Genomic DNA, 230,686 nt, shown 5'->3' on the forward strand with positions numbered 1-230,686 from the left:
TCGAAATGAACTGTGTTTAAAAGCAAATAATATTTGAATAATTTTCCTGATATGTTGAGTTAGTTTTAGCTATTGCAAAAGCTTGCTTTAGCAACTTATTTACGACTGCGATCAAAGCAACTTTTTTGGCTTTTCCTTTTGCCAGCAAGCGTTCATAAAGCTCCCGGCAGGCTTTATTGCAGCGTTTTGCGCTCCATGAGCATACATACAATGAGGCCCTGATCGCAGACATGCCCATTTTACATATTCTTGGCCTGCCTTTTACACTGCTGCCCGATTCGAACAGGCGCGGGCATGTCCCAATGTAAGAGCTTAATTTACTGCAATCGCCGAAACGCTCGAAACCACCGCTTACCAGGATGAGCATTATCGCTGTTTTTTTGCCAATGCCAGGTATGCTTTTCAGTCCTGATAGCATTTGCCCATAATGTTCAAGAACGATCTTTTCCATGTTAGCTGAAAGCCGTGATATAAGTTGTTTAAGGTGGCATAGCTCTTTTTGTATCGTCTGCCTCAGTGCTTTTTGCATCATTCCTGTAGCTGTAAAGCTTTCAAGCTGGTTGCTTAACACAGTATGCTGCTTGCTCAATCCTGATAAAATGGCTTCTGTTTGCTGTAATTCTACCACATGCTGCTGTGGTGGGGCCCATTGCTCCGGCTTAGCCATGGCACCATACTCTGCGATCAGGAGTGCGTCTTTCTTATCTGTTTTAGCCCGGGACATACGCATTTGGCTGTAGCGGCGAATCACCAAAGGATTTACCACACTTACCTTAATGCCCTTCGTATGCAGGAAGCAAGCAAGCCTTAAATAATATGGGCCGGATGCTTCCATCACGATATGGCTATCTGTATCCAATAGCTTTAAGAAGCCGTCGAAGCCTGTAGTTTCGTTGCTGAACTGATAATGGCGTCGGCCGGCTGATACGTCAAAGGACGCTTTTGAAATGTCTACACCAATGTAATTTGCATGAGTTTCCATAACTTTGTTTTGAGATAAATACTGTAGAAGAACCTGCTTTACTGCTTATCAATCCTACATACAGGCTCTTGTGGCCTAATGAACTGTTCAAGCTTGTAAGCAAAGGGGTAAAGTGATCTGCATTTCGAACGGCTTCCTACAGCCAATGACAACTCGTGATCTTTCTCTTTACCCTTTTTCTTCTACTTTAAATTTACTCTAAACACTTAACTTTTTCCTATAAGCAAACATAGGATGACATAACTTAAGAAAGGATCTGTGAAATCAAAAAAATCGGTGAAATCGGTGTTATAAAATCCGTGGAATCGGTGAAATAAAACAGAGCAAGATTCGGGTTCTCCTGCCCCTATCGCCAGGGTAAATTTGTGTTATAAATAATTTATGATCATGGAAACACAAAACAGCATCAATTTCGATCGTATTGCCGAGGCGATAGACTATATCAAACTCAACTTTAAAACCCAGCCCGGGCTGGATGAGGTTGCCGAAAAGGTGAATCTTAGCCCCTACCACTTCCAACGGATGTTTACCGATTGGGCGGGCATCAGCCCGAAGAAGTTCCTGCAATACCTTAGCTTAGATTATGCCAAAGGCATCCTGAAAGAACAGCAAGCTACCTTGTTCGATGCAGCATTCGAAACCGGTTTATCGGGCACCAGCCGCCTGCACGATCTGTTCATCAACATTGAAGGCATGACACCCGCCGAATACAAAAACGGTGGTAAAGCTTTATCTATCAACTTCAGCTATGCCGAAACACCCTTTGGAAATATCATAGTAGCATCAACCCCGAAAGGCATTTGCTACATGGCCTTTGCCGATGATAAGGATGAAGCTTTTAATAGCTTATATGAGCAATTCCCCAATGCCAGTTATTACCAAGTGGTAGATATGGCGCAGCAAAACGCTTTGTATATCTTCACGAGGGATTGGTCGCAACTACCATCTGTAAAACTGCACCTGAAGGGCACCAGCTTTCAGCTAAAAGTTTGGGAAGCCCTTTTGAAGATACCGATGGGCGGACTGAACACCTACCAAACCGTAGCGCAGGCGGTAGAGCAACCCACTGCAAGCCGCGCGGTAGGTAGCGCCATTGGTGCAAACCCTGTAGCATTTTTAATACCATGCCACAGAGTGATACGCTCCACCGGGGAAACGGGGCAATACCATTGGGGTTCGGGGCGTAAATCGGCCATTATAGGTTGGGAAGCAGCAAAAGTTAATAACGTAAGCATCGTATAAATTATGGACTTAGCAGAAAGAATTGAACAGGCCGACTGGGCAGCGGCAACAGAAAGCCTGAACAGCAAAGGTTATGCAATGTTATCCGGCATATTGTCAGCAGATGAATGCGACGCACTGATTGGCCAATATTCCGAAGATGCGCTTTACCGCAAAACCATCCAGATGGAGAACCATGGCTACGGGCTGGGGCAGTATAGGTACTACAACTACCCATTACCGGGCGTTGTGCAGCAGTTGCGCGAGGGCATTTATCCGCATATTGCACCGGTCGCCAATAACTGGATGAAAGTTTTAGGGATGGAAACATCATTCCCCGGCAATTTGCAGGAATTAACGGAACAATGCCACGCCCACGGTCAAAACCGCCCAACCCCGCTCATACTCAAATACAACAAAGGCGGCTACAACGCCATGCACCAGGACCTGTATGGCGAAATATTCTTCCCGATGCAATTGGTGGTATGCCTGAACCAACCCGGTAAAGATTTTGAAGGCGGCGAATTTGTACTGGTAGAACAGCGCCCGAGGATGCAATCGAAAGCGATGGTGTTAAACCCCGGCAAAGGCGACATGCTCATCTTTACCACCAACTTCAGGCCGGTGTTGGGTAGCCGGGGATATTACCGTGTAAATATGCGCCACGGTGTAAGCGAGCTACGCAGCGGGCAAAGACATACGCTGGGCGTGATATTTCATGATGCGTCGTAATGGGGTTGGGACAAGCGTTGCCGCATACCCTAACGGCGCGTTGACTCACCCCGGCGATAGCGTAGGCGGGGTGAGTTGAATAATGAAGCGATAGGTCCTACCTATCCCATTTGTGACAAATCATCAAACAATCTACACGCCATTATCGCGTTTGCATTTTATATTCGTAACAAAATTACGCCTGATGTTTAAGAAAGCCCTGCTCCTGTTATTCGCTGTTTTTGCTATCGCGAAGGCAAAGGCCCAAACTGCCGAAGAAGTTTACGACCATTACCTCGATTTTAACCTGGTACGCCTCGAAGGCCCGGCAAGCAAAGTATTGGAGGCGGGTGAAGCTTTATTGCCCGATACTGCTAAACTGACGCCCAAAGCAAGGATAAGCTTTTATAACTCAATGGGTAAAGCTTACGAAGATGATAACCAAACCGTTCGTGCGTTGGAATTTTACAAACGCGTTGCCGCCGCCGTACCTAACTATTATGTGGTTCAGCGTGCATTGGGTTACATTTATGCCAAACAGGCAGAGGAGTTCGTAGGGAAATTAAATGCCACAGCATCAAACCCTGTCCAAAATCAAAAAATTATGGCGCAGTACACCGCCGCTGCCAAAAAAGCCCTGCCGTGTTTAGAAAAAGCCCAGGCTTGCGACCCTGACGATGATACCCTCACCCGAATTAACACACTGCTGAAAAATATAAAAGATACACAAGGGCTGGCAACCTTGAAAAGCCGATTGGCGGAGTTATCGAAAAACTGTATCGATCTATTAGAGGATAAATAGACGCTATTTCTCAAAAAATGACATGCCCCCTCATTTAAATCATTCATCAAGCGTTCCGACGGAACGCGGAAGGTATTTTTGCTAATTTGCTACCAACCATACATCCCGATGGGATGACGGTGCAGAATAATCGGGCCGGCATCGTTCCGTCAGGAACGACTGGTTGGTAGAAATTCGTGCGCCACGTTTGTCACGTTCCGTTAGGAACGTTTGGTGTAAAGCGTTTCATTGTTTAACGGCAATCATCCTAAAACTCCAACACCTGCCCCTGCCTTGGGTATATCAAATTCATTTGAAGGTTGCGGTTGGCGTAGTTTAGCTGGGTTTTTATTTTAGTGATGGTGCGGTAGGGCGGTTTCATGTGTGTGATAACCACGTTCAAACCCTTAAGCGTTGTGCCCGCTAATTGCGCCAGTACGCCCATCTCGTTCATCAACAAACGCGGGGTTAGGTGCCCAAACAGGGTTTTATCGGGCTGGTCGCTTGGGAAACTTACTTCTATCATGATGGCTTTTAGCTTACCCTCGGCTACTAATGGGGCTACAGCTTCCCAAAGTTTGTGCAGGTTTTGGCTTTTCTCTATTTCGTCGGCACCGGTATCGCCCAGGTAAAGCAGGTAATTATCTTTACTGCGTACCAAAAAGGCCGTGCTGGTAAGGTTAGAATGCGCCAAAGGGTAAGCAGTTACCTGCATTTCGGTATTGGCCATATCAACTTCAGTGCCCGGCTGTAACGGGGCGTAATGATACTTTTTTAAAGCGGGTTTCTCGCCATCATCAGCAAAGTTGGCCCAGCTTTCCCAGCTGAAGTAATGTTTCTTAAGCGTTTCTAAGGTACTCGGCAGGCCGTAAATATTTTTGGCGCTATCCTCGGGCGAGTTGATAATGAGGCCCGCAAGGTGGTCCAGGTGCCCATGGGATATGCAATACCCCTTGATGTTTTGCTGTAATATTTTCTCGCTGCGCCCCTCAAAGGCTTTTTCTTTAATGGCCTTTTCAATACCCGCATGCAGCGTACCTGCATCAAGGCATACGTAATTGTCAGAACCGGTTGGCGCTACCATATAGGCCGAAAGGTTACTCTCATCTATCCCGCCCAAAACACCCAGCGGAACAACACGGAACGAGTTTGAAGAGCGGGTTACCGTAGCTTCTGCCACAGCTTTGGTTTTATGTTTTGCCTTTTTCTTCTTGCGTTGCCCGAACACCAAGGCAGGCAGCATGAACAAGCAGGCAATAATAATCAGTTTGCGTTGCACCAACATAGGGGAATTGTTTTTTCTGTTTACTCACCCCGGGTACGCTTCGCTGCCCGCCCCTCTCTACCTGCGGTAAAGAAGGTGGACTGCGCATAACCCTCTTTCCGCTTGCGGAGAGAGGGTGGCCGGCGAAGCAATGGCCGGGTGAGTTAACGCGTCAATTGTTTTTTCTGTATCAAAAATAAGCATCCGGCGCAATTACCGAACTATTTTATAAACGCAATTTGAAGGAAAACCTTTTACTTTGCGCACCATGAAAGCAAGCCAAATAGCCGCCAAGGCGGTAGTCCGTATATTTTTTATCCTTTTACTGTTAGCCCTTGTAGCTTTTTTACAGGGCGATACCCAAAAGCTGCACCAGCTTTACATCAGGCCAAAGCATATGTATACGCTGGCCTTCCCCATCATACTCATTATTGGGTTTATTATTTTGCTGGTATTAGCCACCATAAAAAAATACAGTCAACCTGATATTAACTGGCTATTGGTGGTAAATACTGTAGTGCTATTGGTGTACTCTATTACGCTTTACTTTACTATTTATAAGCTGATACATTAAGCCGCTATTCGGTCTTCATTTTCTTTTGTGCCGATTCTTTGTACTCGTAATCCCCACCGAGCAAGTATCCCCATGGTTTAAGGCCGTCTATCCTGTCGAAGATTATTTTGAAGATGGCAATGATGGGAATTGAAAGGAACATGCCCGATAAGCCCCAAAGCATTTCGCCCAGGATAATACCGATAAATGTTACCAGCGCGTTCAGCCTAACTTTGGAGCCGACTATGGCCGGCAGCAATACGTTAGCATCAACCGCATGTATACCTATCACGCTGATGGCTACGGTAACAGTATCGCTAAGGGTGCCGGTAGCAAAGGTGATCAGAACGCTAAGCAGCAGCGCCGTGAAAATACCCAGGTAAGGTATGATGTTGAACAACCCAACAATTAGGCCCAGCAAAGCCGCATATTTGATACCTATTATCCAAAAGGCAGTAACAGCCACGGCAGCTACTATTACCATCTCCAGCAATAAGCCAAAAATGTATTGGCGCAGTATCTTCTGCACATTCTCTACCACATCAAATACCACGTGCGAGTGCCCGTCATCAAACACCGATGTAATGAATTTGAACAGCAAGCGCCTGTAAAACAAAATAAAGAATGTGAATATCAGGATGAAGATATAGAACAACATGAGCGATGATATGGCGCCGAAGGTGGTTTCGAGCACTACGCCTCCCGATGCCATTATTTTACGTGCAGTATTATCTACATAGGTCATCTGCTTGGTAGCATCTATATGGAAGGCATGCTGAACCCACTCCTGAAGCCCTTCTATAGATTGGTCTACCTGTTTCTTTAGCATGGGCCAATCGCTGGCCAAATTGGTTATTTGCGCGCCCACCAAATACAATATGCCACTTATAAAACCCACAAGTAGAAGTATAGAAACAAAGGACGAAGCGCTGCGGGGCAGGCGTAGTTTCTGCTCTAAAAAATCAGCTAATGGCAGCAGCAGCACGGCGAACAAAAAGCCGAACATCAGCGGATCAAGCAGGTTTTTGGCTACTATAACCAAGTAACCTAAAATGCAGAAACCGATAAGCACCAGCGCAAGGCGCTCGTAAAACGGGGCGATAGTTTTTTTAAGGGGCATGTTTATAGGGGTAAAGTTATTTTCATGGACTGAACTTAGTTATAAATAAACAAAAACGGCTCATGCGTTCCTATTTTTCATCAAATCCATAAACTCAAAAACCGCAATTAGGTTGTTATTATTTTAATTTAGTTGCTGCCAATGTGTAACAGTGCTAATATTTGTACAGTCTCGGCGCAATAAGTACATTTCCTGTAAATTTTAAACCCATGCAAAACGGACCGAACCCGGATATGCGCTACCCTATGGAGCCTTATCAAAACCTGGTATTTCTCAAAAATTTTGTTACCCGCCCCAATATAGAGGTAGGCGCATACACCTATTACGACGACTTTAAAGATCCCGCCAATTTTGAGAAGAATGTGCTTTACCACTTTGATTTTATTGGCGACAAACTCATCATTGGTAAGTTTTGCGCCATTGCTTCGGGAGTAAAGTTTATTATGAACGGTGCTAACCACGAGAGCCGGCCTATCTCAACTTTCCCCTTTGCTATATTCCGTAATGGATGGGAAAAGATAATGGAAGGGCAAAACCCGAAGGAGAAATTCCCCTACAAAGGCGATACGGTTATTGGCAACGACGTTTGGATAGGTTACGAAGCCACTATTATGCCCGGCGTAACCATTGGTGATGGCGCGGTTATAGCATCAAAAGCAGTGGTTACAAAAGATGTTGCGCCTTACACAATCGTTGGCGGCAACCCGGCAAAACTCATCCGCAAACGTTTTGAAGCTGATGATGCCGCCCGCCTGCAAAAAATTGCCTGGTGGAACTGGAGCGCCGAAAAAATAACCGAACATCTGCTCCTCATCAACTCGGGCGATATTGATGCGTTGGAAAAAGTTGCCGGATAAAACTGGCAGGTACTTTGCGAAGCTTAGGGTAAATCAAAAACATCAATACCATGGCAAAGTATTCAGAAAAAGCGAGCAAAAAAGTGGGCGAAGTCCTGCACGAGATGAAAGAGGGTAAACTCAAAAGCGGCAGCGGTAAAAAAGTAACCAGCAAAAAACAGGCGATAGCGATAGGGTTATCAGAAGCAAGGAAAGAGGGCGCAAAGGTGCCGAAGAAAAAGGATTAAGCCATGCCCAACAACATCGGTAGTGTATTGCGGTTAGCAGCCTTCCAAATATCAATAATTATCATTGTTACAATATCGCAAGTCATAACTACCTAAATTATAGCTAATTTAGGCAATTGCTTAGCTTTATGTAACAATGCGCTATCGCCTACCCCCTTCTTATAAAACACTTTTATGCATAACATTAGGCTTACTTTGCTTTGTTACAAACGCGTTTGCCCAAAAGCAAAACAACATATGGTACTTTGGCGTAAACGCAGGGCTCGATTTTAACAAGACGCCCGTTGAGGCCCTTACTAACGGTAAACTTAGTGCAAGCGAGGGCTGTGCTGCCATTGCCGATGAAACAGGTAACCTGCTGTTTTATACCGACGGGCTTACCGTATGGAACCGCAACCATAATGTAATGGCCAACGGAACCGGCCTTGCAGGCGACGGAGGCAAATCTTCGACCCAAATACTTATTATTCCAAGGCCCGAAAGCGACCAATATTTCTATGTTTTTACTATGGCCGCATTTGGTGGCGAGCTTTATTACTCAACTGTAGATATGTATGGCGATGGCGGAATGGGCAGCGTTACCGATAAAAATATTTTTTTACTTGATGCCTCTACCGAAAAAATAACCGCCGTAAGGCACGCCAATGGTAAAGATATTTGGGTTATAGGGCACCAGGCAAATAATAATAATTACACCGAATGGCTGGTAAAGGCTAATGGCTTAGCCGCCGCTCCTGCGCAAACTATCTCCATTGGAAGGAACCACCAGGGCAGCGTAACCAGCAGCATAGGTACATTAAAACCATCGCCTGATGGTAAACATCTTGTAGCTGCCTGTAATGACGCAACCGGCGGTTTTGTTGAACAATTTGATTTTGATAACGCTACCGGCGGCATAACTAACCAACAAACACTAACAAATTTTACAGCCAACAGCACACCCTACGGTGTCGAGTTTTCGCCCGACGGAAAACTGCTTTATTTGAGCGAGTATATAATTAACCAGCCTGCTAATTTATACCAGTTGCAGTTTCCCTTTACATCAGGCTCTGTTGGCAATAAAGCGGAAATTTTAACTTCTCAGCGCGGGTTAGGAGCCCTGCAAATTGCACCCAACGGCAAAATATATGTAAGCCAAACCGATAACGCGGCCCTGCATAGCATCAATACGCCTGATGTAGTGGGGGCAGGTTCTGGCTTTCAACTTAATGCATTGCCGCTGGCCGGGAGCAGGGCAAAGCTTGGGCTGCCGCAAGCAAATTTAAGCAACTTCTCCGGCCTGTCGTTCAACAGCACCGGTCGCTGCTCAACCTTACCGGTTCAGTTCAATCTGATATCTGATAACACCAATTTTGAAAACATTACATGGGATTTTGGCGACCCAACGTCGGGCAACAACAATACTTCGGCGCAAAGCAACCCGTCGCACACCTTCGCCCGCGATGGCGTATATACTGTAACTGTTACGACGGTAACAAACGGCATCTCCAAGTCAAAGTCAAAAGATATCACTATTTTAAGGTCGCCTGATGGGGTGCTACGTAATGTAGTGGCAGAGCCAGCTGTGCTGTGCAACGATGATGTGGTAACTATTACTGCGGCCGGCGCCACTGGTACAGAGGTTTATAAATGGTACGACAATAACGGGCAGCTTATAGAACAAAACAGCGGTACTTTTAAAACACCCATATTAGCCGCCAATACAACTTACTATGTTGCCATAAGCAACGGTGTTTGCGAAGGAGAAAGACAGCAAGTAGATATTATACGTGATAATGCCATTGCCACGATATCCAGCACCAAAACCGTTATTAACCCTGGCGAAACCGTAATGCTAACCGCAAATGATGCGGTAAAATACGAATGGTCGCCGGCCACTTACCTCGATGCTACCGATAAAAAAAGCGTTACAAGTACCCCTGCCGATAACATTACTTATAAACTTACCACTACCAATGCCAATGGCTGCATAGCAGAGGTTACAATAAATATCATTGTAAATTCTGAAATAACGGTGCCCAACACCTTTACACCTAATGCCGATGGCATTAACGATTTTTGGGTAATTAAAAACCTGGATCTGCTGGAAAACCAAACACAGGTATTTAACAACAACGGCAACATTGTATTTTCGGCAAGGAATTATAAAAATAACTGGAATGGTACCCATAACGGCAAAGCGCTGCCTGCGGGCGTTTATTTCTATGTAATAAAATTAAACAATAATGTAGTGAAAGCGGGCAGCATCACTATCATCAGGTAATAAATTGTTAGCTCACTATCTCCCTTCGGTAGCAAAAGTAGATATAACCCAATCATCCAGTTCGCCTTTGTCTTCCAAGCCAATCAGGTATTCTATATCTTCATCGCTTTTATGGGTGGGCTCGGCCCTGTACTTTTCTATTACAGCACGTATGGCCGCTATATTGGCTTTATTGGTATCGAAACCTTCCCTATGCTCGAGGGCGTATTTAGAAAATTGCGCCATAAAAACAAAGCCCAGTTGAGGGTTGCGGTCTGATAGATCCATCACGGCCTCTATCAGCCTGATGGTTACCACAGGCGTACCTTTTGCCCATTTCAGCAAAAACTGGTTGGCTTCTTCCATTTTTACCGGCTGCTGTTTCCAGGGCGTTTGCTGCAGCCAATTGGCCGTTTTTATAATCTCGGGCTCGTAGCGGGCGTAATCGTCTTTTGTTTTAAGCACATAATTTTTAGGCACATCGAAGCTTTGGGCTGATGTGTTTAAAGCATTTGCCAACAAAAAAATCGATATGGCCGGTACGGCAATTTTTTTCATCAGGTGCTTACGCCTTGCTATCTAATAAATTAAGCTGAAAATTGAGCAAATCTTTCTTCATTTCAAAATGAAGATCGGAAATTGCCTCAACATACGCGCCGGTACCTTTATCAAATGCGGCAATAGCATCATTATCATACTTAGAATGGCTAAAATATGCCCAAGTGGTATTTAAATAATTATTTATTGCTTCGGTATCCGCATCGCTTAAGTGGGCTTTTATAGTACCGGCTTCCATGGCAGCGGTCATAGAGGGTTTTATGTCCTTCTCTTTTTCATAAACGGCATCAACGGTTTCGTGTATTTGGGCAAGGGGCATAGTTTCGTACACCTTGTTAAAGATCACCATTATATCGTTAAACCGGGCATACTCCTTAACGGCCTCTTGCTGAAAAACAAAAAGTGCCCGGTACTTTGCTGCCAGCAGTGCTTTTTTTTCTGCCCCATGCGCTTTTTTATAAAAGTAAGCAAACACCTCTTCATCAAGTTTTTCAACGGCTTGCTGCGTGACCGCTTGTTCTTTCTCTATCAATGTTTTCACGTAAGGCGCATCGTCGCGGCCGTATTTAGTACCTTTATAGTCGAATTTTTTGATGTCTTTTCTTACCTCAGTAATAATGTCCATGGTTTGGGCGTCGCTTTCGGCACGCTCCACTATCTTAGGCAGGGCACAATTTTCGGGTGTAAACAGCTCGTCGAAAGTTAATGCTGTGCGGCCGGGCGCTTTGTCTATAGCAGCGTCCACATCAAACTCGTTAATATTACGATCGTAATAATTACGGTAACGCCTATCCAGCGAGCGCGTATCAATAGAGGCATGGTAATCTTCCATAAACGCCGCTAAACTCATTGATGAAGCGCCCTTGGCTTTTTCAACGCCATCATACAAAAAGTTAGTCAGCTTTAACTGCAGCTCTTCCGCATTATTAAATAAGCACCACGCCGATTCATTATGAGTGGCCGTAATAAGGTTTATCTTTTCAAGATGGCCTTCGCGGTCTTCAGTTGATGGGTGCGAACTCCATTGGTTTTCAATAACTATATCGCTGCCGTCAACCACCTCCATGCCCTTTTCTATAACAGGCAACCCGGCATCATCTACAGGTATAAGCCGCTTATCGGCAAACACCCTGATCATCTCTTGATGCTCGGGGTAAAAATTCGCTGAACGCTTATTTTCTGCCAGTTTTGCATTCCAGTATTCCAGCAGGCCATCATAACAAACCTGCCCTATCTCCAGGCGTTTCAGCGAGGTTACCAAATGGTTAGAGCCCGTTACGTAAGCGGAAACGGCATCGGCATGAAACTCCATCTGGCGAGAGAGGCTCATGTGGCTTTTATTCAGCACCACATACACCTGCCGCAGTATCCATTGCATACCTTCAATGATCTTTACATTAAGCATGGCCATAAGCCGCAGTATGGCGTGCAGGCTTGCCCATGCGCTGAGAGCCTTTTGATAACCCTCGTTATCATAAAGCATATTGTAGATCACCTTGTTGAGGTTGTACACGTAGCTGCCGAATTTCATGCTGCGCTGCGAGAAATGCCCAAACTCGTGCGCCATAACCGCTTTAAACTCCGATACGTTTACGCTGTTCACCAGCCCCAACCCAATTTTCAGGTTCTTTTTTACAGGGAAGAACATGCTCCAAAAACTCGAATCGTAAAACACCGAGGCGTTAACATCCGGCGAAATATAAATGCGTTTAGGTTTGGGTGCTTCGGCCTCTTCGGTAATTTTATTAATAAAGGCAAAAAGTTGCGGTTGCTCTGCCTCCGTAATTTCTATCATGCCCGAGTAATCGGTATGGCTTTTTTTGAACAGGAATTTTACAACAAAAAACACCAGCATCAACCCCGACAAAATAAGGCCGGCACCAGCCACCATCCCCATAAAACCTACGCCCGCGGCGATAATGGTAATGCCTATATAGCCGAAAGCAATTGCGATGCCTATGGCCACCGCGAACAGGAAAAGGTAAGATACCACGAACAGCCCTATAGCAGCAATGGCATTATACACCTTGTGCTTAAAGGCGGGCGATGGTTTAATGATGTTTTTGTTTGCCCCTTCGGGCATTGGCGGATAGGATAAGGTTAGGTTATTCATTTATTTTAGGGTGAACGAGTCCATTATTTTCATCAGCACCACAGCCTCGTCAATAGTGCAGGGGTTGGGGCCTTCGTCTTTAAAAAAGGCCACTATCTTCTCTATCATGGGCTGCTGTATGTGCATGGGGTGAGTAAACTCAATTGTTTCTTCGCCAGCTTCATTTTTCAGGGTAACAAACTTACCAAAGAAGGGGAAGGTGATCTTACCCTTTGTACCCACAATTTCGCAGCTATCAATAGTTTCACTCTCGGCCACGTTGAAACTCCAGGTACCGTTTACCACAATATTGTTCTTGAATACGATGGAGCCGCAAACATGGTCATCAGCCGGACTAATATTCGCCTGGTTAAGGCTGTAGCCGCTATACGCTGCCGGTTCACCGAAAAAGAAGAGCATCAAGTCTAACTGGTGCGGGGCCAGATCGTGGAAGTAGCCGCCGCCCGACACTTCGGGGTCTAACCGCCAGTTGGTGCCGGGATATGTTGGTACTTTGGGTACGCGGTTTTGCCACATGCGTATTTGGGCGGTGCGCACCTCGCCAATAGCGCCGCTTTCTAACAAACTTTTCACATGCAAAAACATGGGCAATCCGCGGCGGTAATGAGCCACTACCAATTTGGCACCGCTTTCCCTCACGGCCTCGGCCATGGCTTCAGCTTCAGCAGCGTTGCGGGTAACCGGTTTCTCTACATAAACATTTAAACCTTTGGCAATGGCGCGTTTAGCATAATCGAGGTGCGACGATGGCGGGGTGGCTATCGACACGGAATTTACTTCCTCGTCGCTCAGCAGCAACTCGGCATCGCTGTACCATTTGGGTACATTGTGGCGGCGGGCGTAGTCGGCCGCTTTTTCTGCATTGCGGCGCATTACGGCCACCAGGCTGCTATCGTTTATCTTATTGTACGCCTGCCCGCTTTTTAGTTCGGTAACATCGCCGCAGCCTATTATGCCCCATTTAATTTTTTGTGATTCCACAGATTATGATTTTAATTGCACCGATTCCACAGTTTTTTTTGATTTCACCGATTTAGAAAACTCTGTCATCTCGAGGGAAGCGAAGCGACGAGAGATCTTGTACGGCTGTGAATGAACGCTTTGCATTACCGTCACGCATGAGCGCCTTGCAAATCCAACAAGTTTTCTCTTCGCCCCACCTCGCACTTTCCGTCCCTCCTACTCATCGAAATGACAAAACGGGCATGAGTTTGCCTACCCTATCAACTTCAAAAGTTCCTCATCACTTATGATAGGGATATTCAGTTTCGTTGCTTTCTCCAGTTTGGCGGGGCCCATATTGTCGCCGGCTACCAGGTAGTTTAGTTTGGCAGATATACTGCTCAATATTTTGCCGCCGTTTTGCTCAATGATGTCCTTCAACTCATCGCGCGAGAACTTCTCGAAGGTGCCCGAGATGATAAAATTTTGGCCTGCTAATTTATCGCTCGCCAGGTTCACTTCGCGCTCTACCGCTACAAACTGCAGGCCCGCTGCTTTTAGTTTTTCAATTTCTTCGCGATGGCTTTCGTCGGCAAAGTAATCTACAATGCTTTGGGCTATGCGGCCACCAATTTCTTCGGCTGCGGTTAGCTCTTCTACCGAAGCCGCCATTAGCTTATCGATAGTTTTAAAATGCGCCACCAGCTTTTTGGCAACAGTTTCGCCCACATAGCGAATACCCAAACCGAACAGCACTTTCTCAAACGGCTGCTCTTTCGACTTATCGATACCATCCAGCATGTTATTGATGGATTGCTCACCGAAACGGTCCATTTGCTTTAGTTCGGCAGTATGTGCGCGCAGCAAATACAGATCGCTAATGTGGCGAATGAAATTGCGGTTGTATAGCGTATTAATGGTTTCGTCGCCCAGCCCGTCTATATTCATGGCTTTGCGGCCGATGTAGTGCTGCATTTTTCCCACTATTTGCGGCGGGCAGCCCTCATCATTAGGGCAATAGAACGCCGCCTCGCCTTCCTGCCTCAACAGTTCGGTATGGCAGGCAGGGCAATGCGTAATGTATTTTATCGGCTCGGCATCGGGCTTGCGCTTATCCAAGTTTACGCTGATTATTTTCGGGATGATCTCGCCGCCCTTTTCTACAAACACGGTATCGTGTTCGTGCAGTTGCAGGCGCACCATTATCTCATCGGCATTGTGCAGGGTAGCTCGTTTTACGGTTGTACCTGCCAACAGTACCGGCTTCAAGTTAGCCACCGGTACAACCGCACCGGTGCGGCCCACCTGGTAGGTAACGGCAAGCAGTTCGGTCTCTACTCTTTCGGCCTTAAATTTATAGGATATGGCCCAGCGCGGCGATTTAGCCGTGAAGCCCAATTCCTGTTGTTGCGAGTAGTTATTTACCTTGATAACAATACCATCAATATCGTAACTGAGGTTATGGCGCTCGGTATCCCAATGGTTAATAAACTCCAGCACGCCATTAATATCGCTCACCAAACGGCTATGGTTATCTACATGGAAGCCCCAGCTTTTTACGGCCTCAAGGCTTTCCCAATGGGTTTTAAATAAGGTTTTCTCGGTATACAATCCATACAGAAAGCAATCCAGCGGACGGCGGGCCACCTCGGCAGAATCCTGCAGTTTCATGGTGCCCGATGCAAAGTTGCGTGGATTAGCGTAGGGCACCTCGCCGGCATCAACACGCTCTTTATTCAATCGTTCAAAAGCCTTCAGGTGCATAAACACCTCGCCACGAATCTCGAACAGCGGCGGGTAATCGCCTTTGGCCAATTTCTTAGGGATAGTATGAATGGTACGCACATTGGTGGTCACCTCATCGCCCTGGGTACCATCGCCACGGGTAACGGCACGGGCCAGTTTGCCATCCTCGTAGGTAAGGCTCATGGATAGCCCGTCGAACTTCAGTTCGCATACGTACTCAAAATTATCGCCAATGGCCTTGCGGATACGCTGGTCGAAGTCTATCAGTTCCTGCTCGTTGTAAGTATTGCCCAACGAGAGCATGGGCCAGCGGTGCTTAACGGTTACAAACTCTTTGGTGATATCGCCTCCCACCTTTTGCGTAGGCGAATCGGCATCCAAAAATTCCGGAAACTCTTTTTCCAGTTTACTCAATTCTTCAAGTTTCTGGTCGAATTCGTAATCGGATATAGTAGGCATGGCCAGCACATAGTAGTTGTAGGTGTGCTGTTTAAGTTCGGTGGTAAGCTCCTCTATTTTCTGTTTAGCTTGGTTAGGCTGCATGTAGCGAAGATAGATGTTTTAGTTTGAATGAATATCGAATAATAAACACCGAACGCCGAATTTTGAAGTTTTTTCCTTCATTATTCGGCGTTCGAAATTCGATGTTCGATATTAAAAAATTAATACTTCACCGTCACCACCACCGGGTAATGGTCTGATGGCAGGCGACCGTGGTAGGTATTGGTAAGGATACCGTAACGGGTTACTTTAAAGCGCTTGGTCACGAAAATATGATCGATGCGTTTGTCGCCGGCAGTGTTTACATCGTAGCCATTGTAGGTGTTCGACGGTGCCAGTTTTATAGGCGAAAGCTCGTAACTATCGCGCAGCAACCCCGAAGTATTCATCAACGTATAGCTTTCGTTAGTTTGGTCGACATTAAAATCGCCGGTTACGATGGTAGGCGTATTGCCGGCCATGGCTTTTATCTTCGCCATAATCAGTTTGGCGCTCTCGCGGCGGGCTATGACGCCAATATGGTCCATATGCAGGTTGAAGAAGTTGAACACCAGCCCGGTTTTCAACTCTTTAAATTGTGCCCAGCTGCATATACGAGGCAGAGCAGCGTCCCAGCCTTTGTTAGGTTTATCGGTTACCTCGGCCATCCAAAAATTGCCCGATTTAAGCACCTTAAATTTATCGGCACGGTAAAATATGGCCGAATGCTCGCCGCCGTGTTTGCCGTCGTCGCGACCGGCACCAAGCCACTTATAGCCTGGCAGGCTATCATTCAGTTGGGTTAACTGGTGGTATAAACCTTCCTGTGTACCAAAAACGTCTAACTCATTAAAGCGCACTATCTTGGCTATGTTAGGGTAACGCGCTTTCCAGCCATTGCCGGCTATCGAGTCGTCTTTACTATCGTAACGGATGTTATAGGTGCCTACATTGAGTTGCTGCGCTTGGGTGAAAGTTGCCGTTGCAGTTATTAATAGCAGGATGAGGAGGAGTTTGGTTTTCATAATGGGATGGATATTGGGCAAAGGTAAAAACTTTAGTCCGAAAGACGGGAAGACCGAAAGTCCGAAGAAGAAAAGTAAAACCTCGAAGAAAAATCATCCGTCTTTCGGACTTTCCGACTACAGACTATGGACTTCCCTACACCTCCCCTTCTCTCTTCCTCAAAAACCACTCGGCACTTAGCAACACCACCAGCAGTGCGAATATCCATTTCAGGGATATCATATCGCTGTAGTGCTTGTCTTCGTAGGATACTGTTTTGATGTTCTCATTCTTGCGGATGAGTTCGGCCAGTTTACCGATCTGTGCGGGCAGCAACATTTGCCCACCCGAGCGTTCTGCCATGGTTTTGAGCAGGCGGTGGTTGGCAGTACTTTGGCGCGCCTCCAGGTTAAGCTGTTTCACCGTAAGCTGCCCGTTGGCGGTGTATTGCTGCTTGCCATTTTTGGCCGTGGCCGAATAGCTGTATTCGCCCACCGGCAGCGTGCCTGCATTTAGCTGGTAGCTTTGCCCGCTGCGGGTAAACAAAAAACTATAGCTTTTGCCATTGCTGTTTTTAAGAGCAATGCGTACATCTGGGGTATTCACCAGTTCCAAGGCATCGTTATACAACTCGGCGTTCAGTAAAACATTCTCACCCTCGTCAAATACGTTTTTGGCGGGGTAAACCCTAAAGCGTTCGCGGTTAGCGTTGGCCGTTAGGTATTGCACGCATTGGCCAAACAGCTCTTCCATAGCGCTGTGGTTGCCATACTCGCGGTACTCTGCCAGTTGCCAGCGCCAAATGCCCTCGGCCGTAAGTACGCCTATGCGGCGGCCGCCCTCGTCGCCAAAAGCCAGCAGTGGGTAAGTAGTGGGCACATTGCCTATTTTCTGCCTCAGTAACACCGATGCGTTGGGTTGCGCTGAGTAAGTGCCATAGGCGGCCAATAAAGGCGGCAGTTTGGCAATTTTCTGTTGGGTAGAATCGCTTAGCGTAAAAGCCGTGAACGATGGCTGCGGCTGCGCGAATACCTCTTGCGTATCATCGCGGTTGGCGCTGGCCTGTACCACTTTCTGCGCGCGGTTAAATGCGGTTACATCCGCCTGTGTGCCGCCAATGAACCATAACGGTATTTTAGCTGCCAGCACCGGCTGCACCTTGGTATAGCTCCCGGCCGATAGCTGGTACAAAATAGCCATACTGTAATCGCCGGTTATTAAAGTGCCGATATCCGCAACAAGGCTTGTCTTTACTTCAAAATTCTTGTTGCTCTCTACCGATTGCTTTATGGCGCTTATATCGGGGTGCGGCCCATCATACAGCAGCAATATCTTCTGCCTTGCGTCCAGCACCTCCACATAAAAGGTTTCAGTATTATTTTGTACCGATAGCTCGTTCTTCAAGGGCGCAAGGCTTACAGTGAATTTGCGTACGCCTTTTTTATCGGCATTCAATTTTAACGGTATTACTTTTTTAAACGCCGGTGAGGTGATACGGATGCTTTCGCTATGCACCTGCCGACCGTCTTCGGTAACGGTAAGTTGCATGTTATCGCCATTGCTTTGGTAGGCTTCGGCAAGTATCTCTACCTCAAAATCGTTACCCAGGTAAGCTGTTTTATTATAGCTTACGTTGCCAATAAGCAAGTCGCGGCGCGGAGTGGTATCGCCAAGGGCTATGGTGTAAATGCTGGTTTTAATATTGCGGGCCTCGTATTGCGGGTCGGCACCCAGGTTGTAAAGGCCGTCGGTAGCCAATATTAAAGCACCAATGTTTTGGTTTACAAAGCGGGTGTTCAGTTGCTGCAGGGCCGATGATATATCGGTTTGCTTGCCATTGAAGGTGTTTGACAAACCATTGTGCAGGGCTTTATCGAAGTTGTACTCGTGCACCTCGTAGCCATCGCCAAGTTGTTGTTTAAGGGCATCGCCCCAATTATTGGGCAGCGAAGCACCGGGAAATAATTTTACCGATTCGGAATTATCCTGCGCTATCAGTATCAGCGGTTTCTGCGGCTGGTAACTTACCGATTTGATGAGCGGCGAAACCAGCAGCAAACCCAACAGCGTAACCACCACAGCACGCAGGGCGAACAGTCCGTAGCGCGCCGCCTTACCCAATTGCACCGGCTGGCGGTACATTAGCCAGGCATAAGCCAGCCCAAGCACAAAGCAGGCAGGCACCCACCACCCCGAAACAGAACCCCAGGTGACAGACATATTAGCTAACGGTGAGTGGTGAATAGTGAGTAGTTCGCATTAAAACCATACCCGCAAAATGCGAAAATATTGTGGAATGGGTTCAATTAATTTTAATGCGGATAGGCCCTTTAATGTTATCCACATCCACCGGCTGCCCTTTCTGCGTGATAATTACCTTGCCTGTTTTGTGCAAGTCAACAGCCGCATCCCTTACCTCTTGCATATGTTTACGCCAATTGGCAGGGAATAATTCGCGCGCTATCTCTGATGGGCAGGTGCTTTTATCGGGCCCGCGTTGGGTGGCTTTGGCGAGGATGGTTTGAGGGATGTTGGGCATGAACCGATGAACAATTAAGCAAGGGAGTTGTTCATTAGTTGCCTCCTTACACTCCCTAATTTAGTATGTTTGATAAAACAGCAAACTTATGACGAATAGTATTATAGCCATAAAAGGCGAACATCTTAACCGTGCAGCCGAGATATTTGAGGCGTTCGGGTATGTAGGCCAGCCCAATGATCTGAACTTCGGAAAATTAGAAGAACTGTACGCGTACTGCTCATCTAACATGGACAACTTTTCGGACCAGGAGATCAGCTTACGCGGAATTTGGCAGGATAACGGGTGGACCATCATCTTCGACCCTGAAACTATCGACTTTGCCAATGAGGAAGCCTTAAGCAAAATTTCCGGCTTACTTGGTTCGGAAGTATTTACTTTCGTCATTCAGACTACTTCCGGTTCGTTCGGCTTTTCAAAATATGCCCCGACTAACCTGCGCTCTTTTTTCTCGAGCGGACGCATAGTTGACCCTAACTACGGGACACCGTTGCCAGAAGAAGAAGGGTTAAATATCAACGAGCAGGTTTTTATTGACGATATTACCAGCCTTGCCGGCAAACTGGGAATAGACATTGAGGGCCAAAAAGCAAAAAACATTACCTTAAAACAATTAGGCTATAGCGATCAATTGAAGAAAGAACTGGAAGCTTTCGAATCGCCAACGGAACAGCGATCGCCAACGGCGGAAGCCAAGCCCTGGTGGAAGTTTTGGTAGGCGTTGAGGCTTAATTATTTTCGTCGGGTTCCTCCACGTATTTAATTCCACGCGCCACGAAAAAGCACCGCCTCATCAGGCATCCACGCCTGGATGGACGCGTGCAATTGTTGGGTACCAAACAAAAAAGCCAAAAGCTATTACTAACTTTTGGCTTAAATATTTCTTCTTTAGACTTTCAGCTTCAGGCTTACAGCTTATTAGAGCATCCCGCCGTCAACAGGTATTACCTGCCCGGTGATGTACGCTGCCATATCCGATGCCAGGAAAACGCAGGCGTTAGCTACGTCTTCTACTTCGCCGGCACGTTTCAATGGTATACCCGCTGCCCAGCCTTCTACCACTTTAGGGTCTAAAACGTCGGTCATTTCAGTGCGGATAAAGCCCGGGGCCACCACATTGGTACGGATACCGCGTGAACCTAATTCTTTGGCTACCGATTTAGAAAAACCTATTATACCTGCTTTTGAAGCCGCGTAATTGGCCTGGCCGGCGTTACCCTGCACACCCACTACCGAACTCATGTTGATGAACACACCCTGGCGTGCTTTCATCATAATTTTAGAAGCCGCTTTGGTTACGTTGAATATAGATTTCAGGTTCACGTCCAACACTTCGTCCCATGCTTCTTCGGTCATGCGCATCAGCAGGCCGTCTTTGGTAATACCCGCGTTGTTTACTACGATATCCAGTTTGCCAAAATCAGCAACAATATCATTAACCAATTTATCGGCCTCGTCAAATTTCGAAGCATCGCTGCGGTAACCTTTTACCTGTGTGCCAAAGCTTTGCAGTTCGGCCTCCAGCGCCTGCCCTTTTTCTACCGACGATAGGTAGGTGAAAGCCACATTAGCGCCGTGCTCGGCAAATTTCTCCGCTATTTTACGGCCTATACCTTTAGACGCACCTGTGATCAGCGCGGTTTTTCCTTCTAATAATTTCATAATTTAAGTATGAGTTTATGGTTGGCGAAGGTAGCGAATAAGTTAGAAAGTCTAAAGTGTTGAGTTGGAAGTCTCAAGTGATGCGTCAAAAGCCCCAAGTCTAAAACAATTGAGCGGGCTCAATACACACGTAACTTCTTTACTTCAGACTAAAAACTTCAGACCTCCGACTCAATCAGCGTCTCTCACCCAGGGCACTTCGCCGGTGAAATGAATGGTACTGTCGGCTTCGTCGACTTTAAAATCCCAGCGGATGGTGTCTTTGGCATTGTGATGCACGTCCGAGCAGGTAATGGAAATGTATGCCGAAACTGCATTTGCAAAAGCCTGTTTTGGTATCAGCGTTAAAGCCACTGTCCGTAATATCAAAATGTTTTACCTCGGGCGAGCCGCCGTCTTTGTTGTGATAGGCTACCAGGCCTTCGCACATCAGCCAATAGTTATGCGTGCCTGGTTCGCCGAAAAGTTGTTTTAAAAACTCGGCAATGTTTATTTGCCCTTTAGCCAACTGAACGAACAAACCCTGAGCTATGGGCAGCGAGAACTTTTCTCCCATCATTAGTAGCCGATATATTTTTTAGGGATGGGGTTGGTTTTGCTTTCGCCATCATAAAACCAGCCTATTATCCAAAATCGGGTTCCATCGTTGTAAAGTTCGATGCTGTTAATGCCGCGTTCTATCACGGGGCCATCAGCAGTATTACGGCTTTCGTAAGTACTCCATACATGGTAAATACCGCCGAATTGCTCCACCTTGCGGCCTATCTCCTGTTCTACAAAACCATCTTTGGCAAGAAACTCGTCGCTGCTTTTGTGGAAGTCTTTCAGGGTTAAATATTCTAGCGCTTTGCCGCCGTCTTTCTTGGGGCGGATGTAGCCGCAGCGCGCATCGGGTATGTGCAGGCAGCTATCGCGTTGGTAGCTGGGTTTCTCGCCTTTTTTAACGGTGACTACATCGTAAAAGGCTTTAATGATGCCATCGAGCGTGCCTACATTATCGCCGTATTGGGTTTTCACCTGTGCCGATGCCGGGCTGATGGAGGCTATGCTGGTTAGTAGCGCAAGGAAAAATATCTTCTTCATTTGGATGCGGTTTTGATATGGCTAAGATAGTATATTCGTTAAATTGAATATGCGAAACCTTGCCTTACTACTTTGTTTTTTAATGCTTGTCGCCTGCGACACTAAAAACCGTCGCAAGGAACAATTATTGCAAGCCAAATTAGCTAAATTGCGCCTGGCGGCCGACTTTAAACCTCTCGACGAAGCAGAAGCATACGACTTTATAAACCGCTACTATTTACCCCGGCTGGATACATTGCCTTACAAAGGCAAAATTTACATTCATCCGCTGCAGGGAAAAGACTTTGACGCAATCTTTAAGACAGAAAGCCTGAAACTCACACAAGACACCCAAGGTATAAAAAAGCACCCGGACGAGGTAATTTTACCCGCTCCACCCGGTTTTTATGATACTACCCGTACATGGGACGCAAAAAGGTTTCGAAATATCCGGGTGATACCCGATTCTTTGATCGTGAGTACGAGCATAAGGGGGGATGATCTTACAGAGCGCCTTAAATTATGGCGAAAAAGATTTGAATGGGGATATGTCTCGATCTCTTATCCGCAGTATAATCCACATACCAAAATACTTGTTCTCAGAGAGTGGATAGAAAACGGAGACTGGTGCGGCACCGGCCGCGAGCAGGAATTTTGGTTCAAGAAAACACCTGGTGGCTGGCGCATACTGTCGAGGAATTAAAACTACTAATAAACCAATGCCAGGGGCCCATCTTTAGCCACTAACACCGATGAACCCGGCATGGCACCGGGCAACAGTTCGGCTATAAATTTGCCGTGCAGCAAAACTGCCACCTCAATATCGCCTTCTTTGCTTTCGTCCCATTCGCAGGTAATGTCCGCTTCTGTGCTCATTGGTGTTACGGCTGTATCGGATTTGAGGTATTCCGCAGGATTCAGGGCTGGCCCATCGTCGGTATTCAGAAAAGAAACAGTTGGTGCAGGCAGGCGGTTGTACAGCCACACATCAGATACAACATCATCATAAAACGTAAGGTAGGCATAAGCCACCCTGCCGTCGTCCTCTATTTTCAGGGCGTAGGCCTTATCGAAGGGGCAGGGTATGTTAATACTAAATTGCGGCATGGCTTACAGATTTTCCTGGTATTCTTTCTGTAGTTCTAAAAGGCAATTGGCGCAGAGGCAGCCATCGTATAATTCGCTTACATATTGCACCTCGTTTATACTCAATTGCACGGTACTGCACTGGCATTTGGTGTAGGCATTAGCCTTACACTCGAACGGGTTTTGGCAACGTTCGCAATGCAGTACTTCGTGTTTCGCTGAGGTGATCATGTTGTGAGTCCGCAAGTCCGAAAAGTCGGGAAGTCCGGAAGAAATATTTTTGTTCGAAGGTCGGAAAGATAAACGGGGATTTTATCACCGTAAGGTAAAAGGAAGATGGTGCGCCTGTGTGATGGTTATTAGGTGGCACCTACGGAGCCGGGTTTCCGATTCCCCCAATTTACAAACACGGTACTCCTAACGGAGTGGGGAATGTAGCAAAATAAACGCTGTGGGCGTCATAAGAGGAGGGTATCATATTTAAATCAGCCCGCCAAACGCTAAATTAGCGCCGGCTAACACCCCAGCGGGGTATCGTGTTTATAGCAACCCAATCCATTAGTTCTTAAGGCTCCGTTAGGTGCCGCCTACTTTGCGCAACTCGGCACAACATTATTTTCATTCCACAATTGCCTTAAGCCTTCAGAATAACTATTTTGCAGCCACTACCAATACCTGCTTATGAGAAAAGTCTTCGCTGCATTGCTGCCCGCTGTTGTTTTAATTTCGGGGAGCTTTACCACCATTAAGCCCAAACCCGTAAAGGCAAAAGCCCAACGCCCCAACATCGTGGTGATACTGGCGGATGACCTCGGTTTTTCGGACATTGGCTGCTATGGCGGCGAAATACATACACCTAATATCGATTACCTGGCCAAAAATGGCTTGCGTTACCGTCAATTCTACAATACCTCGCGCTGCTGCCCTTCACGTGCATCGCTGCTTACGGGTCTGTACAATCACCGCGCCGGCATTGGCGAAATGACGGATGCCGAAGACGCCCCCGGCTACAAGGGCCACCTCGCCGAAAATACCGTTACCCTTGCCGAAGTACTTAAAAGTGCCGGTTACCAAACGGGTATGGTGGGCAAATGGCACGTATCTAACACCACGGTGCAAAGCACACCGCAGACCCAGCAGGCATGGCTGAACCACCAGGCCACCTATGGCGATTATTCGCCGCTGGCTCAATACCCTACCAACCGCGGCTTCGATAAATACTACGGCAACATTTGGGGCGTGGTAGATTTTTTTGACCCGTTCAGCCTGGTTAATGGCACTAAACCCGTTACCGAAGTACCCAAAGGCTATTACCATACCGATGCGATAAACGATACCGCTTCTGCCTATATCAAAGGTTTCGCCAAGGCAAAACAGCCCTTCTTTTTATATGTGGCACACACCGCGCCCCACTGGCCGCTGATGGCCTTGCCGCAAGACATTGAGAAATATAAAGACACCTATAAAGTTGGCTGGGATAAAATTCGCGAAGCACGCTATAAACGCATGGTGGCTATGGGGCTCATCGACCCTAAAACCACCAAATTATCACCCCGCTGGAAACCCGAACTCACCTGGGATGCCAACCCCGATAAAGAATGGGACGCCCGCGCCATGGCCGTTCACGCTGCCATGATAGACCGTATGGATCAGGGCATAGGCCGCATTATGGCCACGCTGAAAGCCACCGGGCAACTGGATAATACCATCATCGTCTTCCTGTCGGATAATGGCGCCAGTCCCGAAAATTGTACCGCCTACGGCCCCGGTTTCGACCGCCCCGACCAAACCCGCGACGGACGCAAGATCGTTTACGATATGAATAAAAAGGTGTTACCGGGCGATGAACTATCTTATGCTTCTATAGGGCCGCGCTGGGCCAACGTGGCTAATACGCCTTATCAATTTGCCAAGGCCGATTCGTACGAGGGCGGGGTGCATACACCTATGATAGCCTTTTGGCCAAAAGGCATTACTGCCAACAAAGGCGGCTACAGCAACCAGCTTGGCCACGTGATGGACTTTATGAGCACATTTGTTCAACTGGCGGGTGCCAAATATCCGACTACTTACAACGGGCGCGGTATCAGCGCTACAGATGGCATAAGCCTTGCGCCATCGTTCAGCGGCGGTAATAAGGGGCACAACGCTTTGTTCAATGAACATTTCGGCGCGCGCTACGCCCGTGTTGATAATTGGAAGGCCGTAGCGAAAGGCAACGAGAAAGAATGGCACCTATACGACCTGGCTACCGACCGCACCGAACTGAACGACCTTGCCGCAAACAACCCCGGTAAAGTAAAAGAGCTGGACAGCCTGTGGAACAATTGGGCAAAGGCCAACAACGTGTTCCCGAAACCTAAAAAAGGCAAATAACCTATCACCAATATGAAAAGACTTTTAGCCGCATTGCTGTTATTAAATTGTTTTGCCGCGCAAGCTCAACTAAAGCCAACAGGCATTTTATCGGACATTAAAAATGCGACAGCAAAAAAGACAAAAGGGAGCTGGGTAGTCAGCGCGCAAAACAACAACGCTGCTGTCGAACTGAACTTCGGAACGCAAACTTACGTGGGTGTAAGCCGCATGGAAGATAAATGGTACGTGCTACCGGCCAATGCCCCAATGGGAAAAATTACCGCTAATACCAATTTATGGGTATTGCCACAAAATGCCTTATCAAAAGATAACTCCTACCTCATCAAATTATTCTCCGGCGATTCGTTAACGGTGGCTGCCGAAAATGGCGGGCTAAAAGTAACCGTATATGCTAAAAAGTTTGAGCTGCACTCGGCCGAAACCCGCCCTCATAGCGATTGCTTTAACAACCGTTACACCATCGGCATAAATGATGGCGAAGCCCTTGCCAACGCATTGGCAGGCTTTTATTGGGGCACCATGCTGCAATCGGTAATAGAGAAAACCAAAGCGAAGAGCTATCCCTACTCCAGCGGCTATGTTATCAGCACACTAAACCCCAAAGCCTACGCCGGTTCCTACCCCGATGTTGACCATGAGTTCCAGATAAAAGGGAGGCTGGCTTTTGGTTCCGATGTGGATATCGATGTGGTGAAACGCATGATAGAACTACAATTCAAACTGATGCAGGATGACCCCGAAGGTTTATTTCGTAACCCCTGCTCGGTACAGCCCAGCGGCGAGCGCGAGTATCATATCCGCCGGAACAGCCAAAACAATAAGTCGAACGCCAACATGTTTTTACTGACCGGTAATATGGAGGTGCTCGAAGAATCATTCAATTATTTTAAAGCTACCAAAGACTCTACCTGGCTCGGTAAAAACATCATCAATCTGGAAAATGCCGCATCACTCACCATTGCCAATACCGACCAGTACGGACGCGTGTGGTCTGATGTATATTACGAAGACCAGGTAATGAAGGATGGGCGCGAAACCATGTCGGGCGCCTTGGCGGCATATACTTTCCAATTATTGGCCCAAATGGAAAGCATCCTGAATCGGGGCGATAAGTCGGCTTACTACACTGAGTTTTCCAAAAAAATTGCCCGGCAACTGGTGCAACCCCTTCCACAAGGTTTTTGGGACGAAAAAGAACAGCGCTTTGTAGATTGGGTAGACCGCAGCGGCGTTAAGCATAACCACGTGCACTTATTGGCTAATATATTGCCCGCCATGTTTGGCTATACCACCGAAGCGCAAGTGGGTGCCGTTAACCGTTTGATAGATGATAAACTGTCCGAGTTTCAACGCTTCCCGAGCTTTATATCATCGGACGTGGCGGCTTACGATAAGTATGAAATTGGCGATGGCGGCCCTTACGACCTTTGCGCCGCCGGCCGCTACTGGTGGTGGGATGCCTCGTACTGGAAATGGCGCAACAACAACGGCCTGCTGGCCAAACAACTCAAAACCGTAGCGTTGGAAGCCGTTAAAGATTCGTTTTACATGGGCGAACGTTATGATATGGACCATGTATATTACGTTGACAAAAAGGATTGGCACGGTGCCGACATGTACTATGAGTCCCCCTGCGTTTATACATCTGTTTTGATAGATAACTACCTGGGCATTCAGCACTCCCTAAATGCCGATCTGGCCATTAAACCAAACGTAAATGGCTACGGAACTATCGAGTTTACAAATCCACTATACAACATACGCTACACCATCAGCGAGAAAGGTTTTAAACTAAAGAACCTTTCAAACAAGCCGCGGAAGTTCGCGGTAGACCTTTCGGCTGTTTTTAAAGGAAAGCAATTAAAGGTTGCCGAGGGATCAAAACAAGATACTAGAGGCGCGATACTGCTATCTGCAAACGAAGAAGTAGCATGGGCCATAGAGAAATAATTGGGCATCAACCTAACAAAAAAAGCGCCTGTTCATCAATCATGAACAGGCGCTTTTTTTGACGAACTATTTCTGTAGAAAGGCCGGCAAGGCTATGTTATAGCCTGCTCCTGCATTTCAGCGTCTTTCTTCCCAAGCGGCTTGCGGTGCCAATAAGTTGCCAGCAAGCTGCCGGTAACGTTCATTAAGGGGCCAAATACAGCAGGTGCCAAACCCACTGTGGCCATTTTGCCCATCTCTTTGGCCAGGCCCGATGCCAGTCCGCCGTTTTGCATGCCCACCTCTATAGCCATGGTGCGGCAATCGCGTTCGTCCATTTTAAAGAGGCGGCCCGCCCAGTACCCAAGCGTGTAGCCCAGCAGGTTATGCACCAGTACTACCAACACCAGCATTGCGCCTATATTCAACAAACTTGCCCTTCCTGCGGCAGTGATCACAACAATTATCAGGGCAATGCCGGCCATAGATACAATAGGCATGGCCACCTCCAGCCATTTGGCTTTTTTCAGTAAATATTTATTGAACAGTATACCTGCTCCTATGGGGATAATTACCATCTTGAAGATATCCCACATCATGTTCAGCACATCAATTTTGATGAACGCACCGCCCAGCAGCTTCATCAGCAAAGGCGTAAAAAAAGGCGCCAGCATAGTAGATACCGCAGTAATGGTGATAGATAAAGCCAAATTAGCCTTGGCCAAATAGGATATTACATTAGATGCCATGCCATTTGGCGAACAGCCGATAAGGATGATACCCGCAGCAATTTCGGGCGGGAAACCGCTTAGTTTGGCCAGCGTAAAACCCAGGCCCGGCATGATCAGGAAATGGCTGAACACGCCGATAAATACGCCCTTGGGCATCTTTAGTACACCCGCAAAATCTTCCACCCCCATTGATGTCCCCATACCGAACATAATGATCTGGATGAGCGGCGTGATCAGTATAGACAGCTTTACGCCATTTACACTGATAAAGTATTGCGGATAATAAAGTGCAGTAGTTACTGCGGCAAAAATGATGAGCGTATACGAGAAACCCTTAAGCGCCTCGAACCCGCGGAAAGCGATAGAAGTTAGTATAAACGCGGCTATAAACAATGGACCGGCATGTGCAATACCGCCGCCAATGCTAAGCCCAACGGCAGCGAATAAACTGATGAAGGCCAGCGCAGCCAGCACGAGGTAAATGTTTATCTTTTTCATTTTGGTGTGAGATAGGTTTAAATGAATGATAGTTTTTTACCAGGTACGTTTTTGCATGAACTCCTCCAACTGCTGGCGGGTCATTTTCATTTCTTCGGGATGCTTGGCAAGCCATTTCATGAAGGCATCTTTTATGGCGGGTGTCCACTGGCTGTCTATTTCGCCGGTGGTGTAGGTGCCGGCTTTCAGCATCTCCTGCCCGAATTTGTCGCGCAAGCCTATGAACTCCGCAGTAGAAATTACTTTCTCGGCCAAATGCGCGGGGATGAACAGTACCCCTTCTTTCTCGGATATTACCAGATCGCCGGGTAGCACAATAGCATTGCCTATACGGATAGGGGTATTCAAACCCATCAGCACCATTTCTTCAAGGTACGAAGGGTCGAAATCGCGCACGAAGGCGTTGAAGCCCTCTATTTTGGCTAAGCCCGCCAGGTCGCGTGCGGCACCATCAAATATTACCCCGGCGCCCGATTTATTAAAAATGGAGTTACCCAAATTGTCGCCGATAAGTGTGCCAGCTCTTATTTTGCCGAAACCATCGGCCACATAAACATCGCCTTTGGTTAATTCATCTATCGGCCAGGCGTTAGTATTGCCTTTACGCCCCTGCGCTTTACCACGTTCTTTAATGTTCTTTTCTACATCAGGCCGCGATGGCATAAACATAGCGGTAACCGCTCGGCCAATTACCGGCTTATCGTTCACCGTTTTCCAGCCGCCTTCGAACTGATTGTTGTAGCCCTCGTTGCGCAGCACGGTCCAGGCTTCCTCAATGCCTATCGATTTTGCCCGTTCCAGCAAAGCATCGGGGAGCTTTGGCCGCCCATCTTTAAAGCGTTCCCCTTTCCATTCGGATGTATAAAACATCATCTCCTCCTTTGTTATAGTTTGCGCGCCTGCCCTGCCCGCAAACAACATAGCAGGTATCAGCAAGCCTAATGCAACAGCTTTTAGCTTCATATTTTGGTTTAATTTGGTTTTATAATTGGTGGTGCGGTGGTTCGTTTTCAAATACCCCTCTTGAGAGGGGCGCGAAAGACAGCGCGGCTGCAGGGGTGTGTTAGCGACTTTGCAAATGTAATATCGCATTGTGGCTAACACACCCTTCCTCCCCTCTCAAGAAGGGAACCGCACGGGCTTTTGCGCTTCTTCTTTTGGCTTTAGACTTTCACCATTCTGCTTTCCCCCGCACTATTTTCTTCAAATTTATTCGGTACTCTTTGGGGCGGTAGCAGGGGCTATGCCGATGCCGTTCAAATCGTATACTATTTTACCGGCGCGCATGGTTAGTTCGCATTCCAGTTTTTTGTTGGCTTCCATTTTAAAGCCCGTGTAGTCGAAAAAGCCGAATTTGCCTTCTCTTACATTTAGTATCGCTACATCTGCTTCTGCGCCAACACTTAGGTTGCCTAACTCTTCGCGTTTTATCTCTTTGGCAGGGTTTGATGTTGATGCTTGTATAACACTCTTCAGGTCCATCCCCATGGCCAAAAACTTCGACATAGTGGTGAGCATATCCTTCATCGCATTGTTCATGCTGCCGGTATGGATATCGGTGCTTATAGAATTTGGTAAAAACCCATCCTTAATTGCGGGTATGGCCTGCGAGTAAGCAAAGCTGATGCCGCCGTAACCCACATCAAAAATTATCCCCCGTTTGCGGGCTTCCCATACAAAGGGCTTCATTTTTTGGGTTTTCAGGTCAACAATGTATTCGCGGCCGTTTAACTGGCCAAAGCAATGCGTAAATATATCGCCGGGGCGCATGTGTTGCATAAACAATTCTTCCAGTGGCAGAGGCGGTTGTGCGCCGCCGAAGTCAACCATTACGGGTATACCGCCTGCTTGCTTGCCGGCCTCTACAGCGCGATCGATAGGTGCCCAATCGTGCCCGTCGTAGTGGGCCAATTTAAAGCCTACTACATATTTGCGGTATTTACGGGCCACCATGGCGCTCATTTTGGGGTCCATATCGTTCAGGTTTTGCTCGTACCCTCCGCGCATGCCTTCGCCTACAATATTAATAAAAGCCAACACACGCGTCTGCGATTCATCAATGGTTTGCTGCTTAAAAGTCGGGAATGTGCGCCAGCCCGAACTACCTGCATCAACTACCGTAGTTACGCCGTTACGGAAGGTAAAACCATCAGGAGGCAGTGCCAAATTACCGTTCTCGTACTGATGATCTGGCTGGGTGCCAAAAAAATTATGAGTATGTATATCTATCAGCCCGGGCGTAACGTATAGCCCCTTGGCATCTATAACCTGTTTAGCGCGGCTGCCATCAATACTTTTGGCTACCGCAGCAATTTTGCCATCGGTTATGGCCACATCCATCACCCCGTCTATATTATTCTTCGGGTCGATAACGTGGCCGCCTTTTATCACCACGGCATAGGTTTGCGCCTCTGCCCTGCCGAATAAAACCGCCATGGCCAGCATTAAAACATATATATTCTTCATCAACATCGTTCAAAAATTTTAAAATAGCATCCCCCGTTAAGCCTTTGTACAGGTAAAGGCCTTGCCACCGGATGCAAGAAAATAAATGATTTATCCCGCTCGGGTTTTAATGCTTAGGCTGTTACAGCTTTTTGTAATATCTCCTTCACACGGTTCGCTACCACATCTATCTGATCTGTACGTAAAAGTACTACGCCTATCTGCAGCGAGTCGCCTCTATGGTTGGCAACAATGCTTGGTGTGCCTGCCTTTAAGGCCGCTACCACATCTTTTGGCGTGGTGCGTATTTTAGCAGCATCCCAATTGACGAACAAGCTCGGGAAAGCATTTGCCGGCCCCGGATCTACCCAAGTTTTGGTTTTCACGGTTGGCAAGGTTTCCAGTTTGGTGCCAATGGTTTTAGTGCGCTGCAGCCAGTCTTCCCATTCCTTTTTATGATCGCGCTCGAGATACGATTTCAGCGCACAATACATACCGAACATCTCCTCTTTATTCACCTTCATGGGGCGGCCAATCGGCGCTTCGTTAGGGCTATGGTTTGCTCTTGCAGCGGTTATGAGGTCTTTACGGCCGAACAGTAATCCGGCGCTTTGCGGGCCGCGCATCATTTTACCACCCGAGAAGGTCACCAGGTCGAAGCCCATCTTTTGGAATTTGAACAGGTTCTCTACCGGCGGTACATCGGCGGCTGCATCTAAAAACGTAGGGATATTTTTCGCTTTGGCAACTTTCAAAAAGTTCTCGTGAGTAATGCTGCTTTTCTCGGCAGCGTTAAAGAACAGCGCCATTACCGTATTACTGTTGATGGCTTTTGCCATTTCGTCGGCACCGGTAACCTCAATAATTTTTGCACCGGTAGTGCTCACCGCCTGGTCGAACAGGTAGCGGTGCGTTTTCTGCATGATCACCTCGGGCCGCGGGCCGGGGTGGTTAGGCAGCATTTTTATTTTGGCTTCGTCGAGGCCGGTGATACAGGCAGCAGTACCCAATACCATGGCGCAGGCCGCGCCCGATGTTACCATGGCGGCTTCTACATGCAGCATTTCGGCGATCTTGCCACCTACTTTATCCTGCAGCTCGTACATATTAGCAAAATCCTTCGAGGTAGAATTAATAGCCTCCAGCACCTCGGGCAGCATTAGCGAACCTGACAGGAAAGTCATGGTAACCGAAGCATTGATCACCGGGGTTACGCCCAGTTCCTTAAACAGGTCGCGTTTGGGCGCATCGGCAGGCGTTGCTTCTTTGGTATGTATGGTTGAAGCCTTTGCAGCTATTGCCCCGGTAAACGGGAGAATAGAAAGGCTTTTGATAACGTTTCTGCGTTTCATTGTTTGTTGTAAATAGTAAGTTTAAAAACTTAGATGTAGGCGATGCAGTCCATCTCTACCAGCGAATCGCCGGGGACGCCGCCTTTTGCTACCGCTACGGTGGTGCGTACAGGTGGCTTTTTGCCGAAACGGCCTTTGTACACCTCGTTCATACCTTTGTAATCGGCAATATCATTCAGGTATACGTTCACCTTCAAAACCTTCTCCATCGACGAGCCTGCTTTTATCAGCTCGGCTTCCAGTTCTTTCAGTACGATCTCGGTATGCGCCTTTATCTCGAAGGGTGCTACGTGTGCACCTTTGCCGGCAACAAATACCATATTACCCAACTTGGTAGAGCCCGAAAACAAAGGCACATCATCCTGAGTGGTTACGTTATTCACTTCCTTTTCGTCGGCCAGTTGCGTATTTGCCTTTGCCATGCCGAATACAGAGATGCCTGCTATTGATGCCAGCATTTTTTTTACGATAGATCTTCTTTCCATTGCCTGGTTTTTTATGTTTTATAATGGTGTGTAGGTTTTAAATAACCCGCCGGGCCTGGTGCCCGGCGGAGTTATTATCCCAATTTAACTTAAAAGTTTCTCATCATGGTTTGTCCCACCACATACGGGTAAGGAACTCATCGGCACCCTGGCGGGCAATAGCGGCGTTGTAATTTTCGCCGTTAAGGTTTTGCTCGGTAGCAGGGTATAAAAACCTACGGAATATTTTACCGCCTGTTGCGTTACCCACGTAATTGTTAGGCACCAAAGCAGGGTAGCCTGTACGCCTATAGTTGGCAAATACCTCGGTAGCATTTGGGAATACGCCAACCCAAAACTGGGTATGTATTTGCTCCATTTGCTGTGCCGTGGTACCGGCAGTGTTCAGGGTATGGTATTTAATGTAGGTTGAAATTTGGTTTGCAGTAATGTTACCCGCACCCGAACCGAATAAGCTCCACTGCCTCATAGAAGCACTGATGCCTGCTTCGTACGATACACTTGCACTTGCACCGCTATACCAGCCACGCAGGGCAGCCTCGGCCAGCAAAAAGTTAGTTTCGGCGTTGGTGATGAGCAGGTAAGGGCTATTCAGTTGCAAAATGGTTGCAGGGTTTGGTTCTGAGTAAGTTGGGAAATCGGCTGGTTTTGTACCCAATTTTGCCGACATACCTTTTTGCACGGCAAACGATGTATCGGCCTTGCCACCTATCCATACTACCGACAGCACGCCCAAACGCGGGTCGTTATTAGCTTTCAGGTAGTCGATAAATACATCCTGGTACTTACCGCCCTCTACGTTACTGTTGCCATCTGCTTTAATATAATCAGAATTAAGCCAATTGAACGCGAGTGGGTTCTTATTGATATCCTGCCCCGCAGAAACATAGCCATTCACTTTGGCAACATCTGCATCGTTTAAAATAACGCCACCGGCAATAGCTTTTTTAGCCCAGGTTTCGGCAGCTGCAATATCAACCTTTGTCATGCGCATGGCAAGGCGCAGCATCAGCGAGTAGGCAAACTTCTTCCACTTAGGAACATCGCCCCCGTAGATCAGGTCGGCATTTCCAAAAGTTACTGTTTTAGTTGTGGTAAGTGCCGCGGCCGCTTCATCAAGTTCCTTCAGCATGTCGGCGTAAATGTTCTTCTGCTCGTCGTATTTAGGTTTATAGATAGCATCTGTATAACCTTTGCCTGCTTCCGAATAAGGTATGTCGCCATAAATATCGGTTACCCTACTGAAGCAATATGCACGCCATATACGCGCGGCAGATAACAGGTTCACCTGGTCGGCATTGCCCTGCACCTGTGCCATAACCTGCTGTATTTCATTTATTTCTTTTGGGTAAGCATTGTTAAACACACCCCACGATTGCCCGCTTTGTGCCAGTATGTATTTAGCACCAAAGCCGGCCACATCATTATAGCTTGTGGTATATTGCATAGTGCCGTGCAATAACTGCAGCACATCGCCTGCGCCATCTAACTGCGACTTTGAGAATACGAAAGCCGGTGTTGGGTTTGGCGAAGAGTTGGGGTTTGTATTAAGTGCTTCAAAGTTCTTGTCGCATGCCTGCAGCCCCATACAAGCAGCCAGGCAAACTGTAAAATATTTTAGGAAGTTTCTTTTCATGTCAATTGTTTCTTTAGTTAATACTGCCATTAAGTGGCTTATTAAAACTTAACCATTAAATTCAAACCAAAACTCCTGGTCCTGGGCAAGCCGAATGATTCGAAACCCTGGCTCCTATCGTTAGTAAAGCTCGATTCGGGGTCGAAGTTGTCGGTCTTTTTGTATAGGGTAAGCAGGTTACGGCCAACCAATGCTACGCTTGCGCTTTGTAAGCCAATAGCCTTCAGGCCACTTACCGGGATGTTATAGCTCAGGATAACCTGGCGCAGTTTAACAAAGCTGCCATCGTGCAGGAAAAGCTCCGAATACGATTTGTAGTTATCGTAGTAAGTACGCAAGTCGGCCACGGGCACAGTGCGCGAGTATGGGGTACCAGCCTGGGTTACACCACTAATGGCCAAACCACCATCGCGGCCGGGCAGGGTAGTTTTCATCAAACCAAGGCGCGTGCCGTATATCTCCATCAGCGAAAGCACTTTATTGCCAAACTTACCATCAACTAATACATTAAGGCTGAATCTCTTATACTTAAAATCGTTAGATAAGCCCATGGTTAACGGAGCAACACCTTTACCCAGCGTTTGCAAGCCTGTTGCAACAGGTAGCCCTGTTGTTGCGTTGAATACTACGTTGCCGTTGGCATCCTTCATCATGCGGGTACCTACTATAGAGCCAAAGGACTCGCCTACGATGTTATTGATGTACCCCCATCCATTTACAGATGACGCCATCTGTATCTGATTTAGGCCGGCGGCAAGCCTTACCACCTCATTTTTATTGTAAGCTACGTTATAGCTTGCGCTCCAGGTAAAGTTCGGCGTTTTTACCGGTGTACCATTTACCAAAGCTTCAATACCCTTATTACTTAATTCGCCAACGTTTAGCAGTACATTGTTGTAACCTGTAGTAGCGGTGATAGCTGTTGATACGATATCGTTTGTTGTTTTACGATTATAAAGGGTAACATCGAAACCGAGGCGGCTATTGAGGAAGCGGGCTTCCACACCAACTTCGGTAGTAGTAGACGTATAAGGCCTCAAATTTTTGTTGGTAATTATTGTGCTCGATACGTTTTGCAACGGTTGCCCCGTACTTGTAACCATACTAAAACCCTGGTTTATTTGATATGGGTCTGGTGCGCCGCCGCCTACCTGAGCCCACGAAGCGCGGAGTTTTGCATAGTTGATAGCTTGCGGCAACTTAAACGCTTCCGACAGCACAAAACTACCACCAACAGACGGGTAGAATATGTGGTTATTTTGCGGGCTGAGGGTAGAGAACCAATCCTCGCGGCCGGTTACAGTTAAATAAGCAAAGCTTTTATAACTAAAATCTGCCGAACCCATTATAGAATTAATAGCGGTACGATTGTTACGCGGAGTATTTAGTATTGTTGATAAGTTGGTAGTGCTATAAAAATACGGGATGATAAAAGTGTTACCGGTAGTGTTCAGCTCATTATAAACTGAGCGCTGCTGGTTACCACCCACAAAGGCCGAAATACCAAAATCCTTTATTTTGCCATTATAATTCAGGGTAAGCAAGCCGTTAGTTTCAGATGCATCCACTTTTAACTCGTTATACTGGCCGTTTGGCACATACAGGGTACCGGTAGGTATGATATAAGTGTAGTTGTAGTAGTAAAAATCGCGGCTAACAACACCTTTCAGAGATAGGTTCTTGATAAACTCGTAAGTGATACCGGCCTGCCCTATGAACCTGTTCTTAGTGTCTTTCTGTTGAAACCTGTTCACTACAAAATAGCTATTAGATGCTATGGGGGCATCATTCCAGCCTATCTCTTTGTTATCAGCATCGTACCCGGGCTTAAGCCAGGTAATATCAGCAGTATTGGCTATCATATAAGGTGTCCAGTTAGGGTTACCCAACGCATCACCAGCGCTTGGCCTGTTTTTGGCACGCTCTATATTGTATTGCGCCAATGCCTCAAAGCTTAATTTCTTGCTCAGTTTTCCGCTAACATTCAGGTTGCCTGTTTTGCGGTCGTAATCGCTGTTTGGCAAAATACTTTTGCTGTTCAGGTCGGCTACCGAAAAACGATAAGTTACTGCTTCGGTACCGCCTGTAAAGGCTACGGTATTGGTAAAAGTGGTACCTGTTTGGTAAAACTTTTTAATGTTATCGCGTTGTGCGCTATAAGGGTGTTCTAAGCCGTCGGCAGCTATGTAAGTAGAACCATCTATTTTAGCACCGAACGAACGGCGGCCGGTAGTAACGGCGGCAGATTGCGTCATGGGTTTTATACCGCCATCGCCCTGGCCATACTCATATTGCCACTCGGGGAATACGGCCGGCGTTTCTGCTGTAAAAGTGGAGTTATACTCAACACCAATCCCCTTCTGTGCACGCCCTTTTTTAGTAGTGATCAAAATAACACCGTTAGCAGCGCGTGCACCGTAAAGTGCTGCTGCAGTACCACCCTTTAATACGCTGATAGACTCGATATCATCCGGGTTAATGCCAGCAATACCATCGCCACGGTCAACGTTACCGCCGCCGCCATTGGTTGATGCGCTCCCTCCCGGTACTGAGTTATCAATAGGCATACCGTTTACAACGTATAATGGTTGGTTATTACCGGCTAATGAACCGTTACCACGTATCAACACGCGGCTGGATCCGCCCGGGCCCGTAGAAATACCGGTGGCGTTAACACCGGCAACTTTACCTGTTAATGCGTTAGCCACGTTGTTTTCGCGTGCCTGTATAAAATCATCGCCTTTTACTTCGGTTACCGAATAACCTAAAGCCTTTTTCTGGCGCGATATACCAAGCGCGGTTACTACAACCTCGTTAAGGTTATTGCGGTCTTCTACCAAAGCAACGTCAATAGTTTGCCTGCCGCCTACGGCTACCTCCTGCGTTACGAAACCCAGGTACGAAAAAACGATAACCGTATTTTCATCAGGCACAGTTAGTGAGTAGCGGCCATCTACACCCGTAACGGTACCGCCATTGGTGCCTTTAATTTTAACAGTTACACCCGGCAAGGCAATACCGGCATTATCAACCACCTTACCTTTTACGGTTACAGGGGCAATTGCGGGCAAGGCGCCAACAACCATTTCTTTCTTATCAATCAGGATAACGTTGCCCGATACAGAATAATCCATATCAAAAGGGCTAAGTATTTTCTTTAATACCGAGCTAAGCTGCTCGTTCTTAACATCTATGCTAACTTCCTGATTGGTAACAATTGAGTTACTGAAAACAAAACTGATCTTGGTTTCTTTATTGATCTGTTTCATTACATCTTTCACCGGCATATTCTTTACTTTAAGCGAAATGCGGGTGTTTAGGTCTTGCGCCAGGCTGGTTTTTGCCTGCACGTTTGCAAGGCACATCGTGAAAACTGTGCTTATAATTATTATCCGTGTGAGTGCTTTGCGTAGCAATTGAAAGGACAATGATTTATTTGTCATATATTTGATCAAAATTTGTAGTGATGAAATACCCTTAAGCGGGAAACTATGAATTTTTGGGGCGCTTCGCCCTCTTGGGGTTGGATGTGCTGGAACACATTCAACCTTTTTTATTTAGGTCTTTTTTCTACTCTATAGGCGTTTAGTTTAGTTTTTAATCAATCAGTTTAGTTTTAGTATTGTATGGTATAAGTGTTTTGCTTTACTGTGTAGCTTGAATGCGTTAATTGCGTAATGGCTTTTAAAATATCACCCAAACTTTGCGATTGGAAAATACCTGTAATGTGCTGATGCGCAAGTTTGCTACCTTTCACGTTTACCTGCACATTGTATTTGTTGCCCAACCTTATAGCTACGTCCTGCAAGTCAGTATCCTCGAAAATCAGTTTGTTTTCTATCCAGGCAATGGCATCCTCGGGGTTGGCCATTTTGCCCATTGTGAAGTTTTCGCTACCCGCTTTCGAGGCTGCCCATTGGCCGCGGGTTAGTACAGCAAGTGCATTGCTAACTTCATCCTTAACAGCAACTTTACCGGTAAGTACCTTAACCTGCATAGGTTGCGTGGCCGAATAAGCGCTAACGGTAAAGGTGGTACCCAATACATTAGTTTTTAATTTTCCCGAGCGCACAACAAAGGGCATAGCAGTATCGTGCACCACATCAAAATAAGCCTCGCCGGTTAAATACACTTCGCGGCTATTGCCGTCAAACTTTTCGGGGAAGCGCAGGGTCGTGTTAGCATTCAGGGTAACCTTTGAGCCATCCGGCAAAAGCACCACTTGTGTTTTTGCCGGAGCAGCATAGGCCGTAATATAATTTACCGATGGGGTGTTAACCGATTTGGTATAATAAAAGGCACCTGCCATTACGGTGATGAATACGGCAAGAACCGCAGCGGCGCGCACAACTGCCCGGCGTTTTTTAAGCGCCCACAGCCTTAACGAAATATTGCTGCGCATACCATCCCAGTCGGGCTGACCGGCGGGTTGCTGCATGGCGGCATTATCCCAATGCTGCTGCAAAGGCCCGTCGAATTCGCTTGCATCCGAAGAGGTGCGAACGAGTTCCATAAACTCGTCGAACTCCTCCTGAGTGCATTCATTTTTTATATACCTGTTTAGAAGATATTCCTTCCGCTGCGTACCGTTCATTTTGGTGGTTTAATATTCTAAAGACACAACAAAACAACTATCGCACTAATCAAATTGAAAAAAAAGTAGAAAAAAAAGTTTAACAAACCAGAAAACTCGTGCAAAAACCAATCAATTCAACCCAATTCAATTTAATATTCAGGCAAAACGATAAAAAACAGAAAGAATACAATCAATCTTAGTGTAATTTACACACCATTATTGAAAAATCACTTAAAAATTTTGCCATTCTGAATAATTTCGACCGAAATTATTGCAATTAAGGTAGGGTTAACCCCATTTTTGGTGAGAAAATTACTAATAAAAGCCAAAGCCGCTAATAAATGATTTTTTACGGTATGGCGCGAAAGGTTAAGCTGATCGGCTATCTCATCGTAATTAAGCCCTTCTTCCCTGCTTAATTTATATACCAGCTGGCGCTGCGGCGAAAGGTGTTCAACAGCGGTCGATATCAATTGCTTGCACTCTGAGGCTGCTATTACAGATTCAGTATTATTATGGCCGGAAACGGCTACGCGGGCGAGTTCATCTACCAGGCGGCTTTCGCTGGCAGCTTTGCGTAAGTAGTTTAGCGAGTAATTGCGCGCCATGGTGTATATGTAGCCACCAATGTTACTCACACCATCCAAAGCTTCTTTATTGAGCCAAATTTTTATGAAAATTTCCTGTGTTAACTCTTCGGCAGCGTATTCAGATTTAGCAATAGCATAAACCTGGTTATAAACCTGCTGTTTATAACGCTCAAAAACCTCCTCAAAGGTTAGTCCTTGATGCCTGTTTACGCTAAAACCCTTCACTGTTAATAGTATGCAATTGGAGAACCTAATGTAATCAAAAATTTACATTTCAAAAGTAAAGTGTACAAAATGTTAAGGTTAGTTAAATTTTTGAAGAATTGCACACGTAACGTACAACCGCAGGCTATGCTTTTTTATACAACCGGCAACTTCCAGTTATACTTTACAGCCAATATCCGCACAGCACATATCACAATTACCGATAGCGTTTCGGCATATTGTTGCTGTAAAAGGCTGAGGCCAATTATGTAGCAAATACCGCCGGCAATACAGGCAGTGGCGTATATCTCTTTATGGAAGAGTACGGGTTTAAGGTTCAGCAAAATATCGCGCAGCACACCGCCAAAGCAGCCTGTTATAGTACCCAGTGCTATGCACACGCCCTGGTTAAGCCCGGCGGCCAAACCTTTTTGTATACCTATAACCGTGAACAGCCCAAGCCCCAAGGCATCAAAAAGGAAGAGCGTTACCTTTAGATTTTTCACATACCTTTTAAATAGTATAGTAATAATGGTAGCAGCTAAAATTACCGAGGGCGTGGTAACATCGCGCATCCAGGTAACAGGGGTGTTGCCTATCAATACATCGCGCAGGGTACCGCCGCCAATGGCGGTTATAAAGGCGATCACTAAAACACCGAACAAGTCCAGCCGTTTTTGCATGGCCGAGAACGCGCCCGAGATAGCGAAAGCAATGGTGCCCAAAATTTCGATGATAGCGCTGTAGGATAAATGCATGGCTCAGGTGCAAAGATACCTATATAATTAAGGAAGCGCGATGATCGTTTTCGACCGAAATGCTTCATCCCATTCAATAGGTTTACCGGCTTTGGTATTACTTGTACCTCGGCAGGTATTGTAATGGTTCATAAACTCCGGCCCTTTTTTGTTGCTGTTATTATTATCAAAGAAAAAACCAAATCCCAGGTTCTTAAAATCGAAAGAGTGCCATTTAGAGCCGCTTTCGGCATCGGTATAATAAGTGGTAATTTTATTAACCGCCAGCTTTCTTTCATCATAACGAAGCACCTGGTAAGCAGGGTTATTGCCATTGCGCGAATCGAGCCCGGGCGCTATAGATAGATACGATGATAGTTTGCCGCCTTGGGTAAATAACCTTACATCCGCCGTGTGGGTATGCCCCGCCATCTGGAATTTGATGCGCGGTGCGTATTGTTTTACAATGCTTAGGTAAGCTTGCTGTATACTATCCTGCCACGAGGGCACATCATCATACCTGTCAGTCCCCGGTGGCACGTGGTAAAACAACCATGCCGACTGCCCCGGCCTTAATGCGCTTAATTGCTGTTTCAACCAATCCAGTTCGGCACGGGCCTCCGTGGCAAATTGTGCGTTCTTCCGCATAAACAACAGGCTATTAAGGGCTATCACCACCAGGCTATCCTTTTGGTAAGCATAATATCCCCCGGTGAGGAAGGTTTTGGCAATATCGCCGCTACCATCTATCCGCTTAAGTAAGCCGTCGTAAAATATGCGGTAGGTAGCCGCGCCCGGTATATCGTGGGTAATGCAATCATTATTCCCCAATGCAGGTAATACCAGCGCGTTGGTATCTATCCGGCTCACCCTATCTGTTATATATTTATATGTTTCCTTCATCTCCAGGGTATCGTGCCCAACATCGCCCACGTGGCGCAGCAGGTCGCCCGGCATTAACACTAACGAATACTTCTTCTCCCCTGCACTTCGTAGTGCCGAAGCAAACAGGGCGGTATCGGTGTCGGCATGGTAAAATTTATCCCAGTGCTTGCCGAGCGCCACGTGCAAATCCGAAAGTATTAAAACCTGCCTGTTTTGGGCAGGGGCAAGAAGGGGAGATAAGGAAAGGAAGATGAAGAAAAACTTTTTCATACCGTGGCGGCCGTACTGAGGCGATTGGCCGTTATAAAAATAGCTTTTTTTGGTAAACAGACCTTAAACCATACAAACAAACAGCCAAAGCGTTTTGTACTTTTATAGCAATGCAATTAGAAACCCTGTCAGTCGATAACCTTGATGCCCTTATCGGGTTGGTGAACGAGTTATGGCCCGACACCGATATCAATGAAGAGCGCGAAGCCTACCGCGCTGCCATGGGCTCGGCAAAAGAGGTTTGTTACCTGCTGAAAGATCAGGGCGAATACATCGCGTTTACTCATTTAACCCTCCGGCACGATTATGTGGAAGGGACCGAAACATCACCGGTGGGCTACCTGGAAGCTATTTACATCAAACCCCAATTCCGTAAAATGGGGGTAGCGTCTATACTGCTAAAAGCCGGTGAAGAATGGGCCAAACAAAAAGGCTGCACCGAAATGGCATCTGACACCGAAACTGAAAACGTTGCCAGCATAGCCTTTCATACCAAAGCCGGCTTTACCGAAGCCAACAGGATAGTTTGCTTTGTGAAGCGGATAGGGTGAATTAATAGACAACGGTTTTTGCCAAAATCTCTATATTTCTCCAATATTTGACCCACTATGCCCAACCACAAATTAGAAGCTGCAAAGGCAGCCGCAGCACTTATAAAACCCGGACAAACCGTCGGCCTCGGCGCAGGCTCAACAATAGCTTACTTAATAGAAGCCGTTTGTACCGATGCTGCGCTGGCTGGCTCAGTAATGTTTAGCTCCTCGTCCTTTAAAACTACGCAGTTATTATTGGCGAATGGTTTAAAGGTGCAGCCCCCGGCCCTGTTGGCTAAACTGGATGTATACTTCGACGGTTGCGACCAGTTCGACAAGCACCTCAACGCACTCAAAAGCGGCGGCGGCATACATACTACCGAAAAAATAATGGCAGCTATGGCGGATGAGTTTATCCTAATAGGCGACGATAGCAAAATGGTTGATGAGTTAGATACTACCTACCCGTTGGTGATAGAGATATTACCACAGGCCCTGCCATCGGTAATGCGCAAACTAACCGAGGCCTACCCCGATGCTAAAATAGCACAGCGCATCAGCACCCAAAAAGATGGAGCGCTTATATCAGACAATGGCAACTACCTCGCCGATATTTATTTCGCCAACGCCATAGCTCCAGCAACCCTTAACACACAAATAAAAATAATTCCGGGAATAGTGGAACACTCGTTGTTTTACCAACTGGCGGTTAAAGCAATTGTTGCAGGCGATGGTGGGGTGAAAACGGTATCGAAATAAATATGGAAGCGCGTATTAGTTATTACTGTAGTTCATAAAACTTATCTTAATATTCTTCCAATGGTTTATAATTCCTAAATCGGCTTATAACATCGGGTTCAGCAGGCTTGGTCAGAATTCGCTTTTCAATGCCGTTCTTATTGTAAGTACACACTCGTATACTATCGCATTGCTCCACACTGGCGAATGTGCGTAAACTATCTGCTTCAAGTTTTGCAAAAACCGTGGCGGTACATCCCGAAAAAAGAAGTGCATCAATACAATTCAACGTACTGTTATACTCCATATTGGGGAAGCGCTCTGAATTTTTTATATGGATCAGCCTGTCGTTCTTATTATCGTAGATGAAAAGCGTACGTACTTCGTTAGCGCCCCTTGCTGCTTCATTTGAAATGTATGTTACGTCTTTCAGCCCGTCATTGTTAAAGTCGGATATTTGCGGATTGCAGCCCCCGCCCATATTTTTGGGAAAACGAAACTCATTCCTCGCCGACCATTTATTATTTTGCTTACACCAAAACCGAATAACCACATAAATACTGTCGCCAAGGGCATATCGCTTCAGTTCGAACTTATTATGCTTCTTTCGGCCAATGTGTGTACTATCGGTAAACGATTCTATCAACGAATCCCGAATCGCTATCTTAGTAGCTAACTGCGTTGGCAGCGCGGTTTCTATAGTTCTTTTTGCAGAGGATATAGCAACGGGCCGGTGCTCGCCCTTACAGGAAATAATAAATAGTGTAAAAAGGAATAGGTACTTATACATGGATCATTGAACTGTTTAAAGTTAGCATTTTGCTATTGAAATAAGCTGCGCGGGCAATGTATATTTGTACTGAAAACTACCATGAATACAAAAGCCATCCTACCGTTCCGCTACTTTGTTATTTTAATCTTATTAGTTGCTTTTATTAGAACAAGTGTATCTGCACAAACATTCGATGCCAACACCCCCTTGCAAAACCGAGTGCAGCCAACGCCGGAAAATGCCATGCAAATATTCCGCGAGGCAGGCATGTCACCAACCAGGCATATTACAACAGCACGCGAATTTATGGCTATAAACCAGGCATTCGCCCTGCTCCCTCCCCTGCACCAACGGGTATTGAAAGAGCATTTAGCGGGCATTAGTTTCCTGGATGATATGCCCAATACGGCGCTAACCTCCATAGTTGAATCGGCAGACTCGGTGCGCCGTTATCATATTACTTTCCGCGCCGCCATACTCAAACAAACCGTGTCTGAATGGCTTGCCGAAAAGGAACGTACGTGTTTTATTCCCGACAGCAGCGGCACCAGTATATCGTTTATAGCAGGTAACTTAAATGCCATAGTTTATGTGCTATTGCACGAAACCACTCATGTGGTTGATGGCTCGCTGGATATATTCCACGATACTTCTAAGGGTTTTGCCAACCAATTTACCGGTGGGGTGTGGGCAGACAGGTTAACTTTCGCTACGCCCGATTCGTTATTGAACAAAAACCGTTTCCGCCGCGGCGGCAAGCCTTTGCCATACAGCAGTACTATAGCAATTTACAAAGCCTTGCAGCAAACGCCTTTTGTATCGCTTTACAGTACCAGCAGTTGGAGCGAAGACCTTGCCGAATGCCTAACGGTTTATCATCTAACCAAAAAAATGAAACAGCCGTTCAAATTGCAGTTAAGCAATAATGGGAAAGTGATTTTTAGCAACGAGCCCCTGAAGAATAGCAAGGTTACCCAACGGATGAAAAGCCTGGAGATGTTTTACAGCAAGAGCTAAAGTAACCGGTATAAAAATACCCGCAAGCAAAAGCCTGCAGGCTTTACCAATTAATTGGCGAGGATCGGCAAATAAAAATCTTTATTTAAAAACACTGCTGATGTAACCGTCCTCGGCACGTTGCGGGGCACGATTTACGTAAAACTGCCTGTCTTGCGGTGCCCAGGTTGCCAAACCATCCACATAGCGGTTGAACATGCAGAAAGACGCCGCTATCAGTACCGTATCATGTATCTCTTTATCCGTAGCCCCCTCTTCCCTTGCGGCTTCTATTTGTTCTTCGGTTACCGCTTTACCGCCTATTTGCACGCGGGCGGCAATAGCCAGCAGGGCTTTCATTTTTGGCGATATTTCTGTTGATGTAAAATCCTGCTTAATGGCGTCTATCTCCTCAATATTGCAACCCATGTAGTGCCCTGCTAATGCGCCATGCACGTTCTGGCAAAAAAAACAATCGTTAAGGTACGATACATAGGTGCCAATCAGCTCGCGGTCGCCGCGGCTTAGGGTATTGTCATCATCGCGCAGCAAAGTTTCAGCCAGCAGGTTAAGCGGTTTTTCGGTTTCGGGGCTATAGGCCATCAGGCCGCGTATGCCCGGTAGGTCGTTCTCTAAATTGATGTGTGCCATTTTGGTTATCTGTTAAGTTTTAAGGCATTAAGCCATAAGTATAAAGTCGATCAAAAAGCGGTGGACACGTGCGATTCCCCTCTTGAGAGGGGCGGAGGGGTGTGTTTCGCGAACTATTCTTTGTGTGCTTTGCATAACCCCCAACACACCCCTGCAGCCGCACTTTCCATTGCGCCCCCTCTCAAGAGGGGAACTGCTAAAAGAGTTACAGTTCAGCATAATGGCTAAACCCCTCCCTGCGTTTGCGCTCAGGCAACCGCACCCCTCCCCGAGGAGGGAATATTAAGAAGTGGACTACGCACCTACCGGTTTTGGTAAGGCGTACCCCTGCACCATCCGTTTGCCCATTTCTTTGTAAGCTTCAGGGTCGGTCGGTGTGAGGCTGGCTAAACCGTCAACATAGCGGTTGAACATGCTGAAGGCGGCGGCTATCAGCACCGCATCGTGTATCTCCTTGTCGCTTGCATCCAATGCTTTTGCTGCGTCAATATCCTCCTGCTTTACTTCTTTACCCAGAATTTGCACCTTGCCGGCAATCTGTAATAATGCCTTCAGTTTTGGGCTGATGTTGGCTGCCTGCATGTCTTTCAAAACATCATCAACCGTTGTATCATCCTCGCCGTAAAGGCAGCGGGCGGCGGCCGCGTGGCTGCTGCTGCAAAACACGCACTCGTTTCTGCGCGATACGTAGGCGGCTATCAACTCGCGCTCGGCCTGCGGTATGGGCGATTCTCCGCGGAGCAAAACCTCCGCCAGATCGTACAAATATTTGCCGGTTTCGGGCCTGAACATTACCAGCGACCTGATACCCGGTACGCCTTCGGGGACTTGTATGTGTGCCATATTTTTTTCTTGTTTAATTGTTGTCTACCAAAACACTCACCTCGCTTACTGCGGGGCTTTCCTTTTTATCTTTTACCACGAACAGGGTTACTATCAACCCCAAAACAAACACCAGCGAAAAATCGAATATGGCGTTGCCATAACCGCCCAATGCCGATACCAGTACACCAATAAATAATACGGCAGTTGCTGTAAACAGCCTGCCCACGTTAAAGCAAAATCCGGTTGCCGTTGCCCTGATACCCGTGTGGAACAGTTGCGGAATGTATGCCGATAGCACGCCCTGGCTTGCGCCAAAGAAGAGCGCCATTACCGCTATTTCGATATAAACTGCACCTGATATGGTGCTATTGGTTTTGAATAATACAAAGGATAGTACCGTACAAACTGTAAAGCAAAGCAGCATTGATTTGCGCAGCCCTAACAGTTTTACCAGCCAGCCCGAAAAGAAGCCACCGGTAAGCCCACCCATGCCCAAAAACATCATGCTCATGCCGCGTTCTTTAGGTGCATCGGTAGCTATGAGGCTCTGAATCCAGGTAGGCAACCACGAAAAGATGGCCCAAAGCCCGATAAGCATGGTACCGAAAAGCAACGAACCCACAATAACCTCTTTACGGTTTGCCGGAGAGAACAGCGCGTTAGATGAATCTGCGGGTTTTTGCTTGTGGCTCAGCCATTGCTCCGACTCCTTCATCACGAACAAGGCGATAATGCCCATTGCCAGCGGCACGGCACCTATAAAAAATCCCTGGCGCCATTCGGGAGCGATGCGGATGATGGCGCCCGCTGCAAAAATGCCTATAGGGAATGCGATAGAAAGGATGCCGATATAAACGGGCTTGCTCTTTTTGGACCATATCTCGCTGATGTACGTCATGGCGATAACCATTTCGCCGCCTACGCCAAAACCACTAAAAAAGCGGCAGGCAACAAGCCCCTCCCACTGCGGCATCAGCCCGGTTAAAATGGTAAAGGTACCGTAGCAGGCAATAGAGTAAACCAGCGCCTTTTTGCGGCCAATTTTATCGCTCACCATGCCCCAGCTAAAGCCGCCAATGGCCCAGCCGAAAATAAACATGGCGTTTATAAAACCGCTAATGGTGTTCAGCTGACCGGGGGCTACATCTCCCTGCAGGTCTTTTACAACTGCAGGCAGGTAAACCGACATTAGTGTTGATACCGAACCGCCCAATGCACTGCTTACAAAGCAAAGGGTGAAAACTGCGGCCAGGTAGGCCGCAGTTTTTTGGGTTCGTACGTTTTCGAGTTCCATCGTCATCATATTCATCGTCTTAAATTATTTTAGTGGGCTATCAAACACCAGCGATACATAGTAGATACCGCCTATAGCGGGCGAGCCGTACGATTGCGAAATGTGTTTGTTGAAAATGTTGCTTGCACCCAGTTTAATGGTGGTATGCTGTGCGGGCAGTTTTTTGTTCACCTGTGCATCAAACAGCGAGTACGCAGCTATACGGCCGGGGCGGTTGCCATTGAAAGTACCGTACCAGTCGAACTGGCTTTGCCAGTGCCAGTTGATATTAAAACCAAACCCATTAGCTACGTTAGGGTTGCCAAAGTTCATGTTAGTGCTCCACTCGGGCGTGTTGTATTGTGCAATGTTGTTTGCATTAGCGTTACCCAGGTTGAAGTTTGATTTGGTGGCATTACCGCCCAATACGTAACCTCTTTCCAGCAGGTAGGTTAAGCCAAGGCTTACACCGTGTGCCGATACTTTATCAGATGCGTTGGTATATAATTGATAAGCCTTTACGTTACGTGCGGCAACCTCGCCGGCTGCCTGCATGCTCGGTGTACCATCGGCACCTAATACTGCTGATGGTGGCTGTATAACTACCGTATTCAGGATAAAGTCGGTGTATGAGCTGTGGTAGTAGTTAAGGTCAACCAATAATTTCTCGTTGATAACGCCTTTGTAACCTATTTCGAAGGCTTTTTGCTGCTCAGGTTTAATGTAAGCAACGTTAGATTTTACCAGCAGGTTTTTGTTGTTGGCAATAGCTGTTGGCGGCGGCGTGCCTGCACCAATAGCTGCACCCACGGCTGCACCAAATGCGTTTACCGATGCCGAAGTGAAAGTATTCTCATACACGTTCAGGCCCGCACTGTTTCTTGGCGCACCACCTAAAATAGTAATAGGGCCTACGTTAAGGTGGATGAACTGGTCAACCGGGGTTGGGTTACGGAAACCGGTTTGGTATGATGCCCTGAAATTGTGCATTGATGTTACCGAGTACACACCCGAGAAACGCGGGGTAAAGCTGCCTTTAAAATTCTCGTTCTTATCGTAGCGGATAGAAGCGGTCAGCTTCAGTTTCTCGTCGAACAGTTTTTTACCGGCTTGCAAAAAGCTGCCCCATTCGGTAATATTTACGCGGTTGGTAGCATCGTCGAACAAGCTACCATTGGTAAACATGCGGTACTCGCGCAAGCTACCGCCGGCCAATAATTCAAATACTTTAATGTGCTTGCTAAAATCGTACTGGCCATCGGCATGGTAAAATTTGCTATTGCTGAATACGCCTGCGCCACTTAAGCCATAGTTGTGAATAGAAGCATCTTTAGCGGCTTCGTAAGCGGCGGTACCCGGCAGTAACCTGCCCTGGTCAGCTAAGGCGCGGGCGGCCGGGTGGTTACCTGCCGTAACACCGCTTACGTTTCCTTTAAAGGCTGCTTCGTAACGGTTGAACCAGGTGTTATCGGCATTGGCAGGAGTAACAACGTTGCCGCTTAGGTCTTGTACCCAGGTACGGTTGATGAACTGGCCAAGCGAGCGGGTGTTGTATGAATCGTGCGAGTTCTCTTGTACCGAATAGCCACGCAGGAAGAAATTGCTGCCTTTCAGCTCTAAACGGTGTGTTTGCAATACAAAGTTATTGAGGTCGAAACGGCTGCTGCCGGTGTAGCTGGCGGTACCTTTACCGTAGTTGTACTGGTAAATGGCTTCCAGGTTATTGGTAATGCGGTATTGTAAAGCACCGTTCAGTTTCAGGCTGTAAACGCCATAGTTCATCAGGTCTTTTTCTTCGTAACCGGTGCGGTTTACCACGCCTACGCCGGTAATATTTTTGGTTACCTCGTCGCCATAAATGTTAAGCGCATCGCGGGCAGGGTTGTTAGGGCCGCGGTTGGCAGCAGGGATAGAGGCATTGATATCGGTATAGTCGTTAGCATACCAGTCGGTACCGGTTAGGTACGATGCATTCAGTTTAAAGGCAAATTTATCGTTGAACGACTTGGCAAAGCGGAAGGCAAAGTCGTACAGTCCTTTTGGGTCGGCAAAGCTTTCGCCAAAGTGGTTCATACCGGTTTTAACCGATACGGCTAAACCCTGGTATTTAAAAGCATCTTTGGTTTTGATCGATAACAAACCGTTGAAAGCAACCGGGCCATACAATGCCGAAGCCGCACCGGGGATAACCTCCGCCGATTCTACATCAAGGTCAGATGCCCCGAACTGGTTACCTACCGAGAAGTTGAGGCCCGGGGTTTGGTTATCCACACCATCAACCAGTTGCAAAAAGCGGCCGTTACCGGTGGTGTTGAAACCGCGGGTATTCACTTGTTTGTAGGTGATACTGCTGGTTACGGCCTCCATACCTTTCAGGTTTATCAAGGCATCATAAAAAGTGAACGAAGGGTTTTCCTTAATAGCTTTCGGCGTAAGTTTCTCAATACTCACCGGCGATTGTAAAATGCTTTGGTTCACACGCGTTGCCAATGTTACCACCTCGTTAAGCTGCGTAGTACGCACCGGCAGCGCCGAAGTAACGTTTTGGGTAACGCTGGTTATCTTAACTTCCTGCGGATCGTAACCTACTGCGGTAATTACAATAGTAAAAGGCAGGCGCAAATTATTGGCAGATAGCGTAAACTGCCCTTTAGAGTTTGTGGTGGTGCCCACAATTTTATCTTTTACGTTTATGGTAGCGCCGCTCAATGGCTCGTTGCTGCCGGCGGCGGTTACCGTGCCCGTTATTTTAACATCCTGTGCAAAAAGGCGCGCAGATGCCAGTAAGAATATGATGAGTAAAAACTTTTTCATTGTGATGTTTTAGTTTAAAAATTAGGATAGTAAGTGCATAGGCAACCCTGCCCATTAAGGCAAAGCGCCAAAAAGGTAAAGCCCGGCAACAGGCAGGCCATGGGTATACCACTTAATTCCCCCGAATTGTGGCATAACCCATGTCTCCTGTGTGAGCAGGTTTAGTTTGTCGTAAAAGTCTTTTTTAAATGATCGTAGCCTTGCGGTAAGCGGGTGTAGCCATGGTTAACCAACCGGCCCGCCAGCACATCGTAATAACCGGGTTCGGCGGGAAGGGCGGTGCCTAGTCCGTCTACATAGCGGTTATACAGGCAAAACAGGGCAGCTATCAGCACCGTATCGTGTATCTCTACATCGGTAGCGCCGGCATCTTTGGCACGGGCCACAGCCTCGGCGGTCACCGCCCTGCCGCTCTCGCGTGTTTGCGATGCAATGGTGAGCAAAGCTTTCATCTTATCGCTCACGGGAGCGGTCTCGATGTTTTGCTTCACGCTGGCGGCAGTTTCTGTTTCGCCGGCCAATAGGTCGGCAGCGGCGGTGTGGGCCGTGGTGCAAAAGGTGCATTGGTTACCGTGCGATACCACGGTGGCTATCAGTTCGCGTTCGGCCTCTGAAAGGGTTGACGGGCCGCGCAATAAAAATTGGGTAAGTTCGCGTATTGGCTGCGCAGTACCCTTGCTATATTCCAGCAGGCCGGTAATACCGGGCAGGTGGTCTTCAAGTGCTATGTAAGGCATAAAAAAGCGTATTGAAAATTAAACGTTGGGGAAAGCTGGAAGCTGAAAGTCTAAAGCTAAAAGCCGAAAGACTAAAATAAAAGCTTGCATGCGGTGCTTAACCTAGTGGCGAGCACGGGGCATTCCCATAAAAATTTTAATTAAGCAGTTACACTTTTGCCTTCGGGCGGTTGCGCAGGCGTGTTGAGGTGAGCAGTAGATGTATTCTCGGTCAGATCAGTTGTCGGTGTTCGTTCGGCAGCCATATTAACCCCTATGGTATACAGGGCAACGGGTATATTGTAAATATTATCGATACCCGCTTTTTTCACAACAGGCAGGTGGCTTTTCTGTGCCAGCGGGCTATCGCTTATGTTTTTTGCGGTGATAATATTCTGGTCTATCAGGCGGGTTTTCTCGTAGTTGGGGATACACATCAGGTACATGGTATCGCGGGTCATTTTCATGGCCACGTAGTTGTAGTCGCCATCGTGTAGTTTCACCTGCCCTGCAATAGCCTGAAAATCGCTTTGTTGCTGAATATTGGGCATACTCACCGGTATCTTTATTTCTACCAGTTCGTCGGGTTTATAAAGCCCTTTGGCAATTTGCTCGTTGGCAAAATCATCCGCATGTTTAATAAAATAACTGAACAACAGCATGTACCCGCCTATGTTGAACATAAGCACAGCAAGCATAGCTATTGCAAATATTTTTTTCAAGAAACCTGTTTATAATATTGGGTGATGTAAAAGTAATGGTAATATTTAATAAAACAATAGTAGAGCAAGGCTATTGTAAAATAAGTGTGATTAATACATGAAAAAAAAGCATTAGATGCTTGGGAGTGAGACTATTCTTATCAAATATGCCTATGCTGAAAAAGAAGGTATTTCACTTATCGGTGTAAATCTGTAGAGATGTGCAAAACTTAAATTAACTCAAATGGGGCACCTAACCTATCTTAGCTTTTAACACTATGAAAAAGAACCCATTAAAATACATTGACCAAGAGAACGTTAAAATCGATTTTAAAAATCATTTAGATGATTCAGATAATCAGCGCATACTATTTTCTGCGCGCTTCGGCGTTGGGAAGTCTACTTTTCTAAAAAATTATTTTGAAAATTCAGAAGACTATATCGCGCTAAAACTTTATCCGGTTAATTATTCAATTGCCCATAATAAAGATGTTTTCGAATTAATCAAATATGATTTGGTATACGAGTTACTATCAAAGTATCCCAAAGAAATTCAGTTAAAGAAAGATGACTATTCGTTTTCGTTATTATCACAAGTTTTCATTCTACATAACCTGAAAATTGACCCTTTACTTAAATCAATATTAAAAGCAAGTGTGCCGGAGTCGGATACCTACAATGAAATTATAGAGCAATTAAATGGCATTGTAAAACAATACTCTAAATTTAAAGATGATGTGGTTAAAGATGAAACCGCTTTATTGAATAGCTATATCGCCCAATTAAAAAACTTCAAGGGTACTGCTCACGAGCATGACCAGATATCTGAGTTGATATCTAACATGCTCGAAAATGTAAAGAGTTCGAAAATTGAAAACACGCCTGCTATCAAGACAGTTCTCATCATTGACGACATTGATAGATTAGACCCTGAGCACGTTTTTAGGTTGTTTAATATATTTAGTGCTCATTACGACAGTGTTACAGAAGAAAATAAGTTTGGGTTTGATAAAGTGATATTCGTTTGCGATTATGACAATATCAGGCTTATGTATGAAAATCGATATGGAACGGGTGTTGATTTTAGCGGTTATATCGACAAATTTTACTCTTCTGATGTTTTTAAATACGACAACAAAAAATATGTCAAAAACAAACTGTATGAAATTTTCAGTGGCAAAGCGAAAAATATCCAACAAAACTTGGAGCACATTTATTCGCCTACAAGGTCTGGGGACTTTTACATGGTGTTCGAATACATTTTGGCGATATTATTTGAAATTAATGCCTTAACACTCCGCAATCTTGAGCAATTCGGAATTTATGATTTACCTCGATATACATTTCTGCCAACTGATAGCTCGTTGAGATATCAGGCTGCTGATTTTCCATTTTTGATATTAACTCATTTGCTTGGGAAGTTATTTAGTTTTGATGAATTATGCCGACACTTTAGCACTTTGGCAGAGAGATGGGACTTAGACCCTGTGTTGACTAATCCTGGTGGAAGTTATGACGTAGAACAATTTCATACTTATCTTAAAGAAATATCGCTAACTTTTATTATCGATGGTAAGGAATTCTTTAGTCGAAAAAACATGTCGGAAAAAACGCGAAGTGGAGTGACATCATGTGAAGGAAAGGTAATTTATTACGAGCTAATGTTAAATTATCAAACTATGATGAATCGTGCGCATCTTAGAAATCCCAACAGCACAGAGTCCATAACAAACAGGGAAACTCAAAATAATGCGTTCTCATTTTTCTTAACCGCAATCAAAAAAAGCAATGGTTATGCTATTGAGGGACATTGAATCTAAATTCCAGTCATAATATATTTCCACCTTTTTCCTCCCAATTATTCCTACCTTGACCTTATATATGAGCGACCAGGCCTTCAACGTAATAGAGGTGGATGTAAATTATTCGCCGGTTATCAATTTCGCATTACAACAAAACCATGTTCCGGTTATCCGCGAGCTTTCGGTTAAGAATACTTCGGGTGCCGACTGGCAGGACGTGACTGTAACGCTTACCGCCGAGCCCGATTTTGCGCAGGTTTGGAAGCAATCTATAGGCGGATTAAGCAACCAACAGGCGTATGTATTTAAAAGCATATCGCCGGTAATATCATCAGCATACCTTGCCGGGCTTACCGAAAAGGTATCGGGCGGGCTTACCCTAACCGTTGTTGCCGATGGCGAAACCGTTCATAGCCAACACTACCCCGTTAGCCTGTTAGCCTACGACCAATGGAACGGGCTTGCCCTGCTGCCCGAAATGCTGGCAGCTTTCATCACGCCAAACCATCCCGAAATAGTAAAAATAATCCGCGCAGCATCAGCCATATTAGAGGGTTGGACGGGCAACCCCTCGTTCGATGAGTACCAAAGCCGCAACCCCAACCGGGTGCGCAAGCAAATGGCAGCTATTTACGAAGCCATTGCCGCCTACCAGTTCATCTACTGCACGGTACCCGCCAGTTTCGAGGAAAACGGGCAGCGCATACGCCTCGCCGATACCATATTTACCAACAAGCTTGCCAACTGCCTCGACCTTTCGCTGCTATACGCCGCCTGCCTCGAGGCTGTGGGCATACACCCCATTGTTGCCGTTATAAAAGGGCATGCCTTTGCGGGTGGCTGGCTGATAGATGAATCGTTCGCTGATGCCGTGAACGACGACCCATCGCTGTTGACCAAACGCGCTGCCGATGGCATTAACGAGTTGGTAATGGCAGAAGCCACCTGCATGAATGCCGGCAACCACGCCTCTTTTGATGATGCGGTGCGCTCGGCAGAGCAAAAGCTGATGAAGACGGAAGATTTCCTGCTGTTTATTGATGTAAAACGCGCGCGCTTTAGTGGTATTCGCCCATTGCCTTTGCGGGTGCCTACCTCTACCGGCTGGGAAATAGTAGAAGAAGCCAAACAGAGCCGCAGCAACGCCCTGCCCGAGGATATTGTTGTGGGGCAAAAACTAACGAGCCCTGATAAGATAGACGTATCTAAACAGCGCCTGTGGGAACGCAAACTGCTTGACCTTACGCTACGCAACAGCTTGCTCAACATCCGCATCACCAAAAGCGTGGTGCAGTTCCTCACCGTAAATGCGGGTAAGCTGGAAGATGCACTGGCAGATGGCAACGAGTTCCAGATACTGGGCAAACCTCAGGACTGGACCAACAACCCGCGCGATACGGGCGTATACGAAGCCCTGCACCAAACCGACCCAATGGCTGATTTGGTGAATAACGAACTGAGCCAGAAACGCCTGCGCGCCTACCTGCCCGAGCAGGAATTGAATGCCAGCCTTACCAATTTGTTCCGTGCATCCAGGTTATCGTTAGAAGAGAATGGTGCCAATACTTTATATGTGGGCTTGGGCTTGCTGCGCTGGTACGAAACCGACCTAAGCGAACGCCCACGCTATGCCCCTATCCTGCTGATGCCGGTGGAAATTATCCGTAAATCGGCACAGAAGGGCTACATCATTCGCAGCCGCGAGGAAGAAACCATCATGAACATTACCCTGCTGGAAATGATAAGGCAGGATTTTGGCATCAGCATAGGCGGACTGGAAACGCTGCCCAAGGATGAGAAAGGTGTAGATGTAAAGCTCATTTTCAACATCATCCGCCAGGCTATCATGAGCAAATCGCGCTGGGATGTAGAGGAACAGGCGTTGCTGGGTGTGTTCTCGTTCAGCAAATTCATCCTCTGGAACGATATACATAACAATGCCGATAAGCTGGCGCGAAACAACGTAGTTGCCAGCCTGATATCGGGTAAGCTGGAATGGCAACCCGTGGAAGATACCTCTGCCGAAGCGATAGACGACGGGCAGCTGCATCCCAAAAACATTTCGCTGCCCATCAGTTACGATTCCTCGCAGCTGCAGGCTATCCTGGCATCGGGCGAGGGCAAAAGCTTTGTGCTGCATGGCCCGCCGGGTACGGGTAAATCGCAAACCATTACCAATATTATAGCCAACGCACTTTATGCCGGCAAAAAAGTATTGTTCGTAGCTGCCAAAAAAGCCGCGCTTGAAGTGGTAGAGAACCGTTTGGAAGCCATAGGCATAGGCAACTTTTGTTTAGAGCTACACTCCAACAAGTCCAAAAAATCTGCCGTGCTGGAGCAGTTAAAAGCCGCTACCGAAATAGTACAGCAGGATGCCCCCGAAAACTTTATTGCCGAGGCTGAACGCCTGTATGCCCTGCGCAACGAGCTGAATGTTTACGTAGCTGCCCTGCATCAAAAATACCCTTTCGGTTATTCGCTGTTCGGCTTGTTTACGGCGTATAGCCAATTGCCGCAGGGGGCAGATAGCGTTAGTTTCCCCTACCCTGCCATACAAACCCTAACGCCCGAGCACCTTACCCAATGGCGCGATGCCGCTACCGAATTGCAAGCCGCAGCACTACTGGCTGGCAATCCGAAAGGACACCCGCTTACAGCCATCGCCCCGAAACAATATACACCGCAAGTAAGGCAGGATGCAGCAAGGCTGATAGAAAGCCTCATAACTTCGCTGCAACAACTAAATACCCAAACCGCCATCGTAAGCGATATACTGAAAGTTGGCGGGCTGGTAAAAACACACGAACAACAAACAGCCTTAAATACGCTGGTAGCTTTAGCCGCACAGGCGGAAGACTTCCCGGCATCGTTATTACAAGCCGATGCTCCCGAGCAAAACCTTGCCCAGGCTATCGGCGTAGCGGAACACGGCAAACAGCGCAATGCTTTGCGAGTGGGGTTGCTATCGCGATTCCAGAAAGATATACTCAGCTACCCCGCAGCGCAAACTCTGGGCGAGTGGAATTTGGCTGCCGATAAATGGTTTTTGCCGCGCTGGTTAAAGCAGCGCTCGTTATTGAAGGGCATCAACAAGTTGTCCATAAGTGGTGCTGTTAATGGCGATGAAGTGCCTGCCCTGCTGCAACAAGCTATTGCCTACCGCGAGGAGCAGGATATGGTAGACAAAGCCGCATGGCTTGCCCCCACTCTCGGCTTTTTATGGCAAAACGGCGAGGGCGACTGGGACAAAATTGCCCGCGCCTGCGAGCAGGTGATACAGCTAAACCGCGCAGCAGGTAGCATTACCGGCAGCAGCGGGCTTAAAAACTGGCGCACTGCATTAGCCGCCGAGTTTAGCGAGGGCAGCCGTGCTTACCTGAGTGAACATGCAGCGCTGCTCAACAATTACCAAAAAACGGTAAACGACATAGCCGCTACCGAAAGTAGTTTACAAAGCCTATTGGGGGTAGATTTTGCTGCCTTGCAACACCAGCAAGCCGATTGGAACGCCGCCTTACTGCAAAACGCTTCGGGATGGTTGCAAAATTTGGATGGGCTGAAGGATTGGTACAACTGGCTAACGGCAAAAGCCCAGGCTATCGAAACAGGTTTACAGCCGGTGATTACCGCTTACGAGAATGGTGCCATGCCCGCTGCCGATATCGCCCTGCAATTTGAGAAAGGTTTTTACCGCTCGGCTGCCGAGTACATCATCGAACATACACCGCAGCTGGCTACTTTTAATTCGGGCTTGTTTCAGGAGAAGATAAAACGCTTCCGCGATATCAGTGCCAATTTTGAGAAGCTTAGCCGCAAGGAGCTCTATGCCCGTTTGGCTGCGCGTATACCCTCGTTTACACAAGAGGCATCGCAAAGCTCGGAGATAGGCATGCTGCAACGCACCATCCGCAACAACGGGCGGGCTATGCCTATCCGTAAGATATTCGATTCTATCCCTCACCTGTTGCACCGCTTAACGCCCTGCATGCTCATGAGCCCTATATCAGTAGCGCAATACTTTGATACCGATGAAGTGAAGTTCGATTTGGTGATATTTGATGAGGCATCGCAAATGCCGACTTGCGAAGCCGTGGGTGCCATTGCCCGCGGCAGCACCGTTATTGTTGTGGGCGACCCGAAACAAATGCCGCCCACCAACTTCTTCAGCACCAATAATATCGATGAAGAGAACATCGATAAAGAAGACCTCGAAAGCATTCTGGATGATTGCCTCGCGCTATCTATGCCGTCGCACCACCTGCTTTGGCACTACCGCAGTAAGCACGAAAGCCTCATCGCCTTCAGCAATGCCAAGTATTACGATAACAAGCTGCTCACCTTCCCGTCAACCGATGATATTGTAAGCAAGGTAGGTTTTGTAAAGGTGGAAGGCTTTTACGATAAGGGCAGATCGCGCCAGAACAAGTTCGAAGCCAAGGCTATTGTTGATGAGGTGATATACAGGCTCTCGCACCCGGTGCTTGCCCTGCGCAGTATGGGTATCGTAACCTTTAGTTCGGTACAACAAATATTGGTGGAGGATCTGCTTACGGATGTATTCCGCCTCCGCCCCGATCTGGAGCGTATAGCCTTAGAACGCGAGGAACCCATCTTTATTAAAAACCTGGAGAACGTACAGGGTGATGAGCGCGATGTGATACTGTTCTCGATAGGCTACGGTCCGGATGAGAACGGGCGGGTAAGCCTTAACTTCGGTCCGATAAACCGCGAGGGCGGCTGGCGCAGGCTCAACGTTGCCGTATCGCGTGCAAGGTACGAGATGAAGGTTTTCAGTACCCTTACGTCCGACCAGATAGACCTTAACCGCACCGCATCAGAAGGTGTTGCCGGCTTAAAGGCATTTTTAGCTTACGCGGAAAAAGGCAAAACCGCCTTGCCTGCCAGGGAAACCGTGGCTATTGCGCAGGCTGCCTCTTTCGAGAATTTGGTTGCCGACGAGTTGCGTAAACAAGGCTACGAGGTGCACACACAAATTGGCTGCTCTGCTTATAAGATAGATCTGGGTATTGTAGATAAAGAGAACCCATCAACCTATATCCTTGGCGTACTAACCGACGGGCAAACCTACCAAAACGCCAAAACCTCGCGCGACCGCGAGATAGTACAGATAGACGTACTGAAAATGCTGGGCTGGAACATCCACAAAATTTTCAGTACCGAGTGGTGGGAGAAACCCGGCAAGGTAGTAAGCGGCATAGTAGAAGCCATTAACGCAGCCGAAGCCAACCGCAACAATACCGATGTACCGCCGCCCCTGCCGCCCCCTATACCTGTACCCGATGCGGAGATAAAACAGGCAGCGCAACCCGTATCGGCTCCTTCAAATCGCGTAAGCAAAAGCACCAATGCCGAAACCTACGAAGTAACCTTATTGGATGCTGTGCAAACCAACTCGGGCGAGGATATATTGTTGCCGCAGAACCGTGCCCGTATCAAAGCACAACTTTTCAACGTGCTGCAAACCGAAGCGCCTATCAGCAAAAACCTGCTGAGCAAACGGGTGCTTAGTGCCTGGGGCATAAGCAGAATGGGCGCACGCATTAGTACGCATTTCGATAGCATCATTAGCCAAATGGCTTTACAAAGCACCGGCAACGGGCAAAACACGTTTTACTGGGGCAACGGGCAAAACCCGGATAGTTACAGCCAATACCGCGTACCGCTGAACGATGCCCAAAAACGCGATGCCGACGACCTGCCTCCGCAAGAAATTGCCAACGCAGTGCGCCAAATACTCATCAACCAAATAAGCCTTGCCCAGCCCGACCTGGTGCGCGAGGCGGCAAAGGTATTTGGCTATGCGCGTATAGGCACCAATGTAGAGCTTGCCATGCAGGCGGGTATTGCGCTGGCGGTACAGATGGGCTATGCTGTACTGAAAGATGGCAGGGTTTTATTAGCCGACAGATAAAATGCCGATAACTCATAAAACATCATAACTATGCTCCTCTTATTCGAAATGGGTATCGTTTCAGTACTAATGTTAGTGGCATTAGTTCAATCGGCCCTTAAATACAAACAAATGGAGCCCCGTGCTCTGCGGCTGGTAACATGGACCTTATTGATAGCGTTCGTTACGCAGTGGGCTGCCTATTTCTATTCCAAATACACGCATAAAAGCAACCACTTCATTTTTAATTTGCAAATACTGCCTGTTTATGGCGGGCAACTGCTACTGTATGCCCGTATTCTTAGCCAACGCCGGTTCAAGCTTGCTGCCTCGGTGCTGTTCATTGCATTTGTAGTTACTTACCTGTTGCGGATATTTGTTTTCGGGTCGCTGACTGTGTTCGATTCTACGTCAATAACCATTGGCGAATTTGCCACACTCTGCTGCTGTATGTTTTACCTCGTAGAGGTGTTGGCAACCAACAACCGGCTCAACCTTTTCGCCATGCCTATGTTTTGGATAACAACCGGCCTTGTGGTGACCGTTGTAGGAGACTTTTTGTACATAGCTGCATTCGATTATATTTTGGCCCACAATATGGACCCTACCGGTAATATAATGGGCACAATTACTACATGCTTAAGCGTAGTAGAATATACTTGCTTTTCGATAGCCTTTTATAAGGTGGGGAAACCGGCAGCAGCCTGATCCCGGCTACAGCAGTTAGCACAACCCCGCAGATAATAAATGTGGAGGTTACAAGTTGGTTATTCATCAAAAGCTGGCATTTAATATTTTAACAAGTAATTAAAATATATAAACCGATTGGTTGTAAACAAATATTATATTTGGGGTACCCCCATTATAATAAACGTGGCTATAACCCCTAAAGCTTATAAAAGGCATATATGCCTGGCATTGCTGTTGTTAGCATTTTGCAGCAACAACAGGGCTTTTGCGCAGTTTGGCTGGTCGGCAGCCCGGTTTGCAGCTATGGATAACGGGCAGCGCTTCCGTTACGTACACGATTTCCCCTTTTACAAAATAGATAGCGGTGCCGTAGTTACCGCCATTTTTGAGCAGATACGCAGCATAGCCCAAAAGCAGGGCGACATTCGTACTGAGTTGGCTATAGACTTTTACAATTGCGTATCCAGCGGCAATATTGGCGTAAAGCTCCCCGGGGGCATATCTTCAGATAGTTTATTGCGGTATATACGCGTTAAGGCGAAACAAAACAATTTACCTATTGAAGAAGCCGTTGCCGACTATAACGTGGTGGAAAACGCTGCTAACAGCGGCAAAATAAGCGTAGAACAACGTTACACCCGCCTTATAGAAATTGCCGACGAAATGCAGGCGCTGGGCTACCAAAACTTTAAGGATTACTATATCGAAAACATTATGCTTCGCATAGCCATGGTGATGTGGAACCTGGAGGATTACGAAAAGGCATACCATTACCTTAAAATAGCCGAGCAGTATGCCCGCACCGGCGAAGAGCGCGACTGGTTTTACACACAGGTAATGAGCTACCTGCAAACCTACTGGAAGCAGAAAAAAGACTACACCCGCTCGTTGCAGTACGCCTTCAAGATAAAAAACTATTACGATAGCTATACTCCCCCAACCGAGTTCAGCGAGTTTTGGCGGGGCTTTTCTACCATTGAGGTTGCCGACCTGCTGGTAAAACAAGGCAAGGCTGCCGAGGGAGAACCATATGCAGATAAGGGCTACCTGCTGAGTAAAACACCTGCGCACCCGCAAAACCTGGGGCAAGCTTACGAGCGCGAGTATGATGCACTGATAGTTTTGATAGATACCAAACTATCGGTAGGCAAAGTGCAGGAAGCGGCTGCTTACATCAACAGGGCACAATTCATCAAAAAATACCTCGAAGAAAATAAGGGCTTCGATTACTTTAAACCCATAAGGCTTTACCGCTACCTGGCACGTTTCAACGAGGCAAAAGGCAACGCCACGGAAGCACTGAACTATGTGCACCGTGCCGATATGCTGCAGGATAGCCTCAACAAACGTAACGATGTGCACCGCCTTGCACAAGCACAACTGAGGCACGAGTCGGAAAAGTATGCCAAAAAAATAGCCAGCGTTGAACAGGAAAAAAGCACCGAAAAAATGCTTCGTAATGTATCGGTTATAGTGTTGGCGCTGGTAATTACCTTCGGGCTGTTTTACTACAGGCGTTCGCAGGCACGGCGCAGGCAAAAAGAGCTTGAACTGGCGGCCACCAAACAGCAGCTGTTGCAGCAAACCCAAATACTGCGCGAAAAATCGGAACAGGCGGATAAGCTGCACGCCGAAATTGAGAGACTATCAGCAACGGGGCAGCGCAGCGATTATTTGGAGCAGCTTACCCAAGCCACTATACTTACCGATGATGACTGGGCAACTTTCCGCGTACTTTTCGAGAAAGCATACCCCAGCTTTATATCCGAGCAAAAGCAGCAGTACCCCGGCATTACCCCTGCCGAAATACGTTTGGTAGTACTTGAAAAACTGGAGCTTACCACCCAGGAGATGGCTAATATGCTGGGTGTATCAAAAAACACCATCCACCAAACCCGCCTGCGTATGCGCAAAAAGCAGGAAAGCGTTACCGCCTGATATCCGCATTGCCGTACCGTAAAAATACGGTAGTTTAATTAGGGGCAAATCCACTTATTAATTGCTTATTTAATTACAACTTGTAGAAGTATTATAATAAAGCATTATATTTAGAAAACCCTTAATTACAATTAAAACTATGTCAGAAAAACCCGAAACAAAAGTAGAAGGCATCGAAGTCAATGTTGATTTAGATCCTGTTGTTCCCACCGTTCATAGCACCATCGTTAAATTGGTACAACAGTACAACGCCTCGGCTCCTGATGACGCCACATCAGGCTGGGTAAGCCTTAAAGAGATTAACGCCCTTATTGCCGGCAATCCCGACGCAACTGGAATACGTATTTATTTTGGACGACATGATAACGGTGCTGGCTATGGTTACGCAGGTTTAAATACAGCGATATTTGTTGCAACCAAAGACACAATGGATCAAAAGAACCCAACGTACAAATACAGCAAGGACCTTTTGGACCCTACCCTAACCGAAGACCCTGATAACACTACGATTTTCACAAACAGGGGCGATGACCGCATACCATTATGCCCTCCACGTTGCCCAATTGAAAAAACGGATTACATACATATTCCCTAATGCTATCCGAAGTTATCATCGGCTCCATCCCTATGCTGGTGGCGCTGCTACTCTCGATATTAAAATATAAAAAACTGGAGCCTAAAGTGCTCCGGTTTTTTACCTGGTTGCTGCTGGCATCGTTCCTGATACAGTTGGCTGGCTTTTACTATTCAAAATATACCCATAAAAGCAACCACTTTATCTTCAATATTCAAACACTTGTAGTCTATAGCGCCTACATGGGTATTTTTTTCAGCATCCTTCAAAAAAAATGGCTCAAACGCTGTGCTATTGTGCTGCTTTCGGCATTTGTGCTCATTTATTTTTTCAGGATACTGTTCGCGGGCTCGCTTTTCAAGTTCGATTCGGAAGCCGGAACTATTGGCGAATTAGCAACACTTTGCTGCTGTTTGCTGTACCTAAGTGAATTATTAACCGCAGAAGAGCGCATTAATTTTTTTACCATACCCATGTTTTGGATAACTACCGGCATTATGGCGGGTGTTATCGGCGATTTCATATACATCGCATTTTTCGATTTTATAGTCGCTAATAACCTCGACCCCAAGGGCGACAAATATGCCCTGCTTGTAGTTATTTTGAGCTTTATACAATATAGTTTTTTCACCATTGCTTTCATGCCTACTCCCCTATGGATAAAAGCCAAATTATTTCCGCCATTGCCCTAACCACACTGTTGCTTATGGTTTTGATGGCTTTTTTGCTGTTTATGCTTTTTTGGCAACGGCGAAAGAGCAACCGTTATATTAAAGAGAAAGAGATTATGACAGCCATGTTTAACGAACAGCTGCTGAGGTCGCAACTGGAGATACAGGAACAAAGCTTCAATGTGATAAGCATGGAGATACACGATAACGTGGGGCAAACCCTCAGCCTGTTAAACGTGCAGCTCAACATTATCGATCAGCAGGAAAGCCTCGACAGACTGTTGCTTGCCGACGCTAAAGAAAGCGTTAAAAAAGCCATGACCGACCTGCGCGACATTGCCAAAAGCCTCAACTCCGAACGCATTAAACTGGCAAGCCTGCCCGATATTACCGCGCACGAATCGCAACGCATAAACCAAACCGGCTTGGTGAAGGTTTCGGTAGCCAACAGCGGCGACGAGCAAGCCCTGCAGGATGGCAAAAAGCTCATCATCTTCCGCATGATACAGGAGTGCCTGCAAAACATTATTAAACACTCGGCAGCTACCATGGCAAGCGTAAACTTTGCCTACCAGCCCGACTTTTTGGAAATACAAATAACCGACGACGGAATTGGCTTTAACACCGATATGCCTGCCGATGGCGCGGGCTTCGGCATAGGGCTTAAAAATATATTTAAAAGGGCTACTGCCATAAACGGTAATGTACATATAGACAGCCAAGTGAACAAAGGGACAACTATTACCATCAGAACACCTTATGCCTGAAAATAAACTAAAAATTGCTATTGTTGATGACCATGCGCTTTTCCGTAAAAGCCTTACAGTACTCATCAACCTGTTCCCCAATTGCAGCGTGATATTTGATGCCGCCAACGGCGAAGAACTTATTGCTCGCCTAAACCCCGGCACCATGCCCGATATTGTGCTGATGGATATTAACATGCCCCTAATGGATGGCTACCAAACCACCGCCTGGCTTCGCGATAACCACCCCGCCGTAAACGTAATTGCCCTGAGCACCATGGATGCCGAAGCCGCCATTATAAAAATGATACGCGAAGGTGCCCGCGGCTACGTACTAAAAGATGCCGAACCCGCCGAACTGCGCGTTGCCTTTGGCGAGGTAATGAGCCGCGGCTATTTCTATAACGAGCACATATCACACAAAATACTCCGCTCGGTACACCAGCTTACCGAGCCGCAAAATAAAGTTGGCGTATTTGCCAAACTAAGCGAGCGCGAAACCGAGTTCCTGAAACTGGCATGTACCGAGCTTACCTACAAAGAAATTGCCGATAAACTGTTTGTAAGCGTGCGCACCGTAGAGGGCTACCGCGATACCCTCTGCGAAAAGCTTAACCTTAAAACCCGCGTTGGGCTGGCTATGTACGCCGTAAAGAACGGCTTGGTAACTGTATAACAATATCCGCCTTAAAACTTTTTTATTTTATTTTTTACTGCGCAGAAAGGCTGCGTAGTTCGTATATTCCTTTGTAGTATGAAAGAGGAAACACACGCCAACAACACCGGGCTAAAAGTAAGCAACAACGAGCTGAAAGCCCTGGGTATAAACGATAACGAACTGCTGGCAGCCTTTAGCCGCGTAGCCAATGGCTTATTAAAACACGCCGTAATGGATAAGCCAACCATATTGGCAAACCTTGCCGCGCTGATAGACGACCCTACCCCCTACGCCCTAAAACAGGGCGGTAAGTTTGTAAACCTTGCCGAAACCGTGATCAATCTGCGTAAGGAAGGCAAATTCGTAAAACAGGAAAACAACGTATTTAAGCTGAAAGAGGATATCGCCACTTTCCCGGTGTTCGGGCTGGAGCATATTGAAGTTGGCGCGCTGGCGCAGATGAAAACCGCCATACAGTTACCCGTTGCGGTTGCCGGTGCGCTAATGCCCGATGCGCACCAGGGCTACGGCTTGCCTATTGGCGGCGTGCTGGCTACCACAGCTAATACCATTATCCCCTACGCGGTAGGGGTTGATATTGCCTGCCGAATGTGCCTGAGCATTTTTGATATGCCCGCTAATATGATTGACTTTGAAACCAGCCTGCTGAAAAGCCTGCTGCTGAACAATACCCACTTTGGTATTGGCGGTACCAGCGCCACGCACTTCGACGACTCGTTGTTCGATAGCAAGGCATGGGGCGAAACCAATGTGATACGTAACCTGCGCGATAAAGCCTTTGCGCAGCTGGGTACCAGCGGTACAGGCAACCACTTTGTAGAGTGGGGCGAACTTACCCTTGCCGATGGCGCTTTGGAGGGCATACCTGCGGGTAACTACCTCGCGCTGCTTTCGCACTCGGGGTCGCGCGGGTTTGGGGGTAGCGTGGCAGCGCACTATAGCAAAATAGCTATGGAGAAAACCAAACTACCTGCCGAAGCCAAACACCTGGCGTGGCTCGACCTTGATAAGGACGAAGGGCAGGAATACTGGATAGCCATGAACCTTGCCGGCGAATACGCCAGCGCCAACCACCACGAGATACACAACAAAATTGCCCGTGCGCTGAACCGCCAGCCGGTAATGATGATAGAGAACCACCACAACTTTGCCTGGCAGGAACAACTTGCCGATGGTACGCCTGTAATGGTTCACCGTAAAGGCGCAACGCCAGCCGGCGAAGGCGTGCTGGGTATTATCCCCGGCAGCATGAGCACCCCGGGCTTTGTAGTGCGCGGTAAAGGCGACGCCGCCAGCATTAACTCGGCAAGCCACGGCGCAGGGCGTTTAATGAGCCGAAGCGCAGCCTTTAAAACGCTGGACAAAGCCGCCATTGCCGCCAACCTAATAGAAAAACGCATCACCCTAATAGGCAGCGATATGGACGAAGCCCCAATGGCATACAAAAACATCCATACCGTAATGGCAGCCCAGCAGGATCTGGTAGAAGTGCTGGCAACCTTTAACCCAAGGATAGTAAGGATGGCAGATGCGAAGGAAAAGCCGGAGGATTGAAGCGAAGCCCCCCAGCCCCCGGAAGGGGGAGCAGAACTTTTCAATTCCCTCCCACGTGGGAGGGCTGCGGCAGGGCATGTGCGCAAAGGCAGGGAGGGGTCGCGGTCGTGATGTTATCGGGTTTGTAATGTTGTAACACTCTATGGTATGTGTACACTGGTTACATCTGTTACGCTTCACCACCTTGTCATTGCGAACCGCAGCGGGAAAGATTGTGTGGTGGGGTGGCGTGGCAATCTCAGAGGACAGGTAGCCACAGTATTGTAACGTGTAACACTCCACAGTATGTGTACACTTGTTACGCGTGTTACACTCACCACCCTGTCATTGCGAGCCGCAGCGGGGAGGGTTGGTGCAATTAGGCGGCGTGGCAATCTGCGCTTTTGGTTGGGCACGAGTACACCAGGTCTTGCCCTGCGCTGCATACTCTCGCCAGAGGGGAGCTGCATACTAGTGCAAGGGAATATGTACACGCGTGGTAGTCGACGATGTGGTATATTTGCAGCCGATTATAGTGTCCAGCAATCTATATTAATATAGAAAATAAATTGATATAGATTGTAAATTGCCTAGAAAATATAGAGCATTGTATTTAAATACGTGTTAATAAATGAAAATAGATTGGAATGCCATATTGAATGGTTCGTTGGTTTTTTTGATTGTGTTTGTAATCAAAATTTTGTTGGATTTCAATTTGGCAAAGTTTATAGTTAAGTATTTTTTTTGGTTGCCCCTTAGAAATTATTTCAGGACCAAACCTTTAAAAATAAATGGAAAGTGGGAAGAAAACTGGAGCTTAAATACTTCCGACAATTTTAAGGAGAAAGTTCAAAGACATAGCCACCCCACAGTTAAGCAGTTTGATAAGTACTGCTATGCTGAATTTATTGCAAACGGAAAGACTTATGGGGTTTTTGGAAAAGTCGTAAACGATTCGTTCGTGGGTGAATGGTTTGATTTGAATGATCCGATTGGATATTTTGGAGCATTTCATCTTCTGATTATCGACGCAACCAAAATGAAAGGGAAATGGATTGGGCATTCTAAAACATTGCATGGTATCAGAGAAGGAGATTGGGAATGGCAAAAAAGGAAATAATTATAATTATCTACTTTGGGGGGGAGGATATTATGAGAAAGGATTATTCAAATCGTGGAAATTACCAATCACAGTATCTGTTAAATTGAAACTATTGTGTTCGGCTCGCATTCTATGGGTAGGGATGTCATTTTGTCTCGCGATAAACTCAATTTTATCTATAGTTTCAGCTGTAGAAGCGTTATTGTAGTTGTCACCAAAGTTTAATCCTAAGAAAATTCGCGTTGGCATGATTCTTAGCATGCATTCTTCGTTATAGATCCCTTCTAATTCTTTGTGAATTTCAGAATTTATTTTATCCCACTCTTCTGCATCTCCGCTATTGAAGTTTTTTGACATATGAATTTGATTATATATTTGGTAAGAGGAGCTTCCAAACAATCTCATTTTTGGCCTTATCGTTCGGTTAATATATCGCCATTCAACTTCGTACGACCAAGCTTCGTCTTTTATTAAGGCCAAATAAGTATTGTCCATTTGCCAATTCGCTGTGGGCATTTGCTTAACGTAAAAGCATGGATGAATCTGATCCAAAAAGTCTTCTATATTAAATTCTAAACACACGGCTTTATGATTACTTGCATAGTGTGCCCACATAAGAGCATTTTTATAATCTGTCGTAAAGCAAGAAATAGCGAAATAGTATGATGCTCTTAAATCACTAATTATTGTATAGGGTAGCTGAAATTTCTTGGGGAGTCGCCGCATTAATTCCTTAACGAACAATAATTCTTTGTGACTGGGAGAAAAATGAGTTTCGCGATTCCATGCTCCAATACTTGATAGGCAATCAAATGGATCATTAAAGTTATCTGGAGGTTGCAGCTTAACGTATTTTGAACTCAAAATTTTTAAAGCTGTGTCAATGCCGCAATATTTATACATATGAAACGGCTTTTGTGAAATATCCAGTAACTGGAGTTTAATATTCTTTAAAGCTGTACTATCTTGCCTGTCTTTTTTAAGCTGTTGGAAATACTGCTCTCTAAGGTTGTTTTGAAGCATATAACTTTTAGATCATCAATGGTGATTAGATTTCTTATTCTGCAAAATAATCTTTTCTATTGAATTGATGTTAATAATTACTGATGGCAAGTATTCCAACGATAAGGTGAACGAAGAATTCCCCCCCTCACTGGTCCAAGTTTAGCGCAGCGTAACTTACACCTAAAACTTTAAAAGATTTCAGCTTGTCACCGCAAGAAGAATTCTTGCTCTGTTTTAGTCCGACGTTTTAAACTTCAACCAGGGTAGTAGAAAATATGAAGAGGACTCACCCCATAGCTATGTCTATGTATAGCCATGTTTATTTTCCAAACAATAATTGTATATTTGATATATAGTAAAACAGATGAGCAATAAAGACATAGAAAAACTGACGGAACTTGCTGCGGCGAGGCTGGAATCGGCGCGTTCGATGTCTAAGAAAGATGCGATACTATCTCTCAACGAAGCCGGCATCCTTACCAAAAAAGGAAAATTCACCCAGCCTTATGCGGAGTTGGAAGAGGTTGTTAACAAATAACCTAACTACGTGTACGACGTTCGACCCAATACTATTATTGGTTTCCACGGTGGCGACCTCGACGTGCGGAACAAGCTTATCAATCATCCTAACCAAATAGAAATTAGCACCAAACCTTACGATTGGCTTGGGCATGGAATGTATTTTTGGGAAAATAACTATACCCGCGCCATGGAATGGGCTGAGGCAAGGGTTATTGACGGCTCGGTTAAAAAACCCGCTGTAATTGGCGCAATTTTGCAATTGGGGCATTGCTGAGATTTTCTTGACTCGAAATTCACCGGCATTGTTGCTGCCTATTACAATGTTATGGAAGAGGAATACGCTATTGCGGGAATGAAGCTGCCTGTGAACATTGACGCTAAAGATGATAAGCACAAAGATAAATTGATCAGGAAGCTTGATTGTTCTGCAATTCAGTTTATGCACGAAGCTATTGAAAAGCAGTTTAAGCAAGACATTGTCACCAAAGGTTACAGCGACTATAAAATATTTGATTCTACCCGAGGTGTATTTACAGAAGGCGGGCCTGCTTTTGCCGGTGCGGGAATCGAACGCAAGAGCCATATTCAAATCTGCATCCGCAATATGAACTGTATTAAAGGCTTTTTTATCCCGCGGGATGAAGTTGCTTTTCCATAAGCGCCGGTAAATTTCTAACAGCGCTACAGCACAAGCCCGCGTCACCTAAACCCGATAGTAGCGGAAAGCCCGCTTCTACCAGCGGCTTGGAGTGGATAGCGGGGCTATGGGTACATTAATGCTTCTGCCTTTGCTTTACTGAAAACCGCCATGATGAGATTGCCACGCCGCCCTTTCGCACGTGCCTTTCCCCTCTGCGGCTCGCAATGACATAGTGCAGAGGAGTTGCTCAAAACTATCTATAGCTTAGTGAAGGCAAAACGAGAATTTCTCCATTCGTCTCACTTCTCAGTTTTTGCACCATCGTCGCCACCCATGGTCACAATATTAGCCCTGAGAAGCATAATGAATTCCTCAAACGCCTTATGGTTCTTTATACTCTCCTCATAATTAGTTACAGGTTGCTTGTCGGCTTTTAACTCCTCAAAAGTTTCGTATTTCTTAATTGACTTCAATTCCATCACCGTCCCATTTTTATAAAGATACGTTGATTCAAATTAGTGCGCAAGAATTGCTTTAAAGCCTGTCCGCCACTCCTTTCCGCCAGCCAACTGTGCCCCTACCCGTGGAGAAGGGAAGGAAGCACAGATTAGGCGGTTTAGCGGTTTACTTACTGTAGCAAACCGTTTTTAGTTTTTGGTTATAGTTGGGGTTTAGTGGCTCGTTGGTTTGGGCGAGGCGCTGCGAACCTACGTTGGCGGGGCAGGCTATGCCGTTGGGCCCATCGTACACCAGGTCGGGTTTGGTGGCTATGAGTTCTTTGGGTACGTATATCTGCGTTTTGGTTACCGAGTAGCTGCTGGGTATAAAGCGGATGTAGTAACCATCGGGGTGCAGGCTCCAAATGCCCGAGGGCACTTCCGGATCCGGCTGGGGGGCTAAGCCGGCAAGCATGGCGTATTTCTCCATTTCCTCGTACGATGCCGAGCCCGATGCCGCCAGCCTGCGGATGTTGTTCTCTGCCTCAAAAACGGCTTGTACGGCGGGCGGCAGTTCGCCTTTGGCTTTATCCATTACGTTGGCAGGCAATACGCCCAGGGCGCCGCCCTCCAGCATCAGCAATTGCTGCGGGGTAAGCAGGGTGCTGGCGGTAAGCTTAATATCGGTACCCATATCAACAAAGCGGGTGCGGGCTATTATGGCCCAAAGCAACACCTGTATGCTGCGCTGGGCAACGTTGGGGTGGCTTTCGGCGCTTTTAAGTATCAGTATTACTACTTCCTTTTTGGGGCCCAGCACGGGGGCAAGCATGTAGCCATCGCCTTTGCTGGGTCCGCGGGTACCGGCATGCAGGCAGTAGCTTTTGTTGGTCATTTCGTAGTAGCCTTCGCAAAGTTTGTAGGCACCGGTGGGTGTTTTGGGCAGCAGGTAAAGCGGTTGTGCGGTTTGCCCATCCATAAACGAGGGTGGTTTAGAACCATTTTTATCTACATCCTGAAAGCTGGTGCTTATGGCTTGCGGCTGTTTCAGTATTTTGTTGAGCCCGCCGCTGCCCACCATTTCGGTGCCTTTGTCTAAGAGTTTTTTGCCCAGCCCACCGAATTGGGCTTGCGCGTTTACCGAAAATAGAAGGCATACTGCCCACAATAAGTAGCTGCTAATAAATTGTTTTTTCATGTAAGATGGTGTTAGTGCAGGCAAATTAACCAAAAGATATTAAATTATCATTAAGATTAACCAATGGTTTATTTATAGGCTAAAGAGTTTTTAAACCGCGGAGGTAACGAGGTTACGCGGAGGTTCGCGGAGAAGAACCTGTAACGCTGTAACACTTTTGGGGAGTGATACAGGCGTTACAGCCCAGTTCTGAAAAAGTTAAAAGTTAGCCTATGGAACCATAGCTATTTATGTGAATAAAACTCATGGCCCTGTAGCAATAGAGCACATCTAACCGTATTACTTGTATAACCGTATAACCATGTCTCCCCTAAAAAAGAAAAAACTATTCCTCTCGCTTATTGCGTTGGTTTCACTAAAAATTGTTATGCTAATTCTGTATATACTTTTTAGCTATCGCGTAATGATCAACCTTACGGCATTTTTGTGGATGTTCGGCTTTGTAGTAGCGGTTATTATGCTTGCAATTGGGATTCTGTTTGCTCATGATGCATTGAATTGCGGCAGAAAAAGGAAAGATGTTAGGTTAGGTTGATGGCCGGTGGTGTGCGTGTTAGTCACGAGTACCCTATTTCACAGGGTAGTGCTAAACGCTATGGCAATAATTACCTATACGATAGCACATTTATTAATAACAATATCGATAGTATTATTAAGCATCGAACCGAGGTACTTGATACAACGATAGTAATAGACTAATTACCCCTGAACGAGATTCGAACTCGTACAGCCTTCGGTTATATAACGGGGTAAAATACAAGAAAACAATAACCTTACTTCAAAACCTCCAGGTTCCCATCGAACATACGTACCAGTTTTTCGCGTGCATCGCCACTTTTACTTTTGAAGCCGAACAACGCCATCCCATACCCGAAACAAAACATGATCAGCGGGATAACCAAGGGCGTTAACGGTCCGCCTTGTTTTACAACGGCTAACAAAATGGTTATAAACGCAAAGCAGACCATACCCAACCAGGCACACATAAATACTAATACCGGGGTTTTTAAAGCCATGGTAACGTATATGCTGCTCCCGTTTAGGTAAAACTCTGTTTTGCCTGTTATTTTCGGCACAAAAGAATTCCTGCCCGATATCTGTGGTTCTACCTCGAAAGCGGTGGGCCATGCAACACCCCTAAAATAGTGATGCGATTTGCCTTTGAACAATTCTTTAAAACTCAACTCGGTAGGCGGCTTAATTTCTTCCAGCAAGCGCTGGTGTACCTCTTCGGGACTTAGCGGGGTGATAATATTGAACCTTTCGTATGGGAAGAATTTCATTGCGAGTGTTTAGGAATACATAGATACGCAATTTTCGTTAGGATATGCAAGGCCGGCATTTCGCCCCAAACATATCCCGCCCCGCAAGGTTGTATCTACAATATGGTTTCATCAATAAAAGCTGTATGTTCAATAAAACCTTTCTGCAGATAACTATAGCAGCATTATGTGTTGGGCTGCTGTTGCCGCCAGAGCGTGCCCGGGCGCAATCTACCGATATGATATTCGAGAACTCGGCTACTGCCATGAGCGGCGAAGCAACGGCACGAGATTTTTATGTGTTCGATTTCCCGAGCAAGAAGTACCCCGTTACCAAAACAGGCAAAAAAGCAGCAGTTAGCAGCAAAACAGGCAGCCTGCTTTATACCCCAACAGCGGCTTTAAGGCAGCAAACCGTAGCAAGCTATGCCGAACGGACAAAAGCCACAAACCCCGCATTGAGCAAAGCCGTTAGCCAGGCATTTGCACCCGGCAAGGCAGATTACTCCTCGGTTTACCAAAACATTGCAGGCAGCTTTGGGCTAAAGGCGAACGATGCCGGCGATGCCGTGGTTGCCAACCTTATTTTAAGCTACCTGATAGTGAATAACCTGCAAGGCAACCGACCCGTTAACGTAACGCAGGTAAGCGGCGTGCAGGCGCAGTTTAAGCCCAAACTGCAAAGCAGCGCTAAACTAACCGCACCCGGCATGGCTGCCCAAACCGGCGAAGAAATGAAGCTTCAATTTGTAATTCAGCAGGCGGGCTGGCAATCGGCAATTAAGAGTAACCGGCTGGCTGCCTTTCAGCAGAATGTATGGCAGGCTACCAAAAATAATTATGCTATTGATATGCGGCAGGTGAGGCTGGGGGTGAATGGTTTTGAGCGGAAGTAATTAGCGCACAATTGAAAAGCGGGGGCTCCGTGCGATTCCTTCCTTGGGGAAGGTGTAGGAAGGGGTTAACGCCCATGCAAAGCCTCACAGCATTTCGACCGCGACCCCTCCCTGCCTTTACGCGCATGCCAGTCGCCCCCCTCCCACGTGGGAGGGGAATAAGAAAAGCACGATTGAAAAGCAGGGGCTATGTGCGATTCCTTCCTTGGGGAAGGTGTAGGAAGGGGTTAACGCCCTTGCAAAGCCTCACAGCATTTCGACCGCGACCCCTCCCTGCCTTTGCGCGCATGCCAGCAACACCCCTCCCACGTGGGAGGGAATCGTACGCCGCTTCTAATGCTTAATGCCCTACTTCTTTCCCGTATTTTTTCTCGCCTGCGGCTATGGCTAATTGCAGGTGGTTCTCGTCGGGTGGTTTGGGGCACGAGTAGCCGCCGGCGAAGGCACAGTATGGGTTGTAGGCTTTGTTGAAATCGATAGTAACCTCACCGTTTTTAAAGTCGGCTTCGCGGAGGTCGATGTAGCGCCCGCCGCCGTAGGTTTCTTTGCCGTTAGTATCGTCGGTAAAGGGCAGAAAAAGGTAATCGGTATAGCCGGGCACTTTAGCAAGGCGTGTATTGCGGTAAACTGTTAGTGTTACCGGCGCGCCCTGCAACTGCATGGTGAGGGTGGCATATTTAACATACTCGCTGCCTGTGCCGGCAAAAACAGGCATAATGAATGCCGAGGACGCATTAACCAATTCGGCTTTTGCCTGTACGCGGTAGGTACTGTCGGCATCGTAAAAGCGCAGGTAAGGCAGATCGTCCTTTTTTAGGGGCGAGCGGCTGTCTTCTAAAAAGTCTGCCTTGTACTTATCGCGAAAAGCGGCTATTTGCGCCGCATGGTTTTGGGCAAAGGTGGTGGTTGAGGTGAATAGCAGGAGTATTAATAGGTATTTCATATTATTAATCATTATAGTAAGCCTTAAGCCCGAAGCCTTAAGTTCAAAGTGGGGAGTAGTAATGCCTCAACCGTTCGACTTTGGACTTTGGACTTCAGACTTTAAACTTAATACTTTCGGCTTAATACTACGCCAACGGTTTTTCTTCCTCGTCTTTTTTATCTTCCTCGGGCTTGTTTTCTGCGTTCAGCTCTTCAAAGGCAGCTACGGGTTCTTTTTCCTCTTCGGCAGGGGCAACAGGTTCTTCGCCTTTTTTGCCGGTGAAGAATTTCTTAACGGCTGTAAACGCTGCCACCAAGCCTATACCTATAAGCTTCCAAAATTTTAGCGCCAGGGCAAAGAAACCTACCTTGGCTAATACCTTTCCGGCTACCAAGCCGCCGATCGTCCAGGCGGCTACTTTATCAATGCCCGAATCGAAGTTGGTGTATTTGTTGCCATCGGTAAAGGTAACCGAGGTAAGCATTTTGGGCATATCGGCTTCTACGGGTTTTATCTCGTTCATGGTGGCAATGGCGTTAAGCACCAGCACCCCTTTGCGCCCTAATACGCGCACGTTGTAGTTGAGGGTGTTCACGCTATCGGTACCAAATTTTATCTCTTTTGCCCAGTGCAGCACGTGTTTATCCTCGTCGTAATAGGGTTTGGCTGCCCAGCCTACAATATCAATAACAGGGTAACCTTGTTTCTGGCGTTCAACGCTTTCTTCTTTGGCTTCCTTTTTCATGTTGGCTATCATTTCGTCGTAGTCAACATCTTTAGCATCGTCATCCTTTACATAACCAATAGCCTCGTATTGTATGTTGAATACATAGCCACCGGTAGCCAAAATGCCCTGTTTCTCGGGCAGCAGGAAGCCCAGCGTCATGTTCTCGGTTTTAGGGTTGCCCCAAATATCGGTAAGTACGCGCAGCGCCTGTACCGAATCGAGGTATTTAAAACCTGCGGGTACATTAACGGTGGCTATGCCGTTGCCAATTTTTATGGCACCATGCTGGTAAGTGAAGGCTTTTTCGGCAGCGGCTACTTTTATTGCCGTGCTATCGGTTTCCTGTGCGAACGTAGTTGTACTAAAAATGCCGATGAAGGCAATGAGGGCGTAGAGTTTTTTCATGCAATAAGGTTGTTTTACGGATTAAAGATAAGAGTTTTTTTTGTCCGAAAGTCCGAAGTCGGAAAGTCCGGAAGAAAAACAACAGCAGCACCAGCCCGTGTTAACTAAACCCGATAGCAGCGGAAAGCCCGCTTCTACCAGCGGCTTGCAGCGTATAGCGGGGCTGTCGGGACCTAAATGCTTCTGCCTTTGCTTTACTAATTTTCTGAACCATGATGCGCATGATGGAAGGATTCTCTGATTCGCTTTGATTATGCATCGGAGAGTCCCAAAATCCCACGAATCAGGGTTCAGAAAAATAGAAGAATTAATATCGAACACTGAACGCCCAATGTAGAATAATGAAGTGAAAAGCCCTTCGAAATTCATTATTCGGTGTTCATCATTCGATATTCTTTTGCCTTCCTAAAACCTAAACCCTACCGTTATATAGCTCAAATACCCATCGGTACTTTTGCCTAATACGGCTTGGAGGAGGAAGGCGTTGTAGGGGGTGAGGAAGATGCCGCCGCCGTAGGTATCGTGCAGGGTGTTGCTGTGTTCGCCTTTTAGCCATACTCTGCCGGCATCGTTAAAGGCTACCAACCCGAACGATGATGCCAGCACGTAGGCATTAAAATCGAACAGTTTGGCGCGCAGCTCCAGGTTATTGTATGCCATGGTGTGCCCTATAAAGCGGCTGGTGTGGAAGCCCTGCAGGGTTAAGCCGCCAAGGTTCATCATCTGGAAGAACTCGCCGTTCCCGAAGATATGCCCTGCGCCGGTACGGTTGGCGAGTACTATGGTAGAATCTTTTATAGGTATAAAAAAGCTGAAGGTGCTGATGATGCTGGCGCTGGCGTGGTCGTTTACGTTGATGCCCGTTAGCCCGGTAAGGGTGTTGCGCCAGGTAACGCCACGGCTGGGGAAGCGCTGGCTGTTGCGGCTATCGTATACCGCTCCGCCAATTACGCCTGTGTACAGCTTGGCGTCGAAGAGGCGCTCTTCGGGGTGCAGTTGGTCGTATTGTTTAAAAAAGTGGTCCTGGTTGTGGTTGCGCGATGAGGTGTAGAACTCGGTGAGCGAGCCGCCGCTGAGCACCCAATTGTTTACGCGGTGCGCCAGCCGAACGTCGGTAACGGCATAATCGTACCGGTTGCGGTAGTAGTAAAACTCCTTATCGTCCAGGTATTCGCCCACGTTGCCCAGCCCAAAAAAGTTATTGGTATTACGCGGACCGCGTTCGCTAACGTTCACCAGCAGGTCGGTGTTTTTGCCCCATACGCTTTTAAAAATACCCGTGTAGTTCACCAGGAACGATTGCTTGCTTAGCGTGTAGTTTATCTTCAGTTCCTGGTGGTTGCGGTAAGGGTCTTTCCTAAAACTGTATTGCGTAAGCCCAATACCGGCTACCAGTTGCAAGCCATCCTCGGTACTGTAGCCAATGCCGCCAAGGGGGCTGTAAGTGGTGTAGCGGTTCTCGGGGCGGCGGTACTGGTTTATCGAGGTATCGTTACGCAGTTTCAGGTGCACCTCGCTACCGGCAGGCAGCGCATTACCCGGACCGCGAACATCATACACATACAGGTTTTTGCGGTTGTGCAGGGTGGTATCTACATGGTAGCTATCGGTATCGGTGCCGCCTATCATGCGCACCTTTATATCGGTTTTGGCATCGCCCGTAACCTCCCAGGTGTTTTGCCCCTCTAAGCCATACAGGCGTATATCATTGGTTTCGTGCTGCTTAAAGGTGCGTTTATACAGTTCTCTGCCTACGCTGCCATCCTTTTTAATGTTGTTGATGGTTATTTTTACGTCGCCATCTTTTTGGGTATGTATGCCGAAGTGCTCGGGCTTATCGCTGCCGTGTATATCTACTATCTTAGCCAAAAAGTGGTAGTAGCGCATCACAAACTTGCGGGCATTATCGCGGCGTTTAAAAAAGGTTTTTAGTATGTGCTCGCCGCTTACGGCGTATACATTGGCGGGCATCAGCTTTACGGCGCGGGTAACCAGGCTATCGGTAAGTTTACTTTGCACGTAGGCAATTTCGTGCTCCCAATCCTCCTTATCCAGTTCGTTCAAAAAATACAGGTCGAAGGTTACGGTGTTGTAGTTCCACAGGTCAACACGGCGTATATGGTCGGTATAGGCTTGCAGGTTGGGCTTGGCTAAAGCCATCACGCTGAAAATGGCGCCACCCGTAGTATAAAAAACCTTGTCGCGGTCGCCGGGGGTAGGGTCGTACAGTACGGCTTTGGTGCTGTCGTTGTTTTTGGTCCACTTCCATTGCCCGCCGTGGCGGTCCCAGTCGCCCATTATCATATCCAAAATACGGGCGCGCAGTATCAGGCGCTGGTCAACCTTGTTATCGTTATTCTTCTCCAAACGGTCCTGCACCTTTTCGGTCTTGTAGTCTTTCGAGGCATCAGGCGGACCATGTTCCTCGAACAAGTAAACCGCATTGGCAAACTGCTCGCGGTATTTGCCCAGGGCAGGGTCATCGGGCAGGTAAACCATGCGCGGGTTAGTATGCTTTATGCCCAGCGCATCTGCCATGGGCGGCACAGCAAGGGCGCTCCAGGGGTGCCCGATAGAGCCCGCATCAAGCATCAAAGCCTCCACCAGGGTGTTCTTGTATATCTTGGGCTGGTCGCGCGAGGTAGTTTTATTAGCCGAGCGCAGCACCCACTCGCGCCCCGCAGAGTCTTTCATTTGTAACGATGTAGTTTGGTTACCCCCACCTACGCCGGTTATCTTCAAGCCGCCCTTCTCCTGTGTAATATGGAATATCGGCATCCGCACCGCCTGCGCCCATACCCTGCGGTAATTGGTGCCCAGCAAAGCGCGTTTAACCTTGCCCGCTTTATCAAATTTGGTATTAATGGCAATGGTGATGCTATCGGGCACGGGGGCTTGCTGCGCAAGCACAACCCGCGATAGCGCTACGGCAAATAAGGTAATGAGTAACCGCTTGGGCATCATGTATAAAGGGGGGCTTTAAGTAGATGGTAAACACGTGCCTGTCGCAATTGTTCGGCAAGCTTGTTAAAGGTATGAATTTGTTACGGAAAATGTATCTGAACCATGATTCGCTTGATTTTGGGATTTTCCGATGCAAAATCAATCAACGGCATCTGTTAATCAGTAAAATCGACGGTTTATAATCGGTGAAATCATTTAAATCGGTGGAATCGGTGCAAAAAATATGTAAAGCAAAGGCAGAAGCATTAGTGTTCCGCCAGTCCCGCTATCCGCTGCAAGCCGCTGGTAGAAGCGGGCTTTCCGCTGCTATCGGGTTTAGTTAACGCGGGTTTGGGGTGTAACGATACCCTGGTTGAAGTTTAAAAACTTCGACCTATAACTGCGCAAGAATTCTTCTTGCGGCGACAAGCTGGAAGCTTTTAAAGTTTTAGGTCCAAGTTACGCTGCGCTAAACTTGGACCAGTGGAGTAACAGGGCGTAACGTGTGTATCACTCAGGACGGGTGTTACAGTGGTACAGGTTCTTCATATTACCCAACGGCAGCAGGGAAGCTTCGGGCGAGAGCGGGCAGAACGTGGTGGGCGGTGCGGCTGCAAGGGCATAGGGAATGTTTGCTGAAGCGAGGGGCGTGAGTGGCGCAGCAAAGGGCAAATTTTCCCAGCCCGTGGTTCTGCGCGGTTTGCAGCGGAGGGCGGTGCGGCAAAGAAGCATTTCTGCTGCCTTGATTTTTGGTTACTTTTTATCAAGAAAAAGTAACGAGCCCTCTCGCGGCGAATGAGCGAGCGGATGCTTTTAGTTAAGTACAAGGTTATTTCGGAGACGTAAGAAACGCGAATCCGCAACGGTAATACATCTCGACCGCTACCCCTCCCCGCCTTTGCGCACATGCCCTACCGCCCCCCTCCTCCATAGGAGTCCTTTGGACCCCGTGGGAGGGAATCTAAAACCATCAATCGGATAATCCTCAAATCAAGCGAATCATGGTTCAGACGAATTGCACTGTGGCTACCTGTCCTCTGAGATTGCCACGTCGCGCCGCACTCCCCCTTACCGCCGCTCCTCGCAATGACAAATCGGCTAAAAACGCTTCAAAAATTAGCCACATCACCAACCATTCACCCCTTAACCACCCACATAATCAACTTTTTTTCAAATTATTTTTCACTACGCAAATAGGTTGCGCAGTGGGTATGAACCTTTGTATCAACAAACAACAAAAAGGGAGGTACCCAATGAAATTTAACTTACTGAACAGGCTTACAAAACGAGTGGTGAATCACGAAGGCGCGGCGGCTTATACGCTTAGCCCCGAAATGGAGCTGTATACCGCAGTGGTTACCTGGAGCCTGAACGACACGTTCTACGAAAAGAACGAACAGCGTTTAACCCGCGTGCGCCAACTGATAGCGCAATGCAAACCCGAGTTTGTGGGCAAACTGGCGGTATATGCAAGGCATAAAATGTATATGCGCAGCGTGCCCCTGGTACTGGTTACCGAGCTGGCTAACCTGCACCGCGGCGATAGCCTGGTGGCTGATGTTACCGCCGGTGTAGTAAACCGTGCCGACGAAATTACCGAGCTATTGGCTTGCTACGAATTGCTGAACAAGCGTACCGGCACCAAAAAGCTTAACCGCCTGAGCAAGCAAATGCAAAAGGGTTTGGCTACGGCTTTCAACCGGTTCGACGAGTATCAGTTCGCCAAGTACAACCGCGATGGTGCCATTAAACTAAAGGATGCTTTGTTTTTGGTGCACCCACGTGCAAAAGATACCGCGCAGCAGGAGCTGTTCAACAAAATAGTTGCCGGCACGCTAAATACGCCCTACACTTGGGAAACCGAACTATCGGCCCTGGGGCAATTGAACTTTGATAGTGCCGAAGCACGTGCAGCAGCCTTCCGCAACAAGTGGGAAGAGCTGGTGTACAGCGGCAAGTTGGGCTACATGGCATTGCTGCGTAACCTGCGTAATATACAAGAAGCGGGCGTAAGCTACGCTTGCTTTGAGCAGGTGTGCGCCACCCTTGCCGATGGCGAGAAAGTGGCAAAGGCAAAGCAGTTCCCGTTCAGGTTCCTGGCGGCATACCGCGAGCTGCTGGCTGCCGAAAGTGCATCGCCAATAAAGGCATTGGGCAACAAAATAAATGCGTTGTTCAACGGCAACAAGGGTTACACCGGGCTATTGCTTGATGCTTTGGAAAAAGCCGTTGCCGCAAGCGCTGCCAACATAAGGGGCTTTAACGAAGATACCAGCGTGCTACTGGCGTGCGACGTATCGGGCTCTATGCAGCAGCCGGTATCAGCAAAGTCGAAAATACTGTTGTACGATGTGGGCTTGATGCTGGCTATGTTGCTGCAAAGCCGTTGCAAAAATGTGCAGGTGGGTATGTTCGGTAACTACTTTAAAACTATAACCGTGCCACGCGCCAATATATTGGCAAACGTGCAGGAGTTTTACAAGCGCGAAGGCGAAGTAGGCTACGCTACCAACGGGCACCTGGTGATAGACGAGCTGTTGCGTAACCGTGTTGTGAAAGACAAGGTGATGCTGTTTACCGACTGCCAGCTATGGAACAGCAATGGCAACCAGTACGCCAATATACAGCACCTATGGGAGCAGTACAAAGCGCAGGTAGCGCCTGCCGCCAAACTGTACCTGTTCGATTTGGCAGGCAACGGGCAAACCCCGCTGCGTATACCACAGCGCGATGTTTACCTGGTAGCCGGCTGGAGCGATAAAGTTTTTGATGTGCTGGCAGCACTTGAAAACGGCGATACAGCGGTTGATGTGATAAATAACACACAACTATAAAAAAGAGGTAGAAGTAATATCGAATAATGAATTTCGAACACCGAACACTGAAGTAAAAACTTCATTATTCGAAATTGGATGTTCGATATTCTTCTCCCCTTTTAAAAAGAAATTAAAGAAATAAGGATGCCGTAGAAACAGGATACATCGTCTCCAATAAAGGGGAGGGCATTGTGGTGAGAGCCATGATGGAGGTTCGAGTCCTCGCTTGACAGTCCCCGCTACCTGGTTCGCCTGTAGCTCCTTATTAAAAGATAGTAAAGAAGGTGTCGTAAACGAGTGATACTTCGTATTCAGACCTGAAACGCAGGTTCGATTCATGCCCCTTTGCAAAAAGGGTAGTTGAGACGGCAAAACACGGGAGAAAGCCACTTGTTGACAGTAACCCTTCTTTTATAAAACATGAGTTTGTTGGTGACAACACTAACAAAGGCAAAAAACACCTTCATTCCCCCTTTAGGGGGTTGGGGGCATCGCCGGTGGGCGTTAAACATCGTTCTTTATAAATTCAAAAAGGCTTAAGAGATGCCGTAGGCTCGCGTTACATCGACCACCTTAAACGACAAGTACGCGTGCCGCTCATCGCTCTCTTTTGCCTGCTGAATTAGCCCCCACCGCCCCCGTTGGCTAACGGGGGAACTTTTGGAACACATTCCCCCTTCAGGGGGTTAGGGGGCAAAAGGTGCCGTAGATGAGCCATACTTCGATGGGTTACTGAGGTTGGCGGTTCGAGTCCGCCCTCTCCCATGCGGAGAGTCGCCTAATTGGTTAGGGCACAGTATTGAAAGGCTTATTGCATTTTGCCCTTTTTAAAAAAGAAAAGCTTGTTGGTAGCAACACCAGCAAAGGCTACTAACGTTCGGCGTTGGCTATTACCCCTCCTGCGGGTTAGGGGGTTAAGTTAAAACAAGGTGTCGTAAACGAGCGGTGCTTCGGGTGGGTAATACACGGGGGTCAAAACCTCTGCAAATACGCTCATTGCCTGTTACCCTTTTTACCTTAGCCCCCCTGCCCCCAAAACGAGCAGGTGTATCCATAAGCCGAATGTAAAAGCCACTGTTTGGTGCAGGGCTTGCAAGGTGCCGTAAATAAGTACTACTTCGTTACGCACTGCTGCGGATAGCATCCGTTTCAGTATACGATACTTATTGTTATTTGCCCTGCAAACCCTGCAGCTAACAAAAGCTAAAAGCACAAGAAGGTGCCGTAAACGAGCGATACTTCACTGCGGATGAGGAGGATGCAGGTTCGAACCCTGCCCCTTTGCAAAAAGGGTAGCTCAACCGGATAGAGCGCCGGTTAGCGCTTGTTGATTTTTGCCCTTCTTTTAAAAGAAATAAAAAGGTGTCGTAAACGAGTGATACTTCGAATCACTCCCGAGATTGCCGGTTCGAGCCCGGCTTGCGGTGAGCACATCCCGCAATAGTTCAATTTGGTAGAATACGGGGCTGCCGCAAGGCCAAGGCGCTCGTTGCTTTTTACCCTTTTTATAACTTAAGGTGCCGTAGATGGGCGTTACTTCGGTTAACATAGGTTCGACTCCTGTTTGCAGAAATTCGTTTCTGCAATGGCTCTTTTGAGCAAGCACGCGCCTATCGCACATTGCCCTTAAAAAAGAGATGCCGTAGTGCCGCGTTACTTCGCTTCAACCGCCAAAACAGGACGCGCCGCGAAAGTCGCTCTCTTTTTCAAACAAAAGCCGTTGATAGCAAGCGGTGTTTTAATTTGCTATACCTAAACCATATCAGCCAAAAAACTACAGAGATGCCGTAATGCCGGGTTACTTCGTTTTCACCTTAGACCAACCCGGCGATGAGTGTTGCTCTCTGTGGTTTTTTGTTTTTTTATCCAGACAAACAATTAACAACCTTGTCATTGCGAGGCTCATGAGGAAAGGACCTGCGCGAAAGGCGAGCCGTGGCAATCTCATCGCGGCGGTTATTAATAAAGCAAAGGCAGAAGCATTTTTGTGCCGGTAGTCCCGCTATCCGCTGCAAGCCGCCGGTAGAAGCGGGCTTTCCGCTACTATCGGGTTTAGTTAACAACTGTCATGCTGAGGGACGAAGCATCTATTAGCCACATTGCAAAGGTGCTGTAACGGGTGTAACAGGTGTACCACTCTACTTTTGTGTTGCAGTGATACGGGTTCTTCGCACTACCGAACGGCAGCAGGGAAGCTTCGGGAGAAAGCGGGCAGAACGTGATGGGTGGTGCGGCTGCAAGGGCATAGGGAATGTTTGCTGAAGCGCAGGACATGAGCGGCGCAGCAAGGGGCAAATTTTCCCAGCCCGTGGTTCTGCCCGCTTTGCAGCGGAGGGTGGTGGGCAAAGAAGCATTTCTGCTGCCTTGATTTTTGGTTACTTTTTATCAAGAAAACGGCGAAGCCCTCTTGAGCACCCACAAGAAATAAACCACCCGCGAAAAAAGTAACAGCCCTCTCGCGGCGAATGAGCGAGCCGATGTTTTTAGTTAAGTACAAGGTTATTTCGGAGACGTAAGAAACGCGAATCCACAACGGTAATACATCTCGACCGCTACCCCTCCCTGCCTTTGCGCACATGCCCTACCGCACCCCTCCCACGTGGGAGGGAATTGCGATATAAAGATATTTCTTTATTTTAAAACATACCTCCCCCTACCCGCCATCGGCAGCACATCATCAAAAACCAACACATTTTGGGTGTTCAAAAAAATCATATCTCACGTTTTCCCGTATGGATTTGAACCACAACTACCCGCATCAAAAACGGGTGTGCTAACCATTGCACTACAGGAAAATTAAACCCGCCGGCACCAGGGGCGCTTCCGGTGCCGTTGAACTAAAAAGGCAACGCACCGGTACCCAAGCTCAAGCGCCGGGCAGGTTGGTGGAAATAACAGGACTTGAACCTATAACCGTCACCGTATAAGGGTGTTGCTCTAACCATTGAGCTATATTTCCGATACATACACAGTGGGGTAACCCGGACTCGAACCGGGAGCCTCTCCGTTCCAAACGGAGTAATCTGCCAATTGATATACTACCCTGAATTTGCCCCTAAAACAAAAAATCCCCTTAGGTATGCCTAAGAGGATTCTCGCAGTGGTGCTGTAATATTTTTTACAATATGTACTCCGTTACCTCCGGCTCTGGCGGTTCTAATATGGGGTGTTGTATTGCAATTGTTTTCATGGCACAATGATACACATTATTTTTACAAATCAAGAAATTCTTTAAAATATTTTCAATTATTTTTCATCCAGCCACTTTGCACATTATCGGCACAAAAAATGCTTTTGATAGCTATTTTTCCCATTTCTACAGATTTTGTACAGAATGTTTCGGGAAATTAGCTGTTTAAACTACCGCCCTCTATGTCTAAGGCAGCATTATTACGCGACGCCGAAACGTATGTTACCCAATTGCTAAGCAGCCAGCTATCTGCCGATATGCATTTCCACAACATGGTGCATACCCGCCGTGTGGTTGCTGCCACTAAGGACATAGTAGCACACTCGCCCATAAGTAAAAGCGATGCCCGCATTGTGGAGATAGCCGCCTGGTTTCATGATACGGGGTACTGCTATGCCTACGCCGGGCACGAGGACAGCAGCATAGCCATTGCCGCTACGTTTTTAACTCAGCAGGGTATGGATGAAGGTTTTATAAATAAAGTAACCGGCTGTATCCGCGCCACACAAATGCCGCAAAACCCGCAAAACCTGCTGGAGCAAATACTTTGCGATGCCGACCTGTACCATCTATCAGTCCCCGAATACACAGAACGTTCGGCCTTACTTAGGCGCGAATGGGCTATACGCCTAAAAAAAGCTTACACCGATAGGGAGTGGACACAATCTAACATCAGCCTGCTTACACACCATACCTACTTTACCAATTACGGCAAAACCGTGCTGCAAAAACGCAAGCTGGATAATATTGATGCCCTGCTGGCTAACTTCCCGAAATAAGCGCCTATGGTTGTATAAAGTTTGCATTCATTTTCATAACTTTATCTGTTGGCTTCCGTAAAAAAGCCATACAAGCAACGCCGAACAACCCGACCCTGCAAGGCTGCTGCACCAATAAAACTCATGTGCTTATCACGATATTAATGAAGGTAAAACGTATACCTTTTTTTGCAAACTTTCTGTGCACGGCAAAAAGCTATCAGCTTATTGTAACCTTATGCCTGTTAGTTCTGCTATCGGGCGTACCCTACTTAGCACAGGCACAATATCAAAACGCACATAAAAGCACCCTCACTATTAACGACGGGCTATCGCACAGTAATGTAAAATATATTTTTAAAGACCACCTGGGCTACATGTGGTTCGCTACCGATGACGGGCTCGACCGTTACGACGGCTATTCGGTAAAGGTATACCGCCACCAGGCAAATAATAAAGGCTCACTCAAAAGTAATAACATAACCACTATTGCCGAAGACCCTGCCGGCAACCTGTGGGTTGGCACCGGCGGCGGCGGACTAAGCCTTTATAACCGCAATACCGATTCGTTTAGAAATTTCGATATCAATGATAACATCGATAACGCATTGTCCAATAACGACATATCGGCAATTTATATCGATAGCAAGAAGAACTTTTGGGTTGCAACCTATTCGGGCTTAAACCTGATGAACCCTAAAACCCATCTGTTCAAGCGGTACTTATACGTAAAGCATAAAGATTATATCCCCGAACACCATATTTATGGGGTGGTAGAAGATGTGGCAGGCCTGCTATGGCTCGCTACGGATGGGGGGCTGCTCTGTTTCAACCCGAACACAGGGCGATATGTAAACTTTAAGCATAACGATGCCAACCCTAACAGCCCCGGCAGTAACCACCTGCGCGCTATATACAAAACTCCGCAGGGCAATTTATGGCTTGGCAGCACCGATAACGGGCTCGACCTTTTTAACATCCACACCAAAACATTTACGCACTACGGCCATCAGCCCGGCAATAAGAATAGTATTGTAAACAATACCATTTTCTCGCTAACGCCAACAGGCAAAAACAAGCTTTGGGTAGCTACTGAAGAAGGCTTGGAGTACCTGGATATGGAGAAAGGCACTTTTGACCATGACTATAACAAGTACCTCGATAAAGTAAATTCGATAAACTATGTGCTTGAAAGCGATAACATCCTTTGGGTGGGTACCTTCGAGATGGGGGTCATAAAATACAATAATAACATATCGTCTTTTCCGCATTTTAACAACAAGCTTTCGCAGCCCGGCGAACTATCGAACAACCATGTATTATCCTTTGCCGACATTGGCAACGAGATATGGGTAGGTACAGATGGCGGTGGCTTGAATTTCATGGATAAAACTACGCATGCCATCATGCATGATAAGGCATCGGTAACTGGCAGTAAGGTGCTATCAATATTAGAAGACCGTAACCGAAAAATATGGATAGGTACCTATGGCGGCGGTTTGGATGTGTTGGATAGCAAAACACACAGGGCACGCCATTACGACAAAGGCGATGGCCCCAACCAGATAAATAATATATCGGTATTCGCATTAGCAATGGATAAGGTTGGGGATGTTTGGTTGGGGATGGACGAAGGCGGGGTTAACGTTATGCACAATGGCGTGGTTACAAAACGTTACAGATATAATATCAATGATACGTTACACTGCTTGAGTAACGACGATGTGCGCGCTATTTATGCCGATAGGCGCGGCAATATGTGGATAGGCACGTTTGATGGGCTTAACCTTTATAACCCGGCTACCGATAATTTTAAGCATTATAAAGTGTTTAATACGGGGCTTACCCACAACACTATATCATCCATTTTAGAAGATAGCCGCGGCATAATGTGGGTGGGTACATTGGGTGGCGGCTTAAACATGCTGGATAAGGCGCGCCATAAATTTATCCAATACAATTTCCCTAATGGTGGCATTTACTCCATTATAGGTTCGGTACAGGAGGATACGCTGGGATATTTATGGGTAAGTACCACCAATGGGCTTATCCGCTTTAAACCGGGCACCGGCGATTTCAGGCATTTTACTATTGTAAATGGCTTACAGGGTGCCGAGTTCAATACCGGCGCAGGTTTACGCCTCCAAAACGGCGGCCTCCTTTTCGGCGGGCTAAACGGTTTCAACGTTATCAATCCGCGGCATTTGCCCTTCAACAACCATGCCCCTGCGGTAAGCTTTAGTGGTTTGCAATTGTTTAATAAACCCGTGGCTATAGGCGAAAGCTCGCCGCTTAAACAGGCTATTTCGCAGGCGAAGGAAATAAGGCTGAACTACAAGCAATCGGTAATTACGCTGGAGTACACAGCACTCAACTACACCCTATCCGACCTTAACCAGTACGCCTACAAGTTGGAGGGCTTTGAAAAAGACTGGAACTACGTAGGCGGGCAACGCAAAGCAACCTACACCAACCTGGAGCCGGGCACCTACACCTTTAAGGTAAAAGCCGCCAATAACGACGGTGTTTGGAACACCACGCCCGCAAGCATCAAAATAGTAATAGAGGCGCCGTTTTGGATGGAGAACTGGTTCCGTGCGGCTATGATAGTATCGTTAGCGATGTTATTTTACGGCTACTACCGTTTCCGGCTGAACGACGTTAGCAAGAAAAAAGAGATACTGGAGCGGCTGGTAGAACGCCGCACCGCCGAAATAAAAAAGCAGGCTAACGAACTACAGGACCAATCTGAAGAGCTTACCGCCATAAACGAGGAGCTACAGGCACAATCTGCCGAGTTGCGCAGCCAGCGCGAACAGGAACTGCAAGCCCGTATGGAAGCCGAAAGCGCCAACAAAGCCAAGAGCATCTTTTTGGCTACCATGAGCCACGAGATACGCACCCCCATGAACGGCGTAATGGGCATGGCATCGCTATTGTGCGAAACAAACCTCGACAGTGAGCAGCGCGAATATGCCGAAACCATCCGCATCAGCGGCGAAAGCCTGATAAACGTGATAAACGATATCCTCGATTTCTCGAAGATAGAATCGGGCGAGATGGTGATCGATGCGCACGAGTTTAACCTGCAGCAATGTTTGGATGAGGTATGCAAACTGTTCAGCAGCCAGGCAACCAAAGCGAATATCAAACTTGCCTGCCACATAGATAAGGGCGTACCCGAAACCATCATCAGCGACCGACTGCGCCTAAAACAGGTGTTGGTGAACCTGGTGGGCAACTCGGTAAAGTTTACGCGTGAGGGTGGCGTTACCGTAAACGTAAAAGCTCTGCACCACCGCGGCGAAGAACTAAAGCTTGCCTTCGAGGTGAAGGATACGGGGGTTGGAATATCGGCAGATAAGCTTTCGAGGTTGTTCAAACCCTTTTCGCAGGGCGATTCGTCAACCACGCGCAAGTACGGCGGCACCGGGCTGGGGCTTGTAATATGCGAGCGGTTGGTTGAACTGCTTGGCGGCACCATGAACATCGAAAGCGAACCCGACAAGGGCACCAACGTACTGTTTAGCATGCTTTGCAGTACGCCCAAACAGCAGGAATTACCAAAAGCAAATCCACAGGCGAATCAAACGGGCGCTATCAGTACCGATTTTGCCTCTAAGTTCCCCATGAAGATATTGGTTGCCGAGGATAACCCCGTTAACCAAATGGTGATAAAACAAGTGCTTAAGAAATTTGGCTACATACCCACGCTGGCACACAACGGCAAAGAAGCCTTTGAAGCCACCCAAGCCGAAAATTACGACCTGGTACTGATGGACGTACAAATGCCCGAGATGGACGGCTTGGAAGCTACCCGTAGCATTCGCAGCCAAAACGCCCACCAACCCATCATCATGGCAATGACAGCCAGCGCTATGCCCGAAGATAAAATAGCCTGTCTGCAAGCCGGCATGAACTACTTCCTATCCAAACCCATCAGCTTTAACGAGTTACTGGTATATTTGGAGAAAGCGTTCAAGGATAATATGGGGGTTGGGGCGAAAGTGTAGGGGTAAAGCTTAGCTAATATTCGTTTTACTGCCTGTCCAGCCTCGTTGGCTTCTCTCCCGGAAAACCGAATAATAAATACATTTTCCCGCCTTCGGTATTAAATGTAATGTCGGCTTTCTCGTTCTCATACATAAAAAAGGCATTTTTACCATAGGGCACCAACTGGGTAGGTAAACCTTCGTTCTCGGTAAAGTATAGGGCATTCCCTTTGGCGTAAATTTTAAACTTATCCGTTTTGTTACCAGCAATGGTGTAGTTGCCTGCATATTGTTGCAATGTGGTGGCTGGCACCGTAATTGGCGTGTGCATTTTGCAATAGCCAAAGGCAATGGCATTTTGCATTACCTGTGCCAAAGCGGCGCCATGGTTAGCATTGGGGGCAATGGCGGTTTTCACCACCAGTCCTTTCGCGTGGCGGCTATCCAGATAGGTTTTAAAGTCGGCAATGTTTTTTACGTTGTTATGCTCGTATGAGCCTACACCAGCAAACACACGGCAGTTAAGGTCGGTATGGTTGGCGAAGTATTTTTTTGCGGACGGGATAAGGTCGTTCCCCTCGTTACCGGGTGCGCCGATGAATACCATATCAAAAAGTCCGGGATGTTGAAACAACACCATCGTAGTAAACATACCACCGAACGAATAGCCATACAAAGCTTTATTATCGTTAACGCGGTACTTGCTTTGTATAAAGGGGATAACCTCCTGCTCAATAAAGCTTATGAACTTTGGTCCGCCGGTTTCGGGGTTTAGGTCGCGGCTACGTTTGTTTGGGCGGCTGCCGTAGCCAATGCCTACTATAAGGGCTTCGGTGGTTTCATAATCCTGCCGCAACATGTTGAAGCAGTTCATGGCAACGGTCATATTCCAGTCGCCATCCGTCATGTACAGTACGGGGTATTTGGTTTTGGTAGTGTCGTAGCCCGGCGGAAAATGCACATAAATGGTATAATCCTCCCCTATCACCTTCGAGCTGTACTCCCATTTCACCATCTCCTTATCTGTAAACACCGCAGGCATATCGCTCTTTACCTGCGCAATTGTAGTTTTAGCGAAAAAGAAAAGGGCTATCATTAGCAGGCAACGTTGCAGGGCTGGGTTGTACATGGTAGTGAGGATTAATGCTTTAAAAGCAAGATAGCATTTAAACCCTTTTGGTTGCACAATGGCTCAAATAAATCTGCCGTTAATAATACTCCTCAGTGCTCGCTACCAAATTCAGTATCTCCAGTTTGGGTTCCACCTCCAGTCCGCTTGCCCAAAGTTCGTCGGCAAATTTTTTGAAGGAGGCTAATTGCTGTAATTGCTGGTGGGCTTCTTCGCTCTCCAACTGGTCGAAATGCATGAAGGTTTTACCATCGGGCAGCAGCCAGGCGCCGTATTTAATACCGGGATGGTTAAGGGTTTTCAGCTCAGCTACCACGGCAGCTATATTTTGCTGATTGATAGGCGCATATTGCGCAGTGGTGGTGTATTGCACGCGGACTACTTTCATGGCGGGTTTTGTATTGGTTTATACAATAATACCAAAATAGCCCACCTGTAAAAAGGGGCAATAGTGCCACAAGTACGGCTTTACTGCGACAAGCAGAATAACTAATGCTTCACTATATAATCGAACCAAACATAAAGTTGGTCGAAAAGCGGACCGGCGGTGAGGGGTTTGCCCTTTGTGGTGGTCATGCGTACATAGCCTTCCACATTATCGGCAATAATTTCATCGAGCCCTACCACCGGGGCATCTTTGGGGAATATAAAGCGCACGCGCAGTTTACCCTTAACGCGTTCGGTATGGCTTTGCACTTTTATAAGGTGTGCATCGTCGCCTTCAAGCAAAGTAATGTGGCGTGTATCCGCTAAACTCATATGGTTAAATGCCGCTTGCATATGCAAATAAAATCAAATCGCGTACCAAAAGGCAGGGGCAAACAACCCTGTTGCCAAAGTTTTTTCACCCTATTTTATTTAGTGAAAAATACTATATTGCCATATCTTATAAACCAAACAACATTCGGAATGAAAAGACGCTCTTTTGTTCGCTCGGCAATGGTTGCCGGTGCAGCCGCTTCGTTAGCTACCACAACAAGCAAAGCCGCCGAGCCACCAACAACAGCCGAATACTACGAACTGCGCAGCTACAGCCTTAAAACCGCTGCCCAGCAAGCGTTGGTAGAGGGTTATTATAAAGATGCCGCGATTACCGCCTACATGCGTGCTGGTGCAAAAAACGTTGGCGTATTTACCGAGCTAAAGCCCGAGGGGCAAACCAAATTATACGTGCTTATTGCCTACAGCAGCCTTGCCTCTGTAGCGCAGGTTGCCGATAAACTGGCAGCCGACAAAGCCTACCTGCAACAGGCGCAAGCATACTTAAATGCCCCCGCAAGCCAGCCTGCTTATGAGCGTATAGAAAGCTCGCTAATGAAAGCCTTTAAGCACAGCCCCATACTGGAAGCCCCTGAAAAGAAGACCCGCATTTTTGAGTTACGCCAATACCAAAGCGCAAGCGAGGCTGCCGGGCAAAAAAAGATACAGATGTTTAACGATGAGGGCGAGATAGACATTTTTAAGCGCCTTGGCTTTAAGCCCGTATTTTGGGGCGAAACCGTTATTGGTCCGCTGCGCCCCAACCTTACCTATATGGTAACTTTTGATGACCTGGCGGGTAAGGATGCACACTGGAAAGCCTTTATTGACGATGCCCAGTGGAAAAAAATAAGCGCCGTGCCCGAATATGCCGATGCGCTGCTGGTGAACAAGATAACATCAACCCTGCTGGTGCCAACGGCTTACTCGCAAATTTAAGGGCGGGTATTTTATATATACGGCTATGGCAATTTTGGTAGCTTTGCAGCAATAACAACATACAAAGCACATGCAAGAGCCATTTGACGTACTGGTGAACGGCGTAGTTTACTCCGTTTTCCCCGAAGAAGATAATATATACACCATTTTTAAAGCCGGTGTAGAACTTGGTAAAATAGAAAAAGACACCGAAAACCTGTGGCTGAAGCTTGACCCCGAAACCGAGCTACCCGTATTTAATAACGACGACGAAACCAACCGCATAGGCGCAGCCATAAACGCTTATGTGCCCGAGGAAGAAGACGAGGAGGACGAAGAGGAGTTTGAATAAAGGGAGGGTGTTTGGTGCCGGTGGATAAAGGGCTTCGACAGGCTCAGCCTGACAGGTGATGATGCAAAACCATTAACCCCAATAATAACCAATTATGAAAAAAGTAAGTTTACTTGCAGTACTGGTACTGGCACTAACCGGCTTCGCATTTAAAGCATCGGCACAAACGGGCTTCCCCGGCAAATGGGATGTATTGCTTAAAGGCACCCCGCAGGGCGATATCCACATGATGGTGACCCTGAAAGACAGCGTAAGTACCCTAAAAGGCAGCTACGAAGATTTTGCCAGCAAAGCTAACACCCCGTTCACCAAGGTAGAAAAGAAAGATGACAGCGTATCGCTATTCTTCACCGCCCAGGGTTACGACCTTACCCTGGTACTGAAACAAGCTGACGACGACCACCTGGAAGGTTCGCTGATGAGCATGTTCGAGGCTACCGCGGTTCGCGTTAAACAATAAAAATAGCTTATCCTGAAATAAAAAATGCCCGGGCGATGTGTCCGGGCATTTTTGTTATTGGCAAATAGCTATCTAAAGCATTTTTAGCTTGATGACCTTGAAGGTAGAAGGTGCTACCGTTAAGCTAATGGCTTTGCCTTTCACGGCGATGCTGCTTTTAACAGGAACAATTGCCTTCGGCTTATCTAACGAGTTGTACTCGTCCCTTTTTCCCGAGGTTAAGGTAACCACAGTTCCTGCAGCAGCAAATGCTTTGGCACCACTGATGTTAAAGGTGACAGGCTGTGGCTTATCGCCCGCGTTTACAAATTTGATGATGAGTTCTTTGGTAGCCTTATCTACCACTGCCGAAGCGTAGCAGCTATCCTGCCCGGCAACGGCTTTGCCATCAACCAGTAAAGGCACGGTGTAGCTGCCTTTGTTTAACGAGTACAGTTGCTGCACATAGTAGTTAGGTGTAGCGTACGAGCGCAGATTATCGAACCATATCAAATCTGGTGCCCATTGCCAGCCATCTACATGGGCGAACAGCGGGGCGTATGATGCCATCCTTACCACATCGGCATTACGTTCCAGCCCCGTCATAAACGCAGCCTCGGCAAGAGCGCTTTCCCAGTTGTTCTTCTTCAGGGCATCGCCGGTTAAAGTGCTGTGCGCAGCGTATTCGCCCGCAAATATTTTGGGGCCGCTGCGGTCGTAGTTATCGTAGCGTTTGGCGTTATCTAAAAACCATTTTGGCGATTTGTAATAGTGTTCGTCCAACAAGTCGGCATGCTGGCTACGGAAGAATTTATCGAGGCGGGTAAACTCCTCACCCTCTGGGAACGGACCAACACTCGATACGATGCTCACATAAGGGTATTTTGCCTTGATAGCTTTGGTGAACAGTTTCCAGCGTTCGATGTATTGTTCGCCCCATTGTTCGTTACCAACGCCCAGCAATTTCAGGTTGAAGGGTTTGGGGTGCCCCAAATCTGTACGCAGCTTACCCCATTTAGTATCGGCGCCGCCATTGGCAAACTCGATCAGGTCCAGCGCATCCTGTATGTACGGGTCAAGCTGGTCTACGGGCACCAGTTGCCCGGTATTGAACTGGCAAGCCATACCGCAATTGAGTATGGGCAGCGGTGTTGCGCCAATATCTTCTGCCGTCATAAAATACTCCATAAAACCCAGCCCGAAGCTTTGGTAATAATCGGGGGTAGAACGTTGGGTAAACTCGGTATTCCAGCGGTTTATCAGCGTTTCGCGTTTATCAATAGCGCCGATGCTTTTCTTCCACTGGTATCGGTTAGCCAGGTCGCGCCCTTCTACGATACACCCACCGGGGAAACGCAGGAAACCGGGCTTCATATCGGCAATTTTCTGCACTAGGTCGGCACGCAAACCACCGGGGCGTTGTTTCCAGGTATGCTGCGGAAACAACGAAACCATATCCATCTCCAACGTACCTTTACCTTTCAGCAAAACATACAGCGATGCTTTGTCTTCGGTAGCCGATGCGGTAAAGTTTACTTTATACTTTTGCCATGCGGCAGATGTTGGTGTTAAACTCCCCTTACCTATCACATTGCCTTTTGCATCGCGTAGCTCAACCGTCATGGTTATAAACGCAGCGGTCGTTTTCCGCGCCGTAATGGTAAAGTTATACACCTCTCCTTTGGTAATACCCATGCCGCGGAAACCTTCGTTAGCCAATCCGTAGCTGCCTGTTGCAGCATCTGCTTTCACACGTAAATAGTGGGCATTCTCGGGGCGTTCGGCGGTACGGTCTATCACTTCCAGTTTACCGGAAGCGCCACCTGTTTGCTGTTCTTTCCAACCCATCAGCGGCGTACCAAACTCGAACGAGCGGTTCTTCACCAATTCGGCATACACACCACCATCGGCAGCAAGGTTTATATCTTCAAAAAATATCCCGTACATATTGGGCGATATCTGCGCCTTGGGCATAGCAGCATCAATAGTATACGTTTTGGGCGATTGGGCAGCAGCTTGCAACAACGCAGCTGCAAATGCAACAGACGGCAGTAGTTTTTTTAACATGATTTGGTACAGAGGTTTAATTTTTTCTCATACAAAAGAGGCATTTGCCCTGCATGAGAAAACTTAGGCAAGGTAAATTATAATTGTAAAAAATACAATTATAATTAGAGATTGGAGGATAAAAATTAGAGGTTAGTTAGTATCGACATTGCGCAACTAATCTCTACCCTCCAACCACTAATCACTGCGAAGCTCAAAACCTATCACTATTCAGCAGCGGGTTTTGGCTGGCATTCACCTGGTAGGTGTATACGCCATAATTATCATCAACCTCTACAATGCGGTAGCCGCGATAGGCGGTGCCCCAGTCGCCGCCAATGTGCGAATCGAAGAAATGCGGGAACTTGTTGCCGGTGTAGCGCACGCCATCCAGCAGGTGGTCGTGCCCGTGGAAGGCGGCTTTTACGTTGGGATAACTATGGAGCAGTTCAACCGTTTCGGGCGAATCGAGGAAACCATCTTCTTTTACCCATTTAATGGGCGGGATGTGCAATATAGCAAATACCAGTTTTTTGCCGGCGAACTTATCCAGCGAAGCTTTGATGAAGGCATTATCAGGGTTCACATACGTGCCTTTAGTATCGGCAGTATTCGCCAGTACAAAGGTAACATCGCCATGCTCAACGGTGTACTTATCCTCGTAGCTGAACACCTTTTTCCAGATGGCAGCATCGGCAAAGTCATGGTTGCCGGGGATAGTATGGTAAGGCACATTCAGCCTGTCGAAATATTTGGTTTTTATCTCGGGAAGAAGATCGGGGCGGTTATGCACCAAATCGCCGTTGATGATAACCATATCCAAATGATTTTTGGCATGGTCTGCATTGAGCCATTTAATGAGGTTCTCGGTATTTTCTTGATATGGTGTCCCCTGTTGCCCGTAATGGATATCTGATGCTATGGCAAAGCGCAGTTTGGGTTTAGCGAAGGCAGTACGCTGATAAGAATTATCGATATTAGCAAAACTGTTTATAGCCGGTAAAAGCGTTAGCCCTGCCAGTGCGGTAAGCCCGGTGCCAATAAATTCCCTGCGGTTGCTCATGGTTTTTTGCGGTAAAAGTAAAGGCAGAAAGTTAATTCTGTATAAAGGGCAATTTACTTTATTAGTGCAGCAGAGGCAAATAAAAAGCCCTTCGGGGTTTGGTTCCGAAGGGCTGTAAAACTTATGGTAAAATATCCTACCTGATGATGGTAATACCTCCCGAGCGTATACCCTGGCCGTGTTTCAGGTCGATAACATAGTAGTAGGTGCCCGGATCTAATTGCCTGCCGTTCCAGGTACCATCCCACGGAGTGCCGTAACCTACCGAGTTAAATACCTGCTGACCGGCACGATTAAATATTTTCACTGTACAATCAGGGTACAGGTCAATATTCGGTAGTCTCCAGGTATCGTTAACACCATCGCCATTCGGCGTAAACACGTTTGGTAAGGTAGCCGCAAAGTTGGCGCGTGTTATGGTCAGGCTGTACCGTTGTGAGGTAATACCATCCTCGGCCAAAACATTTACAAATATACGGTTAGCCCCATCAACCAATATAATATTAGGCGATGATTTACCGCTCTCTACCGGCATGCCATTCACCGTAATTTTAGCGTTAGGGTCGCTGGTTATCGCTATTACATTGGTAAAGGTAACATCGCTGGTTACAGTAGCACTATACGCTAATGTATTGCGCGAGAATGCCGGCAGCAATGTCCCTTTAGTAAGGAACAACGATGTAAGTGCAGCATCTGTTGATGGCGGGCGGACTTCGCGTTTTACTATTATGGTATAAGTTTGCTCGGTACCATCAGCGGCTTTCACTACCACAGTAACAGTATTGTCGCCTACTTGCAGGTTAACGTTGCCCGATGCACTGCCGCTGCTTACCGTAGAACCGTTTACAGTAATAGTTGCTGTAGCGTCAGCGGCGGTAGGCGTGATCCTTATACTCGATTCGGAATAAGGAACAGTTGCATTATAATCAAAAGTACCGGCATCAAACGCAGGCGATAAGGTGCCCGCGCTTATAGTAAGCCCGCCAAGGCTATTGTTATCTGATGGCAGCCTCCTAACGGTAACTATGTACCTTTTCACTGTGCCGTCTTCGGCAGTTACTTTAACTTCTATATCGTTATTTCCAACATTCAATGGTGACGATGCCGATTGGGCACCACTTGCCAATGGCTGCCCTAACACCTCTATAGTAGCCGTTGCATCGGCAACCGAAGCAGTTACTGTAGCCGATGTAGTAGTATTTGGTACGGTTACGCTATAGCTAAGCGTTGCCGCATCAAAGGCCGGTGATAATGCGCCTGCATTTGAAGTTAAGGCAGACAGGTCGGCATTATTCGACCTTTGGCGTGTAACTACAACAGTATATGTTTTAGGGGTTAAGTTTTGAGCGGTTACCACAACCGTTACCGTGGTTTGACCCACAGGCAATGTTATAACACCCGAAGCTGAGCCGCTCACTACGGCCGCACCATCCACCGTAACGGTAGCTGTGGCATCAGCAACAGTAGGTGTAAAGCGGATGCTGCCTACACTGTTCAATACCGTAACGGTATAGCTTTGCGTAGCCGCACTAAACGCAGGCGATAAGGTACCCGCATCAGGCGTAAGGCTGGCCAGGTCGGCATTGGCAGATGCTTCTCGCGTAGCAATTACTGTGTACGTTTTTGGTGTGCCATCCTGAGCGGTTACTACTATAGTAATGGTGTTAGACCCTACTACCAACGGTATACTGCCCGATGCGTTGCCCGAAGTAACAGGGTTACCATTTACAGTTACAGTAGCGGTTGCATCACTGGTATTTGGTGTAACAGTAATGGTTGCATTAGCATTGCCAATAGTAGTGGTATAGCTGGTATTGCCTGCAGTAAACGCAGGGCTAAGCGTGCCACCACTTATGGTGATACCGGCAAGGTCGGCATTGGCAGATGGTGCCCTGCTGATGCTTACCGTGTAGGTTTTGGTATTGCCTGCCTGTGCTTTTACTACAACAGGAATAAGGTTGGCACCCACATTAAGCGGTATATCAGGCGATGCGGTACCACTAGCTACTGTTATACCATTTACCGTAACGGTAGCAGTAGCATCAGCCACAACCGGCGTTAACTGTATAGTGCTTGTAGCATTGCCAACTGCAGCAGCAGTATAAGCTGTAGTACCGGCAGCAAACGCAGGGCTTAAAGCGCCTGTATTTGCAGTAAGGCCCGACAAGTCGGCATTGGCAGATGGTATACGGGTTACCGTAATGGTATAGGTGTTGGTTTGCCCGTTTTGCGCGGTTACAACCACATCTAACCTGTTGGTGCCAATAGCCAGCGGTATAGGTGGCGATGCTACTCCGCTTGTGGCAGGCACGTTATTTATTTTCACCGATGCCGTAGGATCTGCCACTGTAGGCGTAACCGTAAGGGTGGTAACCGTATTAGGCACCGAAGCGGTATAGCTGTTAATACCCGATTGGAAGCCCGGAGTAAACGGACCGGTGCTGATTGAAAGCGCACTCAAGTCGTTCTCCGACGAAAGCGCACGATTTACAATAACCGTATAAGTTTTAATAGTAACACCATCCTGGGCAGTTACCACAGTGCGGATAAAGTTATTACCCACAGCCAGGGTTATCGGCGCCGAAGCAACGCCGCTTGCAACCGGTGCACCCGCCACTGTCATGGTAGCCGTGTTATCTTCCAGTGTTGGCGTAATGCTCATGGTGGTAATATTATTGCTTACCAGCATGGTGTAATCGGTAATGTTCCTACCGAATGATGGGCTATAGAACCCGGTGCTTGTACCCAACGCTGTCAGGAACGCGTTCGACGATGGCGCACGGGTTACTGTCGTTGTATAGGTTTGGGTTGACACTCCATCCTGCGCGGTAACAACAGTAGTGATGGTATTTGCCCCAACAACCAATGGTATAGCTGCCGAAGCCGCCCCGCTAACTACAGTTACGCCATTAACCTTTACGGTAGCGTTTGGCTCGTTAACGGTTGGGGTTATGGTTACAGTTGTTACGGCATTACCTACCGCAGCAGTGTAGCCGGTTGTTGCCGAGGCAAAAGCCGGGCTTAGCGTACCTGCGCTAAGTGCCAGGTTGCTAAGGGTAGCATCGGGCGATGGCGCACGGGTTACGGTAATGGTGTATGTTTTTGGTGTACCATCCTGTGCAGTAACCAATGTAGTTATGGTATTTGCGCCAACAACCAAAGGCAGGTTTGCCGACGGGCTTCCGCTTACTACGGCGGTACCATTTACTTGTATAGTAGCATTAGGTTCGCTCACAGTTGCTGTAACGCTTATGCCACTTACTGCATTTGGTACTGCTGCTGTATAACTTAAAGTACCGGCAGCAAATACAGGGCTAAGCGTGCCATCGCTTATGGCTAAAGCAGCCAGGTCGGCATTTGGCGATTTTGCCCTGTCAACCGTTACAGTATAAGTTTTAATTGTACCGTCTTCGGCGGTTACAGTGGTGCTTATCACGTTAGGGCCAACCAACAAAGCAATATCTGCCGATGCGGTACCGCTTGGTACAGCTACCCCATTAACCTGTACGGTTGCTGTAGCATCTGCCACAGTTGGCGTTAATTTAACAGTAGTTACCGCATTGCCAACAGAAGCGTTGTAAGCTAAAGTACCCGCTGCAAATACAGGGCTCAACGTACCGGTGCTCAGGCTAATGTTAGCCAGGTCGGCATTGCTCGATGGCAGCCTTGTTACCGTTACAGTATACGTTTTAAGGGTACCATCCTGTGCGGTTACATCTGCAGTGATGGTGTTAGGCCCAACAACCAATGGCAGGGCAGCCGATGCGGTGCCGCTTGCTACGGTTACACCATTAACTTTCACGCTGGCATTCGCTTCGTTAACAGTTGGTGTAAGCCTTATAGTAGTTGTTGCATTACTTACCGTTGCGCTGTAGCTTATACCGGCAGGCGTAAACGCTGGCGATAAGGTGCCGCTGCTTAGCGCCAGATTGCTAAGGTTAGCATCCGGCGATAGTGCGCGCGTTACCGTTACAGTATAAGTTTGGGTTGATGTACCATCCTGCGCGGTTACCACCGTAGTGATAGTGTTTGGCCCAACAGCTAACGGTAACGAAGCTGATGCAGAACCGCTGGCTACAAGCACACCGTTTACCCTTACGATAGCATTAGGCTCGTTAACAGTTGCCGTAACAGTAACCGAAGCTACTGCATTAGCTACCGATGCGGTGTAACCGGTAGTTACTGGCGAAAACGCCGGCGATAATGTCCCCGTACTTAAGGCAAGGTTGCTTAACGTAGCATCAGGCGATGGCGCGCGGGTTACGGTAACTGTGTAAGTTTTGGTAGTGCCATCCTGCGCAGTTACCAATGTAGTAACCGCGTTTGCACCTACCGCCAGCGGAATATTTGCAGATGGGCTGCCGCTTGCTACGGCCGCACCGTTTATTTGTATAGTAGCATTAGGCTCGGCTACCGCTGCGGTTACATTAATACCTGTAGTGGCGTGGCTTACCGATGCAGTATAGCTAATAGTTGCGGCTGCAAATGCCGGGCTAAGCGTACCGCTGCTTAGGCTTAAGCTTGCCAGGTTTGCATTTGGCGATTGCGCACGTGTAACCACAACCTCGTAAGTTTTGGTTGTACCGTTTTGCGCAGTTACAACGGTTGTAATAGTATTTGGGCCAACCAGCAATGGTATATCTGCCGAAGCTGTTCCGCTGGCAACTGTAGCTCCGTTCATCTGTACCGTAGCTGTGGCATCGGCAACAGTTGGGGTTAGTTTTATAGTAGCAATAGCATTACCAACCGTAGCGGTATAATTTATAGTAGCTGCCGCAAATACAGGGCTAAGCGTACCGGTACTTAAAGCAATGTTACTGAGGTTGGCATTTGCCGATTGTGCACGTGTTACGGTAACAGTATACGTTTTCAATGTACCATCCTGTGCGGTTACAGCAACAGTAATAGTATTAGAGCCAACAACCAATGGCAAGGCTGCCGATTGTGCTCCACTGGTTACCGTTGTGCTGTTAACTTTAACTGTAGCGGCAGCATCGGCAACGGTTGGCGTAAACCTGATGCTGGTAGTACCATTACTTACGGTTACGCCGTAGCTTGCAGTAGCCGCAGCAAAAACAGGGCTTAAACTACCAGCGCTAGGTACCAGCGAGGCCAGGTTAGCATTTGGCGATTGCGCTCGTGTTACGGTAACCGTATAAGTTTTGGTAGCGCCGCTTTGTGCGGTTACTACCGTAGTAATGGTATTGGCACCAACAACCAATGGCAACGCGCCCGAAGCTGCGCCGCTTACAACCGTTGCGCCATTCACCTTAATGGTTGCATCAGCATCGGCAGTGGTTGGTGTTAGTTGTATAGATGTTACGGCATTACCAACATTGGCGGTATAGCCTGTTGTGGCCTGTGCAAATGCCGGGCTCAAACTACCTGCGCTAAGTGTAATATTAGCCAGGTTGGCGTTTGTTGATGGTGCACGGGTTACTGTTATCGTGTAAGTTTTTGTGGTAACAGCATCCTCGGCTGTGATGATGGTGGTTATGGTATTAGCACCTGCCACCAGGTTTATTGGAGCCGATGCAACGCCGCTGGCCACTGGTGTGCCGTTTACGGTAATGCTTGCGTTGGCATCGCTGCTGCCTGCTGTTACGCTAATGGTGCTAACTACATTCGCAACAGATACGTTGTACGCAGTTGTGGCTTGGGCAAATGCAGGGCTTAATGTTCCCGTACTTACCGCCAGCGATACCAGGTTGGCATTGGTTGATGCTACCGGCGCAGCTTTTATTACATCTGCTGTATAGGTGGTAACTGTACCATCCTGCGCGGTTATGGCTATGGTTATAACGTTGCTGCCAACTGCCAACGGTATAGCTGCCGAGCTTGCGCCACTTGCAACAACGTTTCCGTTAACACGAATCACCGCATTGGCTTCGGTTTTTGTTGGAGTTACCGTGATGCTTGGCGTAGCATTACTTACGTGTGCAGTGTAGCTAAATACACCCGAAGTAAAGGTTGGCGCTAACGTACCTGCGCTGATAGTTAAGGCAGATAACGTACCATCTGAAGATAGCGCGCGGTTTACCGTAACCTGGTATATTTTATTGCTGGTACCATCCTGTGCGGTTACGGTAGCAGTTATAACGTTATTGCCCAAGCTAAGTGGTATGGCAGCCGAGGCCGCACCACTGGTAACCGGCACACCGTTAACCCTAACGGTTGCGTTAGGCTCGTTAACAGTTGGCGTAAGGGTTACGCTGGTTACGCTATTAGCTACAGAAGCCGTGTATGCCGCCGTTGCAGATGCAAATGCAGGCGATAAGGTAGTGCCGCTTACTACCAGGTTGCTCAAAGTAGCATCGGTAGATTGGCCGCGTGTAACTTGTATGGTATAAGTATTCAGGGTACCGTCTTGCGCGGTTACCTCCACCGATACATTGTTTGCCCCCACCGATAAAGTTATAGCTGCCGATGCTGCGCCACTGGCAACAGGCGTTCCGTTTACACTTACCGTTGCATTGGCCTGGTTAACTGTTGGGGTAAAGGTTATCGAGTTAACTGCGTTACTTACTGCAACGGTATAGCTATTAGTTCCGCTTGCAAAGGCAGGGCTTAAACTACCCGTACTTGGAGCAAGCGAAGCCAGTAAAGCATCGCCCGAAAGCTGCCTTGTGGCGGTAATGGTATAAGTTTTAGCGGTTCCGTCCTGCGCGGTAACTACTATGTTTATGGTATTGCTGCCAACAACCAGCGGTATTGCTGCAGATGCTGAACCGCTGGCAACCGGTGTACCGTTTACGGTGATGGTTGCATTGGCTTCGTTACGGGTTGGTGTAACAGTTATGCTGCTGTTTGTATTTGGCACAGTAAGCGTGTAGTTACCCGTTGCCGGCGAGAAAGCCGGTGATAAGGTACCTGCGCTAACAATCAAAGCCGAAAGGTTGTCGTCAGAAGAACCCGCGCGCGTTACCGTTACCGAATAAGTTTGTATCGATCCATCCTGTGCCGTAACTACAGTAGTAATAACGTTTGGCCCAACAGCCAACGCAATTGGTGCCGACGAAGCCCCGCTGGCTACTGCCGTACCATTTACCGTTACCGTTGCAGTTGCATCTGCTACAGTAGGCATTGCCGTAACCGAAGTGGTGGCGTTATTTACCGATGCGGTATACGTAAACGTACCCGATGCAAATACCGGGCTCAATACTCCTGTGCTAAGGGTAAGGCTGCTTAAGTTAGCATTTGCAGATGCCGAGCGTGTTACCGTTACGGTATAATTGGTAACCGAGGTACCATCCTGCGCAGTAACGCGAATAATAATATTATTAGCGCCAATAGTTAAAGGTATAGCGCCTGATGCTGCACCACTGGCAACGGCCCCGCCGTTTACAGTAATAGTTGCATTGGCATCGGTTACGGTTGGGGTGATAGTTGTTGAAGCAACACCCGTTGCAACTGTTACCGAGTAATTAAGCGTACCTGCCGCAAACACCGGGCTAAGCGCACCTGCGGTTGTAGTTAATGCTGATAGCGATGATACTGAAGAAGCGGCGCGTGTAATTGCGAAAGTATAGGTATTAACTGTTACGCCATCTGCTGCGGTAACCTGCACGGTAACATTATTACTGCCAACAACAAGCGGCAATGTTGCCGATGATGCGCCCGAGGCTACTGTTACACCATTAACGGTTATAACGGCATTAGCATCGGTACTACTTGGCGTAATGGTTATACCGGTCGTAGCATTAGGCACGGTAGCTGTATAAGCGGTTGTACCCGGCGCAAATGCAGGCGACAAGGTTCCGGCACTAATAGTAACTGCCGAGAGGCTGGCATCTGTCGATGTGGCACGGGTTACGGCAACGGTGTAGGTTTTTAGCGAACCATCTTGTGCGGTAACAGTTGTGGTTATAGTGTTGGTGCCTACCACCAGCGGTATATTGGCCGATGCTGCGCCACTGGCAACGGTTACCCCGTTTACCTGTATAGTTGCTGTTGCATCAGCAACCGTAGGCGTTACGGTAATACTGCTTACTGCGTTAGCCACAGCTGCGGTATACGTGGTAGCCCCTGCAGAAAACACAGGACTTAAAGTACCAGCACTTAGGCTTAAAGCAGAAAGATCTGCATTAGATGATGCTGCCCTGGTTATTGTTAAGGTGTATGTTGTGGTTGTAACGCCATCAGCAGCGGTTACTGTTGTGGTTATAATATTTGAGCCAATAGCAAGGCTAATAGGCGATGAAGCAACTGCACTGGTAACAGCCGCGCCGTTTACGGTTATAGTTGCAGTAGCATCGGTTGCGGTTGGGGTAACTGTTGTTGAAGTTACGCCGTTAGCCACTGTTACCGCATAGCCAAGCGTACCCGCCGCAAACGCAGGGTTAAGCGCGCCCGCCGTAGTAGTTAATGCAGATAACGATGAAACCGAAGACGCTGCCCTTACCACTGTTACTGTATAGTTGGTTACGGTTACGCCATCCTGGGCGGTTACTGCTACAGTAATATTATTATTGCCAACATTCAAAGGCAATACGCCTGAAGCTGTGCCGCTGGTAACAGTAACACCGTTTACTTTTATAACGGCATTAACATTGGTACCGGAAGGTGTCAGCGTAATACCGGCAGTGCTATTGGGTACCGAAGCCGTATAAGTTGTAGTGCCCGATGCAAATACCGGCGATAAGGTACCGGCACTAAGGCTTAATGCCGAAAGGCTTGCATCTGCCGAGGCTGCCCTCGTTACAGTTAAGGTGTACGATGTTATGCCGCCATTTTCGGCAGTTACAGCTATTGTGATAGTATTTGCACCCACATTAAGCGGTAAAGTACCCGAAGTTGCGCCACTAAGCACCGGAACACCATTTACCTGAACCGATGCACCCGCATCTGCCGCAGTAGGTGTTACAGTTACGTCGGTAACCGTATTTGGCACACTGCCCGAATAAGAAAAAGTAGCCGAATTGAACACCGGCGACAAAGAGCCGCCACTAAATGACAACGCAGATAAAGCCGAGTTAGACGATAGCGCCCTGTTAACATTTATGGTGTATACTTTTGCCGCGCTGCCATCTGCCGGAGTAACTGATACCGTAATGATATTAGCGCCCGAGGCTAAAGCGATAGCGCCCGAAGTTGCGCCGCTTGCAACACTAACGCCGTTTACAGTTATTGTTGCTCCCGCATCTGCCGCGGTTGGCGTAATTTGCATGCTATTTACGCCATTAGCAACCGATACAGTATAAGATAGTGTACCGGTTACAAACGCCGGCGCTAACGTACCGCTGCTAATAGTAAGGGCCGAGAGGTTATTATTAGACGATGCCGCCCGTGTAACCGTAGTAGTATAAGTGCGGGTGGTTGTTCCATCCTGTGCAGTAACAACAACCGTTATAGTATTTGCCCCAACATTCAGTGGGATATTGCCTGATGGCGTACCGTCGGCTACGGTAATGCCGTTTACCTTAATAGTTGCGTTAATATCAACCGTGGTTGGCGTAACGGTTATACCGGTTACACTGTTGGCTACGCTATTAGTATAAGTTAGTGTGGCAGTATTGAATGCCGGCGATAACGCACCCTCGCTCATGCCAAGCATGGCAAGCCCGGCTTCAGACGATGTTGCGCGGGTCACTGTTATGGTGTAGGTTTTTGTATTTCCGTTTTCGTCGGTAACCAAAGTAGTAATAGTGTTAGCACCAACATTTAGCGGAATAGTAGCCGATGATACGCCGCTTGCTACGGTTGTACCATTTACCTTAATAGTAGCCGCCGAGTTAGGGCTGGTTGGTGTAATAGCAATATCAGTAATAGCGTTGCCAACTGATGCTGTATACGCGGTTGTGCCTGTAACAAATGCCGGGCTTAAAGTTCCGGCGCTTAAAGTTAGGCCGGATAAGTTGGCATTAGGGGCTGCTGCGGTACGGGTAACGGCAAGGGTGTAAGTTTTTGTTGTGGTACCGTCGGGCGCTGTTACTACGATATTGAGTGTATTAGAGCCAACAACCAGCGGGATGGGTGCCGATGGCGAGCCGCCTGCTACAGTAACGCCATTTATTTTTATAGTGGCCTGTACATGCATCGGTGTAGGCGTAACAACAATGGTTGACGAACCAACACTTGCAGTATAAGCCTCTGTTGCTGATGCAAAAACAGGGTTTAAGGTACCGTGGTCTAACTGAATATTGCTAAGCCGCGCTTCGTTCATTACGTCGTTAACGGTTATTGCAACTGTAGAAACACTGCTTCCGCCAAGGTTATATGCTGTAATGGTATACACCCGTCGCGCTGCAACTGCAGTTGGCGTGCCGCTGATGATGCCGGTGCGGCTATCAAAAGTTAAGCCTGGCGGCAAATTATCGTAAGGGTTTATAGAGTAACCCAGTGTTTCAACTTTACGCACCATATTATTACCATAGTCGGCAACAAAAAGGTGCCCGTCGTTATCAACCGCAACACCTTGCGGGTAATTAAAACTTGCGTATCTATCCACTGCATCGGCATAACCATATTGGCCATTGCCAACCATATAAGCAACCGTACCGTTAGGGGCAATTTTGCGTATGCGGCTATTCCCGGCATCGGCAACGTATATCATACCGTTGCTTTCAACCGCAACCGCAGAAGGGGTATCAAAACTTGCAGCGGTACCAACACCGTTGGCACGCCCTGCAGCGCCATTACCGGCAAAGGTAGATACTACACCTGCCGAAGTAATTTTCCTGATCATGTGGTTGCCTTTATCAGCAACATACAGGTTACCATTAAAATCGCTGCTAAGGCCTATTGGCTGCCTGAAGGTTGCCGAAGCACTGGGGCCATTATTTGCACCAAGCGCCTGGGTTCCGGCAAGGGTGGTTACTATCCCGTCGAGTGTGCGCTTGCGTACGAGGTTATTATCAAAATCGGCTATATAAACGTTATTTAAACCGTCTACACTCACGCCCCAGGGGGTTGCAAACCTTGCAGTGGTATCAACGCCGTCGCGGTAATCAAAATCGCCCGAATGCCCCGCAAGAATATCAGCAACGCCCGATGGCGATATTATCCTTATCCTGTTATCACCGGCATCGGCAACATAAATATTCCCCTGCGCGTCTGACGCCAGCCCCGTAGGGTTTTTAAGGTTGGCAGTAAGCCCGGCGAATACCGAAATGCTGCCCGAGGGGGTTATTTTACGTACCTGTTTAGAAGCGTCGCCTACGTACACATTTCCGGCAGGATCGGCAGCAATGCCTATTGGCCGGTCTAACCCGGTTGCAATGGTGGTTACCCTGCCATATTCAATAGCAGGCACGCTGCCCCCTGTATTGGTTGGCGTAAGGTTGGGTATGGGTACGTTAATGGTGTAAACCCTTGTTGAAGGATATGATACAACAGGCGCGGCAACAGCCGGCTTCGCCCTCACTATTGATACAGTGTAGGTAGATATGGTAGTATCGCTTTCTGCCGTTACTTTTATGCTGATGCTGGTATTACCAACAGGTAGCGGGAATGGGCCCGCCGTAGCCCCGCTTGTGTGAGCCGCACCATTCACGGTAAGCGTAGCCTTCAGGTCGTTTAGGGTGGGCGTTATAGTTGTGCTGGTAGTACCGGTGGGTACATTAATTACGTATGTTTTTGTAGCGGGCGAAAACGAAGGGTTTAATGCGCCTACGCTGGCGCTTAATGCGCTTAATGTAGCGTCTTCTGATGGCAGCCTTACGCCAATATTAATAATAGCGCTGCTTTTTCCATCAGCGTTGTAAGCCGTCACAGTATAGTCATCAGCCGCGGTAACGGCCGTAGGCTTGCCTGTAATATTGCCTGTGGCGGGGTCAAATACCAAACCCGGCGGCAATGGCTTATCAATAATATAGCCTTTGGTTGATACCTTGCGTATGGCGCTGGTAACATAATCGGCCGTGTATAAATCGCCATTAGGGTCAAATGTAATACCTTCCGGAAACCCAAAAACGGCAGCGGTGCCTATAGCATCCGATCTCCCTATAACGCCATTATTACCCGCAAAGGTGGTTACAACGCCATTAGGCGCAACTATCCGAATAAGGCCGTTATAGGTATCGTTCACGTAAACGTTCCCGAACTTATCAACAGCTACGTCGCCGGGCCTGTTAAACACTGCCGAAGTACCGGTGCCTTCTGCAAAACCCGGGCTACCGCTACCGGCTATAGTAGTTATCCTCCCGTCAGGGGTTACCTTACGTACGGCACTGTTTCCAAAATCGGCTACGTAAACATTGCCGGCTGCATCAACGTCTATACCAAAGGGGTTCCTGAATCTGCCTGTCCCCACGGGCCCGCTTGCAAAACCCGGCCCGAACATTGTGCCCGCAAAGGTACTTACAACGCCGGCGGGCGTAATTTTACGTATTACCTGGTTGCTGTAGTCGGCCACATACAAGTTGCCTGCACCATCCATGGCCACATCCTGCGGGTTACGGAATGAAGCCGACAATGCAGGGCCGTCATTAGAACCTACATCGCCCGTACCTGCATAAATACTTACAACACCGTCAGGTGTCATTTTTTTGATAACCTGGTTGCCGGTATCGGCAATGTACAGGTTACCGGCAGCATCAAACGTAAGCCCCCCCGGCAACGATAATCCGGTAAGAATGGTGGTAACCACGCCGGCGGGCGTAATTTTGCGAATGGCATTATTACCATAATCGGCTACGTAGATATTTCCCGCAGCATCGCTGGCAACGTTGTAAGGGTTTTTGAACCGCGCAGCCGTGCCGGTACCGTCAACAAACCCCAGGGAGCCGTTACCTGCAAGTGTAGTAACCCGGCTATAAGCAATATTGGGCACAGCCCCACCCGAATTGGCTGGCGAAAGCGTTGTTATTGTTTGGCCAAGCACATAATCTTGCGGGCCGGAGTAAGTAATGTTAGGAGCCTGCGCAAAACCACGCGCAGCACTAAATAGCAGAAAACACGACAGTAAAAGTTTCTTCATCTTATCAAATCCATCGGCGTTAGCCAAATTATTATTGTCATTTTTTTAGCGGCCTATAAAGCCGCTCAGAACCATTTATAAATTAAACAGCCCTATTAAACCACATTAAAATTTTGAGCAAACCGCAATGGGGCAAAGGCGAGCAAACCGCGGGAGCGGAATACAACCTTCAAAAGCGGGAAACTTAGGTGCATCAGTAAAGAAATTTTAATAGTTATTAATAAGGGTATTTAACTTCAAAATTAATAATTTTCTTCTACTTGCTTAACCCTGTAGTACAAGGCGGGGGTAATAAACTAATAATGAGAAATTTATAAGGGGAAAAATACAAACTATATTTGTATTATCAAAACCCCAACAACACTCCAAATATAATTACTTCATTACCAATATTATACTTTTATGAGTATTTCATTGCGCTTTTTTTCAACAAAGCTCAGTTTCCATATGGCCTCATAGCTCCCGATACATAAATAATATCGTGAGGGTGCTACCTTCAAAAAAAAGCATTTAATTCCCTTTCGTAACATAAAATTTTGCCAATAAGGTGATTTTAACGGCACTTTATTGGAAAATTAACAATAAATCAAAACATTCATTAAATTATGTGCAAGTATTATTATCTTACCATTAAAATTACATGAAACTTAACCCCTATTCCATTTTTATGAAGAAAGCTTTACTTTTTTTCGCGTTGCTCCTGGGCGCCTCCGCGGCGTTCGCACAAAAAATTACCGTAACGGGTACGGTCACCAGTTCTACCGATAATACCACTATGCCCGGCGTAAGTGTGCGTGTTAGTGGCAGTACTATGGGTACAAGCACCAATGGCTCGGGCCAGTTCAGCATCTCTGCACCTGCCGGTGCCGAGCTGATATTCAGTTTTACCGGTTATAAAACACAAACCGTAGCAATTGCCGGTAAAACCACTATTAATGTTGTATTGGTAAGCGACATTGCCCAGTTAAACGAAGTGGTTGCCATAGGTACCCGCTCGGCAGGGCGCGTAAAATTGGAAACCGCTGTACCGGTAGATGTGGTTAGCGTTACCAAAGCCGCAGCCAACACCGGCAGGTTAGACCTTACCGACATATTAAATTACACTGCCCCATCCTTTAACTACAACCGCCAATCGGGCTCCGACGGTGCCGACCACGTACAACTGGGAACCCTGCGCGGCCTTGGGCCCGACCAAACCCTGGTGCTGGTGAACGGCAAACGCCGCCACTCTACTGCATTCGTATCGGTGTTCGGTACCCGCGGGCGCGGTAATTCGGGCGTCGACCTTAGTTCGGTGCCAACAGCAGCTATCGACAGGGTGGAAATCTTGCGCGATGGTGCATCGGCCCAATATGGTTCTGATGCTATTGCCGGTGTAATGAACCTTGTGCTGAAAAAGAATACCGGCGTGCTTAGCGTTAACGCAGGCGTATCCGGCTTTTACGATCCCGCCTTCAACAGCGGCAAAAGCGTTGTGGCAGGATACTATCCGCATGGCGGCACTATTGATGGTAAAGGCATAACTATTGATGCCAACTATGGTTTCGGCATAGGCAACAACGGTGGTTTCTTCAATATCACAGGTGAATACGCTAAAAACGGCAAAACCTATCGCCAAACGCACGATACTACTACCAGTAACCCCGACGCTTTGCCTATAAATCCTTATCGTCGCGCTAACGGCGACGGCTCGGCCGAAAGCGGTACGATATTTTACAATACCGAGATACCATTGGCAGGCACGCCAACCACTTTCTATAGCTTTGGTGGTTACAGCTATAAACCGTCTGATGCTTATGCCTTCACCCGTAACTTATCGGCACGCCCTGAGCGCTTCCCAACCGATTACGCTAACTCTACTGGTATTATTTTCACCACCCCTGATGGCGAAACTTACTACAATCCCATCATTCAAACGCATAATACCGACATATCGGTTGCGGCCGGCTTTAAAGGCACAGTGGGCAATGGATGGGACTGGGACCTGAGCAACAATACAGGTAACAACAAGTTCCATTTTTATGGCGATAAAACCTTCAACGCATCCATGAGTGCGGCAAAAACGCATTTCGACGATGGTGGTTCGGAGTTTTTACAAAACACCACCAACCTTAACGTAAACAAGCATTTTAGTACCGTTGCCGAAGGGCTTAACTTCGGTTTCGGCGGCGAGTTTAGGTACGAGCGTTATAAGATATTTGCAGGCGAGCCCGATTCGTACAGCAACTACGACCCAAGCGGCACCCAGGCCGCAGGTTCGCAGGGCTTCCCGGGCTTTCAACCGGCCGATGCGGTAAACGCTAACCGCAAAGTGGTAGGTATGTATGCAGACTTTGAACTGGATGTTACCAAAAAATGGCTGATAGACTTTGCTAACCGTTACGAGCACTATAGCGATTTTGGCTCTACTTTCAACACCAAATTTGCTACCCGTTATAAACTTACCGACAACTTTAACATCCGTGCTTCTGCCGGTACAGGCTTCCGTGCACCATCGTTGCAGCAGATAAACTATAGCAACACCTTTACTAACGTACAGGGTTCGGTAGTATCTGAGGTTAAGATAGCTCCTAACTACAGCCCTATCACCCGCGCTGCAGGCATCCCTAACCTAAAACAGGAAAAATCTAAAAATGCAGGACTGGGCTTCACCTACAAACCTATACCTGAGTTGAGCTTCACTGTAGATGGTTATATTATTAAGGTGACAGACCGTGTGGTGCTTTCGGGACAATTCAGCGCATCCGACCCTACTTTAGATCCATCATTCACCAACGCCCTAAACAGCCTGAACGTGAGCGCCGCCCAGTTTTTTGCCAATGCGGTAAACACCACTAACCGTGGTTTGGATATAGTAATAGATTATAGCAAAACAGTAGGCAACAACCGATACAAAATATTATTTGCGGGCAACTTCCAGAGCATGGATATCGACAAAATAAATTATCCGCCTATACTGGGTACCACCGCTGCCCTGCAGCAAACCTTTTTGAGCGAGCGCGAGCAGAAATTTATCCTTGCTTCGGCCCCGCCGCAAAAACTTGCGCTGAACCCGGAGTTTGGCCATAATAGTTTAACTATAGGCACTCGCTTCACCTACTTCGGCAAAATAGACCTGCTTGGTTATGGCGACGGCAGCACCCTTACCCCTACCGTACCTACCGACGATGGCACGCAACAACTACCCGACCGCTACATTTACAGCGGCAAAGTAACCAGCGACCTTTACTTGACTTATAAAGTGAGCAAAACAATGCGTTTCTCGTTAGGGGCAGATAACCTGTTCAACGTACACCCCGACCTGGCCTACGTAGCCGGTGCAAAAGGCTGGGCCTACAACAACGAGCCAAGCGGCCCATTCGATGCTGTACAAATGGGCAGCAACGGCCGCCGTTTCTTCGCACGCGTTGGCTTTACCTTCTAAAGAAATTCTACCGTAGTGATTACAGAGGCTGTTTCCCATGGGAGGCAGCCTTTTTTGTAGCGTTCGAAAGCAGGATGCTTTCGATATGCGGCACCACGAGTTGGGAACTTGCGGCAGCGATAAAGAATTAAAATATCCTCAATTCGCGATTTGCGAATTGAGAATAATTCATGACAGCGCGTTTATTTAAAGAAGTAACTAACATGTGCCAAAGCTGCAAATTTGGTACCCGCTGTAAATGCTATGCCATTTACAGGTTGTTGGTTTCTGAGGCGGGTTAGCGTCTCGAATTGGGTTTCTTTCCATTGCACATTGAAGATGTTGTTAATGGTGATGCCCACTTCGTATTTGGGTTTGGTATAATTGAGCACCAAATCGTTTATAAAATAGCCTTTGGCGGTTAGGCTATAGTCTTCGTTGGCGGCTCTATTGCCCAGGTAACGGTAGCGCAGGCTGCCATTAAAACCATCTTTAAAAGTATAGGTTACGCCACCCGTACTGCTCCAAACCGGTGCCAGCGGAATATAGTTCTCCCCTGCAGGGTCGTCTATAGAACGGCCGTGGGCGTAGTTCACATCGGCATCAAAGTAAAGTGATTTAATAGGTTGGTACCGGCCAGAAAGATCGAACCCTATGCGGCGCGTGCGGCCGCTGAACTCTACCGAGCCACCATCGCCCGAGTATACATACTCGTTTTGCAGGTAGCTGTACCAAACCGCGGCATTGAACAGCAGGTTCTTGGCGGGCTTAAATACCGTACCCAAATCGGCACCATAGGCGGCGGGCAGGGTTTGCAAACCTTTTGCTGCAACTACCACGCGGGCATCGTTTGAGTGGAAGCCTTTACCCATCAACAAATAAAACTGTGTTTTATCGGTAGCCTGGTAGTAAAAGTTAAGTTTAGGGCTAACTACATTGTTATTCGCCTTGTAAACACCAAGGCCATTCAGGGTACTATCGCCCGCGAATTTGTTGTTGTATTTATAAAAGAACTGATCAAACCTAAGCCCGGCATTCATAGTAAATTTGGGACTGAACTGAAAGGTTTCGTTGAGGTAGGCACCAGCGCCGGTTTCTGTAATATCGCCAAGCTTTACTGGGTTTATCACGGTGAAATTGTTGATGGTGTGGCTCAGTTCGCTGCCGGTGGTAGCGTCATGGCGGATATTGATACCCGCATCGGTAGTGAATTTGGTGTTACCAATATAACCTTCGTGCTGGTAACTGCCGTTGTAGCCCAGCAAATTACGCGCTTCGCGCTGTCGTATCTCATCGCCGTTTACAGGGTCTTCTAAAAAGAACGTAAAGTTGGTATGCAGGTCGAACTTGTAGCGCGAGTAGTAAAGCTGGTTCTTCAACACATCATGATTACTGAAGGTAGTAAGCAATTGCGCATTCACATTGGTACGCGATGTTACGCCCCCTTCGTTAGGGTCAATAGCGCCATAAAAACCAATAATGCCTTCTTCAACCGCATTATCGGGTATCTGCCCTGATGCCTTCCAGCTACTGTACATGGTAGAAGCGGTAAGGCTTAGCCAGTTGTTATCATTCAGCTTGCCGTGGTACTTGGTAAAAAAGTTGAAGCGCTTAAAATGCTGCGGGTTATCAAAATAACTATCGCTGTAACGGTATTCTGATGCAGCATACCACGACTGGTTATTAGCTTTCGCCTTATCGCCCAACAAACTAACCATTCCCAACACACGGTAGGTGTTAAACTGCCCCGCCTCGGCCTTGAACACATTGGTGCTGATGGCATTGGCAGTATTAAAATTAACAAAGCCGGTTACCGCCAGGTCACCTTTTTCGGCATCGTACATCCCTTTTTTGTAGTTGGTGCTTTCAATGGTTTCGGGGATGATGAAGTGGCTGTCGGCATAGCCCTGCCCGTGGGCTTGGGATACCATGTTGATAGGGATGCCGTCCACGCTCATGTTTAGGTCCGTACCGTGGTCGTTATCAAAACCGCGCAAAAATATCTGCTCGGCCTTGCCCCCGCCCTGGTGTTGTCCAATGAACAAGCCCGGCACTAAGCGCAACACCTCTTGCGAATTTGACACACCGCGCATTTTAATATCGGTTTCGCTTATGGCTTTGTAAGGGTTGCTGTTGTTGGCGGTAATAACCACATCTGCCAGTTGCGTTTGCTGTTGGCCAAGCACTATGGTTTGCCCGTTTTGAAATGCAGATAAGGCGATGGTTTTCTTTTGGTAGCCTATGGCAGAGATCACCATGGTTTGTGCCGATGCCTTTACCTGCTTAAAAAAGAAACGGCCGCTCTCGTTAGTAATGTCGGTTTGGTTGCCAGGCGATAGTAACACGGTAACACCATTTATCGGCACGCGCGTGGCACTATCTATAATTTTGCCCGTTATATTTTTTTGCTGCGCGAACAATGCGTAACTGTTCAACAGCAGTACGATAGAAAGTAAAGCTTTAAATTTCATTCATGAAAAAATTAGGAATAACAATACAAGCCGCAGCTATAAAGCCCGGCCATTATGGATTTTGTTATGCCTAAACTCGTGGTGGTGGGTAGTCGGTATCGGGCACCGATGGCTGGTAGCTGACGAGGTACGATGGGTACATTTTATCCACCGTAGAAAAATGCATCAAGCCAGAAGCATCCTTTACGAACAGAAGGTGAGTAATATCCTCGGTGCTTGTTTTGGTGGCAGCGGGTTTACCTTTTGCGCCGCTGTTCTCCATTTTGGCAATGGTTAGCTCAACGTGCTTATTGCCGTTTTGCTGGTGTTCGCCGGCTAAGTGTTCTTTCTCCCAAAAGGTATGCGCCAAAGCATCGGCAGCTACCGGGATAACCATGTTAAACATCATGAGCACATAGGCAAACAATACCAGCTTAGATAAATCGCTAAAAAGGCGAACGCGCTGTGTTGCGGCTTTTTTGGCAAGAGGCGTGCAGGTACCCTGGTTAAGGTCGTATTCGAAAAGAAACCAGTATAGCTTTTTTACCACTGTTTGTTGCCTGTTGTTTGTGCGCAAAGGTAATCGTATGCCATAAAATACCTATAAAAATCATTTATTTGTGCCCATGAACAAGCGGCAAAGCAACCCGGCCATTTTATTCCGCGCAGCGGGGTTAATGCTGTTGTTTATTGCTTTAGCTTCGCAACCTGCATTTGCCCACCTCAAAAATGGCGAACTGGCCAAACTGCTTAAAACCAGTGCCGCCCTCACCTATCTTGCCGAAGGTTTTTTGCATATTGTACCCTACGGGTACGACCATATTTTGTTTGTGATAAGCCTCTTCCTGCTCAGCCCAAAGCTGAAAGCAATTCTGTGGCAAGCAACGGCTTTTACCATTGCCCACTCCATTACACTGGGGCTGGCCATGTACCATGTAATTAATCCGCCGCTGCATATTGTGGAGCCGGTTATTGCGCTATCCATTTTATACGTAGCGTTAGAAAATATCTATTCGCCAAAACTGCGCACCTCTCGCATTGGCGTGGTATTCCTGTTCGGGCTGGTGCATGGCTTGGGCTTCGCGGGGGCGCTTAGCACATTGGGTTTACCGAAAGATAATTACTTTACCTGCCTGTTGATGTTTAACCTGGGGGTAGAACTTGGGCAGGTAACCGTTATTGTATTGGCCTATTATTTTGTGGCGCGCTGGTTCACCAATAGTGCATCATTTCGTAAATGGGTGGTTATCCCGGTATCGGGCTTAATTGCGGTTATAGCCTTTTGCTGGGCTATACAGCGCATCTTTTTTTAGTTTGCTAAGCGAAGAAGCCACATTGTTACGTTCCACCTTAACAAACAAACTTAATATTGATATTATCGCCAACCCAAATACCAGCCATTGCGCATACCCTGCCGCTGCCATCACTGTTGAGCCAATGGCATTTGGCGTATCGGTCACTCGTTCAATAATCCAGCCTACCGAGGCCACTGCTGCTATAATTGCACCTGCCACACGTATGCCTTTATAAAGATTTGCCCTGCTCAAAATAATAAGCCATGGTATAGTAATGGCAATGATGAAGAGTTGCATCAGCTCGATGCCCAAATTAAAGCCCAATATACTTAGCCCGGTGCGCCAGGCATCAAGATTTAAATTAACCAGCGTTTCGGCAAAGGCCATGCCGTGTATCAAGCCGAAACCTGCCGCTATAAATACTTCTTTCCCACGGAAAATTGGTTTATAGGCGTGTATGGCCGAAATAAAAATACTAAGCGCTATCAGCACTTCTATCAGCCTACCCGGCACGTGTGCAATGCCTGCGGCACCAATTAACAGGGTAACAGAATGCCCAAGCGTAAACGCTGTAACTATTTTACATATCCGCACCAGGCTATACCCTACCCCGCCAAATTGTCCCCACTCTTTACGGTTAACCACCAAAGTAGCAGGCAGTAACAGGGTCAATAAAAACAGCAGGTGGTCGGTGCCTTCTTTTATATGTTGTATACCCAGGCCCAGCATATTCGTGAAGCCTGTCCACAGGCTGCCTTGCTGTATGTTTACTTGCAGGGGCAGTATTTTGTTACTCGGTACATCTAACCGTACCACCCCCACTTGGTATGGATGGTTTTGGCTAAGCCCGTTGTCCCAATCCTGCCTAACCGACACGAGCGCAAAGTGGTTAGACACCTGGTGGATGATCACATCGTAGTTGAAAAGAAAATTGCGCGTACTCGCACCCTCGGGCGGGGCCATTACCAAATGCGCAGTAAGCTCTTTATAAGGGCCGCTTTCGCTTTGCAAAATGGGTTCCACCTTCATATCCTGCAAAGTTACCGCCCATGGCTTGCCATCGGCAGTAACCGGTTGTATATGTTTTAATATATAGCACTCTAACTGCACACCCAAGCGCTTCACTAAATCCTCCGAATCGAGGTTCACGTCATGCCCGAAGGCCAATTCTAATTCGCTCAGCGGCAATTGTAACTCTACGCTTACTACATCGCCCTTTACATCTAACAGCACTACCGAGTTTGGCATGGGGTGCGCATTGGCATTAATAATGCCTGCAAGGCAAAACAGCAATGTGCTGACAAATAAACGGCTGAACTTAATGGCGAAATTGGCTTTCATGGCTTTGGTGTTTATGGGGGCTTGGTGATATTTAGGGTTTATATTAGAAGGTGAAATTGTTACCGTAATCGCGCTTATGGTCGCGGTATATGCTGTGGTAGTGTATTTGGGTAGAGTAAACCACACCACTTTGACAAACAAATTCTATCCATACGCTTGGACCGTCTATACGCACGTAATCGGCATTGGAGATAAGGAAAGTGCCCGCGTTGCCGCTGGTTCCGCCCGCGCTGCCCGAGTAGGCGATATAGGTATTATCCATCTCGCTGTTGTAAGTGGCCAATAGGCTTGTGGCTGTTTCATCATCAATATTGCTTACCCATTGTTTAATGGCCGCCAGTACCAGAGCCTTTTGTTCCGTAGAAAATGTACTTGCCGATACGCCGACTTTAGTAGTCGGGAATTTACCATCGGAACCCGGGCCCAATACCACATCGCTGAACGTACTGCTGAGCTTGGCGCTTGCCAATTGGCTACTTGTTAACGATGCCAGCACAGCTGCCATGGTTGATTGGTTAGCAGCTAAAGGTGCGTAGGTTATAGAGCCTTCGATCCACGATTTTGGTTCAACACCTATGAAGAAGGGCGATGCGCCGGTTACCACACCTGCGCTTACCGTAACGTTCACGGCCAAATGGTGCCCGCCGAATTGCATTTGCCAGGTACCAGTGGTAGTGGGTGTACCCAAAAAGGAAATAAAGTAAGTACCTGATGAATAGCCGCTGCGGCTGGCACCAAGCACATCGTCGGCCAATAATATCTTCATCGCCTGGTCGTACCCGGTGCCTGTTACCGTACCCATGGCTTGTTTCACCACGGCTTTGGCATTAGCCAGTTGCGTGGTGCTTAAAGTGCTTAGCTGTATACCCACACGGCAGTTTGAACCGCAGGGCAGGTTAGACCACTTCACAGCATCGGTTTTATTATAAGTGAGTACCGTCGATGCCTGCTGGGTAGTGCTTAGGTTGCTAATGAATGTGGTGGCAGCGCATACCAGTTTTTCTACCTGTGTACCTGTGCACGTGGTGGTAGCCGCTTCGGTACCTGTGGTAGAACCCGAAGTAGTGGTGGTGCCCGATGTTACTACTGTACCATCCGAGGTAGTAGTTGTGGTGCTGCTTGTCGAGCTATCCTTTTTACAGGATATAACCGCCGGCAGCAGCAGGGCGATAAGGATGAGCGCTTTTTTCATTTTGTGTGGGGTATTAAAATTCTGTGTGTTAAATATCTTTTAGCGAATTGGGGTTATGGTGCTTGTGTCGGTTAAAGGAGGTGTTGTGTCGATAAATAAGGGCGGCGTTTTGGTTAGCATTATGGCTAACCCCTCCCTGCCTTTGCGCACATTCCAGCCGCACCCCTCCCCGAGGAGGGAATTTTTAGCTGCGGCTTTTCCTTACAAACTGTGGATCCTCTCTTGAGAGGGGTTAGGGGTGTGTTTGGGCCGATGCAAAACGGCTAAACCCCTCCCTGCCTTTGCGCACATTCCGACCGCACCCCTCCCCGAGGAGGGAATTTTAGCTGCGTTTGTGCATCACTGCAATTCAATCACCAGCAATATGGCATTATTGCTCAGCGCTTCTGCTTCCACGCTTTCGGCATCCCAAAGGGCAAGGCCGTCGCGTTCGTGTAAAAGGCGGTTTTGTAGTTCAAATGCACCGGCTATCACGAAGGAGAAAACCTTAGAATCATATTCCGCCGGCTTATAAATAGCTTCCTCACGTCCTGCAAACCTGCCTATTTGGAGTTTGAACGGCAACGCCGGACTGTTAATGAGCGATATCAGTTGGTTAGGCTGTCCATCCATATCGAAGCTGAAACGGGCAGCTTTACCGGCGAACAGTTCGTCGCACTGTATCTCTATGCGCAGGTAATTTATCCAATCGGCAGCGTAGGCGTTCGATAGCTTGAACTCCTCGCCTTCTATCAGCGCAACCATTAACACCTCGCCCGGTTCTACCTCCATCCAATGCTTATTATCGATATAAATTGCCGAGCCGGTTATGGGTACCAGCAGCAGATAGTTGCTATGTACGGCCGTTTGCTTGCTTACCGCACCTGCCGCTAATACCTCATCATTCAGGGTATACAGGTTGCCGAACGGCTCTTTGCCCTCGCGTTCGTAGTCTTCGTGGTTGAAAGTGCAGTAGCGCTGGCAGATATCATTTTCGCTGAAACCGCGCTGGTCATCCAAATAAATTTTAGCTGGCGATAGTGTAACTCTCATGGCATTCGGTTAAAGTGTGAATACTTAAATAAGGCTGTAATTGCACCAGGTGTGTAAATACCTCTTCAGTTTCCTGTCCCGCGGCAGCCAGCAGCAGGTAGCTATCAATAGTGCTATGCCATACCATCGGCTCCGAAAAGAAACTGATGGCTACCTGGTGTTTCGATCGGTCGTTGAGGTGTGAATTGATGATCTCGAACTGGTAGTGCTTAAACTTGAGGAAGCGGCGGCCAAGGTTGTTCAGCACATCGGGCACCACCTCGTTCAATTGTTGTATATAACCGGTAATGGCGGGGCCGACCATTTGGTTTAGCTTGCGGGCGGCGGGTACATAGTGCACCAATTCGCCAAAAGCAGGATATTGCTTTACTTCGGCAAAATTCTGCACCTGCATCCTGAACTCGGCGTAGCTATCATCGAATACCAGTTTATCCCAGGGTTTTGCAGAGTTGATATCGATGATCTTTCGGTAGCAAAGTTTGATGGTTGGCTTATTCATAATTTTTTGGTGGTTATTTCCTCGCGCAAAGGCGCAAAGTTTTTTTGGTTGTTTGCTGATCTATACCCTATGTTTTTAAGCAGGTACAGCAAGGGTAATATTTAGATTGAACCCATCGGTGGTGCTGCCGCTTACGGTTGCCATTTCTAAAGTGTAACCATCGCTGAACACATTGTCACTGGCGTTATAAGTGTAGCCTGACATTCCCTTACTATAGCCATTTACAATGGCCAAAGCGGTGCCGGTGCCTTCGGGGAAGGCGATCTGGGTAACCTTTAAAGAGGTGCCCGATGAATTGTAAACATGCACATGGATATGAGTGGCCCTGCCGGTATACCAACCCGGGAAAATAGTGGTAAAAGTTACCGCGCCACTGCTGCTGGTGGTTTGCCGGCCGCGCAAAAAATGTACCGATTGGTAATTTGTAGACTGCGAACCCGAGCCACCGTATTCGGAATAATTGCCCTCTGCATCGCAATGCCAAATATCTACCAGGGCATTGGCCAGCGCGTTGCAGCTGTTGTTGGCATTGGTGATCACAATATTAACCGTCATTTTATAACCGCTGCGGCCATCGGTAATATCGCTGCGCACATAAGATGCGGGCGACTTGGTTGGATACGGGCCCTCGGTTTCGGTAGGTGCTACGCTGCAGCTGCCCGAAGTGCCTGTTGTGGTGCCGGTACTGCCGGTGTTTGTAGTAGTTGTGCCCGATGTTGCGGTAACATCTGCATCCTTTTTGCAGGCCTGCACCAATACCGATGACGATACAGCGCCCACCATTAAGCTTTTTAAGAAATTCTTGCGTTCCATATTAACTCCTCCAAATCAATTTGTTCTATAATTTATTGATTCGAAAGTAAGGCGGTAGCGCAAGAACCGCTTCGGTGTGTCGATTAACAGAGACGTTGTACCGACGAATTGTAGCTAAAACGTTACCAAACGTCCATCTCTCTTATCTGGCTTTTGTAGGCCGGCGGTAGTATGGCTTCTTTAAGCAAACCATGCAAACCAACTAAACGCGTAAGCTTATAAAACGAAATAACGGGGCTCAGGTACGATAGCCTGTCGATAGGCAACAGGCGTTTTGCTTCATCGGGAACGATGAGCAGTTGCACCTGTTTTAATAACTGGTAACGCACTGTACCCAAATGCTTTTTGTATTGCTTGAACAGATCGAGCGTGTAGTGGCTTTGTACCAGGTGTTCGCGCAAATGATCCACCCGAGAGATGAGCCATTCCTTATAATTATACGGCATATCCTTTAACCCCATGCGCAGGCCCATGCGGTAAAACACATCGAACACATCCTCTTTCTCCTCATCGCTAAGCGGGCGTTCCAGCAGTTCGAAGGAGCGGATAGAATAATCTATCAGCATGTAGATCACATCGCGGTAGGCCCAATCGGGTATCTGGGCACCACGTGCTTTCTCTACACCGTGATGGATGGCGTTTATTTTGTCGATAGCCGCCAATGCGCCATCATACTCCGAAAAGATGATCATTCGGCCGTAGGCAACTGTTGAGAACAGGCGTCCCAATGGGTCGGCGGGGAGGTTGCCGGTGAAGTAGAGCCAATCTACCGCTTTGTTCAGCGCAAATTCCGCAGCCGAGCCGGCAAATACGAACAGGATATTATCCGCCTTGCTCCATATCTCGCGCACTATAGAGCCTTGCTCTACAAAATATTTCTTAGGGGTATTATCCATTTGTTATTTGCGTTCTTGTTCGTTTGCGGGCGGCAAGCCCCTCTTCAACCATTACAACCATTGCCATGCCAAGCGTATAGGCCAATATATCTTCCCAACGGAAAGTAGTGCCCAGCAGATTGCGGGCAAGTACGGAGTTTCGCCAACCCAATTTATCAATGAGGTGGAAATATAGCCCAACCTCCACAACGTACGAAAATATAAGCACGCCCAGGGCAGTTATGCGTACATCCGTTTTAAAAAATGCTTTTATAGCACTGTAGACCAATATCACCACCAAAAAGTCGCCGCCGTAGGGGCGTATAAAACTATCGTGCATAAAACCGGCTATCAGCACCTCGGCATTGAACAGCAGCGCCGCCAGCAGGAAATAGTATTTATTGAATTGATACTTCATTACAATGCCCCCTTATTAGCTGCCTCCAGTTTTTTGGTATTGATGTAGGCGATATACAAAGGGATGATGCCAAAGATACCGAAAGAACAATCTACCAAAGTCCAGAATAAAGGGATATGCCTGATGGGGCCCATAATAAACGCCAGCGGCAGGATAAGTACACAGGCTATCATGCCAAACTCTATCACCCAAATGTTTTTAACCGGGTTGCGCAGCGGGCCAATAAATAGTACGGCCAGCATTACGTGTGCAAAGGCCAGCCAATCGGTACCGTAACTTAAAAACGGGAAGGCCTTGTTACAATACCTTATAGCCTGGTAAACGGTATCTATCCATTGGTGCATAAACTCGGGCGCTGCGCCGCTAAGGTTGGCCAGCAGGTTTAACTCGGTTTCGAGCGGGAATGCCGTTACGCCACTCAGAAACAGCCCGGTTATCATTATCTTGATGCAAAGCCTTACACGTTTCATGGTGAGCGTGTAATTTAAGGTGCGGGCGAGTTTGACAGGCTCGCGGGTGTTCTCTATGCGTTGCTTTAGTAGGCTGTCGGTGTTGGGTGGCAAGGTGTTGGTTAATGTTTTCATCTTATTGGTTTTTAATGCTTTTGATTTATTGGTGGTTATTTAACCGCGGAGTTCGCAGAGGTTACGCGGAGGTTCGCAGAGAGACTTGCAAATTTCTTGGGAAGTTTTGAGTGATAGGGCGGCCTCAGCATTTTTGTCAAATCACCGTCGTACAGGCTCTGTGCCCCTCTGTGTTCTTCTCTCTGTGCCCCCTGTGGTAAAAAATTAAACGGCATGTTATGGTTATCGAAAAGGTTTTGCGCGGACAATGCGGCTATGTTTTGTTTTAGTTTTTGGGGCGATGCAGCGCTCACATTAACCAGGTAAAATTGGTTATCACCTTTGGCGGCTGCCCAACGCCAGGCGAATTGGTTAACCGTTTTCAGGTGGCCATTATCGAACCACCAGGCGCTGTAGATACGGTCGGTATTTTTTACAAGGGTGGCGGTGTATACATCCAGTCCGTTAATACTTTCGCGGCGGATATTTTGGAAGGTATAGCCACTGCCTACCCAGCATATCATGGGGTCATGCTCGGGTGCGTAAAAGGCGGCTGGTTTCAGGTAAATGAGTGCATCGCTATCCTCAAACTTCAGTATGCCGCCCTCCAGAGGAGTTTTATGATATCCCTGTATTTGAATATGGTTAGCCGTATTTACCAGCCTATCGGCCTTTACTAACCGTGTAGCCATAAATACCATAGCGGTCAGCAAACCCACATGGAGGTATAGGTAACGTATACTACGATGTTCTGCCGTTTTCCTTTCCTCCATGGTTATCTTGCCAAAACGGGCAACAGGCGGTTTAATGCCGAACAATAAGGGCATCAGCACATAAACGCATAGGCAGGCTATCCCCACGGCATCGTGCATAAAAGTGCCGGGCATTAGCTTGAACAACACCAGCAGCAGTATCCTGAAGAAATTGCAAACCACATTCAACAGCAACGTGGCACTTAGCAGCAGCGTGAGCCATTTAAAATTCAATGTTTTGCCGCTTTGTTTTTGATAATAGGTTAGCACGAACAAGCCTATCAGTACCGACATTACCAGCATATTCAGTCCCGCACAGGCAGGGTCTACCGAGAACTCGTACTTATCCATCTGTATCTGATTACCTGCTGCCGCTGCCTGTATGCCTGCCGTACTGAGCGTAGCCGCTACCTTATCGCTCAGCCAAAGCCTCACCGGGAATTCCGCCAGCCGCGTAAAATGCCTGAACACCGGCGATACCAGCATCAGCAAAAACAACACACTATGGTTTATGCGCCCAAGGCAATTCTCTATCAGCAGCAAAAACACGAGTACCAGCGCAATAAAAAACAACGTATTAACGGGAGCAAGCAAAGCCAACCCGGTTGCTAACAAAGCGGGCAACAAATAGCGCAAGCTATACCGCCCGCTATCTATTTTTGCCATGTAAGGTATCAGCAACAAGCCCATTACCAAATTGGCATCCCATTGAAAGTAGCCGGGAATGCACCACAGCGCCAATGCAGCATATACGGCTACGAACCCGTGGATGGGTTGAAGTTTTAATGGTTTATTTAGTTGGATGGATAGCATTAAGTTTCTTTTTTATTTTTCATTCGCGAACTATGGTTCCCCTCTTGAGAGAGGTTAGGGGTGTGTTTCGCGGAAATGCATAGCGGACTAACACACCCCTCCCACCGTTCTTGGCCCTCGCGCCCCCTCTCAAGAGGGGAACTTTAGCTGCGGTTACTTCACTATTTACAAATTATGGTTCCCCTCTTGAGAGAGGTTAGGGGTGTGTTTCGCGGAAATGCATAGCGGACTAACACCCCCCTCCCACCGCTCTTGGCCCTCGCGCCCCCTCTCAAGAGGGGAACTTTAGCTCCGGACCTTACAATTGCGGCACCTCATTCCTTCTCTTCTTATAAATAAACGTCGCCACTATCAGCGCTGCCAGTATTATCAGCATCCACTCCTGCGGCTCGGGTACAGCACCTGAGGATTTCATGGAAGCATTCTTCAAACTGTTTTTATTTTCATCGATGCCGAAGCGTTCATAATCCTTCACGGTTTCCAGTACGATCATGCTCGATACGGGCGAAACGATGTAGCCCTGCTCCGCCTCTGCGATGATATCGGGGCGTACGTAGTCGTGCCTAAAGTAGTCGGCACCCACTTTCTTCATAATATCGTTATAAGCGAACATGCGCAGCAGGTGGTCGGGGGCGTTGGCAGTTTTTTGTCCGGTTGTTTTTTGTATCATCAGCCCGGCACTACTTATCACTATGGTGCTATCGTTCTCCTGTTCACGGGCAAAGCGGTGCTTATCCAGCAGGGTGCCTAATTCTTCAACATTACCTTCGGCATAACTAAATACACGTAGCTCTTTAAGCGCCTTCAAATAAGGTGTTAGCCCGCTGCCCAAATTGTACAGCCTTATATGGCGCGGCGTTTTCAGGTAGGCGGCCAAATCCTTTGCAAACTCGCTCCCATCCAGTTCGCCCAGGTTTGGCGATACATCGTTACTCTTAGTTATAAGCAGCGCGCCATCAGCATTCTTAATTTCGTTTACCGGGAACAGGCTAAAATTCTGGGCACTTAAAGATTCATAAAGCCCGTCTGCATTTTCCTTGTTTACTTTTATAAGCTTGTTGTAATACACATACACAGGCGCGTTGCGTACATTGGTAAAAGCCTGCTTAAACTCTTCTTCGCTCCAGCTTTTGTTTACATCCAGGTATACCACCTTCGGGCTAAAGCTTTGGTATTGTTGTTGGTAGTCTTTAATCTGGTATGTAGCACCACCAAAAGTAAATGCTGTGTTGGCCATTGGCGGAGCATCGCAGCTTATCTCCCAACGGGGTTGGTAAGTACGGTCGGACAGGTAGGTATCGCCGGTTTGTTTAAATATGGCGGGGATATCCAAATTGGCGGGCTTGTTACTATAGCTTAGTTGCAAAGTTTCCAGTGCCGTGGTAGCGTACGGTCCATCAAACCAGGCATTCTCATAAACTAACCGTTTGCCCTCCAACCGCAGCGGACTGGTGATACCCAACCTGAACTTACGGTTCTCTTTTGTGGTACAAGGGAATACCCTCACGCTGATGGTATTGCCCTCCTGCCAGTGCACTACCGATGGGTCGTGCTGCTCTACGCCTACTATTTGCTTATAAGCCGAATCAGCTTTGGCCTTTGTGGTCAACCGCGATCTCTCCTCCTTACCATCTATCCACAACGAAAGAGAACTCACTACCGAGCCCTCCGGCAGATGGAAGGTATAAATAGCTTCCTGGTTACTCCATGTCCACTCGGAATTATTGCGCACGGTAAGCGTCTTTTCGGTATAGGCCATGCGGTATTCGGGGAAGAGCTTCACATTGCTTATCACACTGATGGTTTGCAGGTTCTCGCCGCTCCACAGCCTGTCTTGCGCCTGGTGGCGGCTGTTGTATAATGCTTTCAGTATATTAATACGTTCCCCCTCGTCAAGGTTAGGCCGTTCGAAGAACAGGCTGGCCATTACCACCAGCGGATCGTGCTGCTTGCGTTCGTCGAATGATTTGGATGGCATACCTCCGAAAAAGAAATTGCTATTTCGGGATACCTCGTGATAAACCAACCCTGTTTTCAGGATGCGTTCGGTAATTGGCGACTGGCCTATCTCTTTACTCACGGCAACCCAATTGGGCAGTTTGCCTTCGTTAAGTGTATTTTGGTTGATGATGTTGTTTATCCTATTATTCTCGCTACTCCAGGCGAACAGGAATATGGCGGCAGCAATAAGTGGCAATACAAAACCCGCTATACTCGTGTATAGCACCAATTTATCGGTACGCGAGGCATTACGGATGATGACGATGGTTATAATGGCCAGGCAAATGGGTACGAATGTATGCAGCGATATACCAATAGCAATAATGCCGAACGCGCTGAGGATATAAAGCGGGATGAGGTAAAAAGCATAATAACAAAACAACAGCAAGGCGGCACCCAACATAAAAAATATAAAGTATTTTGGTATACCGCCCAATAACTGATGCCGCATGGCCAACACTAAGGTAACCGACGATACCACTATCCAAATGCTCAGCCAATCGGCACTATCGTCGAACACGTTCATCTCGCGATTGAGGGCAAAGGCGCTGATAAACCAAATAATAAGCAGTACCGCCGTATGCTCTGCTTTACCGCGTGTATAGCTCCAACCGTGTTTTTGTGCCGTTACAACCCATGCTGCCACTAAAAAGCCAAGCGAGAATATATAGTTGGCTATAAAATCTCCAAACCCTGCCCCCGAATGCCCAAACATGCCGGTAAGTATAAATATTGCCGTAGAACCCGCTATGATCGCCAGCCCTGCCGTAGTAAGCCTGTCTTCCCGCAAATAATTGGTGATGGTTTTCATTTTCTTTATTTATTAAATTAAAAGTACTTTGCAATTCAAAGTTTATAGTTAAAAAAAATTAGGCGCGTTGCTGCCTTATCAAATTTTCGAGTTCCTGCAGGTGCTTTTTAAAGGCTTGAATACCCAATGGCGATGCCGTGTACTTGGTGTTGGGCTTGCGGCCCAAAAAGGATTTGTTTACGGTGATGTACTCCTCCTTCTCCAGCGCCTTAAGGTGCGATGCCAGGTTACCGTCGGTAACATCCAGCAGTTCCTTCAGCGAATTAAAATCGTAGCTTTCATTAGCTACCAGTACGCTCATTATTTGCAGGCGTATGCGGTTCTCAAATGCTTTATCAAAATTGGTTAAAGTAACTTTCACCTGTCGTATTTAAAGTGCATAATGCTGCCATACAATATATGCAGCAAACCAAAGCCAAAGGCCCAAAAAAACAACCCGTAACCCGGGAAAATAGCGGCCAGCAGGCCTAACATAATATCAAAAATGCCCAGCCATTTTACGTCGCCAAAGGTATACTTACTTGCGGCAACTAATGCTAACCCATAAAAAATTAATGTGCAAGGGCCAATTACCACATAGTAACCACGCCACAGCATAATAATGCAGAATATGCCGCCGGTCACCAGTGGCAGCGCACCGTTCAATAACAGCGATTTGCTGCTTTGGTTCCAAACGGTTTGCCCTTTTTTTGCTGCTTTGCGCACGGTAAGTAATACGCCGGTAAGCAGAGATAAGAAAAGCACTACAACTGCGACAAAGATCAGCCGCTCTTCCAGTAAACGGTAGTAGCCACGTTCCAGAAACGAATCGCCGCGCAGGTATAGCAGGTTGTAGGCAATACCCGCACCAACAAGTGCATATATACCGGCCATAACGCCCGACAAGCCGCTGAGCGAAATGAACCTGGTGCTGCGTTCCATAATGGTGCGTATGGAACTAATTTCGGCGATCAAATCTTTATCCTCCATCTAAAGTACTTTGTTATTCAAAGTAACATTATAAAATTTGATTGTGCAAGAGGATTTTGAAAAATATTTTGCGTTGGGATGTTAAAACATACTGCTGCATCATAGCGATGGGTTTGAAATCCATCGCTATGATATGAGGATATAGTGTTGCTATTTAAGTTAAATAAGGATTTGCGTACAACGAATAAAGTATTTATTTTACGGTACTAAATCACCCGTAGCGATGGGTTTGAAACCCATCGCTACTAATATTATCACAATTAATATTTATTATGCCGCACAGCTATTCCTCTATTTGGATACATGCTATTTGGTCAACAAAAAATCGCGAAGCCATATTAACACAGCCATTAAGAAACGAAGTTTACAAAGTGATAAACGAGATAGCAGTTGATCATGAAATATACCTCGACTGTATAAACGGCGTGGAAGACCATGTACATTTATTGATCAGGCTGCGTACAGATCAATGTGTGTCGGATGTTGTAAAAATCATTAAGGGAAATTCCTGGGAACACTTCAAGAAAGATGTAGAGAAGTACGTCAGTTGGCAAGACGGTTTTGCGGCATTCTCTGTTAGTGCAGATAACCTAAAACGAGTTAGAAGCTATATTTACAACCAAGAAAAGCATCATAAGAACAAATCATTTGCCGAGGAGCTAAAAGAGATAAAGGCAGGTATCAAAAGCTTTATGTAGCTTCTAAATCATAGCGATGGGTTTGAAACCCATCGCTATGATTTAAGAGGGAAACTTAAAAACTATACGTCAGAAACAAATTCCCCGCGATCGAATTAAAACCTTTGGTAGTACTACCCCCGCTACGGCTATTGTAGCTTGCCCCTACTGTGCCCAGGCTATATCGCCCTTCCATGGCCAGCCCAATATTGCGGCTTACCATAAAGTTTAAACCCAGCTTTGGAGCTATATAAGTGTTCTGCATGTTTGATACGCTTTCGGTGCTCGAAAAATTGGGGTCGTCGATCGTGATCTTATAGCTCACCATAATTACTCCGCCATTCAGCCCGGCGTAGAAGTTGATATCGCCAAGCGGTATTTCGTATGCAGCACCCAGGTAAAGGCCTACGCCTTTGTATTTGCTAAAGGTGCCGCCGTAGTAATTCACATCGTCGTAACTGATAGACAATGTATCGTTAATGGGTTTATAGCTGCGGTAATCAACCGTGCCCGAGTAAAGCCAGTTGCCCATGCGGCGCATTACGCTCACGCCGTAAGTGGGCGAACCTTTATAGCTTTGCTTCACATCCCCCAAAGGCGATTCGTAACCACCATTAAAGGCCATCAACCAACCATCCCGGCGTACAGAACCACCACTGCTGGCGTTGCTGCCGCCAAGTACATCTCCATCTGCGTTCATGCCGCGGCCGCGTTGTGCATTTGCCGACGAAAAGATAAAAACAGAAAATAAAATTGAAAGTAGGGTTACGCTGCATTTAATGCGTAGGTTTACATTAGGGGACATTTATAAGGAGTGGTTGTTTATAATTACCCTAATTAACGTAATTCCCTTCAATTAAAAGGAAAATATTTTAAATATCTGCGCAACATTCAGCCGCTAAATAACAGAGGCCCTTGCGGGCCTCTGTCTGTTGCATTTAAGCGTTGTTATCTTTAACCGGTGCCGGTACGGGCTCGCCCGTGGTTCCGTTTTGAGCATCTTTAAACTCTTTCATGCCTTTGCCAAGGCCACGCATCATTTCGGGTATTTTTTTACCGCCAAATAATAGCAATACGGCTACTAATATTAAAATGATCTCTGGTGCTCCTAATCCCATGGTTTACTTTTTTAATGGTTAATGTTACTCTACTTACGCAAAGTACGAGGTTTAGTTTTTAATATCAATAGTTTTTTTGTTATCTGAACTCGAATTAAACGAATTAACTGAATTTATAGAATGCCTGGCTCGTAGCCTTTCTACTGCATATTCGATTAATTCATCTAAAACGGCGAAGCCCTCTTGAGTAGCATAAAACAATTAACCTGCGAAAAATTCGAGTTCAGAAAAATTTAAATTAAGTGTATTTTTTACAATTAAAATTATCTACTTTAGGCACAGCCAAAACAGGCTGCAAACCAATTGCCTTTATGAAACTATTTACCCAACTTGCTGCTTATTTGCTGCTGCCTTTATGCGCGGCCGTCCTACTTGCGCCGCAACAAACCTGTGCGCAGGCAAAATTAACTTCTTTTAAACTGCAACAAATACGTCTGCTTCCCGGCGTGTTTAAACAGGCACAGGAAACCGATAAGGCCTACATCCTTAAATTAGACCCCGACCGCCTGCTGGCCCCCTACTTTACGCAAGCCGGGCTAAAACCCAAAAAGAAAAGCTACGGCAATTGGGAAGATACCGGCTTAGATGGCCACATTGGCGGGCATTACCTCTCGGCACTGGCGCTAATGTATGCCTCAACGGGTGATAAGGAACTCAACCGTCGGCTCGACTATATGCTGGGGCAATTAAAAATATGCCAGGACAAGATCGGTAGCGGCTATATAGGCGGCACACCGGGCGGCGTGCAAATGTGGAAGGATATTGAGCAGGGTAAAATTGAGGTAGATACCTTCGCCCTCAACAAAAAGTGGGTGCCGCTATATAATATCCATAAGCTTTTTGCAGGGTTGCGCGATGCTTATTTAATAGCCGGCAAACCGCAGGCCAAAACCTTACTTATTAAATTGACGGACTACATAAACGGCGTATCGGCTAAATTAAGCGATGCCCAGATACAAAAGATGCTGATATCTGAACAGGGGGGCCTGAACGAGGTATTTGCCGATGTATCGGTTATTACCGGACAAAAAAAATACCTCACACTGGCCAGGCGATGGTCGCACCGCGAAATTATGGACCCGCTGGTACAAGGGCAGGATAAACTCACCGGCCTGCATGCCAATATGCAGATACCCAAAGCAGTGGGCTTTCAGCGCATAGCCGAAGTTGGCGGCGATGCCGATTTTGGCAAGGCGGCGCAATACTTTTGGGAAACGGTTACCAAAAACCGCACGGTAGTAATCGGCGGCAATAGCGTGAACGAGCATTTTAACCCGCTGCATAACTTCAGCACGGTGATAGATGGTGTTGCCGGGCCTGAAACCTGCAACTCGTACAACATGCTAAAACTTACCCGCCATTTGTTTGAAGAAGGTGCCGATGTAAAGTATATGGATTTTTACGAGCGTGTATTGTATAACCACATCCTGAGCAGCCAGCACCCTACCCGTGGTGGCTTTGTATATTACACCTCTATGCGCCCGAGGCATTATCGCGTGTATTCGCAGCCCGATATCAACATGTGGTGCTGCGTAGGCTCGGGTATGGAAAACCATGGTAAATACGGCGAACTGATCTACAGCCACAGCGGCAAGGATTTGTTCCTTAACCTGTTCATCCCTTCGCGCCTTAACTGGGCAGCGCAAGGCTTGGTTATCTCTCAGCAAACCAAATTCCCCGACGCGGAAACAACGCAACTGCTTGTGGAAGCAGCTAAACCAGGCAGCTTCGTTATCAATATCCGTTACCCGCATTGGGTAGAGGCCGGCAAACTCGAAGTAAAAGTTAACGGCAAAGCTATTTCAGTCGACGCACAACCTGGCAGCTACTTAGCCATAAACCGCAGCTGGAAAAAAGGCGATAAAATTGAAGTACGCCTGCCAATGGAAATATCTACAGAAGAATTGCCCGATACCGAGCATTACGTAGCCTTTCTCCACGGTCCTATTGTGCTGGCCGCCAAAACCGATACTACTGATAAGATAGACTATAAAGGCGACAGCGAACAATTTGGCGGCTATCGTGCCAAAGCCCCAACCTACCCGCTGGAAAGCGCCCCTATGATCACCGGTACCGAAGCTGATATGCCTAAACACCTGGTACCCGTTGTAGGTAAACCACAAACTTACACCGCAACAGACATTATAACACCTGCGGCCTACAAGAACCTGGAGTTGATCCCGTTCTATAAACTGCACGACTCGAGGTATGTGATCTATTGGAAGGAAACGAAGTAAGTCCGTTTAGAACCGCAGGGTCCTTTTTCAAAGTGACCCTGCGGAGACATTGTAAACAACTAACTTTGAGTTATGGCAAGATACTTAACCGAAGAACAGCTCATTGCACACTTACGGCTTGATAAAGCTGTAGAACAATGGTTGGGAGTTATTAAAGAGGAAACTTATACAATAATCAAATGGCTCCGTATAGACAAAGAATCGGCAAGTCAATATTCGGTAGCTTATTTTGAATGTTTTGATGAAGGAGAGGAAGACTTCGTTGATATTTATGAATTCTCTCAGTTGGATCCTGATGAGCCTTTTGGAGTAATTAACTCATTTGATACTGTAGAAGATGCACTAAAATTTGATGATACATCCTATACCGCCATGATCGGCAAATATGTTTCAGCGGGTTCGATTCAGGAAGAATATCTGGATTACCTCGAATCGCGAAGCTAACTCCGCCTATCCAAACATCCTCGCCTGGATGTAAACATTTGTAAGCGTCCACGCTTACTTTTATTCGCGAGCTTAGCCTCGTGAGCGTGGACGCTCAGAAATGTTATTGCGTCAGGCGTAGACGCCTGACGCGGCATCAAAACCACTAACCCACCTTCATTGCCGTCCTCATTTAAAGGACGGCATATAACCAAAAATGCCGGAGAACTTTTCAGTTTCCGGCATTTAAGCATTAAGTAATTATTTCTTCGGACTTTCCGACCGCGGACTTCCGACTTAGGCCGAGCAAGTAACGCAGCCTTCTTCCATTGAGCAAGTTGGGCCGGCCGGTACATCTTCGGTGGCGCTGTCGGCAACCACTTCCGGTATAACGGCTTCCATGTTTTTGCCTGCCTGGTTCTCCACGGTAAATTTAACCGCTTGCGAAGCTGCCTGTGTACGCAGGTAATACATACCTGTTTTAAGGCCTTTCTTCCATGCGTAGAAGTGCATCGAAGTAAGCTTGCTTGCATTTGGCGAGTTGATGAACAGGTTAAGCGATTGCGACTGGCAAATATATGCGCCCCTGTCGGCAGCCATATCAATGATGTTACGCATCTTGATCTCCCAAACGGTTTTGTAGAGCTCTTTGATATCAGCAGGTATCTCAGCAATGTTCTGGATAGAACCGTTAGCGCTGATGATCTTATCCTTCATGGTGTTGGTCCAAAGACCAAGGTTCACCAGGTCGCGCAGCAAGTGTTTGTTTACTATTACGAATTCACCGCTCAATACACGGCGGGTGTAAATGTTAGAGGTGTATGGCTCAAAGCACTCGTTGTTACCCAATATCTGCGAAGTTGATGCAGTTGGCATCGGAGCTACTAACAGCGAGTTGCGCACGCCGTGGTTCATTACGTCAAGGCGCAGGTTATCCCAATCCCAACGGGTGCTGGCAGGTTTCTCGTTCCACAAGTCGAACTGGAACTGGCCTTTTGACAGCGGTGAACCTTTAAAGGTTTCGTAAGCACCATCTTTTATAGCCAGGTCTTTAGAAGCTGTCATGGCTGCAAAGTAGATCGTTTCAAATATCTCTTTGTTCAGTTGTTTAGCTTCTTCGCTCTCGAATGGTAAACGCAGCAGGATAAAGGCATCAGCCAGACCTTGCACACCTAAACCAATCGGGCGGTGGCGCAGGTTGCTGTAACGTGCTTCTTCTACCGGGTAATAGTTATGATCAATGATCTTGTTCAGGTTCAAAGTAGCCTGGTAGGTTACTTCGTACAGTTTCTGATGGTCAAATTCGCCGTTGATCACGTAGCGTGGCAATGCAAGCGATGCCAGGTTACATACGGCAACTTCTTTATCCGAGGTGTACTCGATTATCTCGGTGCAAAGGTTCGAGCTTTTAATGGTACCCAGGTTCTGCTGATTGCTTTTTGCGTTAGCAGCATCTTTGTACAATAGGTATGGCGTACCGGTCTCAACCTGGCTATCCAATACCGCGAACCAAAGCTCTTGTGCTTTTATGGTTTTGCGTGCACGGCCTTCTTTTTCGTATTTGGTGTAAAGCGCCTCAAATTCGTCGCTGTGGCAATCTGCCAAACCCGGTGCTTCGTGCGGGCAGAAAAGGCTCCAGTCTTCGTTAGCTTCAACGCGTTTCATGAACAGGTCTGATACCCACAGGGCGTAGAACAAGTCGCGGGCGCGCATTTCTTCTTTACCGTGGTTTTTACGCAGGTCAAGGAACTCGAAGATATCAGCATGCCATGGCTCTAAGTAAATAGCGAAGGCACCTTTACGCTTGCCACCGCCCTGGTCTACATAACGGGCAGTATCGTTAAATACTTTCAGCATCGGGATGATACCGTTGCTGGTACCGTTTGTACCGCTGATGTATGAACCTGTAGCACGCACATTGTGGATGCTTAGGCCTATACCGCCTGCGCTCTGCGAAATTTTTGCAGTTTGTTTCAGGGTATCGTAGATGCCTTCGATGCTGTCGTCCTTCATGGTAAGCAGGAAGCACGATGACATTTGTGGTTTTGGTGTGCCGGCGTTGAACAGGGTTGGCGTAGCATGTGTGAACCAGCGCTCGCTCATCAGGTTGTATGTAGTGATAGCGCTATCGATATCGTTTTTGTGGATACCAACGGCCACACGCATAAACATGTGCTGCGGGCGCTCGGCTATTTTACCATCTATTTTTAACAAGTACGATTTCTCGAGAGTTTTGAAACCGAAGTAATCGAAACCGAAGTCGCGATCGTAAATGATGCTGCTATCTAAAATATCAGCATTCTGCTGAATAATTTCGTGCACATCATCAGCCAGCAAAGCAGCGTTCTTACCGGTTTTTTTGTCAACGTATTCGTACATACGTTTCATAGTTTCCGAGAACGACTTGGTGGTGTTTTTGTGCAGGTTGCTCACCGCTATACGCGAAGCCAACAGTGCATAATCGGGGTGCTTGGTGGTTAACGATGCCGCTGTTTCTGCTGCAAGGTTATCCAACTCAGACGTGGTTACGCCATCAAACAAACCTTCAATTACTTTTTTTGCCACATCAATCGGGTCTACCAATGTAAACCCGTAGCACAATTTCTCAATTCGCGCTGTAATCTTGTCGAATTTTACCGACTCTCTCCTGCCGTCTCGTTTTACTACGTACATGTTTTCTGATATTTTAAATAGTTAGTGTTTAAAGTGGATGATGGGGCTACTCTAAAACCAACAGTTTAATAAATAATTAATTAGGGGTATATGTTTTGCGGCCAGGGAAAGCCGCGGTATTATTAAAAATCTTCGTCCAGCGAGAAAGCTTTGCTTTCGGCACTGCTGTTCATTACGCCACTTTTTTGGTAATCGCCAACTCGTTTTTCAAAGAAATTGGTTTTGCCTTGCAAGCTTATCATCTCCATAAAATCGAACGGATTGGTAGAGTTATAAAACTTAGGGTAACCCAGTTCGGCAAGCCACCTGTCGGCAACGAACTCGATATACTGGCTCATCAACTTGGCATTCATACCAATTAAGCTTACCGGCAGCGCATCATTTATAAATTCTTTCTCTATCTCTACCGCATCGGTAATAATTTTGGTGACTGCTTCGGTGCTTAATTTGTTCTCCAGCATTTTGTACAACAAGCAAGCAAACTCGCAGTGCGAACCTTCATCGCGAGATATCAGCTCGTTACTAAAAGTTAAGCCCGGCATTAAACCGCGTTTTTTCAGCCAGAATATAGAACAGAAACTACCCGAGAAGAATATACCTTCAACCGCTGCAAATGCCACCAAACGCTCGGCAAAGGTGCCGTTGTTTATCCAGCGCAGCGCCCACTCGGCTTTTTTACCTACACAAGGCACAGTTTCTATAGCGTGGAACAAGCGGTCTTTCTCAGCCGGGTCTTTTACATATGTATCAATTAACAAAGCATAAGTTTCCGAGTGGATGTTCTCCATCATAATCTGGAAACCGTAGAAGCAACGGGCCTCGGGCAATTGCACCTCGCTCATGAAATTGATGGCCAGGTTCTCGTTCACTATACCATCACTGGCAGCAAAAAATGCCAATATGTGCGATATGAAGTGTTTTTCGCCGGCGTTAAGGCTCTCCCAGTGTTTCAGGTCGTCGCCCAGGTCAATTTCTTCGGCAGTCCAAAAACTGGCTTCTGCCTTTTTATACATTTCCCATATTGCGGGATACTTGATGGGCAGGATCACAAAGCGGTCTTTGTTCTCTCTCAGCAATAATTCGGTTTCCTCTGGCATCGCGTATTTGTATGTTTTGTAATTAAAAATTCAGCCCTTTGTTACTATCCTTATAGCTTTTGTGTGTACCTGGTGTTTGCCGACAAGAATACCTCCCGAGTTTTTTTGAGAAAAGCCAAAAGCTATCCCTTCTACTCGCTCCAAACACCCTCACTTATCCTTGTTATTAAACTTATTTTAATACACATGCCCATGTGTTTTCGTCATGGGTTTTCTCCAATTTTGCGGCAGGTAGATACCACTCACCGGATAGCGTTGTTAGAACTTATACTCCAAAGATAGGGAGTGTGTTTATTGAATGTTAATCGAAGTTCTTAACACCACCTTAGAGTTATACACAACAGTAAAATAAATTTGGTTTTAACGGCATTCTTTTTCGGCTTTCAATCATTTAATATTCAGTTAATTACAAAAGCAAACCAGCACCCATTTGTTTAAAATTGCGTAACGCTGACATAACATTGGCTTCAATTTAAACAGGCAAAAAACACGGCGTTTTTACGCTTAAAAAAGGCTGTTTTTAGCATAAAAAAGGGCTTTTATGAACCGAGTAGAAATACGGTATTTCGCCTGCCGCTGTCCACAAAAAAAATGTGGAAAACAAAAATTCCCGACTTTTTTGGAGGCGGGAATTTTCAATTGTTTTACCATTATTAAAATTTATTTTACATCATCCGCCGATACAAACTTCATCGATAAGGAATTTACGCAGTGCCGGGTGTTTTTAGGCGTCATGTACTCGCCCTGGAAAACGTGACCCAAATGCGCACCGCAATTAGCGCAAAGTATTTCGGTACGGCGGCCATCGGCATCGGTTTCCCAACGCACGGCACCGGGTATCTCATCATCAAAACTTGGCCAGCCGCAAAACGATTCAAATTTATCCTCGCTGCGGTACAGCGGAGCATCGCAGCGCTTGCATACGTACAAGCCCTGTGCCTTGTTGTTAAGCAAAGCGCCGGTAAACGGGCGCTCCGTTCCTTTATGTAGTATTACGTATTCTTCTTCGGGGGTTAATTGATTGTATTCCATTTTATTTTTATTACACCGATTCCACAGATTTTAATGATTTAACCGATTGCCTTGGAATGATCGAATTTCGTCTTTCGGACTTACCGGACATCCGACTTTCGGACTCTTTTCTTACATAAATATACGACATTTTGCCGGCACCTAATGTTTTGCAGGGCGATGTTTACACTGGTTTGACGGTACCGCAGCGCGCATTTATTTCTGCAACAAACGGCCATATAATGCGTTGAACAAGTATATATTTTGCCTATGACCCAGCTATTATTACTCACCCTGCTTTTGCCCATGAAACAAACTTCGGTCGATACCGAATTAAACGCAGTGACACATATCGCAAGCATCGATACCTCGAAGTATGCTGTACTGCCCTTCAACAGCGGGCGCGATGGCTTTGTATTTGGCAAGGAGTATACCGCTGCCGACCTCAACGACGACGAGATAAAACACATCGAGAAGATAATATCCGTAGCCATTACCGAGCACAACAAACAGGCAAAAAACAAAGTGGATAAACCCGGCAAATACTATAAACAGATAATAGCCGTAACCAACCCCAAGGGCGAGAAGGAAGTATGGGTAAATTGCTTTTGCACGCCTTATGAAAAGCGGCATTGGCGCAAAGGTGTAGTAATGGTTCTCGACGGCGGCCCCTGCTTTTTTAATATCAAGATAAATTTGAGCACCACTACAGTGATGAGTTTGCAGGTGAATGGAGTAGCATAACGCCTGTCCCCCTAACCGCCTGAAGGGGGAACAGAAGTTGATTTTAAGCAACGCTACTCAATGGCTCCCCCTTCAGGGGGCTAGGGCCGGAGCTACTGCACCACATCCAAATGATACTCTTGTATCAGCGGAGGGTTTTCGGGCGTTAATGTAAAACTCACCCGAATGTTAGCCTTCTCGCCTTTGATGATAAAATACCCGCGTAATTGGTTCTCGGCAACTACATCGCCTATACTTACCGTTTTACCCGCTTTTTCAAAAGCTTCGGTGGCGGCTACTTTTAGTTTATCAGGAAAGTAATCTGAAAAGAAGTTATCGGCAAATATGCCGCTGGCTTTGGCGGTGTCCCAATTTGCTATAACATTAAGTAGTTCCGCTTTACGTTGGTTCAGGATGTTAGATGGCGGCAGCACACGGGGCTTTATGCCTGATAGCATCAGCAAGGTATCCAGCGCGGCATTATTGATAGGCGCGGCGCGTGCATAAGTAACGTTGCCGAAGGAAACGATGCCTACGCCATAGTCGGGCATTACGTTCCATTGGCTGCCGAAGCCGGGTAGGCCACCGGTGTGGCCAACATAAATGCGGTTGTCGCAATCCTTCATCCAGCGGAGGCCGTAAGCATATGCGGTAACATTGGGGCATGGCCTGCCGGTTGGTGTTTTGGCATTGGCTGTAAGGTAGTTTACATCCCAAGGGTATTGCATCTCACGCACCGAACTGCGTTTGACGGGGCCTGTTTCGGCATCATTCCTTACCGGCCAGGCATCCAAATGCAACGCCATGTATTTGCTAAAATCTTCAATGCTGGTTATCAGGCCGCCCATAGCGCCGTACGCACCATCGTGCAGCAGAGGCTGCTCTACCCATTGCCCGTCAAGCCAGCGGTAGCCATGGGCCAGTTTATCTTTGGGCACTCTATCATACTCCCAATAGGTATGCAGCATACCCAGTGGCTTCAATATATTTTCGGTAATGTAAACCTGATAGGTTTTACCGCTTACCTTTTTAATGATATAACCCAGCGTAGCAAAACCAAGATTGCTGTACTCGTAACCCAAGCCCGGGTTTGTAGATAGTGATACACCTTTTTTGTAGATGGCTATCAGTTCTGCATCGCTCACGGCCAATTGGCGGTCGCCCCAGGGATTATCTTCGGGGAAGCCTGCAGTATGGGTAAGTAAGTTGCGCACTGTGAAGGGTGTAGCATCTTTAGTTAGATATTTGGTGCCCTTCATCTCGGGGATGTAGAGATAGGCAGGGTCGTCCAGTTTCAGTTTCCCCTGGTCGCGCAGCTTGAGTATTGCCATGGCGGTTAAGCTTTTTGTCATGCTGGCAATACGAAATTCCGATTTGCTATCCACTGATATCTTTTTAGCAATATCGGTATACCCTATCCCGCCGGTATGCACCAACTTGCCATCTACCACAATACCATAAGCCGTGCCGGGCCAATGGTTCTTTTCGGCGTAGTCTTTATATAGTTGGTCTATCACCGGGAAGGTAGCCTCTATCTTCTTCAACCTGTCGGCATCTGTAAAGGTAGCGGGTTTGTATTGGGCGAGGGCTAAGCTGGGAAGGAAGGAAATGGCGTAGAGGAGTTTGCGCATGGGAGTGATGTTATTGACCGAATTTAAGAAAAATTCCTGTCATCCTGAGCGAAGCGAAGGAACTATTAGCCACAAAGGCTTAGTAGATTTGCATATCCACAAATAGATGCCTCGTCCCTAAGCATGATAAAAGAACCCACAAAAAAGCCCCGGCTTATTCAACCGAGGCCTTTTAAATATTTGTAATCCTGTTCCCCCTTCAGGGGGTTAGGGGGCTGAGCTTCTTACTTAGCCAACTCTTCTGCCATGGCAGCGCCAATTTCGGCAGGAGACTCTACTACACGGATACCGCACTCGCGCATGATAGCCATTTTAGCAGCAGCAGTATCATCGGCACCGCCAACAATTGCACCTGCGTGGCCCATACGGCGTCCCGGAGGCGCTGTTTGGCCGGCAATAAAGCCTACAACCGGCTTAGTACCGTTCTCTTTGATCCAACGGGCAGCATCAGCTTCCATGCCGCCACCAATTTCGCCTATCATGATGATACCATGAGTTTCAGGGTCGTTCATCAGCATTTCAACAGCTTCTTTGGTTGGGGTACCTATGATTGGGTCGCCGCCTATACCGATAGCTGTGGTGATACCTAAACCAGCTTTAACAACCTGGTCAACCGCTTCGTAAGTTAAAGTACCTGATTTTGAAACAACACCTACGTTGCCTTTTTTGAAGATGAAGCCCGGCATAATGCCAATTTTTGCTTCGTCGGCAGTGATAACACCCGGGCAGTTAGGGCCAATTAAACGGGCATCTTTATCTGCCAGGTATTCTTTTACTTCAATCATATCCTTTGTAGGGATACCTTCGGTAATGCAAACAATAACTTTTATACCTGCTTCGGCAGCTTCCATAATGGCATCTGCACCAAATGCGGGAGGTACAAAAATGATAGATACATCGGCACCTGTAGCAACAACCGCATCTTTCACGGTGTTAAACACAGGCTTATCTAAATGGGTTTGGCCACCTTTGCCGGGGGTTACACCGCCCACCAACTGAGTACCATACGCAATCATTTGTTCTGCATGGTAGCTACCTTCTTTACCGGTAAAACCCTGCACTATAACTTTAGAATCTTTGTTTACAAGAACGCTCATCGGCTTTTTGATTTTAGTACGGCAAAGCTAAGTTTATTGCCCTTAAAGTCAAATTAAATTTTAAGCCTTAAACTATAAACCGGTGTATTATTTACAATTGGCTTACGGGGCGCAAAAGTGAAGGGTTTATCGTGTAAATTATAAATGAGCAGAATTAACAACGGGACACTAAAAATAATAAGCACACCAAAACACAACACTATATACATAATGCGCGACATTGGGGAAGAGACGCTTGCGTGGATAGATGTTTTACTCATAAGTAGTAGGTTGGTACGGTTTGTAATACCTAACTGGCACACATAATAACCAACGGTTAAATATTTTGTTTAGTCTGTGTTAAACTATGTTAAAGTTTTTTGTTACAGGTAACCGGGGGCTTAATTTTAAGCGCTAATGAAACATTTGCTGCTTATTTTGCCAGTACTGCTTTTTGCCCGTGCAAATGCCCAGGTAATAAGCGGGAAAATAATTGATAAAAACACCCGGGCGCCACTGAAATACATCTTTATCGCATCAACTTCGGGCACAACTTTTACAGACGATAGAGGTATATTTACGCTAAAGATAAGTAAAATTTTTGATACAATACGCTTAAATAATATGGGGTACCTGCCATTTAAAATGGCGACAGCGAGTTGGGGAACAAGCATCCGCACTATTGAATTGGAAATGAGCCTGAAGCAATTAAACGAAGTAACCATAACCGGCAAAAAAAATTACCACAAAGATTGGGTTGCGTTGCGGCGCGAATATGCCAAGCAATTTAACTTTCGCGGCCCTAAGTTTAACGAAATATTTGTTGCGCCCTCCCAATACGTCCCATTCGCCTTTATGAGTATAAACGTAACCCAATTGTTCCGGGCCATTTATAAAAAGCACGACCCTAATTACAAACTACAACAGGTATTGTTGCGCGACGAGCGCGAGAACCACGTAAGTGCCCGTTTCAACAAAACGCTGGTGAGTGGTATTACCAATTTACAAGGCGATTCACTCGAAAACTTTATGAGCAGCTACCGGCCTACAGCGGCAGTGCTGGATAAGTTGAGTGATTACGATTTGATACGATATATCAGAACCAACCTGGAGAAATTTAAAAGCAATGGCGGAAAGAATTATGAGTTGCCGAAGATGTTGAAGGAGGGGGAATCGTTGGAGTAGTTTTAAGTGCTAATATTTATCATCCGGCTTAATCTTCAAATCGATTAGCGTAATTAAATAATCGCAACATTTGTAAAAACCGGTTGAAGCGCTGGGTGACCAACCTTCTACTACGTTGTATTTTGTATTAACTTTTCCTTCCAATATCCATTGCGAGCCATCGGTTGCAAAAAAGTCTTTATCTGTTCTCATCGTCCAAAAGCCGGCAATGGATACTTTTTTTAAGAAATTATCCCAATTTTGTTTATTTAGGTTCCTGCTTTTCGCAACGACAAGTTTACCCGGGTCGTAACCGCCTTTCCCATCACACACGCTCCAATATAATTTGTAATTACTTCCGTCCTTTTCTATACGAATAGCAATAGGGTTATGAAAAGTTCTGAGCCAGGTAAACCGGTATATTTCTTTGTTAGTCTTATCGGCATAAATTATCGGCTCTTTAAGCGCCTGCAGATACATATAATACCACTTATTCGAAGACTGACCTTTATCTGTTATTGCATTACTTCTTTGAGCGTGCAGACAAAATGCCTGCATGATAAAAAGTATCGCAACAAAAATCTTTCTCATTTCGGGTTGTTAAAATTAATCAGCGGAGATCGTAGGGCTAACAAACTCCCCCTCACTCTTAGCCACCACAATAGTGGCTATCCCGTTCCCTATCACATTGGTAATGGCCCGCGCTTCCGACATAAAGCGGTCCACGCCGAAAAGGATAGCAACACCTTCCACCGGGATAACTTTTATAGCTGCCAGGGTTGATGATAGCACAATAAAACCACTACCGGTTACACCCGCAGCGCCTTTGGAAGTTACCATCAGGATGCCGATAATGGTGAGCTGTTGCCCCAGATCAAGATTGATATTAAACACTTGCGACAGGAATATCACTGCCATAGAGAGGTAAATGGTAGTGCCATCCAAATTGAATGAATAACCGGCAGGTATCACCAAGCCAACTACCGAGCGGGAACAACCGAATTTTTCCAGTTTCTCCATCATACCGGGCAGGGCTGCTTCTGAGGATGACGCACCTAAAACGATAAGCAGTTCCTCTTTAATATGCTTCAAATACTGCCACAGACTGAATTTGAACAAGTAGCAGATAATATTGAGCACCACAAATATAAATAGGAACATGGTGAGGTAAACGGAACCCATCAGCAGCGCCAATGGCTTCAGCGTTTGCACGCCGTATTTGCTGATGGTAAAGGCCATACCGCCAAATGCGCCGATGGGGGCCACACGCATTACTATCTTCATGATATTGAACATCACCTTAGATAGTTTCTCAAATGTCTTAATCACCGACTGCCCGCTCTCTCCCATTGCATTCAGCCCGAAACCGAACAGAATAGCGAAGAACAATATCTGCAAAATATCGCCCTCGGTAAAGGCAAGGAAAATATTTTTGGGGACAATGTGCGACAGGAAATCTATCCACTTCATTTCGGCACCGGCCTTTTCGTAGGCGGCAAGCTTAGCTGCATCTACCGGGGCATGGGTGTTAATAAAGTTGGCACCGGGTTTTATTACGTTGGCTACCGTAACGCCTATCACTAATGCCAGCGTGGTCACTATCTCGAAGTAAAGCAGCGCCTTCCCCCCTACCCGGCCCACCTTTTTTATATCGGCCATGCCGGCAATACCCAGCACAATGGTGAAAAAAATAATAGGCGCTATCAGCATGGTGATGAGGCTGATGAACGTTTTGCTGATCACCTCGGCAGTGGGGCCAAATCCTTTAAAATAATAGCCAACCACCACGCCCAGCACAATGCCAAAAAGAACCTGGAAAGTAAGGTTGCTTAGGATGCGTTTCATTTGAACAATGATACGTTTTTTTGTGAGTGGTTGATTATGTGAATGGTGAGTAGTTGGATTATGACGATTGTTACAGTTTAAGACAAAGGCGGTGTTTGAGCCTGAAAGCCATGCACTACTCACTCAATCAACCACTCACTAACAGCTAAATGCGACCCGTAAACCCATTATAGATCATTTGCCCCGCTAAAAAGGTTACTACTACGGCAAATACCCAGCGCAGCCATCCGCTGGATTTGGTGTGCACCAGTATTTTAGCGCCGGTTAATGCACCAAACAATACGCCAATAACTACAGGCATTGCAATGGCCGGGGTAATGTAGCCGCGCTGCAGGTATACCACGGCGCTGGCGGCGGCGGTAACGCCTATCATAAAATTACTTGTAGTGGTTGATACCTTGAAAGGGATCTTCATCACGGTATCCATAGCCAATACCTTCAGCGCGCCCGAGCCAATACCCAGCAGACCCGAAAGCACACCGGCGAACAGCATCATAAAAAAGCCGCCTGCAACGCGTATAACGCCGTATTGAACTTGTTCGCCGTGCCCGTCAGGGTAACTACCGTAGAGTTTTAGCTTGGCAGCAAAATAACTGGGTTCGGCAATAATGTTTTCGGCCTTTTTACGCAGCGACATAACCGCCGAAAAGATGAGTATAAAACCGAATAATATAGCAATGTAATGCGTAGGTACAAAAACGGCCAGCATAGCGCCCGTCATGGCGCCAAGTGTAGTTGCTATCTCTAAAAACATGCCCAGCCTGATGTTGGTAATGCCCTCTTTTACATAGGCCGCAGCAGAACCGCTCGAGGTTGCAATAACCGATATCAGTGCGGCGCCGATAGCATAATGGATATCAACATTTAAAATAAGGGTAAGCAAAGGGATGATAACAACGCCACCGCCAAGCCCGGTAAGCGAACCCAGCAAACCTGCGGCATAAGAACCAATAAGAATAATGAGCGTAAATAATATTACAGACATAGGCGCAAACGGCTGGTTGACGCCTCAAAAGTAAGATAAGTTTTTTATTGAAATGTTATCAACCTAAATTCATCTGCCTTAAACTGTAGCCGCAAGCCATTAAAACATTCAAAATACGGCTAATGTGTAATATCTTTGGCGGCAAATGGCTTACAAAAGTTTACAGGACTGCATTACCGACCTCGAAAAGAACAAACACCTCATTCGCATAAAAGAGGAGGTTGACCCTTACCTGCAAATGGCAGCAATCCATCTGCGCGTGTTCGAGAACGAGGGGCCTGCCATTTTGTTCGAGAATGTAAAGGGCAGCAAATTCCCGGCGGTATCAAACCTGTTCGGTACGCTTAATCGTTCAAAATTCATCTTCAGAGATACGCTGGATAAGATAAAGACACTGGTAGATATTAAAAACGACCCAATAAAAGCAGTAAAGCATCCTTTTAAATATGCCAATACCGCTTTAACAGCGCTATCAGCACTTCCCATGAAGGTGGGCAAAAGCGCCCCTATCAGCTTCGGGCGCACTACAATAGCCGAACTCCCCCAAATAGTAAACTGGCCGAAAGACGGCGGCCCATTTGTAACCATGCCGCAGGTTTATACCGAGGATGCCGACATGCCCGGCATTATGAATGCCAATCTGGGTATGTACCGCATACAACTTGGCGGAAACGACTATATACAGGATAAAGAGATAGGCTTGCACTACCAGTTGCACCGCGGCATAGGCGTACACCAAACCAAGGCTAATGCTAAAGGACAGCCTTTAAAGGTGAGCATATTTGTAGGTGGCCCGCCCGCGCACCCCGTTGCGGCGGTGATGCCCCTGCCCGAAGGCTTATCAGAAATGACCTTTGCCGGCGCGTTGGGTAACCGCCGCTTCCGGTATTTTTATGATGCGGAGGGCTTTGCTATCTCTGCTGATGCCGATTTTGTGATAACCGGCACCGTAATGCCCATGGAAAACAAGCCAGAGGGCCCCTTTGGTGATCACTTGGGTTATTACAGCCTTACGCACCCCTTCCCGCTGATGAAGGTGCACAATGTTTACCATCGCAAAGATGCCATATGGAGCTTTACGGTAGTAGGCCGCCCACCGCAGGAAGACACCAGCTTTGGCGCGCTGATACACGAAATAACCGGCAACGCCATCCCCAAAGAAATACCCGGCTTGCATGCCGTAAACGCGGTAGATGCTGCAGGTGTACACCCGCTATTGTTCGCCATAGGCAGCGAGCGCTATACGCCCTATGTAAAAGAGCGCCATCCGCAAGAGATCATCACCATTGCCAACCACATATTAGGCAAAGGGCAATTAAGCCTGGCCAAATACCTGTTCATCGCTGCAAAAGAAGATGACCCTAAGCTTGATGTGAACGACATCGGCGGCTTCCTGAAACATATCCTGCAACGCATCGACCTCACGCGCGACCTGCACTTCCAAACCAAAACATCCATAGATACGCTCGACTACAGCGGCGAAGGCCTCAACAGCGGCAGCAAAGTAGCTGTTACCGTAGCAGGCGATATTAAACGCGAGCTTTGGGGCGAAGTACCCGCATCGTTCAGCCTGCCCCGCCCTTTTGTGAATTACAAAATGGTGATGCCGGGCGTATTGGCGGTAGAGGTGCCCAAAAACATCCGCACCAGCGATATGCCGATGATGCTGGAGTTTTTGCAGGAACATTTAGCCGAAAAAGAGTTAAGCGGCTTACCGCTAATGGTACTCTGCGATGATGCCGCTTTCACTGCTGCCAACATCAATAACTTTGTTTGGGTAACCTTTACCCGCAGCAACCCTTCGCACGATATTTACGGCATCAACAGCTTCACAGAAAACAAACACTGGGGCTGCCATGGTCCGCTCATTATTGATGCCCGCATAAAACCACACCATGCCCCGGAGTTGATAAAAGACCCCGAAGTAGAGAAACTGGTGGATAAGATGGGCGAAAAAGGCGGCGCGCTGCATGGTATAATATAACACATTATCATACTGAGGCACGAAGCATCTAATTAAGGTAATGCTGAGCGCAATGCATTAAAGCTTTACTCGAGCATTCAGCGAAACCGGCTGAATTTAAATTTTGTACGGAACCATAGAAACATGATCCTGTGTTTTAGCGTATCGTTTTGCCAATTGATATCGATCTTTTTCCCGTTCAGGTAGGTTGGAGGCATTTCTATTTTAACGTCTATATATGGCAAGGGTTCGCCGTTTGAATCTCGGGAACCGATTTTAGAGTCCCATATTATATATCGTACGTCAATAATAGTTTGATGTTTATAAGCGTGCCGTATGTAAAACCCAATGTTATATAGTTGGGGGTATAATTCGTTTAGAGCAGCAGCTAATTCATCAAAAGACAGAAGCGGCAATTTTTCTCCCGGCGACCTTTTAAGGAACCAACTTTTCAAAGTATCATTGTTTGGGTCTTCCATTAAATGGTATAAACAATTGCCGGATATTTTATTCCAACATGTGAGAGATGCCAAATAAAACAAACTATCCTTAGCCTCGTGCAGCTTTTCAGGAAGTTCTTCTCGTTTTACATAATTAAACATGGTGAATAAAGATACCACCAAGATTTGACAACTTTTAAAATGTTGTCAAATCAATCCACCTTGTCAAGGATGAGGTACGAAGCATCAAATAGAGCCGATGCTGAGCCACCTTGCATTGCCGCTTTGCATTGTGGTTAACAGATGCTTCGTGCCTCAAGCATGACAAACAGGTTATGCATCTTCATCTGCACATCTGAAATTTGCACATCTGCATATCTAACTCCCCTGCACATCCGTTATTTTCCTATCTTAGCATCCTTTTATTAAAGCTATGAACAGATTTTACGGGACAGGGGTAGCAATGGTGACTCCTTTTCAGCCCGACGGCCAGGTAGATTACTCTGCGCTTGAGAGGCTTATCAACCACCTTATTGAGGGTGGGGTGGAATATTTAGTGTCGTTAGGCACAACCGGCGAAAGCGCTACTTTAAGCAAGGACGAGAAGAAGCAGGTGTTTGCCTTTACCGCCAAAACCGTAAATAAACGCGTGGCCCTGGTGGCCGGCATAGCAGGCAATAACACTTTAGAAGTTGTTGCCGAAATTAAAGCCTTTGATACTACCGGCTACGATGCCATCCTATCGGCAAGCCCGCATTATAACAAACCAACGCAAGAGGGCATTTACCAACACTATAAAGCCATTGCAGAGGCATCGCCGCTGCCGGTTATTTTATACAATGTACCCAGCCGTACAGGCACCAGCGTAAGTGCCGAAACTACGGTAAGGCTGGCCAAAGAGTTTAAAAACATCATCGGCATTAAAGAAGCATCGGGCAATTTCGACCTGATGAACCAACTGATGCGCGATAAACCGGAAGATTTCCTGCTGATATCAGGCGATGACCCTATTACCCTGCCAATGGTAGCTATGGGTGGCGTTGGCGTAATATCAGTAACGGGTAATGCACTGCCTAAACAAGTATCGGATATGGTGAGGCTTTGCCTTGCCGGAGATTTTAAAGGTGCGCAAGCAGGTAATTACAGCTTAATTGAATTTACCCGCCTGATGTTTGCTGAAGGCAGCCCTGCCGGTGTAAAAACCGCACTGAAGCAATTAGGCGTTTGCGGCGATACGTTACGTTTACCGTTGGTACAAGTTAGCGAAGCTACCGCAGGGAAAATAGCGGAGCAGATAGAGCTGATAGGCTAAGGTTAAATTATCACGGCCAAACAACAATTTTGTCGTTCCGAGGGAAGCGAAGCGACGAGGAATCTTGTTAGACAAAGCATGAGCGCCCTTGCATAGTGGCTTTGCATCACGAACAAGATCTCTCCTCACTCCTTGCTCTTGCCCGCCCGCTGTTCGTTCGAGATGACATTGGGGCTGTAAAAGTTCGCTGGTTTGCGGTGGGGACACCACAAACGAGTAAATAAAAATTCTCTTCGGAGCCGGTGTACTCACCGGCTCTTTTTGTTTGGATGAATTTTCTCGTCTTAACGAGCGAGACTGCTGAATATAAAACACAAAAAAACCCGGGTGGCTGCTCCGGGTTTTTTGTTTTGAAGTAAATAGCTTTTGTGCGGAAACTTACTCTTGGTTTTTTGCTTCCTGAATCTCCAGGCGGATGGCTTGTGCCAGGTTCTTAAGGTCCTGCATACCTTTACGAACACGTGTACCGGCTGCGCTGTTGCCTTTGTTGTAGAATTTGTCTGCATCGGCTTCCAGCGATGCGATCAGCTCTTTTACTTCAGTAAATTTTTTCATTGTGAACTCTTTTTTAGTTTTTGAGGCTTATTGTTTTAATTAAAGCTAATCTAAACTCTTTTTTTTAAAATAAAAATACCTAAACCCCAAAAATTATAGCGTAAAAGTGGTTTTTTTCCACATTTTTAACTGATTTATGTCACAAATAGCACCTTAAAAAGTACACTAAAATACTATACTAAAATATTGTTTAAAGAAACTTAACCATTGCGTAATTAAATTATTTATCACTCAATTAACCCAACGCAACATTCCTCGAGCACTTCCTCTGCTCAGTACAAACACGAAGAGAACTGCTTACCTACTGATATAAAAACCGAAAGCCCCGCTTTGCAGCAGGGCCTTCGTATATTCTCGTCATTAGCAGCGTAAAAGCTTATGCTATGGCCATTTTGTTCTCTTTGTAATAACCGGCTTTCAGTTTTTCGGCTACTACACTAAAGGCATCTAAAGTGCGCTCTACGTCGGCCAGGGTGTGCATGGCGGTTGGTATGAGGCGTAGCTCTATTAACCCTTTAGGGATAACCGGGTAAACTACTATCGAGCAGAAGATGCTATGGTTCTCGCGCAGGTCCATGGTAAGGCTGGTTGCCTCGTTCAGTTCGCCTTTCAGGAAAACCGGGGTAACCATAGTGTTGGTAATACCGATATCAAAGCCATGTTCCACCAAACCATTCTGCAGTGCACGGGCAATTACCCAAAGCTGCTCTCGCAGTTCGGGGTTGTTACGCAGCAATTCGAAGCGTTTTTTCAAACCCAATACCATTGGCATAGGCAATGCCTTAGCAAATGTTTGCGAACGCATATTATAGCGCAGGTAGTTGATAATTTCGGTATCAGCTGCCACAAAAGCACCTATGCCGGCCATTGATTTAGCGAAAGTACCAAAGTATACATCCACACCATCAATACAATTTTGCGCCTCGTGCGTACCGGCACCTGTTGGGCCCATAGTACCAAAGCCATGCGCATCATCTATCAGCAAACGGAAGTTGTATTTATCTTTCAGTGCTATGATCTCTTTCAATTTACCCTGCGCACCCGACATACCAAAAACGCCTTCAGTGATCAGCAATATGCCGCCGCCGGTTTGCTCGGTAAGTTTGGTTGCACGCTCAAGTTGTTTTTCGCAGCTCTCGATATCGTTATGCTGGTAAACAAAGCGTTTGCCCATGTGCAGGCGAACACCATCTATAATACAGGCGTGCGACTCGGCATCGTAAACAACCACATCATTACGGTCTACCAGTGCATCAATAATAGATACCATACCCTGGTAGCCGTAGTTCAATAAAAAGGCAGCTTCTTTGCCTACAAACTCGGCAAGGCCGTTCTCCAGTTCTTCGTGGTGTTTGGTGTTACCGCTCATCATACGGGCACCCATTGGGTACGCCATACCATAATCGGCAGCGGCTTGTGCATCGGCTTCGCGCACTTCGGGGTGGTTAGCCAACCCAAGGTAATTATTAAGGCTCCAAACCAGGTGTTCTTTGCCGTTGAACATCATGTGCGGATGTATCTCTCCCTCCAGTCGCGGGAACGAAAAATACCCGTGCGACCACTTCTGATGCTGCCCTATCGGGCCGCCCATGTTCTTATTTATTTTATCAAACAGATCCAAATTGCAAATCCTTTAATGTTCATTCAATATTATTGCAAATATACCTATAAAACGGCCTCCGGCAAACGTTATTACTTTTTATAATAGTTTATAACGTTATGAAGATGCAAGAGTTAAGAATCAAGAGACAAGCGCATTTTCTAACGCATAAAAAAAAGCAGAATAAAATTTATTCTGCTTTTTTTCTTGATTCTTGACTCTTATATCTTGAATCTAATTTAATCAACGTTATCGTGTAAGAACGAGTTGTTGTTTTTTATTTCGGTGTTGCCGTCGCTATCGGTTATCAGCGAGAAGCGCGATACCTGGCTCTCGTCTGATTGAGGAGTTTGCTGCAAAGCCACTTCCTTACGTTTGTAGGCCGGTACGCTTTCCAGCTCCTGTATGTTGCCGTTGCGCAGCTTCATGCTCAGGTCTTTAAGGCGCATAATACGCTCGCGCGATTTACGCAGTTGCTCCTCTATCGATTCGTCGGTTTTGTTCTCATCGGCGCTTACCACTGGCTCCGGTTCCGGCTCAGGTTGTTTCTCTTCAGCAACAACAGGGGCAGGTGTACCAAAATCCATTACCGATTCGGCAATTTTAAAGGTAAAGCCCGAAGTGTCCTGTGGTTCTTCTTCCACTTCCTCCGGCTCTTCTTCTACCAGATTAAAACGAACTACCTCAGGTTGCTCTGCTTTCTCCTGTTTATCCTGCTCTTCTGCCTTCTGGAACAGATCGAACAAACCGGTTTGCTTAGGTGCTTCTTTCACCTTAACAAAAGGTTGTGCTTGCGCGGTTACGCTGGCTTCCGGCTTAACGGCGTTAATAAATTCGTTAACTGGTTTAACCAATGGTGCAGCTTCGGGTACCAGCATGTTAACAATTTTCTTGTTGCTATGCTCTTTCTCGCGCTCATCCTTGGTTTGGAAACCGGTAGCAATAATGGTAACCGAAAGTCCTTCGCCAATGTTCTCATCCTTACAATTACCCCATATCAAGTCGGCAGCCAAGCCGGCTTCTTCCTGTATGTAGTCGGTAATTATAGTAACCTCATCCATGGTTACTTCGTTCTCGCCCGAAGTAATGTTCAGTAATATATAGCGAGCGCCTTCTATCTCATTGTCTTTCAACAATGGCGATGCCAGAGCGCCTTCCACAGCTTTTAAGGCGCGGTTCTCACCTTCGGCAGTGCAGCTACCCATTATACATACGCCGCTATCTTTCATAACGGTGCGCACATCTTTAAAGTCGACGTTTATATAACCCGGCAGCGTGATGATCTCGGCGATACCTTTTGCAGCCGTGGTCAATATATCATCTGCCTGTGCAAATGCCGAGCTCATGGTTAGGTTACCAAATATCTGGCGCAGGCGATCGTTTGATATCACCAGGAACGAATCCACATATTTTCTCAACTCTTCCATACCCTCTTCGGCTTGCATACGACGACGCTTGCCCTCGAACGAGAATGGCGTAGTGATGATACCAACTGTAAGTATATCCAGTTCGCGCGCGGCTTTGGCAATAATAGGGCTTGCACCTGTACCGGTACCGCCACCCATACCTGCGGTAATGAACAGCATTTTGGTATTGGCACCCAGCATTTGTTTAATATCATCGATATTCTCGATGGCCGAGTTTTTACCCACCTCGGGGATAGAGCCCGCGCCCATACCTTCGGTTAAGCTGGCACCCAATTGCACCTTGTTTGGTATAGGGCTTAGCTCCAATGCCTGGGCATCTGTATTACATATAATGAAGTCGACGCCCTTGATACCTTGCCTGTACATGTGGTTAACTGCGTTACCGCCGCCACCGCCAACACCAATTACCTTGATGATCGCCGATTTTTCTTTTAACATCTCAAACTGCATAATCCTTGTTTTTCAGTTGTTTGTGGTTTGATGACCAGATAGATTTCAGTAATGTAATAATAGGGGTTTTTCCACAAGGGTTTTCCACAATTGTGCATATTGTGGAAAAGTTAACTAATGTGAATAAATATTAATCGCCTTAGCTAAAACTCTCCTGCTTTTGCCTCCTCCTCAACTTATTGGCCTTATCAAACTTCTTACCAAAGAAGCTTTTCTGGGCCATATCAACCACGCAATTGTGGATAAGTCGGGAGCGAGGCAAACGCCTGTTATTTCAAGAAATCCTCATCCTTTATATCATCCTTAATAAATCTCTTGCCCGACTCGAGTATCTTGCCCAGCAGCCCATACTTGCGGTCGTCGGTGTACTTCGCTTTCTCAATTTTGGCAGGGGCCGGCGCTGCCTGTGCAACATCGTTATATTCCATTTTTTGGATACCCTTTATCAGCAAGCCAATACCTGTAGCATAAGTTGGTGCCTGCAGGTCTTCGTAAATACCTTTTGGCAATACTTCGTTCTTGGCCAAATGCTCGTTAGGATAACCAATACGGCAATCTAAACCGGTTACAAACTCTATCAGTTGGGTTAAGTGTTTCAGTTGGGCACCGCCGCCTGTTACCACTATACCACCGATCAGTTTCTTTTCGTAGCCGGATGATTTTATTTCGTAGTAAACGTGTTCAATAATTTCCTCCATACGGGCCTGTATCACAAAGGCCAGGTTCTTCACCGATATTTCTTTTGGTTCGCGGCCGCGCAAGCCCGGTACGCAAACTATTTCGTTCTCTTTGTTCTCTTCTGCCAGTGCCGAGCCAAACCTTACTTTCAGTTGCTCTGCAATGTTGCGCATTACCGAGCAACCCTCGCGGATATCCTCGGTTACGCTGTTACCACCAAATGGGATAACCGCAGTGTGGCGGATAATGCCCTCATGGAAGATGGCCACATCGGTAGTACCACCACCAATATCAACCAACACTATACCCGCTTCTTTCTCTTCCTCGCTCAGTACCGACTCCGACGATGCCAATGGCTCCAGTATCAGTTCCTGGCTTTCCAGCTGGGCTTTGGTTACGCATTTTACGATGTTTTTAATAGCCGTAACCTGGCCCGATATAATGTGGAAGTTGGCTTCCAAACGCACACCGGCCATGCCTATAGGATCTTTGATACCCGGCTCGCTATCTACAGTAAACTCCTGCGGCAATACGTGGATGATCTCTTCGCCCGGAGGCATCACCAGGTTGTACATATCCTCAACCAGTTTATCAATATCCTTGCGGCCTATCTCGGTATTCAGGTCCTTACGGGTTATCAGTCCACGGTGCTGCAAGCTTTTTATATGCTGCCCTGCTATACCTACGTTCACTATCCTTATCTCTACGTTAGATTGTGCGCTGGCCACATCAACTGCCTGTATAATGCCCTGCACCGTTTTATCGATGTTTGACACCACACCACGCGTAACACCCGCCGATTCGGCCTTGCCTATACCCAGCACTTCAATTTTACCGTTTTTGCTGCGGCGGCCAACAATAGCACAAATCTTAGTAGTACCAATATCAAGCCCCACTACTATTGGCGAACTCTTTTCATGTGTTGAACTTTTGTCCATATTGTCAAATGTTTTAAATAGATGTCTTTTTTACTTTTTCTTCTTGTCCGCGGGTTTTGCTGTGCCCTTTTTCTCTTCTTTCTTCTTCTCTGCCGGCTTATTTGCCGCTTTCTTGCTACTTACGTAGCCTGCTATCACATCCTCTGCCGAAGCAGGTTTTGCAACCGCCGTTTTCTTTTTAGTTGCCGGTGCTGATACTACTTTATGCTCGGCAGGCTTTGGTGTTGCCTTTTTGTGCTCTACTTTATGCTCCACTGGCTTCGCAGCTACCGGTTCACTTTTCGCTTCGTCGGCTTCAGCAGGCTTTTCTTTAACCGGCTCAGGTGTGTCGCGCAGTACCGGCCCATCGTTATCAGGCATCGGCTTTACTACGTTCATGCGTGCCGCCCGTAGCGAATCTTCTTCGGCACGTTTGCGCTGTGCTTTCAGGGCATTCAGCGAATCTACCAGCGTTTGGTTCTTCACCCCTATTACCTGGTTGTTGTACTTGGCGTTGATAACCTTGTAAGCATCCCAACCAACCATAGGCAGCGCCTTTTTGTAAAAAGCCTTCAGGTTGCCAAAACGCAGATCGAGCGAATCGGCATTGCCCAGCAAAATGCGCTGGTTGCCTACGCGGGGTATCAGCTCTATCTCGTGCTCTTTATTAATATATATCTGCGCTATCTGCGCATCCCAAAGCGAATCGTTACGGATAAAATCAGCAGTTTTGAAAATATCCTTTGCCAAAACCGTGTGCAACGAATCGACTTTGTTGGCAAACAACTCATCAATAAAACCATTGGCCACAATTACCTTCGCGGTAAAGTTTGGCGATAAGGGCATCTTCAGCCCATGCTGGTCTACATAAAAATCCTGCTCAAAGCGGTTCATCACCCGCAGTATGGGCTGGCGCTGGCTCACTTCTACCTGCATTACCCCATCCATATCGGCATAAACTTTGGCAAACTCCGCAAAGGGGTTTTTCTTCAGTTTATTTTCCAGCGCGTGCAGGTCAATACCGTCCATACGGCGGCCTATCAGCGTGTGGCTTTCAATCTGTAAAATTTTATCAACCTCCTGGCGGTCAATAAAATAATGGCTGCCGGGCATGTACACCTTTATAGATTTACAAACCACCTCGCCCTTTTTCACAGAAATGAAACTCATAAGCACCACCAAACCGGCCAGGCTGAGTGTCCAGCCAAGTCCAATTAAAAGCGGTTTCCAAATGCGTTTCTTAAACATGCTCTAAAATTTCTTTCAAAGGGTTTACCAGTGTATCAATATCTCCTGCGCCAACGGTTAGCAGCAATTCCGGTTGCTCGGCTTTAATAATGCCTAAGCTTTCCTGCTTGCCTACCAGGCGTTTGTTTTCCAGTTTCATTAGCCCAAGCACCATATTGCTATCCACACCCGGTATCGGCAACTCACGGGCTGGATAAATCTCCAGCATTAATAGCTCGTCTGCCATATCCAGCACCTCGGCAAAGCCGTCTACAAAATCGCGCGTGCGAGTGAACAGGTGCGGTTGAAACATTACCGTTAGCTTTTTGCCGGGGTAAAGTTTCCGTACCGACGATATTGCCGCCCTTAATTCCTCGGGGTGATGCGCATAATCGTCTATATAAATATGCTTCTCGTTCTTTACAATATATTCGAACCTGCGCTTAACGCCCTTGAACGAACCTAAAGCTTCGCGTATAGCATCGGCAGAAACTTCCAGCCTCAATGTTGCTTCTATAGCAGCAACGGCATTCTCTACGTTGTGCAAGCCTGCAATACCCATCCTGATATCAGGGATGCTGGTGCTGCCGTTATCAAAATCGAAATGGAAGCTGCCATCCTCAATACGGATGTTGCGGCCCATAGCGCCGGCTCCCTCTTTTATACTGTAAGTAAAACCTTCCAACGGCAAGCCTTTTTTGCTGATGAGCACACCGCCCGGTTTTATCTGCGAAGCAAACAGCCTGAACGATTCCTCCAGATGCGAGTGGTCGCCATAAATATCCAAATGGTCGGCATCCATTGAGGTGATAATGGCGGTATCAGGGCTCAGCGTCAGGAACGACCTGTCGTATTCATCAGCCTCAACCACCACAATATCATTTTTGCCGTATAGTACGTTGGTGTTGTAATTTGATGATATGCCACCCAAGAAAGCCGAACAATCTTTACCCGAATCTTTCAGGATATGGGCTATCATACTGGATGTTGTGGTTTTACCATGCGTACCCGCAACTGCTACCGTAAACATACCGCGACTGATAATACCCAACACCTGCGAGCGTTTCTGCAGATCGAACCCGTGGTTTTTAAAGTAATTAAGGATATGCGAATCCTTAGGGATAGCAGGCGTGTATATCACCAGCGTACCATCGCAAGGTTTCTGGAAGCTCATAGGTATCCAATCCAGCCTGTCCTCAAATACCACGCGGATGCCTTCGTTATGGAGGGCATCGGTAAGGGGGGTGCTGGTTTTGTCGTAACCGCATACAACACAACCCAAATGATGGAAATAGCGCGCCAGGCCACTCATGCCTATGCCGCCTATGCCTACCAGGTAAACCCGCTGTATGTTTTTTAGTTCCATGTTTTAACTCCTTTAAAGTTTATCTAAAACGCTTTAGCGCCTTTAACTAACCTCTTTTCTCCAACCGCTAATCTCTAACAGAAAAAGGCTATCCCCGCTATCCGCGGGGATTAGCCAATTAATTGTTGATTGTTATTTGGATAACCTCTTTTGCAATAACTTCATCGGCATTGGGCATAGCCAGTTTGCCAATGTTATCGCTTAATTTCTTTTGCAAATCTTTATCGCTTAATAGCTCCAGTGCTTTATCAACCAGTTGTGCCTCGGCATTGCGGTCGGCAACCAAAACCGCAGCTCCTTCGGTAACCAGGGCAAGTGCATTTTTAGTTTGATGATCCTCGGCCACATTTGGCGATGGTACCAGTATAACCGGTTTCTTCACCACACATAGCTCGGCAATAGTGCCTGCGCCTGCGCGGGAGATAATAACATCTGCAGCGGCAAAAGCCAAATCCATACGATTCAAAAACTCCACCACGCAAATGTTGGGGTGTATGTTATCGCCAAGTTGCGCCAGTATGCTTTTGTAATAAAACTTACCGGTTTGCCATACCACCTGAACATCGGCAGCTATCAGTTTATCTAAACCGGCCAGCATGCTTTTGTTCAGCGTACCTGCACCCAAACTGCCGCCGGTAACCAAAATGGTTTTCTTACGCGATGATAGTTTGTATAACTCCAGCGCCTGCATGTGCTTACCAACAATATCAACCGACTCTTTACGTATAGGGTTCCCCGTTTTAATAATGCGCTCTTTAGGGAAAAACTTATCCATCCCATCAAAAGCCACGCATATCTTCTTAGCCTTTTTGCCTAATATTTTATTGGTGATACCTGCGTAAGAGTTTTGCTCTTGTATCAGGGTTGGCACCTTCATTACGCCGGCTGCATACAACAGCGGGCCGCTGGCATAGCCACCCACGCCTACACAGGCATCGGGTTTAAAATCTTTAATGATCTGCACGGCCTTGCGCACACTACCCAGCAACTTCACCGGGAACATCAGGTTTTTGAGGATAGACTTGCGTTGTATGCCCTGTATATCCAAACCGATAATTTCGTAACCGGCAGCAGGCACCTTCTCCATCTCCATGCGGCCTTTAGCGCCAACAAAAAGTATTTCGGTATCGGGGTTAAGCTTTTTTAAAGCATTGGCAATAGCAATTGCCGGGAAGATATGCCCCCCTGTACCGCCGCCGCTAATGATGATGCGTGCCCCCCCCGCCCCCTGAAGGGGGAGCTTTTGATTAGCTTGGTTGCTCTGCTTTGTCATTTGCTTCTTGCTTTTATTTACTTTTAAATTGTGCTTCAAACTTCTGCTCCCCCTTCAGGGAGCTGGGGGGCCTGAGCTATACTTAAGCTATCTCCCCTACTATCACTTTATTATCGTTCCCTTTTTCTTTTGCCGCTTTGGGCTCATCAATATCTTTACTTACCGACAGGATAATGCCGAAGGCGATACTGGTGAACAATATGGATGTACCACCCATACTCACCAACGGCAGCGGCACACCTGTTACGGGGCCAAGGCCCACTGCTACCGCCATATTTGCGAAGGCTTGTATGGTAAGGCTAAAGCTTAACCCGGCGGCCAATAAAGCGCCGAACGCCTTTGGCGCTTTTGTTACAATTTTAATGCAGCGATATAGTAAAAACAGGTAAATGCTTACTACCACTATGCCACCAAACAGTCCGTACTCCTCTACTATAATGGCAAATATTTCATCAGAGAATGCCTCGGGCAGGTAATTGCGTTCGGTACTTTGCCCCGGGCCTTTGCCAAAGAAACCTCCCGTTGCTATAGCTATTTTAGCATGGTTACCCTGAAATAGTTTATCCTTATCGGCCAGTTCGGGGTGGAAGAATGCTTTTACCCTGGAAATGTGCGTCTCGCGGCGTGAGCCTAAGAACAGCATCCCGGTTAGCAGCACCATGCCTGCCAGGCAAACCACAGCTATCTGTTTGATGCTGATACGGCCCATAATGAGGAGCAAAATGCTTACACCAAACAACATCAAACCTGTAGACAAGTTGGCAGGGCCGATCAATGCGAAAATCACACATACCGAACCCATAATAGGCACAAAGGAATTTTTCACATCCTTAATGTTCTCCTGCTTACGCGATAGTATACGCGCCAGGTAAGTTATCAATGCCAGCTTGGCCAAATCGGATGTTTGGAAGCTAAGCCCTGTACCCGGTATTACTAACCACCTGGTAGCATGGTTTATACGCGCACCAAAGAATAGTGTATACAACAGCAAGGGGATAGTAATAAGCATCAGCAATTTGGATATACCGGCATAGTACCTGTAATCCAGCCTGTGCGATACATACATCAGCCCGATACCCGCCAATATCATGAACAGGTGCTTCATCAGGATACTCTCTACCCCTACGCCCCTGGTATAGGCCAGTGTGCCGATAGAACTATACACCGCCAGCATAGATATAGTAGACAGCATCAAAACGATGAGCCATATCCAGCGGTCTCCTTTTACGTTAGCGAGTATAGACCCAAAAGCCCCTCCCGTCCCCTGAAGGGGAAGCTTTTGATCTGCATTATGGCTATTCATTTCGCTCACTTTTTATCTTTTTATTCTCAATTCTTATTCAACTTCCACTCCCCCTTCAGGGGGCCGGGGGGCTCGAGCTTTTACAACTCCTTCACCGCGTCCTTAAACTGCCTGCCCCTGTCCTCGTAATTTTTAAACAGGTCAAAACTTGCGCAGGCCGGGCTTAGTAATACCGTATCGCCTTTTTCGGCAAGGTGGTAGGCTACCTGTGCAGCTTCGGCAGCCGAACCTGTGTTTACGATGATCTCTGTATCATCTTCAAAGGCATCATGAATACGTTTATTGTCTTTCCCTAAACATACAATGGCCTTAACCTTCTGCTTCACCAATTCGCGCAGCATGCTGTAATCGTTGCCTTTATCAACACCACCCAATATCAGCACTACCGGAGTACTCATGCTCTCGAGGGCGTACCAGGTAGAGTTTACGTTAGTGGCCTTCGAATCGTTGATGAACGATATGCCCGATATTTTGGCAACAAACTCCAAACGATGCTCGATGTTGCGGAAATTGCCCATGCTCTCGCGCATCGTTTCGTTGCGCAATTCGAGAACCTTTGCTACTATACCTGATGCCATAGAGTTATAAAGGTTATGTTTACCCTGCAGGGCCAATTCGTTTATCGACATTTGGAAATGTTGTTGGTGGATGTTTATGACAATATTGTCGTTATCGAGATACGCTCCCGTTTCAATCGTTTTTTCTATCGAGAACGGCAGCTGCTGCGCGGCTATCGTTTTGCCTTCCATTACTTTCAGTGTTTCGGCATCATCAGCGCAGTAGATAAAATAATCTGCCGCGGTTTGGTTCTGCGTTATCCTGAATTTGGATGCAGCGTAGTTCTCCATTTTATAATCGTACCTGTCGAGGTGGTCGGGGGTGATGTTTAGCAGCACCCCTATATCCGCCTTAAATTGATACATATTATCCAGCATAAAGCTGCTTATCTCCAGTACGTAATACTCAAAGTTTTCGGTAGCCACCTGGTACGCAAAGCTTTTGCCTATGTTACCCGCCAGCCCTACATTCAACCCTGCCGCCTTTAATATGTGGTAGGTGAGGCTGGTGGTAGTGGTTTTACCGTTGCTGCCGGTAATGCATATCATTTTGGCATTGGTGTAGCGGCCCGCAAACTCTATCTCGGATATTACCGGGATCTCCGCTGCTATCAGCTTCTTCACTATCGGTGCCTTATCGGGTATACCCGGGCTTTTCACTACTTCAACAGCGCTTAATATCTCAGCTTCGGTATGCCCGCCTTCTTCAAAGCGGATATTCCATTGCTGTAGTTGCTCTTTATATTTATCGGGTATAGCGCCAAAATCCGAAACAAAAACATCATACCCCTTCTGCTGCGCCAGGTATGCCGCACCCACACCGCTCTCGCCACCGCCCAAAACTGCAAGGCGAGCCCCTCCCGTCCCCTGAAGGGGAAGCTTTTGATCAGCAGGGTTGTTACTTTGCTCGTTCACTTATTTTGTTCCTTTTATTCTAAATTCTATTCAAACTTCTGTTCCCCCTCCAGGGGGCTAGGGGGCCTGAGCTTTGCTTTACCTCAGCTTCAACGTTATCACCGTTATAATGGCCAACATAATACAGATGATGTAAAACCTCGTTACGATCTTTGATTCGTGGAAGCCTTTCTTCTGATAGTGGTGGTGCAGCGGTGCCATCAGGAATACCCTGCGGCCTTCGCCAAACCTTTTCTTGGTCCACTTGAACCAGCTTACCTGTATAATTACCGACATATTCTCTACCACAAATATTCCACACAGTACGGGTATCAACAATTCTTTACGAATCATGATAGCGAACACCGCTATGATACCGCCTATGGCCAAGCTGCCCGTATCGCCCATAAACACCTGCGCCGGGTAGGCATTGTACCACAAGAAGCCCACACAAGCCCCCACGAAGGCACCGGCAAAAATTACCAGCTCACCCGAATTAGGGATGTACATTATGTTGAGGTAATCGGCTATCACCGTGTTACCCGATACATAGGCCAGTATGGCCAGCGTAAGCCCTATAATGGCGGAGGTACCCGTCGCCAATCCGTCTATCCCATCCGTCAAATTAGCGCCGTTGGAGATGAACGTGATGATAATAATGGTAAAGAACATAAATACCACCAGCGCATAATGCTCGTAACCGGGGCCGATAAACTTTAACACCTTGCCATAATCGAACTCGTTGTTCTTATAGAACGGCATAGTAGTTTTGGTCGATTTGATATCCTGGGTATAAACCTGCTTACCGCTACGCACGTGGTAATCTACAGGCACATCGTACTTAACCGGCAACTGCACTTCCTGGCGCATTAATATGCTGCTGTGGAAATACATGGTCCAGCCAATGAATATGGCCAAACCCACCTGCCCGGTTATTTTAAAGCGGCCCGCAAGCCCCTCTTTGTTCTTTTTAAATACCTTAATGTAATCGTCTAAAAAGCCTATCCCGCCCAACCATACTGTAGTTACCAGCATCATGATGATGTAGATATTCTCCAGCCTCGCAAAAAGCAAAGTCGGGATAAGTATCCCCGCTAAAATGATGATACCCCCCATAGTAGGCGTACCCGATTTTTGCATCTGCCCTTCCAGCCCGAGGTTACGCACCGTTTCGCCCACCTGTTTAAAGCGCAGGTAATCGATCAGCCTGCGGCCATACACCGTTGTAACCAGCAACGATACAATTACCGCCATCGCCATACGGAAGGTAATGTACTGAAACACACCGGCACCTGGGATGCTGTAATTTTTGTATAAGTAGGTAAATAAATAGTATAACATTGGCTCTTTTATTTTTCACCGATCACACCGATCTACTCCGATCTCACCGATTATTTTTTATCTAAACTATTACCTCTTTTATTTTCAAATTCTCAAATCATCAAATTTTCAAATCAATTCATGTCTTTGAACTGATTCTCCAATTCTTCCATATCATCGAAATGGTTTTTCACTCCGTTGATGTCCTGGTACTTTTCGTGGCCTTTGCCTGCCAGCAGGATGATATCTCCGGGCTGGGCCAGCATGCAGGCGGTTTTGATGGCTTCGCGGCGATCTACAATACTTACCGTGTGGCGTTTAAAGGCCGGGTCGATACCTGCCTCCATATCTTTAATGATCTGGGCAGGGTCCTCGGTACGCGGATTGTCGGATGTTATGATCACCTTATCGCTCCACTCGCTGGCTACTTTTGCCATTACAGGGCGTTTGGTTTTATCCCTGTCGCCGCCGCAGCCTATCACGGTTATTACCTTCTCTTTCCCCTTACGGATATCATGTATAGTACTCAGCACGTTCTGCACTGCATCGGGCGTGTGGGCATAATCAACGATACCTATCACCTTGTTTGGTGCTACTATATATTCAAAGCGGCCTTCGGCTCCGGTTAGCTTGCTTAGGCTCACCAGTACTTTGCCTTTATCCTGCTCCAGCAACATGGCAGCAGCATAAACCGCCAGCAGGTTGTAAGCATTAAAGGTGCCTACCAGTTTAAACCACACTTCCTCGTTATCAATATTCAGCAACAAACCGCCAAACTGGTTCTCGATGATACGTGCACGGTAATCGGCCATGCTTTTCAGCGCGTACGATTTGCGGTGCGCCGCGGTGTTCTGCAGCATTACGCTGCCGTTTTTATCGTCGGCATTGGTGAGAGCAAATGCGCTTTTTGGCAAGCCATCAAAAAATGCCTTTTTAGCATCGCGGTAGCTATCAAAGGTTTTATGGTAGTCGAGGTGGTCGTGCGTCAGGTTAGAGAATATCGCCCCCGAAAACTTCAAACCCTCTATCCTATATTGCGAAACCGCATGCGAGCTTACTTCCATAAAGCAGTAATCACAACCCTCATCAACCATGCTGGCCAGCAGTTCATTCAGCGCAACCGGGTCGGGTGTGGTATGTGTGCTCGGGATGATGCGGCCGTTCACCTGGTTCTCTACAGTAGATAGCAAACCGCATTTATAACCCAAATCCCTGAACAGTTTATATAACAGCGTAGCAATGGTTGTTTTGCCGTTTGTACCTGTTACACCAACCAGCTTTAAATTGCTCGATGGATTCTCGTAGAAGTTTGCGGCAAGCGTACCCAATGCTTTCGCAGAGTTTTGCACCATTAAAAAGTCAGTCTCGGTTGCAGTGTGTGCCGGCAGGTCTTCGCATACAACTGCAATGGCACCATCTTTAATAGCCTGGTCAATGTAGTCGTGCCCGTCAACCGCGGTACCTTTTACGGCCACAAATAAACAGCCCGGTACTACCTTGCGCGAATCGAACACTACGGCAGATATCTCCACATCGGCGCTGCCCTGCAGTTCGGTGAATGCTACGCCTTCCAGTATGTCACTCAAGTATCTCATTGCAGTTCTATGGTTATTTTAGATCCCCTTGGAATTTGGCTGCCGCCGGTAACCGACTGGCTGTTCACCGTTCCACTCCCACTTACTTTTACTTTATAACCCGCGTTACCCAACAGATAAAGCGCATCGCTAAGGCCCATGCCGGTAACGTTTGGCACTGTACCCGTTTTTACTTTATTTTCTTCGAAAGGGATGCCATTGCTGGTATCAACTCCGTTAGATGCCGCATTTAACGAAGCATACAGCGGCTTTACACCCAACTGCCTGTACACCTGTTTAAGCGCTTTAGTATCGCCGTGTTTGGTTTGCGGCAAAGTGGTATTACCTACATAGCGCACCGGCTGATGCTCTATATCCATGCTGCTGGCATACACCTTTTCGCATATTTCTTTAAAGGCTGGGCCGGCTGTTGATGCTGCGTAGTAACCGTTCTTAGGGTCGTTAATAACCACTATGAGCGAATACTTAGGATGCTCTGCCGGGAAGTATCCGCAAAACGACGATTGATATTGCTTTTTGCCTTTATACCCTTTGCGGCCATCTGCCACTTGTGCAGTACCGGTTTTGCCGGCTATGTTGAACATCTCGCTCTTTACGTTGCTTTTAGCAGTACCCTCGCTCACAACACCTTCCAGCATCTCGTGCATCTTTTTCATCGTTGCGTCTGAGCATATTTTCTGGTTGATGGTGCGGGTCTCAAAACGCTCTACCGTGTTGCCCAGCCTGCGTATCTCTTTTACAAAAAGCGGCGTTACGTATTTGCCGTTGTTGGCAATGGCATTATAAAACGACAACATCTTCAGCGGCGTTAACTGCATCTCGTAACCGTAGGCCATCTGCGGCAGCGTCATTTTTTTGTTCCAGCTGGCGTTTTTAGGGTTTTTCACCACCGGTTGCGCCTCGCCGGGTATTTGCAGCCCAAACTTCTCGTTCAGCTTCCAATCGTACAGGTGTTTCGTAAATTTTGCCTGATTGTTAGTATAATACCTATTAACCAGCGATGCTACGGCCGCATTAGATGATGTTTCGAAGGCGCGTTTTACCGATACCGTACCAATGCTACCGTGCGAATCGCGTATCACGTGGCTGTTGCCCGGTATTTTATAATCCTCGGTACTCACCAGCGTGCTGGTATCAACCATTTTATCTTCCAGCAGCGCCATGTACGATGCTACTTTAAAGGTTGAACCCGGATCCTGGTTACCGGCAATAGCATAGTTGAATTTCTCTTCGAAAGTGCCATCCTCTTTACGGGTATAATTGGCAATAGCGCGTACCTCGCCGGTTGCAACCTCCATCAAAATAACCGTACCGTGGTCGGCATCGCTTTTTATCAATTGTTTCTCTAAAGCGCTTTGGGCAATATCCTGAAAGTTGATATTAATGGTAGATATAATATCCGCACCCTGTTTTGGGGCAATATCATCTTCCTCGTTCACAGGAACCCAAACGCCACCGGCAAGGCGCTGCTCTAAACGTTTGCCACTTTCGCCGTTTATATAATTGGTATAAGCACCTTCAAGGCCCACGCCGTTTGATACGTTCTCGTTTTTATAACCGATTGTACGCGCAGCCAGCGATTTGAAAGGACGAATACGTTTGTTCTGCGGCTCGATGATCAACCCGCCTTTGTATTTACCCAGGTTAAACACCGGGAATTTGCGGATATCGGCCAGTTCGCGGTAACCCACCCTGCGGCGTATCAGCTGGTAACGCGACCTTTCTTTACGTGCTGCACGGAAAATACGCTCATACTCGCGGGCGGGTCTGTCTTTAAAATAGGCCGCCATAGCCATGGAAAGCGAATCTACCTTCTCGTCAAATACCTTATCATCGGCAATACCCGCAGCGGTCATGTCCATGTGCAGATCGTACTCCGGTACCGATGTTGCCAGCAGGCTGCCATCTTCCGAAAATATATTGCCCCTTGCCGCCTCAATAGTGCGGTAACGGGTAGAGTTTTCGCGCGCCATGGCTTTCCACTGATCGCCCTGCACTAATTGTACGCGAAAAAGCTGCACCACTACCGCTACAGCCAACAGTATAATAAGGCCGAAAGCGAGGTACACCCTCAGCAAAATATTGGTACGTATACTTAAACTCATTCCTGTTCGCCCTCCTTCACTACAATTTTTTGCGGCGGCTGCTCCGACTGGTGTATACCTATCGAGTCCGCCTCCGCGCGTTTGGCCACTTCGGTTAATGTACTTTTATAAGCCAGTTCGGCTTTACTGCTTTTATATTCCCAGCTTAATTCTTTTACCTGCTTACCTACCTTATCTATATCTCGTATGGTATTATCAGATACGTGGCGCAAGCCTATATATACCATACACAAAAAGGCTATGTAAAACACAAAGGGCAGCGCGCGTGTAACATCATCAGCCGATACCACACCGTTACGTAAAAACTGCGTAAAGAAGTTATCGGGGATGCCTTTAGGCTTTTTCTCCACAACAACTTCTTGCTCAGCTTCTTCTTCCAGAATTTCTTTGCGGAAACGGTTACTCATTTTTTTACTGCTATCCTCAATTTTGCACTGCGTGCCCTGTTATTATTCTTTATCTCCTCTTCCGATGCTGTTATAGCCCCGCGGCTAACGCTATCGAAAGGCTTGTTGTCATTACCGTAAAAATCCTTCTCCACCTCACCGCTAAATTTGCCTTTGGCTATGAAGTTTTTCACCAGCCTGTCTTCCAGCGAGTGGTAGCTCATTACCACCAACCTACCGCCAACAGCCAATACCTCTGCCGATTGCGTCAAGAAATCTTTCAAGGTTTCCAGCTCCTGGTTTACCTCTATCCTCAGCGCCTGAAAAACCTGCGCCAGGTATTTATTCTCCTTCCCTTTCGGGATGCGATTGCTAATGGCATTCTTCAGGTCGGCTACTGTATTTATCGGGCCATTCAACCTGGCGGTAACAATAGTATTGGCCAACGATTTGGCGTTTTGTATCTCGCCATACATACCAAAAATCCGGTGCAGGTCGGCCTCGCTGTAGTTATTTACTACTTGCTTTGCGCTTAACTCCGATTGCTGGTTCATGCGCATATCCAGTTCCGCATCAAAACGGATAGAAAAACCGCGCTCCGCCTCGTCGAACTGGTGAGATGATACACCCAAATCGGCCAGTATACCATCAACCGGGATAGCCCCATGCAAACGCGTAAAATTTTTGAGGTAGCGGAAATTTTGGTCGATGAATGTAAAGCGCTCATCATCCAACTTATTCTGCTGCGCATCGGCATCCTGGTCAAAAGCCAGCAATTGGCCATCCCCATCCAAATGCTTTAATATTTCGCGCGAGTGGCCGCCACCGCCAAAAGTTACATCCACATAAGTGCCGTTAGGTTTAATGGCTAAACCCTCTATGCACTCCTGCAGCATTACCGGTACGTGGTAGTTACTCATTCACTCGTTTTTTATTACCCATTACCAATTCGGCCAATTCGGCAAAATTTTCCGGTTCGTTAGCTATCATCGCTTTATGCGCTGCAGCATCCCAAACCTCTATTTTATTTAACATACAGGTAAGCACCACATCAGTAGTTATACCCGCGTGCTGCATTAAGTTCTTCGGGAAATTTATCCTGCCTGCGCTATCCGGTATCAAAGTGGTGGCGCCGGCAGTAAAATATCTCACAAAAGCAACAGCATTCCTGTCAAATTCGTTAAGTTTGCTTAGTTCATCCAATTTTTTGTCCCATTCTTTTTTGGTGTATATGACAAGGTATTTCTCGAGCCCACGGTTGATCACAATGCCCTCAGCATCAGCTTCAGGAAGCTGCTTTTTGAGGCCAGCAGGGATCATCATCCGCCCTTTGGCATCGAGTTTACATTCATATTCACCGGTTAAATAGGACATTTATATTGGCTAACATTTTTTGTAATGTAAAAGTACCGCTTTTCTCCACTTCTTAACACTTTTTACCACCAAAAAGTTTTCAACATTTTTCGTGGATTTTTTGCTTTATATTTAAATTTTTTCGGCAAAAATTGAGCTTTTAAGGTACTAATACTAAGCTTGTTAGCAATTTACACTTAAACGGGCATCGTGGACACTAAGTGAACGCATCGGCACCACGCAAACAGCACTAAAAACAAGGTCTTTTTATCACGAATAACAGCCACTTACCTCCACCCAGACAGGGACCGCACCATCCCCATCACTTTTGTTCAGGCATTTATGCTTTTCGCCATAAAATTTGAAGCATTCTGCAAAAAACATCCTATTTTACGCCTTCGGTGGTAGAGAGTGGGAGAATTTTGAAAAAGCCCGAATGCAAGCAGGGTTTTGCTTGCATTTGAAGGAAAACACGGCCGCGGTGGAGAATTGTGGGAGAGTGCCCGCACCACCGTGAAACAGCGGCCTTTTTTATCTTTCGAACCAAAAACACACCACAAGTGGAGAAATGTGGGAGGAACTTTAACCGAAGCAGATATTTGAGTATTTAAGTACTTTATAAATGATCATAGTAATACAATGCGCCGACCGTATAGGGTTGGTGGCAGCCATATCAACCTTACTTTCGCAAAAGCGCTGCAACATTATATCGATGCAGGAACACGTAGATAAAGGCGAACAGCTTTTTTTTATGCGTGTAGAGATAGATAAAACTGAAGATGCCGAGGAACTGCAGCAAGCCTTACAGGAGATACTACCCGATGGCGCTATTGTAAAGGTAAACCCCGAGGCCGAAAAGAAGGTAATTGTACTGGTTACCAAAGAGTACCATTGCCTGGCGGACATTTTAGTACGCAACTATTTTAAAACCCTTGGCGCAAGCGTGCAGTGCGTTATTGGCAACCACAATAACCTGCAGAATATTTGCCACCGTTTCGAGATACCTTTTTATTACATCCCATTTGCAGGCGATAAGCAAGGCTTTGAAGAAGCCATGCGCGATATTATTGCGCAATACGATTACGACTACCTGGTGCTGGCCAAATTTATGCAGATACTCTCTGCCGACTTTGTAGGACGCTTTAATAAACAGGTGATCAATATACACCATTCCTTCCTGCCGGCATTTGCAGGTGCCAGCCCCTACCGCCAGGCCTACGAGCGCGGCGTAAAGCTTATAGGCGCCACAGCCCACTACGTAACCGACCAATTGGACGAAGGCCCTATTATAGCGCAGCAGATCATCCCGGCCAATCACTCACACACCGTACAGGATATGGTAAAGGCCGGCAAAGAGATAGAAACCGCCGTACTGGCCAAAGCGCTTAAACTGGTGTTTGATGATAGGGTGTTTGTTTATAAGAACAAGACGGTGGTACTGGAGTAAGGTAATTAGCCCATATGGATAAAGAAACGTTTCTGGGTTTAATTCGATCCAACATCAAAAAATACAGTTATCATACAACGGAGGTTATTGGCAGTACCGTACCCAGATATGTGTATACTATTGGCTCGAACGAATTGTTTGGATTTGAATTGATCTTTGCCGGCGGCATTATTTATTTAAAAGATGATGTGCAATTGATCATCGGATCGATCTTTGATGAACTGAAAAACCAGGTAAGTGTGCCGGATATAGCATTGTCTATAGCTTCTTTAGGAACATTTAAATTGAGAGTTGTAGACCGATCATGGAGCAAGATAACTATGTTAGGCGTTTTTGATCATTATAAAGCAGAAGATATTCCAGCCTATCAAATTATCCCCGACGAAGAACACCATACACTTGATGTGCCCGACATGTCACAAGTATTTGATCCTTTGGCCGAACCTGTTTGGCAATGGTTAAATAAAGATTGGAATTATCCTGTGTCAGAAAAATCGACAGCAATAACAAATTTGGAGACCTTTTTTGGAGAACCCATCACAGAATTAACCCGCTGGGAAGATGACGAATGGGAGATGTTTACAACGGACCCAACGAATATGCTAAAAGAAAATATGCGCGTTGCATCAATAGCAACTTTACTGGCTATGGATGATACGCTTAAACCTTTGCTACAGCTATCCACTGGAGAAGGCATATGGCGGAAGGATAGAGATTCGGATTGGCAGGCTTGGGGTTAAGCATTTTAGATGCTCTACACAATAGCATGAGAGTAGTTAATTAGAGCCAGCTGTCCATTTTAAACGGTACGCACTTGTTTCCCCAAAAAACTTCTCAAAAGCGAAACCCGAAACCCGCTGCGCGCCATTTTAGTCCCCTATTCGAACACAATAGTGTCCTCGCCCGACACTTTGGCCACGTGGCAATTACAACCACCCGATACCTTAATAATGGCGCTTACCATTTTATTGGTAGCAGCATTGGTAGCTGTTATTTTAATATCGTCCCCCTCGGTAGATAGTTGCTTTTTGTTGCCATCGGTAACGAAAACATACTTACCGTCCTGACTGGTTTTACTGCCCATGCCATTGGCCAGTACTGCTGTGTTGGTACGCAGGTTCACCACTTTTACATCTTTTACGTTTACAGGAGCGCCCGCCTTATCAACAAAGCTTACGGTTAACGCGGCAAACTCCATAGTGCATATTTGTCCCGTGGGGCAGCCCGTGGTTTTCATTTTTTTGCTGCAGGCTGTAAACCCGCCGGCAATTAATACAATGGCAAGTATTTTGGTAAAGGTGCGTTGCGTCATAATAAGTATCGGCTTTTAAACCCCTAACACCAAAACGGAATAATTGTTGGCGTGTGGCCAAACTTATTCGAAAACAATTATTTCGGGGCCCGACAACTTGCTGATATGGCAATTGCAACCGCCGGATATTTTCAAGGTAGCGGTAGCTGTTTTACTATCAGCAACGCTGGTGGCTGTAACTTTCACATTATCGCCCTCGGCAGAAAAATCGCTTTTGTTACTATCAGTAGCAATGGTGTGCAGATCAGGTGAGAAACCGGGGTCGATAACACCTTTTGCAACTATTGCAGTATTGGTACGCAGGTTTGTTACCACAATATCCTTCACGGCAACCGTACTACCGGCTTTATCCTGAAACCTTACACTTATGGAGCGAAACTCTTCGGTACACATCTGTGACGCATCGCAGCTATTCTTTTTATTGGTGCAGGCAGTAAAGCCTGTAGTGGTTAAACAAAGTAAAAAAGTTATCTTCTTAAGCATATTGTTAGTATTTATAAGCATTACGCGATCAACGACCCAAATGATACACCAGCATAGTGAAAACCCGATACACTAAAAGCAAAAATGCAGCACCGATATGGCACTGCACTTTTTCGGGTAAGCTTATTTACTTGCTTTTAGCTCGGCAAGTTCCTGCCGCAGTTTTTCTATTTCGGCCTGTTGTTCTTTAACGGCGCCTACCAATAGTGGCACCAGTTTTTCCAGGTCGGCGTGCAGGGTGGTTATGGCTTGCGGGTTGTTTTTGCCGGCCGTAAACCAGTAGTTCTTTTCGCTTACTGCCGTCGGTACTACGGGTTTCAGGTCTTCGGCTATAAAGCCAAGCTGTTTCCCGGCAGGCAAATTAAGCTGGTTATGCCCCACCCGGTTATACTCATAGGTAACAGGCTTTAGCTGCTTTATATAACTCAAAGCATTGGTAACTGGTGCTACATTGGTAGTAAGCGCCGTGCTATGCTTTGTTTGTTGTGCTTGTGCCGATGAGTTGATAGCGAATAAAGATACAAGGCCTAATACGGCCGATAATGATATATGACGAGTGTTCATGATTTAAATTTTAAGTATAAGAATTACAGCCCGCCGGTTACAGCAGGTACATTAATAAAAGACCGATAAAATTTAAACGTGGTTGGGCGGTGGCGTGGGCACAGGGGGTATCCACCCCAGGTGATGGCCGCACTGGTGCGGATGATGCCACGATGAACTACCCACACTAAGCACAGGCAATATATACTGGCTGCCGGTAATGGCCCAATACTCTTTCAGCTCTACTTCTTTGGTTTCGTTGGGGCGGGCATCGTCGTCCTCGCCATCGGCAGGTGCGGGATACTGTTGTTGATGTTTAGCGGCCATAGCGGTTACCAGCGCATTAACAATGCCTGCACGTTCCAATACCGAAAACAGGCAAACAAACACCAATAAATATTTAAATAAGGCCGAACGCATAAACAATAAATACTATGCAAACATAGCAATTGCGGTATTGCAAGCAAATTTTTCTTTAATAATTTTTAGCAGTTTTTACAGCACCTGGTTAAATTCCAGCCGCTCTCCATCCGGACCGGTTATGTTGAAGTATTTGCAACCACGCTCCCAAAACTGCAGGAAAACAGGTTCGGGTTCGATGATGTTGAAGCCCGCCTGTTTAACGATGGCGTAAGTGGCATCAATATCCGGAACGTCAAAGGCCACATGGTCGATATGCCCGTTGCTGCGGGTGCGTATTTCGGCCAGCTCGGCTTCGGGAAGTTGGTAAAGTTCTATTATCATGGCATCGCGCTTCATCATTACGCAGGTGCCGCGTTGGCCTTCTGCGCCGAAACCGGCCTGCATTACATTGACAAAACCAAGCCGCTCGTAAAAGGCTTGCGAGGCGGTAATATTAGTTACCGGTATGCCGATATGTTGGATGGCATTGAGTTGGAGATTGGTAGCTTGCTGTATCATAAAAGGTTATACCGAACTGGCAAATTGGTTTATATTAGCACAAGATACCATTTAATAATGCCAACCTTAAAACCTAAACTAATTTTTGCTATTGCGCTGCTTGCTTTAACTACAGTTGGCGGTTGTAAAAAAGGCGCGGCCGTAGGGCCCAAAGACAACTCTGATAACGTTTGGTTACTCAACAATATCAAACACACCGTAACCGGGACCAACCGGACCGGGACACCCGGAGAACCCGAAACATCTATTGTTTTTCAGGAATCATACATTGGTAACTCCGCAGTGATAGATTTTACCTTTAAAACCCTGCCAACAGCCAGCGGCACCTATAGGCTTATCTACCATGACCTGACGCCTTTGGGCGACGACGAAATGAATTTAGTAGTAAATACAAGAGATACCAACTCCTGCCAATATATTGGCGAACCCGTAAACGTGCAGGTTACCGTGACAAACGGCAAGATCAAAATTGATGTTCCTCCTGTAAAGGTAAAAAGCTACGATGAGTCACAAGCGGTTTACGACTTGTCGGCATCGGTTTATGAATTATAAAAGCAATGAAAACGCCACCACAGCTTAGGTTGTTATTTATGCTCTAAACGGGCGATAATGCGCTTCCCCATTTCCTGGAAAGGCAACTCTATCAGCCTGTAAGTGATATAAGCAACCGGTGCGCTTATTCCCAATACTACGCAGAACCTAATACCCACATCTGCCAGCGAATTACTACTGAAAACATTCAGGTGGTATTTTACCAGCAAGTTATTCACCAGCAAATGGATAAGGTAAAGGCTGTAGCTAATGCGCCCTATCCACAGGGTTATGGGGTTTACCAGCAGCTTTACCGGCCGTTCAGATAAAGCATAGGCGGCAATGGCGAAAGCAATGGCAAATAAGTAATGCGGCTTAAACAAGTTTCCGCCCAAAAGATGGATAAGTATAAATGCCGATAAATAGTAGCAGCATCTTACTAATGAGTCCCTCTCCTGTTGCCCGACCGGAGTATGCTTTAACTGAAACAAACACACTCCGATGAGAAACACGGGCAGTTGGGAAAAGATGTTCTCGTAAACGTAAACGCCCCAGGTTATGCTATCGCCCGTGAGCGGATACCTCGACATAACCGCCGTCACAATCTTTGCCAATACCAGGGCTGCCAATGTAATGTTTATGGCAGCAGGCAAATTCTTCAACCTGAAAAACAACACCGGGAATATAAGGTAAAACAACACCTCCACCCCTACCGACCAGCCGCCCGGCACGGTAGAGTTCATCCAATTAGCATTGAGCCCATGCACAAAAAACAAATTGGCCAAAACCGACGAAAGCGACGGCGTATTTATACCGATAAGCAAAACAACACCTATTATAATCATATAAAGCGGCGCTATCCTGAAAACCCGGCGGATAAAATAATTGCGAACCGGCTTGTGTTCTTTTTTTGATTTGCTGTTTAGCGACAAGCATAATGTAAAGGCACTCATCAGGAAAAAGAGCGTTACGCCTTTATCGCCGTTCCATAATATTTCTTCAACAGCGGCGGGCAGGTGATAATTGCTTATCGAAGCAAAATAAGGGTGCGAGTGATGCAGTATCACCATTAAAATGGCTATACCACGCAGTGCTTCAATATAAGCTAGCCGTTGCGAATCGGGGATCATGAATAAGCGGATTGAGTACCGCAATATAAATAAAGTTATATATCAACTTCCTGGTTTGCATTTCCCGGTGGCCTATTTTAAGTCCTACCTCCAGTGATGGCCATCGGCACCAATTTACTGCTGTTTACTTTCCAGGTACTTGGTGGAAAATGAACCGCCCAGTAATTCACCTTTCGAATTATAAATAGCCCAATCTTCTACCCCAGTTGCTTTAATGCTTAACCTTTGACCTGTTTTGATGTTTTTCAGTTCGAAAGGCGAATCAATAAATATGCCTTTAAGTGTACCTTTTTCATAGTCGTATATCTGCGACCACATGTGTTCATGTTCACCATTTTCCACAAAATCGGACTTTACCACCAGGCGATATTTTTTATCATGCCCAAACTTCTTAACTGCATTGATGAATTGAGGCAAATGTTTTTGTGCTGTATCTTTTAGCGCTAAAAAAGTCCTGTCACCTTTTTCGAGATGGACGGATTTGTACAAAGTGTCGTTTTTCACTTTCCGATGCTGGCATAAGGCGGCCGGAGCATATAAAACAATTAAAAGTAACAGGATATTCTTCATACTACATCACCCTCACCTTCAAAAAGCTCGGCTGCGCTTTGGAGCTATACAAACGGTGTGTTTGTTTTTTAAAGTCGGTATCCTTGGCTTTCATAATATCCTGAAACTGCTGCGTGTTTCGGTCTATCAGCGGGAACCAGGTGCTTTGTACCTGTATCATAATGCGGTGGCCTTTTTTAAAGGTGTGCAAAACGTCCTGTAGTTCGAAGTTCACGGGGGTTACTTTACCGGGCGTAAACGGCTCGGGTTTCTCAAAGCTATTACGGTATTTACCGCGGATAGGCTCACTACGTACCATTTGTTCGTAGCCGGCCATCTTTACATCCTTACCTGTGAACTGGTTGTTGGCAGCAGCATCGGGGTATACATCCAAAACTTTAACTATCAGATCGGCATCGGTACCGGTGGTGCTGAATTTCAGGTTGGCCCAAATGTTGCCGGCAATGGTTACATCTTTATCCAACACCTCGGTTTTGTAGGTGAGTACATCGGGGCGTTTTTCGGCAAAGCGCTGGTCGGCGGTCATGTATTCGCGCTTCATATCGAAGTCGATACCATCAATAAAGGGCACAGGGTTCATTGGGTCAGATACCCATTCTTTGTAATCGTCTTTGGTATTGGTTGGCGCGCTGAACGATAGTTTACCGCCGGGCAGCAAGTAAAGGTTCTTCTCCTCCGCTTCTTTTGGTGGCCAGGTGTTAAAGTTTTTCCATTCATTCACGCCGGTTTGGAAGGTTGATACCTTCGGCATATCCAGCGGCGTACCTTTCAGGTAATGGCTGAAGAAAGCGAACTCGAGTTTCTCGCGGTAGTAGGGGCCGGTGGGGCCGCCAAAACTCACATCGCCCAGGTGGTCGCCGTTGCCACGTGCCCAGCCGCCGTGTACCCATGGGCCCATGGCAAAGTAAATGGGCGTTGCTGGGTTCTTTTGGGCTAATACTTTATAGGTGTTTATAGCACCATATAAGTCCTCGGCATCGTACCAGCCGCCGGTTACTAATACGGCGGTTTTAATATCGTGCAGGTGCAGCAATACGTTACGGTCTTTCCAATGCTGGTCGTAATTAGGGTGGTCCATCATTTCGTTCCACAGGCGAATGGTATCTTTAAAATACTTATCGTTAGTGTTCTTCATCGAACCCATATCCAAAAAGAACTTATACCCATCATTAGTACCGGGGTCAAAGCGGCCACCGCGGCGTTGGGTAGGTTTATCATCCTGGCGGTTGGTAAAGCCCGGATAGAAACCAAAGTTGGCCACTAAAAAGAAAGCGCCATTGTGGAAGGCATCATCGCGCCACAGATCGGCAATTGGTGCCTGCGGCGATGCAGCAACCAATGCGGGGTGGCGGCTCAGCAAAGCGGTAGTGGTGTAAAAGCCGGGGTACGATATGCCCCACACACCTACCTTACCGTTATTATTTGGGATGTTCTTCAGCAGCCAGTCTATAGTGTCATAGGTATCAGTACCTTCATCAACGTCGTTATTGGTTTTGTGCACCTCTTTTTCGGGCGTCATCTCTTCGTAAATGCCTTCGCTCATCCAGCGGCCGCGCACGTCCTGGTAAACAAAAATGTAGCCATCCTTCAAATATTGCGGGGAGGGGCCAAGGCTGCCTTTGTATTTATCAACCCCATAAGGCGCAACGCTGTAGCAGGTGCGGTCCATCATGAAGGGGTACTTCTTGCTTTGGTCTTTGGGTACATAAACCGATGTGAAGAGTTTTTTACCATCGCGCATGGGTATCTCATACTCATACTTGGTATAATTATCTTTCACATAGGCAGCATCGTTTTGAGCGAATGAGCTGCAAGCCGAAAGAATAAAGCAGAAAGCGAAAAGAAGAGCCTTTTTCATTTTTGGGATGATTGATAAAGCTAAAGTACAGATAAAAAGAAAAAAGCCCCCAAAACATGGCGGCTGATATAAATATGTTACGATGGCCGGGGATTTAAATAATGGTAGGTTGATACAACTTCAAACCGTTAATAAACTTATAGTCTTTCACATTGTAAGTAAATAGCGGTATTTGCGTATATAATGATGTTGCTGCTATAAAAGCATCGGGCAGAGCAAGACCATGACTTAAATTATAGGTTTCGATACAACTTATTGCAAGCTCGCTTATCTCTGTTTTAATCAATAACAAACCAAATAGTTTAATATTCTTGTTAACAGAACGTAAATCAGACTTATTAACAGCACCTGCGATGAGTTCGATTTTTGTTATTGCGGAAACAAGTATATTATCTATACCAATTTCATCTTCAATAATTTGTTTAGTTGAAGAATGCCGACTATTTCTCACATCTAAATAATCGATCATAACGTCGGTGTCGCAAATTATTTTTTGCGTTGCCACAGTTGTTCCCTTAATTTCTTTGCGTCAATATCTTTACCGGTAAAAACACTCCGTAGTTCAGATATGTCTGCGCTTTTATCTGCCGGCACCAATATATCATCCAGTAGAGTACTTTCTTTTGATCTTACATTTATCTTAAAATCAAAATATTTAGCCAGCCCTTTTAAGATTTTTAAAGTCTCGGGCTTTTTATATGTTATAGTTACCTCAGGCATGCTCAGCTTTTTTATAAAGTTACAATTATTCAAGCAAAAACTACAAATCCCCCGTCTTCAATTCCTCAACCGCATGTGCTGCCGCCCTTGCAGTTAAAGCCATAAAAGTGAGCGAAGGGTTTTGCGTTCCCGTTGAGGTCATACACGCACCATCAGTTACATAAACATTTTTGCAGGCGTGTAATTGGTTGTATTTATTAAGCAGCGATGTTTTAGCATCGTGCCCCATGCGCGCGCCGCCAACTTCGTGGATATCCAGACCGGGCGCTTGTTTGCTATCATTAGTACTGATGTTTTTACAACCGGCAGCATCCAACATTTCGGCACCTTGCTGCAAGAAATCCTTCATTACTTTTATATCGTTATCATCATAACTTACATCAACCGATAATAAGGGTATGCCCCATTCATCCTTTTTAGCCAGGTCTAATGCTACATGGTTTTCAGCTTTTGGTATGGTTTCGCCCTGCATCATCATGTATACACCCCAGTTACCGGGTTCGGCTATCTTATCCTTAAACGCACCGCCTAATTGTTCGCCATCGGTTTGGTGGCCCCAGCCGGCGCGGGTGGCTGTATAAAAAGTCATGTAGCCACGCAGGAAATCGGTTTCCTGTTTGTGCACGTTACGGAAGTTGGGCATCATTACCGCTGTTGGCCTGCGCCCGTAATAGTAGGCGTCTTCGTAACCATCCATAGTAGCGGTTAACGAGCCACGGTAATTATGGAATGCTATGTATTTACCCAACAAGCCACTATCATTCCCTAAACCATTTGGGAAACGGTTTGATGTAGAGTTGAGCAAGATCAGGTTGGTATTGAGGGTAGCTGCGTTCACAAAAATGATGTTGGCATAAAACTCGGTGGCTTCGTGCGTTTGTGCATCTATCACCCTAACGCCTGTAGCCTTACCCGCCGCCTCGTCATAAATAATAGAATGTACTACCGAAAAGGGCCTCAAAGTTAAATTACCCGTTTTTGCCGCCCATGGCAGAGTGGATGAATTGGAACTGAAGTAGCCGCCGAACGGGCATCCCCTATCGCAAAGGCTGCGCGCCTGGCATTGTCCCCTGCCCTGCTGCAAATGAATATCGTTAGGTTTGGTGAGGTGCGCGCAACGGCCTATGATAACGTTCCTGTCTTTGTAAGCCGCCATTATACGCCTCTGCATCGTTTTCTCCACTACATTCATTTCCCATGGCGGCAAAAACTCGCCGTCGGGCAGGGTATCTAAGCCATCATGATTACCGGATATGCCCGCGAAACGTTCTACATGGCTATACCATGGTGCAATATCATCATAGCTGATGGGCCAGTCTACCGCAAAACCGTCGCGGGCAGGGCCTTCAAAATCGTATTTACTCCAGCGTTGGGTTTGCCTTGCCCAAAGCAACGATTTACCACCCACCTGGTAACCGCGTATCCAATCGAAGGGTTTCTTTTGCTCGTAAGGGTGCTCGGCATCCTTCACAAAAAAATGTTGGGTGGCTTCGCTAAAGGCATAGCACCTGTCGGCAATAGGGTTTTGGCTTTTACTTTCGAGCGTAAGTTGATTATGATGCGGAAAATCCCAGGGATTTTTTGTGGCGGTGGGATAATCTTTTAAATGCTGCACATCGCGCCCGCGTTCTAAAACCAGTGTTTTCAACCCGCGTTCGCAAAGTTCTTTAGCAGCCCAGCCGCCACTAATGCCCGAGCCTATTACAATAGCATCATAAGTATGAGCCGCCTTGCCTTTAGTATTGATGTTAACCATGCCTAAGTTTATAATTAGTGCCGAGAGCACGCCAATAAAGCTAAGCAATATGCCCGGCAAATTTGCTTATCGGCTCGCCATTTCCCAATAAGTGCCGTTGGTATCTACACCTTCGCCGGTAACCACCCAACCCCGCGAAAGGTAAAACGCGTGTGCATTTTGATTCTTCACAAGGCATTTCAATTTCAAAGGGTCAGAGTAATTTGCCATGGCGGATGTTAAAAGCGCTTTCCCAACTCCTTTGCCAACGTATTGCGAATCTACATAAAGATGATGCACAAAGTTATCAGGCTCCCAAATAGCAATAAAGCCTGCTATCGCCCCATCGAGTTCGGCAAGCCATATTTTTTCGCCATGGGTATCGGTGTCGAATTCGTCGAGGGTATACTCCCAGGTGTTCAGCCAATAGAATGTTTTGCTGCGGCTATCGATGTAAATTTGCGCCAAAGCATCATGGTCGGCAGAGCGATAGTTGCGGATGAGAATATTGTTTACTTCCATTGCCAATCCAATTCGCGGTTGATCTTGATATTGGGGTTATCCAGCACCGTTAAAAGCTCATCAAGAAAATTGGGGTTACCTGTCGCCGTTTTCGGTATTACCAACCCATCGCCGCTGTTTAGCTTAACAAAGTAATGTGTAGAAATTTCTATGATCTCAGCAACCTCGCTTGTGTTTATTTTACTCTCGCCGGTAACATCTTCGGTAGCTATCACTTCCGGACCGAAATTGATAGTACCCTCTTTCCCTATTCGGTAGCCTAACTTATCCTGCACAAATTTGCGGTAATGCTTTTTATAATGATAGCGCTGGTATAAAGGGTAAAATATCAGGCTAATAACACCCGCGCCGAAAAAGTAATAACTGTAAAAGTTATTGGAGCCATAGAACATGTAACCTATAACGAAAAACATGCCCGATATAACCAGCCACGAGCGGCGGCGGTTGGCGCGACTTTGCTTATTTTTTGAGAAAGAGTAAAGCAGGTAGGCCAGATAATCTTCTTCTGATAAAATGGTTTTAATCGTCATGGTTTATTGGCTTTTCTTTTTGCTCTTTAAATACTTATCCGAAAAATTTCCCAGGTCGGTATTGCGCTTGTAATCGTATATGGCCCAGTCTTCTACCTCGCCTTGCTTTATTAAAACCGGGGCACCGGGTTGTATATTATGCAGGTCCAATGCCGAGTCAGCAAATATTCCGGTAAAAGTACTATCGTTATACTTATATACAACACTCCACATATGCTCATGCTTCTTGCCTTCCACAAAATCTGATTTTACCAGGAAACGATAATTACTATCGAGGGCATGTGGCTTAAGGCTATCAATAAACTGGCCAATATGTGCCTGGGCTGTATCTTTAAATGCCAAAAATTTTGCATCATCCGTATCTAACATAACAGTTTTTATGCTGCCGGCTTCTTCCTTTTTTGCATGCTTGCAGGCTGTAGTTGCAAACACAATAGACAACAGGCATACAACAAATTGCTTATTCATCATGATCTTGTATATACGGTTAAACAAAAAAGGGCAACCATTTGCATGATCACCCTGTTTTATGATTGTGAAAATTTATTACTCGTTTATAGCTTTTACGCCCGGTAACTCTTTGCCTTCCATGTACTCCAGCAAAGCGCCGCCACCGGTTGATACATAGCTCACATCGTCAACCATATCAAATTTCGCAACAGCTGCGGCTGAATCGCCACCACCGATGAGCGAGAAAGCACCGTTATCAGTTGCTTTGGCAACAGCCTCGGCAATAGCTTTGGTACCTATCAGGAATTTCTCCATCTCGAAAACACCCATCGGGCCATTCCACAAAATGGTTTTAGAGTTTTCTACTACCTCGCTGAATAGCTTCACAGTTTCAGGGCCGATATCTAAGCCCATCCAGTTATCAGGTATCTCGCCGGTTTTGGCTACATCGGTATTAGCGTCGTTACCAAACTTGTCGGCAATAACGTTATCAACCGGCAAAAGCAGGTTTACACCTTTTTCTTTCGCTTTTTGGCGCAGGTTAAGAGCTAAGTCCAGTTTATCGGCCTCAACCAATGAAGTACCAATGTTGCCACCATCTGCTTTTGCAAATGTGTAGGCCATACCACCACCAATGATCAGATTATCAACCTTATCCAGCAGTTTTTCTATCAGCAAAATTTTATCAGACACCTTAGAGCCACCCATAATAGCAGTGAATGGTTTTGGTGCGTTGTTCAATATTTTTTCTGCATTGGTTAACTCGGCAGCCATCAGGTAGCCAAAGTATTTTGCATCGGGGAAAAACTGTGCAATTATAGCAGTAGAAGCGTGTGCGCGGTGAGCCGTACCAAAAGCATCGTTCACGTACACATCGCCCAGTTTAGAAAGTTTTTCGGCAAACTCAACGTTACCTTTTTCTTCTTCCTTGTAAAAACGTAAGTTCTCTAACAATAACACTTCGCCTTTATCCAAAGCTTTCGCTTTTTCAACAGCTTGCTCGCCAATGCAATCATCAGCAAACTGCACTTGCTGGCCCAGCAGATCCGACAGATGCGACACGATGTGTTTCAGCGAAAATTCTTCGGTAGGCCCGTTCTTTGGCCTGCCCAGGTGCGACATCAATATCACGGCGCCACCATCTTTCAATATCTTTTTAATGGTTGGTAAGGCGGCGGTCATCCGGTTATCATCGGTAATATTATAGTCTTTATCCAATGGTACGTTAAAATCTACACGGACAAGGGCTTTTTTACCGTTGAAGGTAATCTGGTCTACTGTTTTCATAAATTAAATGTATGATTAATGAACGGGGCGCAAATTGAACATTTTTATTATAAATGCCAACGCAAAAGTTAAAAAGGTGTGCAATTTTGCTGAAAAATTCACTGTATTTTAACATACATCACATAATGCGGCCCTATACCGGGCACATCAAACACAGGCGATATCACTTCGAAGCCTGTACCCATGTAAAACTGCACAGCTACCTTGCGGGCATTACACCATAGGTAATTTGCCTTTTGCCCGCGCAGGTACGTTATAGCAAAGTTAACCAGCATATTCCCTATCCCCTTCCCCCTATGCTCCGCGCCTGTGGCCATACCGCGTAACTGGTAAGCCTTACCCTGGTATTCTTTATAACCCTGCGGATGAAAAGACGCTATGCATGCCAGTTCATCACCTACATAATAGCCCAAGTGGAATGCATCTTCGGCATTATCATTCGGGAAACGGCATTCATCGAGCGTAAGCCTCCCTTCTCTCAACACTTCATTGCGCAGCGGCAGCACATCATCGGCAGTAATAAACTTTATCATTAATTTAATTGGCTTATGCGTTCAACCAAATCGGCCAGGCGGCTGCTGTAGCCCATTTCGTTATCGTACCAGCCTACTACTTTTACCAACCCGCCTACTACCGAGGTTAGTTGCGCATCAAAAATGCAGCTGTGCGGGTTATCAAGTATATCGTTAGACACTATGGGATCTTCGGTATATTCCAGCACAGTTTTCATTGGGCCATCGGCAGCTGCTTTAAAGGCGGCATTAATTTCGGCAACGGTAGGTATGGTTTTAAGGCTGCAGGTAAAATCGGTAAGCGAACCGTTAAGCACCGGCACGCGTATGCCTGCCCCGCCCAGTTTACCATCTAAATGCGGGAATATGCTGGTGATGGCCTTTGCAGCACCTGTTGTTGTGGGTATAATAGATGCTGACGCAGCCCTTGCTCTGCGCAAATCTTTATGGGGTGCATCGTGCAGGTTTTGGTCGCCCGTCATGGAGTGTACGGTAGTGATGTAGCCATCGGCAATCCCCCAGTTATCATCCAATATTTTCACCATTGCGGCTACGTTGTTGGTAGTGCACGATGCGTTGGATAATATAGTCGAGCTCAGGTCCACATCTCCGTCGTTCACCCCTAAAACCACCGTCGGTACGCTTTTACCCGCCGGTGGTGCCGAAATAATAACCTGTTTTGCGCCCGCTGCAAGGTGTTTACCAGCGCCTTCGGCAGATACAAACTTACCGGTTGACTCTATAACCAGATCAATATCCAATTCAGACCAGGGAAGCGCCTCCGGGCTTTTCTCCTGAAAAGTTTTTATAAGCTTTCCGTTAACTATAATACCATCAGCAGCAGCTTCAACCGTACCCTTAAAGCCACGGTGTACCGAATCGTATTTAAAAAGATGGGCGAGCGTGGGAGTGTCGGCAAGGTCGTTTATGGCAACAACTTCTATATTATCTTTCAGGAGTATGGCTCGTAAAAATATACGCCCAATGCGCCCGAAACCGTTTATTGCTATCCTCATAATTACAGAAATTAAGGGTGCAAAACTAAATAAAATATAAGTGGCTAAAATTTGCCTAAAGTAATATTATGCAAACAGGTGGCCAATGGCAAAACCTTCGCGCTCTTTGGTGCGCAGGCAAATAGTAATCCCCCAGTTAAATACCAGCGAATTAATCAGGATAAGCCCCATCAGCGCAAGGTTGCCCAGCTCGCTAAACATTAGTACCATAATAATGGTAATAATATTAATGCCTACCAGTATTAGTGTGGTTTGCATATGGTTAAAGCCCAGGCGCAAAACGCGGTGGTGTATGTGGTTACGGTCTGCCGTGAAAGGCGATACGCCATTGATGATGCGCAATACAAATACCCTCAAAGTATCAAATATTGGTCCTATAAGTATGGCGAAGCCCAATGCAGGTGCCGAAAAAACGGCCGGCGAAGTATGCCCGGCAACAAACTTATTTTCTTCGATAAATTTTACCGCCATAATAGCGGATATCAAGCCTATAAGCAGCGAACCTGTATCGCCCATAAATATTTTGGCGGGTGTAAGGTTAAAGCGCAAAAAGCCAATTACTGCCCCAATAATGGCCAACGATATAGCAGCCAACTCATAGTGCTTCATGTAGATAAAGAGGGCGGTGAAAGTACCGTTCACTACAATACAAGTAGCGCCTGCCAAGCCGTCAATACCATCTATCAGGTTAAAGGCGTTTACAATAAGCATAATAAACAGTATGGATATTATTGCGCTTACCACGTAGCTTATTTCATAAACCCCCAATATGCCATACATGCTGGTAAAGCGTATATCGCCAAGTAGCACCAATATGGCAGCAACAAAAAACTGTATCAAAAATTTAGTACTCGAGTTTACGCCCGATAGGTCATCTTTCAGCCCCATGGCAAACAAAACTATGCTTGAAGTAAGCAAGTAACTAACAGGCAGGTTTTTATCAACCATGCTAAATAACAGTAACGTAACAGTAAAGCTGGCAAATATGGCCACGCCGCCTAAGCGTGGGATACCATGGTCGTGCTGTTTGCGGAAGTGGCCTACATCATCATACAAGTGGCGGGTACGCGCTACGTGCAGTATAGACGGGATGCACAGCAGCGTTATCAGAACCGAAAACACTACTATTAAAATGTAGTATACGTAATATGAGTTTAGATATTCTGCCATGTAAATATTGTGAGGGGGCACGTATATTGTTGCATTAGCGCAAATATGTTTATTTTTTTACTAATTAAAAAAATTGCTTTATCTTTCTTAAACGCTTTAATATTAAAGCTATCAACGGGTATTTTACCCTGTTTTTATACATTGCCTTTAGGTCCAAAAATAATACTTTGGCCCTCCCTGTATAGCTATTGTTACTAACACCGCCCGTATTCATGTTAATAACTACCCTTTCGAGGTAAAAAACAGGGCTTTTTTTCAGATGGATAAACCGTGCCATTAATTCATAGTCGGCAGCGGTACCAAAATCCAGCCTGTAATTGCCCAACTGTTTGTATAGATCCCTCCGGCAATAAAACGTTGGGTGCGGCGGCATCCATCCTTTGCTAAACATCCCGTGCTTGTACCGTCCTGATACCCATTTACGTAAAACCAGTCCGTTAGGTTTCAAATAATTAAGGTCGGCATAAAGAATAACCGTAGAGTTATCTTCAAAGGCTCGGGCTATATCTTCCAGCGCGTGTTCATAGGCAAACACATCGTCGGCATTTAGCATGCCTACCACCTCTCCTGTGGCCAGGGCTATACCCTTATTCATAGCATCGTAAATACCTTTATCGGGTTCAGATACCACGCGGGCTACGGTATCTTTATATTGTTCAATAATGGCCAGGGTACCGTCGGTAGAACCACCGTCAATAATGATATGTTCTATATTACTGTAACACTGGCCCATAACAGCTTGTATACACCGTTCGATGGTAGAGGCAGCATTATAGCAAACCGTAACTACAGATATTTTTAAATGATGCACTGTTGAAAATCCTACTATTTAAGCGCAAAATATGTATTTTTGGGTTTGCAGCCCAATTATTAACCATCGGGGCAGTTTAATTATGCGGGCTTTTTATTTCATTTATTTAGTTTCGGCAGCCATCTTAGCAAGTTCTTGCTCTTACAAACAAAGCCACGCGCTTTTCGAAAACAAAGCGCAGGTAGCCGGGCTTAACGATAGTGTTGCCAGCGGCATACCGGCACCCTACCGTATACAACCACGAGACATATTACAAATAAAAAACCTCCAAAATATAAAGTATATAGTTGACGATTTGCCTCAAAACAGCGCCGGAACAGGCGGCAGCGGTGGCCAGGGGCAAACCTTCGAGGTAGAAGACGATGGTACCGTGGCCCTGCCATCGGTTGGGCGTGTGCCGGTAGGCGGGCTAACACGTGTAGAGGCTACCAAAAAAATAGAGGCCGTTTACCGGACCGAATTATTAAAAGACCCCATTTTTGAGGTAAAAATAACCAACCTTAAAGTTACTTTATTTGGCGAAGTAAGTTCGCAAGGCAACTTTCCGCTTATTAAGGACAATACCACGCTGGTAGAAATGATTGGCCAGGCCGGCGGGCTAACAGCCAACGCCAACGAAAAAGATGTAAAAATAATAAGGGGTACGGGTCAAAATAAAACCATAACGGTGGTAGATATGGGTAACGTAAATTCTATATCGGCACCAAACACCTACCTTCAAAACGGCGACGTTATTTATGTATCTAAAAACAAACGCGCCATACGCAGCGATAATTTCCAAAACCTGAGTACTATTGTACAACCCATTACATTGCTGCTCAGTACAGTTTTAATCATCTTTACGCTTAAGCGTTTATAAATGGAAGAAACCGAAAATATAGGGCAAAAGCTTCCCAACCAGGAAATTGATTATTTTAAGATAGCCAAGATTCTGATAAGCCGCTGGTATTGGGTAGCAGGTTCGCTGGCAGTTTGTTTATTATACTCATACATTTATGTATGGTATACACCCAAAACATACGCTACGGGTGGTTTCATGAAGCTGGAAGAAAAGAAAACCGAGCTGGCGGACCTGTCAAACGTAGTAACCGGTGCCGACCGGGGGCCGTCTCGCATTCAAAGCGAAACCTCGGTAATGCAAAGCCACGACGTTATTTTGGCTGCTATTAACGACCTTAATTACCCGGTTAGTTTTTATGTAGAAGGCCGTGTGCGCACCAGCGAATTATATCCGCAAAAGCCGTTGAATATAGAAAAGCTACAGTTCGACAGCCTGAATTTTTTCCGGGATATGATAACGTTTAAGCCAATAAACCGGAGCAGCTACAACCTTACTTATACTGCCGGGGGCAAAGAAATATCAAAAGATTATGGCTATAATAAACCCGTAACTCTTGGGCCTACAAGCTTTGTTATAAGCTATCCCGGCGAGCTTAACAAAAATTCGGTTTTACTTTTCAAGTTCAATAGCCCAGAGGATTTTGTTGGCCGTGTGCGCGGCGGGCTCAGGGCCAGCGAAACAGTAAAAAACTCTAACATACTGGCCATACAAATTACCGATGCCAACCCGCAATTTGCGGCAGATGTGCTTAACGCGGTTATGAGCGAATACCTGGTTTACGACCGTAACCGCAAAACACAATCGGCCAGCCAAATGATCAATTTTATCGATGATCAATTAAAGTACCTGTCAACCAAAGTAAATGGGTCAGAACAATCGATAAAAACCTTCAGGGAAAAAAACAAACTGATGGAAGTTAGCGCTGCTGCCGACGCTGCGTTGGCTAAATCTAAAGACCTTGAATCGCAGCAGGCTATATTAAAACTACAATTACAGGCCATACAAGATGTTAAGGATAAAATAAGCAAAGAAAAAAATAACGTAAATTTAAATTTTGATGCAGGGGGCGGCCAAATTGATGCGGGGCTTTCTTCGCTTATTGATAAGTTAGACGCGCTTTTGTCTCAACGCGCACAATTATTAAAAACTTACAATTATAACTCTCAACCTATACAGGATATTAACAAAGAAATACTGCAAATAAAAAGCAACGCGGTAAACTCGTTAAACACATCGTACACCAATGTAAAACGTAATTTAGATTTCCTGGAGGGGCAGCTTGGGCAGGTAAACAAACAAATAGCCGTATTACCCGGTGCCGAGCGCGATATGATAAGCCTGAGGCGCGATTTCGAGATCAGCGAAAAGGTGTACTCGTTCTTATCTGAGAAAAAGCTGGAAGCACAAATTACACGCTCGGGCATTTTACCCGGTGCTACCATATTAGAAAAAGCCCAGCCAAATTATTGGCCGGTGGCCCCAAACGAACACGATATACACCGCTCGGCCATCATCTTCGGCCTGGCAATTGGCCTCGGCGCAATTATACTTATCCGTGTGCTTAACCCTTTTATTTACGATAAAGAAACCATTGAAAGCCTTACTTCAATACCCATTATTGGCGTTATCAGGAAGTTTCCGGAGTTGATAGATGAGGATAATGCACAGGTGCTGGCTATAAGCAAGCCAAAATCTATTTTTGCAGAATCGGTACGCTCGGTACGTACCAACTTAAACTTTATTGCATCCGAAAAAGCAAGCAAAGTAATTTGTATTACTTCGGAGGTTGCAGGCGAGGGCAAATCATTTGTGGCGGTTAATTTATCCAGCACCCTATCACTGATAGATAAGAAAGTAATATTAATTGCCGCCGACCTTCGCCGCTCCAAACTTCACCGTACTTTTAAAGTGCCTAACGATGTAGGGCTTAGCACTTATCTGGCCCACCAGACCCCGCTTGACGATATTATCCTAAAATCGCAACAGGAAAACCTTGATTTTATTGTTTCGGGCCCGGTACCTCCTAATCCGTCGGAATTGCTTCATACCGCTCGAATGAAAGAGATGATAGAAGAACTTGGCACCCGGTATGATATTATAATGATAGATACTGCCCCAATAGGCCTCGTATCCGATTCGATACCATTAATACGCATCAGCGATATTAACATATTTGTTATTAGGGCGGGTAAATCAAAATATTACTCGGCAACCATACCGCAACGCATTGCACAGGAATATCAGCTCAGCAACACCTTTATAGTTTTAAATGCTTTTGCCGAAGATTTGCTGCACTCTCGCTATTACACCACGCGGTTTACCGGCGATTACGGTACCAGGTACTATTATTATTCCGACTATACCGGCGGCTACGAATCATCGGGTTATTATATAGATGATGAAAAGAAGAAATGGTGGAGTTTAAAACGTTGGTTTAAAAAATAAGGCTTTGGCAGGTAACGCTACGGGCAAAGACGCAGCAGCCCTTAAATGGTACCCGGTTTATACGAACCCGCGTGCCGAAAAAAAAGCCCTGGAGGCACTAACAGAAAAAGGTATAGAAACCTACCTGCCTCTTCAAAAAAAACTCAAACAATGGAGCGACCGGAAGAAATGGGTAGAAGAGCCGCTTATCAAATCGTATTTATTTGTACACATACCGTTGCAGGCCCGCGCCGAGGTATTAATGACTAAGGGCATTGCCCGCTTTATTTATTTTTCGGGCGAGGTAGCCACCATGCCCGATAAGCAGATAGAGGATCTTAAACTATTGATGGCAAGCGCACTGGAACTTGAAGTAACCGAAGAGAATTTACTTCCGGGCGAAAAAATAAAAATTAAGGCAGGCCCGCTAAAAGGGCTTACCGGCGAAATGATTGCTTACCGCTCACAAAAACAATTATTATTGCGGTTAGAAAGCCTTGGCTGCTCAATTATCGTAAATGCGGCAGCCGCCTATGTTAACAGGCTTTAAGCAAGGCAAGCGGCTAAATTGTAAAGAGATTAAGGCAATTAGCCTTTTAAATAAAAAACTAATTATCAATAAGTTGCAAAAACACAATGTGACTTACGGGGCGAAGCTGTGCCCGGGGAGCAAGATATGTGCAGGATAGCAGGCATAGTTACAAACCATTTTAATGAAGAAATTGCAGGCAGGCAGGTTACTGCAATGTGTAACGCCATGCAACACGGCGGGCCCGATGATGCCGGGCTGTATACAGATGTTGCGTTGGGTATAGCCTTTGGGCACCGTCGGCTTTCTATTATCGACCTTAGCACTAACGGGCACCAACCCAAAGCCGATAGCCAAAACCTGGCACGGATTACCTTCAACGGCGAAATTTACAACTACCGCGAACTACGCTCGCAATTAGTAAAGGCGGGGGCTGTATTTACAAGCGAAACCGATACCGAAGTAATTTTACAGGCTTACCTACATTGGGGCACCGCAGCTTTTGCTGCCCTTAAGGGTATGTTTGCCTTTGCTTTGTATGATGCCCGGCAACAAGCGGTATACCTGGTGCGCGATAGCGCCGGCATAAAACCGCTTTACTATTCAACACAAAACGGGCAATTTATATTTGCCTCAGAAATAAGGGCGTTTAACGCTGCCGGTTTTAACTTAGCAGCCGACGAACGCTGGCCCGCCTGGCTATTAGCTTATGGGCATATACCCGAACCCTTTACTACTTTAAATGGCGTATTTAGCTTGCCAAAGGGGCACTACCTTTGCCGGCAAAAAAACGGGCGCACCGAACTAAAGCAGTATATTACCGATACTACTTTAATTAAGATAACCACCGCCGCCGAAGCCAAGCAGGGCATTGCAGCATCTTTGCAAAGCGCTGTAACCAGGCAATTAATATCCGATGCGCCTATTGGCGTTTTCCTGAGCGGTGGCATAGATTCATCAATCTTATCACTATTGGCTTCGGCAACAGCCGAAACACAGCTAAAAACCATTTCTATATTTTTTGATGAGCGGCAGTACGACGAACGGCAGTACCAGCAAGCTATAATTGAAAAAATACCTGGCCAAAACTTTAACCACTTAGTTACGGCGGCCGATTTTGAAGAACTTTTTCCGCAGGTACTTAAGGCAATGGACATGCCGACTATAGATGGCATCAACTCCTGGTTTATCAGCAAATACGCGCATGATGGGGGGCTCAAAGCCGTACTATCAGGCATAGGTGCCGACGAGCTTTATGGCGGATATGCATCATTCGGTCGTATAAAGCTTATTCAATACCTCAGAAACCTGCCCCGTGCGGCGCTGAAAAGTTTTAGTAAAATAGCTTTAAATAACTACAAACGTATTGCGTACCTTGCGTACGATCATCCCGCTGCAGACTACCTGTTTTTGCGGGGCCTTTTTCCGTTTGCAGACATTGCCCGGATTTTGGATATTAGCCAACGGCAACTAAAAGATATCCTTTTCGGAGAAAACACCCCGTTAATTCGTAGCCCTTACAACGGGGAGCTTGCATCTTGGTTCGAAACTAATTTTTATATGCAAAACCAGTTACTGCGGGATACCGATGTAATGAGCATGAGCCACGGACTTGAAGTAAGGGTACCTTTTTTAGATGAAGATTTCAGGCATTTTACCGCACAGGTTGATGCAGGCCTGAAATTTAATAATGGCAGGCCCAAACAATTGTTGATAGATAGTTTCAGCAATATACTGCCCGAGGCTGTTTGGAACAGGCCCAAAATGGGCTTCAGCTTCCCGCTAACGCAATGGATGAGAAACCATACCAATGTGAGTAACGAAGGATTATACCAGGGTAAATTTGCCAAAGAAGCAATCAGAGATTTTAAGGCGGGGAAGCTGCATTGGTCAAAAGCTTACGCCCTATATCAAATACAAAAGCATGGCTAAAAAAATAATATTGCTTACACTGCAAACCTTTAGCGCTATGGGCGGCATTCAAAAAATGGCGCGTACTATGGCCCACTCGCTGCAGCATATAAGCAATATTAACCACTGGAAGTTTAAGGCACTATCGTTATACGACACCAACCACGATCTGCTTCCGCAATATATTGATGCCGAAAACTTTAAGGGGTACAAACAAAACAGGTTACGTTTTATATTTGAGGCGCTAACGTTAACCCGCAATAACGATGTGCTGATATTAACACACATTAACTTTGCCGTAATTGGCCTGTTGGCAAAACTAATTCGGCCCAAATGCCAGCTTTGGCTTGTGGCACATGGTATAGAAGTTTGGCGCCCGTTAAAGTATAACAAGAAGAAACTGCTGCGCCATTGCGACAAAATTTTATGTGTAAGCCAGTTTACTTTAGATAAAATGGTGGAGCTGCATAACGCAGAGCCGGGCAAATTAGTGGTATTAAATAACGCGATAGACTCGTTTATGAAAATACCCGACAGCTTTGAAAAACCAAAACATTTGCTGTCGCGATATCACTTAAGCGCCCATGCCCCGGTTGTTTTTACCCTTACGCGCCTGGCATCAACCGAAAAATACAAAGGTTATGAAAATGTAATTGCAGCCATAAGTAAGCTAAAGCTGCAATTTCCGGATATAAAGTATATCTTATCAGGAAAGTATGACCGTGCGGAAGAAACCCGCGTGCGGTCGCTTATTGCGAAACACAATGTTAACGCCAATGTATTGCTTACCGGCTTTGTAGATGAGGCCGAACTTGGCGACCATTTTTTACTTGCCGACCTGTTTGTTTTACCAAGTAAGAAGGAAGGGTTTGGGATTGTATTTGTTGAGGCCCAGGCATGCGGGCTGCCCGTGCTCTGCGGCAATGCCGATGGCAGCGTAGATGCTGTACGTAACGGAGAACTGGGCAAGGCTATCGAGCCCGACGATATTGAAGCGCTGGAAGAGGCAATAGCTGCAAGCCTGCAACACCCACTATCGGTAAGCCAGCGCAAAGCATTACAACAAAAAAGCCTTCACTACTTTAGCGAAGAAGCGTATATAACCAACTTACAAAAACTGCTTGCGGATGAAATAACTGTAAGCGCAACTCATATTAATGGCTAAAGTTATCGAGGTTCAAAATTTGTCAAAAGCGTACCAGTTAGGCTCGTTTGGTACAGGTACCATTTCGCAGGACCTTGAGCGCTATTGGGCACGCCTGCGCGGTAAAGAAGACCCTTTTTTAAAGATAGGCGAAGTGAACGACCGCGCAACCAAAGGCACCAGCGGCGTGGTATGGAGCCTGAAGGATATTAATTTTGAAATTGAGCAAGGCACTGCTGTTGGTATAATAGGCCGAAACGGTGCCGGAAAAAGCACCTTGCTAAAAATACTTAGCCGTACTACCGCCCCTACTACGGGCACCATTAAAATGAAAGGGCGCGTGGCCAGCCTTTTGGAAGTAGGCACCGGCTTCCATCCCGAACTATCGGGCCGCGACAATATTTTTTTAAACGGCGCCATATTGGGCATGCGGAAAAACGAGATTAAACGCAAGTTTGCTGAAATTGTTGATTTTTCGGGTGTTGAGCGCTACATTGATACGCCGGTAAAGCGGTATTCATCGGGTATGTACGTAAGGCTGGCCTTTGCTGTAGCTGCATACCTCGAAAGCGAGATATTAATTATTGATGAAGTGCTTGCCGTGGGCGATGCAGAGTTTCAGAAAAAATGCCTCGGCAAAATGAGCGAGGTAAGCAAAGGCGAAGGCCGCACGGTATTGTTCGTCAGCCACAACATGGCAGCCATACAAAAACTATGTAGCGACGCTATTTATTTGGAGAACGGGCTTTTGCGCTCCTTGGGGAAAACCAGCCGTATTATTGACGAATACCTATCAAACAACACGGCGCACCAGGCGGCATATTATCCCGAACTTCCGCCCGAACATGAAAACGCCCCCTGTTACGTAAGCGAAATTTGGGTAGAAGATACAGAAGGCACGCCCCTGAACGAGATACCTGTTGGGGCAAGCTGGCGTTTAAGGATAAGGTTTAAAATGAACAGGGCCATGCCCGAATTTATTATTGCAATAGGCATCAGGAGTTCATTAGAGCTTGACCTGAGAACCTGCTGGGCACCCAAAACCGATTTAGGTGAGGGTTGGTACGAAGCTTTATTTGTTGAAGACCAAATTTACTACGCGCCGGGTTCCTATTCTATTACAGTAGGCCTTTCAGCATCCGAGAAATCGCTATACTACCGCGAAAATGCTGCAGCTATTTCTATAGCAGAAGTTACCACGGCCGCCCTGCAAAATACCATTGTGCGCACTACAGGCGTAGGCTTGTTGCTAAACCCTATGCGTATAAATATAGCACCGATAAGCCCCGTTGAAGCGTAATAACCATCAGGATTTTAATAAAATAATTGGCCGCCCAACACAGCAAATGATACGCGCAATAATTAACAGGTTTTTACCCTACGAAACCCGGCTTCGAAATTTCAGGCTTCGCCAGTTTAACGAAGATCTTAAAACCTATCTCGAGCTGGATACCAGCAAAAGGTTCCCCGTTTTGCAGGACGACTTTTACCCCTGTTTAGACGATAAAACCGCCACTACGCATTTTGATGCCCATTATATTTACCACCCGGCGTGGGCAGCCCGCGTAGTGAAACAGATAAACCCGGAGGTGCATGTAGATATTTCGTCTACCCTTCATTTTTGCACCATGCTATCGGCCTTTGTAAAAACCCGCTTTTACGATTACAGGCCCGCCATACTAAACCTCGATAACTTAGAAAGCGAACACGCTAATTTAACCGAACTGCCCTTTGCAACAGGCAGCATAGAAAGCCTGTCGTGCATGCACACTTTAGAGCATGTGGGGCTGGGCCGCTATGGCGACCCTATTTTCCCCGATGGCGATCTAAAAGCCATTGATGAATTAAAAAGGGTATGCGCAACCAATGGCCACCTGCTTATAGTAGTACCTGTAGGTAAAAAACGCATACAATTTAACGCGCACCGTATATATGCCCCGCAAGATATTGTTGCTTATATGCACGGTTTTACCCTAAAACAATTTGCATTGGTAACAGACGATGGCGCCTTTACCGAAGATGCCGCTATAGAACATGCCGCACAACAGCAATACGGCTGCGGCTGTTTTTGGTTTATAAAAAACGAAAATTAATACCCCATTTTGCTAACCCCATTACTAAACAGTCTACGCCATATAAAAGGCAGGCTTTTCCCTAAAAACCGTAAAGCAACACCTTTTGTAATTGGCAATTTGAAGCTGGTAGTAGGTAACGATTTGGCCTGGGCCTTTTCGTCGGGCGATTATTATGAAAAAAATGTAATACATTTTTTAGGGCTGTTAATAGCAAATTACCAAAAGCCTGTGTTGGTAGATATTGGTGCAAACTGCGGTTATTACAGCACCAAATATGCGGCAGCATGCCAAAAGGTGTTTTCGTTCGAGCCGGTTAAGGGCACATTTTCGCTACTGAAACGCAATGTTAGGCGCAATAATCTGAGCAACATTGTGCCGTTTAATCTCGGCCTGTCAAACAGCCCGGGCAGTTTAACAATTAACATTTATAATTCCAGTGGCAACAATTCTATTTTCGAAAGGGTGTTGCCCGAGGGGCATCCGCTACAAAAAACTGGCACCGAAACCATCCGCCTGGAAACCCTTGACAACTTAGTTGCTACAGGCCAGGTTTTACCACCCGATGTAATAAAAATAGACGTAGAAGGGGCAGAGCTTTTTGTATTAAAGGGCGCCGAAAACACCATTTTAAAACACCGACCTGCTATTTTGTTAGAATATTCGGAAAACACATCAACCGATGCAGGTTACGCCAAAGAGGAACTGCTTACTGCGCTTGCCTTAACCAACTATAATATATACGGCCTCCCCGAAGATGAAACCGATATGAGGTTGATAACAGAAAGCGAATTTCAAAACAACGGCTTAAGCAACATAATGCTCATCCCGGCCGAAAACGACCCGTTCAAAAAAACGGTATAATAAACTGCATTAATTGGTTATTGTAAAAATATTCGGCGGGTTAGGTAACCAAATGTTTCAGTACGCCACTGCCCGTGCCTTTGCTAACACGGGCGATAAGCTTTACATCGACGATCAGTTTTATACTGATAACCATAATGCAACTGAGCTCTATGCTTCCCGCAGTTATCAACTCGGCCTGTTCAAAGGCATAACAGCACAACAGGCATCGCAAAAACAAATCGCCCTATTTTTTTGCAAAGGGCTGTACCTGCGTTTAGTCCGTAGTTACTTAAAGCGGCTCATCAGGTATTTCCATCATCCAGGGTCTCGTTTTACCTCCCTGCAACAACTGGCAGCTACACGCAACGTTTACCTCGACGGTTATTTCCAGTCAGAAAAATATTTTGTTAGCGTAAGGGATACGCTGCTTCGCGAATTTAGCTTCCCCCGTCTCGATAAAAGCAACTTTTTCATCGCGAACAAAATGGAAGCTGCAGATAATTCTGTTAGTGTACACATACGCAGGGGCGATTACCTGCTGCCCGCCATTAGCGGCGTGCACGGTGTACTCCCCTTGAGTTATTATCGCACAGCGCTGGGTATACTAAAAAACCGCCATCAAAACCTCAGCCTGTTTATATTTTCTGACGATATTGATTGGGCACAGCAGCACCTCGATACCTTTGGGCTAAACACTGTATTTGTTGAGGGTAACCATGGCGATGAGAGCTGGAAAGATATGGCTTTAATGAGCGCTTGTAAACATCATATTATAGCAAACAGCAGTTTTAGTTGGTGGGGTGCCTGGTTAAGCACGCGCGGCGGCGAAGTATTAGCGCCTTATAATTGGTTCATGCCCGACGTAGATTTTGATATTAACGACATCATACCGAGCCATTGGAGCGTGGTGCAGTATGAGCAATAAGCTGGTATCGGTTATAATGCCGGCATACAATGCGCAAAAGTATATTGCCGAAAGTATAGAAAGTGTTATTGCTCAAACTTACCCGCACTGGGAGCTAATTATTATTGATGACGGCTCAACTGACGGTACCGCGGAAATTGTTAAACGCTATCAACAAACGGATAGCCGCATTAAATACATTTTCCAACAAAACAGCGGGCAGGGCCCCGCTAAAAACGCAGGTATAAAAATAAGCGAGGGTGCATATATTGCATTTTTAGATGCAGATGACCTTTGGCTGAAAGAAAAACTGGCTACTTCGGTAGCGGCAATAGAAGCGAGCGGTGCCGACTTACTATTCACTAATTATTCGGTTTTTAATGCCGATTTGCAAACAGGCAACCTGAGCACCATGCAGGTTGCCGATGCCACTTATGAAGGCCGCGATAGCATCATCTTATTCCTCAATTACAACCAGGTACCCAATTTAACTGTATTAGCCAGGCGCGAAGCCATTATTGCTGCCGGCGACTTCAAAGCCATTAAGGTGGCCGAAGATTACGAAATGTGGTTGAGGATGTTAGGTATGGGGTACGGCTTTAAATCAATTGCAACTCCCCTATCGTTATACCGCATGCACGATAGCTCTATTACCGCAAAGGATAGGCATGCTACCTACGAGATAATTGAGATTATTAAAGGCTTTGGCAGAGCAAACAACGAATACCTGAACGAAGCAAAAAAAATAGCAGGCGATAAAATAAAATACTGGCTGTATAACGGTTATAACCCGACAGCCGAAAAATTTAGGGTACTGATAAAGGGCGTGTTTCCGCAATACCTTACAGCTTTATTTAACGCGTTAAGCTACCTGCTGCCTGTGCATCATTTGCGCAAGTTTGTAATAAGGCTGTGTTGATGCACATGCCAAATCAATAAATGAAAAAGCACATCATTATTACAAAGCTATACGAGTTTGGCGGAAGCAATACCCACTTGGAAACCTTAATTGAGTACCATGGGCCTGCCAACGTAATACTGGTATTACAAAGTGATGAGCAATTAGCTTATCTCGGGAAAATAAAAGGGGCGGAAAATGCACAAGTGCAGGTGAGGCAAAACATACACCCTTTTGCACATCTGCAATATAAATTCACCACAAACGTAAAGGAGTTTTTTCTGATTGTTTGGTCGGTATTGATGATACAGGCGATGAGTATAAAAAATGGCTTTGCCGATGTTACTATTTGCGCCACCGAACCCGAAAGGCACCTTTACATGCTTTGGATGCCCCTAAGCCGTGTATATTACATACTGCACACCACGCCTGCAAATAGGTATACACCGCTTACGCCATACACCTGTAACCGTATGCTTGGCACGCGCAAAAAACTGGTAACGGTATCAAACGCCAATAAAAATACAGTTTGCCAAAACTGGGAAATACAGCCCCAAAAGCAGCGTTTTGTTTATGTGGTTTACAATTGCTTACGTAATGATGCTGAACCATTAGCCAACAACCCCGAAACAAAAGAAAATAAAACCGTTACCACCCTTGGCCAAGTAATAGCATATAAAAACCCTGACACATGGTTGGAAGTTGCCAAACAAGTTACAACAGCGCGCCCACAGGTAAACTTTGAATGGCTTGGCAACGGGCCGCTTTTAGATGAATACAAACAGGTAACCAACGGTAACAACCGTATAGCCTTTAAAGGCCTTGTTACCCAACCCGGCGAATATTTAAAGCAAGCCAGCATTTATTACCAGCCAAGCTTGTACGAAACGCACGGCATTGCAGTGGTAGAAGCCATGAGTTATGCCCTGCCCTGCGTAGTATCCAATACCGGCGGCATGCCCGAATCTGTTGAAGATAACTATAACGGATTATTGGTTGGTGCTACAGACGTTACCGGGCATGTAAATGCAATACTTAAGCTGATAGATAACGAAAGCGTGGCCAGGCAATACGGCGATAATTCGCGCAAAAAATACCTGGAGATGTTTACTTACCAGGCTTTTACGGGGGCCATGGATAAGATATATGCCTAACACAAGCAGATGGAATTAGGGGTATCGGTAATTATATGTTGCTACAACAGCGCAAAGCGCCTGCCCCAAACGCTGAAACACCTTGCAGCGCAGCAAGTACCGGCTAACATTCCCTGGGAAGTAATAGTTATTGATAATGCATCAACGGATGACACCTACGCGTTAGCCAGCCAACTTTGGGAAGCTGAAAACACTACCGCTGCGGGTTTCAAACTTCTACGCCAACCCATTCCCGGCAAAAACCATGCTTTCAACATGGGTGTGGAGCAAGCCAAATTTGAGTTTATACTAACCTGCGACGATGATAATTGGCTAAACCCTAATTATATCCATTTAGCCTACGATATAATGCTTGCGGATAGTAAAATAGGGGCGCTCGGCGGTTTCGGTATTATCGAACCTGAGCAACCCGCTTTACTGCCACAAGCAGAATTGGAAAAAATAACGGTACACAGTTCGCAAACCTGGGCAACCGAACAGCATTGGGTGTATGGTGCAGGCTCGGTATACCGCAAGAGTATCTTAACTAATTTGGCGGCTAACAACTGGCAGCAGGTTACTAAAGGCAGAACCGGTACATCATTAATTTGCGGTGAAGATGTAGAGTTTTGCTTCATTTTTTATTTATCAGGCTACAAAATAATTGCCGACGACCGCCTTACGTTTAAGCACTTCATCCCTCATGGCAGGCAAAACGCTGCGTACATTGCAAAGTTGAGTTATTGGATGGCTTATACCAATGTGCTGTTGTATAGCTATTTTGCCATACTCAATCAAGAAAAAAAGCCAATTGAACGTGTTCTTAAAAATTGGCTTTTCTCGACAGCGAAAGCTATCATCAAACAAAACATTTTACTCGTTTTAAAGCCATTTAAAAGTGCTTCTGCAGCGACACACGCCCCTTTGCAGTTAAAGGGGCTTGGGGGTACCTTTAATGCTCTAAGGCAAAATAGCAAAAGGATAGTTAAGCACCATTACCATATTAAAAACCTGCTGACCAAAATAAACAGCCCGCAACAAACCCCTACCCCGGCATAGTGCTACATACACCTGTGCTTTTTTTAATATTTAACCGGCCGCAGCTAACGCAGCGGGTGTTTGATGCAATTGCCATAGCCAAGCCCAAGCGCCTGTATATAGCCGCCGACGGTCCAAGAGAAAGTAACGAAAGCGATAATGAACTATGTGCCCAAACCCGCGAAGTTACCACCAAGGTAAACTGGGATTGCGAAGTAAAAACACTATTCAGGCAACAAAACCTTGGTTGTAAAACTGCTGTAGCGGGGGCCATTAATTGGTTTTTTGAGCATGAAGAGGAAGGTATTATTTTGGAAGATGATTGCCTCCCGCACGAGAGTTTTTTCCGCTATTGCGAAGAACTGCTGCATCGCTACCGAAACGACGAAAGGGTAATGTCGGTTTCGGGATCTAACCTATTGGGCAAGCCCTGGAAATACGACGAACAATCTTATTTTTTTGCCCATGGCGGCATTTGGGGGTGGGCAACATGGCGACGGGCCTGGCAACTTTACGATAGGGATATGAAAGGCTGGCCCGATTTGCAAACACAAAAAACTATAAAGGAAAATATCCAGACAAAGGATTGGTATAACTTTTATGCCCCCATGTTCGAAGCATCGTACAACGACACGCTGGATACCTGGGATATACAATGGTTTTACACCATACTTGTAAACAACGGGCTGGCAATAAACCCGGCCGTGAACCTGGTTAGCAATATTGGTTTTGCCAACGGTACACACTTAAATTCCAACGATACTGCTATAGCCAACTTATCGGTTAGCCCAATTGCATTCCCGCTGGTGCCACCACCCTCGCAAAAAGCCGATAAAGCTTATTTAAAACTAACGTACAAGCATGTAACAGGGGGGCAACAAGCGCTAACCATGTTTCCGCGCAGGGTGATAAACTTCCTGCGTAAAAGTATCCTCGGTATAAACCCCCAACCCGCGCAGCCATGAAAAAGTTTATAAAAGCAATACTGGTATGGTTTGTTGATAAAACTAACCTTTACCATATTATAGAAGAGACAAGGCAGGCCAAGCACGTGCATAATATCCAATACAACTTAGTTAGCAACGGGGCAACATTTTACCCGGAAGCAACGGTAGTAAATGGCCGCGACCGATCTAAAATTGTGGTGGGTAACAGCACCCATGTACGCGGAACGCTATACGTTTTTAAATACGGCGGCGAAATAACCATAGGCGAAAATTGCTACGTTGGCGATCATTCGCGCATTTGGTCGGGCGATGCCATTACTATAGGCAACAATGTGCAGATATCGCACAATGTTAATATTATTGATACCAACGCACACGAGCTGGATGCACACGAACGAGCCGAGCGCTATGCCGACCTGATCAAGAATGGTGCATGGGCCGACAAAGGGAGTATTTTAACAGCGCCCATAGTGATACACGATTACGCCTGGATAAGCTTTAACGCCACCATTTTGAAAGGCGTTACCATTGGCGAAGGAGCAATTGTTGGTGCCTGTGCTGTAGTAACTAAAGATGTGCCGCCTTATACCTTAGTGGCAGGCAACCCCGCCCGCGTTATTAAAACACTGGGTAAATAACCTACAATATTACAGATTAACGCAATTGAACGATAGACAAAAAATAGCTTTAAGTTATACTTATAATGAGCTTTGGATAGGCGGCACTTATTACACGGAAAATTTAATAAGCGCATTAAATACCCTGCCCGATGCTGAAAAGCCTCATTTGGTTATACTTGTTGATAACCAAGCCGATGAGCGGGCAGCAAAAAGTAAACTCACCTATCCATATATCAACTTTCAGCTTGGCTCGGGCGAACGCAATCGGCTTTTCCAGTTCGTTAATAAAGCATCGGGAAGGCTGTTCAAATGGAAACCTTTTCCGCAGAAAATAAAGGGTTTGCAGGCTGTTTTCCCTTTTTACGACTGTGTGCAGCAATCGCTCGCTAAAAAGAAAATATATTGGATACCCGATTTTCAGGAAAGCTTTGCCCCTGAGTTTTTTACTGCCGATGCAATTAAATCTATTCAGGAGAACCAGCAAAATATACAGTCGTCTGAAGAGCACCTGATATTAAGCAGTTACGACGCACTGGCAAATTTCGAGCACTTATACCCTGCCCATACGGTAAAAACCTATGTGTTGCCATTTGCGGTAACGCACCCGCCCTATCAGCACCTTGATACAAATTGGTTGCTGGGCAAACACGGTTTGCCGCGCCATTATTTTATATGCCCCAACCAGTTTTGGAAACATAAAAACCAGCTTACGGTATTACAAGCGGTTAACCTGCTAAAAACAAAAGACTTAGAGCCAATTGTAGCATTCACCGGCAAAACCAGCGATTACCGCCATCCCGAATACTTCGAATCGTTGCAGAAATATGTTAACGAAAACGGATTAAGCAACAACATTAAATTCCTGGGCTTTATTGACCGGGCCGAACAACTGAAGCTGATGGCCGAATCGACAGCCATTATCCAACCATCATTTTTTGAAGGATGGAGCACTGTGGTAGAAGATGCCAAGGCCATAAACAAAGCGTTGATAGCCTCAAACATAAATGTACACCGCGAACAATTAGCCGGCAGTAGTGCAAAGTTCTTCAGCCCTAACGGCCCGGAAGAATTGGCAGAGCTAATACAAACTGCTATGACCGGGCCTGCATTCCCGCCATTGTATGAAACAGATAATTACCAAAGCCATATTGAAAAATTTGGCCGCGGCTTTTTAACCATTTGCACAGCCTGATATTGCTGATATGAACCTGCCCGACCTGCTTACATACCGGAAATTATTTGAAGACGAGGGTGTAATTTACCCTTTATCAGCCTCCCCGCCGGCTGCAAAAGGTTTATTGGCGCAACTGCCAAAAACCGCCGAAACAAGCTGGCCGCTTAATGCAGAAACCAACCCCAGTATATATAGCAAGGCTGTTCAATGGCCAAAAATCACCATTGTTACGCCATCGTATAACCAGGCGGCGTACCTCGAGAAAACCATCCGCTCGGTATTACTGCAAAACTACCCTAACCTGGAGTACATTATTATAGATGGCGGCAGTACTGATGACAGCCCGGCCATTATAGAAAAATACAGCCCATGGCTTAGCTACCGGCAAAGCCGGCCCGACCGTGGCCAAAGCCACGCCATAAATATGGGCTTCAGCCTGGCCTCGGGGCAGATATATGCCTGGATAAACAGCGACGATTATTACCTGCCCGGTGTATTCCATCTGGTAGCAACAGCTTTCCTTGCTAACAAAAAACCTGCCTTCGTTTATGGCTACGGGCAAGATTTGGACGAAAGCGGCAATATGAACACCACTACGGTTCCCCCATTTACCGACTACTTTATTAAGATACCCACATTGGTGCAACCATCGTGCTTTTGGCTGGCTGCTATACATCAGCCTGTGTGGGAAGAAATGCATTGTGCGCTCGATTACGAACTTTGGCTGCGGCTGGTAAAAGGCAATAAGCGCACACGCCTTAAAGTGCCCCTATCAGTAGCGCATGTACACCAAAGCGCCAAAACATCCGACCCGGCCATGAAAGCCAAATGGCACGAGGACCATTTAAAAATGTGGGCCGACGATGCACATGGCCCCGTACCCGAATGGAACCGCGTAGTTTTTTTTAACCGCATCAGGATGAAAATATTCCGTTTGCTTAAACTTGTTTAAATACCCTTATAAATGAAAAAACTGATCCTCAAGATCTTCAATTCCCTGGGCTACTCGCTCGTAAAAAATATTAAACCGCTTACTGAGGGCACCAGTAAGGTAAAAGTGGGCAAGTTCGAGGTACAGATATTTAACCGCAGCGGCCTAAAAGAATGTTATTGGTATTATAAAGAATACGGTGCTTCGCTTACCCGGCTCACTACGGTATTAAACAAACATTTTGCAGGGCTTACTGCAATTGATATAGGCGCCAACCAGGGCGATAGCGTTGCGCTGATAAAATCGGGCGCGGACGTGCCCGTAATAAGCGTTGAAGGCGACGGCACCCTGGCCGAGCTTTATGCCCAAAATACAGCGCAATTCAGCAATGTGCAATTGGTAAAAACCTTCCTGTCTGAAGACGGGCTTGATATGGATTGCACCTTTACCAAAGTAGGGCACAACCTTACCATAGTACCCACAGTGGCTGGTAAAGATACCACCCTCACCAAATTCTCCAGTGTTGACAATTTGTATCAAAGCGGTATATTCAACAGCACTTGCAAATTGTTGAAGGTTGATACCGAGGGTTTCGACCTGAAGATTATACGCGGCGGCGCTAAATTTATCAGCGAGATAAAACCCGCCATCCTTTTTGAATTTAATCGCGAAAACCTTGAAGTTGTAGAACCCGACCCTTACAGCATTTTTCCATGGCTGTTAAACCATGGCTACAACACCATTCTGTTTTACGAAAGCGACGGGCGTTTTATGTTTTCATCCACACTGGATAAACAAAGGTTTATGAAACAGATGTTTGATTATGTAGATGGAAAAAACGCAAGGATATACTACCTCGATATTATTGTATTCCATGCTGATGACGATGCAGCTGCCGAAGATTTGGTAGCCATGGAAGAAAAGCATCGCTTGGCAACAAGCTAAGCGCACTCCCCCCGTTATTTGAGCCACAAGTATTGTTTACCCAAATACGTACAATAGCATTTACGCTTAAACAGCTTATCAGCTTTGGCATCCCTTCGCACATTTTATACTTTGGCGATTCGCTTGGCGATAATCTGCTGCTAACCACGCTTGCAGCCAACCTGCACCACCAGGGTTACAAAAATGTATGGGTAAAATGTAACCACCGCTTCCTTTTTGAAGGTTGCCCGCATATAAAATTGGTGCTGCCCTTTGGTACCCTGCTATCTACGCCAATCCTTGCACTGTTTAAGGTACGTACGGTATTACCGCAATACACAACATATAACCCGCAGACCGATAGGGACGATGTACCCGAAAAACACATTATCCTCAAAATGGCCGATGCGTTGCCATTAAACGGGACCATCAAAAATAAACCCGTTTTAATTTTGAGCGATGAAGAGATTGCGAAAGGGGCCCTTGCAAAAAACCATGTCGTAATAACCTGTTCTACCTCAGGCGCGGTTGTACCTATGGGCAACAAAGAATGGATTACGGAACGTTACCAGCAGGTGGTGAACACCCTTCATCGTCAATACAAGTTTATCCAATTGGGCACTGCTAACGACCCGAAACTTGATAATGTTACCGATATGCGGGGAAAGCTTTCTGTTAGGGAAAGTGCGGCAGTGCTAAAAAATAGCCAGCTGGTTATAACACACGTTGGTTTTATGATGCACCTGGCACGCGCTGTGGATAGCCGGGCGGTTATCATTTATGGTGGCCGCGAAACACCATCTCAATCGGGTTACGGATGTTTTCGTAATATTTATAACGCTGTGCCTTGCTCGCCCTGCTGGCTGCACAACAAATGCGATTTTGAGAAACGTTGTATGACAGAAATTACGCCCGAAATGGTGACAGATGCCGCGCTGAAAGAACTTGACCTTTACGGCACCCCATTACCTGTTGACGAATTGTTGAATGCCTGACAAACTTTCTGTAATTATAGCCACCTATAACCCTGATGCGTCTCGCCTGCGACAAACGTTAGAAGGCTTACAGCAACAGTCGCTATCACTTGCTCAATGGGAACTCATTGTGGTAGATAATAACTCCACGCAACCTCTAACAATCGATCTAAGCTGGCATCCGCAAGCTGTGATAGTACACGAAGCAAGGCAGGGGCTCACTTATGCGCGCCTTAAAGGCTTCGCTACGGCAAAAAACGAGTTGATAGTTTTGGTTGATGATGACAACGTAATCGATGCCGACTATCTCCATCATGTGTTAGAGATATTTGAAAAACGTACTGCCTTAGGGGCAATCGGCGGTAAATCGTTACCCATATTTGAAACCGAGCCGCCTCAATGGCTAAAGGCTTTTTACGGAAGCCTTGCTTTGCGCGATTTGGGCGACGAAGCAAAGATACAGGCATGGGAAAATAGCTATCCCCAATACGCACCCATTGGTGCCGGTATGGGTATACGCAAAGCTGCATTGGCATCATACATAAAAAAAGCAGAGGACGGGCAAAGCATGATAGCCGACCGAAGCGGCAGTTCGCTGGCATCGGGCGGCGATAACGATATTGTATTAGAAGTACTTAAAAGTGGCTGGCAGGTGGGCTATTTCCCACAATTACTGCTTCAACACATTATCCCCCAAGGAAGGATGCAGGCTGGCTACTTGGCAAAACTGGAAAACAGCACCAACAACTCCTGGATAAAGCTATTGCAAAGCCACGGCATTTGCCCATGGCCAAGCATACCCGCTTATACGCTGCCGCTGCGCAAAGCAAAAGCATGGCTGAGCCTTAAAGCGGCCCTAAGCAAAAGCAATTATATTAAATGGCGGGGCTATTGCGGCACAATGGATGCCCTGGCGGTATATAAAAAATATTGATAACCATTGAGCCATTTGGCGGCCTGGCCAACCGCATGCGGGTAATAGCATCGGGCATATGGCTGCAACAGCAGTTGGGCATCGGGCTTAACGTGGTTTGGAATATTAACAACGAACTTGCCTGCCCCTACGCCGATTTGTTCCTGCCGATAGCCGGCGTAAATATCATTACCAAGCCTTTTAAATACTACCGCCTCAGGCGCAGCAATCAGCCGGATAAATTTGCGGCATGGAAAGCAAAAGCCATAAACACCTTGCTGGGTTTCGACTATTGTATACATGAGTCCGATTTCCACGAACTGATATGGGCGGGTAAACTGGATATATTGCAGGCAGCCAAAACACACAAGCGCATATACATACAAACCTGCCAGGAATTTGGCGACAACTTAACCGCCTTTAAACTTTTTAAGCCCATCCCCGCAATTCTGGCGCGGATAGAAAAAACGGTACAGCTTTTTGGGCCGCACAGCATTGGCGTGCACATCCGCCGTACCGATAACGAGTATTCGGTAAAACACAGTCCTTTAGATTTGTTTATCACAGCCATGGAGGGACAGGTAAGAAAGGAGCCGGAGACTAATTTCTACCTCTGTTCTGACGATGAAGATACCAAGGCAAAGCTCAAAAGTATTTTTGGTGCCCGCATTATCACAGCTAACCAAAAAGCCGACAGGCTATCAGCCGAGGGCATGCAGGATGCGCTTATTGACATGTATTGTTTAGCAGCAACACAAGGCGTGCTGGGATCATACTGGAGTTCCTTCTCGGATATTGCCACACGTTTAAACAACATTCCGTTAACCGTAATTAAGGCAGAAGCGTAGTGCTGCAGCGTATCATTAACCTTGTTTACCGTTACCCTGCATCAAGGCTTAAAACATATAAACGTTTTGGGGGGTATTTTAAATACCGCTCGGTAATACGCAATAGCAGGTTAATGGCAGAGGCTTCGATGCAGTTGCCGCCGATACTATCTCATCCCGAAGGGCTGCCTCTTTACTTCCTTACCGGCAAAAATTACCTTTACCAAACGCTGTTCTGCATACAATCGTTGGCCAGGGTTAGCAGCACGCGCTTTAGGTTTATATTGGTTGATGACGGCTCTTTTGATGAAACATTGATGCAACAGGTTAACAAAAGCCTGCCCGGCGCCGAAGTTGTAACACAAACACAAATAGCAGAAAACCTGCAAAACGCACTACCCCAAGACCGGTACCCCTTCTTGCACCATAAACGCGAGGTATATCCTCATATAAAAAAGCTTACTGATATACACACCATACCCGGCAACTCATGGAAGCTGGTGTTAGATTCGGATATGCTGTTTTGGCACAGTCCTGTCGAGATGATCAAATGGCTCAAAAGCCCCGAGGGTCCGCTGAATATGTTGGATTGCACACCATCATATGGTTACAGTACGGTGTTGATGGAGTTGCTTTGCGGCGAGCAGATACAACCTATGCTTAACGTAGGGGCGATAGGTTTGAATAGCAACGCAATCAATTGGGATAATTTGGAGCATTGGGGCAAAACGCTGGAAGAAAAAGAAGGTGCAAGCTATTACCTTGAACAAGCCCTAAGCGCTATGCTCATAGGCAACAAACCTGCAACTATATTAAACGCTACCGATTATATAGTAAACCCGGAAGAAGCAGCGGTAAAAAACAGGGTGGGTGTATTACACCACTATGTAGACCTTTCTAAAGCGGCTTATTTTAATATTGCCTGGAAAAAATTGACGGATTAGTTTTGAGCAATAAACCGGCACTTAAAATAAACTTTACTGGCTTTTGGGCATCGTTAAATAAAACGGATAATTTCTTTTATAACCTGCTGGCTAAAAACTATCGGATAGAAATATCAGAAGAGCCCGACCTGCTGTTTTACTCGGTAGGCGGCACCGACCACACCAAGTACCGTTGCACCAAAATATACTACACCGGCGAAAACGAGAAGCCCAATTTTATGCTTTGCGACTTTGCCTTTAGCTATGGTTACAATACCCCGCGCAACTACCGGCTGCCCCTTTATGCGCTTTATCACGATGTAAAGAAACTAACCCATCGTACTATTGATACGGAGAAAATACTGGCAGAAAAAAACGGCTTCTGTTGTTTTTTGGTAACCAACGGCAAATGCGCAACACGCAACGATTTTTTTGAGGCACTTTCCAAATACAAAAAGGTTGATTCGGGCGGGCAGTTCCGTAATAATATTGGATATGTTGTGGATGATAAACATGAATTTATACGCAAGTATAAGTTCGTAATTGCTTTCGAGAACACATCTTATCCGGGCTACACTACCGAGAAAATATACGAACCCTTTATTCAGCATTGCGTACCCATTTACTGGGGCGACCCGAATGTGGATAGAGATTTTAATACAAAAGCATTTATAAATAGCGCTGACTTTACTTCATTCGATAAAGTGATAGAACATGTTATTGCGGTAGATAACGATGATGAGTTATACAAGCAATACTTGCGCGAACCCGTTTTTACAAACGACGAGGTGAACGAATATGTAAACGAAGACAACATACTGAAAAGGCTGGACGAGATAGTGGCCTACCATTTCAATCGCAAACGCAAACTGCGGCAGATGGTGCGCCCTACTTACTACAGGCTTATTCTTGCTGCGGATGCGGTTAATGCAAAGCTTCGCAGGTTGGCTGCTATTCCGGCGGGCATGTTGATGAGGTTAACTAATAAAAAGCAAAGTGGCTGATACCGCAACAGTAAACCCTGCCGGCGAAAAACAGCCATTGGTTTCTGTATGTATGCCGGCCTACAATGCCGAAAAGTATATCACCGAAGCCGTGCAATCGGTTTTAGGCCAAACTTACCCGTATATCCAGCTTATTGTGGTAAACGATGGCTCGGCCGACGGGACTGCTGAGCAACTGGCGAAAATTACAGATAGCCGCCTTACGGTTATCCACCAGGAAAACAAAGGGCAATGCGCTGCCGCTAATGCCGCCTACAAGGCAGCAACGGGCCACCTTATTAAGTTTATGGATGCCGATGACATGATATCGCCAACGTTTATCCAAAAACAGGTTGAACGTTTAGGAAACCGTACCGATGCTGTAGCTTCTGCCGCATGGGGCAGGTTTTATAACGACGACCTGGCCACATTTAAACTCAACCCCGAAGAAGTTTGGCAGGATATGCCGCCCGACGAATGGCTGGCAATGGCATGGGGAAGCGGCGCATCTATGATGCAGTGTGCCTTATGGCTTATCCCCCGCCCCATATTAGAGCGCTCGGGCCTGTGGGACGAGAGCCTGAGCCTTATTAACGACTTTGATTTTTTTGCGCGCGTACTACTCGCGGGCAAGCAAGTGTTGTTTGAGCGCGATGCTATTTTATACTACCGTTCTGGCATATCCGGCAGCCTTTCTGATACCAAATCGGCCGAATCGCTCAAATCAGCGTTCCGTTCGATAGAAAAAGGGACGGGGAGCTTACTGGCTGTTAACAACAGCAAAAGAATGCAGCAGGCTTGCGCCAATGTTTGGCAGAGCTATATATACAACTTCTACCCTGCCGTACCACAGCTTATCAAACGAGCCGAGGCCAACGTGAAGTTACTCGGCGGTGCAAACCTTAAATACCACGCAGGGGGCCTCACAAAATTATTGATGCCTGTAGTTGGCTGGAAATTGATGGCCGGCATAAAACAAGCCTATAACCGCCTGCGGTATGCAACAAGCAATAGGGTAACCAATAGCTAAGGGTCCCAAAAATTACATCGCATGAATTTATTATTAGTTGCCCAAAAAATCTATAGGCGCTTAACTACTTCAAGTTTCAAGCCTTCATTTTCGCAGTGCGGCGAAGACTGTATTATGATGTTCCTCATCCATTCGCTCAAACTGAAAGATGTGCAGTATTTTGATATCGGCACCAACCATCCCTGCAACATGAACAACACGTACCTGCTTTATATGAATAATTTCAGGGGTGTATGTTTAGAACCCGATCCGGCGCTTCACGCAGAAATTAAAAAACGCCGCCCGGGAGACATCCTGATTCCCCGGGGCGTAGCTGTTGAAAGCCAAACCGCTGCCGACTTTTTTATTATGGACGACTCGGTACTGAACACTTTCTCGGAAACTGAAGCCAACAGAATGGTTGTTGAGCACAAACGCATAATACTGAAAAAAGTGCGTGTACCGCTGATATCGGTAAATGAGCTTTTTGCCCAGTACTTTGACCATAACAAACCTGTAATTGTTTCGCTGGATGTAGAGGGGCTGGATCATTCTATCCTGCAGTCGATAGATTTTGAGAAATACAAACCGGGCATTATTTGTGTAGAAACGGTAAGCTATTCAAGCAACCTTAGCGGAGCTAAGGATACAGGCATATCCAATTTGCTGAGCCAAAATGGATACACCTTATATGCCGATACCCATATTAATAGCATATTCGTCCACAACAGTTTAACCGCAGCAGCCAGCGCTTAATTTTGAGTATACTCCTTTCTTTTTTGCAGGATACCGGCCCCGAGCCGCATCATATACCCGCCTACCGTTTTTGGCAGCACTACATTAAAAACGGCATAGAAGAAGCAGGTATGCAATGGCTGGAAGTACCCGATGCTGACTGGGCTGCCGGACTAACTCATCCGGTTGGCTCTGCAGAATTGAAAGACTGGAGTAGTAAAATATGGGAAAGCACCTTGGCTTTCATCAAAAACAACCTTGCTAAAATTGATATTTTCCTGTGCTATTTGTACCCTCAACAAGTAGATACAACCGCCATTGCGCAGATACAACAATGGGGCATCCCCTGCGTAAATTTCTATTGCGATAACGTAAGGGAGTTTAGCAAAGTACCCGCCGCGTTTAAAGTGTTCGACCGAATGTGGGTGCCCGAATACGAAGCCCTGGCGATGTATAAAGAGGCTAAGGTTAATTACATCCACCTGCCTATGCCCATGTGGGTAGATAAAAAATACCGCAACACGCTACCTAACGAAAATCCGCAGCAAATATCATTCATTGGCTCTAAAGATAACTTGCGCCAAAACCTGCTCGGCGAAGCGATAGCAAAGGGGCTTAACATTACGGTTCGTGGTTCGGGCTGGCAGCCCGAATCATCCGTACAAACGGTGCCGCACCCTGCTTCAGTATTAAAAAAAATTGGCAACCAGGCCGGTTTTATCAAACAACATGGCTTAAAAGGTTACGCTATAAAACATCTGCAACAGCTTAGCCAATCTGCTGTATTTGAGGTGGGCGAGGCATATATAGCAGCAAAGCCAGGGCACGAGGAATATATAACCATAACCCAAAGCAGCGCTATAACGCTGGGTATAAACCGGGTGCCAAGCCATAAAAGGCTACATACAAACCCGCTAACCTATTCGCGCCTGCGCGATATTGAGGCACCTATGCTTGGTGCCTGTTATTTAACCGAATATTGCGAAGGGCTAAACTCGCTTTACGAGGCGGAAAAAGAAATACTTACCTACAAAACCGCCGATGAATTAGTACAACAGGCCAATCGGCTGTTAAAAGATGAACAAATGCGTAAGGCATTGCGGGCATCAGGCCAGCAGCGGGCATTAAATGAACACTCAATACCCGTTTCGCTACAAAAAATAAAAGCAGCAATTTTTAAGTAATTGGATACCGCAAAATCCATTATCTGCATCATTACGCAATCGCACCTTTGCCGCAACCCAAGGGTGTTAAAGGAGGCGGTAACCCTTGCTCAGAATGGTTATGCGGTGCATGTGCTTACATCAATATATTCGGCAACGCTATTGCACGAAGACCAAAAAGCAATAAGCGATACCGGCGTGCAGCTGCATATCATTGCCGATAATTCAGCCCGAAACTTCCGGTCATTTATTAATCGTGCTACCAACAAAGTGGCAAAACTGCTGGTGAAATACGAGCTGCTGCAAACACCTTACGCATTGGGCTACAGGTACGGGCAATATCTTAAGAAAAGCAAGGAGCTCGTCGCCGCGCTTTATATATGCCACCAGGAAATGCCAACCTGCGTAGGCATGGCGCTACTAAAACAGGGGTATAAAGTGGCATTCGACCTGGAAGATTGGTACTCGGAAGATCTATTGCCCGAGGCACAACAAGGCCGCCCTATCGAACTTTTAGAACAGGCCGAAGCTATGGCATTAAGCAAAGGGGCCTACACCATTACCACCTCGCACGCCCTTGCCGATATATTATATAACCGCTATGGTGGTAACATAGCTTCGGTGATTTACAACGTATTCCCTTCGCCAAAGCTAAAGGCCGCTGAACCAAACACAGCCCCACCCCTGCGTTTGCTATGGTTTTCGCAAACTATTGGGCCGGGCCGTGGGCTGGAGGAATTTATTTCGCTATTGACCGATATTAAAACCGGTGTAGAAATTCATTTGCTGGGTGCTATTGATGCAGCGTATAAAACACAACTACTAGTACTGGTTGCTCCGCAGCATAGCGTACACTTCCATCCGCTGGTGCCCGAGGGCAGCCTGATGGATAGGATAGCCGAATTTGATATAGGCCTGGCCTTGGAAAACACCCACCCTTTAAGCCGCAACTACACTATCACCAATAAATTCTTTCAGTACATACAGACCGGCCTGCCCGTTATAGCTACCGAAACGGCCGGGCAAGCAGAAGCATTTGAGGTTTTTAACCCTGGTATTATGCTCCGCAAAAACGACAAGGTCCAAAGCATTAAATTGTTAGAGAGCTGGCTAAGCGATCCTTCTGCACTGGTGCAAAGTGCTGAGAGAGCACACGAGGCAGCTAAATATTATAATTGGGAAACCGAATCGGTAAAGCTATTGAAACTGGTAAGCGATGCCATTGGCAAATAAAGTAACCCTGCAAATAAACCTGGCACCCGGGGATTACCCTCACGCAAAATTTATATTGCCTCATCAGCTTAAAACGCTTGCCGAACAGGTTGATGAAGTACTGCTGGTGGTTGACACCCGCGCCAGCAAAGGCCGCTTTGCCGCCAACTGGGCCGAAAATAAAGAGCGGATGGATGGGCTGTTGGAGGATATAAAAAAAACTTTCCCGATAACAATTGCACCGGTGGATTATAGCCCGGCCGTAAAAAAACAAATTGCAGAATACTTTTTTGGCGGGCAATACATTCCCGATAAGGATTTTAGGGGCGGTCCGTTTTACGCTTACTTTTATGGTTTGTATAAAGCAAGCCACAACTACGTTTTCCATCTCGATTCGGACATATTTTTAGGCGGAGGCAGCCAAATGTGGATAGCAGAAGCGGTGGATAAACTGCAAGGCAACCCCGAATTTTTGGTAGCCTCGCCCCTGCCAGGCCCGCCTCATACCGAGGGAATACTGGTGTGGCAACCGTCGGCAAAAAAAGTTGCCCCTTATACTTTCGAGTTTGACGGTATGAGCACAAGGCTGTTCATGATAAACCGGTCGAAGTTCTTGTCGGAAAAGCTATCGCTAAAAAAACCCAACCTGCGCAGCCAGTTAAAAGCCATAGTGCAGGGCAACGCCAATGCCGAGCTACCCGAGGTGTTAATATCGGCCTACATGCGTCACAACGGGCAAAAACGGGTAGACTTTTTAGGTAGCGGCGAGGGTGTATGGTCGTTACACCCGCCATACCGTACTAAAGACTTTTATGATAACTTGCCGGAATTGATAGAACGAGTGGAGCAAAACCAACTACCTGCCGAGCAACAAGGCTTTTATGATATTATAGATGCAGTTTGCGACTGGAGCGAGGCGCGTGCAAAATTGAAAGCCAACCGTTGGTGGAAAAGGAAGAAATTTTAATAAGTTTTTTTTGAAACGCGTACTCATCATATCACCATACTTCCCGCCGGTAAACGCGGCAGATATGCACCGGGTACGCACCAGCCTACCCTACTTTGAAGAATTTGACTGGAGTGCCGAGGTAGTGGCCGTTGATACCCGGTATAGCGATATGGGGCAGGATGATCTGCTACTGCAAAGCCTCCCCCCTACCATAAAAGTGCATAAAGTAAAAGCACTGAATAAAGGCCTTACAAGCAAATTGGGTTTGGGTAGTATAGCTCTCCGTTCGCTGTGGTATTACCGCCTTTATGTGAACCAATTGCTCAAACGGGAGAAATTCGACCTTATATATTTCTCTACTACGCAATTCCCGGTGTGCGTGTTGGGTGCTTACTGGAAACGCAAATTTGGTGTGCCCTATGTGATAGATATGCAGGACCCTTGGCACTCCGAATACTATCGCGATAAGCCCAAGAGCCAGCGGCCGCCTAAATATTGGTTCTCATACCGGCTCAATAAATACATGGAGCCTATGGCCCTAAAAAAAGCAGAAGGACTTATAGCGGTATCGGACCAATACATTACTGACCTGAAGAACCGCTACCCGCAAATAAAAGATATCCATGCAGCAACTATCACTTTCGGGATGTTTGCGCCGGATATGGATATTGCGGCGGCGCACGAACGCGAATTTGAAAACTTGTTAGATACAGCCCGGATCAATATTGTTTACGTAGGGCGGGGCGGCGCGGATATGCATAAAGCCATTACGCCTGTTTTTAAGGCGCTGGCCAATGGCATGCGAACAGATGCTGGCTTTTTTTCACGGTTCAAATTCTATTTCATCGGCACCAGCTATGCCCCCGCCGGGCAGGGTAAGCCAAGCATTATGCCGCTTGCTGAAAGTTTTGGGTTAGCAACAGCGGTTACGGAAATTACCGACAGGATAAGTTATTACCGCTCGCTGGCTACACTACTTCAGGCTGATGCGCTGTTCGTTCCCGGTTCGGACGATGCCAAATACACAGCATCAAAAATTTACCCTTACTTACTGGCGCGCAAACCCATACTGGCAATTTTTAACAAGCAAAGCTCGGCAATAGGCGTGCTGAAAGAAACGGGTATCAATACCGTTTACAATTACGAGGATATAAGCGAGCAGGACATTCATGGCTTCTTGTATGCTTTACAAACGAGCCCAAACAAAACCATCAGCCTCAATACTGATGCTCTAAATGCGCACTCAGCACAAACCAAAACAGGTTTACAATGTGCACTTTTTAACCAAGCCATTGGCCAGCATGCGTAAATTAGCTATTGTTACCACTCATCCTATACAATATTATGCGCCAATTTTTCAATTACTGGCGCAAAGGGGCAACATTAGCATTAAAGTATTTTACACCTGGAGCCAGGCTGCCGATGGCCCCAAAAACGACCCCGGTTTTGGGCGCGATGTAAATTGGGATATACCGCTGCTTAATGGGTATGAATACGAATTTGTAGAAAATATTGCGGCAGAACCCGGCTCGCACCATGCAGCGGGCATTGTGAATCCGGGTCTTATTGATGCCATAAGCCAATGGCAACCCAGTGCACTGCTGGTTATTGGCTGGGCTTACCGCAGCCATTTAGCAGTATTGAAGCATTTTAACGACAAGATACCGGTGCTCTTCCGTGGCGACTCTACCCTGTTAGACCAAAAACCGGGACTAAAAAGCATGCTGCGCTTGTTGTACCTGCGTTGGGTGTATAGCCATGTTAATTATGCCCTGTACCCCGGCACCAATACTAAGGCTTACTTTGAAAAATACGGATTAACCGATAAGCAATTGGTATTTGCACCCCATGCGGTAGATAACCAACGCTTTGCCGCCTCACGTACTAACGAGGCAATTGCTTTAAGGCAAAGCTTAGGCATTGTTGAAGACGAAATTTTAGTTTTGTTTGCCGGCAAACTCGAAAGCAAAAAAAGCCCGGATTTGCTACTCGAAGCTTTCATGAAACTAAACAAAGCCGGCGTTCATTTATTGATAGCAGGTAACGGTGAATTAGAAACCGCACTGAAAGAAAGAGCAAAAGCCCATCCGCGCATCCACTTTATGGGGTTTCAAAACCAATCGGCCATGCCGGTACTTTACCAGGCCTGCAATTTGTTTTGCCTTCCCTCTGCCGGACCTAACGAAACCTGGGGGCTTGCCATTAACGAGGCCATGGCATGCGGCAAAGCTATACTCGCATCAAACAAAACAGGCTGCGCAATTGACCTTGTGAGGCCGGGGCACAACGGCGAAATATTTGAAGCCGGAAACCTGCAAGCGTTATATAACAGTTTAGCGGCGCTCTGCACTTCTGCCGAAATACTTTCAACTTTAGGAAAAGCGTCGTTAGGCATCATCGCTAATTATAATTTTTCGGAAATTGCCGAAGCAATAGAGGCAACCGTATGCGCCGGGCATTAATTTATACCGGCCTTGTGATACAAAAACATGGGTGATAAAAATTTAGAAAGGTACATAGCACTGTTTATCCCCTGGATATTAGCTTCGCTTTTTAGCAGCGATGCTTATTTATCGTATTGGATAGCCTGGCTTGGGTCATTCGTTATCTTCTTTTTAACCCTCACCGGTTGGGTAAGGCCCATACCAACAGATAGGCCCATTGGCTCGCAACTAATGCGCCCTATGTTTATTATGCACATCATTTTTGCGGGCTATACCTGTTGCACCTCCATATTCTACTTTTTCAGCGTTTTAGGGTACGACGAGTTCCAGGCGCCGCTTGGCGCATTTACCATCGATAAAGATAAGTTAGAGCTTACCGCCCAGTGCCAGCGGTACTATTGCCTGGGCCATGCTGCCTTCATAAGCGGGTTGCTTATGTTTATGAAGTATCCTAAAAAGCAAAAATATTACATCGAGAAAACTTCGCTTGCCACGCTGCTGCTGAAAATTGCACTGATTAGCTTGCCGTTATCTAACATACTTACAAAAATACCAGGGCTGTCGCAGTTCTCCATCCAATTTAGCGCCCTTAGCTTTATTGCCGGTACGCTTGCGCTCGCCTTTGCTATCCCGCTAAAAAAAACTGTTAATACGGTAATTTGCGGCATTTTATACGTCTTCAACTTTTACATCTCCCTCACTTCAGGTTTTAAAGAACCTATTATTATCAGCGTGTTGGTATTGGGTATATTTTTATACCCCAATTACAAAAAATTGGTACTGATAACGTTTGTGCCTGCGCTGTTCCTGTTATTTATAGTGCTACCTGCTTATGTTAATAATTTCCGTGCTACGGCCTGGAGCGGCGATGCATCCGCCGACGATGCGGCTCAGCAATCGCTTGATGTAGCGTTGGAGAGTGATAATACTACAACCTGGGCTTTCCTCACCATCAGGCTAAGCGAAATTGATATGTTTACCAACTTTGTAAAAAGCACGCCCGAAACGGTAGACTATTACGGCACCAAGCTATTAGAACAATCGGCAATTGCCATTGTGCCCCGTATTTTTTGGCAAGGTAAACCTATTACCGAAGACCTCGTTATGGAGCGTGTTTACAATGCAGGTGTAGTAAACAAAAACTCAAAAGTATCGGCAAAACCCGCTTATATAGTAGATGGTTACTTGTCGGCAGGCACCTTTGGGGTATTTTTGTCGATGTTTTTATATGGCGCAATAGCACAATTAATATCAAACAAAGCCGAAGAGCTTTTTGGAGGCTATATTTTGGGCACGGCGCTTATTTTTAGCGGGCTGTTCCAAATATTTTGGCGGGGGCTTAGTTTCGAGTTTATCATTAACTCGGTGTTTTGGGATTACATGAGCATGCTTGGCGTTTTCCACGTTATGATACGCCAAAAAATTTTAAAGAAGGTTTGAAGATCTTACACATTACCGCTGCTTATAAACCGGCCTTTATTTATGGCGGGCCCACCATGTCGGTAGCTATGCTGTGCGAAGAACTGGCCGGCGCAGGTATCGAGTCGCGCGTGTTTACCACTACGGCCAACGGCAAAACAGAATTGCCTGTTGCTACCGATACACCGGTGAATATTGATGGTGTGCCCGTAAGGTATTTTAAGCGCCTTACTAAAGACCATACGCATTTTTCGCCCGCGCTATTAAACGCTGTTTGGGAGCATGCCCGCGATTTCGACATTATACACATACACGCCTGGTGGAACCTGGTATCGGTACTGGCCTGCGGCATAGCACTTGGCCGTAAAGTGCCGGTAGTGGTATCTCCCCGGGGAATGCTAAGTTCGTATACCTTCGGTAGCAGAAATATGGGGGCTAAAAGCATTATCCATAAATTAATGGGTAAACGCTACCTGGACAAAAGCCATATACACACCACATCGGCACATGAAAGCCGCGCCGTGGAAAAATTGCTGCAGCCGCTAAGCGTAACCGAACTACCCAATTTTGTAAAGCTCGACGAATTGCGGCCGGAGTATACACAACCTGCAGAAAGTGTTTTTAAACTTCTCTTCTTCTCACGGATAGAAGAAAAAAAGGGGTTGGATATCCTCATCAATGCCCTTAAAACTATTGATGTTCCCTACCACCTCACCATAGCGGGCACCGGCGACGATGCCTATATAAATCACCTTAAAACGCTGGCTGCAGATGTAGCGGGCAACATTACCTGGGCTGGTTTTTATGGCGACGATAAGTTTGAATTATTGCAACAGCACCACTTGCTGGTATTGCCCTCCCACGACGAAAACTTTGGCAATGTGGTGGTGGAAAGCCTGAGCGTTGGCACCGCAGTATTAATAAGCGAAAACGTTGGGTTGGCCGGCTATGTTCTGAGCGAAAACCTTGGCTGGGTATGCCAAACAAATACCGCGTCGGTAAGCGATGCTATAAATAATATAGCCCAAAACCAACATCAACAGCTGGCACAAATAAGGCAAACTGCACCGGGCAGGGTAAGAGAGCACTTTACCGGCACTGCGCTGGCAATAAGATACATTGAGTTTTACCGTACCATTTTACAAAAATGAGCGAATACAAAGAATACCATTTCAACAGCGGCAACATCACCCACAATTTTAAGTACATGCTGCAACCGCTGCTTAAGATGCTTAATAAAACTAAAAACCAAAGCATATTGGATTTGGGTTGTGGTAATGGTTACCTGGTAAACTATTTGCTGCACTTAGGCTACAATGCCTACGGTACCGATGCCTCTGAACAGGGCATTGCTATTGCTAAGCAAACATCGCCGGGACGCTTTTTTGTACAGGATTTGAGCACTGATAGTTTGCCTGCGGAGTTGCAGGCCATGAAATTTGATACCGTAATATCTACCGAAGTTATTGAACACCTTTACGACCCGGAGAGCTTTATCGACTTTTGCAAACAGGCCCTCACTCCCGGCGGCGAGATCATTATCTCCACACCATACCACGGCTATTTAAAAAACCTGGTGCTTAGCCTTACCAACAAATGGGATAAGCACCTTAACCCGGTATGGCTGGGTGGGCATATTAAAATGTGGTCGGCAAGTACTTTGGGGGGCTTACTTACCGACAAGGGCTTTACCGTAACACAGTTTGAAGGCTGCGGGCGTATGCCTTACCTTTGGAAATCAATGATCATTAAAGCAAAGCTTAATTGAACACCGAATTTTCCTTCATCATCCTAACTTATAATGAAGAAATTCATTTACCCCGCCTGCTGGAATCTATCAGTGGGTTTGATGCAGAGTTGTTTGTACTGGATTCGTTTAGTACTGATACAACCACTGCTATAGCGCAAGCTGCGGGGGCAAAAGTTTTGGTGCATAAATTTGAGAACCATCCCAAACAATGGGATTTCGCCCTAAAAAGCTTCCCCATAAAAACGCCCTGGGTAATATGCCTTGATGCCGACCAAATAGTAACGCCCGAATTACAGCAGCAGCTACTAAATTTCAGAGATACAGATTACCAGAACATAAGCGGCATCTACTTTAACCGAAAGAATTTTTTCAAGGGTAAATGGCTGCGCTTTGGTGGCTACTACCCTTTTTATCTGCTTAAAATGTTCCGCTACCGCGTGGGTTACTCGGATCTGAACGAAAATATGGACCACCGGTTTATTGTACCCGGTAACATCATCATCTGGAAAAAAGGGCACCTGCTGGAAGAAAACCTGAAAGAAAATAATATCCGCTTTTGGATAGATAAACATAACCGCTACAGTGACCTGCTGGCGCAGGAAGAAACCGAACGCATATTGGGTTTACGTAACCAAACCATCAAGCCAAAATTTTGGGGCTCGCCGGATGAGCGCACGGCCTGGCTAAAACAATTGTGGTGGCGCCTGCCTCGCTATGTAAGGCCAACAGTATACTTCATATACCGCATGGTTTTTAAATTGGGTATATTTGACGGGCGCACCGGCATTATATTCCACTTTTTACAAGGTTTTTGGTTTAGGCTGGTGGTTGATATTAAAATAGACGAACTGATAAAGCAACGGGATGCAGATAGGGATAAAAAATAATATTGCTTTAAAATTCGCCTTGCGTTTTGGCCTGCTGTTTTTAGTATTTTACTATTTCAATATATTCTATTTTGGGCTTACCTCCCCGGGAGGGAACTACAGCGAATTTTTAGACCAGCATTTCAATTACATCACCTGGTTGCGTACCGGGTTGCTACACACCTCGGCCTTTTTGCTAAACTTAATTGGCTTTACCGCAAAGGCCGGCGCCATACAGCTAATGGTGGTTAACCATGGCATTATCGAGCTTATTTACACTTGCCTGGGTTTGGGGGTAATGAGTTTTTTTGCGGCTTTTGTAATTACCTATCCCAAAAAAACAAAGCATAAGCTGCTGTTTTTATTTAGCGGGCTGCTATGCATACAAGCGCTTAACATAGTGCGGTTTATGCTGTTAGCCCTCTATTGGAACCGTAGCCTTAACCGCATAATTGACCATCATACCATTTTTAATGTTATCATTTACATTATTATCATGATTGCTTTGTATAAATGGATAAATCACAAAGCTTCCAATCCCGATGCAGCAAACTAACCTGGCCATATACAACAACCACCCTTACCATCCGGGCGGCACGGCTATTAAGCGGTTACTTTGGTACTATGTAAATGCTATTTTTTTTAAAACTGCGCTTTTCCCAATTAACGGGCTTAAAACTGCTTTATTAAAAGTTTTTGGTGCAGGTATTGGCAAAGGGGTGGTAATAAAGCCTTCGGTTAATATAAAATACCCCTGGCTACTGCGCATAGGTAACCATAGCTGGGTAGGCGAAGGTGTTTGGATTGATAATTTGGTGATGGTAAACATTGGCAACCATGTATGCCTTTCGCAAGGGGCTATTTTACAAACGGGCAGCCATAACTACAAAAAACACACCTTCGATTTAATTACCGGCAGCATTGTGTTGGAAGATGGTGCCTGGATAGGCTGCGGTGCTATAGTTAACCAGGGAATTACCATTGGCAGCCATGCAGTACTTACCAGCGGCTCGGTAGCTACTAAAAACTTAGAGCCTTATACTATTTACCAGGGCAACCCGGCGGTAAAAGTGCGCGGCCGCGAGGTAAGTTAATATACACTCATGAAAAAGATCTTATTTTTGATTTGTGCTGTTGTGGTGGCTACCATCATCAATACCGGATGCCAAAGCAAAACCGATGGTAAAGCAGACCCGCGGGAAGCCAACCGCGTTATCGATAGCCCCTCTGTTGCTTATCTGCAAAAACTGGACAAAGAGAATAAGGATGCTGTCTTTGTAACCACTAAAGACTTTCCGGAATTAAAAGGTTTAAACAACAAAGTGATCAGCATAAAACCCCTCAACCAGGATCTGAGTATTAATTACGATGAGTACCTCCATAAAGATTATATGGGGCCTATATACATACTGCTGCCCAGCTACTATATTGGCATAAGGGCGTCGGTTATTCTTAAATGCTTCCCGGCCTACAAGGGCTTTGCGCTAAAAGAACTTAGCGATAACTACGCCCTTTATTATACCGACCAAAAACGGTAATTACCTGTTAATTTCCTTCCAGAGCAGGTCTTTCAACTCGGTAATATTCTTCTGCGCTACCGATGATATGAAAACGTAAGGGATACCTTCGGGTACTTCCTTCTCCATCTCAGCCTGCAGCTCTTCATCCAGCATATCGCTTTTAGTAATGGCCAGCACACGTGGCTTGTGCATTAACTCGTCATTATACTGGTGCAGTTCGTTCAAAAGTATCTCGTATTCTTCCTTAATCGTACGTGCAGTATCGGCAGGTACCATAAACAGCAGTACCGAGTTGCGCTCGATGTGGCGCAGGAAACGAATACCCAAACCTTTACCCTGCGAGGCACCTTCGATGATGCCCGGTATATCGGCCATCACAAATGATTTACCGCCACGGTAGCTTACTATACCTAAGTTTGGTACCAGCGTAGTAAAGGCATAATCGGCAATCTCGGGTTTAGCGGCCGACACTACTGATAGCAATGTTGATTTCCCCGCATTTGGGAAGCCTACTAAACCAACATCTGCCAGTATTTTTAGTTCGAGGATATTCCAGTCTTCGCGGCCATCTTCGCCGGGTTGGGCAAAGCGCGGGGTTTGGCGGGTTGATGTTTTAAAGTGCCAGTTACCCAAGCCGCCACGGCCGCCGGGGGTAAGTATTTTAGTTTCGCCATCGTGGCTTATCTCAAAAAGCACCTCGCCGGTTTCGGCATCCTTGGCTATGGTGCCCAGGGGTACTTCCAATATTTCATCCCGCCCGGTTTTGCCCGATCGTTGCGAACTGCCGCCCGCATCACCATCACCGGCTATTACGTGTTTACGGAATTTAAGGTGAAGCAGGGTCCAAAGCTGAGCGTTGCCTTTTATAATAACATGCCCGCCGCGGCCGCCGTCGCCACCATCGGGGCCACCCATCGAGGTTAAAACATCGCGGTGCAAATGCGCAGAGCCCGCACCACCATGCCCCGAGCGGCAGCATATTTTTACATAATCAACAAAATTTGAACCCTGCGACATAACATTTTATTTAAGACGGAAAGCCTGAAAGTCAGTAAAGTCCGAAAGATAGGAAATATATGCTTCCTTCTTTCGGACTTTACCGACTTCCGACCTACGGACTACTTCCTTTTAGTAAGTATCAATAACAGTAACGATAGCGCTGAATATCTCTTCTACCGAACCTATACCGTTTATACTTGTGTATTTATTTTGGCTTTGATAAAAACCTGCAACGGGTGCAGTTTTATCATTGTATTCTTTTATTCTTTTGCGGATAACTTCGGGGTTGGCATCATCTGCCCTGCCCGAGCTTTTACCACGAAGCAATAAGCGGCTTTCCAGTTCCTCATCGGTTACCTGCAAAGCTATCATGCCCGATATAGCAGACTCTTTAGAAGATAATAAATTATCTAAAGCCTCAGCCTGAGCTACCGTACGCGGGAAGCCGTCGAAAATAAAGCCTTTGGCTTCTTTGTTGGCATCCAGCTTATTACTGATCATCCCTATCACCACTGCATCCGGCACTAACTGCCCGTCATCCATCAGTTTTTTAGCTTCAAGGCCAAGTTCGGTACCTTGAGCAATTTCACCTCGTAACAGATCACCTGTCGAAAGATGTATTAACCCGAATTTCTCGATAAGTTTTTGTGATTGGGTACCCTTCCCTGCTCCGGGGGGGCCAAACAGTACTAAGTTAAGCATCCCTTATGTTTAAAAATTAAAAAAGCCTATGAACACTATACTCAAAGGCTTAATTTTTTGGGCACCTGGCGGATGTCGCAGCTCCGGGACAAGTGGTTGATATATGTGCACTTGTAGGGATTCGAACCCCAAACCTTCTCATCCGTAGTGAGATGCTCTATCCAGTTGAGCTACAAGTGCATTTCCAGTTAAAAAATTTCAGCGCCGTTTCAGGCAACCGTCCCTTTTTTAATGGACTGCAAAGATAGGATTCATTTACTTTAGGTGCAAACTTTTTTGAAATTTATTTCACAGCAGCAGCTATAGCTTCAAAATTCGGCAGTTCGCCGGCATTCTCCAGCACTTCGGCGTAAATAATGTTTTGTTCCTCATCTATCACAAAAGCAGCACGTTTGGCTATTCCTTTCATACCGAAGGCGAATGATTCGTATTGTGCATCGTAAGCGGCCGAAACTTCTTTATTAAAGTCGGACAACAGCGGGAACTGGTATTTATTCTCCTCTTTGAACTTGGCCAGCGTAAAAGGCGAATCTACCGATACGCCCAGCACCTGTGCGTTCAGCCCGTCGTAATAGCCAAAGCTATCGCGCATGGTGCAAAGTTGCGTGGTGCAAACGCCGGTAAAGGCTAAAGGGAAAAAATGAAGTACCACCTTTTTGCCTTTAAAGTCGGCAAGCGAAACTTCTTTTAAGTCGGTTGATGTTAAAGTGAACTGCGGAGCGGGTTGGCCTGGTTGTAGTGGCATGGGGTATGAGTTTTGTTGCTACAAAAGAATAATAAATAATTGGCTTGTAAAGCGGTGTTTCAATATTGATCAAAAAAATATTTCAGTTTTTCTTTGGAAATATCAAATCAACCTCACACATTTGTAGTGTACTACTTAACTAATACACTAATGATACAATTAAACAATTTATCTTTTGGTTATTCGAGTAAAAAGCTCCTATATAAAGACCTGAACCTGAATATACAGGACGGCAGTATATATGGCCTGCTTGGCAAAAACGGCGCTGGAAAATCTACCCTGCTCAAAAATATGGTGGGTACGCTTTTTCCGGTGGAGGGTAGCTTGCTGGTAAATGGCATGGTGCCTAAAAGCCGCAAGCCATCGTTCCTTCAAACCATTTATTACATTGCCGAAGATGTGTATGTTCCCGCACTCACCATAAAGCAATACCAAAACCTGTTCGCCCCCTTCTACCCCATGTTCGATGGCAACAGCTTCTACAAATATCTTAACGAATTGGAGGTAAGTATTGACGGAAAGCTAAACAAGTTATCCTTCGGGCAGCAAAAGAAATTTGTGATCGCATTCGCGCTGGCATGTAATACCAGGGTACTACTGATGGACGAGCCTACCAACGGCCTGGATATTCCGTCAAAAGCACAATTCAGAAAGCTTATTGCCTCAGTAATGAATGACGACCGTATCATCATCATATCCACCCACCAAATACGCGACCTGGAGAACATGATCGACAATATCATAATTGTGGATGATGGCACCCTGCTGCTGCATGCCTCGGTTGCGGATATTGCCGAAAAACTATGCTTTAAAACCGTATCAGAAATACCGCCTGGTGCCCGGGTGCTTTACTCCGAAAAAATGCTGCGAGGCACTGCTGTAGTGATGGAAAATGCAGGCGAAGAGGACTCGGCCCTAAACCTCGAACAGCTTTTTAATGGTGTTACCGAGAACCCTGCAATGGCAAAACAAATTTTTTCAACCAATTAATTCACAACCTCACATGAACGATACTTTTAGCATAAGCCGATTCGGGCTATTATTAAGGAAAACCGTATTGGAGCGCGCCATGCAGATCATTGGGGCAATGGTGGCTATACTGGCTTTTACCTTGATACTTTATTCGCTCTTTCTTTACGCATTAGACTGGGGGCCGGCACAAAATCTATCCTTTATTTGGGGCTTTGTTGGCGGCGGCGTGGTTTTATCAACAGTAGTGTTCAGCTACTTTACTACCAACGCCGGTGGCGCGGCCTACCTTACCCTACCAGCCTCGGCGTTGGAGAAATGGCTTTGCGGCGTGCTCATTTGCGGCTTACTGTTTTGTGCTATCTTTTTAAGCTTTTTCAGGCTAATGGACTACACCTTTGTAACGGCCTACCACAACAGGCTCGATCGCAACAGCCCGCTTTACCGTGCCTTGTACGATCATGTGTACCTTTATATGTTCGAAGATAATAATGTGGTTGTTAAAGCTACTATATTGTATACCAGCTTTGTAGGCGCCATGATGGTGGGCACGTTGTATTTTAACCGGGTGGCGCTTGTAAAAACTGCGCTGGTAGTATGCGGCATGCTGGCAACTATTTATTTTTTGAACCTGGGCATTGTTAGCCTATTATTTCATAATGTTGATGTTGCGTTCCCGTACTTTACGGTACTGTTAAAGGTAGATTCGGAAGTGGGCAACATTGAGCTGCCGCATTACGCATACGGCATTGCCAATAATTTTTTACAATACGTGCTACCGGGCATTTTGTGGCTAACCGCTTATATAAGGCTTAGGGAAAAAGAAATTTAGAATGGAGTTTAGAGAAAAGCAGGCAATTTATTTACAGATAGCAGAGTACGTTTGCGAACAAATACTGCTAAAGCAATGGCCGCTAGAAGCAAAGATATTAAGCATCCGCGACCTGGCCGTGACCATGCAGGTAAACCCTAACACGGTACAGCGCTCCTACGATTTTTTACAGCAGCGCGAGATCATCAGTAATAAACGCGGCGTAGGCTATTTTGTAGAAGCCGAGGCTATGGCCAGGGTAATGGCTTTTAGGAAAGAACAATTTTTAGAGAACGAACTGCCCGTATTTTTAAGAAGTATGTACCTGCTCGACATCCCTATGGAGGAGATAGAAATACGCTATGAAAAATATATCGACGAAACTTTTAAAGAAAAGAAATATGAAGACTAAAATAAGCACTCTTATACTCAGGCTAACATTTGCCCTGATGCTGCTGGGTGTTGTGGTATCAGACCTGGCGTTCAAAAGCGTGTATAATAAGGTTGATAAAAGCGACAATTACTGGAACTATAACAAGGTGCTGGAGCAACCTTTTAAGCACCTGAAACTGGAGGGTGGCAACATTACCCAAATAGTTTTTCAGCAAAATAAAAAAGCATCGGTAAGGGTACTTAATTATTGGGATGCGTATCAAAAAGATGTCACGTTCAAGGCTTACGTAAAAAACGATACGTTGCATCTCATCTTTCCCAACAAATACAAAAACGAAGCAGAAAAAAACTGGATGCAAAACCGGGTGTTGGTGCGCCTCTTTGCCCCCGAGTTGCTATCGGTAGACGGTACCGATACCAACTTCGAACTGCAGAAATTAAAGCAGGCGAACATTAGCGTGAACTTAAAAGGCCTGTCGAGGCTGGAAGTAGAAAGTTACATCCCCCACTTCGACACGATCCGGATAGCCCAGGCAGATTCGAGCCAGGTAATGTTCGAGATGGCACCCGAATTAAAAGGCTCTAAAAACATGCACTTCGGTTACGTAAACGCTAACCTGAAGGATTATACGATATTGGACATCGGACACGGTTTTGCCGAAAAAGCTGACTTGGCTATTACGGATAGCTCAGCCATCATTCTTTCAGGAAAATCACTCAAAGCAATGCATAAAAATTAAAGCCCTTGGCAGTTGGTACAAATCCCGGTGATAAAATGGCACAAAACATAGCTCAAATAACATTGGTGATTGATGATTACGACGAAGCCATTGCTTTTTTCACCCAAAAGTTAGGTTTTGAACTGTTGGAAGATACCTCGTTAAGCGATGCAAAACGCTGGGTGACCGTTTCGCCCGAGGGCGGCACATTCCGTTTGTTATTGGCTAAAGCCGTGGGCGACGAACAAAAAAGCAGGATAGGCAACCAAACCGGTGGCCGAGTTTTTATGTTTTTATATACCGACGACTTTTGCCGCGACTATAAAAGATACCAGGAGGCCGGTGTTAAGTTTGTAAGAGAGCCAAAACAGGAGCCCTATGGCACAGTAGCGGTATTTGCAGACCTTTACGGAAATTTGTGGGACCTGATAGAAGAAACGAGGAAATAAATGCAAGCCATCATCATCACCCAACCCGGCGGACCCGAAGTTTTACAATTAGGCGAACGCCCTACCCCTCTTTATGCATCGGGAGAAGTGCTGATAAAAGTTATGGCGGCAGGCGTAAACCGCCCCGATGTTTTTCAACGGAAGGGTAATTACCCGCCACCCGATGGCGCGCCAAAGGATATCCCCGGGCTGGAAGTAGCCGGCATTGTGGCCAAAGTTGGCTCGGGTGTTAGCCGTTGGCAGGTTGGCGATAAAGTTTGCGCGCTGGTTTGGGGTGGCGGCTACGCCGAATATTGCACAGCACCCGGAGGACAATGCCTGCCCATACCCGGCAACTTAAGTTTTTCAGAGGCTGCCTCACTACCCGAAACCTTCTTTACGGTTTGGAGTAACGTATTCGACAGAGCCGCACTGCAACCAAGCGAAAGCTTGCTGGTACATGGCGGCAGCAGCGGCATTGGCGTTACTGCTATTCAAATGGCCAAAGCATTAGGTAGCACCGTTTACGTAACCGCAGGAAGCGATGATAAATGTAAATTCTGCGAAACATTGGGTGCCGATAAAGCCATCAACTATAAAACCGAAAACTTTACTGAAGCCATCGGTACCCTCACAGGCGGCAAAGGCGTTAACGTGATACTGGATATGGTTGGCGGCAGCTACACCGCGCAAAACATCAAATGCCTGGCCGATGACGGGCGGTTGGTAATGATCAACGCCGTAGAAGGCAATAAGGTAGAAATAAACTTATCTGAAATAATGCGCAGGAGGTTAACCATCACCGGTTCTACCCTACGCGCACGCAATGCGGATTTCAAAAGTGCTATTGCCAAAAAGCTGGAGCAGCATATATGGCCCCTGTTGGCATCCCGGCAAATAAAACCTGTTATCTACAAAACATTTCTGCTAAAAGATGCCGCCAAAGCACATGAGTTGATGGAAAGCAGTGAGCATATTGGGAAGATAGTTTTATCAGTTTGCAGTTGACAGTTAGCAGTAGGCGGTTTTCAGTGGGCAGTTGACAGTTTGCAGTAGGCAGTGTGCAGTAGGCAGTGTGCAGTTAGCAGTACAGAAAACCTTGCAAACTGCCCACCGCAAACTGCAAACTAACGCTACTTCACCCCATCATACTCCGCCACATTCACCTTTGGAATGCCCGAGCCGTATTTGCTGTTGATGGCCTTGATAAACTCATTAGCCACAACGGCATAGCCCCTGGGCGTTAGGTGTATGCCATCAAGCGAAAAAATGCCCCCTGTAATAAAATCGGAATTTACATTTACACCATCTATCGTCAACCCGGCTTTCAGGCTATTCAAAAAGGTATAAGCATCAAACAAGGCCAGCCCTTTTGCTTCGGCAACGGCTTTAATGGTGGCGTTATAGGCGTTGATGTGTTCTTTCACCAGTATCACTTCGTTAGCATCAAGTACGTATTGGTTCTCGATAGGTGCATAGGGGCTTAAACCATAAGGCTGCATACCGGCTGTTGTATTTACCGGCTGCCCTATCTTTTGGGTATCGAAAGTGAGCAAGATCAAATCCGTAGCCCCGGCCGTGCGCGGGCTGTAAGTAGTATTAGTTATATCAGCCGCCTTACGGGCGTTCACATACAAGGCTGTTACGGCTGGGTTGGCGGCTTTTGCACCAGCTAATATTGCGGTTGTGCTAAGAGTGGTAAAATAGGGAGCGGCGGTTACATCGGGTATTGTGGCAACTACTCCTTTTTGCCCTGTTGCGGTAAGTTTGTTTATCACTAAATTATATAACGCGCCGAATTGTGCTTTATCCGTCAGCGCATCCGAAGCGCCCCCGGCTGTTGCGTAGCCCAGTGCATCGTTATTACCCAGCCAATTGTTAAAAAAGGTGAAAGTTTTCGCGGTTACAAAATCAATGTACTTAGTGGTGTTAGCGCCCGCATCGCCCGGCAACAGGCGTTCAAAGTAACCGTTCAGGTTGCCATAAGCGGCATCATCAATATTGGCCAATTTAATTCCCGGTACGCCGTAGTTATTTATATCGCCGGAGTATTTGGTATACAGCGTTACATTACCCAAACCGGGGATGGCCACTTTGCCGCGCACGGCAAGTTTATCGGCCACGTTTGCAATAACAGGCATACCTGTTGCGGTAAAACCGGTGAGTTTAAGGTAACCCGAACCGTTCTCCTGCCCCGCGCCAAATAGCGGCTGGGTAAACGCACCGCCCCCTACTTTTGCCATTTGCCGGGCAATAATGGCAGGGTAAGCGCTTTGCTGGCTCTCCAGGTAAAGCCCGCCATTAGAGTAGCCTGCTGTGAGCGAGTTACCTACAGCAATGTAACGGCTAAAGTCGGCGCTGCCCTGTCCGCCCTGCGGCCCTTCGCTGTAAGGCTTGCACGATGCCAGCAAAAAAAGGCATGCTATTATGTTGGTATAATATTTCACCACTTCGTTCAAATTAATTAGGGTAAGCCGGTAATAGTTACGCCTCCTATCCGTACCGAACACATTGCCGCACAGATCACCGCGCTTTAAAATCGGGTATCAAATTTACAGAAAATGCTTCAATAAAAACGTCCGAAAATTTCTTAACATAACTATTTAAATATTTGGCAATAAACGTTAACTTTGCGCCTCTGAAAGAGCACTACTGTTGGGAGTCAACAGCTTGCTTTACAGGTAACATTTTTTTAAAACACCACCAGGTACTATATGCCAAACATTGGAAAAATATCAAGGATCATCGGTCCGGTAGTTGACGTAAGTTTTGCTAATGATGCACATCTTCCTAAAATTTACGATGCGCTTGAGATCACAAAAGAGAACGGACAAAAAATTGTTTTAGAAGTTCAACAGCACTTAGGTGAAGACCGTGTGCGCGCTATCGCGATGGACTCCACCGACGGCTTGCTGCGCGGTATGGACGTTTTAGATACCGAAAATGCGATCAAAATGCCGGTTGGCGAAGGTATCAAAGGCCGGGTATTTAACGTAGTTGGCGATGCTATCGACGGTATTGCCGATCTTGATAAAGCTACTGGCCGCCCTATCCACGCAACGCCTCCGCGTTTCGAGGATCTGTCTACAGCAACCGAGCCCCTGTTCACAGGTATTAAGGTTATCGACTTGCTGGAGCCTTATGTAAAAGGTGGTAAAATTGGTTTGTTCGGTGGTGCCGGTGTAGGTAAAACTGTATTGATCCAGGAACTGATCAACAACATCGCGAAAGCATATTCAGGTTTATCTGTATTTGCCGGTGTAGGCGAGCGTACCCGCGAAGGTAACGACTTGTTGCGCGAGATGTTGGAATCGGGCATTATAAAATATGGCGATGCATTTATGCACTCGATGGAAGAAGGTGGTTGGGATTTGACCAAGATCGATGCCGAAGCTTTGAAAGATTCAAAAGCAACCTTCGTGTTTGGCCAAATGAACGAGCCTCCTGGTGCACGTGCACGTGTGGCCTTATCGGGCTTAACCCTTGCCGAGTACTTCCGCGATGGCGATGAAGATGGCAAAGGCCGCGATATCCTTTTCTTTATCGATAACATCTTCCGTTTCACCCAGGCAGGTTCTGAGGTATCAGCGTTGTTGGGCCGTATGCCTTCGGCGGTAGGTTACCAGCCAACCTTGGCAACTGAGATGGGTACCATGCAAGAGCGTATCACCTCTACCAAACGCGGTTCGATCACTTCGGTACAGGCAGTATACGTACCTGCGGATGACTTGACCGACCCTGCGCCGGCTACAACCTTCGCTCACTTGGATGCTACCACCGTACTTTCGCGTAAAATTGCCGAGTTAGGTATTTACCCTGCGGTGGATCCATTGGATTCAACTTCACGCATCCTGAGCGCACAGATCCTGG

198 protein-coding genes, 4 tRNA genes and 1 pseudogene (1 of these 203 cut by a window edge) are annotated in these 230,686 nt (G+C 46.6%); 88 read left to right on the forward strand and 115 right to left on the reverse strand.

Features of this window, described 5'->3' with window-relative positions:
- Positions 1 to 16: 16 nt before the first annotated feature.
- Positions 17 to 982: an IS110 family RNA-guided transposase gene (locus BC343_RS20360; RefSeq protein ID WP_078347262.1), complete on the reverse strand. Its 966-nt coding sequence runs from the start codon at positions 980 to 982 to the stop codon at positions 17 to 19.
- Positions 983 to 1,369: 387 nt separating this feature from the next.
- Here BC343_RS20360 and BC343_RS20365 point away from each other — a divergent pair, with 387 nt between their 5' ends.
- The 3 genes from BC343_RS20365 to BC343_RS20375 all read left to right on the forward strand — a co-directional run bounded on the left by BC343_RS20365 (position 1,370) and on the right by BC343_RS20375 (position 3,716).
- Positions 1,370 to 2,224, forward strand: a complete 855-nt coding sequence (locus BC343_RS20365; protein ID WP_078349655.1) for a bifunctional helix-turn-helix domain-containing protein/methylated-DNA--[protein]-cysteine S-methyltransferase — start codon at positions 1,370 to 1,372, stop codon at positions 2,222 to 2,224.
- Positions 2,225 to 2,227: 3 nt separating this feature from the next.
- Positions 2,228 to 2,935 carry a 2OG-Fe(II) oxygenase gene (locus tag BC343_RS20370; RefSeq protein ID WP_078349656.1) on the forward strand — a complete coding sequence of 236 codons (708 nt, stop codon included), beginning with the start codon at positions 2,228 to 2,230 and terminating at the stop codon, positions 2,933 to 2,935.
- Between the two features lie 184 nt (positions 2,936 to 3,119).
- Positions 3,120 to 3,716 carry a hypothetical protein gene (locus BC343_RS20375; protein ID WP_078349657.1) on the forward strand — a complete coding sequence of 199 codons (597 nt, stop codon included), beginning with the start codon at positions 3,120 to 3,122 and terminating at the stop codon, positions 3,714 to 3,716.
- Between the two features lie 247 nt (positions 3,717 to 3,963).
- Here the strand turns inward: BC343_RS20375 and BC343_RS20380 are convergent, their stop codons facing one another.
- The gene (locus BC343_RS20380; protein WP_238381819.1) at positions 3,964 to 4,974 is read right to left on the reverse strand and encodes an MBL fold metallo-hydrolase; all 1,011 of its coding nucleotides are present in this window, start codon (positions 4,972 to 4,974) and stop codon (positions 3,964 to 3,966) included.
- Between the two features lie 253 nt (positions 4,975 to 5,227).
- Between BC343_RS20380 and BC343_RS20385 the strand changes: the two genes are divergently transcribed.
- Positions 5,228 to 5,533 (forward strand): hypothetical protein, encoded by a 306-nt coding sequence (locus BC343_RS20385; protein ID WP_078349658.1) that lies wholly within the window; start codon positions 5,228 to 5,230, stop codon positions 5,531 to 5,533.
- Positions 5,534 to 5,537: 4 nt separating this feature from the next.
- Here BC343_RS20385 and BC343_RS20390 read toward each other — a convergent pair whose 3' ends face one another.
- Positions 5,538 to 6,632, reverse strand: coding sequence for an AI-2E family transporter (locus BC343_RS20390; RefSeq protein WP_078349659.1), 1,095 nt, complete (start codon positions 6,630 to 6,632; stop codon positions 5,538 to 5,540).
- A 209-nt stretch (positions 6,633 to 6,841) separates the two neighbouring features.
- On the opposite strand from BC343_RS20390, the gene BC343_RS20395 reads away from it, so the two are divergent.
- The 3 genes from BC343_RS20395 to BC343_RS20400 all read left to right on the forward strand — a co-directional run bounded on the left by BC343_RS20395 (position 6,842) and on the right by BC343_RS20400 (position 9,979).
- Positions 6,842 to 7,489, forward strand: coding sequence for a CatB-related O-acetyltransferase (locus BC343_RS20395; RefSeq protein ID WP_078349660.1), 648 nt, complete (start codon positions 6,842 to 6,844; stop codon positions 7,487 to 7,489).
- A gap of 50 nt (positions 7,490 to 7,539) precedes the next feature.
- Positions 7,540 to 7,716, forward strand: coding sequence for a DUF6496 domain-containing protein (locus tag BC343_RS31415; RefSeq protein WP_202909828.1), 177 nt, complete (start codon positions 7,540 to 7,542; stop codon positions 7,714 to 7,716).
- 136 nt (positions 7,717 to 7,852) lie between these two features.
- Positions 7,853 to 9,979 carry a T9SS type B sorting domain-containing protein gene (locus tag BC343_RS20400; protein ID WP_078349661.1) on the forward strand — a complete coding sequence of 709 codons (2,127 nt, stop codon included), beginning with the start codon at positions 7,853 to 7,855 and terminating at the stop codon, positions 9,977 to 9,979.
- Positions 9,980 to 9,994: 15 nt separating this feature from the next.
- Here BC343_RS20400 and BC343_RS20405 read toward each other — a convergent pair whose 3' ends face one another.
- The 7 genes from BC343_RS20405 to BC343_RS20435 all read right to left on the reverse strand — a co-directional run bounded on the left by BC343_RS20405 (position 9,995) and on the right by BC343_RS20435 (position 19,341).
- A complete protein-coding gene (locus tag BC343_RS20405; protein WP_078349662.1) occupies positions 9,995 to 10,516 on the reverse strand; it encodes a hypothetical protein in 522 nt (173 codons plus the stop codon).
- Between the two features lie 7 nt (positions 10,517 to 10,523).
- Positions 10,524 to 12,629, reverse strand: coding sequence for a M48 family metallopeptidase (locus BC343_RS20410; protein WP_078349663.1), 2,106 nt, complete (start codon positions 12,627 to 12,629; stop codon positions 10,524 to 10,526).
- On the reverse strand, positions 12,630 to 13,610 hold the full coding sequence (locus BC343_RS20415) for a Gfo/Idh/MocA family protein (RefSeq protein WP_078349664.1): 981 nt from the start codon (positions 13,608 to 13,610) through the stop codon (positions 12,630 to 12,632). It lies immediately after the preceding gene.
- Between the two features lie 234 nt (positions 13,611 to 13,844).
- Entirely contained in the window at positions 13,845 to 15,860 is a 2,016-nt protein-coding gene (ligA, locus tag BC343_RS20420; RefSeq protein ID WP_078349665.1) for an NAD-dependent DNA ligase LigA, read from the reverse strand.
- 119 nt (positions 15,861 to 15,979) lie between these two features.
- Positions 15,980 to 16,822, reverse strand: coding sequence for an endonuclease/exonuclease/phosphatase family protein (locus BC343_RS20425; protein WP_078349666.1), 843 nt, complete (start codon positions 16,820 to 16,822; stop codon positions 15,980 to 15,982).
- Between the two features lie 136 nt (positions 16,823 to 16,958).
- The gene (locus BC343_RS20430) at positions 16,959 to 19,022 is read right to left on the reverse strand and encodes a vWA domain-containing protein (protein WP_143822285.1); all 2,064 of its coding nucleotides are present in this window, start codon (positions 19,020 to 19,022) and stop codon (positions 16,959 to 16,961) included.
- An 82-nt stretch (positions 19,023 to 19,104) separates the two neighbouring features.
- Positions 19,105 to 19,341, reverse strand: a complete 237-nt coding sequence (locus BC343_RS20435) for a DUF3253 domain-containing protein (protein ID WP_078349668.1) — start codon at positions 19,339 to 19,341, stop codon at positions 19,105 to 19,107.
- 88 nt (positions 19,342 to 19,429) lie between these two features.
- Here BC343_RS20435 and BC343_RS20440 point away from each other — a divergent pair, with 88 nt between their 5' ends.
- Positions 19,430 to 20,059, forward strand: coding sequence for a hypothetical protein (locus tag BC343_RS20440; protein WP_078349669.1), 630 nt, complete (start codon positions 19,430 to 19,432; stop codon positions 20,057 to 20,059).
- A gap of 200 nt (positions 20,060 to 20,259) precedes the next feature.
- Here BC343_RS20440 and fabG read toward each other — a convergent pair whose 3' ends face one another.
- From fabG to BC343_RS20455, 3 genes are all read right to left on the reverse strand, one after another.
- Positions 20,260 to 21,003, reverse strand: a complete 744-nt coding sequence (gene fabG, locus BC343_RS20445; protein WP_078349670.1) for a 3-oxoacyl-[acyl-carrier-protein] reductase — start codon at positions 21,001 to 21,003, stop codon at positions 20,260 to 20,262.
- A 238-nt stretch (positions 21,004 to 21,241) separates the two neighbouring features.
- Entirely contained in the window at positions 21,242 to 21,562 is a 321-nt protein-coding gene (locus BC343_RS20450) for a hypothetical protein (RefSeq protein ID WP_078349671.1), read from the reverse strand.
- Complete coding sequence (locus tag BC343_RS20455; protein WP_078349672.1) at positions 21,562 to 22,086, reverse strand: hypothetical protein; 525 nt, start codon at positions 22,084 to 22,086, stop codon at positions 21,562 to 21,564. Before BC343_RS20455 ends, BC343_RS20450 begins: the two co-directional genes overlap by 1 nt.
- A gap of 49 nt (positions 22,087 to 22,135) precedes the next feature.
- Between BC343_RS20455 and BC343_RS20460 the strand changes: the two genes are divergently transcribed.
- Positions 22,136 to 22,768, forward strand: a complete 633-nt coding sequence (locus tag BC343_RS20460) for a hypothetical protein (protein ID WP_143822286.1) — start codon at positions 22,136 to 22,138, stop codon at positions 22,766 to 22,768.
- A gap of 5 nt (positions 22,769 to 22,773) precedes the next feature.
- Here BC343_RS20460 and BC343_RS20465 read toward each other — a convergent pair whose 3' ends face one another.
- Both BC343_RS20465 and BC343_RS20470 read right to left on the reverse strand, forming a co-directional pair.
- Positions 22,774 to 23,172, reverse strand: a complete 399-nt coding sequence (locus BC343_RS20465; RefSeq protein ID WP_078349674.1) for a hypothetical protein — start codon at positions 23,170 to 23,172, stop codon at positions 22,774 to 22,776.
- 3 nt (positions 23,173 to 23,175) lie between these two features.
- The gene (locus BC343_RS20470; RefSeq protein ID WP_078349675.1) at positions 23,176 to 23,382 is read right to left on the reverse strand and encodes a cysteine-rich CWC family protein; all 207 of its coding nucleotides are present in this window, start codon (positions 23,380 to 23,382) and stop codon (positions 23,176 to 23,178) included.
- Between the two features lie 450 nt (positions 23,383 to 23,832).
- Here BC343_RS20470 and BC343_RS20475 point away from each other — a divergent pair, with 450 nt between their 5' ends.
- Both BC343_RS20475 and BC343_RS20480 read left to right on the forward strand, forming a co-directional pair.
- On the forward strand, positions 23,833 to 25,527 hold the full coding sequence (locus BC343_RS20475; RefSeq protein WP_078349676.1) for an arylsulfatase: 1,695 nt from the start codon (positions 23,833 to 23,835) through the stop codon (positions 25,525 to 25,527).
- 12 nt (positions 25,528 to 25,539) lie between these two features.
- Complete coding sequence (locus BC343_RS20480) at positions 25,540 to 27,480, forward strand: hypothetical protein (protein WP_078349677.1); 1,941 nt, start codon at positions 25,540 to 25,542, stop codon at positions 27,478 to 27,480.
- A gap of 92 nt (positions 27,481 to 27,572) precedes the next feature.
- Here BC343_RS20480 and BC343_RS20485 read toward each other — a convergent pair whose 3' ends face one another.
- The 11 genes from BC343_RS20485 to BC343_RS20535 all read right to left on the reverse strand — a co-directional run bounded on the left by BC343_RS20485 (position 27,573) and on the right by BC343_RS20535 (position 41,868).
- Positions 27,573 to 28,688, reverse strand: a complete 1,116-nt coding sequence (locus BC343_RS20485) for a bile acid:sodium symporter family protein (protein ID WP_202909829.1) — start codon at positions 28,686 to 28,688, stop codon at positions 27,573 to 27,575.
- Between the two features lie 36 nt (positions 28,689 to 28,724).
- Positions 28,725 to 29,651 carry an RraA family protein gene (locus BC343_RS20490; RefSeq protein ID WP_078350091.1) on the reverse strand — a complete coding sequence of 309 codons (927 nt, stop codon included), beginning with the start codon at positions 29,649 to 29,651 and terminating at the stop codon, positions 28,725 to 28,727.
- Between the two features lie 246 nt (positions 29,652 to 29,897).
- Positions 29,898 to 31,154, reverse strand: coding sequence for an amidohydrolase/deacetylase family metallohydrolase (locus BC343_RS20495; protein ID WP_078350092.1), 1,257 nt, complete (start codon positions 31,152 to 31,154; stop codon positions 29,898 to 29,900).
- Positions 31,155 to 31,267: 113 nt separating this feature from the next.
- Complete coding sequence (locus tag BC343_RS20500; RefSeq protein WP_078349678.1) at positions 31,268 to 32,485, reverse strand: aminotransferase class V-fold PLP-dependent enzyme; 1,218 nt, start codon at positions 32,483 to 32,485, stop codon at positions 31,268 to 31,270.
- A 29-nt stretch (positions 32,486 to 32,514) separates the two neighbouring features.
- Positions 32,515 to 32,970: a RidA family protein gene (locus BC343_RS20505; protein ID WP_078349679.1), complete on the reverse strand. Its 456-nt coding sequence runs from the start codon at positions 32,968 to 32,970 to the stop codon at positions 32,515 to 32,517.
- A 103-nt stretch (positions 32,971 to 33,073) separates the two neighbouring features.
- Positions 33,074 to 34,606: a SusD/RagB family nutrient-binding outer membrane lipoprotein gene (locus BC343_RS20510; RefSeq protein WP_078350093.1), complete on the reverse strand. Its 1,533-nt coding sequence runs from the start codon at positions 34,604 to 34,606 to the stop codon at positions 33,074 to 33,076.
- A gap of 41 nt (positions 34,607 to 34,647) precedes the next feature.
- Positions 34,648 to 37,971 (reverse strand): SusC/RagA family TonB-linked outer membrane protein, encoded by a 3,324-nt coding sequence (locus BC343_RS20515; RefSeq protein WP_143822287.1) that lies wholly within the window; start codon positions 37,969 to 37,971, stop codon positions 34,648 to 34,650.
- A 251-nt stretch (positions 37,972 to 38,222) separates the two neighbouring features.
- Positions 38,223 to 39,200: a FecR domain-containing protein gene (locus BC343_RS20520; protein ID WP_078349681.1), complete on the reverse strand. Its 978-nt coding sequence runs from the start codon at positions 39,198 to 39,200 to the stop codon at positions 38,223 to 38,225.
- Between the two features lie 209 nt (positions 39,201 to 39,409).
- Positions 39,410 to 39,997, reverse strand: coding sequence for an RNA polymerase sigma factor (locus tag BC343_RS20525; protein ID WP_162276906.1), 588 nt, complete (start codon positions 39,995 to 39,997; stop codon positions 39,410 to 39,412).
- A gap of 134 nt (positions 39,998 to 40,131) precedes the next feature.
- Positions 40,132 to 40,734 (reverse strand): trimeric intracellular cation channel family protein, encoded by a 603-nt coding sequence (locus tag BC343_RS20530; protein WP_078349683.1) that lies wholly within the window; start codon positions 40,732 to 40,734, stop codon positions 40,132 to 40,134.
- Between the two features lie 27 nt (positions 40,735 to 40,761).
- Positions 40,762 to 41,868 carry a metallophosphoesterase family protein gene (locus tag BC343_RS20535; RefSeq protein WP_078349684.1) on the reverse strand — a complete coding sequence of 369 codons (1,107 nt, stop codon included), beginning with the start codon at positions 41,866 to 41,868 and terminating at the stop codon, positions 40,762 to 40,764.
- Between the two features lie 110 nt (positions 41,869 to 41,978).
- Here BC343_RS20535 and aac(6') point away from each other — a divergent pair, with 110 nt between their 5' ends.
- Together aac(6') and rpiA are read left to right on the forward strand one after the other, a co-directional pair.
- Positions 41,979 to 42,419 (forward strand): aminoglycoside 6'-N-acetyltransferase, encoded by a 441-nt coding sequence (gene aac(6'), locus BC343_RS20540; protein WP_078349685.1) that lies wholly within the window; start codon positions 41,979 to 41,981, stop codon positions 42,417 to 42,419.
- Positions 42,420 to 42,476: 57 nt separating this feature from the next.
- The gene (rpiA, locus tag BC343_RS20545) at positions 42,477 to 43,160 is read left to right on the forward strand and encodes a ribose 5-phosphate isomerase A (protein ID WP_078349686.1); all 684 of its coding nucleotides are present in this window, start codon (positions 42,477 to 42,479) and stop codon (positions 43,158 to 43,160) included.
- A 46-nt stretch (positions 43,161 to 43,206) separates the two neighbouring features.
- Here rpiA and BC343_RS20550 read toward each other — a convergent pair whose 3' ends face one another.
- Entirely contained in the window at positions 43,207 to 43,929 is a 723-nt protein-coding gene (locus BC343_RS20550) for an XAC2610-related protein (RefSeq protein ID WP_078349687.1), read from the reverse strand.
- Between the two features lie 81 nt (positions 43,930 to 44,010).
- Between BC343_RS20550 and BC343_RS20555 the strand changes: the two genes are divergently transcribed.
- Entirely contained in the window at positions 44,011 to 44,928 is a 918-nt protein-coding gene (locus tag BC343_RS20555) for a hypothetical protein (RefSeq protein ID WP_078349688.1), read from the forward strand.
- A gap of 81 nt (positions 44,929 to 45,009) precedes the next feature.
- Here BC343_RS20555 and BC343_RS20560 read toward each other — a convergent pair whose 3' ends face one another.
- From BC343_RS20560 to BC343_RS20585, 6 genes are all read right to left on the reverse strand, one after another.
- The gene (locus BC343_RS20560) at positions 45,010 to 45,558 is read right to left on the reverse strand and encodes a carboxymuconolactone decarboxylase family protein (RefSeq protein WP_078349689.1); all 549 of its coding nucleotides are present in this window, start codon (positions 45,556 to 45,558) and stop codon (positions 45,010 to 45,012) included.
- Between the two features lie 294 nt (positions 45,559 to 45,852).
- Positions 45,853 to 46,401, reverse strand: a complete 549-nt coding sequence (locus tag BC343_RS20565; protein ID WP_078349690.1) for a carboxymuconolactone decarboxylase family protein — start codon at positions 46,399 to 46,401, stop codon at positions 45,853 to 45,855.
- Between the two features lie 13 nt (positions 46,402 to 46,414).
- On the reverse strand, positions 46,415 to 47,686 hold the full coding sequence (locus BC343_RS20570; protein WP_202909832.1) for an MFS transporter: 1,272 nt from the start codon (positions 47,684 to 47,686) through the stop codon (positions 46,415 to 46,417).
- 15 nt (positions 47,687 to 47,701) lie between these two features.
- A complete protein-coding gene (locus tag BC343_RS20575; RefSeq protein WP_078349692.1) occupies positions 47,702 to 50,470 on the reverse strand; it encodes a TonB-dependent receptor in 2,769 nt (922 codons plus the stop codon).
- A gap of 161 nt (positions 50,471 to 50,631) precedes the next feature.
- Complete coding sequence (locus tag BC343_RS20580) at positions 50,632 to 51,207, reverse strand: carboxymuconolactone decarboxylase family protein (protein ID WP_078349693.1); 576 nt, start codon at positions 51,205 to 51,207, stop codon at positions 50,632 to 50,634.
- 140 nt (positions 51,208 to 51,347) lie between these two features.
- Positions 51,348 to 51,908, reverse strand: coding sequence for a hypothetical protein (locus tag BC343_RS20585; RefSeq protein WP_078349694.1), 561 nt, complete (start codon positions 51,906 to 51,908; stop codon positions 51,348 to 51,350).
- A gap of 257 nt (positions 51,909 to 52,165) precedes the next feature.
- Between BC343_RS20585 and BC343_RS20590 the strand changes: the two genes are divergently transcribed.
- The 10 genes from BC343_RS20590 to BC343_RS20635 all read left to right on the forward strand — a co-directional run bounded on the left by BC343_RS20590 (position 52,166) and on the right by BC343_RS20635 (position 67,551).
- A complete protein-coding gene (locus tag BC343_RS20590) occupies positions 52,166 to 53,701 on the forward strand; it encodes a P-loop NTPase fold protein (RefSeq protein WP_078349695.1) in 1,536 nt (511 codons plus the stop codon).
- Positions 53,702 to 53,768: 67 nt separating this feature from the next.
- Positions 53,769 to 59,621, forward strand: coding sequence for a DUF3320 domain-containing protein (locus BC343_RS20595; RefSeq protein WP_078349696.1), 5,853 nt, complete (start codon positions 53,769 to 53,771; stop codon positions 59,619 to 59,621).
- Between the two features lie 30 nt (positions 59,622 to 59,651).
- A complete protein-coding gene (locus tag BC343_RS20600) occupies positions 59,652 to 60,308 on the forward strand; it encodes a hypothetical protein (protein WP_143822288.1) in 657 nt (218 codons plus the stop codon).
- A gap of 165 nt (positions 60,309 to 60,473) precedes the next feature.
- Positions 60,474 to 62,228, forward strand: coding sequence for a tetratricopeptide repeat protein (locus BC343_RS20605; protein ID WP_143822289.1), 1,755 nt, complete (start codon positions 60,474 to 60,476; stop codon positions 62,226 to 62,228).
- 139 nt (positions 62,229 to 62,367) lie between these two features.
- The gene (locus BC343_RS20610) at positions 62,368 to 62,823 is read left to right on the forward strand and encodes a hypothetical protein (RefSeq protein ID WP_078349699.1); all 456 of its coding nucleotides are present in this window, start codon (positions 62,368 to 62,370) and stop codon (positions 62,821 to 62,823) included.
- Entirely contained in the window at positions 62,823 to 63,494 is a 672-nt protein-coding gene (locus BC343_RS20615) for a hypothetical protein (protein WP_078349700.1), read from the forward strand. Before BC343_RS20610 ends, BC343_RS20615 begins: the two co-directional genes overlap by 1 nt.
- Positions 63,458 to 64,240: a sensor histidine kinase gene (locus BC343_RS20620; protein WP_078349701.1), complete on the forward strand. Its 783-nt coding sequence runs from the start codon at positions 63,458 to 63,460 to the stop codon at positions 64,238 to 64,240. The genes BC343_RS20615 and BC343_RS20620 overlap by 37 nt, the downstream gene beginning before the upstream one ends.
- On the forward strand, positions 64,233 to 64,895 hold the full coding sequence (locus tag BC343_RS20625; RefSeq protein WP_078349702.1) for a response regulator: 663 nt from the start codon (positions 64,233 to 64,235) through the stop codon (positions 64,893 to 64,895). Before BC343_RS20620 ends, BC343_RS20625 begins: the two co-directional genes overlap by 8 nt.
- Positions 64,896 to 64,973: 78 nt before the next feature.
- Positions 64,974 to 66,452 carry an RtcB family protein gene (locus BC343_RS20630; RefSeq protein ID WP_078349703.1) on the forward strand — a complete coding sequence of 493 codons (1,479 nt, stop codon included), beginning with the start codon at positions 64,974 to 64,976 and terminating at the stop codon, positions 66,450 to 66,452.
- Positions 66,453 to 67,062: 610 nt separating this feature from the next.
- Positions 67,063 to 67,551 (forward strand): hypothetical protein, encoded by a 489-nt coding sequence (locus tag BC343_RS20635; RefSeq protein ID WP_078349704.1) that lies wholly within the window; start codon positions 67,063 to 67,065, stop codon positions 67,549 to 67,551.
- A gap of 30 nt (positions 67,552 to 67,581) precedes the next feature.
- Here BC343_RS20635 and BC343_RS20640 read toward each other — a convergent pair whose 3' ends face one another.
- Complete coding sequence (locus BC343_RS20640) at positions 67,582 to 68,556, reverse strand: DUF2971 domain-containing protein (protein ID WP_078349705.1); 975 nt, start codon at positions 68,554 to 68,556, stop codon at positions 67,582 to 67,584.
- Between the two features lie 346 nt (positions 68,557 to 68,902).
- Between BC343_RS20640 and BC343_RS31420 the strand changes: the two genes are divergently transcribed.
- The 3 genes from BC343_RS31420 to BC343_RS31655 are packed head-to-tail and all read left to right on the forward strand — an operon-like array spanning position 68,903 to position 69,718.
- Positions 68,903 to 69,076, forward strand: coding sequence for a hypothetical protein (locus BC343_RS31420; protein WP_202909833.1), 174 nt, complete (start codon positions 68,903 to 68,905; stop codon positions 69,074 to 69,076).
- 9 nt (positions 69,077 to 69,085) lie between these two features.
- Entirely contained in the window at positions 69,086 to 69,334 is a 249-nt protein-coding gene (locus BC343_RS31650; RefSeq protein WP_238381820.1) for a hypothetical protein, read from the forward strand.
- Positions 69,335 to 69,385: 51 nt separating this feature from the next.
- A complete protein-coding gene (locus tag BC343_RS31655; protein ID WP_238381821.1) occupies positions 69,386 to 69,718 on the forward strand; it encodes a hypothetical protein in 333 nt (110 codons plus the stop codon).
- A 281-nt stretch (positions 69,719 to 69,999) separates the two neighbouring features.
- Here BC343_RS31655 and BC343_RS20650 read toward each other — a convergent pair whose 3' ends face one another.
- The 3 genes from BC343_RS20650 to BC343_RS20665 all read right to left on the reverse strand — a co-directional run bounded on the left by BC343_RS20650 (position 70,000) and on the right by BC343_RS20665 (position 72,618).
- Complete coding sequence (locus BC343_RS20650; RefSeq protein ID WP_078349706.1) at positions 70,000 to 70,179, reverse strand: hypothetical protein; 180 nt, start codon at positions 70,177 to 70,179, stop codon at positions 70,000 to 70,002.
- A gap of 145 nt (positions 70,180 to 70,324) precedes the next feature.
- Positions 70,325 to 71,335 (reverse strand): hypothetical protein, encoded by a 1,011-nt coding sequence (locus BC343_RS20655; RefSeq protein WP_078349707.1) that lies wholly within the window; start codon positions 71,333 to 71,335, stop codon positions 70,325 to 70,327.
- Between the two features lie 773 nt (positions 71,336 to 72,108).
- Positions 72,109 to 72,618 (reverse strand): hypothetical protein, encoded by a 510-nt coding sequence (locus tag BC343_RS20665; protein ID WP_078349709.1) that lies wholly within the window; start codon positions 72,616 to 72,618, stop codon positions 72,109 to 72,111.
- Between the two features lie 125 nt (positions 72,619 to 72,743).
- Between BC343_RS20665 and BC343_RS20670 the strand changes: the two genes are divergently transcribed.
- Positions 72,744 to 73,493 (forward strand): hypothetical protein, encoded by a 750-nt coding sequence (locus BC343_RS20670; RefSeq protein WP_078349710.1) that lies wholly within the window; start codon positions 72,744 to 72,746, stop codon positions 73,491 to 73,493.
- A gap of 340 nt (positions 73,494 to 73,833) precedes the next feature.
- On the opposite strand, the gene BC343_RS20675 is transcribed toward BC343_RS20670, so the two are convergent.
- The 3 genes from BC343_RS20675 to BC343_RS20685 all read right to left on the reverse strand — a co-directional run bounded on the left by BC343_RS20675 (position 73,834) and on the right by BC343_RS20685 (position 78,514).
- Positions 73,834 to 74,436, reverse strand: a complete 603-nt coding sequence (locus tag BC343_RS20675; RefSeq protein WP_078350094.1) for a DUF1684 domain-containing protein — start codon at positions 74,434 to 74,436, stop codon at positions 73,834 to 73,836.
- A 127-nt stretch (positions 74,437 to 74,563) separates the two neighbouring features.
- Positions 74,564 to 75,550 carry a DUF2167 domain-containing protein gene (locus BC343_RS20680; protein ID WP_078349711.1) on the reverse strand — a complete coding sequence of 329 codons (987 nt, stop codon included), beginning with the start codon at positions 75,548 to 75,550 and terminating at the stop codon, positions 74,564 to 74,566.
- A gap of 405 nt (positions 75,551 to 75,955) precedes the next feature.
- A complete protein-coding gene (locus BC343_RS20685) occupies positions 75,956 to 78,514 on the reverse strand; it encodes a BamA/TamA family outer membrane protein (protein WP_078349712.1) in 2,559 nt (852 codons plus the stop codon).
- Positions 78,515 to 79,746: 1,232 nt separating this feature from the next.
- Here BC343_RS20685 and BC343_RS20690 point away from each other — a divergent pair.
- The gene (locus BC343_RS20690) at positions 79,747 to 81,327 is read left to right on the forward strand and encodes a TROVE domain-containing protein (RefSeq protein ID WP_162276907.1); all 1,581 of its coding nucleotides are present in this window, start codon (positions 79,747 to 79,749) and stop codon (positions 81,325 to 81,327) included.
- Positions 81,328 to 82,321: 994 nt separating this feature from the next.
- On the opposite strand, the gene BC343_RS31825 is transcribed toward BC343_RS20690, so the two are convergent.
- The 6 genes from BC343_RS31825 to BC343_RS20705 form a co-directional block, all read right to left on the reverse strand.
- On the reverse strand, positions 82,322 to 82,453 hold the full coding sequence (locus tag BC343_RS31825) for a hypothetical protein (protein WP_262493459.1): 132 nt from the start codon (positions 82,451 to 82,453) through the stop codon (positions 82,322 to 82,324).
- 201 nt (positions 82,454 to 82,654) lie between these two features.
- A complete protein-coding gene (locus tag BC343_RS31230; RefSeq protein WP_162276908.1) occupies positions 82,655 to 82,858 on the reverse strand; it encodes a hypothetical protein in 204 nt (67 codons plus the stop codon).
- A gap of 624 nt (positions 82,859 to 83,482) precedes the next feature.
- Complete coding sequence (locus tag BC343_RS31235; RefSeq protein WP_162276909.1) at positions 83,483 to 83,806, reverse strand: hypothetical protein; 324 nt, start codon at positions 83,804 to 83,806, stop codon at positions 83,483 to 83,485.
- Positions 83,807 to 84,032: 226 nt separating this feature from the next.
- Positions 84,033 to 84,104, reverse strand: a tRNA-Gln gene (locus tag BC343_RS20695).
- Positions 84,105 to 84,192: 88 nt separating this feature from the next.
- Positions 84,193 to 84,268, reverse strand: a tRNA-Ile gene (locus tag BC343_RS20700).
- A 13-nt stretch (positions 84,269 to 84,281) separates the two neighbouring features.
- Positions 84,282 to 84,353: transfer RNA gene (locus BC343_RS20705), tRNA-Pro, on the reverse strand.
- 328 nt (positions 84,354 to 84,681) lie between these two features.
- Here BC343_RS20705 and BC343_RS20710 point away from each other — a divergent pair.
- Both BC343_RS20710 and BC343_RS20715 read left to right on the forward strand, forming a co-directional pair.
- Positions 84,682 to 85,278: an HD domain-containing protein gene (locus tag BC343_RS20710; RefSeq protein WP_078349713.1), complete on the forward strand. Its 597-nt coding sequence runs from the start codon at positions 84,682 to 84,684 to the stop codon at positions 85,276 to 85,278.
- 143 nt (positions 85,279 to 85,421) lie between these two features.
- Positions 85,422 to 89,270 (forward strand): hybrid sensor histidine kinase/response regulator, encoded by a 3,849-nt coding sequence (locus BC343_RS20715; protein WP_078349714.1) that lies wholly within the window; start codon positions 85,422 to 85,424, stop codon positions 89,268 to 89,270.
- Positions 89,271 to 89,295: 25 nt separating this feature from the next.
- Here BC343_RS20715 and BC343_RS20720 read toward each other — a convergent pair whose 3' ends face one another.
- The 3 genes from BC343_RS20720 to BC343_RS20730 all read right to left on the reverse strand — a co-directional run bounded on the left by BC343_RS20720 (position 89,296) and on the right by BC343_RS20730 (position 91,137).
- Positions 89,296 to 90,378, reverse strand: a complete 1,083-nt coding sequence (locus tag BC343_RS20720; protein WP_078349715.1) for an alpha/beta hydrolase — start codon at positions 90,376 to 90,378, stop codon at positions 89,296 to 89,298.
- Between the two features lie 79 nt (positions 90,379 to 90,457).
- On the reverse strand, positions 90,458 to 90,766 hold the full coding sequence (locus tag BC343_RS20725; RefSeq protein ID WP_078349716.1) for a hypothetical protein: 309 nt from the start codon (positions 90,764 to 90,766) through the stop codon (positions 90,458 to 90,460).
- A 101-nt stretch (positions 90,767 to 90,867) separates the two neighbouring features.
- Complete coding sequence (locus tag BC343_RS20730) at positions 90,868 to 91,137, reverse strand: hypothetical protein (protein WP_143822290.1); 270 nt, start codon at positions 91,135 to 91,137, stop codon at positions 90,868 to 90,870.
- A gap of 150 nt (positions 91,138 to 91,287) precedes the next feature.
- On the opposite strand from BC343_RS20730, the gene BC343_RS20735 reads away from it, so the two are divergent.
- The 3 genes from BC343_RS20735 to BC343_RS20745 all read left to right on the forward strand — a co-directional run bounded on the left by BC343_RS20735 (position 91,288) and on the right by BC343_RS20745 (position 92,867).
- Complete coding sequence (locus BC343_RS20735; protein WP_078349718.1) at positions 91,288 to 92,076, forward strand: NIPSNAP family protein; 789 nt, start codon at positions 91,288 to 91,290, stop codon at positions 92,074 to 92,076.
- Between the two features lie 70 nt (positions 92,077 to 92,146).
- The gene (locus tag BC343_RS20740; protein WP_078349719.1) at positions 92,147 to 92,407 is read left to right on the forward strand and encodes a hypothetical protein; all 261 of its coding nucleotides are present in this window, start codon (positions 92,147 to 92,149) and stop codon (positions 92,405 to 92,407) included.
- 94 nt (positions 92,408 to 92,501) lie between these two features.
- Positions 92,502 to 92,867, forward strand: coding sequence for a hypothetical protein (locus BC343_RS20745; protein WP_078349720.1), 366 nt, complete (start codon positions 92,502 to 92,504; stop codon positions 92,865 to 92,867).
- A gap of 72 nt (positions 92,868 to 92,939) precedes the next feature.
- Here BC343_RS20745 and BC343_RS20750 read toward each other — a convergent pair whose 3' ends face one another.
- From BC343_RS20750 to BC343_RS30825, 3 genes are all read right to left on the reverse strand, one after another.
- On the reverse strand, positions 92,940 to 94,913 hold the full coding sequence (locus tag BC343_RS20750; RefSeq protein ID WP_078349721.1) for an alpha-L-arabinofuranosidase C-terminal domain-containing protein: 1,974 nt from the start codon (positions 94,911 to 94,913) through the stop codon (positions 92,940 to 92,942).
- A gap of 193 nt (positions 94,914 to 95,106) precedes the next feature.
- A complete protein-coding gene (locus tag BC343_RS20755; protein ID WP_078349722.1) occupies positions 95,107 to 95,955 on the reverse strand; it encodes a metallophosphoesterase family protein in 849 nt (282 codons plus the stop codon).
- Positions 95,956 to 96,091: 136 nt separating this feature from the next.
- Positions 96,092 to 108,871, reverse strand: a complete 12,780-nt coding sequence (locus tag BC343_RS30825; RefSeq protein ID WP_143822291.1) for a cadherin-like beta sandwich domain-containing protein — start codon at positions 108,869 to 108,871, stop codon at positions 96,092 to 96,094.
- Positions 108,872 to 109,538: 667 nt separating this feature from the next.
- On the opposite strand from BC343_RS30825, the gene BC343_RS20855 reads away from it, so the two are divergent.
- A complete protein-coding gene (locus BC343_RS20855; RefSeq protein WP_162276910.1) occupies positions 109,539 to 112,295 on the forward strand; it encodes a TonB-dependent receptor in 2,757 nt (918 codons plus the stop codon).
- 182 nt (positions 112,296 to 112,477) lie between these two features.
- Here BC343_RS20855 and BC343_RS20860 read toward each other — a convergent pair whose 3' ends face one another.
- Complete coding sequence (locus tag BC343_RS20860) at positions 112,478 to 114,745, reverse strand: TonB-dependent receptor (RefSeq protein WP_078349724.1); 2,268 nt, start codon at positions 114,743 to 114,745, stop codon at positions 112,478 to 112,480.
- A gap of 70 nt (positions 114,746 to 114,815) precedes the next feature.
- A complete protein-coding gene (locus BC343_RS20865) occupies positions 114,816 to 115,301 on the reverse strand; it encodes a hypothetical protein (protein WP_078349725.1) in 486 nt (161 codons plus the stop codon).
- A gap of 49 nt (positions 115,302 to 115,350) precedes the next feature.
- Here BC343_RS20865 and BC343_RS20870 point away from each other — a divergent pair, with 49 nt between their 5' ends.
- A complete protein-coding gene (locus BC343_RS20870) occupies positions 115,351 to 116,037 on the forward strand; it encodes a HupE/UreJ family protein (RefSeq protein ID WP_202909834.1) in 687 nt (228 codons plus the stop codon).
- Here the strand turns inward: BC343_RS20870 and BC343_RS20875 are convergent.
- From BC343_RS20875 to BC343_RS20930, 12 genes are all read right to left on the reverse strand, one after another.
- Positions 115,987 to 117,360: a HupE/UreJ family protein gene (locus BC343_RS20875; RefSeq protein ID WP_202909835.1), complete on the reverse strand. Its 1,374-nt coding sequence runs from the start codon at positions 117,358 to 117,360 to the stop codon at positions 115,987 to 115,989. The two genes, BC343_RS20870 and BC343_RS20875, sit on opposite strands and share 51 nt — an antisense overlap.
- 43 nt (positions 117,361 to 117,403) lie before the next feature.
- On the reverse strand, positions 117,404 to 118,552 hold the full coding sequence (locus BC343_RS20880) for a DUF3500 domain-containing protein (RefSeq protein ID WP_078349726.1): 1,149 nt from the start codon (positions 118,550 to 118,552) through the stop codon (positions 117,404 to 117,406).
- Between the two features lie 339 nt (positions 118,553 to 118,891).
- A complete protein-coding gene (locus tag BC343_RS20885; RefSeq protein ID WP_078349727.1) occupies positions 118,892 to 119,584 on the reverse strand; it encodes a pirin family protein in 693 nt (230 codons plus the stop codon).
- The gene (locus BC343_RS20890) at positions 119,559 to 120,083 is read right to left on the reverse strand and encodes a hypothetical protein (RefSeq protein WP_078349728.1); all 525 of its coding nucleotides are present in this window, start codon (positions 120,081 to 120,083) and stop codon (positions 119,559 to 119,561) included. The genes BC343_RS20885 and BC343_RS20890 overlap by 26 nt, the downstream gene beginning before the upstream one ends.
- 75 nt (positions 120,084 to 120,158) lie before the next feature.
- Positions 120,159 to 120,896 (reverse strand): dioxygenase family protein, encoded by a 738-nt coding sequence (locus BC343_RS20895; protein WP_078349729.1) that lies wholly within the window; start codon positions 120,894 to 120,896, stop codon positions 120,159 to 120,161.
- A gap of 122 nt (positions 120,897 to 121,018) precedes the next feature.
- Positions 121,019 to 121,792 (reverse strand): oxygenase MpaB family protein, encoded by a 774-nt coding sequence (locus BC343_RS20900; RefSeq protein WP_078349730.1) that lies wholly within the window; start codon positions 121,790 to 121,792, stop codon positions 121,019 to 121,021.
- The gene (locus BC343_RS20905; RefSeq protein WP_078349731.1) at positions 121,785 to 122,189 is read right to left on the reverse strand and encodes a ribosomal maturation YjgA family protein; all 405 of its coding nucleotides are present in this window, start codon (positions 122,187 to 122,189) and stop codon (positions 121,785 to 121,787) included. Before BC343_RS20905 ends, BC343_RS20900 begins: the two co-directional genes overlap by 8 nt.
- The gene (locus BC343_RS20910; protein WP_202909836.1) at positions 122,189 to 122,773 is read right to left on the reverse strand and encodes a hypothetical protein; all 585 of its coding nucleotides are present in this window, start codon (positions 122,771 to 122,773) and stop codon (positions 122,189 to 122,191) included. The genes BC343_RS20905 and BC343_RS20910 overlap by 1 nt, the downstream gene beginning before the upstream one ends.
- Positions 122,774 to 122,808: 35 nt before the next feature.
- Positions 122,809 to 124,317 carry an exosortase N gene (gene xrtN / locus BC343_RS20915; RefSeq protein WP_078349732.1) on the reverse strand — a complete coding sequence of 503 codons (1,509 nt, stop codon included), beginning with the start codon at positions 124,315 to 124,317 and terminating at the stop codon, positions 122,809 to 122,811.
- Positions 124,318 to 124,615: 298 nt separating this feature from the next.
- Positions 124,616 to 127,129, reverse strand: coding sequence for an XrtN system VIT domain-containing protein (locus tag BC343_RS20920; RefSeq protein ID WP_078349733.1), 2,514 nt, complete (start codon positions 127,127 to 127,129; stop codon positions 124,616 to 124,618).
- Between the two features lie 58 nt (positions 127,130 to 127,187).
- Positions 127,188 to 127,490 (reverse strand): winged helix-turn-helix domain-containing protein, encoded by a 303-nt coding sequence (locus BC343_RS20925; RefSeq protein ID WP_078349734.1) that lies wholly within the window; start codon positions 127,488 to 127,490, stop codon positions 127,188 to 127,190.
- Positions 127,487 to 128,098 carry a hypothetical protein gene (locus tag BC343_RS20930; RefSeq protein WP_078349735.1) on the reverse strand — a complete coding sequence of 204 codons (612 nt, stop codon included), beginning with the start codon at positions 128,096 to 128,098 and terminating at the stop codon, positions 127,487 to 127,489. The genes BC343_RS20925 and BC343_RS20930 overlap by 4 nt, the downstream gene beginning before the upstream one ends.
- A 272-nt stretch (positions 128,099 to 128,370) precedes the next feature.
- Between BC343_RS20930 and tnpA the strand changes: the two genes are divergently transcribed.
- The gene (gene tnpA / locus BC343_RS20935) at positions 128,371 to 128,796 is read left to right on the forward strand and encodes an IS200/IS605 family transposase (RefSeq protein WP_078349736.1); all 426 of its coding nucleotides are present in this window, start codon (positions 128,371 to 128,373) and stop codon (positions 128,794 to 128,796) included.
- Positions 128,797 to 128,851: 55 nt separating this feature from the next.
- On the opposite strand, the gene BC343_RS20940 is transcribed toward tnpA, so the two are convergent.
- Both BC343_RS20940 and BC343_RS20945 read right to left on the reverse strand, forming a co-directional pair.
- Complete coding sequence (locus BC343_RS20940; protein ID WP_078349737.1) at positions 128,852 to 129,580, reverse strand: hypothetical protein; 729 nt, start codon at positions 129,578 to 129,580, stop codon at positions 128,852 to 128,854.
- Between the two features lie 133 nt (positions 129,581 to 129,713).
- Positions 129,714 to 129,893, reverse strand: a complete 180-nt coding sequence (locus BC343_RS20945) for a Sec-independent protein translocase subunit TatA/TatB (protein WP_078349738.1) — start codon at positions 129,891 to 129,893, stop codon at positions 129,714 to 129,716.
- A gap of 311 nt (positions 129,894 to 130,204) precedes the next feature.
- Between BC343_RS20945 and BC343_RS20950 the strand changes: the two genes are divergently transcribed.
- Both BC343_RS20950 and BC343_RS20955 read left to right on the forward strand, forming a co-directional pair.
- Positions 130,205 to 132,130, forward strand: coding sequence for a glycoside hydrolase family 127 protein (locus BC343_RS20950; protein ID WP_143822292.1), 1,926 nt, complete (start codon positions 130,205 to 130,207; stop codon positions 132,128 to 132,130).
- 72 nt (positions 132,131 to 132,202) lie between these two features.
- Positions 132,203 to 132,574 (forward strand): hypothetical protein, encoded by a 372-nt coding sequence (locus BC343_RS20955; RefSeq protein ID WP_078349740.1) that lies wholly within the window; start codon positions 132,203 to 132,205, stop codon positions 132,572 to 132,574.
- Between the two features lie 276 nt (positions 132,575 to 132,850).
- Here BC343_RS20955 and BC343_RS20960 read toward each other — a convergent pair whose 3' ends face one another.
- The 3 genes from BC343_RS20960 to BC343_RS20970 form a co-directional block, all read right to left on the reverse strand.
- Complete coding sequence (locus BC343_RS20960; RefSeq protein ID WP_078349741.1) at positions 132,851 to 135,226, reverse strand: ribonucleoside-diphosphate reductase subunit alpha; 2,376 nt, start codon at positions 135,224 to 135,226, stop codon at positions 132,851 to 132,853.
- A gap of 122 nt (positions 135,227 to 135,348) precedes the next feature.
- Complete coding sequence (locus BC343_RS20965; RefSeq protein ID WP_078349742.1) at positions 135,349 to 136,323, reverse strand: ribonucleoside-diphosphate reductase small subunit; 975 nt, start codon at positions 136,321 to 136,323, stop codon at positions 135,349 to 135,351.
- 660 nt (positions 136,324 to 136,983) lie between these two features.
- Positions 136,984 to 137,355, reverse strand: coding sequence for a methionine-R-sulfoxide reductase (locus BC343_RS20970; protein ID WP_078349743.1), 372 nt, complete (start codon positions 137,353 to 137,355; stop codon positions 136,984 to 136,986).
- A 249-nt stretch (positions 137,356 to 137,604) separates the two neighbouring features.
- Between BC343_RS20970 and BC343_RS20975 the strand changes: the two genes are divergently transcribed.
- Complete coding sequence (locus BC343_RS20975; RefSeq protein WP_078349744.1) at positions 137,605 to 138,078, forward strand: hypothetical protein; 474 nt, start codon at positions 137,605 to 137,607, stop codon at positions 138,076 to 138,078.
- Positions 138,079 to 138,170: 92 nt separating this feature from the next.
- Here the strand turns inward: BC343_RS20975 and BC343_RS20980 are convergent, their stop codons facing one another.
- On the reverse strand, positions 138,171 to 139,688 hold the full coding sequence (locus BC343_RS20980; RefSeq protein WP_078349745.1) for a serine hydrolase domain-containing protein: 1,518 nt from the start codon (positions 139,686 to 139,688) through the stop codon (positions 138,171 to 138,173).
- Positions 139,689 to 139,912: 224 nt separating this feature from the next.
- Positions 139,913 to 140,785, reverse strand: a complete 873-nt coding sequence (sucD, locus tag BC343_RS20985) for a succinate--CoA ligase subunit alpha (protein WP_078349746.1) — start codon at positions 140,783 to 140,785, stop codon at positions 139,913 to 139,915.
- A gap of 396 nt (positions 140,786 to 141,181) precedes the next feature.
- Here sucD and BC343_RS20990 point away from each other — a divergent pair, with 396 nt between their 5' ends.
- On the forward strand, positions 141,182 to 141,949 hold the full coding sequence (locus BC343_RS20990; protein ID WP_078349747.1) for a peptidase associated/transthyretin-like domain-containing protein: 768 nt from the start codon (positions 141,182 to 141,184) through the stop codon (positions 141,947 to 141,949).
- 9 nt (positions 141,950 to 141,958) lie between these two features.
- On the opposite strand, the gene BC343_RS20995 is transcribed toward BC343_RS20990, so the two are convergent.
- The 3 genes from BC343_RS20995 to BC343_RS21005 form a co-directional block, all read right to left on the reverse strand.
- Positions 141,959 to 142,519, reverse strand: a complete 561-nt coding sequence (locus BC343_RS20995; protein WP_143822293.1) for a hypothetical protein — start codon at positions 142,517 to 142,519, stop codon at positions 141,959 to 141,961.
- 15 nt (positions 142,520 to 142,534) lie between these two features.
- Positions 142,535 to 143,773: a C4-dicarboxylate transporter DctA gene (gene dctA, locus BC343_RS21000; RefSeq protein WP_078349749.1), complete on the reverse strand. Its 1,239-nt coding sequence runs from the start codon at positions 143,771 to 143,773 to the stop codon at positions 142,535 to 142,537.
- A 145-nt stretch (positions 143,774 to 143,918) separates the two neighbouring features.
- The gene (locus BC343_RS21005; protein ID WP_078349750.1) at positions 143,919 to 144,758 is read right to left on the reverse strand and encodes a sulfite exporter TauE/SafE family protein; all 840 of its coding nucleotides are present in this window, start codon (positions 144,756 to 144,758) and stop codon (positions 143,919 to 143,921) included.
- Positions 144,759 to 144,903: 145 nt separating this feature from the next.
- On the opposite strand from BC343_RS21005, the gene BC343_RS21010 reads away from it, so the two are divergent.
- Both BC343_RS21010 and dapA read left to right on the forward strand, forming a co-directional pair.
- Positions 144,904 to 146,742 carry a UbiD family decarboxylase gene (locus tag BC343_RS21010; protein WP_078349751.1) on the forward strand — a complete coding sequence of 613 codons (1,839 nt, stop codon included), beginning with the start codon at positions 144,904 to 144,906 and terminating at the stop codon, positions 146,740 to 146,742.
- 852 nt (positions 146,743 to 147,594) lie between these two features.
- Positions 147,595 to 148,473 (forward strand): 4-hydroxy-tetrahydrodipicolinate synthase, encoded by an 879-nt coding sequence (dapA, locus tag BC343_RS21020; RefSeq protein ID WP_078349753.1) that lies wholly within the window; start codon positions 147,595 to 147,597, stop codon positions 148,471 to 148,473.
- 378 nt (positions 148,474 to 148,851) lie between these two features.
- On the opposite strand, the gene BC343_RS21025 is transcribed toward dapA, so the two are convergent.
- The 15 genes from BC343_RS21025 to mraZ form a co-directional block, all read right to left on the reverse strand.
- Entirely contained in the window at positions 148,852 to 149,028 is a 177-nt protein-coding gene (locus BC343_RS21025) for a histone H1 (RefSeq protein ID WP_078349754.1), read from the reverse strand.
- A 376-nt stretch (positions 149,029 to 149,404) separates the two neighbouring features.
- Positions 149,405 to 150,649, reverse strand: coding sequence for an aminotransferase class I/II-fold pyridoxal phosphate-dependent enzyme (locus tag BC343_RS21030; protein ID WP_078349755.1), 1,245 nt, complete (start codon positions 150,647 to 150,649; stop codon positions 149,405 to 149,407).
- A gap of 218 nt (positions 150,650 to 150,867) precedes the next feature.
- Positions 150,868 to 152,505, reverse strand: coding sequence for a cell division protein FtsZ (gene ftsZ, locus BC343_RS21035; protein ID WP_078349756.1), 1,638 nt, complete (start codon positions 152,503 to 152,505; stop codon positions 150,868 to 150,870).
- 269 nt (positions 152,506 to 152,774) lie between these two features.
- Positions 152,775 to 154,121 carry a cell division protein FtsA gene (gene ftsA / locus BC343_RS21040; protein ID WP_078349757.1) on the reverse strand — a complete coding sequence of 449 codons (1,347 nt, stop codon included), beginning with the start codon at positions 154,119 to 154,121 and terminating at the stop codon, positions 152,775 to 152,777.
- 30 nt (positions 154,122 to 154,151) lie between these two features.
- The gene (locus tag BC343_RS31425; protein ID WP_202909837.1) at positions 154,152 to 155,348 is read right to left on the reverse strand and encodes a cell division protein FtsQ/DivIB; all 1,197 of its coding nucleotides are present in this window, start codon (positions 155,346 to 155,348) and stop codon (positions 154,152 to 154,154) included.
- Positions 155,341 to 156,693 carry a UDP-N-acetylmuramate--L-alanine ligase gene (gene murC, locus BC343_RS21050; RefSeq protein ID WP_078349758.1) on the reverse strand — a complete coding sequence of 451 codons (1,353 nt, stop codon included), beginning with the start codon at positions 156,691 to 156,693 and terminating at the stop codon, positions 155,341 to 155,343. Before murC ends, BC343_RS31425 begins: the two co-directional genes overlap by 8 nt.
- 118 nt (positions 156,694 to 156,811) lie before the next feature.
- Entirely contained in the window at positions 156,812 to 157,966 is a 1,155-nt protein-coding gene (gene murG / locus BC343_RS21055; RefSeq protein ID WP_078349759.1) for an undecaprenyldiphospho-muramoylpentapeptide beta-N-acetylglucosaminyltransferase, read from the reverse strand.
- 82 nt (positions 157,967 to 158,048) lie between these two features.
- A complete protein-coding gene (locus BC343_RS21060) occupies positions 158,049 to 159,269 on the reverse strand; it encodes an FtsW/RodA/SpoVE family cell cycle protein (RefSeq protein ID WP_078349760.1) in 1,221 nt (406 codons plus the stop codon).
- Between the two features lie 80 nt (positions 159,270 to 159,349).
- Positions 159,350 to 160,741, reverse strand: coding sequence for a UDP-N-acetylmuramoyl-L-alanine--D-glutamate ligase (gene murD, locus BC343_RS21065; RefSeq protein WP_078349761.1), 1,392 nt, complete (start codon positions 160,739 to 160,741; stop codon positions 159,350 to 159,352).
- 78 nt (positions 160,742 to 160,819) lie between these two features.
- Positions 160,820 to 162,061: a phospho-N-acetylmuramoyl-pentapeptide-transferase gene (mraY, locus tag BC343_RS21070; protein ID WP_078349762.1), complete on the reverse strand. Its 1,242-nt coding sequence runs from the start codon at positions 162,059 to 162,061 to the stop codon at positions 160,820 to 160,822.
- A gap of 113 nt (positions 162,062 to 162,174) precedes the next feature.
- Entirely contained in the window at positions 162,175 to 163,635 is a 1,461-nt protein-coding gene (locus tag BC343_RS21075; RefSeq protein ID WP_078349763.1) for a UDP-N-acetylmuramoyl-L-alanyl-D-glutamate--2,6-diaminopimelate ligase, read from the reverse strand.
- Positions 163,632 to 165,740 carry a penicillin-binding protein gene (locus BC343_RS21080; protein WP_078349764.1) on the reverse strand — a complete coding sequence of 703 codons (2,109 nt, stop codon included), beginning with the start codon at positions 165,738 to 165,740 and terminating at the stop codon, positions 163,632 to 163,634. Before BC343_RS21080 ends, BC343_RS21075 begins: the two co-directional genes overlap by 4 nt.
- Positions 165,737 to 166,147 carry an FtsL-like putative cell division protein gene (locus BC343_RS21085; protein WP_078349765.1) on the reverse strand — a complete coding sequence of 137 codons (411 nt, stop codon included), beginning with the start codon at positions 166,145 to 166,147 and terminating at the stop codon, positions 165,737 to 165,739. Before BC343_RS21085 ends, BC343_RS21080 begins: the two co-directional genes overlap by 4 nt.
- Positions 166,144 to 167,046, reverse strand: coding sequence for a 16S rRNA (cytosine(1402)-N(4))-methyltransferase RsmH (gene rsmH, locus BC343_RS21090; RefSeq protein WP_078349766.1), 903 nt, complete (start codon positions 167,044 to 167,046; stop codon positions 166,144 to 166,146). The genes BC343_RS21085 and rsmH overlap by 4 nt, the downstream gene beginning before the upstream one ends.
- Complete coding sequence (gene mraZ / locus BC343_RS21095; protein WP_078349767.1) at positions 167,039 to 167,500, reverse strand: division/cell wall cluster transcriptional repressor MraZ; 462 nt, start codon at positions 167,498 to 167,500, stop codon at positions 167,039 to 167,041. The genes rsmH and mraZ overlap by 8 nt, the downstream gene beginning before the upstream one ends.
- A 601-nt stretch (positions 167,501 to 168,101) precedes the next feature.
- On the opposite strand from mraZ, the gene purU reads away from it, so the two are divergent.
- Positions 168,102 to 168,926, forward strand: coding sequence for a formyltetrahydrofolate deformylase (purU, locus tag BC343_RS21100; protein ID WP_078349768.1), 825 nt, complete (start codon positions 168,102 to 168,104; stop codon positions 168,924 to 168,926).
- Positions 168,927 to 168,940: 14 nt separating this feature from the next.
- A complete protein-coding gene (locus BC343_RS21105; RefSeq protein ID WP_078349769.1) occupies positions 168,941 to 169,666 on the forward strand; it encodes a hypothetical protein in 726 nt (241 codons plus the stop codon).
- A 137-nt stretch (positions 169,667 to 169,803) separates the two neighbouring features.
- Here the strand turns inward: BC343_RS21105 and BC343_RS21110 are convergent, their stop codons facing one another.
- The 5 genes from BC343_RS21110 to BC343_RS21130 all read right to left on the reverse strand — a co-directional run bounded on the left by BC343_RS21110 (position 169,804) and on the right by BC343_RS21130 (position 172,185).
- On the reverse strand, positions 169,804 to 170,238 hold the full coding sequence (locus BC343_RS21110; protein WP_078349770.1) for a hypothetical protein: 435 nt from the start codon (positions 170,236 to 170,238) through the stop codon (positions 169,804 to 169,806).
- A gap of 63 nt (positions 170,239 to 170,301) precedes the next feature.
- Positions 170,302 to 170,721: a hypothetical protein gene (locus BC343_RS21115; RefSeq protein ID WP_143822294.1), complete on the reverse strand. Its 420-nt coding sequence runs from the start codon at positions 170,719 to 170,721 to the stop codon at positions 170,302 to 170,304.
- 123 nt (positions 170,722 to 170,844) lie between these two features.
- Entirely contained in the window at positions 170,845 to 171,285 is a 441-nt protein-coding gene (locus tag BC343_RS21120) for a tail fiber domain-containing protein (protein WP_078349772.1), read from the reverse strand.
- A 72-nt stretch (positions 171,286 to 171,357) separates the two neighbouring features.
- Positions 171,358 to 171,684 carry a hypothetical protein gene (locus BC343_RS21125; RefSeq protein WP_078349773.1) on the reverse strand — a complete coding sequence of 109 codons (327 nt, stop codon included), beginning with the start codon at positions 171,682 to 171,684 and terminating at the stop codon, positions 171,358 to 171,360.
- 75 nt (positions 171,685 to 171,759) lie between these two features.
- Positions 171,760 to 172,185: a VOC family protein gene (locus BC343_RS21130; RefSeq protein WP_078349774.1), complete on the reverse strand. Its 426-nt coding sequence runs from the start codon at positions 172,183 to 172,185 to the stop codon at positions 171,760 to 171,762.
- 57 nt (positions 172,186 to 172,242) lie between these two features.
- Between BC343_RS21130 and BC343_RS21135 the strand changes: the two genes are divergently transcribed.
- On the forward strand, positions 172,243 to 172,737 hold the full coding sequence (locus tag BC343_RS21135) for a hypothetical protein (protein ID WP_078349775.1): 495 nt from the start codon (positions 172,243 to 172,245) through the stop codon (positions 172,735 to 172,737).
- 32 nt (positions 172,738 to 172,769) lie between these two features.
- On the opposite strand, the gene BC343_RS21140 is transcribed toward BC343_RS21135, so the two are convergent.
- The 14 genes from BC343_RS21140 to BC343_RS21205 all read right to left on the reverse strand — a co-directional run bounded on the left by BC343_RS21140 (position 172,770) and on the right by BC343_RS21205 (position 185,027).
- On the reverse strand, positions 172,770 to 173,846 hold the full coding sequence (locus BC343_RS21140; protein ID WP_078349776.1) for an acyltransferase family protein: 1,077 nt from the start codon (positions 173,844 to 173,846) through the stop codon (positions 172,770 to 172,772).
- A 114-nt stretch (positions 173,847 to 173,960) separates the two neighbouring features.
- Positions 173,961 to 174,416: a DUF2314 domain-containing protein gene (locus BC343_RS21145; RefSeq protein ID WP_078349777.1), complete on the reverse strand. Its 456-nt coding sequence runs from the start codon at positions 174,414 to 174,416 to the stop codon at positions 173,961 to 173,963.
- 1 nt (position 174,417) lies between these two features.
- Complete coding sequence (locus BC343_RS21150; protein ID WP_078349778.1) at positions 174,418 to 176,274, reverse strand: CocE/NonD family hydrolase; 1,857 nt, start codon at positions 176,272 to 176,274, stop codon at positions 174,418 to 174,420.
- 94 nt (positions 176,275 to 176,368) lie between these two features.
- Positions 176,369 to 176,743 (reverse strand): PIN domain-containing protein, encoded by a 375-nt coding sequence (locus BC343_RS21155; protein ID WP_078349779.1) that lies wholly within the window; start codon positions 176,741 to 176,743, stop codon positions 176,369 to 176,371.
- Positions 176,744 to 176,760: 17 nt separating this feature from the next.
- Entirely contained in the window at positions 176,761 to 176,994 is a 234-nt protein-coding gene (locus BC343_RS21160; protein WP_078349780.1) for a hypothetical protein, read from the reverse strand.
- Between the two features lie 40 nt (positions 176,995 to 177,034).
- On the reverse strand, positions 177,035 to 178,750 hold the full coding sequence (locus BC343_RS21165; RefSeq protein ID WP_078350100.1) for a GMC oxidoreductase: 1,716 nt from the start codon (positions 178,748 to 178,750) through the stop codon (positions 177,035 to 177,037).
- A 66-nt stretch (positions 178,751 to 178,816) separates the two neighbouring features.
- Positions 178,817 to 179,251, reverse strand: a complete 435-nt coding sequence (locus BC343_RS21170; RefSeq protein WP_078349781.1) for a GNAT family N-acetyltransferase — start codon at positions 179,249 to 179,251, stop codon at positions 178,817 to 178,819.
- The gene (locus BC343_RS21175) at positions 179,242 to 179,781 is read right to left on the reverse strand and encodes a hypothetical protein (RefSeq protein ID WP_078349782.1); all 540 of its coding nucleotides are present in this window, start codon (positions 179,779 to 179,781) and stop codon (positions 179,242 to 179,244) included. The genes BC343_RS21170 and BC343_RS21175 overlap by 10 nt, the downstream gene beginning before the upstream one ends.
- A gap of 3 nt (positions 179,782 to 179,784) precedes the next feature.
- A complete protein-coding gene (locus tag BC343_RS21180) occupies positions 179,785 to 180,252 on the reverse strand; it encodes a DUF2314 domain-containing protein (RefSeq protein WP_078349783.1) in 468 nt (155 codons plus the stop codon).
- 75 nt (positions 180,253 to 180,327) lie between these two features.
- Positions 180,328 to 181,518 carry a phosphoglycerate kinase gene (locus BC343_RS21185; RefSeq protein WP_078349784.1) on the reverse strand — a complete coding sequence of 397 codons (1,191 nt, stop codon included), beginning with the start codon at positions 181,516 to 181,518 and terminating at the stop codon, positions 180,328 to 180,330.
- 98 nt (positions 181,519 to 181,616) lie between these two features.
- Positions 181,617 to 182,051 (reverse strand): GNAT family N-acetyltransferase, encoded by a 435-nt coding sequence (locus BC343_RS21190; RefSeq protein WP_078349785.1) that lies wholly within the window; start codon positions 182,049 to 182,051, stop codon positions 181,617 to 181,619.
- Positions 182,051 to 183,046 carry a type I glyceraldehyde-3-phosphate dehydrogenase gene (gap, locus tag BC343_RS21195; RefSeq protein ID WP_202909838.1) on the reverse strand — a complete coding sequence of 332 codons (996 nt, stop codon included), beginning with the start codon at positions 183,044 to 183,046 and terminating at the stop codon, positions 182,051 to 182,053. The genes BC343_RS21190 and gap overlap by 1 nt, the downstream gene beginning before the upstream one ends.
- Positions 183,047 to 183,112: 66 nt before the next feature.
- Positions 183,113 to 184,216 (reverse strand): MraY family glycosyltransferase, encoded by a 1,104-nt coding sequence (locus BC343_RS21200; protein WP_078349787.1) that lies wholly within the window; start codon positions 184,214 to 184,216, stop codon positions 183,113 to 183,115.
- A gap of 64 nt (positions 184,217 to 184,280) precedes the next feature.
- On the reverse strand, positions 184,281 to 185,027 hold the full coding sequence (locus BC343_RS21205) for a glycosyltransferase family 2 protein (RefSeq protein ID WP_078349788.1): 747 nt from the start codon (positions 185,025 to 185,027) through the stop codon (positions 184,281 to 184,283).
- Positions 185,028 to 185,109: 82 nt separating this feature from the next.
- Here BC343_RS21205 and BC343_RS21210 point away from each other — a divergent pair, with 82 nt between their 5' ends.
- From BC343_RS21210 to BC343_RS21385, 35 genes and pseudogenes are all read left to right on the forward strand, one after another.
- Positions 185,110 to 185,886: a polysaccharide biosynthesis/export family protein gene (locus BC343_RS21210; RefSeq protein ID WP_162276911.1), complete on the forward strand. Its 777-nt coding sequence runs from the start codon at positions 185,110 to 185,112 to the stop codon at positions 185,884 to 185,886.
- Entirely contained in the window at positions 185,887 to 188,313 is a 2,427-nt protein-coding gene (locus BC343_RS21215; RefSeq protein WP_078349790.1) for a GumC family protein, read from the forward strand.
- Between the two features lie 4 nt (positions 188,314 to 188,317).
- Positions 188,318 to 188,842 carry a UpxY family transcription antiterminator gene (locus BC343_RS21220; protein ID WP_078349791.1) on the forward strand — a complete coding sequence of 175 codons (525 nt, stop codon included), beginning with the start codon at positions 188,318 to 188,320 and terminating at the stop codon, positions 188,840 to 188,842.
- A 126-nt stretch (positions 188,843 to 188,968) separates the two neighbouring features.
- The gene (gene asnB / locus BC343_RS21225) at positions 188,969 to 190,753 is read left to right on the forward strand and encodes an asparagine synthase (glutamine-hydrolyzing) (protein WP_078349792.1); all 1,785 of its coding nucleotides are present in this window, start codon (positions 188,969 to 188,971) and stop codon (positions 190,751 to 190,753) included.
- Entirely contained in the window at positions 190,746 to 191,897 is a 1,152-nt protein-coding gene (locus BC343_RS21230) for a glycosyltransferase family 4 protein (protein WP_078349793.1), read from the forward strand. The genes asnB and BC343_RS21230 overlap by 8 nt, the downstream gene beginning before the upstream one ends.
- Positions 191,890 to 193,176, forward strand: a complete 1,287-nt coding sequence (locus BC343_RS21235) for an ABC transporter ATP-binding protein (protein WP_078349794.1) — start codon at positions 191,890 to 191,892, stop codon at positions 193,174 to 193,176. The genes BC343_RS21230 and BC343_RS21235 overlap by 8 nt, the downstream gene beginning before the upstream one ends.
- Before the next feature lie 46 nt (positions 193,177 to 193,222).
- Positions 193,223 to 193,969 carry a DUF268 domain-containing protein gene (locus tag BC343_RS21240; protein ID WP_078350101.1) on the forward strand — a complete coding sequence of 249 codons (747 nt, stop codon included), beginning with the start codon at positions 193,223 to 193,225 and terminating at the stop codon, positions 193,967 to 193,969.
- Between the two features lie 9 nt (positions 193,970 to 193,978).
- Positions 193,979 to 194,812 (forward strand): FkbM family methyltransferase, encoded by an 834-nt coding sequence (locus BC343_RS21245; protein ID WP_162276912.1) that lies wholly within the window; start codon positions 193,979 to 193,981, stop codon positions 194,810 to 194,812.
- 13 nt (positions 194,813 to 194,825) lie between these two features.
- A complete protein-coding gene (locus BC343_RS21250) occupies positions 194,826 to 195,719 on the forward strand; it encodes an alpha-1,2-fucosyltransferase (RefSeq protein WP_078349796.1) in 894 nt (297 codons plus the stop codon).
- Positions 195,709 to 196,617 (forward strand): glycosyltransferase family 2 protein, encoded by a 909-nt coding sequence (locus tag BC343_RS21255; RefSeq protein ID WP_078349797.1) that lies wholly within the window; start codon positions 195,709 to 195,711, stop codon positions 196,615 to 196,617. Before BC343_RS21250 ends, BC343_RS21255 begins: the two co-directional genes overlap by 11 nt.
- A gap of 20 nt (positions 196,618 to 196,637) precedes the next feature.
- Positions 196,638 to 197,750 carry a glycosyltransferase family 4 protein gene (locus BC343_RS21260; RefSeq protein ID WP_078349798.1) on the forward strand — a complete coding sequence of 371 codons (1,113 nt, stop codon included), beginning with the start codon at positions 196,638 to 196,640 and terminating at the stop codon, positions 197,748 to 197,750.
- Between the two features lie 9 nt (positions 197,751 to 197,759).
- Positions 197,760 to 198,788: a glycosyltransferase family A protein gene (locus BC343_RS21265; RefSeq protein WP_078349799.1), complete on the forward strand. Its 1,029-nt coding sequence runs from the start codon at positions 197,760 to 197,762 to the stop codon at positions 198,786 to 198,788.
- 14 nt (positions 198,789 to 198,802) lie between these two features.
- The gene (locus tag BC343_RS21270; protein ID WP_143822295.1) at positions 198,803 to 199,732 is read left to right on the forward strand and encodes a nucleotide-diphospho-sugar transferase; all 930 of its coding nucleotides are present in this window, start codon (positions 198,803 to 198,805) and stop codon (positions 199,730 to 199,732) included.
- A complete protein-coding gene (locus BC343_RS31830; protein ID WP_078349801.1) occupies positions 199,729 to 200,352 on the forward strand; it encodes an acyltransferase in 624 nt (207 codons plus the stop codon). Before BC343_RS21270 ends, BC343_RS31830 begins: the two co-directional genes overlap by 4 nt.
- A gap of 25 nt (positions 200,353 to 200,377) precedes the next feature.
- The gene (locus tag BC343_RS21280; RefSeq protein WP_078349802.1) at positions 200,378 to 201,526 is read left to right on the forward strand and encodes a glycosyltransferase; all 1,149 of its coding nucleotides are present in this window, start codon (positions 200,378 to 200,380) and stop codon (positions 201,524 to 201,526) included.
- A gap of 10 nt (positions 201,527 to 201,536) precedes the next feature.
- The gene (locus tag BC343_RS21285; RefSeq protein WP_078349803.1) at positions 201,537 to 202,460 is read left to right on the forward strand and encodes a glycosyltransferase family 2 protein; all 924 of its coding nucleotides are present in this window, start codon (positions 201,537 to 201,539) and stop codon (positions 202,458 to 202,460) included.
- A gap of 12 nt (positions 202,461 to 202,472) precedes the next feature.
- Positions 202,473 to 203,384, forward strand: a complete 912-nt coding sequence (locus tag BC343_RS21290; RefSeq protein ID WP_078349804.1) for an FkbM family methyltransferase — start codon at positions 202,473 to 202,475, stop codon at positions 203,382 to 203,384.
- A gap of 32 nt (positions 203,385 to 203,416) precedes the next feature.
- Complete coding sequence (locus tag BC343_RS21295; RefSeq protein WP_078349805.1) at positions 203,417 to 204,358, forward strand: glycosyltransferase family 9 protein; 942 nt, start codon at positions 203,417 to 203,419, stop codon at positions 204,356 to 204,358.
- Complete coding sequence (locus tag BC343_RS21300; RefSeq protein ID WP_078349806.1) at positions 204,351 to 205,271, forward strand: glycosyltransferase; 921 nt, start codon at positions 204,351 to 204,353, stop codon at positions 205,269 to 205,271. Before BC343_RS21295 ends, BC343_RS21300 begins: the two co-directional genes overlap by 8 nt.
- Positions 205,268 to 206,098, forward strand: coding sequence for an O-fucosyltransferase family protein (locus tag BC343_RS21305; RefSeq protein ID WP_078349807.1), 831 nt, complete (start codon positions 205,268 to 205,270; stop codon positions 206,096 to 206,098). The genes BC343_RS21300 and BC343_RS21305 overlap by 4 nt, the downstream gene beginning before the upstream one ends.
- Positions 206,098 to 207,021, forward strand: a complete 924-nt coding sequence (locus BC343_RS21310) for a glycosyltransferase family A protein (protein ID WP_078349808.1) — start codon at positions 206,098 to 206,100, stop codon at positions 207,019 to 207,021. Before BC343_RS21305 ends, BC343_RS21310 begins: the two co-directional genes overlap by 1 nt.
- 2 nt (positions 207,022 to 207,023) lie before the next feature.
- Positions 207,024 to 208,004, forward strand: coding sequence for a glycosyltransferase family 10 domain-containing protein (locus BC343_RS21315; RefSeq protein WP_078349809.1), 981 nt, complete (start codon positions 207,024 to 207,026; stop codon positions 208,002 to 208,004).
- Positions 207,997 to 209,013, forward strand: coding sequence for a glycosyltransferase family 2 protein (locus BC343_RS21320; RefSeq protein ID WP_078349810.1), 1,017 nt, complete (start codon positions 207,997 to 207,999; stop codon positions 209,011 to 209,013). The genes BC343_RS21315 and BC343_RS21320 overlap by 8 nt, the downstream gene beginning before the upstream one ends.
- Before the next feature lie 21 nt (positions 209,014 to 209,034).
- Positions 209,035 to 209,748, forward strand: a complete 714-nt coding sequence (locus tag BC343_RS21325; protein ID WP_078349811.1) for an FkbM family methyltransferase — start codon at positions 209,035 to 209,037, stop codon at positions 209,746 to 209,748.
- A gap of 2 nt (positions 209,749 to 209,750) precedes the next feature.
- Positions 209,751 to 210,911 (forward strand): glycosyltransferase family protein, encoded by a 1,161-nt coding sequence (locus BC343_RS21330; RefSeq protein ID WP_143822296.1) that lies wholly within the window; start codon positions 209,751 to 209,753, stop codon positions 210,909 to 210,911.
- Complete coding sequence (locus tag BC343_RS21335) at positions 210,912 to 212,123, forward strand: glycosyltransferase family protein (RefSeq protein ID WP_078349813.1); 1,212 nt, start codon at positions 210,912 to 210,914, stop codon at positions 212,121 to 212,123.
- The gene (locus tag BC343_RS21340) at positions 212,107 to 213,069 is read left to right on the forward strand and encodes a hypothetical protein (protein WP_078349814.1); all 963 of its coding nucleotides are present in this window, start codon (positions 212,107 to 212,109) and stop codon (positions 213,067 to 213,069) included. Before BC343_RS21335 ends, BC343_RS21340 begins: the two co-directional genes overlap by 17 nt.
- A gap of 10 nt (positions 213,070 to 213,079) precedes the next feature.
- Positions 213,080 to 214,360: a glycosyltransferase gene (locus tag BC343_RS21345; RefSeq protein WP_238381822.1), complete on the forward strand. Its 1,281-nt coding sequence runs from the start codon at positions 213,080 to 213,082 to the stop codon at positions 214,358 to 214,360.
- Positions 214,323 to 215,513 (forward strand): glycosyltransferase family 4 protein, encoded by a 1,191-nt coding sequence (locus BC343_RS21350; RefSeq protein WP_238381823.1) that lies wholly within the window; start codon positions 214,323 to 214,325, stop codon positions 215,511 to 215,513. The genes BC343_RS21345 and BC343_RS21350 overlap by 38 nt, the downstream gene beginning before the upstream one ends.
- A gap of 27 nt (positions 215,514 to 215,540) precedes the next feature.
- Entirely contained in the window at positions 215,541 to 216,935 is a 1,395-nt protein-coding gene (locus BC343_RS21355) for an exosortase Y-associated Wzy-like protein (RefSeq protein ID WP_078349816.1), read from the forward strand.
- Positions 216,932 to 218,065, forward strand: a complete 1,134-nt coding sequence (locus BC343_RS21360; protein ID WP_078349817.1) for an XrtY-associated glycosyltransferase XYAG1 — start codon at positions 216,932 to 216,934, stop codon at positions 218,063 to 218,065. The genes BC343_RS21355 and BC343_RS21360 overlap by 4 nt, the downstream gene beginning before the upstream one ends.
- Entirely contained in the window at positions 218,062 to 218,682 is a 621-nt protein-coding gene (locus BC343_RS21365; protein ID WP_078349818.1) for a class I SAM-dependent methyltransferase, read from the forward strand. The genes BC343_RS21360 and BC343_RS21365 overlap by 4 nt, the downstream gene beginning before the upstream one ends.
- Positions 218,679 to 220,086 (forward strand): annotated as a pseudogene (gene xrtY / locus BC343_RS32055) (exosortase Y). The gene BC343_RS21365 and the pseudogene xrtY overlap by 4 nt, the downstream one beginning before the upstream one ends.
- Complete coding sequence (locus tag BC343_RS21380) at positions 220,073 to 220,624, forward strand: WcaF family extracellular polysaccharide biosynthesis acetyltransferase (RefSeq protein ID WP_078349821.1); 552 nt, start codon at positions 220,073 to 220,075, stop codon at positions 220,622 to 220,624. Before xrtY ends, BC343_RS21380 begins: the two are co-directional and overlap by 14 nt.
- 9 nt (positions 220,625 to 220,633) lie before the next feature.
- Positions 220,634 to 221,068, forward strand: a complete 435-nt coding sequence (locus BC343_RS21385) for a hypothetical protein (RefSeq protein ID WP_143822297.1) — start codon at positions 220,634 to 220,636, stop codon at positions 221,066 to 221,068.
- On the opposite strand, the gene obgE is transcribed toward BC343_RS21385, so the two are convergent.
- The 4 genes from obgE to BC343_RS21405 all read right to left on the reverse strand — a co-directional run bounded on the left by obgE (position 221,069) and on the right by BC343_RS21405 (position 223,496).
- The gene (gene obgE / locus BC343_RS21390; RefSeq protein WP_078349823.1) at positions 221,069 to 222,067 is read right to left on the reverse strand and encodes a GTPase ObgE; all 999 of its coding nucleotides are present in this window, start codon (positions 222,065 to 222,067) and stop codon (positions 221,069 to 221,071) included. It lies immediately after the preceding gene.
- A 111-nt stretch (positions 222,068 to 222,178) separates the two neighbouring features.
- Complete coding sequence (locus tag BC343_RS21395) at positions 222,179 to 222,751, reverse strand: adenylate kinase (protein WP_078349824.1); 573 nt, start codon at positions 222,749 to 222,751, stop codon at positions 222,179 to 222,181.
- A gap of 106 nt (positions 222,752 to 222,857) precedes the next feature.
- Positions 222,858 to 222,931, reverse strand: a tRNA-Arg gene (locus tag BC343_RS21400).
- Positions 222,932 to 223,034: 103 nt separating this feature from the next.
- The gene (locus BC343_RS21405; RefSeq protein WP_078349825.1) at positions 223,035 to 223,496 is read right to left on the reverse strand and encodes a redoxin domain-containing protein; all 462 of its coding nucleotides are present in this window, start codon (positions 223,494 to 223,496) and stop codon (positions 223,035 to 223,037) included.
- A gap of 150 nt (positions 223,497 to 223,646) precedes the next feature.
- Between BC343_RS21405 and BC343_RS21410 the strand changes: the two genes are divergently transcribed.
- Genes BC343_RS21410 through BC343_RS21435 form a run of 6 tightly spaced genes read left to right on the forward strand, consistent with a single transcriptional unit; the run spans position 223,647 to position 227,824 of the window.
- Positions 223,647 to 224,486, forward strand: a complete 840-nt coding sequence (locus tag BC343_RS21410; RefSeq protein WP_078349826.1) for an ABC transporter ATP-binding protein — start codon at positions 223,647 to 223,649, stop codon at positions 224,484 to 224,486.
- Positions 224,487 to 224,499: 13 nt separating this feature from the next.
- On the forward strand, positions 224,500 to 225,297 hold the full coding sequence (locus tag BC343_RS21415) for a hypothetical protein (protein WP_078349827.1): 798 nt from the start codon (positions 224,500 to 224,502) through the stop codon (positions 225,295 to 225,297).
- Position 225,298: 1 nt separating this feature from the next.
- Positions 225,299 to 225,688 carry a GntR family transcriptional regulator gene (locus BC343_RS21420; RefSeq protein ID WP_078349828.1) on the forward strand — a complete coding sequence of 130 codons (390 nt, stop codon included), beginning with the start codon at positions 225,299 to 225,301 and terminating at the stop codon, positions 225,686 to 225,688.
- Positions 225,678 to 226,409 carry a hypothetical protein gene (locus tag BC343_RS21425; protein WP_143822298.1) on the forward strand — a complete coding sequence of 244 codons (732 nt, stop codon included), beginning with the start codon at positions 225,678 to 225,680 and terminating at the stop codon, positions 226,407 to 226,409. Before BC343_RS21420 ends, BC343_RS21425 begins: the two co-directional genes overlap by 11 nt.
- Positions 226,410 to 226,414: 5 nt before the next feature.
- Entirely contained in the window at positions 226,415 to 226,837 is a 423-nt protein-coding gene (locus BC343_RS21430) for a VOC family protein (RefSeq protein ID WP_238381824.1), read from the forward strand.
- Positions 226,838 to 227,824 carry an NAD(P)H-quinone oxidoreductase gene (locus BC343_RS21435; protein WP_078349830.1) on the forward strand — a complete coding sequence of 329 codons (987 nt, stop codon included), beginning with the start codon at positions 226,838 to 226,840 and terminating at the stop codon, positions 227,822 to 227,824. It begins immediately after the preceding gene.
- 125 nt (positions 227,825 to 227,949) lie between these two features.
- Here BC343_RS21435 and BC343_RS21440 read toward each other — a convergent pair whose 3' ends face one another.
- Entirely contained in the window at positions 227,950 to 229,263 is a 1,314-nt protein-coding gene (locus BC343_RS21440; protein ID WP_078350104.1) for an SGNH/GDSL hydrolase family protein, read from the reverse strand.
- A gap of 267 nt (positions 229,264 to 229,530) precedes the next feature.
- Here BC343_RS21440 and atpD point away from each other — a divergent pair, with 267 nt between their 5' ends.
- Positions 229,531 to 230,686, forward strand: partial view of a F0F1 ATP synthase subunit beta gene (gene atpD / locus BC343_RS21445; RefSeq protein WP_078349831.1) — the 5' portion only. It continues 350 nt past the right edge of the window; only the first 1,156 of its 1,506 coding nucleotides appear in the window; the start codon lies at positions 229,531 to 229,533; the stop codon falls past the right edge of the window.

Source organism: Mucilaginibacter pedocola, from assembly GCF_002013915.1.
GTDB lineage: Bacteria > Bacteroidota > Bacteroidia > Sphingobacteriales > Sphingobacteriaceae > Mucilaginibacter > Mucilaginibacter pedocola.

Bases quoted from the DNA above. Each gene is read 5' to 3' on its own strand.
- BC343_RS20360 (WP_078347262.1), bottom strand. From the start codon at position 982: ATGGAAACTCATGCAAATTACATTGGTGTAGACATTTCAAAAGCGTCC.
- BC343_RS20365 (WP_078349655.1), top strand. From the start codon at position 1,370: ATGGAAACACAAAACAGCATCAATTTCGATCGTATTGCCGAGGCGATA.
- BC343_RS20370 (WP_078349656.1), top strand. From the start codon at position 2,228: ATGGACTTAGCAGAAAGAATTGAACAGGCCGACTGGGCAGCGGCAACA.
- BC343_RS20375 (WP_078349657.1), top strand. From the start codon at position 3,120: ATGTTTAAGAAAGCCCTGCTCCTGTTATTCGCTGTTTTTGCTATCGCG.
- BC343_RS20385 (WP_078349658.1), top strand. From the start codon at position 5,228: ATGAAAGCAAGCCAAATAGCCGCCAAGGCGGTAGTCCGTATATTTTTT.
- BC343_RS20390 (WP_078349659.1), bottom strand. From the start codon at position 6,632: ATGCCCCTTAAAAAAACTATCGCCCCGTTTTACGAGCGCCTTGCGCTG.
- BC343_RS20395 (WP_078349660.1), top strand. From the start codon at position 6,842: ATGCAAAACGGACCGAACCCGGATATGCGCTACCCTATGGAGCCTTAT.
- BC343_RS31415 (WP_202909828.1), top strand. From the start codon at position 7,540: ATGGCAAAGTATTCAGAAAAAGCGAGCAAAAAAGTGGGCGAAGTCCTG.
- BC343_RS20400 (WP_078349661.1), top strand. From the start codon at position 7,853: ATGCGCTATCGCCTACCCCCTTCTTATAAAACACTTTTATGCATAACA.
- BC343_RS20405 (WP_078349662.1), bottom strand. From the start codon at position 10,516: ATGAAAAAAATTGCCGTACCGGCCATATCGATTTTTTTGTTGGCAAAT.
- BC343_RS20410 (WP_078349663.1), bottom strand. From the start codon at position 12,629: ATGAATAACCTAACCTTATCCTATCCGCCAATGCCCGAAGGGGCAAAC.
- ligA (WP_078349665.1), bottom strand. From the start codon at position 15,860: ATGCAGCCTAACCAAGCTAAACAGAAAATAGAGGAGCTTACCACCGAA.
- BC343_RS20425 (WP_078349666.1), bottom strand. From the start codon at position 16,822: ATGAAAACCAAACTCCTCCTCATCCTGCTATTAATAACTGCAACGGCA.
- BC343_RS20430 (WP_143822285.1), bottom strand. From the start codon at position 19,022: ATGTCTGTCACCTGGGGTTCTGTTTCGGGGTGGTGGGTGCCTGCCTGC.
- BC343_RS20435 (WP_078349668.1), bottom strand. From the start codon at position 19,341: ATGCCCAACATCCCTCAAACCATCCTCGCCAAAGCCACCCAACGCGGG.
- BC343_RS20440 (WP_078349669.1), top strand. From the start codon at position 19,430: ATGACGAATAGTATTATAGCCATAAAAGGCGAACATCTTAACCGTGCA.
- fabG (WP_078349670.1), bottom strand. From the start codon at position 21,003: ATGAAATTATTAGAAGGAAAAACCGCGCTGATCACAGGTGCGTCTAAA.
- BC343_RS20450 (WP_078349671.1), bottom strand. From the start codon at position 21,562: ATGATGGGAGAAAAGTTCTCGCTGCCCATAGCTCAGGGTTTGTTCGTT.
- BC343_RS20455 (WP_078349672.1), bottom strand. From the start codon at position 22,086: ATGAAGAAGATATTTTTCCTTGCGCTACTAACCAGCATAGCCTCCATC.
- BC343_RS20460 (WP_143822286.1), top strand. From the start codon at position 22,136: ATGCGAAACCTTGCCTTACTACTTTGTTTTTTAATGCTTGTCGCCTGC.
- BC343_RS20465 (WP_078349674.1), bottom strand. From the start codon at position 23,172: ATGCCGCAATTTAGTATTAACATACCCTGCCCCTTCGATAAGGCCTAC.
- BC343_RS20470 (WP_078349675.1), bottom strand. From the start codon at position 23,382: ATGATCACCTCAGCGAAACACGAAGTACTGCATTGCGAACGTTGCCAA.
- BC343_RS20475 (WP_078349676.1), top strand. From the start codon at position 23,833: ATGAGAAAAGTCTTCGCTGCATTGCTGCCCGCTGTTGTTTTAATTTCG.
- BC343_RS20480 (WP_078349677.1), top strand. From the start codon at position 25,540: ATGAAAAGACTTTTAGCCGCATTGCTGTTATTAAATTGTTTTGCCGCG.
- BC343_RS20485 (WP_202909829.1), bottom strand. From the start codon at position 28,688: ATGAAAAAGATAAACATTTACCTCGTGCTGGCTGCGCTGGCCTTCATC.
- BC343_RS20490 (WP_078350091.1), bottom strand. From the start codon at position 29,651: ATGAAGCTAAAAGCTGTTGCATTAGGCTTGCTGATACCTGCTATGTTG.
- BC343_RS20495 (WP_078350092.1), bottom strand. From the start codon at position 31,154: ATGAAGAATATATATGTTTTAATGCTGGCCATGGCGGTTTTATTCGGC.
- BC343_RS20500 (WP_078349678.1), bottom strand. From the start codon at position 32,485: ATGAAACGCAGAAACGTTATCAAAAGCCTTTCTATTCTCCCGTTTACC.
- BC343_RS20505 (WP_078349679.1), bottom strand. From the start codon at position 32,970: ATGGAAAGAAGATCTATCGTAAAAAAAATGCTGGCATCAATAGCAGGC.
- BC343_RS20510 (WP_078350093.1), bottom strand. From the start codon at position 34,606: ATGAAAAGAAACTTCCTAAAATATTTTACAGTTTGCCTGGCTGCTTGT.
- BC343_RS20515 (WP_143822287.1), bottom strand. From the start codon at position 37,971: ATGTGCCTTGCAAACGTGCAGGCAAAAACCAGCCTGGCGCAAGACCTA.
- BC343_RS20520 (WP_078349681.1), bottom strand. From the start codon at position 39,200: ATGAACGGTACGCAGCGGAAGGAATATCTTCTAAACAGGTATATAAAA.
- BC343_RS20530 (WP_078349683.1), bottom strand. From the start codon at position 40,734: ATGCATTTATCCTACAGCGCTATCATCGAAATTTTGGGCACCATTGCT.
- BC343_RS20535 (WP_078349684.1), bottom strand. From the start codon at position 41,868: ATGAAAAAGTTTTTCTTCATCTTCCTTTCCTTATCTCCCCTTCTTGCC.
- rpiA (WP_078349686.1), top strand. From the start codon at position 42,477: ATGCCCAACCACAAATTAGAAGCTGCAAAGGCAGCCGCAGCACTTATA.
- BC343_RS20550 (WP_078349687.1), bottom strand. From the start codon at position 43,929: ATGTATAAGTACCTATTCCTTTTTACACTATTTATTATTTCCTGTAAG.
- BC343_RS20555 (WP_078349688.1), top strand. From the start codon at position 44,011: ATGAATACAAAAGCCATCCTACCGTTCCGCTACTTTGTTATTTTAATC.
- BC343_RS20560 (WP_078349689.1), bottom strand. From the start codon at position 45,558: ATGGCACACATCAATTTAGAGAACGACCTACCGGGCATACGCGGCCTG.
- BC343_RS20565 (WP_078349690.1), bottom strand. From the start codon at position 46,401: ATGGCACACATACAAGTCCCCGAAGGCGTACCGGGTATCAGGTCGCTG.
- BC343_RS20570 (WP_202909832.1), bottom strand. From the start codon at position 47,686: ATGATGACGATGGAACTCGAAAACGTACGAACCCAAAAAACTGCGGCC.
- BC343_RS20575 (WP_078349692.1), bottom strand. From the start codon at position 50,470: ATGAAAAAGTTTTTACTCATCATATTCTTACTGGCATCTGCGCGCCTT.
- BC343_RS20580 (WP_078349693.1), bottom strand. From the start codon at position 51,207: ATGCCTTACATAGCACTTGAAGACCACCTGCCCGGTATTACCGGCCTG.
- BC343_RS20590 (WP_078349695.1), top strand. From the start codon at position 52,166: ATGAAAAAGAACCCATTAAAATACATTGACCAAGAGAACGTTAAAATC.
- BC343_RS20595 (WP_078349696.1), top strand. From the start codon at position 53,769: ATGAGCGACCAGGCCTTCAACGTAATAGAGGTGGATGTAAATTATTCG.
- BC343_RS20600 (WP_143822288.1), top strand. From the start codon at position 59,652: ATGCTCCTCTTATTCGAAATGGGTATCGTTTCAGTACTAATGTTAGTG.
- BC343_RS20610 (WP_078349699.1), top strand. From the start codon at position 62,368: ATGTCAGAAAAACCCGAAACAAAAGTAGAAGGCATCGAAGTCAATGTT.
- BC343_RS20615 (WP_078349700.1), top strand. From the start codon at position 62,823: ATGCTATCCGAAGTTATCATCGGCTCCATCCCTATGCTGGTGGCGCTG.
- BC343_RS20620 (WP_078349701.1), top strand. From the start codon at position 63,458: ATGGATAAAAGCCAAATTATTTCCGCCATTGCCCTAACCACACTGTTG.
- BC343_RS20625 (WP_078349702.1), top strand. From the start codon at position 64,233: ATGCCTGAAAATAAACTAAAAATTGCTATTGTTGATGACCATGCGCTT.
- BC343_RS20630 (WP_078349703.1), top strand. From the start codon at position 64,974: ATGAAAGAGGAAACACACGCCAACAACACCGGGCTAAAAGTAAGCAAC.
- BC343_RS20635 (WP_078349704.1), top strand. From the start codon at position 67,063: ATGAAAATAGATTGGAATGCCATATTGAATGGTTCGTTGGTTTTTTTG.
- BC343_RS20640 (WP_078349705.1), bottom strand. From the start codon at position 68,556: ATGCTTCAAAACAACCTTAGAGAGCAGTATTTCCAACAGCTTAAAAAA.
- BC343_RS31420 (WP_202909833.1), top strand. From the start codon at position 68,903: ATGAGCAATAAAGACATAGAAAAACTGACGGAACTTGCTGCGGCGAGG.
- BC343_RS31655 (WP_238381821.1), top strand. From the start codon at position 69,386: ATGGAAGAGGAATACGCTATTGCGGGAATGAAGCTGCCTGTGAACATT.
- BC343_RS20650 (WP_078349706.1), bottom strand. From the start codon at position 70,179: ATGGAATTGAAGTCAATTAAGAAATACGAAACTTTTGAGGAGTTAAAA.
- BC343_RS20655 (WP_078349707.1), bottom strand. From the start codon at position 71,335: ATGAAAAAACAATTTATTAGCAGCTACTTATTGTGGGCAGTATGCCTT.
- BC343_RS20665 (WP_078349709.1), bottom strand. From the start codon at position 72,618: ATGAAATTCTTCCCATACGAAAGGTTCAATATTATCACCCCGCTAAGT.
- BC343_RS20670 (WP_078349710.1), top strand. From the start codon at position 72,744: ATGTTCAATAAAACCTTTCTGCAGATAACTATAGCAGCATTATGTGTT.
- BC343_RS20675 (WP_078350094.1), bottom strand. From the start codon at position 74,436: ATGAAATACCTATTAATACTCCTGCTATTCACCTCAACCACCACCTTT.
- BC343_RS20680 (WP_078349711.1), bottom strand. From the start codon at position 75,550: ATGAAAAAACTCTACGCCCTCATTGCCTTCATCGGCATTTTTAGTACA.
- BC343_RS20685 (WP_078349712.1), bottom strand. From the start codon at position 78,514: ATGATGCCCAAGCGGTTACTCATTACCTTATTTGCCGTAGCGCTATCG.
- BC343_RS20690 (WP_162276907.1), top strand. From the start codon at position 79,747: ATGAAATTTAACTTACTGAACAGGCTTACAAAACGAGTGGTGAATCAC.
- BC343_RS31825 (WP_262493459.1), bottom strand. From the start codon at position 82,453: ATGCTATCCGCAGCAGTGCGTAACGAAGTAGTACTTATTTACGGCACC.
- BC343_RS31230 (WP_162276908.1), bottom strand. From the start codon at position 82,858: ATGTTAACCGAAGTAACGCCCATCTACGGCACCTTAAGTTATAAAAAG.
- BC343_RS20710 (WP_078349713.1), top strand. From the start codon at position 84,682: ATGTCTAAGGCAGCATTATTACGCGACGCCGAAACGTATGTTACCCAA.
- BC343_RS20715 (WP_078349714.1), top strand. From the start codon at position 85,422: ATGAAGGTAAAACGTATACCTTTTTTTGCAAACTTTCTGTGCACGGCA.
- BC343_RS20720 (WP_078349715.1), bottom strand. From the start codon at position 90,378: ATGTACAACCCAGCCCTGCAACGTTGCCTGCTAATGATAGCCCTTTTC.
- BC343_RS20725 (WP_078349716.1), bottom strand. From the start codon at position 90,766: ATGAAAGTAGTCCGCGTGCAATACACCACCACTGCGCAATATGCGCCT.
- BC343_RS20730 (WP_143822290.1), bottom strand. From the start codon at position 91,137: ATGAGTTTAGCGGATACACGCCACATTACTTTGCTTGAAGGCGACGAT.
- BC343_RS20735 (WP_078349718.1), top strand. From the start codon at position 91,288: ATGAAAAGACGCTCTTTTGTTCGCTCGGCAATGGTTGCCGGTGCAGCC.
- BC343_RS20740 (WP_078349719.1), top strand. From the start codon at position 92,147: ATGCAAGAGCCATTTGACGTACTGGTGAACGGCGTAGTTTACTCCGTT.
- BC343_RS20745 (WP_078349720.1), top strand. From the start codon at position 92,502: ATGAAAAAAGTAAGTTTACTTGCAGTACTGGTACTGGCACTAACCGGC.
- BC343_RS20750 (WP_078349721.1), bottom strand. From the start codon at position 94,913: ATGTTAAAAAAACTACTGCCGTCTGTTGCATTTGCAGCTGCGTTGTTG.
- BC343_RS20755 (WP_078349722.1), bottom strand. From the start codon at position 95,955: ATGAGCAACCGCAGGGAATTTATTGGCACCGGGCTTACCGCACTGGCA.
- BC343_RS30825 (WP_143822291.1), bottom strand. From the start codon at position 108,871: ATGAAGAAACTTTTACTGTCGTGTTTTCTGCTATTTAGTGCTGCGCGT.
- BC343_RS20855 (WP_162276910.1), top strand. From the start codon at position 109,539: ATGAAGAAAGCTTTACTTTTTTTCGCGTTGCTCCTGGGCGCCTCCGCG.
- BC343_RS20860 (WP_078349724.1), bottom strand. From the start codon at position 114,745: ATGAAATTTAAAGCTTTACTTTCTATCGTACTGCTGTTGAACAGTTAC.
- BC343_RS20870 (WP_202909834.1), top strand. From the start codon at position 115,351: ATGAACAAGCGGCAAAGCAACCCGGCCATTTTATTCCGCGCAGCGGGG.
- BC343_RS20875 (WP_202909835.1), bottom strand. From the start codon at position 117,360: ATGAAAGCCAATTTCGCCATTAAGTTCAGCCGTTTATTTGTCAGCACA.
- BC343_RS20880 (WP_078349726.1), bottom strand. From the start codon at position 118,552: ATGAAAAAAGCGCTCATCCTTATCGCCCTGCTGCTGCCGGCGGTTATA.
- BC343_RS20885 (WP_078349727.1), bottom strand. From the start codon at position 119,584: ATGAGAGTTACACTATCGCCAGCTAAAATTTATTTGGATGACCAGCGC.
- BC343_RS20890 (WP_078349728.1), bottom strand. From the start codon at position 120,083: ATGAATAAGCCAACCATCAAACTTTGCTACCGAAAGATCATCGATATC.
- BC343_RS20895 (WP_078349729.1), bottom strand. From the start codon at position 120,896: ATGGAACGCAAGAATTTCTTAAAAAGCTTAATGGTGGGCGCTGTATCG.
- BC343_RS20900 (WP_078349730.1), bottom strand. From the start codon at position 121,792: ATGGATAATACCCCTAAGAAATATTTTGTAGAGCAAGGCTCTATAGTG.
- BC343_RS20905 (WP_078349731.1), bottom strand. From the start codon at position 122,189: ATGAAGTATCAATTCAATAAATACTATTTCCTGCTGGCGGCGCTGCTG.
- BC343_RS20910 (WP_202909836.1), bottom strand. From the start codon at position 122,773: ATGAAAACATTAACCAACACCTTGCCACCCAACACCGACAGCCTACTA.
- xrtN (WP_078349732.1), bottom strand. From the start codon at position 124,317: ATGCTATCCATCCAACTAAATAAACCATTAAAACTTCAACCCATCCAC.
- BC343_RS20920 (WP_078349733.1), bottom strand. From the start codon at position 127,129: ATGAAAACCATCACCAATTATTTGCGGGAAGACAGGCTTACTACGGCA.
- BC343_RS20930 (WP_078349735.1), bottom strand. From the start codon at position 128,098: ATGGAGGATAAAGATTTGATCGCCGAAATTAGTTCCATACGCACCATT.
- tnpA (WP_078349736.1), top strand. From the start codon at position 128,371: ATGCCGCACAGCTATTCCTCTATTTGGATACATGCTATTTGGTCAACA.
- BC343_RS20940 (WP_078349737.1), bottom strand. From the start codon at position 129,580: ATGTCCCCTAATGTAAACCTACGCATTAAATGCAGCGTAACCCTACTT.
- BC343_RS20945 (WP_078349738.1), bottom strand. From the start codon at position 129,893: ATGGGATTAGGAGCACCAGAGATCATTTTAATATTAGTAGCCGTATTG.
- BC343_RS20950 (WP_143822292.1), top strand. From the start codon at position 130,205: ATGAAACTATTTACCCAACTTGCTGCTTATTTGCTGCTGCCTTTATGC.
- BC343_RS20955 (WP_078349740.1), top strand. From the start codon at position 132,203: ATGGCAAGATACTTAACCGAAGAACAGCTCATTGCACACTTACGGCTT.
- BC343_RS20960 (WP_078349741.1), bottom strand. From the start codon at position 135,226: ATGTACGTAGTAAAACGAGACGGCAGGAGAGAGTCGGTAAAATTCGAC.
- BC343_RS20965 (WP_078349742.1), bottom strand. From the start codon at position 136,323: ATGCCAGAGGAAACCGAATTATTGCTGAGAGAGAACAAAGACCGCTTT.
- BC343_RS20970 (WP_078349743.1), bottom strand. From the start codon at position 137,355: ATGGAATACAATCAATTAACCCCCGAAGAAGAATACGTAATACTACAT.
- BC343_RS20975 (WP_078349744.1), top strand. From the start codon at position 137,605: ATGACCCAGCTATTATTACTCACCCTGCTTTTGCCCATGAAACAAACT.
- BC343_RS20980 (WP_078349745.1), bottom strand. From the start codon at position 139,688: ATGCGCAAACTCCTCTACGCCATTTCCTTCCTTCCCAGCTTAGCCCTC.
- sucD (WP_078349746.1), bottom strand. From the start codon at position 140,785: ATGAGCGTTCTTGTAAACAAAGATTCTAAAGTTATAGTGCAGGGTTTT.
- BC343_RS20990 (WP_078349747.1), top strand. From the start codon at position 141,182: ATGAAACATTTGCTGCTTATTTTGCCAGTACTGCTTTTTGCCCGTGCA.
- BC343_RS20995 (WP_143822293.1), bottom strand. From the start codon at position 142,519: ATGAGAAAGATTTTTGTTGCGATACTTTTTATCATGCAGGCATTTTGT.
- dctA (WP_078349749.1), bottom strand. From the start codon at position 143,773: ATGAAACGCATCCTAAGCAACCTTACTTTCCAGGTTCTTTTTGGCATT.
- BC343_RS21005 (WP_078349750.1), bottom strand. From the start codon at position 144,758: ATGTCTGTAATATTATTTACGCTCATTATTCTTATTGGTTCTTATGCC.
- BC343_RS21010 (WP_078349751.1), top strand. From the start codon at position 144,904: ATGGCTTACAAAAGTTTACAGGACTGCATTACCGACCTCGAAAAGAAC.
- dapA (WP_078349753.1), top strand. From the start codon at position 147,595: ATGAACAGATTTTACGGGACAGGGGTAGCAATGGTGACTCCTTTTCAG.
- BC343_RS21025 (WP_078349754.1), bottom strand. From the start codon at position 149,028: ATGAAAAAATTTACTGAAGTAAAAGAGCTGATCGCATCGCTGGAAGCC.
- ftsZ (WP_078349756.1), bottom strand. From the start codon at position 152,505: ATGCAGTTTGAGATGTTAAAAGAAAAATCGGCGATCATCAAGGTAATT.
- ftsA (WP_078349757.1), bottom strand. From the start codon at position 154,121: ATGGACAAAAGTTCAACACATGAAAAGAGTTCGCCAATAGTAGTGGGG.
- BC343_RS31425 (WP_202909837.1), bottom strand. From the start codon at position 155,348: ATGTTTAAGAAACGCATTTGGAAACCGCTTTTAATTGGACTTGGCTGG.
- murC (WP_078349758.1), bottom strand. From the start codon at position 156,693: ATGGAACTAAAAAACATACAGCGGGTTTACCTGGTAGGCATAGGCGGC.
- murG (WP_078349759.1), bottom strand. From the start codon at position 157,966: ATGACAAAGCAGAGCAACCAAGCTAATCAAAAGCTCCCCCTTCAGGGG.
- BC343_RS21060 (WP_078349760.1), bottom strand. From the start codon at position 159,269: ATGAATAGCCATAATGCAGATCAAAAGCTTCCCCTTCAGGGGACGGGA.
- mraY (WP_078349762.1), bottom strand. From the start codon at position 162,061: ATGTTATACTATTTATTTACCTACTTATACAAAAATTACAGCATCCCA.
- BC343_RS21075 (WP_078349763.1), bottom strand. From the start codon at position 163,635: ATGAGATACTTGAGTGACATACTGGAAGGCGTAGCATTCACCGAACTG.
- BC343_RS21080 (WP_078349764.1), bottom strand. From the start codon at position 165,740: ATGAGTTTAAGTATACGTACCAATATTTTGCTGAGGGTGTACCTCGCT.
- BC343_RS21085 (WP_078349765.1), bottom strand. From the start codon at position 166,147: ATGAGTAACCGTTTCCGCAAAGAAATTCTGGAAGAAGAAGCTGAGCAA.
- rsmH (WP_078349766.1), bottom strand. From the start codon at position 167,046: ATGAGTAACTACCACGTACCGGTAATGCTGCAGGAGTGCATAGAGGGT.
- mraZ (WP_078349767.1), bottom strand. From the start codon at position 167,500: ATGTCCTATTTAACCGGTGAATATGAATGTAAACTCGATGCCAAAGGG.
- purU (WP_078349768.1), top strand. From the start codon at position 168,102: ATGATCATAGTAATACAATGCGCCGACCGTATAGGGTTGGTGGCAGCC.
- BC343_RS21105 (WP_078349769.1), top strand. From the start codon at position 168,941: ATGGATAAAGAAACGTTTCTGGGTTTAATTCGATCCAACATCAAAAAA.
- BC343_RS21110 (WP_078349770.1), bottom strand. From the start codon at position 170,238: ATGACGCAACGCACCTTTACCAAAATACTTGCCATTGTATTAATTGCC.
- BC343_RS21115 (WP_143822294.1), bottom strand. From the start codon at position 170,721: ATGCTTAAGAAGATAACTTTTTTACTTTGTTTAACCACTACAGGCTTT.
- BC343_RS21120 (WP_078349772.1), bottom strand. From the start codon at position 171,285: ATGAACACTCGTCATATATCATTATCGGCCGTATTAGGCCTTGTATCT.
- BC343_RS21125 (WP_078349773.1), bottom strand. From the start codon at position 171,684: ATGCGTTCGGCCTTATTTAAATATTTATTGGTGTTTGTTTGCCTGTTT.
- BC343_RS21130 (WP_078349774.1), bottom strand. From the start codon at position 172,185: ATGATACAGCAAGCTACCAATCTCCAACTCAATGCCATCCAACATATC.
- BC343_RS21135 (WP_078349775.1), top strand. From the start codon at position 172,243: ATGCCAACCTTAAAACCTAAACTAATTTTTGCTATTGCGCTGCTTGCT.
- BC343_RS21140 (WP_078349776.1), bottom strand. From the start codon at position 173,846: ATGATCCCCGATTCGCAACGGCTAGCTTATATTGAAGCACTGCGTGGT.
- BC343_RS21145 (WP_078349777.1), bottom strand. From the start codon at position 174,416: ATGAAGAATATCCTGTTACTTTTAATTGTTTTATATGCTCCGGCCGCC.
- BC343_RS21150 (WP_078349778.1), bottom strand. From the start codon at position 176,274: ATGAAAAAGGCTCTTCTTTTCGCTTTCTGCTTTATTCTTTCGGCTTGC.
- BC343_RS21155 (WP_078349779.1), bottom strand. From the start codon at position 176,743: ATGATCGATTATTTAGATGTGAGAAATAGTCGGCATTCTTCAACTAAA.
- BC343_RS21160 (WP_078349780.1), bottom strand. From the start codon at position 176,994: ATGCCTGAGGTAACTATAACATATAAAAAGCCCGAGACTTTAAAAATC.
- BC343_RS21165 (WP_078350100.1), bottom strand. From the start codon at position 178,750: ATGGTTAACATCAATACTAAAGGCAAGGCGGCTCATACTTATGATGCT.
- BC343_RS21170 (WP_078349781.1), bottom strand. From the start codon at position 179,251: ATGGAAGTAAACAATATTCTCATCCGCAACTATCGCTCTGCCGACCAT.
- BC343_RS21175 (WP_078349782.1), bottom strand. From the start codon at position 179,781: ATGACGATTAAAACCATTTTATCAGAAGAAGATTATCTGGCCTACCTG.
- BC343_RS21180 (WP_078349783.1), bottom strand. From the start codon at position 180,252: ATGATGAATAAGCAATTTGTTGTATGCCTGTTGTCTATTGTGTTTGCA.
- BC343_RS21185 (WP_078349784.1), bottom strand. From the start codon at position 181,518: ATGAAAACAGTAGACCAGATTACCTTCAACGGTAAAAAAGCCCTTGTC.
- BC343_RS21190 (WP_078349785.1), bottom strand. From the start codon at position 182,051: ATGATAAAGTTTATTACTGCCGATGATGTGCTGCCGCTGCGCAATGAA.
- gap (WP_202909838.1), bottom strand. From the start codon at position 183,046: ATGAGGATAGCAATAAACGGTTTCGGGCGCATTGGGCGTATATTTTTA.
- BC343_RS21200 (WP_078349787.1), bottom strand. From the start codon at position 184,216: ATGGCAGAATATCTAAACTCATATTACGTATACTACATTTTAATAGTA.
- BC343_RS21210 (WP_162276911.1), top strand. From the start codon at position 185,110: ATGCGGGCTTTTTATTTCATTTATTTAGTTTCGGCAGCCATCTTAGCA.
- BC343_RS21215 (WP_078349790.1), top strand. From the start codon at position 185,887: ATGGAAGAAACCGAAAATATAGGGCAAAAGCTTCCCAACCAGGAAATT.
- asnB (WP_078349792.1), top strand. From the start codon at position 188,969: ATGTGCAGGATAGCAGGCATAGTTACAAACCATTTTAATGAAGAAATT.
- BC343_RS21230 (WP_078349793.1), top strand. From the start codon at position 190,746: ATGGCTAAAAAAATAATATTGCTTACACTGCAAACCTTTAGCGCTATG.
- BC343_RS21235 (WP_078349794.1), top strand. From the start codon at position 191,890: ATGGCTAAAGTTATCGAGGTTCAAAATTTGTCAAAAGCGTACCAGTTA.
- BC343_RS21240 (WP_078350101.1), top strand. From the start codon at position 193,223: ATGATACGCGCAATAATTAACAGGTTTTTACCCTACGAAACCCGGCTT.
- BC343_RS21255 (WP_078349797.1), top strand. From the start codon at position 195,709: ATGAGCAATAAGCTGGTATCGGTTATAATGCCGGCATACAATGCGCAA.
- BC343_RS21260 (WP_078349798.1), top strand. From the start codon at position 196,638: ATGAAAAAGCACATCATTATTACAAAGCTATACGAGTTTGGCGGAAGC.
- BC343_RS21265 (WP_078349799.1), top strand. From the start codon at position 197,760: ATGGAATTAGGGGTATCGGTAATTATATGTTGCTACAACAGCGCAAAG.
- BC343_RS31830 (WP_078349801.1), top strand. From the start codon at position 199,729: ATGAAAAAGTTTATAAAAGCAATACTGGTATGGTTTGTTGATAAAACT.
- BC343_RS21285 (WP_078349803.1), top strand. From the start codon at position 201,537: ATGAACCTGCCCGACCTGCTTACATACCGGAAATTATTTGAAGACGAG.
- BC343_RS21290 (WP_078349804.1), top strand. From the start codon at position 202,473: ATGAAAAAACTGATCCTCAAGATCTTCAATTCCCTGGGCTACTCGCTC.
- BC343_RS21300 (WP_078349806.1), top strand. From the start codon at position 204,351: ATGCCTGACAAACTTTCTGTAATTATAGCCACCTATAACCCTGATGCG.
- BC343_RS21325 (WP_078349811.1), top strand. From the start codon at position 209,035: ATGAATTTATTATTAGTTGCCCAAAAAATCTATAGGCGCTTAACTACT.
- BC343_RS21340 (WP_078349814.1), top strand. From the start codon at position 212,107: ATGCCATTGGCAAATAAAGTAACCCTGCAAATAAACCTGGCACCCGGG.
- BC343_RS21355 (WP_078349816.1), top strand. From the start codon at position 215,541: ATGGGTGATAAAAATTTAGAAAGGTACATAGCACTGTTTATCCCCTGG.
- BC343_RS21365 (WP_078349818.1), top strand. From the start codon at position 218,062: ATGAGCGAATACAAAGAATACCATTTCAACAGCGGCAACATCACCCAC.
- BC343_RS21380 (WP_078349821.1), top strand. From the start codon at position 220,073: ATGCAGCAAACTAACCTGGCCATATACAACAACCACCCTTACCATCCG.
- BC343_RS21385 (WP_143822297.1), top strand. From the start codon at position 220,634: ATGAAAAAGATCTTATTTTTGATTTGTGCTGTTGTGGTGGCTACCATC.
- obgE (WP_078349823.1), bottom strand. From the start codon at position 222,067: ATGTCGCAGGGTTCAAATTTTGTTGATTATGTAAAAATATGCTGCCGC.
- BC343_RS21395 (WP_078349824.1), bottom strand. From the start codon at position 222,751: ATGCTTAACTTAGTACTGTTTGGCCCCCCCGGAGCAGGGAAGGGTACC.
- BC343_RS21405 (WP_078349825.1), bottom strand. From the start codon at position 223,496: ATGCCACTACAACCAGGCCAACCCGCTCCGCAGTTCACTTTAACATCA.
- BC343_RS21410 (WP_078349826.1), top strand. From the start codon at position 223,647: ATGATACAATTAAACAATTTATCTTTTGGTTATTCGAGTAAAAAGCTC.
- BC343_RS21415 (WP_078349827.1), top strand. From the start codon at position 224,500: ATGAACGATACTTTTAGCATAAGCCGATTCGGGCTATTATTAAGGAAA.
- BC343_RS21420 (WP_078349828.1), top strand. From the start codon at position 225,299: ATGGAGTTTAGAGAAAAGCAGGCAATTTATTTACAGATAGCAGAGTAC.
- BC343_RS21425 (WP_143822298.1), top strand. From the start codon at position 225,678: ATGAAGACTAAAATAAGCACTCTTATACTCAGGCTAACATTTGCCCTG.
- BC343_RS21435 (WP_078349830.1), top strand. From the start codon at position 226,838: ATGCAAGCCATCATCATCACCCAACCCGGCGGACCCGAAGTTTTACAA.